We start from the raw sequence: 230,686 nt of genomic DNA, 5'->3' as shown, positions 1-230,686 counted from the left end.
AGCGTTCGGTCCCCGCCGTCATGCGCTGATCCGCTCGATATCGGCTCCGCATTGGCCAAGCTTGCGGTCGAGTTGTTCATAACCGCGGTCGAGGTGGTAGACGCGGTTGATGGTCGTTTCGCCCGACGAGACCAGCCCGGCGAGTACCAGCGAGACGGAGGCGCGCAGATCCGTCGCCATCACCTGCGCCCCCTTCAACGGCGCGCCGCCACGCACCAGTGCGGTGGTTCCCTGGAGCGCGATATTGGCGCCGAGGCGCATCAGTTCCGGCACGTGCATGAAGCGGCTTTCGAAGACGGTTTCGCGGATCAGCGATGCACCTTCGGCACAGGCTGCAAGCGCCATGAACTGCGCCTGAAGATCGGTCGGGAAACCCGGATAGGGCTCGGTGGTGATATCTGTCGCCTTGAGCGGACCTTCGCGCGAAACGACGAGGCCGCGATCGCTCGGCCAGATGCTGACGCCCATCGCTTCCAGCACCTGCACGATCGAGGCCATGTTTTCCAGTCGTGCGTTGGTGAGCTCCAGCATGCCGCCGGTGATAGCGGCTGCCACGGCGTAGGTTCCTGCTTCGATGCGGTCGGGAATGCCGTGATGTTTCGCCGCCTGCCAGGTGGTTGAGCCTTGGACCAGGATGCGGTGGGTGCCGGCGCCTTCGATGCGTGCGCCCATGGCGATCAGGCAGGCGGCGAGATCGGCGACTTCGGGTTCGCGGGCGGCGTTGAGGATCTCGGTTTCGCCCTTGGCGGCGGTGGCGGCCATCATCGCCGTCTCCGTGGCACCGACTGAGGGGGAGGGAAGCACGATGCGGCCGCCCTTCAATCCGCCCGGTGCCGAGGCGACGATCAGGCCGTTCTCGATATCGATGTCCGCCCCCAACGCGGCGAGCGCCTTGATATGCATGTCGACCGGACGCGCACCAATGGCGCAGCCGCCCGGCAGAGATACGCGTGCCTGGCCGAAGCGGGCGAGCAGCGGTGCGAGGACGAGCACGGTGGCGCGCATCTTGCGAACGGTGTCGTAGGAGGTTTCTTTCGAGACGATTGCCTTGGCATCGACGATGGTGGAATGGCCGGTGCGGGTGACGGCGGCGCCATGCAGCTCGACGACCCCCAGCATGTTTTCCACATCGCTGACCTGTGGCAGGTTGGTGAGCTCGACCGGGTAGGGGCTGAGCAACGTCGCCGCGATCTGCGGGAGCGCCGCGTTTTTCGCCCCGGCAATGGTGACGGCTCCCTGGAGCCGATGACCGCCGACGATCCGTAATCTGTCCATGTCGAAACCTGTCGAGGAGGTGCGGTGAATCTCAAATCAATCTGCTCTTCCTCGAAACTAAACCACGGCGCGTCTCTGTCAATCATTCGGAATTTTTTATTCCTTTGTGCGGCATTATCTGCGATAATCCATCCTCGGCTCGGGAATGGAAACGCTGTTGCGGAGGACCGTTGCGGTGATATCCTCCACCCGACCCAAGGCCGTATCGCGGAGCTTCCGAAGGAACGCATGTCAGTCTTAAAGAAGATCAACGCGCAGCTCGAGGATATGGCACCGGCAGACCGGGAGATCGGCCAGTTCATCCTCGACAATCCGGACCAGATGCTGCGGCTTTCCTCGGCAGCGCTTGCGGCCGAGGCGGGGCGCAGCCAGTCGAGCGTCGTAAAATTCAGCCAGAAGCTGGGTTTTGCCGGATACCAGGAGCTGAAACTCGCCGTCAGCGAGGCGAAGGCGCAGGAATGGCATGCGCCGCCGGGGATGATCCACGGCTCGATCGAGGTCGGCGACAGTTACCTGACGATCCTGCAAAAACTGATCGGCAGCAAGATGCTGTCCATGCAGCAGACGCTTGCGGTCAACAACGAGCAGGAGATCGAGCGGGCCCTGACGGCTCTCAACGATGCGCGACGCATCCATATGGCCGGCGTCGGGGCATCGTCGCTGGTCGCCCGCGATTTTTCCTACAAGCTGATGAAGCTCGGGCGCAACGTGCTGCATGACAGCGACAGCCATGTGCAGATGGCGAATGTCTCGACGCTCAACAGCCAGGACGTGCTGCTGGCACTTTCCTATTCCGGCACCAGTTTCGAGACACTGAGGATCGCCGAACTGGCGCGCCAGCGCGGCGCGACGGTGATCGCCATTACCGGTCTCAACGGCAATCCGCTGATGCAGGCGGCGGATATCCGACTTTATACGGTCGCGGACGAGGAGCGGGTGCGCTCGTCCTCCATCACGGCGCGCGATGCGCAGCTGATGCTGACGGACTTGCTGTTCATCCTGCTCGTCCAACGCCAGCCGGACGCCAATGAATACGTCCATAACAGCGAACTAGCGGTCTCGGTCCTGAAGGCCAAGTGACCTTAAGCTCACGCGGCCATGCGATGCTTCAGGCGGATGACCTTGAAGAAACCGTTCGGGAACACGCGACGGATCTCCGCCACTTCGAAATCGCCGCGGCGCTTCGCCCATTCGACAATCCGGGCGATGCGGAAGGACGAGCTCCAGCCAACCCGCTGTACCAGTGGCGCGACGGCTTCCTCGATCGCTCCTTGCAGGCCGCGCCCGTCGCCGAGCTTGCTCGCAACGATGATCTCGCCGCCTGAGCGTAGCACGCGGGCGCACTCGTCAAGGGCACGTTCGGGATCCGGGATCAGCGTGATGACGAAGGGCAGGCAGACTGCGTCGAACGAACGATCGGCAAATTCGAGGTTGTGCGCATCCATGACATGCAGCGACTGAATGTGGGCGAGCCCGGCGCGCGCGACCTTCTCACGCGCCTTGGCGATCATGTGTTCGGAAAGATCGATGCCGATGATGCGGCAGTGTTTCGGATAATAGGGCAATACGAGCCCGGTGCCGACGCCGACCTCGAGAATGTCCCGCCCGGCTTCGGCGGCGAGCCTTGCCACCGTGCGATGTCCGTCGCGCAGCAAGCCTCGATAGACCCGGTCATAGACCGGCGCCCACCGTTCATACACCTTCTGCTGATGTTGGGCGCTGTTGCGGATAACTGCCAAGATCGTCCCCCTCCGGTTTGCCCTGCGTCGGGCTGTAACTCAGGACGAAAACGATAGTTCCGCTTCGCGACGGTTTTGCGACGGGGTTTTAGACGTCAGAGGGCGCGCATCGCGTCCATGAATTCTCTCGCCTTTTGCCCGATGGAGGCGATGTCGGCACCCGGCTTGTAAAGGGAGGAGCCGATGCCGAAACCGGCTGTGCCCGCCTGCGCGTAGACAGCCATGTTCTCGGGCGTGACACCGCCGACGGCGAGTACCGGGATATCCTTCGGCAGTACCGCCTTCCACGCCTTGATGACATAGGGCGGGATCGCTTCCGCCGGAAACGCCTTGATGCCGCTGGCGCCGGCCTCGATCGCCGCGAAGGCTTCCGTCGGGGTTGCGACACCGGGCAGGCTCACCATGCCTGCCGCGCGGCTGGCCTTGATCACTTCGACATTCGCATTCGGCGAGATGATCACCTTGGCGCCTGTCGCGGCGACATCGGCGACCTGGGCCGGGGTCAGTACGGTGCCGGCCCCGATCAATGCCTGGTCTCCGAAACGTTTGACCAGCTTTTCGATGCTCTTCAGCGGGTCGGGGGAGTTCAGCGGGACTTCGATGATCCGCCAGCCGGCCTCGACCAGCACCTCGCCGACGCTTTCAGCCTCCTCCGGCTTGATACCGCGCAGGATGGCGACGAGATTGCATGCCTTGAGCGCCTCTTCGAAGGTCATCTCGAAACTCCTTTATTGCGCGGCTTCGGCCGCGATCAGCATGATGCCGCGTTTCGCGGCGTTTTCCGGAGCGGGTTCGACCGTCAGGCCGAACAGTGGTGCGATCCGGCCGTAGCGGCTGTTGAGCACGTTGTTGCCGACGATACCGATCGTATCGCCGTTCTTGAACCAGCCGGCAGCGCGGGCCTGGCGGAATTCCGAGCCGATGACGAGGCCGGAGACGTAATCGAGGATATCCTCGGGCTTCAATTTGCCGTCGAGAATGCCGGTGCGGGCGCTGAATATCGCCGAGAGAAAGGCGTTGGCGGCGGCCGAATCGCTCGCTGCAAATTCCGTCCCGCGATCGAAGCTCTGCCAGTCCGGCTCGGTGCCCGGCTGCGGCTCGATAGCCTTGGCGATGAACGAATGTTTGGTCAGAAGCGAAAATACCTCGCCGGTCGCATAAGTCTGGAAACCGTCGATGCGGTTGTCCTTGATCCGTGCCCATTTGCTGTGGGTGCCGGGCAGGACCAGGGTGCGGTCACGGTCGAGGCCGTAACCGACGATCTGGGTTTCCTCGCCGCGCATCACATCCGGAAAGGGTTTTGCGGCCGGATCGCGCATGCCGGGCAGGAAGGTAATGACGGCGCCGTTCCGAAGAGCGAGTTTGCGCGTGCCGGCGGCAAGCTCGGCAATCCCGCCGGGCGTATCCACATAGGGTACTTCGACCCAGCCGTTGCGGCTGGTGATCATGCCGCTTGCCAGGACGGGCAGGGGGCCATGTGCCGAAAACCATTCGCCCACCGTTTCCATCAACGCCTGCTCGAAGGCGCCGTTCTTGACGAACTGGATGCCGCCGCTCGACGTATCGCGGGTATCGAGCGTTTCGCCTGTTTCCGAAACCAGCATGGCGCGCAGCGAGCTCGTTCCCCAATCGAGGATGATCGAGGTGGGTTTGGGCATGGTCACATTTCTCCCGAAGCGGCTTTCGCCCCTTCGATAGCCCGTGACGTATCACCCTGTCGAGAGGCGACCCGGCGGAAACCGGCGGCAATGTCGGGCGTGACGAGATTTGCGTCCGCCCCGAAGATTTCGAGCGCCGTCTTGTAACGTTCGGCGAGTGCGGCGTGACCGACGATGTTGATTTTCTTCGGTTTGTCCTGCCCAAGCGCTTCCGAGATTTCCGCGCCGATCATCATGCCGGCGAGGTAGTCGGCGATCTCTTCCGGCGCCAGACGGTCGAACAAGACCAGGCTGCGCGCTGAAAAGACGCGGGCGAGGATGCGGCCGGGCAGGGTTTCTTGTTCAAGCGCTGTCTGGACGCCACGGCGAAAGGCTTCCGGGCGCGTCTCGTAGGTTGCCGGGATGAGGCGCGAGACAAGCGAATCCTTTTTGAGCAGATTGAGGATTTCACCGGACATGTAGGTGGTGATGGCGGTGATACGCCCGCCTTCCATCGTTACCCATTTGGCATGCGGACCGGGGAGCACGAAGATGCCGTCGGTTTCCTTAAGGCCGAAGAGCGCCATTTCCTCGCCGCGCATCACGTCGGGCAAAGGTTTGGTCTGGGCGATACCGGGCAAGAAGATCAGCGGCGGCAGGCCTTCGATCTCATGTGGAACCGCCTGGGCCAATAAATCCGCAGGTCCAGCCGGCACTGGGGCGAAGAGGCTTTCGATCCATCCGTTGCGGCTGGTGACCATGCCGGAGAACAGAATCTTTTCCGCCTTGTCGGTCCACTCGCCGAGTTCCTCCCGGAGCGCGGTTTCGAAACCGCCGGCTGTGACCTTGGTCGTGCCGCGGTCGCTCTTCTTTTCGCCGAGCACCGTTTCGTCGTCGAGAAGCAGTGCACGGAAGCCGGCGGAGGTCCATTCGATTGCAATATACATGAGGGAATAATCCTAATAGGCGGGTTTGACCGGGAACCAGTCCTTGCGCTCGGCATCGAGATAGGCGCCGGCAATGCCGTCCACCCGGTATTTTTCGAGCATTTCGACGTCCACTTCGACGCCGAGGCCAGGCCCTTCCGGCACCTGGAACCGACCGTCCTTCAGGACCGGCGGATTGGGCGAGACATCGCCGCCGAGATAGGCGCGTTCGGTATCGATGGCGATCGACATGTTCGGCAGTGAGGCCGCGAGGTGGATATAGGCGGATTGCGACAGCGCTAGTTCGGCGCCGGAATGCAGCGTTACCGAGATGCCGACCGATTCGCAGATCGCAGCCGCCTTGATCGTCTGCCAGAGGCCGCCGGCCTCGTGCGGATCGAGGAGCACGACATCGGCGGCATTGGCGCGGATGATGTTACCGACGTCGGAGAGGGTATAGGCGCTTTCATCGAGTGCGATCGGCACCGAGGAGTTTGCGACCAGCGCCGCATGGCCGGCGAGGTCGTCGAGTTCCAACGGCTGTTCCACATAGGCGGGATCGAAGGTTTTCAGTTTTTCGAGCTGGCGCTTGGCGGTCGCCGGGTTCCAGGCGCCGTTGACGTCGAGCCGTAGCGGATGGTCGCCGATCACCTTTCTGGATGTTTCGGCGAGCGTGATGTCGCTCCTTTCATCGAAGCCGATCTTCACCTTGAAGGTGGTGTATCCAAGATCGAGGAACCGCTTCAGGCGTTCGGAAAGACCTTTCGGATCGTTGGTGAAGAGATAGGCTGCCGCCTCGACGTCCTTGCGCCAGCGGCCGCCCCACATGGCATGGAGCGGCAGGTTCGCCTGTTTGCCGAGCGCATCCCACATCGCCATTTCCATGGCGCAGATCGCCATCACCGCCGCACGCTTGTGGTGATAGAAGCCGGCGCCGAGCACATGCCGGTGGAACCGCTCGGCATCCGCGACCGGATATCCGATCGCCAGCGGCGCGACGATATCGGCAAACACCGCCGGCACGTTGGCGATCAGCGAGATCGTCTCGCCCCAGCCGATGATCCCCGTGTCCGTTTCGATTCGGCAGATCAGCCGGGTCGTGCCGATTCGCCGCCCCGAACCCCAGAGAATGTCTTCGGTGAACGGCATACGGACCAGCCAGTGGTCCACTTTGGTAATGCGCAAGATATCCTCCATGGACGGCAACTTCCTTGCCGCTTCAGTTTCGCTGTTGACATGGAACTTAGTTCCAAGATAACTCTCTTGGCAAGAGCGAGGCGGCATGCTGTGGGAGCGGCACCAGAAATCGTCGTCCAGGGAGAGGGCATGGCCAAGGTACAATTGGAAGCGATCGAGAAGGATGTCGCCAACGATACGGGCGGCGTGCCGGGCGTCCAGGCGCTGACGCGCGGGATCCAGATCGTCGATGCCGTGGCGGCAGAAGCCCGCGGCCTGCGCTTCACCGAACTGCTCGACCAGACGCAATTGCCGAAGGGCACGCTGCACCGCCTGCTGCAGGCGCTGGTGGATGAGCGGCTCCTACATTTCGATACCCGCGACCAGGTCTACCGCCTTGCGCCGCGGCTGTTTCAATGGGCCCACAAGGTCTGGGACAATTTTGACCTGCGCGGTGCGGCGGAGCCGGAACTGGCGCGCCTTCGCGACTTGACCGGCGAGGCGATACGTCTTGGCGTGCTCGATGGCGACAGCATTCTCTACATAGACCAGCGGGAGGTGCCGCAGCCGCTGCGGCTCAACAACGGCGTCGGTTCGCGTGCCGCGCCGCATGCGAGCGGGCTCGGCAAGGCGATCCTGGCGCATCTGTCGCTCGAAAAGCGCCGCGCGCTGCTCGACGGCATCGAACTGGAACGGCTGACCCCGAACACGATCGTCAACGCCGAAGAGCTCAGCCGCCAGCTCGATCTCACCAAGGCGCGCGGTTATGCCATCTCGGTCGACGAGCAGCATATCGGCATTTCTTCGGTCGCCGCACCGGTTCTCAACCATCGCGGCGAACCGATTGGCGCGATCGGCATCATCGGCCCGTCCTTCCGCCTGCCGGTCGACAGGCTGCACGCCTTTGGCCGCGACGTCATCGAGGCGGCGCGCCGCACATCCGGCAATTTTGGAGAGTTTCCCATGTCGCTTGCGGTCAAGCCGCGTCCTCTCGGCCCCGATCGCGCCGACGTGCGCTGTGTCATTCCGGCAAGCACGTTTCTCGGCGAGGGCCCGCACTGGTCGCCGGAGCACAAGAAGCTCTATTTCGTCGATATCCTGGCGCCTGCCGTGCATACCGGCGATCCGGTGAAGGGCACCTATACGTCCATGCAGGTGCCGGAACTGATCGGTTTTGTCATCCCTCGCTCGCGCGGCGGCTTTGTCGCCGCTATGCATGGCGAGATCCGCGGTATCGATCTTGCAACCGGCGATATCACGACGATCTCGCGGCCTGAATCCGACCGCCCCGGCAATCGCTTCAACGATGGCAAATGCGATCGTCGCGGCAGGCTCTGGGCCGGTACGCTTGCGATCGACACGACGCCGGACCAGGGGCGGCTCTGGAGGATCGACCCGGACGGGCGGTCGCGGGAGATGGATCGCGGTTTCCACGTCTCGAACGGTCTTGGCTGGAGCCCGGATGACCGCACCTTCTACTTTACCGATACAAACCGGCAGACGGTCTATGCCTATGATTTCGATATCGAAAGCGGCGAAGTCGCCAATCGCCGGACCTTTATCACGGTGCCGGAGTCCGAAGGCAAGCCGGACGGTATGACGGTCGATGCGGAAGGTTTCGTCTGGGTCGCCCATTGGGACGGCTGGTGTGTTACCCGCTACGATCCGCAGGGCAAGGTGGAGCGGGTGATCAACCTGCCGATACCGCGCCCGACAAGCTGCGTCTTCGGCGGTCCCGACATGCAGACCCTGTTCGTGACGTCCGCCCGCATCCGGCTGTCGGCAGCGCAGCTTTCCGAAGCGCCGCTCTCCGGCAGCGTGTTTTCCATCGATACCGGCATCAAGGGGCAAGCAGCCCAGATGTTCGCGGGCTGAGATTTTGGAGGAGCTTCCGGGAGGAGCTCTTATGAGGAAGAAATGGCCAAGCTTGAACTTCAAGGCATCCGCAAATCCTTCGGCTCGGCCGAAGTTCTGAAGGGCATCGACCTGACGGTCGAGGACGGCGAATTCGTCGCCTTCGTCGGGCCATCGGGCTGCGGAAAATCGACGCTCCTGCGGCTCATCTGCGGCCTCGACGAGATCACGTCCGGCCAGATGGCGATCGACGGCGAACTGGTGAACGACGTGCCGCCGGCCAAGCGCGGCATTGCCATGGTCTTCCAATCCTATGCGCTCTATCCGCATATGACGGTTGCCGAGAACATGGGTTATGCGCTTCGTCTTGCCGGCACGCCCAAGTCGGAAATCAACAGCCGCGTCACCCAGGCCGCCAAGAAACTCCGCATCGATACCTATCTGGAGCGCAAGCCCCGCCAGCTCTCGGGAGGCCAGCGCCAGCGCGTCGCGATCGGCCGCGCCATCGTGCGCGAACCGCGGATCTTCCTGTTCGACGAGCCGCTTTCCAACCTCGACGCCTCGCTGCGCGTCGAGATGCGCATCGAGATCGCCCGGATGAAGGATACGCTTGGCACGACCATGGTCTACGTCACTCACGACCAGATCGAGGCGATGACGCTGGCCGACAAGATCGTGGTGCTGAATTCCGGTCGGGTGGAGCAGATCGGCTCGCCGCTCGACCTCTACAACAAGCCGGTCAACCGCTTCGTCGCGGGCTTCATCGGGTCGCCGCGCATGAACTTCCTGAAACTCGGCGCGAGGAGAGGCGAAGGCGTCTTTGCCGTTCCGGGCGGAGACGTGCGTCTGCCGCGTGACCTGTCTTCGACCCCTGTCGAAATTGGCATCCGGCCGGAGCATGTGGAGCTGGTGAGCCGTGGCGCCCCGGATTCGCTCGCTGGGACCGTCACCATGACCGAACATCTCGGCAGCGACACCTATGCCTATGTGGCGCTCGAAGGCTCCGAGGAGATGGTCGTCGTGCGGCTTTCCGGCGACCGGGCCGTCAAGCGCGGGGAACCGATCGGCGTTCATGTCGATCCGGCCATGATCCACGTCTTTTCCGCCGATGGCCTGTCATTGGCTTCGGCGCGTCCAGTTGCCCTGGAGGCTGCATGACCATCCATCCGGAACTCACCGCAAAGGTTCAGGTGGAGGCCGCGAAATACCCCAGCCTCAAGGGCAGGGGCGTGCTGATCACCGGCGGCGGTTCGGGTATCGGCGCCTCGCTGGTCGAGCATTTTTGCGCCCAGGGCTGCAAAGTCGGGTTCCTCGACCTTAATGCCGATGTCGCTGACGAGACGGCCGAGGTAGTCGCGCGAAAGACCGGCAACAAGCCGTTCTATGGTACCTCGGACGTGCGCGACATCGACGCCCTGAAGGAAGGAATCGAGGCACTGCGATCCGAGATCGGCCCTATCCGGGTGCTCGTCAACAATGCCGGCAATGACGATCGCATGCCGATCGAGGAGGTGACGCCGGAATACTGGGACGAGCGGTTCCAGACCAATCTGCGCCACCAGTTCTTCGCGGTTCAGGCCGTCATGCCGGAAATGGCGGAATCTGGCGGCGGGTCGGTCATCAACATGGGCTCGATCTCCTGGATGCGCGGTGCTGCGGGCCTGATCTTCTATACGACCGCGAAATCCGCGGTCATGGGCATGACCAAGTCGCTCGCCCGGGAACTCGGGACACGCAATATCCGCGTCAATTCGATCGCGCCCGGCTGGGTGCTGACCGAACGCCAGGTGGAGCGCGCCAAGCGCGTCTACCAGGGCAAGTTTTCCGAATACCTCGAGGTCCAGTGCCTCAAGGAGCATCTGCTGCCGCCCGATATCGCCCGCATGGCGCTGTTTCTGGCGGCGGATGATTCCCGCCTCATCACGTCACAGACATTCATCGTCGATGGAGGCGTCGTCTAAGGGGGACCAGGCGGACACCGGCGCTCGCCGCTTGATCTTTTTCGAGTTGAAACAGAGTTCCATCATCATCGTTTCGGGAGGATCTGATGAATACCTTTACCAGACTGATCGGCACCGCCGCCGTCGCGCTTGCGCTCGGCTCGGGTGCCGCCAAGGCAGCCGATCTCAGCTTCATGAGCTTCACTTACGCGGAGGAGGCCAACAAGGCGATCGTCCAGGGCGTCCTGGATAATTTTCAGAAGGCCGAGAAGCTGACGGTCGAGCCGCTCGGCTTCGCCTGGGGCGACATGCAGAAGAACATCTTTTTGCGCGCCCGGTCGAAGACCCTGCCCGATATCGCCCAGCTTTCCGAACGCTGGCTGCCGACCTTCGCGAGCCTCGATAGTCTCGTCGACCTGAACACGGTCTATGGCAAGGACAAGCTGGAAGCGGCTTTCGCGCCGGATGCGCTCGCCATGGGCAATATCAACGGCAAGCAGCTTGCACTGCCGCTTCTGTCCGGTTCGATCGGCATGGTGGCCAACAAGGAAGTTCTCGCCAAGGCCGGCATCAATGACGCTCCGAAGACCGTCGACGACTTCAAGAAAGCCCTGGTCGCGGTGCGCGACAAGGTACCCAACTCGGTGCCGTACTCCATGGCGACGAAGAACAACGGCTCGATCCTCATCGACTTCATGGTCTGGAACTGGGTGCATGGCGGCCGGATCATCGATGATGCCGGCAAGGTCGTCGTCGACAGTCAGAAGAGCCGCGATGCGCTCACCTTCATGGTCGGCCTGATGAAGGACCGGTTGGCGGCTCCGGAAATCGATCGTCCGGACTCGCGCCGCCTGCTGGCGCAGGGCGCTTCAGCCTTCTATCTCGACGCGCCGCAAACCCGGACCTTCCTGCGTGATTTCTCCGGCAAAGGCCAAGCCTTCGACGCCAACGTGCTGCCGATGCCGACGCCCGTGCTGAAGGCCGGGGACAAGCCTGTTTCCGTCCAGTGGGGGCATCTGCTCGTGCAGTTCGCCGTCGGCGGCAAGGCTAAGGCAGACGATCCGGCCGACAAGTTCCTGACCTACATCATTTCGGACAAGGTGCAGACGGACCTTCCGTTGAAGATGAGCGCGCTGCCGGTCACCAAGTCCGCCCGCGCGGCGGTTGCCGAGGACGCTTACCTCAAGAACTGGTCGGCGGCGACGGGTGACGCCCGCCGCAACGAAGTCGGCATCTGGTCGAATGCTGCCGACCTCACCAACATCATCGGCGAGGAAGTGCAGGGTGCATTGCTCGGCCAGAAGTCTGCCGATGAGGCCATCAAGTCCATGCAGGCCCGGCTGACGACCAGCATGGAGAAGGCCAAGAAATCTGAGTAGTTGGCCCCGACCCTTCTCCCCCCCTTGCGGGGGAGATGTCACCGGAGGTGACAGAGGGGGATGGTGCCGCAAATGCAGCGGGGAGTGTGTTGAGCCACCCCCCTCTGCCCTTACAGGGCATCTCCCCCGCAAGGGGGGAGATCGGAGTATGCCGCACCGGCGCGGCATATGTATCAACGGGAAATGACCTCATGGCCGTGATCGAAAACAATGTCGGAGCCTATCCGGTCTCGCCGCATGCGAACCGGGGCGGCCTGAAAGCCGGGCAGAACCGCATCGGGCTTCTTCTGCTGCTGCCGGCTGCGATCGCCTTTGCCGCGGTCATCCTCTATCCGTTCCTGTCAGCCCTCGGTCTGTCGCTGTTCGAATACACCGTCGAGATGATGGAGCCGCGCTTCATCGGCTTCGAGAATTTTGTGAAGATCGCATCCGATCCGGATGTCTGGGCGGCGTTCTGGACGACCGCCATCTATGTGGCGCTGACGACGACCGGGACGCTGGTCGCCGGTCTCGGCTGGGCGTTGATCATGAACCAGCCGTTTGCTGGCCGCGCTGTGTTGCGCTCGCTGTCGCTGCTGCCCTGGGTGCTGCCGTCGACGGTCAGCGCCTTCATCTGGGGCTGGATCTTCAATTCCCGCTACGGCGTGCTGAACGCCTTCCTGATGGAACTGGGCCTGATCGACTATCCGCAGGCCTGGCTTTCGACGCCTGAAGGCGCCATGCTCGCCGTGGTGCTGACCAAGGTCTGGCTGTCCATCCCGCTTTTCATGTCCTTCTTCCTCGCCGGCCTGCAGAACCTCGACAAGGAGCAGATCGATGCCGCCCGCGTCGACGGCGCCGGCAACTGGGCGGTGCTGCGCGACCATATCCTGCCGCACCTGCGCCCGGTCCTGATGATCGTCGTGGTTCTCGGCGTGATCGGCAATCTGCAGCAGTTCGACACGATCTATGCGCTGACCGGCGGCGGGCCGGTGCGGGCGACGACGGTGCTCTCCGTCGAGGTCTATCGCCGCGCCTTCGAGCAGTGGGATATCGGCTTTGCCTCCGCCGTCGGCGTGCTGTGGGTCGCGGCACTCCTGCCGCCCGCATTCCTCTATCTGCGCATGCTGGTGAAAGGAAACTGACATGTTCGACCTTTCCTCCCGACAGGCCAAGATCGTCTTCTTCGCGGCGCTTGCGGTGATCGGCTTCTTCCTGTTCTTCCCGCTCTACTGGCTGGTGATTTCGTCCTTGAAGGCCAATGCCGAGCTCTACCGGGTCGTGCCGACGCCGTTCCCGACGATGCCGAGCCTCGAACATTTCATCCGGGCGCTGACTGCCGGCAAGCTGCCGATGTACCTGATGAACAGCCTGATCACCTCGACCTGCAGCGCCGCGCTGGTTACGCTGCTGGCGCTCTATGCCGGCTTCAGCTTCGCGAAATACCGCTATTTCGGCCGCCAGCCGGTGATGCTGTTCATGCTGTCGGCGCAGATGTTTCCGTTCGGCCTGCTGCTGATCTCGATCTATCCGCTGATGAGCGAGCTGAACCTGCTCGACACGCGGCTCGGGCTGATCTTGAGCTACATCGTCTTTGCGCTGCCGGTCTCGACCTACATGCTCTACAGCTACTTTACCCAGGTGCCGGACGAGCTGATCGACGCGGCGCGGGCGGATGGGGCAAGCGATCTCAGGATCTTCCACACGATCGTCATCCCGATCTCGATCCCGCCGATCGTCACGGTGTTCCTCTATTCCTTCATGTGGTCCTGGAACGACCTTCTCTATTCGATGACGCTGATTGTCTCCGACGAGAAGCGCACGATCGGGCCGGGCCTGCTTCTCACTTATCTCAACGAGGTCAATTCAGACTGGGGCGGCGCCATGGCGGCATCGCTGATCGCATCCGCACCCATCGTCGTGGCCTTCATGTTCCTCCAACGTTATTTCATTCAGGGCGTCACCGCCGGAGCAGTCAAATGAGCAAGATCCTAGCCGGAGCCTTTCCCGTCCTCCCCACGCCGTTCCGCGATGACGGGTCGATCGACGAGGCGGATTTCCTCTCGATCATCGACTTCGCGCTGGAGAGCCAAGTGGATGGCGTCGTTTATCCGGGCGTCGCAAGCGAGGTGGATACGCTGAGCCTGCAAGAGCGCAAGCGGCAGGTGGAATTGCTGGCCGAACGCATCGGCGGGCGCATCCCGATCATCATCGGTGCCAGCGATCCGGATCCGAAGGCTGCGGCGAAACATGTGGCGCAGGCGGCCGAGATCGGGGCAGGGGCGGCCATGGTGATGGCGCCGCTTTCGCTCGGGAACGACATCGCTGCGCAGACCGCCTATTTCAGGGAGGTGGCGGCCAATGCCGGCGTGCCGATCATGCTGCAGAACCAGCCGAAGCCGATTGGCGCCGGGCTGACGCCGGAGGAGGTCGCGGCTGTCGCCAATGCCGTGCCGGAGATCCGATACGTCAAGGAAGAGACCGCGCCCTGCGGCCAGCACTTGACCCGAATCAAGGCGGCGGCCAACGGTTCGCTGGACGCGATCTTCGGCGGTGCCGGCGGGCGCTACATCACCGACGAACTGGCGCGCGGTGCTGCAGGCACGATGCCGGCCGCCGAGCTTGCCGATATTCATGCGCAGATGATCCATGCCTGGCAGAAGGGCGATGTCGCGACCACGCGAAAACTCTACAACGTTTCGCTGCCGCTCCTGAACTTCCAGGCGATTTTTCGCATGCACATGACCAAGGAAGTGCTGCGCCGCCGCGGCGTCATTAAAAACACCTTCGTGCGCGGCAAGGGACCGAAATTCGACGAGGGCGACCGCAAGGAACTGGCGCTGCTTCTGGCAGAGGCTGATCTGCCTTATACCAACCACAAGCCGAACTGAGCCGAAACCCATGCCGAAAAATGTCGTCGATGCGATCGTCTCGGTCGAGACCTTCATCATCTCCATCCCCCGCGAAGTGCCCTATCTCGGGCCCTTGAAGGAAGGTGAGGCGATCAACGCGCGCGGTTACCTGATCCGCAAGGGCAACCGCACCATCTATCCCTCGACCGACATGACACTGCTGATCAAGGTCACCGGCGAGAGCGGCAAGGTCGGCTGGGGCGAGTGTTATGGGATCGTCGCGCCGGAGGCGACCAAGGCGATCATCGACGACGTGCTCGGCCCGGTCATCATCGGCCGCGATCCGGGCGATGCGGCGGTCATCCACGAGGACCTCTACGACCTGATGCGGGTGCGCGGTTTCTTCGGCGGCTATTATCTCGACGCGCTGGCCGGCGTCGATATCGGGCTTTGGGATTTGACCGGCAAGAACCTCGGGGTGCCGGTCTCGACGCTGCTCGGCGGGCGGCGGCACGATACGATCCGCGCCTATGTCTCCGGCCTGCCGAAAGCGACGCTGAAGGAGCGTTGCGATCTGGCCGTCCATTGGGTCGGCAGGGGTTACAAGGGCATCAAGTTCGCGGCGGTGGTGTCCGAGGAGGATATCGTCAAGGAGATGGCGGCTCTGCGTGAGGCCGTTGGCCCGGATATCGACCTGATGGTCGACCTGCACTGGAAGTTCGAGGCGGGCGAGGCGATCCGCATCATCCGGCGGTTGGAACCCTACAATCTCTATTTTGCCGAGGCGCCGGTGCAGCCGGAAAACCTCGAGGGCCAAGCGCGGGTGGCGGCCGGCATCGGTGTGCCGCTGGCGCTCGGCGAGGAGCTGCGCACCATCTACGAATACCGGCCGCGGTTCGAAAAACGGGCGATGAGCATAGTGCAGCCGGAAATGGGGCATACGGGCATTACGGAATTCATCCGCATCGGTCAGATGGCGCAGGCCTTCCACATGAATATCATGCCGCATGCCTCGATCAGTGTCGGCATTTTCATGGCAGCGAGCCTGCAGGCGTCGTCGGCGCTGCAGAACGTGCCCTATCATGAATACCAGCACTCGATCTTCGACCGGAACCTCACCTATACGAAGGGCGACATGGCTTCGGGCGAGGGCATCTATGTGGTGCCGACCGGTGCCGGTCTCGGCGTCGAGCCGAAGGAAGAAGTGTTCGAGTTCGTCGTCAGACGGTGACATGGTCGAACGCCGTAACCGCTGAAAGGCTTGTCGTCGCATGGAGGGGCGGGCAGTCAGAGATCGTCACCGTGCGGCATCCCGGAACGCTTCGAAGATCACCCGGTGGCCGGCGTCGTTGGGGTGGATGATGTCGGGCGAGGCGAGGAGTCCGTCGCCGTGCTCCATCATCCGTTCGTAGACCGGGGCGTAAAAACCCGAGAATTGCCGGGCAAGCTCGCGGACCGCTTCCACATAACGCTCGAAACCCTGGCGGGTCTGGCCGGTGAACCCCGCGCTTCCGACCGAGAATCCGGCATCCGGAATATAGGGCGGGCTGCCGATCGCGATCCTTTGCCCATGGCCGGCGGCGATCAGCGCCTTCAGGATACGGCTATAATCCCGCACGAAGCCTCCAACGTACATAGTTTCGGGGGCCGCAGTGTAGCGGGCGTCATTGTAGCCATAAAGGATCAGGATCGCGTCCTCGTGCGGCCGATCAAGAAGTGATTCAACAAACCTCCCGACTCCATTGTTCGGTCTCGGCTTTCCCTCCGCGAGCCTTGACCCCTGCAACACCGTTCCCGGGATGGCGTGATTGCGGATCGGAAAGCCGTCGACCGCACCGGCAAACAGAGCCGGCCAAGCAAGTTCGGCCCGGGAGGCGTTGAAGCCGGCGGTGATGCTGTCGCCGAATACGCGGATGCCGGAAATTGAAAGCGATTTCAGATGCTCCGCAAATATCATCAACTTTTCCTTCATTTTCGCGCTTGACAGCAGCCGGTGCGATCTTGTTAATACGTATTAGCTGCTAATACGCATTAGCAGTCAAGAGGAGAGAGGGAGGATGTTGCGTGGCTGCGCCTAAGCGCTTGACCCAGCACGATATTGCGAAATTGGCCGGCGTCAGCCAGGCGACCGTTTCGCTTGTGCTGAACGGCGCGCCGACGGCTCTGGCGCGTATTCCGCAGGAGACCCGCGAGCGCGTCCAGCAGGTCATCCGCACCACCGGTTACGTTGCCGATCCGATCGCGCGCCGGATGGCGAAGGGGCTCAATCGCATTCTCGGCGTGTTCACCTACGAGCCGGCCTTTCCAAGCGCCCAGGCAGACTTCTTTACGCCCTTCCTGCTCGGCATAGAGGAAGAGGCGCAGATTCAGAATTACGACCTTCTGCTTTTGACCGGGGCTGGCGTCGGGCAGGATCGAAAAATCTTTGCCGATGGCAATCGCTTGAGGATCGCCGATGGCTGCCTCGTGCTCGGCCGCGAATTCGACCGTGTGGAGCTGACGCGACTGGTATCCGGCGATTATCCGTTCGTGGCGATCGGCCGACGCGAGGATGCCGGCGGGCCGGTTCCTTATGTCGGCGGAGACTATGCGAACGGCACGCGGGCGCTGGTCGAGAAGGCGAGGGCGCTCGGGCATTCGAAGCTTGCCTATATCGGCCCGCCGGGACCGGCGGAATCAACTGCCGATCGGTGGTCGGGCTTCGACGGTGCTCTCGGTAACGGTCTCGAGCTAGTCCTGCATGTCGAAACGGTGGGATGCGCGGCAGACGAGATACTGGATGCTCTTTTAGGCAGCGGTGCGACTGCCGCCTTCTTCGTCGAACTCGCCGATGCGGTGCGCGTCGAGGCGGCCGCCCGCGCGCACGGCCTGTCCATTCCCGGTGATTTTTCCGCCGTCGTGCTCGGCAGCCATATCCGCGCCGAACGCAGCCACATGCAGTTCACCTCTTTCGACATCCCCCGCGAGGAGATGGGCCGGCAGGCGACTGCCATGCTGGTGCGCCGCATCGAGAGCGGCGATGCCGGCGGCCAAATTCTTCTGACCTGTGAACCGGTCGAGGGGGAAACCCTTGGACCCGCAAAAAGACGGACATGATCAACGTGACAGAGATGCATACGGATATTCTGGTGGTAGGCGGTGGTCTTGGCGGTGTTGCGGCAGCACTCGGCGCATGCCGGGCAGGCCGCAGCGTCATCATGACCGAGGAATTCGACTGGATCGGCGGCCAGCTGACCAGCCAGGCGGTGCCCTCGGACGAACATACCTGGGTCGAGCAGTTCGGAATTACCCGTTCCTACCGGAAGCTGCGCAACGGTATCCGCCAATATTACCGCGATCATTATCCGCTGACCGAGGGCGCGCGTGCCTGGGGCGACCTCAATCCGGGTGCGGGCTGGGTCAGCCGCATCTGCGCCGAACCGCGCGTCAGCCTTGCCGTCATGGAAGCGATGCTGATGCCTTATCGCGGCGCCGGTAAGCTGAAGGTGCTGCAGCCCTATCGTCCCGTGGCAGCCGACGTCGAAGGCGATACGGTCCGCTCCGTGACCGTCCGCCATCGCGATACCGGCCGCGAGATTACCATTTCTGCCGCCTATATCCTTGATGCGACCGAGCTCGGCGATCTGCTGCCGATGACCGGCACCGAATATGTGAAGGGCTTCGAGGCCCAGTCCGACACCGGCGAGCCGAGTGCGCCGTCTGAAGCGCAGCCGGACAATGTCCAGGCCGTGTCGATCTGCTTTGCGATCGATCACGTCGATGGCGACCAGACGATCGACAAGCCGGAGAATTACGACTACTGGCGCAAGTACCAGCCGCATTTCTGGGGCGGCCCGCTGCTCGGCTTCACCGCGCCGCATCCGCGCACGCTGGATTTCACCACCCGCTCGTTCACGCCCAATCCGAATGACGATCCGCTTGCCGTCGATGCCGACCAGCGCAAGGGCGGTGGAGACGAGAACCTGTGGATCTTCCGCCGCATCGCGGCGCGCAACAACTTCGTGCCCGGCGCTTACGCTTCCGACATCTGCCTCGTGAACTGGCCGATGATCGACTACATGGAAGGCACGATCATCGACCTTTCCGAAGAGGACAAGGCGAAACAGCTTAAATCGGCAGCCGACCTCTCTTACTCGCTGTTCTACTGGCTGCAGACGGAGGCGCCGCGCGTCGATGGCGGCCAGGGCTTTCCGGGGCTTCGCCTGCGCGGCGACATTACCGGCACCGAGCATGGGCTCGCCATGGCCCCCTATATCCGCGAGAGCCGTCGCATCAAGCCGGTCACCCGCATCGTCGAGCAGGACCTCTCCTATTCGGTGCGCGGCGAGAAGGGCGCGGTCAACTACCGCGACAGCATCGGCATCGGCATGTACCGGATCGATCTGCATCCCTCGACCGGCGGCGACAACTATATCGACGTGCCGTCCTGCCCGTTCGAGATCCCGCTCGGCGCGCTTCTGCCTGAGCGGGTGAAGAACCTCATTCCGGCCGGCAAGAACATCGGCACGACCCACATCACCAATGGCTGCTATCGGCTCCACCCGGTCGAATGGAACATCGGCGAAGTCGCCGGCATGCTCGCCGCCCATTGCCTCGACAAAAATCTTACGCCGCATCAGGTCCAGGAAAACGACGAGAAGCTCCAGAATTTCCAGAGAGAGCTTGCCCGTGAAGGCATTGAAATGCGCTGGCCGGACGTCGCCGCTTACTAGGACGGCCGGGAGCTGTCTATCAAACCAATCTTTGGAGGAGGAACGGGAATGAACTATCATCGGACTTTGAAATCTGCGGTCGCGGCATTGGCCGTGGCCGTGCCACTCTGCTGGAGCGGCATCGCCAACGCGCAGGACGCGGTCAACCTGCGCATGACCATCTGGAGCGCCAACGAGGCGCATCTGAAGCTGTTCGGCGACATCGCCGCCGGCTTTAAGAAAGACCATCCGAACGTGACGGTGACCTACGAGTCGCTGCCGTTCGATACCTATACGACGGCGCTGACGACCCAGATCGCCGGCGGCAACGCGCCCGACATGGCCTGGATTTTTGAGACCGCCGCCTATGACTTCGTCAATTCCGGCGCGCTTTATCCGCTGACGGATACGCTCAAGGCCACCAAGGGCTATAACGCGGAGGAGCTGAGCGCGACGGCTGCCGAGCGCTGGACCAAGGACGGCAAGCTGTTCGCCTATCCGTTCTCGACCTCGCCGTTTGCGATGTTCGTCAATAACGACCTCATCAAGGCCTCCGGCGCCAAGACGCCGGCGGAAATGATCGCAGCCGGCCAGTGGACCTGGGATAACGCCATCGCCACCGCATCCACCGTCGGCAAGACCGGCAAGGGCGGCCTGATCGTTCGCGACTTCAATTACCAGATCTGGCAGAATCTTGCCTCCGTCTGGAACGGCTGGGGCGCCTCGCCATGGAGCGCCGACGGCAAGACCTGCACGATGACCGAAAAGCCGATGGTCGATGCGCTCACCTTCATTCACGATGCCGTCTTCAAGAACAAGGCGATGCCGGGTCCCGGCGAAAGCGTCGACTTCTTCGCCGGCAATGCGGCGATGACGATCACGCAGATCAGCCGCGCCTCGCTGTTGCCGAAGGACAAGCCTTTCGCCTGGGATCTGGTGCCGCTGCCGAAGGGCCCGGCCGGCAACTATGCGCTGATCGGCCAGGCCGGCGTCGGCGTCATGCAGGCGGGCAGACACGCCAAGACGGCTGCCGAATTCGTCGCCTATATGACGAACCCGGAAAACTCGGCCAAGCTCAGCCAGTTCTTCCCGTCGGCCCGCAAGTCGCTGCTGAACGCCGAAGTCCTGAAGAAGACCAATCCGCTGCTGAGCCAGGAACAGATCGACAAGGTCGTGATCTCCGGCATTGCCACCGGCAAGGTCATTCCGGGCCATACGGGCTTTGCGCAGATCCAGCAGGCGGTTCGTTCCGGCCTCGATGCCGTCTGGCGCCCGGATGCGAATATCCCGACTGCCCTCCAGCAGATCTGCGGCCAGATCGGCCCGCTTCTGAAGCGCTGAGGAAGAACCGATGGCTGTCGCACAGCAAACCGCCCGTCCGGAAGGCCGCTCTTCATCGTCGTTCTGGACGATCGCGCGGCGCGACAGCCTCGCCGGCTTTCTTTTCATCGCCCCGCAACTGATCGGGATCACCCTTTTCGTGCTGATCCCGCTCTGCCTCGTCTTCTGGTATTCGCTGCACGAGTGGAACGTGCTCGCCAATACCTTCACCTATACCGGCCTCACGAACTACCAGATGCTTCTCGAAGACACGAGCTTGCCCTCGGTGCTCGGGGCGACGGCGATCTTTTCTGCCGGGCTGGTGATCTTCAACCTGAGCCTGGCGCTGCTGCTTGCGGTGCTGCTCAACCAGAAGCTCGCCGGCATCACCATCTTCCGCACGCTGTTCTTCTCGCCGGTCGTAGTGTCGCTGGTCGCATGGACGATCGTCTGGGGTTTCCTGCTGCAAAAGAACGGCGGCATCAACGGTGTGCTGCTCGTCTTCGGCATCGAGGGCCCGAACTGGCTGCGCGAACCGGTGACCGCGATGATCTCGGTCATCATTGTGCAGGTCTTCAAGAATGTCGGCCTCAACATGATCCTGTTCCTCGCCGCCCTCCAGGGCGTGCCGAACGAACTCTACGAGGCGGCCCGCATCGACGGTGCGCCGCGCTTCAAGCAGTTCCGCCGCATCACCCTGCCGCTGATCAGCCCGACCATCCTCTTGACCTCGATCATCACCATCGTCGGGTCGCTGCAGGTGTTTGCGCAGATCGCCGTGCTGACCCAGGGCGGGCCGGGTCTCACGACCACGGTGCTGGTCTACTATCTCTACCAGCAGGCCTTCCAGTTCCATTTCTTCGGCTACGGCTCGACGCTGTCGATCATGCTGTTCGTGATCGTTGCGGTGCTGACTTTCGCCCAGTGGCAGATGCGCAAGAGGATCGTCTTTTATGAAAGCTGAGCTCTCCCCGCGCAGACAAGTCTTTCTCTACGGCCTGCTCTGTGTTCTCCTGATCCCCTTCGTCTTTCCGACCTGGTGGATGGTCACGTCGTCGGTCAAGCCGATCAGCGACATCTTCGCTTTTCCGCCGCAGCTCCTTCCGGAAAGCTATGACTGGACGACCTATTCCAAGGTTTTCGAACTGCAGCCCTTCGTGAAGCAGTATTGGAATTCTGCCTATATCGCGGCGCTGGTGACGATCGGCACGATGGTCGTCTCCTCCATGGCCGGATACGCCTTTGCGCGGATCAAATTCCCCTTTGCCAACGCCATTTTCATGGTCGTGCTGCTCGGGCTCTTGATCCCGTCGGAAGTGACTATCGTGCCGCTCTTCCAGATGTTCCTGAAGGCCGGCATGGTCAACACCCATTGGCCACTGATCCTGGTGCCGATCTTCGGCGCCCCGAGCGTGTTCGCGACATTCGTGATGCGGCAGTTCTTTATTGCACTGCCTGTCGAACTCGAAGAGGCGGCGCGTGTCGATGGCCTCGGGCGTTTCAAGATTTTTCGCAAGATCGCCTTGCCGCTTGCAAGGCCGGCGCTCGCGTCGGTCGCGATCTTCACCTTCCTGCATTCCTGGAACCTCTATCTGGAGCCGATCGTGTTCCTGTCGAGTGCGGACAAATTCACGCTGCCGCAGGCGCTGACCCAATATACCGACGCCTATGGCGGGCCGATGTGGAACATCCAGCTCGCCGCCGCGACGCCGACGGCGCTGCCCGTTCTCATCGTCTTCATCATCGCGCAGAAGCAATTCGTCGAAGGGCTCGCGCATACCGGCCTCAAGGGCTGAAGAACCGGAAATCTGATTGATGGCTGAAGTTACCCTTTCCAATGTCCGCAAGAGTTATGGCGCCGTCGATATCATCCACGGCATCGACCTTGGCATCACTGACGGCGAATTCGTTGTGCTGGTCGGCCCGTCCGGCTGCGGCAAGTCCACCCTGCTCAGGATGGTCGCGGGGCTGGAGACGATCACCGGCGGTGACGTGAGAATCGGCGGCCGGGTGGTCAACGACCTTGATCCGAAGGATCGCGACATTGCCATGGTCTTCCAGAATTATGCGCTCTATCCGCATATGACTGTTGCGACCAACATGGGCTTCTCGCTGGAGCATCGCGGCGGCAGCAAGGCGGAGATCGCCGAGCGGGTCAAATGGGCCGCCGACATCCTTGGCCTCGCGCCGCTGCTCGACCGTTATCCGCGCCAATTGTCCGGCGGCCAGCGCCAGCGCGTCGCGATGGGGCGGGCGATCGTGCGCGATCCCAAGGTGTTCCTGTTCGATGAGCCGCTTTCCAATCTTGACGCGAAACTGCGCGTCGTCATGCGCGGCGAGATCAAAAGCCTGCACCAGAGGCTGAAGACCACCACCATTTATGTGACGCATGACCAGGTCGAGGCGATGACGATGGCCGACAAGATCGTCGTGCTGAACGGCGGCCGGGTCGAGCAGATTGGCGCACCGCTCGACCTCTACGACCGGCCGGCCAACCAGTTCGTGGCGGGCTTCATCGGCTCGCCGTCGATGAATTTCCTCACCGGCACGATCACGCCCGAAGGTTTCACAGCGCCCGGAATTCTGCTGCCTCTGCCCGAGGCCGCGCATGGGCACAAGGACCGAAAGGCGGTCTACGGCATTCGGCCGGAGCACTTTGCCCTGGACGAGAGCGGGGTGCCGGCGGAAATCATCCTTGTCGAGCCGATGGGGTCGGAGACGCAGGTGACAATGAAGCTCGGCGAAACGCTTGCCACCGGCGTGTTTCGCGAACGGGTTTCGTTGTCGCCGGGAGCGACCATCCGCGTGCGGCCGGAGCTCGGCAATATCCATCTCTTCGCCGCCGATGGCGGCCAGCGTTTGAACTGAGGCCGGTGATGCCGAATTATCCTGAAACCAAGCTCAGCAAGGCGCTGCGTGGCGGCGAATTCCCGGTCATCGTCTCGCTTGGGCGGCACGACCTCGACCTTGCCAAGGCGGCGATCGGGGCAGGGGCCTTTGCCATCAAGGTGCATCTCAACGCCTATCATCGCGCCACCGGCACCACATTCGGCAGTTTTCCCGAGGAGCGGCCGTTTTTCGAGAAACTGGCGCCGCTCGGGGTGCCGCTGCTGGTGATGGCCGGCCAGGAGACGGTGCCGACGCCGGAGGAACTCGATGCCTTGGCCGAGTTGGGTTTTGAGGGTTTCAACGTTTATGTCGACCATCTTCAGCCGCATCTGCTGCAGTCGAAGCTCCGCCCGATCCCGGCGCTCGGCGAGAAAAGCACGGACGAGGATCTGAAGACCATCGTCGCCATTCCCGGCGCCATGATGGAGGCATCCGTCGCGTCGTTTGCCGATTACGGCAAAGCGCTCAACGAGGCCGACCTTGGCCGCTACAGGGAAATCACCTCGAAGGCCGGTATTCCGGTCATCGCGCCGAGCCAGAAGCGTTTCGTGGCCGACGATATGGCAAGGTTGAAGACAGCCGGCATCGCGGCGCCGCTGCTCGGTGTCATCGTCACCGGCACGACGCCGAAGAGCCTGGAAGAGGCGGTGCGTCCGATCGTCGAGGCAGCAGTCGGCTGAGTGGTGACGATGGATTGAATTTCTTCCGTCGGATCGCCATTTTAGGTGCAAATCCAAAACCGAAGGAGGAAAGCATGACGACGTCTACCGAACGGGCCGTTCTGGCCGGTGGTTGTTTCTGGGGCATGCAGGACCTGATCCGGCGCCTGCCCGGCGTGGTTTCGACCCGCGTCGGCTATAGCGGCGGCGATGTGCCGAACGCGACCTACCGCAATCACGGCACCCATGCCGAAGCGATCGAGATCATCTTCGATCCGGCCAAGACCAGCTATCGCGATATTCTGGAATTCTTCTTCCAGATCCACGATCCGTCGACCAAGAACCGCCAGGGCAACGATATAGGCATGAGCTATCGTTCGGCGATCTATTACGAGAGCGATGAACAGAAGCGCGTCGCCGAAGATACGATCGCCGATGTCAACGCATCGGGGTTATGGTCGGGCAAGGTGGTGACGGAAGTGGAGCCGGTCGGCGATTTCTGGCAGGCCGAACCGGAGCATCAGGATTACCTGGAGCGCTATCCGAATGGCTATACATGCCATTTCCCGCGCCCGAACTGGAAGCTGCCGAAGCGCGCCAGCGTTGCTGCCGCTGAATAAGCCGTCTTAATTCACGAATTGAAGGCGCTGCCATCTCAAAATGGCAGCGCCTTTTTTTGTTAGGCCAGCGTGTAGGCGGTCTTCACCACGGTGAAGAACTCGGCGGCATACTTGCCCTGTTCGCGCGGGCCGAAGGACGAGGCCTTGCGGCCGCCGAACGGCACGTGGAAATCGACGCCGGCGGTCGGCAGGTTGACCATCACCATGCCTGCCTCGGAGTTGCGCTTGAAATGCGTCGCATGCTTGAGGCTGGTGGTGGCGATGCCCGCCGACAGGCCGAAGGGCGTGTCGTTGGCGGTTGCCAGCGCTTCCTCGTAGTTCTTCACCCGGATGACCGATGCGACCGGGCCAAAAATCTCCTCGCGGGAGATGCGCATCTGGTTGGTCGCTTCGGTGAACAGCGTCGGCTGGAGGTAGAAGCCGGGCGTGTCGCGCTTCACGAGTTCGCCGCCGAAGGCGAGCTTGGCGCCTTCGTTTTTGCCGATCTCGATATAGTCGGTGTCCTGCTTCAGCTGCTTGTCGTCGACGACCGGGCCGATATGGCTGCCGGCCTTCATGGCGTTGTCGACGTTGAGCGTCTTCAGCTTCTCGGTGAGTGCTGCGACGAACTTGTCGTGGATGCCTTCGGTCACGATCAGGCGGGACGAAGCGGTGCAACGCTGGCCGGTCGAGAAGAAACCGGAATTGGCAGCGGCTTCGACGGCGACGTTGAGGTCCGCGTCGTCGAGGACGATCATCGGGTTCTTGCCGCCCATTTCCAGCTGGAACTTGCGGTTATGCTCGATCGAGGCGAGCGCGACGCGCTTGCCGGTGCCGGTGGAGCCGGTGAAGGTGATGCCGGCGAGATCCGGGCTGTCGAGCATGGCCTGGCCGACGACCGAGCCGCGGCCCATGACGAGGTTCAGGACGCCCTTGGGCAGGCCGGCGCGGTGGAGGATGTCGACGATCGCCCAGCCACAGCCAGGTACGAGATCGGCAGGCTTGAAGACGACGGTATTGCCGTAGCAGAGCGCCGGCGCGATCTTCCATGCGGGGATGGCGATCGGGAAATTCCACGGTGTGATGATGCCGATGACGCCGAGCGGTTCGCGGGTGATCTCGACGCCGATATTCGGGCGGGCCGACGGCACCAGTTCGCCGGTCAGGCGCAGTGCTTCGCCGGCGAAGAAATCGAAGATCTGGGCGGCGCGGGTGACTTCGCCGATCGCTTCGGGAAGGATCTTGCCTTCCTCGCGGGCGAGAAGTGCGCCGAGTTCTTCCTTGCGGGCGAGAATCTCGTCGGAAGCTTTCCGAAGAATTGCGTGACGCTCCAGGATGCCGGAGCGCGACCAGGCGGGGAAAGCGGCCTTGGCGGCAGCGATTGCCTGTTTGGCGTCGTCGGCGCTGCCCTGGGCATACATGCCCACGACATCGTTGGTATCGGACGGGTTGATGTTCTTGGAAGCTTCCGAGCCGACCCATTCGCCGGCGATCAGGTTCTGGTAGATGGTCATGGACCTCTCCTTTCATGTGAAAGGCCCCGCCATGGGGGCGGGACCGTCAGATAGAGCTTGTTCAGTCGCTTACCTGAAAATGCTTGGCAGCCAGAGCGACAGGGCAGGGATGTAAGTCACGAGCAGCAATACTGCGATGCTGGCTCCGAAGAAAGGCCAGATCGTGCGCATCGCTTCACGTATCGTGATGCCGCCGACCGCGCAACTGACGAAGAGCACGGTTCCGACCGGCGGCGTGTTGAGGCCGATGCCGGCATTGAGGATCATGATGACGCCGAAATGGACCGGATCGATGCCGAAGGCCTTGACGACCGGGAGCAGGATCGGCGTCGAGATGATGACCATCGGCGCCATGTCCATGAACGTGCCGAGCACCAGCAGGATGACGTTGATCATCAGGAGCACGATGATCGGATTGTCCGAAACCGCGCTGATTGCCGCGATGATCAGCGTCTGGACCTGCAGGAATGCCATCAGCCAGCCGAACGCGGCTGCGGTGCCGATGACCAGCAGTACCATCGCGGTGGTGCGCACGGCGCCCATGACGGCCTCGACGAAACCGTCCCAGTTCAGTTCGCGATAAACGAGCATGGCGACAAGGAAGGCATAGATGACGGCAATGCAGGAACTTTCCGTGGCCGTGAACACGCCGGAGCGGACGCCGCCGAAGATGATGGCGATCAGCAGGATGCCCGGCAGCGAGGCCAGAAAGTAATAACCGACGCGGGCAAAGCCCGGGAAGGGGTCGGCCGGGTAACCGCGTTTGACGGCAACCCACCAGGCAGTGACCATCAGCGCCCCGGCCAGCAACAGGCCGGGAACGATGCCGGCGGTGAAGAGGTCGGCGACGGAGACGTTGCCGCCGGCTGCGATCGAATAGAGGATCATGTTGTGCGAGGGTGGGATCATCAGCGCGATGATGGCGGCGTTGGCCGTCACGTTGACTGCATAGTCCCTGTCATAACCGCGCGCAGCCATCTGCGGGATCATCAAGCCGCCAACGGCCGACGCGTCCGCTACGGCCGAACCGGAAATGCCGCCGAACAGCGTCGAGGCGACGACGTTGACCTGGCCGAGACCACCGCGCATGTGGCCGACAAGGCCGGCGGCAAAGCGGATCAGCCTCTGCGCGATGCCGCCGCGCACCATCAGGTCGCCGGCGAAGATGAAGAACGGGATCGCCATCATGGCGAAGACGTTCATGCCGGAGTTCAGCTGCTGGAAGACGACGATCGGCGGCAGGCCCATGTAGAGGACCGTCGCGAAGGATGCTATGCCGAGGCAGAAGGCGATCGGCATGCCGACCAGCATGAGGAAGGTAAAGGAACCGAAAAGAATCGCGTAGGCCATTACGCAGCCTCCTGCACGAGGACGTCGGCAGCAACGTCCTCGCCGATGGCGACGTCGACGAAGCGCTCCAGAGCGAAAAGAGAGATCATCGCGCCGCCGACGATCATCGGGAAGAAGTCGGTGCCGCCCGGCCAGCCGAGAACGGGAATAGTGGCCGACCAGGTACCCATGGCCAGCAGCGTCGAATAATATGCCATGCCGATACCGAAGAGCACGATCAGGCCCAGGCTCAGGAGGTCCATCGCCTTCTGGATTGCCGGTGGCATCACGTAGCGGACGATATCGAGCCCGAGATGCACGCTCTCACGCACGCCGACGGCGGCTCCGAGCATGATGAACCAGGACATCAGATAGAGCGACAGCGGCTCGGACCAGCTCGGCGAGTCGTTGAGGACATAACGGCCGAACACCTGCCAGCCGACGATGAGGGTCATGGCGATCATGCCGATGCCGGAGATATAAAGTGATATGCGGCTAAGCCCGCCCAGATAGGGCTTTATGGCCAGCATGAAGTTTCTCATGATCCTGTCCCCTTCGCAGCAGCAAGGCTGCCGGATATGCAAGAAAAAACCGGCCCTCTTGGCGAGGGCCGGTCTCCGGTAGGCTTACTTGACGGCCTGAATCTGTTCCAGCAGGGCCTTCTGCTTCGGATCTGTGACGAACTTGTCGTAGACCGGCTTCATGACGGCCGAGAACTCGTCCTTGTTGACCTTGATGACGTTGGCGCCACCGGCACGAACCTTGGCTTCAGAGGACTTTTCGCGGGCAGTCCAGAGTTCGCGCATCTTGACGACTGAATCCTTGGCGGCCTGGCGGAAGATCTTCTGGTCTTCAGGGGTCAGCTTGTCCCAGGAGATCTTGGACATGACCAGGATTTCCGGGTTCAGCGAATGTTCGGTCAGCGTATAGTTCTTGGCGATCTCATAGTGGCGTGCCGATTCATAGGAAGGCCAGTTGTTTTCCGCGCCGTCGACCACGCCGGTTTCGAGCGAGGAATAGACTTCGCCCATCGGCATCGGCGTCGGGTTGGCGCCAAAGGCCTGCATCATGGCGATCCAGAGGTCTGACTGCTGGACGCGGATCTTCATGCCCTTCAGGTCGGCAAGCTTGGTGATCGGCTTCTTGGTGGTGTAGAAGGAGCGCGCGCCGGAATCGTAATAGGCAAGGCCGACCAGGCCATGCGGTTCGAAGGCCTTCAGGATTTCGTCGCCGATCGGGCCGTCGACGACCTTGTGCATGTGCTCGGTCGAGCGGAACAGGAAGGGCAGGCCGAGAACGGTGGTCTGCGGCACGAGGTTGTTGAACGGCGCAGCATTGACACGGTTCATATCGATGACGCCGAAACGGGTCTGCTCGATCGTGTCCTTTTCACCGCCCAGTACCGAGTTGTTCATCACCTGGATCTTGATGCGGCCGTTGGTGCGCTGGGAGACCAGTTCGCCCATGTATTTGACGGCATCGACGGTCGGATAACCGTCCGGATGGATGTCGGCGGAACGCAGGGTAACCTGTGCATTGGCGGCCGTCGCGCCGAGCGCGAGGCCGAAGGCAAGGCCGAGCAGTTTCGTGAGTTTCATGTTGTCCTCCTCTGTGTGAGCGCCGGAGCCTCCACGCCCCGGTCGTTGAATTTATCAGTCTTCCTCAGGCCTCCCGTGCCGTTTATCGGGCGGGCAGGCCGTAAAGTTCTTCGGGATTTTTCACGAGTGCGAGCTCGCGTGCCGCATCGTCCGGGAGCCAGCCGAGCACGGTATCTGTCAGCGCCGCGTCATCCGGATAATCGGCCTGTTCGCGGGCGAGGTTATGCGGCCAGTTGGTGCCCCAGATGATGCGTTCCGGTGCGTATCTGGCGATTTCCCGGGCGACCGCGGCGACATCGGCGTAGTCCGGGCCGCCGGCCTTCGAGGATTCGTAGACGCCGGCGAACTTGAACCAGCATTTTCCACCGTCGATGAGGCGCTTGACGGCATCGACCTGAGGGCTATCAGGCGTGACACCGGCGAAAAACTTGCCGTGGTGATCGAAGACCCAGCGGGACTTCAGGTTCTTCAGGCGCTCTTCGTGGTCGAGAATGTTGCTGCCGTCGAACTGGACGGCGACCATCCAGTTGCGGGAGGCCGCCTTGGCGTCGACGGCTTCGAGTTCCGACAGGTTCACCGCGCCGCCCGGCAGGTCCATGATGCGGGCGCCGACATTGCCGGCTGCTACGAGGTTATCCAGTTCGGCTTCCGACGTGGTGCTGTCGATCACGCAGACGCCGCGGGCGATCGAACCGAATTCCGCAAGGCAGGCGTTGAGATTGGAATTGTCGCGCTGCTGGGCATTGCCCTGGGTGACGATCACCCGATCGATGCCGATCCAGCGCATGAACTGGAGATACTGGGCGGGTGTCGGCAAATCTCCAGCCGGCAGCCCGGGACCGCCGGGGAGCGATGGAAAGCCCGGCAGATAAGCATGCATCTGAGTGTCGATCGCGCCCTTGGGCAGTTTGGTCTTGGGCGGCGTGCCGGAAAGGGTGCGGACGAGCATCAGATATCTCCCATGCGGAATTCTTTGAGCGCATCGCGGTTGATCTCGATCCCAAGGCCGGGGCCGTTCGGGATCTGCACCACGCCGCGCTCGTGTTCGATCGGGGTTTTGATCACCGCCTGACGGAACGGATTGTGGGTACGGTCGAATTCGAGGATCGGTTCGATCGGGTTGACCCGAACCGGGCTCGGGATCATCGCCGCCATGAACTGCAGGGCCGCCGCGATATGTACACCGGTGCCCCAGACATGCGGCACGACGCGGATGCCGTGAAGGGCTGCCATGTCGGCAACGCGCTTGGCTTCGGTAAAGCCGCCGACGCCGGCAAGGTCGGGCTGCAGGATATCGACGGCGCGGGTTTCCACCGGCTCGCGCATGCCCCAGCGGCTATGCCAGGTCTCGCCGCCGGCGACCGGGATCGGCTGGCGGGCGCGGACTTCGCGATAGGCGGCGAGCTGTTCCGGCACGACCGGTTCTTCGAACCAGTCGATGTTGAGTTCTGCAGCGGCCTGGCCGAATTTGATTGCCTCTATGGCGTCATAACCATGGTTGGCATCGACCATCAGGCGCATGTCGGAGCCGACGGCATCGCGCACGGCGCGGATGACGCGCAGATCTTCCTCGACACCAAAGCCGATCTTGATCTTGCTGGCGTGAAAACCCTGTTCCCAATAGCGGGCGACATCCGTCGCATTGTCCTCGACGCGGTCGACGCCGTCGCGCTTGAAGCTGCCGGTGGCGTAAGCCTTGACGCTCTCGCGGAACCGACCGCCGAGCAGGATGGAGACCGGCACGCCGAAATGTTTGCCCTTGATATCCCAGAGCGCGATATCGATGCCGGACAGTGCCGTGACGGCGAGGCCGCGCTGGCCCTGGTCGCGCAGGGCGTTATAGAGCCGCGCCCAGATCTTTTCGGTTTCGAGCGGGTTTTCGCCGATCAGCCAGTTCGCATAGGTCGCGACCACGGCGGCATTCGGCCGGGCCGGGCCGAGGCATTCGCCCCAGCCGATCGTGCCGTCATCGCACTCGATCTCGACGAGCACATGGGCGCGGCGATCGAAGCGCATCGAGCCGCTTTCGAAGGCGACGTCGAGCCTGTGTTCGAGGAGATGGGTGCGAACGGAAGCGATCTTCATGAGATCACCGCTTCCAGGGGCCGATGAGCTTCAGGAGCATCTCTTCTTCTTCCGCCGTCAGGTCGTCGAGCGGCGGGCGCACCTTGCCGGCGTCGAAACCCTGCAGGCGCACGCCGGCCTTGATGGCCGAGACGGCATAACCCTTGCGGCGGTTGCGGATCGCCATGAAGGGATAGAAGAAGTCCTTGAGGATCTCCTCGCAGCGGGCACGGTTGCCGGCGCGTAGCGACTTGTAGAAATCGACCGCAAGGCCCGGCACGAAGTTGAAGACCGCCGACGAGTAGGTCGTGAAGCCGGCGCCGAGATAGGCTTCGGCGAAGAGCTCGGCCGTCGGCATCCCGCCGAGATACATCAACCGGTCGCCCATGGTGGCGGTGATCTGCCGGACAAGCCCGATATCGCCGCTGCCATCCTTGAAGCCGATCAGGTTAGGGCACTCGTCGCAGAGGCGCTGCAGAGTATCGACCGACAGGATCGAGTTGTCGCGGTTATAGACCATGACGCCTATTCCAACCGACTGGCAGATGCGCTTCACATGCTGGTAAAGACCTTCCTGCGGCGCATCGATCATGTAATGCGGCAGCAGCAGGATGCCGTCGGCGCCGGCCTTTTCGACCGCGCGGGCCATTTCGACGCCGACATGGGTGCCGAAACCGCAGCCGGAGACGATCGCGGTCTTGCCTGCGGCTTCCTTGGCGGCGGAAACAATGCCGGGAACTTCATTGGGGGACAGCGAGAAGAATTCGCCCGTGCCGCCGGCGGCAAACAGGACCGGTGCATCGAAGCCCGACAGCCATTCCACATGGCGGCGATAGCTTTCCGGCTGGAACTGGCCTTCCTTGTCGAAATGGGTGACGGGAAAGGACAGCAGGCCGGCACCAAGTGCGACCTTGATTTCTTCAGGCGTCATCATGCGGATTTCCTTTGTAAGCGTCTCCTCCAGACAAAAATTGTCGTACAGGTTGCGCTGACTTGTGTCAACAAGTCATCTTACAGATTCACGGAGCTCCCGGAGCAGGGTGCGATAGCGCAACTGCGAACCGCGAAGATGCCGGCGCATGGCATCGCGGGCGCGGTCTTCGTCGCCGTCGGAAATCGCCACGACGATGGCGTTGTGCTCTTCATCGAGCAGCTTGATATAGGTCGCCTGGTCGGCCTCCGAATCGTCCGGGCGCAGGGCTGCGCGCGGGATCAGGCTGCGGCCGATCATGGTCAGGAATTCGCGGAAGCGGGGATTGTTGGTCGCCTCGGCGATAGCCAGATGCAGGGCAAAGTCTGCCTCGCTGGTCGGTTTCGCGGCCTCGAGACAGGCGCGGACAGCATAATGACGATCGAGAATGACCTCTTCCTGTGCGGGGGAGCGGCGAAGGGCGGCGAGCCCCGCAGCCTCGACTTCCACCGCGGTTCGGAGCTCCAGGAGCTCGATCATCGAGGATACGCGGGCGAGATCGATATTCGAGAGGGAGAGCATGACCGGCTGCGCGTTACGCGAAGGCTCCAGCACGAAGACGCCGGCGCCCTGACGCGCTTCCACCAACCGGTCGGCGCGCAGCGATGCGATAGCCTCTCGCACGACAGTGCGGCTGACGCCATGCGCCTCGGTCAGCTGTGCTTCGCTCGGCAGGCGGGAGCCCGGTGGAAACTGGCCTGCCGCAATCGCCTGGCGCAGCGTTTCTCCGAGGCGGGAAACAAGCGTCCTCGATCCCTTGCCGGTATCGAGTCTGGTTTCAACGCTCATTCGTTCCTCCCTGCGCAGCGGCGCATCACAATATCGCGTCAACTAATACGTCTAATACGTCAAGTCGAGCGCCACTCCAAACGGGCTCCAACTTATTGACCAGGTTTCATCAACATGTATGATAAGTATCGACGCTTGTCACGAACAAGTTGGCCGACAGACTGGCCTTCACTGGATTGCCGCGGCCAATGCGCCGCTTTCGGAGGATGATTTCTTGAAAAGACTTTTGATCACCGGTGCCGGCGGCGGCCTCGGACGCGCCATGCGCTCGCGTCTCGCCGGTTTTGCCGAAACGCTTCGCCTCTCCGATATCGTCGATCTCGGCCCCGCCGGCCCCAATGAAGAAATGGTCGTCTGCGACCTCGGCGATGCCGACGCCGTCATGAAGCTGGTCGAAGGCTGCGACGGTATCCTGCATCTCGGCGGGGTTTCGGTCGAGGACAAGTTTTCGAAGATCCTCAACGCCAACCTGCTCGGCCTCTACAATCTCTACGAAGCGGCCCGCGCACATGGCCAGCCGCGCATCCTGTTCGCCAGCTCCAACCATGTCGTCGGTTTCTATCGCCAGGACGAGCATATCGACGTCAAGGCTCCGATGAAGCCGGATGGTCTCTACGGCGTTTCGAAATGCTTCGGCGAGGCTCTGGCGCGGATGTATTTCGAGAAATTCGGCCAGGAGACGGCGCTCGTCAGGATCGGCAGTTGCTTCGAAAAGCCGATCAACCACCGCATGCTGTCCGGCTGGATGTCCTATGACGATTTTGCGTCCCTGATCGACTGCGTCTTCCGCGCGCCCATGCTCGGCTGCCCGATCATCTGGGGCATTTCCGACAATGACAGCAAGTGGTGGGACAATTCCCACGCGTCCTATCTCGGCTGGAAGCCCAAGGACAATGCCGAACGCTTCCGTGCCGAGCTCGATGCCAAGGGGCGTCCGGAACCGACGTCCCCGGCCGCTGTCTACCAGGGCGGCATGTTCACCCAGGACCCGATCTTCTCGGAGGAATGAGCCGGCCATTTGCCGGGTTCTTGTTTCCGCCTTTTAGGCCCACCACATCAGCTCCTTCTACAACCTTCCCCTTTCCAGGAAGGTGTTTTCCGGAGTTCTTGTGATGGGATTTATCGATATCAATCCTCCCGTCCCCGAGGATGGCGCGCTTCTCGACGCCTATTCGGAGACGGTTGCCGGCGCGGTCGACCGCGTCGGTCCTGCCGTCAGCCGCATCGAGCGACTCGGCGGCGTTGCTGGCCAAGGCGGCCACGGGTCGGGCTTTGCGATTTCGCCGGACGGCCTGATCATCACCAACCACCACGTCGTTTCCGACGCCAAAACTGTGCGTATCCGCAGCGCCAACGGGGCGGTCGGGCAGGGCAGCGTGCTCGGCCGCGACGCCGATACCGATATTGCGCTGGTGCGCGCCGACATGGACGTGCAGGCCTGGGCACGGCTCGGCGATTCCCAGAAATTGCGGCGTGGCCATATCGCCATTGCGATCGGCAATCCGCTCGGCTTCGACTGGTCGGTGACATCGGGCGTCGTGTCTGCGCTTGGCCGCTCGATGCGGTCTTCCACCGGCCGGCTGATCGACGACGTCGTGCAGACCGATGCGGCGCTCAATCCGGGCAATTCCGGTGGGCCGCTGGTGTCCGCCTCCGGCGAGGTGGTCGGCGTCAACACCGCAGTCATCCGCGGCGCGCAGGGCATCGCCTTTGCGGTCGCTTCCAACACGGCCAATTTCGTCGTGTCGGAGATCCTACGTTTCGGTCATGTGCGGCGCGCCTTCATTGGCATCGTCGTCGATACGACCGCGCTGCCGCGCCGCGTCGCGGTGAAGGCCGGGATGTCGCAGGAAACGACGGTGCGCATCCGCCGCATCGATGCGGGCAGCCCGGCTGACAGGGCGGGCTTGAAGGAAGGCGATTTCATCCTGGCCATCGACGGCCAGCCCGTCGGTGGCGCGGATGACCTGATCCGTCTGCTGGATGGGACCCGGATCGGCAAGGATACGCCGATCTCCGTGTACGACCTCGATTCTCGGATCGTCGATCGAGTTCTCGTTCCTGCCGCCCGGCCGCATAACGGCGCATGACGGCCCGATGAGGTTGTCGGCCGGGGTGCCTTCCCGTCTTAGGACAGACGGCTTCTCAACCGTGCCATCGCCGGCTCGTCGAGGCCGAGGCGGACGAGGTAGTCCCGCACGCTGCCGTAGTTCTTGCCGATATGGTCGAGCGCCTGGCGCATGCTGCGCGGTTCGGAGGCCAGAACGATATCGACGAGAGCTGCCGGCGTGCCGCGGCCGAGCGCGCGATCCCTGAGCCTCGCGATCAGCGGGCCGGAGATCGTCGCCGTCAGGGCGTAATCCTCGATAATGGTCGTCTCATCGACACCGGCGTTGGCGAGCAGCAGTGCCGAGATCACCCCGGTACGGTCCTTGCCGGCGCTGCAGTGGAAGAGCACGGCGCCTTCAGGCGCGTCGGCGATGGTTTTCAGGACTTCGGCGATGGCCGGCTGGCAGTCGTCGATTGCCTGGCAGTAACGGTCGCCCATGTCGAAGCTCACCGCGGCATTTGCCATCATCTCCACCGGCGCCAGTGCCGAAAACAGCGGCGTGTTGTGGTAGCGCACTTCGGCATGGCCCACGAACGGGTTGGCTTCTGCGGCGATCTCGTGGGCGTTGCGCAGGTCGATGACGGTGGTCAGTCCGTTGTCCAGCAAGGTGTCGATATCGGCCTCGCTCAAGGCGTGCAATGCGTCGCCGCGCAGGATCGAGCGCCAGCGGGTCAAGCCGCCGTTCGCCGTTCTGTAACCGCCGAGATCGCGGACATTATGGGCGCCTTCCAGCGCGATCAGGCGTTCGTAACTCAGCATATCAGCGGATTCCGGATTTCATGAAGGATTCAATGACGTGGCGCTGCAGGACCAGGTAGATGATCAGGATCGGCAGGCTGGCGAGTGCCGAGGCCGCCATCAGCGGCCCCCAGAGATTGCCCTCCTGGGTCATGAACATCTGCAGGCCGATCTGGACGACCGAGTTTTCCGGCTTTCGCGACAGGAGCAGCGGCCAGAAATATTCGTTCCAGGCAGAGATGAAGGCGATGATCGACAGGGAGGCGATCGGCGCGCCCATGTTCGGCACGACGATCTGCCAGAGGATCTTCCAGCTTCTTGCGCCGTCGATGCGCGCCGCTTCGAGGATCTCGGTCGGGAAGGAGCGCATCGCGTTGTAGAGCAGCAGGATCGCAAAGGCATGCGCCGCATTGGGCACGATGAGACCGGTCAGCGTGTCCAGGAGGCCGAGCCGCGAGGCGAGCACGTAGTTAGGGATCATCGTGACCTGGAAGGGCACCAGCCAGGAGAGCGCGATGAGCCCGTGGATGACGCCGGAAAGGCGCATGCGCCAGCGCACCAGCGCATAGGCCGCAAACAGGCCGGTCACGACCTGCAGAAGGGCGGTCGCTGCGGATACGATCGTGGTGTTGATCAGCATTCCGATCATCGGAATGCGGGTCAGCACGAAGACATAGTTTTCGAGCGACGGGTTGGACGGCCAGAGCGAAGTGGAGAAGATTTCGTTCTCCGGCCGGAGCGAGGTGACGATCATCCAGTAGATCGGAAAGATCGACAGGAAGGACAGGACGATCATGACCGCATGCACCGCCAGTCGGCGGACACCGCCGGATTTGGGACCGGCGGAGGCAAGCGAGGCAAGATCAGGGGAAGCGTCAATTGTCATAGACCGCGAACCTTTTCGTGAGCCACATGCAGCCCGCTGCAATCACCGCAAAACCGGCAAAGGCGATCATGCCGGCCGCCGAGCTCCAGCCGGCGGACATGGTCTGGAAACCGTATTCCCAGAGCAGGTAGAAGATGTTGGTGGTCGATTTCAGCGGGCCGCCATTTGTCAGCACGTTGATGTAGGCAAAGCTCCACTGCGCCCCGAACAGGATCGTCATCATCGACAGAAGCAGGATGGTCGGCGACAGCAGCGGCAGTCTTATATCGCGGATGATGCCCCAGCGGCTGGCGCCGTCGATGCGCGCCGCTTCGATATAGGAGGGGTTGATGCCGGCATTGGCGGCGGAAAACAGCAGGGTGGAAAAGCCGATCAGTTTCCAGCCGGTAATCCAGGTCAGCGTCGCAAGCGCGTATTTCGGGTCGGTCAGAAAGCCGATGCGGCCGAGACCGACCGTCTCCAGGCCGAGCGTGATCAGCCCCTGATCCTCGTTGAGCAGCCAGCGCCAGAGAATGGCCGCGACGACGGGCGCAACGATCATCGGCACGAAGATCAGCGCGCGGTAGATCGTGCGGGCTCGGCCTTCGAGGTCCTGGGTCCAGATCGCCACGAAGAGCGGAATGATCACCGACATCGGGAAGAGGCCGAGAATGTAGAAAAGCGTGTTCCAGAGGGCGGCGCGCATCTCGGGCAGTGCGAACAGGCGCTGGTAGTTGGTCAGGCCCACATAGCGCTGCGGCGCGGTCGGCAGCATGTTCCACTGGTAGAAGGAGAGCTGGAAGGCCTCGACCAGCGGCACATAGGTCCACATCATAAGGAGACACAGCGCCGGTGCCAGATAGAGCCAGGGCTGCACGGTGAATGTGCCACGCTGGCGGGCAGCCGCGGGCACCCGGGCAAGGGTGAGTGGTCTTGCGAGATCGGCCTGGATATCGGTCATGAAATTTCCCCGAAAGGACCCCTAAGGGACAATGACGCCGGGCGGGAAAGCGAGACCCGCCCGGCATCCCCTCGTGATGGTTACGGCATCAGGTCCTGGCCCTGGTCCTGGGCGGCTTTCAGCGTCGCGATCGGATCGCCCTTGCCGAAGACGGCTTCACGCACCGAGTCCATCATCATCTTCTCGACCTGGCGATAGTTCGGGCCAGGGAAGGCGACGTTGGCGGTGAGGCGGTTCAGCTGTTCCAGGTTGGCGCGGAACATCGGGTTTTCCTTGACCCAGGGGCCGAGGTAGTTCGGGTCGTCGACGATATCGAGGCGCAGCGGCAGGTAGCCGATCTTGCTGGTGATGACCGTGTAGGCTTCTTTGCTCGTCAGGTACTTGAGGAGCTCGTAGGCCGCGCGCTGCTTGGCCGGATCCTTGCTGAAGACGAACAGGGCGCTGCCGGAATTGGTCGGAGCGGTCGGCTTTTCGCCGAAGGATGGCATTGGGGCGATGCGCAGGTCGAATTTCCCTTGAGCGGCCTTCTTGTAGGAGCCAAGCACCGCGGTCGTATAGACGAACATGCCGAGATTGCCGGCGGCAAAGGTGTCCGAACCGCTGGCCGGGTCGATCTTGGCATGGGCACCGCTGTCGACCATGTCGCGCAGCATCTTGACCGCTTCGGCGGCATTCTTGTCCGCGTAAGTGAGCTTGTTGTCGTCGCGCACCTTGCCGCCGTTCGACATGACGATCGCCTGATAGACGAAAGTGCCGTCGGTCGGGCCGTAGGCGCCTGGGAAGAAGCCGTTCTTGCCGGTCTTTTCCTTGATCGCCTTGCCGGCGATGTTGACGTCGGCCCAGGTCTTGGGCGGGTTGTTCGGGTCGAGGCCGGCCTGCTTGAAAAGGTCGCCGTTGTAGTAAAGGACCGGCGTCGAGAAGGTATAGGCGAGACCGTAGGTCTTGCCCTCGACCTTGCCGAGTTCGAGGCCCTTGGGGATCATGCCGGCGAGATGGTCTTTCAGTTCCGCCGGGCGCACCATGTCCTCGAGCGCATTGCCGCCGAGGTCGGACGCGATGAAGATCAGGTCGCGGAAGGTCAGCTGGGCGACGTCCGGCTGCTTGCCGGCGACGATATCGGCCTGGACGCGGTTGATGATCTCGTTCGAGGGAACGGCGACCGTCTCGACCTTCACGTTCGGGAATTTCTTCTCGAAGCCGGCGATCAACTCTTTCGTGGCGTCGGCGCCAGCGCTCGCGGATGCGAGGTTGTAATTGTAGAAGGTGATCGTCACCGGCTTGTCGATGGTTGCCGGCATTTCGGCAAGCGCGCCGAGCGGCAGGCCAAGGGGCAACATCGAGGCGGCAGTGAGCGTCGCCATCAGCTTGAGCGTGGTTCTGCGCAGCATTTTGCGTGTCTCCGGGTGAGGGTTATTCAGCGGCGACGGGCATTGCCCGAGCCATCAGAAGTTCGAGCGGATAGGTGTTGAGCTCGGCGCGGTCGGACGGCAGCGGCACGAAGGCCATGGTGAGGCCCGACGGGCGGATGGTGCCGATGCCGAAGGAGGCGCCGCGCACCATGCGCAGGATATCGGTGCGCAGGATGTCGGTGGCGGCATGCTGGCCGGTGCCGACCACGACCGGGATGCCGTGCCAGACGGAGACGCGGTCGTGGTGGATATGGCCGCTCAGGATGCCGATGATGTTGCGGCCCTTCAGCAGCTCGCGAAAACGTTCCGACTGCGGAAAATGGATCGTTCGCCAGTGGGTGGCATCGGCTTCCTCGCCGAGTGCCGGCGGGTGGTGGACGACGATCAGCTTCGGCAAGTCGGGATGGCTGTCGAGCGTCGAGGCGAGCCAGTCGAACTGTTCCGGATCGATCGTGCCGCCGATCAGGCCCGGCGTCGTCGAGTCGATGGTGATGATGTGGATGCCGTCGATGATCGTGTCGTGGTCGTAGGGCGCATCCGGATCATGCGCCTCGATGCCCATGCCCTCGTAGAAGCCGGGACGGGTGTCGTGATTGCCGAGCGCGTAGATGACCGGCACGTCGATCCTGGCGTCGATGATCTCCTTCAGCCGGCGAAAACTTTCCGCATCGCCGCGGTTGGTGAGATCGCCGCTGGCGATGACGAATTGCGGCTTCGGCGTCACGGTCGCGACGAGATCGAGCACCTGGTGCAGCGTCTCGGTCGTGTCGCTGTGCAGATGGCTGTCGTCGGCGGTGCCGATGTGCAGGTCGGTCAGATGGATGAATGTGGTCTCGCGTCGCACCGGATGCCTCCATGGATGACGGTTTCGTCAGGAGGACCGTTAGAAGGGGTTTGTTTCGAGGGAGTGACGGATTTCGAATGCCGTTCGAAACCGGCTCAGCGACGGAACATCGGCGCGATCACCTCGACCATGCGGGCGATGACGATTTCCGGATCATCGAGGTCGATGCCGTAATTGGTCAGCACTTCCGTACGTGACCGCGAGCGGGTGACCTGGGAGCGGATGCCGAGCGCACAATTGAGCCGCCAGCCGATATCGACCTCATCGAGCCACGGCGCGATCCGCTTCAGATGCGGGACGAAAGCCCGGTGATGTTCGACGTTATCGATGATGCGGCGGTAATGCGGCGCGCGTTCCCGGTGGGTTTTCGCCATCGACGTGAAGTGCGACAGGACCGGATAACTGGAGGTCGGGTCGAGGCTCCAGCGGATCGACGGGCCGACCAGTGCTGCGATGACTTCCTCGACATCGGGCGGATCCGGCGCCCGGCGGTCTGCAGCTTTGCGCAGCAGGCTCAGCCGCTCGGCATTGAGCCGCCGGTAGACCCGCTCGGCGACGGCTGCCACCAGTTCTTCCTGGGAGCCGAAATGGTAGCTGATGGCGGAGGGTGTCGCATGCGCTTCGATGGCGATCCGCCGAGCGGTCAGATCCTCCAGAGCCTCGGCTTCGCAAAGCAGATGCTCGCAGGCATCCATGAGCCTCATGGCTGTGAGATTGGTTCGGCCGTGCATGAACTCACCCTCGATGAGGGCAGCCTAGACCGCTTCTGTGTAGGGTGGATGACAGTGCGGGAAAACGCCTAGGCCAAATCCGGGCGAGCCGTTTCCGTGTCGAGCGGGCGGGCGAAAGGCGCGGGCCAGGTGTCCCTTTCGTCCTCGCCATCCTGGCCATCGCGAAACTCGTCCATGCGATGCTTGATGGCCAGCGCATAGATCGTATCGAGGATGTTCCGGTCACGCAGGTGGGGATCGGTGAGGCCGAGCAGCGCCGCCCGGACGATCTTCCTGCTCGATGTTTTCGGGCAGCGTTTATTGACGAATTTGAACAAGGCGTCGTCCGTGAGGCCATCCATCGCGCCGTCGACCAGCGCCTCGTAAACCTTTTGCTTTTCTCCCACTACACTCCCCGCACTCAATCAAAATGACTATGTCACATAACTGTCATCATCCATTTTGAAGGAAATATGGCAAGGGGCCTGGAACAAAAGTTGTGAGGGATAGCGTTCACCGGACACGCTTGATGAATTGAAACGGCGCTGCGGCATCTCTAGTTTCGCCGCAGCAACGGGTTTGGGAGGAAAAGAGTGAGGATAGGTGCAGGAATTCTCGGTGCGGCGCTCTGCCTTGGGATGGTGCCGCTGAAGGCGTCGGCGCAGAGCGAGTGGCAGTCGGTCGAGCAGATCCAGACCTATTCTATCACGGGTGATTCCGGCGTCGATCTCTACGCTTCCATCGGCGAGCGTGGCCCGAAGATCGGCAAGGAGGTGCGCGCCATCGCCCATACCAATTTCAAGCTGACCTGGACCCGTGATTACCGGCCGCAGCCGGACGGCGCCTGTACGCTGGTTTCGGCGCGGCCAAAACTGATCATCACCTATACGCTGCCCAAGCCCGCATCGGCGCTTTCCTCCGAGCTCAAGAGGAAATGGGATGTCTTTTTTACCGGCGTCCACAAGCACGAACTGGTCCACGGCGTCATCATCACCGACATGGTGAAGGAGATCGAGCGGGTGAGCGTGGGGCTCAGCGTCGCCGACGATCCGAAATGCGCAAAGATCAGGACCGAACTGACCGCCAAACTCGGCGAGATTTCGAAGGCGCAGCAGAAGCGCAGCAGCGACTACGATCGGATGGAGATGGGCGAAGGCGGCAATGTCCACCAGCTCATCCTGCAATTCGTGAACGGAGCCGGCAGATAACCTCCGCACAGATTGATTCATCAGTTGGCTGGAAGCTATTGCTTTTCCTGATGAACTCTACGGCTGCACTATCTCTTGCGCATCACGTTGACGACGAGCACGCCGACGATCGCCATGACACCGCCGATCGCGCCGATCAGGGTCGGCACTTCGCCGAGCCAGAGAAAGCCGATCAAGGTCGCGGTCGGGGGTACGCCGTAGAGGAAATTGGCGGCCCGCGCTGCCGACAGCCGCTTCAAGGCGATCGCCCAGGTGACGTAGCCGATCGCGGTTGGGAAGAGCACCAGATAGGCGATGCCCCAGTTGACATCCGCCGGAGCGGCGGCAAGCGCCTGGAGGGTGGAGGGAACCGCCGGCAGCAGCGGAATGGAGCCGATCAGCATCAGCCAGGCGGTGACGGCCAAAGCCGGCATGCGGCCGAGGATCGGCTTCTGCAGCACGCTTGCAATCGCCGAGCAGAGGGCGGCGCCGAGAATGAGGATCGCGTTCGGATCGAGATCGAAGCCATCCTCGCCGGAGGCCGCGATCAGCGCCACGCCGGCAAAGGAGATCGCCGTTCCGACCCAGCCCCAGCGGCCGAACCGCTCGCCGAGTGCGAAAATGGCGATGAGCGCGGTGAAGACCGGCATGGTGTTGATGATGAAGCTCGCCGGCCCCGCCGCCACCGTTCGCTCACCCATGTTGAGGAGAACGGCATAGGCGGCGATGAAGAGCACGGCCGCGACGACGAGGCGGAGGATATCGCCCTTGGCCGGAAGGGCTGGCCGGGCAGCGGCAAGATAGAAAACCGCGATCAAGGCGGCCGGAACATAACGTGCCGTGGCGAGCTCGATCGGCGTCAGCGGCCCGAGCGCGATGCGGATCACGGCGAAGGACGAGGCCCAGAAAACGATGGTCACCAGGATCGCCAGGAAGGCGATCACATCAAATCCGTGTCTATCGTCTGTTCCAGAATTCATGGCGACCGTGCTCATCTCTTTCTCCCTCGAAGCGTGGAAGTCAGGATTTAGCGCTTCTTATCCGTGCTTGAAAAGCAACGCAATCGATGATCATATGTGCGTATGGTTCACAGCTCGCAGACTTTGCCACCACTTGATACACTTGAGACCTTTGCCCGCGCCGCGCGTCTCGGATCGTTTTCCGCGGCGGCGGAAGAGGGCGGCGTCACCCATGGCGCGGTCTCCCGGCAGATATCCCGGCTGGAACGCTGGATGGGCGTGCGGCTTTTCTCCCGCGAGGCTCGCGGTGTGACGCTAACTCCGGAAGGTACGCGTTTTTTCGCCCGCGCGGAGGAAGCGTTGGCTCTGCTCGGGGATACGGACGAGCGGTGGCTGCCCCGCCGCAACAAGACGGTCGTCCGGCTTTCGGTGACGCCATCGGTCGCCTCGCTCTGGCTGTTCTCGCGCCTGTCGAAGCTGGAGGCCAGCGATATCCACTTGGAGGTGATCCTGGAACATCGGCTGGCGGACTTCAGCGAGGGCATCGACCTGGCGATCCGTTGCGGCAAGGGGCCATGGGCCGGCGTGCGCAGCCTCCCGCTCTGGCAGGAGAAACTCGTGCCGATCGCCGCTCCGGCGGTTGCCGAACGTCTCAGCGGACGCACCGATGCGAAGTCACTGCTCGAACTGCCGATCCTGCACGATTCCAATATCGAGGCCTGGCGGCGCTGGCTGGCCGTCGAGAGTGTCGACTACGTGCCGCGCGGGCAGGACCGGCGGTTCGAGGATTATAACCTGGTAATCGACGCCTGCGCGCATGGCCTCGGCATTGCGCTCGCCCGGCCGCCGCTTGCGGACGCGGCGCTTGCCTCCGGCCGGGTCGTCGCCGTGTCCGACAGGACCATCGATCATCACGTCGCCTTCCACCTGATCCGCCCGAACGACGCGATGAAAGCTTCTGCCGCCGAGTTTGCCCGGCGCTTCCTGCAGGAGGCCGGGTTCGACGATACGGCGATTGCAGCCTTCATCGCGCCGGGGCGGGGGAAGGGATAAAACTAGGCGCCTACCGCATGCACTGAATACCGCCGATATCGGTAACCAGCGCAGCCTGGGCTGGAGGGCTCACACCCCGCCATTGTCTCTGGCAAATCGGGCAATATCCGCATGGGTGGCGAACCAGACGCCCTCGTGGCCCTGGATGTGCCTGATCAGATCCTCCAGCACGAATATGCGCGAGCGGTAACCGGACACATGCGGGTGCATGGTCAAAAGGAACAGCCCGCCTTCGATATAGGCGCGGTCGAATTCGCGCTTGAAGATATCGAGCACGGAGGTCGGCGGGGTGTAGGGGCGGAGCGCGGTAAACCGGTTCATGTTGAAATAGACCGCGTCGTCGCGGATCCATTCTACCGGCAGTTCGACCATGCCCGTCGGCTCGCCGTCCTCGACCAGTTCATAAGGGTCGTCATCGGCCATCAGCGAGGAATCGTAGATCAGCCCGAGTTCGCGCTCGATCTTCAGCGTCTCGTAGGAAAAGTCCCAGGAGGGCGTGCGCATGCCGACCGGGCGGATGCCGGTGATCTTTTCGAGCGTATCGGCGGCGCGGAAATGCAGTTCGCGCTCCTTGTCGGCCGGAACCTTGGTGTTCACCTCGTGGATCCACCCATGCAGGCCGATCTCGTGGCCTTCGGCGATGACGCGCCGCTGTTCGTCCGGATAAAGGAGGGCTGCGACGGCCGGCACGAAGAAGGTTGCCGGGACATCGGCATTCTTCAGCGTCTCGAGGATGCGCGGCACCCCCATGCGGTTGCCGTATTGCCCCTGGGACATGCGGCCGATCGATTCGCCGCCGTCGCGAAGCTCGTTGGTCTCGTGGTCGCTGTCGAAGGAAAGTGCGACCGCGCAGCGCGCGCCATCTTTCCAGGCCTTCGGCTTCAGCGAGCGGCCGGCTCGCACCTTGTTGACCTTGCCGCGCCAGGTGGCCTCGTCCCATTCCCAGGGTTCCATGTCCCATTCTCCCTTTTGTTATTCTGCCGCCTCAGGCAGGACCGGCACGGCTGCGAGCAGCCGCCTGGTGTAGTCGTGCTGAGGATCGGCGTAGATCGTCGATGCCACGCCTTCCTCGACGATCTTGCCCCGATACATGATCGCGACGCGGTCGCAGAGATGCCGGACCACCGACAGATCGTGGCTGATGAAGATCAGCGACAGGTCAAGTTCGGCGCGCAGGCGGATCAGCAGGTTGATGATCTGCGCCTGGATCGACACGTCGAGCGAGGCGACCGGCTCATCGCAGACAATCACATCCGGCTGCATGGCGAGCGCGCGAGCAATCGCGATACGCTGGCGCTGACCGCCGGAGAATTGATGCGGGAAACGGTTGGCGAAGGTGGGATCAAGCCCGACTGCCGCCAGCCAGTCTTTGACATAGGCGGGGGCTTCGGCGCGGGTCACCAGCTTGTGGGCCAGCGGACCCTCGGCGATGATATCGCCGATCCGCATGCGGCCGTTCAGCGAGGCGAACGGATCCTGGAAGATCGTCTGGATGCGGGTGGTGATTTTTCGCGCATTGCGGCCGTCGCTCATCACCGGCTTGCCGTTGAGGCGGATCGTACCTGCGGTGGGAATCGTGATGCCGGCCGCCATGCGGCCGAGCGTCGATTTTCCGGAGCCGGACTCGCCGACGAGGCCAAGCACTTCGCCGCGTTTCAGCGTGATCGAGACGCCGTCGACTGCCTGCACCACCGGCAGCGGCTGGGAAATGCCGGATTTGATCGCCAGGTTCCTGAACAGGCCCGCCGGTTTTTTGAAGCGTTTCATCGCATTGTCGATGACGAGATAGGGGCTGCCGAGCGGCGGCAGGTTCAATGTCGCCGACTTGCGCGGCGGCGGTGCCGCATCCGCGATGCCGCTGCCGCGCAGCAGCAATTGGCCGGGCTTGGCGCGCGAGGGCAGCGCGTCGAGCAGCGCCTTGGTGTAGTCGTGCTGCGGGCGGGTGAGCACACCGAGCGCCGGGCCGATCTCGACGATATTGCCGGACCTCATCACCGCGACGCGGTCGGCGATCGACGAGACGACGGCAAGGTCGTGGCTGATCCAGATCAGCGCGGTGCCGAGTTCGGCCACCAGCTCCTTCATCTCGGCGAGGATTTCAGCCTGGATCGACACGTCGAGCGCCGTTGTCGGCTCGTCGCAGATGATCAGTTTCGGCCGGTGAAGAAGTGCGATGGCGATCGCCACGCGCTGGCGCATGCCGCCGGAGAACTGATGCGGGAAGAAATCCACCTTGCGTTCCGGCTCGCCGATGCGGACCTGGGCCAGCGCCTTGATCGCTCTTTCGCGGGCATCCGAGGCGCTGATGTTCTCATGCGCTTCGAGGGCCAGCTTGATCTGGGTGCCGATGCTCAGCACCGGGTTCAGCGTCATCATCGGGTCCTGGAAGACCATCGAAATGGTCTTGCCGCGGATGGCGCGCAGTTCATGCGCGGAGAGGCCGATCAGTTCGCGGCCTTCGAGCTTGATCGAACCCTCGACGATGCGGCCGGGCTCGTCGATCAGGCCGATGATCGAGAAGCCGGTGATCGACTTGCCGGAACCGGATTCGCCGACGAGGCCGAGCACTTCTCCTGGCGCCAGCGAAAACGAGACACCGTCGACCGCCTTGATTTCGCCGCGGCCGCTCGGAAACCAGGTCTTGAGGTTGGTGACTTCGAGAAGGGGGCCAGTCATCGGCGGAGCCTCGGATTGAGCTGGTCGCGGATCTGGTCGCCGACGAGATTGAGCGAGACGATGAACAGGATCAGCGCCACGCCGGGATAGATCGAGATCCAGTAGCGGCCGGAAAGCAGATACTGGAAGCCGTTGGCGATCAGCATGCCGAGCGACGGTTCGGTCGGCGGCAGGCCGACGCCCAGGAAGGAGAGGGTGGCTTCCAGCGAAATGGCGCTCGCTACCTGCACCGTCGCAACGACGATCAGCGGCGGCAGGGAGTTGGGCAGGATGTGTTTCAGCACCACGCGCCAGGGCGACAGCGGGATGGAGAGCGCCGCTTCGACATAATCCTTCTGCCGTTCGGCGGATGCCGCGCCATGGGCGGTTCGGGCGAAATAGGCGTATTGGGCGAAGATCAGCGCCATGATCAGCTGGTAGCGGCCCTGCCCGAGAAGGGCAGCGATCACGAAGGCGAGCAGGATCGCGGGGAAGGAAAGCTGCAGGTCGACGATGCGCATGGCGAGGCTTTCGAAACGGCCGCCGATATAGGCCGCCGAGCAGCCGACCACCGCGCCGATGACGAAGGCGATGCCGCCGGCAATCACGCCCATCTGCAGCGAGATGCGCAGGCCATAGATGATCGCCGACAGCAGGTCGCGGCCTTGCGAGTCCGTGCCGAGCCAATGGGTGTAGCCGCCGGTGCCGACATAACCCGGCGCGCGCCGCGCATCGCGCAGCACCAGGCTGGTCAGGTCATAGGGGTCCTGTGGGGTGACCAGCGGCGCGATGATCGCGGTCAGGACGATCAGGAAAACGACGATCGCCGCACCGGTTGCGACCTTGTTGCGGAAGAATTCCTCTAGGAAACGGCCAAGCAGAGTATCGCGCATCAGGCACGTCCCTTTCGCAGGCGCGGATCGAGCAGCGCATAGGTGAGATCGACGATCAGGTTGATGACGATGAACAGGAAGGCGACGAGCATCAGGTAGGCGACCATGACCGGCCGGTCGAGCGAGGTGATGCTGTCGATGATCAGCTTGCCGAGACCGGGCCAAGAAAAGATGGTTTCGGTGACGACCGCAAAGGCGAGCGTCGAGCCCAGTTCCAGGCCGAAGACGGTGACGAGCGGGATGGAGATCAGCCGAAGCACATGCCGGCTCAGCACCGTGAATTCCGACAGGCCGGCGGCGCGGGCGAATTTCACCGTGTCGCTCAGCATCAGTTCGCGGGTGCCGGCGCGGGCGAGCCGGATCATCAGCGAGAACTTGAAGAGTGCGAGGTTCAGCGCCGGCAGCACGAGATGCGCGAACCCGTCGCCGGTGAGGAAGCTGAAATCGACGCCGAACAGGCTGACCGTCTCGCCGCGTCCGCCGGCCGGCATGCAGCCGCATTGCACGGCAAACACCATGATCAGCATCAGGCCGAACCAGAAGGTCGGCACCGAAAACCCGAGGATCGAAATCGCCATGATCGCGCGGGAAATCAGGCTGTGGGGCCGGTAGCCGGCATACATGCCGATCGGGATGCCGACGAGGCTGGCAAATAGAACGGCTGCCAGCGTCAGTTCCAGGGTGGCCGGCAGGCGGGTGAGGATCAGTTCGCTGACCGGGATGCTATAGACGAGGGAGCGGCCGAAATCGCCTTCGACGATCCGGCCGAGGAAGGCGAAATATTGTCGCCAGAGCGGCTGGTCGAGCCCGTACTGGGCAATCACCGCGGCACGGATGTCCTGCGTCGCATCCGGAGAGATCAGCACGTCGATGGGATTGCCGACGGCATAGACGCCGCAGAAGACCAGCGCCGACATCGCCATCACCACGATCGCCGCCTGCCACAGGCGTTGCAAGATGAAACCTAACATATGTTCCCCGTCTTATCCCTAGACCCGTCTTCTGCGGGTTTCGTGGTGCCCAGGTCTCCCGAAGGAAACCGGGCCGTCAGTGCCAGTCGTTTTCGAGAAGGTCGCGGGTTTCCGCGACGGCCACCTCCCAGATCGCCAGCATGTCCTCGTCGGGCCGCTGGTAGAGGCCGTGATAGTTTCCGTCGCCGAGCAGTGCGCGCTTGCGGGCCGCATCGACGCGGGCAAGGCCGGCGAAATCCACCTTCGGCTTGGAAGTCGTCGGCTGGCGCTGGTCTGTAGTGCGAGTCCAGGGGAAATTTTCCATCCAGGAGGCGTGCGAGGCGGCGGGATCGGTGTCCTGCACCTTTGCCCAGGTCTTGGGCGCCCGCCACCAGTCGTGGAATTTCACCGAGGCGTCTGGATGGGCGTTCAGCCATTCGGAAATGACGGCGGTTGCCGGCGTATTGCCGCCATGGCCGTTGACGATCAGGATGCGGCGGAAGCCGGAACGGTGGATGCTGTCCATCAGGTCGCGGATCACGCCGATATAGGTGGAGAGCGTCAGCGTCAGCGTGCCGGGGAAGGTCGCAAACGACGAAGCGAGGCCGTAGGGCACGACAGGGAAAACCGGAATGCCGAGCGGCTCTGCCGCGTCGAGCGAGACCTTCTCGGCAAGGATCATGTCGGTCGCGAGGCTGAGATAGGCGTGCTGTTCGACGCTGCCGATCGGCAGTATGCAGCGGTCATCCTCGGTCGCTCGTTCCGCCACCTGCATCCAGTTCATGTCCGCGATCTTCATAAATTCCCACCTGCATCCGCGCCGCGCAAAAATTGATCAAAATCTCGCATTTGCGCACAAAAAATGTGCCTTGACAGGCGCTGCGCCGATCAAGTGCAAAGTTCCATACGGAACTAAAAAAAAGAGATTGACAGCCAAATAACCTACCGTCAAGTTCCATACGGAACAAAATCCGGCGCGGGATTTCTGCGGGAGCTGACGGCGTTGCAATTGGAAATCTCATCCTTCGATGCGCTTCTCAGGCAGGGCGGCAAGGTGGCGGCCGGCAGTCATGGCGTCGATGATCTGGTGGCCGTGAAGCTGTGGCAGAACCCCTGCTGGCTTTCCTTCCGCATCAACTTCCTGGCGCTGCAATTCAACGAGCCGATCTATCGCTGGATCGAGAAGGAGTACGGGCTCGCCCGGCCGGAATTCGTGGTCCTGTATTCGCTCGGCCTTTCCGACGGGCTGACGGCAAGCACGATCAGCAGCTCTTCGGGCTTTCCGAAGAATACGATGAGCCGGGCGATCCAGAAGCTGATCGACAAGAACATCATCCGCCGCGAGGTCGATGCGGCGGATCTCAGAAGCTTCGTCCTTTACATCACCGACGAAGGAAAACGCATCGTCGACCAAGCCATGCAGCCGATGGTGGAGCGCGAAAAGGTCATGCTGTCGGGGCTGACGCCTGCCGAAAAGCTGATGCTCTCCGAGCTGCTGGCGAAGGTCGTCGTGGACTCACCCAACTGGCCCCCAATGATAAATATAGAGGAGAACGAAGAATGACGATTTTCAAGACATTCCGCACCGCGGCTCTCGCCGTCGTACTGCTCGGCAGCGTTTCGGGTGCTGCACTTGCCGCCGACCTGACCGTCGGCGTGCGCGCCGGCCCGCTGTCGGTCGATCCGCATTTCACCGCGGCCGGCACCCATGCCGAAGCGGTCAAGCATATCTATGACTCGCTCGTGAAATCCGGCAACAATCTCGAGCTCGAGCCAGGTCTTGCGACCAGCTGGACGGCCATCGACAATACGACCTGGGAGTTCAAGCTCCGTCCGGGCGTCAAATTCCATGACGGCTCCGACTTCACGGCCGAGGACGTCAAGTTCTCGATCGAGCGCATCCCGGCGGTCACAGGCCCGAACCCGACTACCATCTATGTCCGCCGCGTGCGCGGCATCGAGATCGTCGATCCCTTGACGATCCGCATCAAAACCGATGGCGCGGCGCCGAACCTGCCGAACGATTTCATCCGTCTGTTCGTCGTGTCGCACACGGCGGCCAAGGACTTTTCCGCCAACGCCGACAAGGCCTCGGAAGGCTTCAATTCCGGCAAGGCGGCGATCGGCACCGGTCCCTACAAGTTCGCCTCCTGGACGCCGAAGGAACAGCTCGTGCTGCAGAAGTTCGACGGTTACTGGGGCGCAAAGGAGCCCTGGGACAAGGTCACCCGCAAGGAAATCCCCAACGATGCGGCCCGCGTCGCACAGCTGAAGGCCGGTCAAGTCGACCTGATCTCGCGCATTCCGGCCTCCGACGTGCCCACGCTCGAGAAGGACTCCAAGCTCACCGTCGTGCGCCAGGACAGCGTCTACCTCTTCAACATCGCCTTCGATTTCCGTGAGAAGCCGCCGCAGGTCAGCGCCAAGGACGGTTCGCCGCTGCCGAAGAACCCCTTCCAGGATCCCAAGGTGCGCGAAGCCTTCGATCTGGCGATCGACCGCGAAACGATCACCGAGATCGCCATGGAGGGCATGGGGGCGGTCCAGTCGCAGCTCGTGACGCCGAACATCTTCGGCTGGAACCCGGCGGTCAAATCCACGAAAGCGGATCCGGCAAAGGCCAAGAAGCTGCTTGCCGAAGCGGGTTATCCGAACGGCTTCAAGGTGACCTTCTCCTTCACCAACGACCGCCTGCCGGGCGACAAGGATGTCGGCACGACGATTGCCCAGATGCTGACCGCGGTCGGTATCCAGGTGGAAGCGAACTCCCAGCCGGGCGCCGTCTTCTTCCCGGCCAACACCCGCGGCGACTACTCGATGACCATGTCGGGCTGGGGCACGCTGACGGGTGAATCGAACTACACGCTGTCGTCGCTCGCCCACAGCAACGACCCGGCGACCAAGCTCGGTGCCTTCAACCTGCGCGGCTATGTCAACAAGACCATGGACAAGCTGATCGAGGACGCCGCGATCGAGATGGACACCAAGAAGCGTGAAAAATTCCTGATGGACGCCAATGCGCTGATTTCGACCGACCGGCCTTATCTGGCGATCGCCTCGACGGTTTCTGCCTGGGGCATGAAGAAGGGCATCACCATCGTTCCCCGTTCCGACGAGGATACTTTGGCGATGAACATCCGTTCGGCGAAATAAGGCCTCCCACCACATGAGCAACCGGCCGGGCATCTTGCCCGGCCTTTTTTCTTAAAAGACTTCAAATTCAGACCGGGAGAACAACCGATGGGAAACATTGCGCTGGCGATCCATGGCGGCTGCGGCGTCATGGCAAAGCTCGACCTGACCGATGAGGAGTGGGCGGCCGCCCGTGTCGATCTCGGCCGGGCGCTGAAGGCCGGCTGGGACGTGCTGACCACAGGCGGAGCGGCGCTCGACGCGGTGCAGGCAGCCGTGGTTGTCATGGAGGACTCGCCGCATTTCAACGCCGGTTACGGCGCGGCGCTCAACACCAACGGCAAGCATGAGCTCGACGCTTCGATCATGGACGGCCGCACGCTCGAAGCCGGCGCAGTGACGCTGGTGCGGCGTATCCGCAATCCGATCAAGGCGGCCCGCAAGATCATGGAAAAGGGTGACGCGATCCTGCTCGGCGGCGATGCGGCCGACGATTTCGCCCGCGAGGCCGGGCTCGATATGGTCGAGCCGGACTATTTTACCACCGAGCGGCGCATCAGGGCGCTGGCGGCGATGAAGGCTCATGCGGCAGCCGGCACGGCGGCGAAAGCCAGCGAATCTGAAAAGCACGGCACGGTCGGTGCCGTGGCGCTTGACAGCGCCGGGCATCTGGCGGCCGCCACCTCGACCGGCGGCTACAACAACAAGCCGGAGGGCCGGATCGGCGACACGCCGATCATCGGCGCGGGCACTTATGCGCGCGATGGCGCCTGCGCCGTTTCCGGCACCGGCAAGGGCGAATATTTCATGCGGTATGCAGTCGGCCATGAAGTGGGCGCGCGTGTCTCCTATCTCGGAGAGAGTCTTGAAAAGGCGGCCTCCAAGGTCATCCAGGAAGACCTGAAGCAGCACAATATCGGGGCCGGCCTCGTGGCGGTCGGCGCCGACGGTTCGATTACCGCGCCTTACAACACGGACGGCATGTTCCGTGGCTGGGTGACACCGGAGGGTGAATTCTACGTCGCCACCCATGGCGAGGTTTTCCCGATCAAGCCCTGAGCCGGCAGAGCTTTCGACATGAAAAACCCGGCGGAACGACCGCCGGGCTTTCTACCCTCTGGAGCTGTTCTTGTTATTCGGCGGCTTGCTGCGGCTTCAACACGCCGCGGCGGATCTGGTCTTCCTCGATGGATTCGAAGAGTGCGCGGAAATTGCCCTCGCCAAATCCTTCGTCGCCCTTGCGCTGGATGAACTCGAAGAAGATCGGGCCGATCACCGTCTTCGAGAAGATCTGCAGCAGGATCTTGGTCATGCCGCCATCGATCACGCCTTCGCCGTCGATCAGGATGCCGTGCTTCTTCATCCGATCGATCGGCTCGTCGTGGCCGTGCACGCGGGTACCGGACATTTCGTAATAGGTATCCGGCGGGCCGGGCATGAATTTCAGCCCGTTGTCGGCAAGCTTGTCGGTCGCTTCGTAAATGCCGTCGGTGCCGACCGCGATATGCTGGATGCCTTCGCCCTTGTACTTCTTCAGGAATTCCTCGATCTGGCTGGTCTCGTCCTTGGACTCGTTCAGCGGGATGCGGATCTTGCCGCAGGGGGAGGTGATCGCCCGGCTCGTCAGGCCGGTGATGCGGCCGTCGATGTTGAAGAAGTGGATCTGCTTGAAATTGAAGAGTTCGCGGTAGAAGTCCCACCACTTGTCCATGTTGCCGCGATAGACGTTGTGGGTCAGGTGGTCGAGATAATAGAAACCAACACCTTCTGGCTTCGGGTTCTTTTCGCCGAGCCATTCGAATTCGGTCTCGTAGGCAGAGCCTTTTGCACCATAGGTCTCGATGAAATAGAGAAGCGAACCGCCGATGCCGAGGATGGCCGGCACGTCGAGTGTCTTGTCCTTGCCTTCATAGGGCGTTGCACCCTTGGCGACCGCGTGGTCGAAGGCATGTTTGGCGTCGACGACGCGCCAGGCCATGGCCGGCGCGCAGGGGCCGTGCTCGTCGACGAAGCCCATCGCATGGCTGCCCGGCTCGGCATTGATAATGTAGTTGATGTCGCCCTGGCGCCAGACGGTGATGTTCTTCGTCCTGTGCTTCGCCACCGGCTTGTAGCCCATGCGGGTGAACAGCTCTTCCAGCTTCTGCGGTTCCGGATGGGCGAATTCGACGAATTCGAAACCGTCGGTGCCGGCCGGATTGTCGGCGGTGATCTGCGAAACCGGTGCGTCGTGCGGGAAAGGACCCATGGAAAATTCCTCCTGATAGTCACCTGACATGATGGTGCAGGAGAGGTGCATTGTGCTTGCAATCTTTGCCAGGTTCTGCTGGATTTATGCATGAACTGTGCGGGATTTAAGAATTGGATGCATGATGGACGCGCTGGACGGATATGACCTGAAGATCCTGAGCCATCTGCAGATCGACGGCCGGCTGACCAATAACGAATTATCGGAACTCATCGCTCTTTCGCCGTCGCAATGTTCGCGCCGGCGAGCGCGGCTCGAAGGCGAGGGGTTCATCCAGACCTACCGGGCCCATCTCAACCGCCAGAAACTCGGCCTCGACCTGCTGGTCGTGATCGCCGTGACGCTCGCCACCCATAACCGGGACAACGCCAAGCGCTTCGCGCGCCTCGTCGAGGACCTGCCGGAAGTGCTGGAGTGTTTCTCGCTGACCGGCGAGATGGACTATCACCTGAAGGTGGTGACGCGCGATCTCGCGGGGCTGTCGCATTTCGTCAATGACATACTGCTGCCGCACGAGAGCGTGCAACATGTCAAAACATCGATCGTTCTCAGCGTGTTGAAGGATTTTGGTGGGATTCCGATTCAAAAGCCCGCCAAGGCTTAAAGGTCGTCCGGCTCCGGCAGTGTTCCCTTGCCCGAGCGGCGGACGACCGGCTCGATTGCCGCAAGGCCCGTGGATAAAGCCTCGATGCCGCTCTCGCCGATTTCCGCCTCCAGTTCGGCCTGATAGCGGCGGGCGAGCTCGATCAGTTCCCGGTAGGCCAGCTGCCCGGCGGCGGTCAGTTCCAGATGCTCGACCCGGCGGTCCGCTTCGTCCTGGCTGCGCTTCAGCCAGCGGCGCTGTTCGAGCGCGAAGACGGCGCGGCTGACCTTGGTCTTGTGCATGGAGGAATGCGCGCCGACCGCTTTCGAGGTCATGCGGCCCGAACTGCCAAGCGCCGCAAGCGTTCGCCATTCCGGCCGGGTCAGGCCGTATCTCGCCTTGTAATGGGCGGAAAAACGCAGGCCGACGAATTCGGCGGCGCGGTTGAGCCTGTAGGGGAGAAACTGTTCGAGTTCGAAACTATCGGTCGTCATGACGTTGATCGGGCGTTGATGGTTACAAAAATAATGGTTACGTTTACAACCATATCGTCATCATGGGAGGAAACAAGCCATGCTGGACAAGATCGATCCGAACGCCGCGTTTACCGGGGCGAATGCCGAGACGCTCGCCTATATGCCGGGCTTCGGCAATGATTTCGAAACCGAGAGCCTGCCCGGCGCCCTGCCGCAGGCGCAGAACAGCCCGCAGAAATGCAATTACGGGCTTTATGCGGAACAGCTCTCCGGCTCGCCGTTCACCGCGCCGCGCGGCACCAACGAGCGTTCATGGCTCTATCGTATCCGCCCGAGCGTGCGCCACACCGGCCGGTTCAGGAAGATCGACTATCCGCTGTGGAAGACGGCACCTCACATCGCCGAACATTCGCTGGCGCTCGGTCAGCTTCGCTGGAGCCCGGTGCCGGCGCCGACGGAAACGCTGAACTTTCTCGAAGGCATCCGCACGATGACGACGGCGGGCGATGCGCTCTCCCAATCGGGCATGGCGGCGCATGTCTATGTCTTCAACACCGACATGGTGGACGACTATTTCTTCAATGCCGACGGCGAGATGATGATCGTGCCGGAGACGGGGGCGATCCGCGTTTTCACCGAACTCGGCAAGATGGACCTCGAACCTTCGGAGATCTGCATCATCCCGCGTGGCACGATGTTCAAGGTGACCCGGCTCGGCGAGGAAAAGGTCTGGCGCGGGTATATCTGCGAAAATTACGGCGCCAAGTTCACGCTGCCGGATCGCGGCCCGATCGGCGCCAACTGCCTTGCCAATCCGCGCGATTTCAAGACGCCGGTGGCGGCCTATGAGGACAAGGAGACGCCCTGCCGCGTGCAGGTGAAATGGTGCGGTTCCTTCCATCTGACCGAGATCGGCCATTCGCCGCTCGACGTGGTCGCCTGGCACGGCAATTACGCACCGTACAAATACGACCTGCGCACCTTCTCGCCGGTCGGTGCCATCCTCTTCGACCATCCGGATCCGTCGATCTTCACGGTTCTCACCGCGCCCTCCGGAGAAGAGGGTACAGCGAATGTGGATTTCGTGATTTTCCCGCCGCGCTGGCTGGTGGCGGAGCACACGTTCCGGCCGCCCTGGTACCATCGCAACATCATGAGCGAGTTCATGGGCCTGATCGAAGGCCGCTACGACGCCAAGGAGGAGGGTTTCGTGCCGGGCGGCATGAGCCTGCACAACATGATGCTGCCGCACGGGCCTGACTTCACGGGCTTCGAAAAGGCCTCAAACGGTGAGCTCAAGCCCGTCAAGCTCGACAACACCATGGCCTTCATGTTCGAGACCCGTTTCCCGCAGCAGCTCACCAAATTCGCGGCCGATCTGGAAACGCTGCAGGACGATTACGTGGATTGCTGGTCAGGTCTCGAGCGAAAGTTCGACGGTACGCCCGGGATCAAGTGAGGCGGCGCTACATTACGGTTGCCTTCTGGCGCGATCTCCTCACATTCTGAGGGTAATACCAACGATAAAACGGGAAACACTCATTCATGAAGCTCGCGACACTGAAGGACTCCACCCGCGACGGCCGCCTGGTCGTCGTCTCGAAAGACCTCACCCAGTGCTCGGAGGTCGGTCATATCGCCCGGACCCTCCAGGCGGCGCTCGACGACTGGGCGTATGTCGGTCCGCGGCTCGAACGGGTGGCGGACGGTATCGAGACCGGTGCGCAGCCGACCATCCGTTTCCATGAACATGATGCGGCATCGCCGCTGCCGCGTGCTTACCAGTGGGCGGACGGGTCGGCTTACGTCAATCACGTCGAGCTGGTGCGCCGGGCGCGCAATGCCGATATGCCGGAAAGCTTCTGGACCGATCCGCTGATCTATCAGGGCGGCTCCGACAGTTTTCTCGGACCGCGCGATCCGATCCCGCTCGGCGACGAAGCGTGGGGCGCCGATATGGAAGGCGAGATCGCAGTCATCCTCGGCGATGTGCCGATGGGGGCTTCGGTGGATGAGGCGCGCGACGCGATCCGTCTCGTGCTTCTCGTCAACGACGTGTCCTTGCGCGGGCTGATCCCATCCGAACTCGCCAAGGGTTTCGGCTTCTTCCAGTCGAAACCGTCCTCCGCTTTTTCTCCGGTCGCGGTCACGCCCGATGAGCTGGGTTCGGCCTGGGACGGAGGCAAGCTTTCCCTGCCGCTCAAGGTCGATCTGAACGGCAAGCCTTTCGGCCGTGCCAATGCCGGCGTCGACATGACCTTCGATTTCCCGCAACTGATCGCCCATGCGGCGAAGACGCGGTCGCTGATCGCCGGCACGATCATCGGTTCGGGCACAGTCTCCAACAAGCTCGACGGCGGACCCGGCAAGCCGGTTGCCGATGGCGGGGCCGGCTATTCCTGCATTGCCGAAATCCGCACCATCGAGACGATCAATCTCGGCGTGCCGAAAACGCCATTCCTGCACTTCGGAGATACGGTGCGGATAGAAATGAAGGACGACAAGGGTCATTCGATCTTCGGCGCGATCGAGCAGACCGTGACGAAATACGAGAAGGCTTGATGAGCGATACGGTGCTCTACGATTATTGGCGGTCCTCGGCGAGCTACCGGTTGAGGATCGCCCTCAACATGGTTGCGGAGACGTTCCGGTCGGTGCCGGTCGATCTGCTCGCCAAGGCGCACAAGTCGCCGGAGCATCTTCAGCGCAATCCTCAGGGGCTTGTGCCGGTGCTGGAAATCGACGGGCACAGCTTCACCCAGTCGCTCGCCGTGATCGAATATCTCGACGAGACGCGCGGCGGGGCTTTTCTGCCGGGAGATTCCGTCGGTCGTCAGCGGGTGAGGGCGCTCTCTTATGTCATCGCCATGGAAATCCACCCGGTCTGCAATCTCAACGTCACGGGTCACGTTATGTCACTGACCGGTGGCGGCGACGAAACCCGGGTGGCCTGGATGCGGAAGTTTATCGGCGAGGGGCTGGCCGCCTTCGAGGTATTGCTCGATTCCCCTTCGACCGGAACATTCTGTCACGGCGACCGGCCGGGGATGGCGGATATCTGTCTCGTGCCGCAGGTCTACAACGCGCGGCGATGGAGCGTCGATCTCTCTGCCTGCCCGAAACTTGTCGAGATCGCCGACCGCTGCGCCGAACTGAAACCGTTCGCCAACGCCCATCCCGACAATGCCCATTCAGACAAGGCGGCTCGCTAGGTCTTCAGGTAGCTGATCACCGCGTCGGCGATCATGCCCTTGTGGCGCTCCATGGTCGCCGGTTCCGAAAGGTCGCGGCGGAAGATCGTGCCGAACGTATAACGGTTGGAGACGCGGAAGAAGCAGAAGGCACTGATCAGCATGTGAATGTCGATCGGGTCAGCTTTCCGGGCAAATACACCGGCCGCGACGCCGCGATCAAGGATCGCCGCAATGGTCTCGATGACCGAGACGTTCAGGTCGCGGATCGCCTCGGATCGCAGCATATGTGCGGCGTGGTGGATGTTCTCGATGCTGACCAGCCGGACGAATTCCGGATTGGCCTCGTCATGTTCGAAGGTTGTCGAGATCAGCACCCGCAACGCTTGTTCCGGGGGCAGGTTGGAAAGCTGCAGGTCTTCTTCCAGCGTGCGGATCTTGCGGTAGGCTCGCTCGAGAACGGCGAGGTAGAGCCCCTCTTTGCTGCCGAAGTAATAATAGATCATCCGTTTCGAGGTGCGGGTTTTTTCCGCGATCGCGTCGACACGGCCGCCGGCGAGGCCATGGGTCGTGAACTCCTCCGTCGCCACATCCAGGATGTCTTCCTGGGTGCGTTGCGGATCGTTTTTCCTGCCGTTTTCGCGTTTCGCCGCCATCCCCGAATCCGCCTTCACCGTTTCGTCCGCCATGCTCACAGAAACAGGCCTTGTGGACAACCGATTGTCCATATCGAATTTTCGTATTTGTTCCAAAGTCATAATGGGCCTGTGTGAGGCTTTCAATAGATGGTGCTTGACATACGCACTAGTTCGTACATTTTATCCGAATTGCCGGTCGATCCCTGAGGAGGCGGTCCCGGCGGAGGTTATCTTGTCAAAGGACCGATTGGCCAGCCGTATCAGCGGAGGCCACTATCGATATCCGGTGACGGAAGCCTTGGGAGGACCGGAAGTGACACGAGTAATCGATTTCTATTTCTTCGCGCTGAAGGTCGTCATCGCCCTGCTTCTGGCAGGCATGGTGGTGCTTGTCTTCGGCAATGTCGTGCTGCGTTATGCCTTCAATCAGGGGATCACCGCTTCAGAAGAGCTGTCGCGCGTCTTCTTCATCTGGCTGACCTTTCTCGGTGGCGTCGTTGCGATGCGTGAACACGGCCACCTCGGTGTCGATTCGCTTCTGAAGCGGCTGCCGCCGACAAGTGCCAGGATCGCAGTGCTGATGGGGCAGGGGCTCATGCTCCTCGCCACCTGGCTGTTGATCAGCGGAAGCTGGACGCAGACGCTGATCAACCTGCCCGCCACCATGCCCGCAACCGGCATTTCGATGGGCTGGTTCTACGGCGCCGGCCTCGCCTTCGGGGTTCCGACCTTCCTCATCATCCTCTGGGACGCCTTCCAGGTGGCCACCGGCCGCATCGATATCGCGACTGCCCAACTGGTGCGCGACAGCGAGGAGGAGGTGGCCCTCGACAACCATCCGGAAGCCGCGGTCGCTGCCGGCGTCACCAAGGCCTGAGGAGAGACCGATGACGCTCACTATTTTCCTCGGCGCCCTTCTCGGTCCCATGGCGCTCGGCGTGCCGATCGCGTTTGCGCTGATCCTCAGCGGCGTGGCGCTGATGATGTACATGGACATCTTCGACGCCCAGATTGTCGCGCAGAACGTGCTGAACGGCGCCGACAGCTTTCCGCTGATGGCCGTTCCCTTCTTCCTGCTTGCCGGCGAGGTGATGAATACCGGCGGCCTTTCGAAGCGTATCGTCAATCTCGCCATGGCCCTGGTCGGCCACGTGCGCGGCGGTCTCGGTTTCGTGGCGATCTTCGCCGCCTGCGTGTTGTCGAGCCTTTCGGGTTCGGCGGTGGCGGATGCCGCCGCGCTCGGCGCGCTTCTTTACCCGATGATGATCAAGTCGGGCCATGATCCAGCGCGGACCGGCGGACTGCTGGCATCGGCTTCGGTCATCGGGCCGATCATCCCGCCTTCGATCGGCTTCATCCTCTATGGCGTCATCGGCGGCGTCTCGATTACCAAGCTCTTCCTCGCCGGCATCGTTCCCGGCCTGCTGATCGCACTGGCGCTCTGCATCACCTGGCTGATCGTCGCCCGCAAGGAGCAGTTCGAACTGCCTCCGAGACAGAGCCGCGAGGTGCGCATCAAGGCGCTCGTCGACAGCATCTGGGCGCTGATGCTGCCGGTGATCATCATCGTCGGACTGAAGTTCGGCGTGTTCACGCCGACCGAAGCCGGCGTCGTCGCCGCCGTCTATTCGCTGTTCGTCTCGATGGTCGTTTATCGCGAGCTTGCGCCGTCCGAACTCTTCAACGTCTTCGTGGCAGCAGCAAAGATCACCGCGGTCGTGATGTTCCTGGTCGCCTGTGCTGCCGTATCCGCCTGGCTGATCACGGTTGCCGACGTACCCGGCGATCTCGTCGCGCTGCTCGAGCCGCTGATGGACAACCAGACGCTGCTGCTGCTCGCGATCATGGCGCTGATCGTCCTGGTCGGTACCGCGATGGACATGACGCCGACCATTCTGGTGATGACGCCGGTGCTGATGCCGATCATCAAGCAGGCGGGCATCGATCCGGTCTATTTCGGCGTGCTTTTCATCATCAACAACTCGATCGGCCTGATCACGCCGCCGGTGGGTACCGTACTTAACGTCATCTGCGGCGTCTCCAAGCTTTCGATGGAAGACCTGATGAAGGGCGTGATGCCCTTCCTGATCGCCGAACTGATCGTTCTCTTCCTTCTCGTCCTCTTCCCGCAACTGGTGACCGTGCCGGTCGCCTGGTTCGGGCGGTGAGGCCGGGAAGCTTCTGCAACCTAGTGCATATCAACCGGCCGTGGGGGACCCCGGCCATCAGTGGGAGGAAAACATGTTCAACACGATGATGAAACTGGCGCTCGGGATCGCCTTGCCGGTGATGCTGTTTGCCGGCACGGCATCCGCCGAAGTCCGCGCGCATACGCTGAAGTTCGCGGCCGCCAACAACAAAGGCCATCCGCAGGTCACCGGCATGGAAAAATTCGCCGAGATCGTCAAGGCGAAGAGCGGCGGCAAGATCGACGTCAAGCTGTTTCCGGGCGGCGTGCTCGGCGGCGACGTGCAGACCGTTTCCGCTCTTCAGGGCGGCGTGGTCGAGATGCTGGTGCTGAATGCCGGCATCCTCTCGAGCAACGTCAAGGCGTTCGGCGCCGTCGACCTGCCGTTCCTGTTCAACAGCGGGGAAGAAGCCGACAAGGTGATGGACGGCGCCTTCGGCAAGAGCCTTTCCGAGAAGCTGCCGGCGACCGGCCTCGTCGGCCTCGCCTATTGGGAACTCGGCTTCCGCAACCTCACCAACAACCGCCGCGCTGTGACCAAGCTCGAAGATATCAAGGGCCTGAAGATCCGCACGCTGCAGTCGCCGATCCCGATCGAGCTGTTCAACAGCCTCGGCGCCAACGCGGTGCCGCTGCCCTACACGGAACTCTACACCGCGCTCGAAACCGGAACGGTCGACGGCCAGGAAAACCCGTTCGCGAACATCCTCAATGCCAAGTTCTACGAAGTTCAGAAGTACCTGACGGTCACCCGTCACCAATACAATCCGCAGATCGTGCTGGTCAGCAAGAAGTTCTGGGACGGCCTGAACGACGAGGAGAAGGGCATTCTGCAGTCGGCAGCGACCGAAGCCCGCGACTTCCAGCGCAAGGTTTCCCGCGAAGCGGATGCCAAGGCGCTCGACGAGATCAAGAAGACCGGCATGCAGGTCACCGAACTCAACCCTGCTGAAACCCAGAAGATCCGCGATGCCGTGAAGCCGCTGATCGACAAGTTCAGCGCTGATGTGGGTGCCGATACCGTTTCGCTGCTCTTCAAGGAACTGGACGCCGTCCGCAAGAAGTAACATCCGCGCCGGCCCGTCTTCCCGGCGGGCCGGCCCTTCCACCGAAACGAGGCGCGACACCCATGGCCGAGACATTGCTGAAACCCTTGAAGGCCGGGCTGATCGGCGCCGGCATCCAGGCCTCGCTGACGCCGGCCATGCATATGAAGGAAGGCGCAGCTCAGGGCTTTCGATACGAATATGAGCTGATCGATCTCAATCTGCTCGGCCTGACGCCCAGCAGCCTGCCTGAACTCCTGGACGATGCGCAAGCACGCGGGCTGATTGGCCTCAACATCACACATCCCTGCAAGCAACTGGTCATTCCCTATCTCGACGAACTCTCCGACGAGGCGAGGGCCCTTGGCGCCGTCAACACCGTGGTGCTGAAGGACGGAAAGCGTTTTGGCCACAATACCGACTGGTGGGGTTTCGCCGAAAGTTTCCGGCGCGGTCTGCCGGGCGCCGATCTGGGCGCAGCAGTTCAGATCGGCGCCGGCGGCGCGGGCGTTGCGACGGCCTACGCGATCCTGTCCCTCGGTCTCAAGGCACTGACGGTGTTCGATCGCGAGCCTGACCGGGCCGAGCAGCTTGCGAAAACGATGTCGGCAATCTTTCCGGATGCGTCGATACGAGCCTCCTCCGATATCGTTTCGGCGATGCAGGATGTCTCGGGCATCATCCACGCTACGCCGACCGGGATGGCGAAATATCCGGGCCTGCCGCTGCCGCCGGAACTTCTCCGGCCGCATCACTGGGTAGCGGAGATCGTCTATTTTCCCCTCGAAACCGAGCTGCTGAGCGTTGCCAGGCAGCGCGGTTGCCAGGTGCTGAACGGCGGCGGCATGGCCGTCTTCCAGGCAGTCGGTGCCTTTCAGCTGTTCACCGGCCGGGAGCCGGATGCGGCCCGCATGCTCCAGCATTTCGAGGCACTGACAGTCTGACTGAAAATCGTCCGGCCCTGCTCGTGTCACGAAGCCGCGCACGGCAGCGCCGTTCTCGCCCAGGCGCGCGATCGAGGTGCCAATCTGGGGTGCTGCGATTTTTGCCGTTCATCTCGGCGGTGGGTCTGGCGATCCTGGCCTGGCCGACTATAGTGGCCGGGCCGCACTTCTGCGGCATCATCCCCGCCGAAGAACGCCCAAGGTTATTGCCATGACGCTTGCCATTTCCGCCAAAGACATCGACGACAAGGCTCTTATCGACGAGTTGAAGCAGTGGGTCGAGATCGAGACGCCGACGCCTGATGCCGCGGCTGTCAATCTACTGGCGGATCGGGTCGAGGCGATCGGCAAGGCGGCCGGGCTGGAGACGGAGCGGGTACCGGGCACGCTCGGTTTCGGCGATATCCTGGCAATCCGCTCGCCGCGCCCGGAGGGCAGCAACGAAAAGACCGTTCTGATACTGGCGCATCTCGATACCGTGCATGCGGTCGGCGTAATCGACAACCAGCTGCCGCTGCGTCAGGAGGGGGACAAGCTCTATGGCCCCGGCATATACGACATGAAGTCCGGCGCGCTGATGGCGCTCGAGGCGATGAAGCTCGCAGTCAGGCACGGCAGCAGGATGCCGATCGACCTGATTTTCGTGCCCGACGAAGAGATGGGAAGCCTGTCGTCTCGCGCCTTCATGGAGGAGGCGGCGAAGAATGCAGGTTATGCGCTGGTAGTGGAGCCCGCGCGCGATGGCGGCAAAGTCGTCGTCGCCCGCAAAGGGGTCGCCATGTACGATGTCGCCGTGCGGGGACATGCCTCGCATGCCGGTACAAGGCCGCAGGATGGCCGCAGTGCCATTCGCGCAGCCGCCCGGCTGGTTCTGGAGCTTGAGGCGCTCAACGACACCGAACGCGGCGTTACGGTCACGGTCGGGACGATCCAGGGTGGAACGGGCCGCAACACCGTGCCGGCGGAATGCCGTCTGCAGGTTGACGTTCGTGTTCCCGACGATGTGATCGCCAGCGAGATCACCGGCAAGATCGAGGCGATGAAGCCCGTCGATCCGGATATCACCTTTGCAATCGACGGCCAGATCAACCGTCCGCCGTTCGCGCAGACCGAAGAGGGCAGGCGTCTTTTCGATGTTGCCGCAGAGATCGCCGGCGGTCTCGGCATCGTGCTGGAAGGAATGACGACGGGTGGGGGCTCGGACGGCAATTTCACGGCAGCGCTTGGCGTGCCGACGCTCGACGGGCTGGGTGCAGACGGTGCCGGCGCGCATACGTTCAGCGAGCATATCTTCGTCAGCAGCGTTGCGCCGCGCACCGCCCTGCTCGCCAATCTGATGATCTCGCTCGACGCGAGATAACCCGTCTCAGGCCGGCAAGGTCACTTCGAACGAGTTGGCAATGCGGATCTTGCCGACCTCGATGACATGCCGCATGGCGGAGATCGCCCTGTCAGGATCACGCGAGGCGACGGCATGGGCGATTCTCAGGTGGTTGGTGGCGACCTCGTCGATCTTTTCCGGCGAGGCAGCCGGCGAGGAGAGCTGGAAGGAAATGGCAAGCGCCGCCTCGATCAGCGCGCTCGCCGAGCGCATGAACGGATTGCCCGACATGCGGGCGATGGCGAGGTGGAATTCGAGGTCCACCTTGGCGATGGTTTCCGGCGTATGGGAGAGATCATCGAATTTCGCGGCGATCGCGTAGAGCGCGACGATGTCGTCGCTGGATGCGCGTAACGCAGCTGCGGCTGCTGCTGCCGGTTCCAAGGCCATGCGCATTTCCGCCAGATGCTCGATGAATTCGAAATCCAGCCCGGATTCGAAGCGCCAGCCGAGCACGTCCGAGTCGAAGAAGTTCCAGCTGGCCTTGTCGAGCACACGGGTGCCGACCTTGGCCTTGGCTTCGACCAGCCGTTTGGCGGCGAGCGTCTTCATGGATTCGCGCAACACCGTGCGGGACACGCCGAAACGGGCGGAAAGCTCGGTGTCGCCGGGCAGCAGGGAGCCTTCCGGGATCTTGCCGGAAACGATCCCCCGGCCGAGCTCCGCCACCACATGCGCGTGGTTGCTGCGGCGCTTTCGCCCACTGATCGTCGTTTCCAGAAGTCCCACTCAGATCTCCTTCAGCCGTCCCTCGGCCAGTCGTCGGTTTGAATACCAGATGATTCCGCGCTGCAATACAATGAAGACGAAGAGCAGGATGCCGATGACGATTTTCGTCCACCAGGACGACAGCGTGCCGTCGAAGACAATGTAGGTCTGGATCAGACCCTGGATCAAAATACCGATGAACGTTCCCGCGACCAGGCCGACGCCGCCGGTCAGAAGCGTGCCGCCGATCACGACCGCCGCGATCGCGTCGAGTTCGACGCCGACCGTCGCCAGCGAATAGCCCGACGAGGTGTAGAGCGTGTAGGCAATGCCGGCGAGGCCGGAAAGGAAGCCGGACAGCGCGTAGATGCCGACCGTCGTGGAGCCGACCGGGACCCCCATCAGCTCGGCCGATTGCTGACTGCCGCCGATTGCATAGACATTGGCGCCGAAGCGGGTGCGGCCGGCGATGAAGGCTCCGACGATGAACACCAGCAGCATCAGAATGGCAAGCGCGGTCAGCCTGCCGCCGCCCGGGAAGCGGAAGTAGAAGCCCTGGATCGTGTCGATCATCTCATGTGAGATCGGCACGGATTCCGTCGAGATCAGGTAGGCAGCCCCTCGGGCCAAAAACATGCCAGCGAGCGTCACCACGAAGGGCGGTATGCCGAGATAGCGGATCATCGCTCCCATCAGGCTGCCGAACAAGGTCGAGACGACCAGCACGGCGGCGAAGGCGACGAGCGGGTGGACGCCGAGGGAGCCAACCAGGACGGCGACGAAAACGCTGGTGAAGGCGATCACCGAGCCGATCGACAGATCGATGCCGCCCGACAGGATGACGAAGGTCATGCCAACCGCGGCGATGCCGAGAAAGGCGTTGTCGGTCAGAAGGTTGCCGATGACGCGCATCGACAGCATGTTCGGGAACTGCAGAACGCAGAGGGCATAGGCGATGACGAAGATGCCGAGCGTAGTGACGAAGGGCAGGTTGCGGGTATGGATCATCGAACCGTTCCTTCCGCCTTATGGGGTGTCTCGCGGGATACCGTCTCGCCCTTGCGCCGCGAAGCCTTGAGGAAGCCGAACAGCGTCATGATCGCCGGCGACTGCAGGGTGAGGACGACGATGATGATCCCGGCCTTGATGATCAGGTTGAATTCCGGCGGGAAACCCGAGACGAGGATGCCCGTGTTGATCGACTGGATGATCAGCGCGCCGATCAGCGATGCGGTGATGGAAAAACGCCCGCCGTTCAGTGAGGTGCCGCCGATGACGACGGCGAGGATGGCGTCGAGCTCCAGCCACAGGCCGGCGTTGTTGGCGTCAGCCCCGCGGATATCGGCGGTGACGATCAGCCCGGCGATGGCGGCGCAGAGGCCGGAGATCGCATAGACGAAGAACAGCAGGAAACGGGCGCGTACGCCGGCGAGCGTCGCGGCGCGGCGGTTGATGCCGGTCGCCTCGATCAGGAACCCGAGCGCCGAGCGGCGCACCAGCAGGCCGATGATCAGGGCGGCGCAGATCCAGATGAGGATCGGGATCGGGATGCCTGCGAGGGACCCGGAACCAAGCGCCGCGAAGCTGTCGTTGTTGAAGGTGAGGATGACGCCCTCGGTGATGAGCTGGGCGATGCCGCGGCCGGCCACCATCAGGATCAAGGTGGCGATGATCGGCTGGATGTCGAGGAGGGCGACCAGCACGCCGTTCCAGAGGCCGCAGAGGAGGCCGACGCCGAGCGAGATCAGGATCACGACCGGCAGCGGATAATCGTGTGCGATCAGCGTCGCGGCAACCGCCCCGCAGATGGCGATCACCGCGCCGATCGAGAGATCGATGCCGCGGGTGGCGATGACCAGCGTCATGCCGATCGTCAGCAGCGCGACCGGCGCGGCGCGCACCAGGATATCGATCAAACTGCCGTAGAGCCGGCCGTTCTGGAACGAGACGTTGAGGAAGCCGGGCGCGACCGCCGTGATGAGGGCGAGGATGACGGTGAGCGCGATGATCTGGGGCGCCAGGCGTTTCAGCCGGCGGGTGAGGCGGTTCGTCATGCGGCCTCCGTGCGGGCCGGTGCTGCGATCGCCTGCATGATGTTGTCGGCGGTCACCTGATCGCCCTTGAGTTCGGCGATATGCTTGCGGTCGGAAAGCACGATGACACGGTGGGCGATGGCGGTCAGTTCCTCCAGTTCCGAGGAGATCACCACCAGCGACATGCCGTCGGCGCAGAGTTTTTCGATCATTTTCAGGATTTCCGCATGCGCGCCGATATCGATGCCGCGCGTCGGTTCGTCCAATATCAGCAGACGGGGTTCGGTCGCCAGCCAGCGGGCGAGGATCGCCTTCTGCTGATTGCCGCCGGAGAGGAATTTCATCTGTCTGTTGGGATCGGGCGGCCGGATATCCAGCGACTTGATGAACCCCTCGGCGAGTGCGGCCTTTTCGCGCGAGGAAAGCGGCTTTGCCCAGCCCTGGCGGGCCTGGACTGCGAGCGCGATATTATCGGCGACGGAAAAATCGCCGATGATGCCGTCCGTCTTGCGTTCCTCCGGGCAGAAGCCGAAGCCGCTGGCAATCGCCGCTTCCGGGGATGAGAGGGCGACCTGCTGGTTGTCGATGGTCGCCGTGCCGCTGTCGGCGCGGTCGATGCCGAAGAGCAGGAAGGCGGTCTCGGTGCGGCCGGAGCCGAGCAGGCCCGCGACGCCGACCACTTCGCCGGGGCGGATGTCCAGATCGAAAGGCGCGACGCTGCCGCGCTTGCCGTAGCTCGAGAAGCGGATCGGCGCTTCGGCGGTCGAGGCGATGGTTTCTTCCTGCGCCTGATGTTCGCGGGTGATGTGCTGCAGCTCGCGGCCGAGCATCATCGAGATCAGCTCCAGCCGCGGCAATTCGGCGAGCTTGCGGGTGCCGACAAGCCGGCCGTTGCGCAAGACCGTGACACGGTCGGCGACCGCATAAACCTGGTTCAAAAAATGGGTGATGATGATGATGCCGAGACCTTCCTCGCGCAGCCGGCGCAGCACCGTAAACAGCATCTCCACCTCGTGAGCGTCCAGGCTGGCGGTCGGCTCGTCGAGCACAAGAACCTTGCCGGACAGATCGACGGCGCGGGCGATGGCGACAAGCTGGCGGACGGCAACGGAATAGGACGAGAGCAGGGCGTCGACATCGATGTCGAGGCCGTAGCGTTCGAGAAGCGCCTTCGAGCGGCGGCGCATTTCGCGGCGGTCGATCAGGCCGAAACGGCGCGGCTGGCGGCCGAGGAAGAGGTTTTCAGCGACCGTCAGGTTTTCGAGGAGATTGACCTCCTGGTAGACTGTGCCGATGCCGAGGCCTTGCGCCTCCGCGACGCTGGCCGGCGTCACTTCCGCGCCGTCGAGGCGCATGGTGCCGTGATCGCGGCTGTAGACCCCGGTCAGGATCTTGATCAACGTCGATTTGCCGGCGCCGTTTTCGCCGAGAAGAGCATGGATCTCGCCGCGCTCCAGCGTGAAATCGACGGCGTCGAGCGCCGTGATGCCGAGGAAGGCCTTGCCGATGCCCCGGGCTTCCAGAAGTGAATTCGTATCCGACATGCCTAAAGTCCCGCGTCTATCGAAGAACCGGAGCGGCGAGGGTGCACCGCTCCGGTTGCTGGAGTCGCCCGGCTCTAGGGGTAAGAGGTGGAGCCGGGCGGCGGGAGGTCAGTAACCGAGGCCCTTCTTGGCTTCGTAGACCTTCATCGGGTCATCCTTGGCGGTATAGAGCTTCGATTCCGTCTGGATCCACTTCGGCGGAGCCTTCTTGTCCTTCAGATAGGCGTTGAGGGCATCGAAGGCGGGGCCGGCCATATTCGGCGTCAGCTCGACCGTCGCATTGGCTTCCCCCTTGGCCATCGCCTGGAAGATATCCGGCACGGCGTCGATCGAAACGACCTTGATGTCGGTACCGGGCTTCAAGCCGGCTTCCTTGATCGCCTGGATGGCGCCGACGGCCATGTCGTCGTTATGGGCATAGACCGCGCAGATGTCCTTGCCGCCGCCTTCGGCCTTGATGAAGCTTTCCATGACTTCCTTGCCCTTGGTACGGGTGAAGTCGCCGGTCTGCGAGCGGGCGATCTTGATGTTGGCATGCCCGGTGATCGCCTGTTCAAAGCCCTTCTTGCGGTTGATGGCCGGCGAAGAGCCGGTCGTGCCCTGAAGTTCCACGACCTTGCAGTTCTTGGAGCCGATTTCCTTGACCAGCCAGTCGCCGGCGACCTTGCCTTCGAACACCTGGTCGGAGGTGACGGCCGTCAGGTAGAGGTCCTTCGGTGCGTCGATGTCGCGGTCGAGCAGGATGACCGGGATTTTCTCTTCCTTGGCTTCCTTGAGAACCGCATCCCAGCCGGTGGCGACCACCGGTGCGATGAAGATCGCGTCGACCTTTTGGGCGATGAAGCCGCGGATCGCCTTGATCTGGTTTTCCTGCTTCTGCTGCGCATCGGCAAACTTCAGGGTAACGCCGCGTTTTTCGGCCTCCTGCTTGGTGACCGTGGTTTCGGCGGCACGCCAGCCGGATTCGGATCCGATCTGCGAGAAACCGACTGTCAGGGACGCGGCGGAAACGCCGGATGCCAACGATAGGGTAAGAGCGGCTACAGCTGCCGCGAGAGCTCTTTTCATCTTAAATCCTCCCAGAGATGATAAAGCGAACTGACGGCTCAAGGATTGGCATATAATATTACTTTTTCAAGCGCTATTTTTGAACAAATTGCGAGAAAGGCAGTATCCCACCGCTTTTGGTGGCAACAATCGATTGAATCCTTGGGATAAATAGCATTCTTAAAAAGATCGGGATTGCCGGAAGCGGTTTTTCTCCTCCTTGACAAGCCCGATGCCAATCCAATAGTCGTATTAATGACTACATCGGGCCGGATGGTTCTGATGGGAGGAGTGGCATGGCGGCAGGAGACGTCATGTTGGTATTGGAAGCATTTGGGTGATGAAATCGATGTTGCGGGTTCTTCAGGTCGTGAATGGCGCTGGTGCGTCTATTGTTGTCGCGTGGGATGGCGAAGGTGCTGCCCGTGCGGTGAACGGCGTTTCGTCCACCTATGATCTCGCCTGCCAAGCGATTGCCGCCGGCCAGACATTGGCTCAACGGATCGACGCCGCCGGTCTCGGCGATGCCGTCGATCTTGAAAAGGCCGCGGGCGAAGGGCGCCTTGGCCTGCCGATCACCCATCCGGACCCGGCGCATTTCATCGTCGCCGGCACCGGTCTGACGCATCTCGGCTCGGCCGATGGTCGCGACAAGATGCACAAGGCGGCGCAGGCGACGGAAAAGCCGACCGATTCGATGCGCATGTTCCTGATGGGCGTCGAAGGCGGCAAGCCGAAACCCGGTGAGGCCGGCGTGCAGCCGGAATGGTTCTACAAGGGCAACGGCTCGCAGCTTCGCGCCACCGGGAGCGATCTGGTATCTCCGGCCTTCGCGCTCGATGGCGGCGAGGAGCCGGAACTGGCGGGCATCTATCTGATCGGCCCGGACGGCACGCCCTTCCGGCTGGGCTTCTGTCTCGCCAACGAATTTTCCGACCATGTGACCGAGAAGGGCAACTATCTCTGGCTCGCCCATTCCAAGCTGCGCCAGGCGGCCCTCGGCGCGGAACTTCTGGTCGGCGACCTGCCGGACCACGTGGAAGGCACATCACGCGTGCGGCGCGGTGACGAGGTGATCTTCGAAAAGCCGTTTCTCTCGGGCGAGGCGAACATGTCGCACACGATCGCCAACCTCGAACATCATAATTTCAAATACGATATCTTCCGCCAGCCGGGCGATCTGCATGTACATTTCTTCGGAACTGCGACGCTGTCGTTCTCCGAGGGGATCAAGACGGAGCCGGGCGACGTTTTCGAGATTTCCGCGGCCCCCTTCAAGCTGCCGCTCGTCAACCGGCTGACTGTCGCGGCGGATGCGCCCGTGACGATCAAGAAGCTCTGAGGCGGCCATGGCTCTCATTCGCGTCGCCATCGTCGGGCTTGGAAAGATCGCAAGGGATCAGCATCTCGGCGCGATCGAAGCAACCGACGGCATCGAACTCGTGGCCGTCGCCAGCCGCCACGCCAAGCTCGACGACATCGCCTGTTTCCATGAGATCGGCGATCTGCTCGCCTCGGACGTCGAGTTCGATGCGGTCTCTCTCTGTACGCCGCCCGTGGGGCGCTTCGAGCAGGCAAAGGCCGCGCTCGATGCCGGCAAGCATGTGATGCTCGAAAAACCGCCGGGCGCGACGCTTTCTGAGGTCTATGCGCTGGAAAAGCTCGCCAAGGCGAAGGGCGTTTCGCTGTTCTCGACCTGGCATTCGCGGGCTGCCGCTGCCGTCGAGCCGGCGCGGGCGCTGCTCGCAAAGCGGAACATCCGCAGCGTAACGGTCGAGTGGAAGGAAGATGTCCGCCACTGGCATCCCGGTCAGGCCTGGATCTGGGAGCCGGGTGGCCTCGGCGTCTTCGACCCCGGCATCAACGCGCTGTCGATCGTCACGCGCATCCTGCCGGAAAGCTTTCACCTTACCCGTTCCGAACTGACCTTCCCGGCCAACCGGGCGGCGCCGATTGCGGCAAACCTCTCTTTCGAGACCGACAGCGGCGTTCCAGTCCTGGCCGAGTTCGACTGGCGTCAGACCGGGCCGCAGACCTGGGATATCCGAGTCGAGACCGACGAGGGTCCGATCGTTCTGACCCAGGGCGGCAGCCGCCTTTTCGTCGATGGCAAAAGCGCGATCGTCGAGGAAGACAGGGAATACCGCAATCTCTATCGTGATTTCGTGGCGCTGGTGGCAGAAAGCCGCAGCGATACCGATTTCTCGCCGCTGGTGCATGTCGCCGATGCCTTTATGCTGGGCCGGCGCATTCAAACAGACGTATTTGAGGACTGATGATGACCAATTCGGAAAACGTAACTTCGAACGAGATCGCCGAAACCGACCAGCGCCGACAGGAGGTCCGCAAGCTCCGCTCTCGCGCGTGGTTCGACAACCCGTCGAATGTCGATATGACGGCGCTCTATCTCGAGCGCTACATGAATTTCGGTCTCAGCCAGGCGGAACTGCAGTCCGACCGGCCGATCATCGGCATCGCCCAGACGGGTTCCGATCTTTCGCCGTGCAATCGGCATCATCTGGAACTGGCGCATCGTCTGCGCGAGGGTATCCGCGAGGCAGGCGGCATCGCCATCGAATTCCCGGTCCACCCCATCCAGGAAACGGGCAAGCGTCCAACCGCCGGCCTTGACCGCAACCTTGCCTATCTGGGCCTCGTGGAAGTGCTCTACGGCTATCCGCTCGATGGCGTCGTGCTGACGATCGGCTGTGACAAGACCACGCCGGCCTGTCTGATGGCCGCGGCCACCGTCAACATTCCGGCGATCGCGCTGTCGGTCGGTCCGATGCTGAACGGCTGGTTCCGCGGCGAGCGCACCGGCTCGGGCACCATCGTCTGGAAGGCCCGCGAGCTGCTGGCCAAGGGCGAGATCGACTATGCGGGCTTCGTCAAGCTCGTTGCCTCCTCGGCACCGTCCACCGGCTATTGCAACACGATGGGCACGGCGACGACGATGAATTCGCTTGCCGAAGCGCTCGGCATGCAGCTTCCGGGTTCGGCGGCGATCCCGGCGCCCTATCGCGACCGGCAGGAGGTTTCCTATCTGACCGGCCTTCGCATCGTCGAGATGGTCAAGGAAGACCTGAAGCCTTCCGAGATCCTGACCAAGGAAGCCTTCATCAACGCCATCCGCGTCAATTCGGCGATCGGCGGCTCGACAAATGCGCCGATCCATCTGAACGCGCTTGCCCGTCATATCGGCGTCGAACTCACGGTCGACGACTGGCAGACCTATGGCGAGGAAGTGCCGCTGCTCGTCAACCTGCAGCCGGCCGGCGAATATCTCGGCGAGGACTATTATCATGCAGGCGGTGTTCCTGCCGTCGTCAACCAGCTGATGACTCAGGGCCTCATCCATGAGGACGCCATGACGGTCAACGGCAAGACGATCGGCGAGAACTGCCGTGGCGCCATCATCGAGGACGAGAAGGTCATCCGCCGCTACGACGAGCCTTTGAAGGCCCATGCGGGCTTCCGGGTGCTGCGCGGCAACCTGTTCTCTTCGGCGATCATGAAGACCAGCGTCATCTCGCCGGAATTCCGTCAGCGTTATCTCTCCAACCCGAACGATCCGGAAGCCTTCGAAGGCAGGGCGGTCGTGTTCGACGGGCCGGAAGACTATCATCACCGGATCGACGACCCGTCGCTCGAAATCGACGCGCATACGGTCCTGTTCATGCGCGGCGCCGGCCCGATCGGGTATCCGGGCGCTGCCGAAGTCGTCAACATGCGGGCGCCGGATTATCTCCTGAAACAGGGCATCTCGTCGCTCGCCTGCATCGGCGACGGTCGCCAGTCGGGAACCTCGGGCAGCCCCTCGATCCTCAATGCCTCGCCGGAAGCAGCCGCTGGCGGCGGTCTCGCCATCCTGCGGACCGGCGACCGCGTGCGCATCGATGTCGGCCGCGGCACAGCGGACATCCTGATCTCCGACGAGGAGATGGCGGAGCGTCGCAAGGCACTCGAAGCGGCGGGGGGCTACCAGTACCCGAAGCATCAGACGCCCTGGCAGGAAATCCAGCGCAACTATGTCGGCCAGCTCGAAACCGGCGCAGTGCTGGAGCCGGCCGTCAAATACCAGCGGATTGCCCAGACCAACGGCATTCCGCGCGACAATCACTGACCATTTCGGTTCCCAGGGTGGCGGAGGCCGCCCTTAGACAAGATTGGCGGCTCGAAGGGAGCCGCTCCAAAGGAGGAGTAATCCATGCGAATGTTCAAATATCTCGCGACCGCGGCCATGTTGGCCGGTCTGGTCGTTGCGGCTCCGGTCAGCGCACAGGAAAAGGGCCTCGTCGGCGTCGCCATGCCGACCAAGTCTTCCGCCCGCTGGATCGCGGACGGCGACAACATGGTCAAGGTTCTGAAAGAGCGCGGTTACAAGACCGACCTTCAGTACGCTGAAGACGATATCCCGAACCAGCTCGCGCAGATCGAAAACATGATCACCAAGGGCGCCAAGGTTCTCGTCATCGCCTCGATCGACGGCACGACGCTTTCCGACGTGCTGCAGCAGGCCGCCGACCAGAAGATCAAGGTCATCGCCTATGACCGTCTGATCCGCGATACCCCGAACGTCAGCTACTACGCCACCTTCGACAATTTCCAGGTCGGCGTTCAGCAGGCCACTTCGCTGGTGAAGGGCCTCAAGGCCGACACCGAAAAGGGTCCGTTCAACATCGAACTCTTCGGCGGCTCGCCGGACGACAACAACGCCTTCTTCTTCTACAACGGCGCGATGAGCGTGCTTCAGCCGTTGATCGACAAGGGCGTGCTGAAGGTTGGCAGCGGCCAGGTCGGCATGGACAAGGTCGCGACGCTGCGCTGGGACCCGGCAACCGCCCAGTCCCGCATGGACGCAATCCTCTCGTCGACCTATTCCGGCAAGAAGCTGGACGGCGTTCTGTCTCCCTATGACGGCATCTCGATCGGTATTCTGTCGTCGCTGAAGGGCGTCGGTTACGGTTCGGGCGGTCAGGCGATGCCGGTCGTTACCGGCCAGGATGCTGAAGTTCCGTCCGTCAAGTCGATCATTGCCGGCGAGCAGTATTCGACGATCTTCAAGGACACGCGCGATCTTGCCAAGGTCACCGTCGACATGGTCGATGCTGCGATGAGCGGTAAGGAGCCGACCGTCACCGACACCAAGACCTATGACAACGGCAAGAAGGTCGTTCCGTCATACCTCCTGAAGCCGGTCGTGGTTGACAAGACCAACTGGAAGCAGGTTCTGGTGGATGGCGGTTACTACAAAGAATCGCAGCTTAAGTAAGCCTTTTAATCCGCGCGGTGGTATTCTGCCGCGCGGACCCTTTTTTCGGAGTGATCATGCTCGATCCCGTTCCGCTTGCCGAAAAGCCACCCATCCTCGAGATGCGGGCGATTTCGAAAAGCTTTGGCGCCGTAAAGGCGCTTTCCGATGTCAGCTTCGCCGTTCAGGAGGGGGAGATTCATGCCCTCGTCGGCGAAAACGGCGCTGGCAAATCGACCCTCATGAAAGTGCTTTCCGGCGTTTATCCGCACGGTTCCTACGAGGGCTCCATCTTTTTCGGGGGTGAGGAGCGGCATTTCCGCGACATCAACGATTCCGAAAAGCTCGGCATCATCATCATCCACCAGGAACTGGCACTCATTCCGTTGATGTCGATCGCGGAAAACATCTTCCTGACCAATCCCCCGGCGAGCCGCGGGGTGATCGACCGAAGCGAACGGCACAAGCGCACCCAGGCATTGCTTGCAAAGGTGGGGCTTACAGAACAGCCGGACACGCTGATCACCAATATCGGCGTCGGCAAGCAGCAGCTGGTCGAAATCGCCAAAGCGCTGTCCAAGGACGTGCGGTTGCTGATCCTCGACGAGCCGACCGCGTCGCTCAACGAGACTGACAGTGCTGCGCTTTTGGAACTGCTCAAGGAATTCCGCCGCAACGGCATTACCTCGATCATGATCTCGCACAAGCTCAACGAGATTTCCGAGGTCGCCGACCGCATCACGGTGCTGCGCGACGGCCGCACCGTCGGCACGCTGGACTGCCATGCCGGTCCCGTCGACGAAGACGAGATCGTACGACGCATGGTCGACCGTGACCTGGAGAGCCGCTATCCGAAGCGTGATCCAAAGATCGGCGACGTCGTCTTCGAAGTCGAGAACTGGTCCGCATATCATCCGATGCACTCGGACCGGCAGGTGGTGAAGAACGTCTCGCTGAAGGTGCGGGCCGGCGAGGTCGTGGGCATTTCCGGCCTGATGGGTGCCGGGCGCACCGAATTCGCCATGAGCCTGTTCGGCCGGTCCTGGGGGCGCCACGTCACCGGCACCGCCAAGCTGCATGGCAAGGAACTCGACCTTTCCGACGTCCACAAGGCGATCAAGGCCGGCCTTGCCTATGTGACGGAAGACCGCAAGCAGCTCGGCCTCATCCTGCAGGAAGACATCCGCAAGAACGTCTCGCTCGCCCATCTCGGCGGCGTTTCCTCGCGCGGCGTGATCGACGACATCGCCGAGATGAAGATCGCGCAGGAATTTCGCGGACGCATGCGCATCCGCAGCCACAACGTCTATCAGGAAACCGGCAAGCTGTCCGGCGGCAACCAGCAGAAAGTGGTATTGTCGAAATGGCTGTTCACCGATCCTGACGTGCTCATTCTCGATGAGCCGACGCGCGGCATCGATGTCGGTGCAAAATATGAAATCTATACGATCATCAACGAACTCGCCGATGCGGGTAAGGCGGTGATCGTCATCTCGTCGGAAATGCCCGAGCTGATCGGCATTTGCGACCGTATCGTGGTGATGCACGAAGGTGCGTTTGTCGGCGAAGTGGCCGGCGAGGAAGCCACGCAGGAAAATATCATGCGCGCCATCATGCGGCGCAAAGGGAGAGAATAATGAGTACTCCGCAGGAAACGATATCGGCGCCTCAGAGCGTGGGCGGTTTTCTGAAGGACAATCTGCGCGATTTCGGCATGCTGATTTCGCTGGTCGTGATCGTCATCTTCTTCCAGATCGCCACCGACGGCGTGCTCCTGAAGCCGCTCAACGTCACCAACATCGTGTTGCAGAACTCCTATATCGTCATCATGGCGCTCGGCATGCTGATGGTGATCGTCACCGGTCATATCGACCTGTCGGTCGGTTCGGTCGCGGGCTTCATCGGCGGTTTTGCCGGGTTGCTGATGGTTCAGTGGGGTATCAATTTCGCCGTCGTCATCGTCATCAGCCTTGCTGTCGGCGGCTTGATCGGGGCGATCCAGGGCTATTTCGTCGCCTATTTCAAGATACCGTCCTTCATCGTGACGCTGGCGGGCATGCTGGTCTTCCGCGGACTGATGATCGCCATCCTCGGCAGCCAGGCGATAGGGCCTTTCCCGCCGATTTTCCAGAAGCTCTCGTCCGGTTATGTCGTCGAGCTGATCTCGTCGACCGGCGGCCTCTACATCACCTCGTTCCTGCTCGGGCTGGTGCTTGCGGTGATCCTCATCGTGCAGAATTTCTCAAGCCGCAAGCGGCGCGTCTCGCATGGCGTCGAGACGGAGCCGTTCGGCTTCTTTGTGGCCAAGAACCTGCTGATCCTCGCCGGCGTCGGTTACATCGCCTTCCTGATCTCGTCGCATCGCGGCATGCCGAACGTGCTGATCATCATGGCGGTGCTGATCGCCGCCTATAGCTTCCTCACCACCCGCACGGTGATCGGCAGGCAGATCTATGCGGTCGGCGGCAACGCCCGCGCAGCCGAGCTTTCCGGCATCAAGACGACGCGGCTGGTGTTCCTCACCTTCGTGAACATGGGCGTGCTTGCGGCTCTCGGCGGGCTCGTCGTCGCCGCACGGCTGAACAGCGCTACGCCGAAGGCCGGTACCGGCTTCGAACTGGACGTCATTGCGGCCTGCTTCATCGGCGGCGCATCCGCTTATGGCGGCGTCGGCAAGGTGACGGGCGCGGTCATCGGCGCCTTCCTGATGGGCGTGATGAACAACGGCATGTCGATCCTCGGTATCGGCATCGACTACCAGCAGGTGATCAAGGGCCTGGTTCTGCTCGGCGCCGTCTGCGTCGACGTCTACAACCAGCGCCGCTGAGGCCCGCGCCTCCTTCAAGGTTGCCAGATGAAACTCGAAAGCCCGGATGCGTCAGACGCCTCCGGGCTTTTTTGCGTTGGCCCTGTAAACCGCGACGACTCCGGGGGGATGGGTGGAGCGGTCCAGACCGGCTTCAGGTCGCCTGCTCGGTCACGGCCTCTTCGATGACATCCTCAGGGATATCGTCGAAGGACGAGTAGTTGAGATTGTAGAGCTTCGAATAAAGCTTCTTGTTCTTCATCAGCTCGCGGTGGTTACCGCTCTCGATCAGCTCGCCGTTCTGCAGCACGATGATGCGGTCGGCTTCGCGGATGGTAGCAAGGCGATGGGCGATGACGAGCCCCGTGCGGCCTTCGAGCAGCTTCACCAGCGCCTTCTGGATCAGCATTTCCGTATAGCTGTCGATATTGGCGGTCGCTTCGTCGAGAACCAGGATTTTCGCGTCCGCCACCAGGGCACGGGCAAAGCTCAGGAGCTGGCGCTGGCCGAGCGAGAGATTGCCGCCGCGCTGGCCAAGGATGCTTTCGTAACCATCCGGCATGCGCATGATGAAGTCGTGGGCGCCGACCGCCTTGGCCGCCTCGATCACCTGTTCCCGGGTCGCATCCGTCTTGTGGTATCGGATGTTCTCGAACACCGTTCCGGTGAACAGGAACGGCTCCTGCAGCACCATGGCGATCTGCCGGCCGAGCGATTCCTGCGTCAGGTCCCGCACGTCGTGACCGCCGACCAGAACCTGGCCCTGCTGCACGTCGTAGAAACGGTGGATCAGCGACATGCAGCTCGACTTGCCCGAGCCCGTGGGGCCGACCAGCGCGACCGTTTCGCCCGGGTTCACCTTGAAGCTCACATGTTTCAGGACAGGGTGCTTGGGATTGTAGCCGAAGACCACGTCCTTGAACTCGACCGAGCCGTCCATGTCCGATGTCAGGACCTTGGCGTTCGGCGCATCCTTGATGTCCACCGGCACGTCCAGCACTTCGGTCAGGCGCTGGCCGGACGCCATGGCGCGTTGCATGACCGAATATTGCAGCGTCAACGACCGGATCGGGTCGAAGAAGCGCTGGATGTAGAACAGGAAGGCGACCATGACGCCGACGTCGAGCGCCTGGTTGAGCACGCGGGCGCCGCCGACCACGACGACCAGCGCCATCGCCAGGCCGGTCAGCGAATCGACGATCGGCACCATCACCTGGGCGTATTTGGCCGCGTTCAGATGGGTGTTGAGGTTGGCGCGCGCCTTGTCGTCATAGAGCATGAAGTTGACGCTCTGGCGGTCCATGCTCTGGACGGCGCGCACACCGTGGATGGCTTCGGCAAGCGCACCATTGGCGATCGAGTTGGTTTCATGCGCGGCCATGAAGGATTTTCGCGCCCGTGGCAGCCAGAAGAGGCGCACGACGAAGAGGACAGGAAGCGCGCAGAGGGTCAGGAGGCCGAGCTTGAAATCGAGCGTCAGCATGACGAAAACGATGCCGAACAGCAGCGTGATGTCGCCGACCGAAAGGACGGAGGTTTCGAGGAATTCCTGCATGGAATTGACGTCGCCCTGCAGGCGCGACATCAGGCGGCCGACTTCCGTCTTGTCCATCCAGGACAGCGAGACGCGCTGCAGGTGGCTGAACATCGCCTTGCGGATATCGAAGAGCACGTCTTCGGCAACACCGCCGACCAGCGTCTCCTGCGCATAACTGGCACCGAAATTGATGATGATCGCCACGAGGAAGGCGACCATTGACCAGATCAGCACCGACTGGCTGTCGCTGCCCGCCTGCATGCCGTGATCGATCGCGTAACGGATGATCAGCGGGATGAGGAGCTGCATCGCGGTGAAACAGAGTACCGCAAGCACGGCCCAATAGATCTTGGTGCGGTAGGGCCGCACGAAACTCCAGATGCGCCTGACGATATCGCCGTCGAAGACCTTGCCGAAGATTTCCTCTTCGATGCGGTGAGAGCCGACCACCGCGCGGGGCGGGCGCCTTCCGTCGTCACGAACGTCGGAGCGTTCGGTTTCCAGTTCCTCGGCCATAAATCCTCCCTCAGGCGCTGAGCGCGTCGTCGCCCGGACGTACCTGCAGATCGTAAAGCGCCTTGTAGCGGCCGCCGAGCGCAAGCAGCTCGTCATGCGTGCCACTTTCGACGATGCGGCCTTCTTCCATGAACAGGATGCGGTCGGCATGCATCAGCGAGCTCAGGCGATGGGCGACGATGATCGTCACCCGATCGGCCGCGTATCTACGCATGGCGCTACGAATGCGCTGTTCGGTGCCGGCATCGATCGCGGCGGTCGAGTCGTCGAACACCATCACCGCCGGGCGCAGCATCAGCGCGCGGGCGATCGACAGGCGCTGCCGCTGGCCGCCGGAGAGCGATACGCCGCGTTCGCCGACGACCGTGCCGTAACCGGTCGGCAAGCCGAGCACGTAATTGTGGAGCTGGGCGCTTTCGCTGGCGCGCTCGATGCGGCCTTCCTTCGCCCACGGATCGCCATAGGCGATGTTGTTTTCGATCGTCGTCGTGAACAGGAAACTGTCCTGCTGAACCACGGCCACCGACCGGCGCAGCGATTGCAGCGTGGCGCAGCGGATGTCCTGGCCGTCGATGGTGATCCGGCCACCCGTCGCATCGTAGAAACGCGGGATCAGGTGAGCCATGGTGGATTTGCCGCTGCCGGGCGGCCCGACGATGCCGATCGTCTCGCCGCGCTTCGCCTCGAAGGACACGCCGGTCAGGACCTGGTGTTTCTCGGCGCCCGGATAGGCGAAATCGACATTCTCGAACCGCAGCGTGCCGTCGGTGACTTTCAGCGCCCTGGCGTCCTTGTCGTCCTTGATGGCGATATCGAGGTCGAGCAGTTCGAACAGGCGCGCACCGCAGGTGGAGGCGCGGGCAAAGGCGTTGACCATCAGGCCGAGCTGCCGCACCGGCATCTGCAGGATGGTCATGAAGGTGAGGAAGGAGGTGAGCGTGCCGACAGTCATCTGACCGGCCATCACCTTGGTGCCGCCGACCCAGAGAACCAGACCCATGGCGGCGAAGAAGGACAGCGTCATGGCGCTGGTATTGGCGACCCGGATGCCGACGCGCTGATGGGCGAGCGACAGCGCGCTCTTCGATGCGGTCTCGAACTTGTCGAGTTCGTGATCCTGGGCGGCGAAGGCGCGCACGACGCGGATGCCGCCGAGATTTTCTTCCATCACACGGGTCAGCACCGAGAGCCGTTCCTGCAGGTCGAGCCAGGTGGCGCGCAGCCGCAGCTGCGTCACCGACGACCGCCAGCCGACGAAGGGCACGAAGCTCAAGGCCAGCAGTCCGAGCACCACGTCGGTCGACAGCAGAAGATAGGCTCCGATACCGATCAGCACGGTCAAAAGAACCATGCGTACCAGCGCGGTGGAGAAATACATGCGCACGCCTTCGAGATCGAGAAGCCCGACGGTGATCAGGTCGCCCGAATGCATGCTGTCATGGAAGCTGAAGGAGAGCCGCTGGATCTTTTCGTAGCAGGCAAGCCTGAGGCGGTAGCCCATATGATGGCCGACCGCCTCGCTGAAGTAGTTCTGGAACAGGGTGAAGATACCGCGCAGCACGCTGGCGCCGAGCAGGAGCAGTGCTGTCGTCAACAGCGCATCCTGGGCCGCCTGGCCGGCATCGCCGCCGGTCAGCGCCACCTGCGTGTGGTCCACCGCCTGGCCAAGCAGCCGCGGGATCATCAGCTGGAAGGCTGAGGCGATCAGGGTTGCGCCGATCGCGAAGCTCGATTGCCACGGATGACGGAAGGCCATGACGGTAATGCGGGTCAATATGGAGAAGCCTTTGCCCCAACCTGCCGCATTTACCAGCGCCAACGAAGCCGACGGCTTCGCGACGCGAACTGTTGCATCGCTGCTCACGGGTTTATTCCAAAATGAATTACAGAGCCGGAAAAATATCCGGAAAGACGGCCATTATGAGATGAAGATTCGGGACCTCGATCTAGCCTGCATAATGGTGCTGAATCAGTCAACCGATTTGGACCAAAAACCGAGCCCCATGTGGTGATTTTTTGACCTGTGTGGCGCCTGAATTTTCAGCAGCGAGCCTGTCGGTATTCCAATGCCTGAGCACCCGGATGAGGGAGGGAAAACGCCGATCAGGATGTTGACCGCGGTTTCTTTTGTCTCCGTGCATATCGCAACGTCGGTTCCAGCCTGATATCGTCGCGTCATAACTCACATGAAAGAGGTTCGGCTTTCGCATGACCAGCGGCCTGCATCACATCACCGCCATCACCCGCAAGATCCAGGCGAATGTCGATTTCTACACGGGCTTTCTCGGCCTGCGGCTCGTCAAGAGGACGGCGGGCTTCGAGGACGCCCGCCAGCTTCACCTGTTTTACGGAGACGGTGCGGCGACGCCCGGTTCGCTGGTGACCTTCCTTGCCTGGGAGGATGGCTCGTTTGGGCGCGTCGGACATGGGGCGCCGAGCGAGATCAGTTTTGCGATTGCGCCTGAGGCAATCGGTTTCTGGCTGACGCGGGCGCTGCAGTTCAACGTCAAGTTTTCCGGCCCGGCCCAGGAGTTCGGCGAACCGGTGCTGCGGCTGACCGACCCCGACGGCATCATCGTCAAGCTCGTCGGCGTCGAGGACACGACGCCTTGGGTCTGGTGGAGCGGCGGCGGTATAACCGAAGCGGATGCGATCCGAAAACTCTACGGCGCGACGATCCTTGCCGAGAAGCCGGAGCAGACGGCGGCGTTTCTGACGCGGCATATGGGCCTCGGGCTCGGGCCGAAAGAGGGCAATATCCAGCGGCTGGTGTCGGATGCGCGAGATATCGTCGATGTCCGCGATGCGGGCGGTTTCTGGACTGCCGCTCCCGGCGCCGGCACGATCGACCATATCGCTTTCCGCGCCGTCGATCGGCCCGAGGTCGAGGCGGTGCATGCGAAATTGCTGGCGGAGGATGCCGGCGAGATGAACATGCATGACCGGCATTATTTCCACTCGCTTTATGTCCGGGAGCCGTCCGGTACGCTGATCGAACTAGCGACGGACGGGCCGGGCTTCACGGACGACGAGCCGGTTGAAACGCTCGGGTCCGAGCTGTTTATCCCGGCGCATTTCAAGGAAGACCACGACGTCCTGCGGGTCATGCTGCCGCAGTTCGGCCTGCCCGGCGAGGAGCGCATCATCTATCGCGACCTGCCTTTCGTGCACCGCATCCATATGCCGGAGAGCTGGGACGGTTCGACGCTGCTGTTGTTGCATGGCAGCGGCGGCAATGAAACGACCATGCTGCCCTTCGGCCGCAAGGCGGCTCCGAACGCCATGCTGATCGGGGTGCGCGGGCGGTCCACGGACGAGGGACATCCGCGATATTTCCGTCGTTTCACGGAGACGACGTTCGATCAGAAGGAGATTGTCTCGGAAGCGGAGGCCTTCGTCGCCTTCGTGGAGGAACTCGGTCCAGCCTATGGCGTCGATCCGGCGCGGACGGCCTTTGCCGGCTGGTCCAACGGCGGCAACATGATCGGCGCGGTGATGCAGCTTCATCCGGACCTGATCCGCAAAGCGGTGCTGCTGCGGTCGATGAACTGCCTGGAGGATCGACCGGCCATCGATCTTTCCGGCACCCAGGTCCTGTCGCTCAGCGCGACCGACGATTTTTACGGTTCGCTGGCCCAGGAGATCGAAGACCGGCTTTGCGTTGCGGGAGCGCAACTCACTGCCATAAAGCTCGAAGCCAATCATGGCATCGGAAGCGAAGACGAGATGATCGCCCGCGACTGGCTGATCGAAAAAGGCTTCTGATCAATCGCCGTAATGCAGCGCGATGGCATCGACGGCGGCGGATATGTCTGCCTTGAACCCCCGCCGCCGAAGCGCCATCCCATAGGCCGTCAGGTTGCCGAGGACGATATCGAAGCGGGCACGCTGGCCGGTATGGTTCAGCCGGATCAGCCGCTCCGCGCCGGGGCCGACACCGACGGAAAGCTCGATGCCGTGCGGGGCGACGGAAAGCAGGGCGGCCGGATCGGCGCCGGCCGGAAGCCTGGCTGTCGTCACCAGGTTCGAGCCGTGCAGGGCGTCGATCCAGAGTTCGCCACCCATGGCGGCCAGAGCCGCGCGGGTCGCGCGGGCGGCGCGGACATGCCGGGCGACGATCGCATCGATGCCCTCCGCCTCGACGCGATCGAGGGCAGCTTCGAGCGCGAAAAATTCCAGCGGTGCGGTGGTGCCGGATAGCGCGCCGCGGCCGGTTTCGAGCCAGGCTTTCTGGTCGATAAGCGAGAGAATGGAATCCCTTGGCGCCCCTTGTTCAGAAATCAGTTTCCAGGCGGCCGGGCTGACGGAGAGCGCCGAAACCCCGGCTGGTCCCGCCAGCGCCTTCTGCGGGCCGATCACGGCAATGTCGATGCCGAGTTCGTCGATATTAAGCGCATGGCCGCCGATCGAGGCGACCGCGTCCACCACCGTGACGATGCCGCGGGAGCGGGCGAGCGCGACGATCTCTTCCAAGGGGTTGCGGATGCCGCTTGCCGATTCCGCATGGACGAGGGCCAGGACCTTGATGTCCGGATGCGCATTCAGCGTCGCCTCGACCGCTTCCAGCCCGATCGGACGGGCGGGCTCTGCGGCGAGATCGACGACCTCCGCGCCGCCACGCCGGAGCCAGGTGCCGAACCATCCGCCATACATGCTGGTGACGATATTGATCGCCTTCAGGCCGGGGCGTGCGAGGCTGAGGGCGGCCGCTTCCAGCGCGACGACCGCCTCCGCCTGGATCAGCAGCACATCGTTGCGGGTCTTCAGGATCTTGCCGATCCGGTCGGCGATCACGGCGTAACGCGCGGCGGGGAAGGACGGAGCGTCGTTCAGCGGATTCCAGCGGTCAAACGTCATGGGAGGGTCCTTCCGTTGGTTCTGTCACAAGGCGCGGTACGGCACTGACCAGGGCCCTGGCCGCAGGCGATTGCGGGTTTTCGATCACCTGCTGCATCGGCCCGGTCTCGACCAGCCGCCCGGCATCCATGACGGCGATCCGGTGTGAGACGGCGCGCAGGACGGCGAGATCATGCGAGACGAAAAGATAGCTGATGCCGCGCTCCTCCTGCAACTCGACCAGCAGTTCGAGAATCTTGCCGCGGATCGAGACGTCCAGCGCCGACACCGCCTCGTCGAGCACGATCAGCGACGGTTTCGTGGCGATGGCGCGGGCAATGGCGATACGCTGCCGCTGGCCGCCGGAAATGTCGCGGATAGAGCGCTCGGCATAGTTCGCGGGCAGGCCGACGCGATCGAGAAGCGCTGCGATCTCCCTCGCTCGCTCGGCTTTCGGCACGATGTTGTGGATACGCAATGGATCATCCAGGACCGAGGCAACGGTGGCGCGCGGGTTGAAGGCGCCCAGCACGTCCTGAAACACCATCTGCATCCTGGCGCGGCGATGGCGGAGATTGGCGCCGGACAGCGAGAGCCAGTCGTCGCCCTCGAACCGGATAGAGCCGGAATCGGCCGGCAGCAGCCGCATCAAAATTCGGGCGAGGGTGGATTTTCCGCTGCCCGAGGCGCCGACGAGGCCGAGCGTCTCGCCGAGGCCAAGCGTCAGTGAAACATCGCTGACCGCGGCAACCTCACGGCCGCCGGACGAAAAACGCTTCAAGAGATTTTCTATCGCGAGCAGCGTCACGGCGCGGCCTCCCGGATGAGCGGAGGCGTCGTGAGATCGCGGTGGCTGGCGATCAGGGTTTTCGTGTAGGCCTCTCTGGGGGACGAGAGGACCTTCCCGGTAGGCCCGGCTTCAACGAGCCTGCCCTCCGTGAAGATTGCCACCCGGTTCGCAAACCCAGAAGCCAATGCGATATCGTGGGTGATGAAGATCAGCGTCATGCCGGCCTCGCGAACCAGTTCGTCGAGGAGCGAGACGATCTCGGCCTGCACGACCATGTCGAGCGCACTGGTCGCCTCGTCGGCGATCAGGATGCCGGGCCTCGCGGAAAGAGCGGCGGCAATCGCCACGCGCTGCCGCTGGCCGCCGGAAAGCTGGTGCGGAAAGGCTTTCATCGCCTTGTCCGGCTCCGGAATGCGGACGCGCTCCAGCATTTTTAGCGCATGGGCATAGGCCTCTCTCCAGGGTAAGCGGAGATGCCGACGGGCACCTTCGGCCACCTGTTCGCCGACGCTGAGCACCGGGTTCAGGCTGGAGGACGGGTCCTGAAAAACGAAGCCGAGATCGCGGCCGGGCAAAGGTGGCAGGCCGGAGGACCAGCGCATCTCGCCTGCCAGCCGGGCACCCGACGGCAATAGGCCGGCCATCGCGCGCGCCAGCGTGCTTTTCCCGGATCCGCTTTCGCCGATGATCGCCAGCCGCTCCCCAGCGACGATGTCGAGGTCGATATGGTTCAGCGCCGGCAGCGTCTGGCCGCGATAGGTGACCGAGAGGTTTCTGATCTCGCAAAGCGTGCTCATGGCTCCAGCCTCCGGCCGCCAAGCGCCCTGGTGAGGCCTTCGCTGAAGAGGTAGACGCCGACCACCGTGACCACCAGCGCGATGCCCGGAAAGATCGACAGCGACGGCGAGGAGCGCAGGATGTTGCGGCCCTCGGCGATCATCGAACCCCAGGTGACGACGTTCGGATCTCCGAGACCGAGGAAGGAAAGGGCGGCTTCGGTGAGGATCGCGGCGGCGACGATGATCGCTGACAGCGCCAGCACCGGTGGCAGGGCGTTGGGCAGGATTTCCCGGAGGGCGATTTCTGCCGGATGCATGCCGATCACCCGGGCGGAGGCGACATAATCCCGCTCGCGGATCGAAAGCACCTGCGCCCGCGTCAGCCGTGCCGGATCGGCCCAGGCGCCGAGCGCAATCGCCAGCACCACGACCGGCACCGAGGCGCCGATGACGCTGACGAAGGCGAGCGCCAGCAGGAAGCTCGGGACGATCTGGAAGGCATCGACGACGCGCATCAGCCCCTCGTCCACCAGCCCTCCGGCAAAACCGGCCGTCAGGCCGACGCAGAGACCAATGGCAATCGCCGCCAGGGCCGCGGCAAGGCCAACCGCCAATGAAGTTCGGGTGCCGTGGAGGATGCCGGCCAGCACGTCGCGGCCAAGCCGGTCTGTGCCGAGCGGAAAGGCGGGATCGGTAAACGGCGGCAGCAGCGCCCAGCCGGCGATGCGCAGCGGATCGCCGGCGGACAGCATCGGCGCGAACAATGCCACGAGTACCAGAGCCGCCAGGATGCCGAACCCGATCGCACCTTCCGGCGTCCGGACGAGATCGCGTAGGAGCCTCATGCACGCCCTCTCATGAATTGGGCTCCGAGGCACCGACGCGGGGGTCGAGTGCTGCATAGACGAGATCGACGAGAAGATTGACGCAGATGACCAGCACGGCGCTGACGACGATGATGCCCATCAGCAGCGGCGCATCGCGGCCGCTGACAGCCTCCTGCGCCAACCGGCCGAAACCGGGAATGGCAAAAATGCTCTCGATGACGACGCTTCCGCCGAGCATGGCCGCCGACTGCAGGCCGAGCATGGTGACGAGCGGCAGGAGCGCATTGCGCGCCACATGTCGCAGCACGATGCGGGTGCGGGAAAGCCCCTTGGAGCGGGCGAAAAGCACGAAATCCAATGTCCAGGCCTCGGCCATGCCGGCACGCATCACCCGCAGGAACAGCGCCATGTAGATCAGCGCCAGCGCGCCGACCGGCAGGATGAGGTGCCGGGCGATATCCATGGCGCGGGCAAGGCCCGCCTTGCCGGAGGCGATCGTCTCGATGCCCGAGGTCGGCAGCCAGCGGAGCTGCACCGCAAAGACGATGCTGAATACCAGGCCGAGCCAGAAGCTCGGGATCGCGTAAAGAATGAGGGAGCCTGTCGAAAGCATTCTGTCCATTATGCTTTCTGGTTTTGCACCGGCGACGATCCCGAGTGCGGAGCCCAACCCGAAGGAGAGCGCGGTGGCGCTGCCCATCAGCAGTAGGGTGTTCGGAAGGCGTTCAAAAATGAGGTCGAGGACCGGCCTGCCGAAGGCGACCGACCAGCCGAGATCGAACGTCGCCAGCGATGAGAAATAGAGCCAGAGCCGGGCGAGCATCGACTGATCCAGCCCGTAAGCTTGCCGCAGCGACTGGGCGATGGTCGCGTCGCCGCCGCCGATCGACAGGAGATAGGCATCCACCGCATCGCCGGAGGCGGATTCGAGCAGGAGGAAGGTGAGGACAACGACGATCAGCAGCACCGGAATACTGCTGATCGCGCGACGTCGGATCAATCGAATGGCTCGGTTCACGCCAAAAAGCGCCTCTGAATCGGATAGTGCGCGGAGCCTATCACGATTTCAGCGCTGTATCCGACCAGTTCGAGACTGCCCAGCGCGGATTGTTGGAGACGTTCTGCACCGTATCGCGCGCCACCGTGATGAAGCCCCATTCGGCGACGTTGATCAGCGGCAGGTCGGTGGCGACGATCTTCTGGAACTGCTTGTAGAGCTCCGTGCGGGCCGCGGTATCGACCGTTTCCGCAGCCTTGGCGATGATGCCGTCGAGCTCCTTGTTCTCGTAGCCGCCCTGGTTGGAGAAGGGCACACCGGCCGGGATGCCGGACCGGACGAGTATGGTCGTCGAGATCGCCGGGTCGCCGCGGAAGACCGGCGGCCCGATGGCGAGATCGAAATCGTGATCCGTGTAGACCGCCTTCTGGTGGGCCGCCGAATCCGCGTTGATCAGTTGCGCGTCGATGCCGACTGCCGCAAGAGCCTGGCGCAGGTAATCGCCGAACTGCTTGGTCTCGTTGAAATAGGGCGCCGGGCGCAGTTTCAGCGAGAAGCGGGTGCCGCCCGCGCCCTTCTTGTAGCCTGCCTCGTCGAGCAGGGCGTTCGCCTTGGCCGTGTCGAAAGCGTAGGTGGGCACGCTGGCATCGTAGAATTCCGGCGCGTTCTTCGGCACGGGACCGGTCGAGGCAGCGGCGTAACCCAAGAAGATCGTGTCGACGACGAACTTCTTGTCGATCGCGTGGGCGATTGCCTGTCGGACCTTGACGTCGGCGAGCTCCTTGCGGCGGTGGTTGATCTCGACCACGAGCTGGTAGGTCAGCGCCTCGTAGCCCTTGGAGATGACCTTGATGCCCGGCACCTTGGAGATGCGCGCGAGATCGGTAAGCGGCACGGCGGAGAAGGCCGCGAGCTGGATCTCTTCCGCTTCCAGTGCCGCGCCGGCGCCGGCGCGGTCCGGCAGGACGCGGAAGATGATCTCGTCGAGCTTCGGTTCGCCCTTGCCCCAGTAATCGGCGTTCTTGGTCAGGCGGTAATATTCGCCCGGCTTGTATTCTGTGAGCTTGAACGGGCCGGTGCCGACCAGTTTCACATTGGCCGGATTGGTGGCGATGTCCGTGCCTTCATAAAGATGTTTCGGCACGACGCTGCTGACGACCGGCAGGGCGTTGCGGATCAGCTGCAAGGGCGTCGGCTTGGAGAACCTGAAGACGGCGGTCGTTGCGTCCGGCGTGTCGACGGCTTCGAGGTTTGCGAAGACCAGGCGGCCGAGGTTCTGCAGCGGCTTCCAGATGTTGAGTGCCGAATAGGCGACGTCGGCCGAGGTGAACGGCTTGCCGTCATGCCATTTCACGCCCTCGCGCAGCTTGAAGGTGACCGACTTGCCGTCGGTAGAACCTTCCCAGGAGGTGGCGAGGCGCGGCGCCAGGCCGTCCTTTCCGTCGAAGGAGGCTTCGGCGAGCGGTTCGACCACCTTGCTCGCGATGAAGAACACGCCGTTGGAGGCGACGATCGCAGGGTTGAGGTTTTTGGGCTCGGAGTCCGCCGCGACGATAAGCCGCCCGCCGGCGGGCGCGCCTTGGGCAAGGGCGAAGGTCGGAAGCGCGGTCGAGGCCAGCAGTGCGCCGCCTGCCTGCAAAAGTGTCCGTCGGGATAGGGTGGCGATCGTCATTGCTCTCTCCTGCAGCCAGCCATTTTCTGCATATTGCCAGCGAAATTGCCGGCCGCACAGGCAGGAAATTTTGTCACGAGGCATTCGGGAACAAATTCTGAGGCGCAACCGGCCGATGGGTGCATTTCCTTTGCGCCATAAAGGGTTAGTGGCGGGTCTCCAGCTTGTCGCGAAGGGTGGCGAGGATCTCCTCCGCGAGCGGCGTATCGCCGGCCGCGCGGGCGAGCGTCATTCCTCCGACCATCTGGGACAGGATGACGATCGACTTGCGGCGCCGATCCTCATCGCCATCGTCATCGACGACCTCCTGCAGCAGCTGGAGGTGGTTTTCGATGCCTTCGGCGAACACGGATTGCACCCCTTCGCCCTGCCGGGAGGCGTCGGCGCAAAGAGAGGCGAGAGTGCAGCCCTTGGCCCTGACGAGCAGATTCGGCCGGGAAAGATACATGCCTGTGATCGCCTTGAAGGCCTTGTCACGGGTGCGGTTGATCGTCTCCCGCCACAGGGCGATGTTGAGCGTCAGCGCCTGGCGCGACGCCTCGGCCGCCAGATCCACCTTGGATTTGAACTGACCGTAAAATCCGCCATGCGTCAGGCCTGCGGCCTTCATCAGGTCGGCAATGCCGATGCCGTCAAAGCCATATTCGCGGAACAGTTCGCCGGCCTTCAACACAACGCGGGCGCGGTTCTCCTCGGCCTCCTGGCGGCTCACCTTCATCGTCTTCTCCTTCGAACACCTTGACTCTTATATTTCGATTGTCATTTAAAGGAGATAAATGATGATCAAAATTTAAATCGAGGTGAAACATGCCGGCAAGACCGAGCGACAGAATAGTGATCACCGGCATGGGCATGGTATCGCCGCTTGCCAGCGGCGTGGAAGCCACCTGGAAACGCCTGATCGAGGGCCGTTCCGGCCTGCGCCGGCTGCCCGAGGAAATGGTGCCGGATATCGACGCCAAGGTGGGCGGCGTCGTGCCCGGCATCGACGAGGACGAGTTCGGCTTCGATATCGACCTTGCGGTGCCGCACAAGGAGCGCAAGAAGATGGACCGTTTCATCACATTTGCGCTCGAAGCCTCGCGGCAGGCGCTGGAGCAGTCCGGCTGGGTCGCCGATACCGACGACAAGCAGGACCGCACCGCGACGATCATCGCCTCCGGAATCGGCGGGTTCCATTCGATCGCCGAGGCGGTGCGCACGGTGGACGCGCGCGGCGCCGGCCGGCTGTCGCCCTTCACGGTGCCGTCCTTCCTCGTCAATCTGGCCGCCGGCCATGTCTCCATCCGCTACGGTTTCAAAGGCCCGATCGGTGCGCCGGTGACAGCTTGCGCGGCAAGCGTCCAGGCGATCGGCGACGGCATGCGGATGATCAGGAGCGGCGAAGTCGATGTCGCGCTCTGCGGCGGCACCGAGGCCTGCATCAACCGCGTGGCGCTTGGCGGGTTTGCTGCGGCGCGCGGCCTTTCCACCGCCTTCAACGATACGCCTGAGAAGGCGTCGCGGCCTTTCGATGCGGCGCGTGACGGTTTCGTCATGGGCGAGGGCGCCGGCATCGTCGTCATCGAAACGCTCGAACATGCGCTGGCCCGCGGCGCGACGCCGCTCGTCGAGGTGGTCGGTTACGGCACCAGCGCCGATGCCTATCATCTGACCGCCGGTCCGGCCGATGGTTCCGGGGCAAAAAGGGCGGTCCAGCGGGCGCTGCAGATGGCAGGCCTTCAACCTGAAGCGATCGGTTATCTCAACGCGCATGCCACATCGACCCCGGTGGGTGACGCGGGCGAGCTCGCGGCAATCAAATCGGTTTTCGGCACCAATAACGGCCCGGCGATCTCCTCGACCAAGTCGGCGACCGGCCATCTGCTTGGTGCCGCCGGCGGGCTCGAAGCCATCATCACCGCGCTCGCATTGCGCGACGGCATATTGCCGCCGACCCTCAATCTCGAAGATCCCGATCCGCTCGCCGAAGGACTCGACCTCATCGGCCCGCAGGCGCGTCACGCAGAGGTCGAATACGCGCTGTCCAACGGCTTCGGTTTCGGCGGCGTCAATGCCAGCGTCATCCTGCGCCGCTTCGATGAAAACGCAAACTAGGGAGAATTCCATGTCCGAAGTCGTCATCGTCCAGCCGGTCCGCACCGCGATCGGTAAATATAACGGCTCGCTTGCCGGCATTCCGGCGGTCGATCTCGGTGCTGCGGTGATCCGCGAGACGATCGCGCGCTCCGGCCTTGCCGCTTCCGAGGTGGCCTCGGTCACCATGGGCAATGTCGTCCAGGCCGGCAACAGGATGAACCCGGCGCGGCAGGCGGCGATCCATGGCGGCCTGCCGGTCTCGGTGCCGGCCGTCACGGTCAACCGCGTCTGCGGTTCGGGCGCCGAAGCGATCGCCAGTGCGGCCAAGGATATCTGGCTCGGCCATGCCCGGGCAGCCGTAGCCGGTGGCATGGAGAACATGGAAGGGCCTGGCGCCAATGGCGCGGCTGGTATCCTATGGCTTCGCCGCGGTCGAACCCGGCATGTTCGCGCTCGGACCGATCCCGGCCGTCAACCAGGCGCTGGAGCGCGCCGGCTGGACGATCGGCGATATCGAGCGGATCGAGATCAACGAGGCCTATGCGGCGGTGCCGCTCGCGGTCCTTAAAGGACTCGGTCTGCCGGAGGATATCGCCAATGTCGAAGGCGGGGCGGTGGCGCACGGCCATCCGATCGGCGCAACGGGCGCGATCCTGACCACGCGGCTTCTTTATTCGATGCAGCGCGACGGGTTAAAGCGCGGTGTGGTGACGCTCTGCATCGGCGGTGGCCAGGGCATCGCGCTGGCGCTGGAGATGCTCTGATGGGAGCAGAAACGGCCCGGTGGGATCATCCGCCGGGCTGGGACGGCTGACGCTGCCTCGCGCTGTAGGTCGTCATCCTCGGGCTTGACCCGAGGATCCAGCATCCGCACCGCCAGCATCATGGATCCTCGGGTCAAGCCCGAGGATGACGGCGTGTTGGGGGAAAGGCCGGCAGGAGCAAGGCTAGCAGTAGGCGACGTTTGTCTGAGGATGGCGATGCACCGGGCCTTGTCCAGAATCGGCGAACCTCGAAGACGGCCTCAGATCTCGACGACGACATAGTCCTCATCGATGGAGACCGGAAAGGTTTCGGCCTGGTAAGGGCCTTCCGCAAGCGCTCCACCGCTGGCAACGGAAACGTCGAAGCTTTTGACGCGGGTTCGCGCCGGGTCGCACCAGGATTTGCCGGTGCGGATGTCGAACTCCCAGCCGTGCCAGGGGCAGCGGATCAGTTCCCCGTGCCGGGTCATGCGGACCTTGCCGGGCTCGTCGGCTTCGGCAAGCCCGACCACCTGGCCGCGGCAGAGATCGGCACCTTCATGCGGGCAGCGGTTGGCGATGGCGAAGAACTCGCCCTTGACGTTGAAGAGGGCAATGTCGCGGCCTGCGACCTTCACCAGCTTGGATTTGCCGATATCGACTTCCTCGACCTTGGCGATGACATGACGGGCCATTCTTTATTCAATCCATGGATGTTGACTGCATTTGCGGAAGATCTGCTGCTTTGCCTTCCATGTTCAGGGCAGGCGGTAGACGCGCTTTGCGTTATCGCGAAAAATCTGCGCGCGCTCCGTCGGCGACAGCGGCACCTTGAAGGCGAAGCGTGGGTCGTCGAAATCCCAGTGCGGGTAGTCGGTCGAAAACATCAGCCGGTCGGTGCCGACCCAGCGCAGCGTATCGAGCAGGTGGCGGTTGTTTTCCGGCTCCTCGATCGGCTGGGTGGTGAACCAGACGTTTTCGCGGATATAGTCCGACGGCGGCCGCTTCACATGCGGCACCTCCGAGCGCATCCGTTCCCACTGCTTGTCGAGCCGCCACATCAGAGGTGCCGCCCAGGCGAAGCCGCCCTCGACGACGACCAGTTTCAGCTTCGGGAAGCGTTCGAAGACGCCCTCGAAGACCATGCTGGTGACGACGCTCTGAAGGCTGTGCGAGAAGGCATAGTGTTCCTCGATGTAGAAGTTCAGCCAGCCGGCGCCGCTATTGGCGTGCTGGCCGTAGGCGGCGGAATGCATGCCGATCGGCATGTCGTAATGTTCGGCAGCCTCGTAGATCGGCCAGTAGCGCCGGCGGCCGGCCGGCTCGATGGTGCGCGGCGGAATGGCGATCTGGGCGAAACTCCTGTCGCCGATGCGCGCCTCGATTTCGGCAAGAGCCGCCGGCACGTCTTCCTGGGTGACGGAGATGGAGGCTTTCAGGCGCGGGTCTGGGCCTGTCCATTTGTCGAGCTGCCAGTCGTTGACGGCGGCGCACATGGCGGCGCCGAGTTCCTGGTTCAATGTCGACGAACCGGCCGCCAGCGGCTGCAGGATGCCGTATTCGATGCCGAGCGGGTCGAGCAGCTGTTCCTGCAGAAAGGCAAGGTCGGAGGCCGGCGGTCCGCCGTTCGGCGGCCAGGCGTCGCGGCGCATGCCGTTGCCGGGGGTCATGCGCGGATAGGGCAGGGTTCCGACGACCGGGTTGGCGCTGCGCTGGCCGTAATCGGCCAGATGGTCGCGCCAGCGAACGGGCAGGAATTTCGCAAGTTCGGCCGGCGAACCGAAGGCCGGATGGATATCGCAATCGACGATCCCGAGCTTGGCGTCTGCTTTGGTGTCCTTGTCCAGAACGGCATGGTTCATGGCTTAGTCCTCCAGTCGAGGATAGGTGGCGAGTGCATTGTCCCGAACCAGCCGGTCGATCAGGCGTTCCGGGAAACCGGCGGGGATCGCCGCATCGCCTTCGAATTGCGCATGCGGATAGTCGGTCGAGAAGAGCAGCATGTCGTCGCAATCGAGATGCTCGATGATGCGTTCCAGTTCGGCCGGATCGCGCGGCGCGTCGAAAGGCTGCGTCGTCATGCGGATCTGGCGGCGGACGAGGGCCGACGGCGGCTCCTTGACCCAGGGGATCTCGATGCGGGCGCCGCGCCAGTCCTTGCTCATCCGCCACATCTGGCCGGGCAGCCAGGAGACGCCGGATTCGATCAGCACGATCTTCATGTCCGGGAATTTGCCGAGCACGCCTTCGGCGACGAAACTGCCGACCTGGGCCGCAAAACCCTGGACCTGGTGGGCGTAGTCCTCGGCGAGATAGGAGAGGAAACCGCTCTGGCTCGGCGCGTGGCGGTAGGCGCTGCCGGCATGCACGCCGAGCGCGAAGCCATGCCGCTGTGCGGCTTCGTAGACCGGCCAGTAGATGCGGCGGCCGAGCGGCATCTCGCCCATGCAGAGCGTCAGCACCTGCACGAAACGCTTGTCATCGGCAAAGCGCTCGATCTCCTCGATGGCGGCTTCCGGGTTCTGCATCGGCAGCACGAGAGAAGCGCGCAGGCGCGGGTCGCGGTCGAGCCATTCCGCCTTCAGCCAGTCGTTGGTGGCGCGGCAGACGGCGGTCGCGAGATAGGGATCGTAGATCGCGTGCACGGCGGTGACGCAGTTCAGGATTGCGTATTTGAGGCCGTAGGGATCAAGCAGGTTCTTGCGGAGCTTTTCGACGCCCTTGCCTTCCGTCGCCTTCCAGTCTTCCCGGAAGAAGGGCTTGGTGCGTGTCGGGAAATTGGTGAGTTCCAGACGGTCGACATCGCGCGTCGTGACGATCTCGCGCCAGTATTCGTCGAAATAGGGTAGAAGATCCTCGCGCAGCGGCGCGTCCGGATGAACGTCACAATCGATCGCGCCCAATTGCGAAAGCACAGGGCGCTGCTGGGTCACAGCAGTATCCACCGCTTAAAACCTCCCTTGTCTGTCAGTCCGGCCGCTCGTTTCGCGGCGGACCTGAACCTCACTCCCGGGGGCTACGTCGCAAGACGCCGACCGCCCTCGCATCAGCGATGCGTTTCCTCGATTTGGGAGGGTAAGCGGCACGGGGGGCCAAGAGAATATGCTTTTTCATCGTAGCGGCTTTCTCGATTCGAGAAAGCCAAACGGCTTTCAGCTTTTCTCCTCGGGCAAAGGCGCGGCGCTCACGCTGCTCGATCACCCGGAACGAGAGCCGCGTGCATATGGATGCGCAGCCATTCCATCAGCGCCCGCACGGTCGGTTTGCGTGCCTGGGTCTGGGGGATGAGCGCCTTCAGCCAGAGTTCCGCCACGGGATAGTCCGGCAGCAGCTCGATCAGCTTGCCCGTCCGGATGGATTCTTCCGCCACGTAATTCGCCACCATGGCGACACCACGGCCCCGCAGCGCCAGGTCGTGCAGGATCTGGGTATCATTGGCGCTGAAGGCGGAGCGTACCTCGACATCGATCGGCCCGCCGGGGCTACGAAACGACCAGGTTGAACCCGTCGCGTGAAACGTCAGGCAGATGTGATTGACCAGATCGCGCGGATGTTTCGGCAGTCCACGGTTTTCGAGATAGTCAGGAGCGGCGCAGAGTTTTCGCGGATAAGGGCAGAGCGGTTCGTCGACGACGTTGGAATAGGAGGCGGGCAGGGCGCCGAGCGCGATGTCATATCCCTCTTCCGCCGGATTGACGGAACGATCGACCAGGGCAAGGTCCATGGTGACGTTCGGGTTCTCCTGCTGGAAGTCGCTGAGGATGCGGGCAAGGAAGGCGATCGTCACCGTCGTCGGCGCCTTGATCCTCAAGTGTCCTTCGATTCGCTGGGCGACGGCGGCCGCTCCGCTGATGGCATCGTCGATCTCCTTGACCAGCGATTGGTAGCGGGGCAGGTAGCGCTCGCCGACCTCCGTCAGGATGATCTGACGGGTGGAGCGGATGAAGAGTTTCACCCGCATCTGGTCCTCCAACCGGCTGATGCGTTTCGTCACGACCGAGGGTGCGACGCCGAGGTGACGACCTGCCGCCGAAAAGCTGCCGGACCGGGCAACCGCCAGAAACGTGCGGATATTGATAAGCGTATCCAATGTCTTAGGTCTCCCATGCCGCCCTGTCGAGCGGCCCTCCGCGTAAACGGTAGCACAATTCATCTTTCTATTTTCGAGAAAAGTGAATGTAAAAAAATGGTGCTTTTCCCCTGCACGGGAAAAGGTCAATCTAACAGAAGAGGGAGTTCCGGTGCCGGGTGGCATCGCCGCGACTGGCAGGGAGAGCCGGCGCAGATCGGAATTCAAAAAGGGAGTTTGCAGTTGGCCAAGGCCAATCCCGTCCGAACCGAAGGCCCAAATGTTCCGCATCATGCGGTGCTTATCAGGGACCTTGTCAATTGCAGGGTGCGCGCCAGATCGTTTCGGAGCGATCGGTGAGCCGTCGAGATTGAGTAGCTGTTCGGGAAAGCGGCACCGCTTGCGGTGAAAAGGGAGATCGCGGCCGGTGGCCGCAGAAATTTTGAGTGTCGAGTGCCGGGATCGGGTCCCGGGCGCGACGCTCGATCGTCGGTTCCAGGGAGGAGAGACACGTGACGACAAACACATCCATGACTTCGTTCATTCAGAAGACTTCGGCCATTCAAAAATGGTCGCGCCGGTTCTTCATGGCGGCTGCGGGCAGCCTTGCCATTTCGGCTGCGGCCGGCATGCCTGCCTTCGCGCAGGACGCCGAGTGGCAGAAGGTGATCGAGGCAGGCAAGAAAGAGGGGACGCTGGTCCTCTATACCGCGCTCGTCGGCCAGCCGAGCACCAAGCAGATCGCCGAGGCCTTCACCAAGCAATACGGAATTTCCGTCGAAGTGCTTGAAGCGCGCGCCAGCGAAATCCGCGAACGCGTCCGCGTCGAACAGGCCGCCGGTCGGTTCGCCGCCGACGTGATGTTCACCAGCGAAGGGCAGACCATGCTCTACGACAAGGAGGACAAGTCCGTCGATCCGCTGCCGGTGACCCCGAATTCGCAAAAGATCAGCGACAAGTTCAAGCTCAAGGTGCCGATGGCCTCGGTCATGACCATTCCCTACGGGATCATGATCAATACCGGCCTCGTGAAGCCTGCGGACGAGCCGAAGAGCTGGAAGGACATTGCCGACCCCAAGTGGCAGGGCAAGATCCTCTCCGACGATCCGCGCGCAATCGGCGCCGGTTACCTCTGGTTCTTCTCGACCTATGACAAGATCGGCGAAGACTATGTGAAAAAGGTTGCAAGCCAGAAGCTCGTCTTCACTCGCGACCAGCGCGAATCGCAGCGCCGTACGGCCCGTGGCGAATATTCGATATACATGCCGGTGATCATGACCGATTTCTCGGATCTGAAGGGGCTGCCGGTCAAGTTCATCATTCCCGAGGAGGGCGTTCCTTACGTTCTCTACGGCAACGTCATGCTCAAGAAGGCTCCGCACCCGAACGCCGCCAAGCTCTATCTCGATTTCATGCAGAGCCCGGTCGTGCAGAAAATCTACGCGGGTCTCGGCTACGGTCCTGTCCTTAGCGGTATGACCGAAGGCCTGCCGGCAGACGTCAAGGCGATTTCCGAAGCCAAGCTCTACGGCACGACGGACACGACCCGCCAGAACGAGATGCTGGCCAAGTCGAAGGACATCTTCAAGTAATGCTGCCAGCGCCGCCACGGGCAACCCTCGTGACGGCGCTGCTTTTTCCATGAAATGGAGCCGCGAGGAATCCATGACGATTATCCACAATCGCCCCCTAGACGATATCGCCGAAACTGCGCCGACGCTGGGCGGCAATGCCTTGACGCGCGCCTTTTCCGGCGGTTCGCTGTGGCGTCTGATCGGCATGCTGGTGCTGATCCTGATCCTCGGCTTCCTGACGATCTATCCGCTCGCCATGCTGCTCTACGGCAGCCTGCATTCGACGCCGCCCGGCATGGCCGGGGAGTTCAATCTGAACGGCTATCGGTCGATCATGACCACCCAGAACCTCATCGTTCTGGCCAACACGATCGGCATTTCGCTTGCCAAGACCATACCGTCGCTGACGATCGCGGTGTTTCTCGCCTGGATCGTCGCGCGCACCGACACGCCGTTCCGCGGCACGCTGGAAGTGCTGATCACGCTGCCCTTCTTCATTCCGCCGATCCTGACGGCCATGGCCTGGGGCATGCTTGCCAACCCGCAGGTGGGCGTCATCAACATGGTCTGGCGCTGGGCAACCGGCGCGACAGATCCGCTCGTCAACATCTATTCCTATGGTGGGGTCATCTGGCACATGTGCCAGTATTCGATCCCGTTCCTGTTCCTGTTCATGGTCGACGCGTTCCGGGCGATGGACCCGTCGCTCGAGGAATCGAGCCGCATGTGCGGCGCCTCGCGCTGGACGACTTTTCGCAAGATCACGCTGCTCCTGATGCTGCCGGTGCTGACCAGCTCGTTCATGCTGAGCTTCATCAAGGGCATCGAGACTTTCGAGTCGGCGCTGTTCTTCGGCCTGCCCGCAGGCATCAAGGTGATCACCACCGACATCTACGAGTCGATCAACCACCGCGCGACGCCCGACTACCAGTACGCGACGTCGCTTTCCTTCGCGATCATGGGGCTGATGTTCCTGCTCGTCATCTGGCAGTGGTGGATGCTGCGCGGCAAAAGTTTCCAGACCGTCACGGGCAAGGGTTTTCGCCCGAGCGTCATGGAGCTCGGCCCCTGGCGCTGGGTCACCTTCGCCTTCTGTGTGCTGTTCTTCTTCATCACGGTGGTGCTGCCGATCGGGCAGCTGATGCTCGGCTCGTTCTTCCGCTTCTTCGGCTTCTACACCTACGACATGCTGACGCTGGAGCATTACAGGGCCGTCTTCGCCAACAGCGAATTCTGGCGGGCGGTCCGCAACACGATGGTGCTCGGCCTGCTCGGCGCCACCGCGACCATGGCGCTCGGCGCGATCGTCGCCTACATCTCGGTGCGCACCCGCTGGCGCGGCCGCAACCTGATCGACAGCATGGCCTGGCTTCCGTGGATGATGCCGGGCATGGTGCTCGGCGTCGGGTTCCTCTGGGCGTTTGCGATGCTGCCGGGACCGATCCCGATCTACGGCACCATCTGGGCGCTGCTGCTTGCCTATATCGCGCTCGGCACTCCGGTCTCGGTGCGGGTGATGACCGGTGCCTATCACCAGCTTTCCTATGATCTGGAAGAATGTTCGCGCGTCCACGGCGCAACCTGGGCCCAGACCATGTGGCGGATCATGGTGGCGCTCGCCTGGCCGGCCTTTGCCGTCGGCTGGGTGCTGACCTTCTTCGGCATCATGCGCGAGCTGTCGGCGTCGATCCTTCTCTATTCGGTCGGTTCGGAAACGCTCGCCGTCGTGCTGATGAAGCTCTGGGCCAACGGCAATGCCGAACAGGTGAGCGTCATCGGCCTGATGATGATGCTCCTGGTCATCGTGTTCCGCTGGGTGCAGCTCGGCTTCATCAAATCACGCATCAGCAAGCTCTGAGCCTGCACGGCGGCTTGCCGCCGCCGGCATATCGTCAAGTTTTCAATAAGCGGATTCCTGCAATCCGTGTTCGACAAGGAAGAGAAATATGGCTTCGGTGACGCTCGAAAACGTGAGCCGCATGTATGGTGCGGTGACCGCCGTGGACAACGTGAACCTGAAGATCAAGAGCGGCGAATTCGTCACGCTGCTCGGGCCGTCGGGCTGCGGCAAGACGACGACGCTGCGCATGGTGGCGGGGCTTGAGAAGAATACCGGCGGCCGCATCTCGATCGGCGACAATGTCGTCTCGGATTCGGAGAAGGGCTATTTCGTGCCGTCCGAACGCCGCCGCCTCGGCATGGTCTTCCAGTCCTACGCGATCTGGCCGCATATGACGGTGTTCGACAATGTCGCCTACCCCTTGCGCATCCGCCGCCGTCCCGACACGGAAGTCCGGGATCGCGTCATGAACGCGCTGCGTCTCGTCGAGATGGAGCAATATGCCGAACGTCCGTCGCCGGCACTGTCCGGTGGCCAGCAGCAGCGCGTCGCGATCGCCCGTGCGCTGGTGTTCGAGCCGGAAGTGTTGCTGCTCGACGAACCGCTTTCCAACCTCGATGCGCGCCTGCGCACCCAGATGGGCGACGATTTTCGCGCGCTGCAGCAGCGGCTGAAGATTACCGCGCTCTACGTCACCCACGACCAGGCGGAAGCCATGGCGCTGTCCGACCGGGTGGTCGTCATGCATGGCGGCAAGATCCTGCAGGTCGGCGCGCCGGAAGAGATCTACCGCCGGCCGGAAAACCGGCAGGTCGCCGCCTTCTTCGGAACGCCCAACCTTTTGAACGCCACGGTCAAGGACTGCCGTCCGAATGGCGGGCAATATTTCAAGCTCTCGGTCGAAGGCCAGGGCTGGTCCGGCGACTGTCATGCGGCGACGGAAATGCCGAAGGGAGCGGATGTCACCGTCATGGTTCGCCCCGAGAACCTGCATGTCCGCGATGCGGGCCAGGTGAACGGCGATCTCTCCTGGTCGGGCGAGGTTTCGCAGGCGATCTTCCGCGGCTCGCACCGCTCGATCATGGTCAAGACCCCGGCGCAGACCCTGCATGTCGAGGCCTCGTCGCTTTCGAACGTCGATATCGGCCGTCCGGTCACGGTTGCCGCACCCGTGGAGGCTGCCTGGGCCGTGCGGAACTGATCGTTTCGGCTGGCCACAGATATGGAAAACTTGCGTTTTGTCGCAGATATTCAATATTGAAGTGGTGTTCCCGTCGGGCGTTTCTCGTTCGCCGCGATCTGCATTTCGATATGGCGCAGGTGAGGCCCAAGCATGACCACAGGTACCCGAACTCAGAATCCTCCCGGGCCTGAGAAGCAGGAGACCCGCCAGCAGCACGTGATCGACAAGCTGAGGACCTGGGCGAGCGACGGCACGATCGACCCGCGCAAGAAACTGTCCGAATCCGGGCTTGCCGAGGCGCTCGGCGTGTCGCGCACGCCGATCCGGCATGCGCTGGCGGTACTCGTCGAAGAGGGCGTCCTGCAGCGGGTTGGTGCCCGTGGTTACCGTGTCCGGGCCTACAAGGTGGCCGACGTGATCGAGGCGATCGAACTGCGCTCGATGATCGAGGGTTATGCGGCCAAGAAGATCGCCAGCGAAGGCCCGTCGCCGACGCTGGTGGCGGAGCTCAAGGATTGCCTGCGGGAAGGTGACGACATCTTCGAGAACGGCGGCATCGACGACCCCGTCAACGAGGAGCGTTATGCGGTGATGAACCTGCGTTTCCACACGCTGATCATCGAGGCTGCCGGCGGAAACCTGCTGCATCAGCTCACCAGCCTGTTCGACCGCGTGCCGTTCGGCGCGCCGGATTCGATCCGCTTCGACAACATCACGCGCAAGGAGCGGGCGCAGCATCTGCATTACGCGCACTGGCAGCACCATCACATGGTCTCGGCGCTGATCGCCCGCGACGGTGCCCGTGCCGAAAGCCTTTTTCGCGAGCATGGGGAAGGCGTGAAGATCAGCCTCGGCATCAGCAAGGGGCTTTTCGCGATCGACGGCTCGCGCATCCTGCCGATCTTCGACCTCGACAGTCCGGCGGGCCATATCAACGGCATGATGCAGGATGAAAACGAAGACTAGGACCTACGTCCCGGCGGTAGGGAATTCCAATTTGGGATCCCAAATTGCCAAATCCCCCGTTGAAGGGCGATAATCCGGATCTCGTTGGTTTTTCCGCACTGCATCAATTATCACCAATATATTATAGAAACAGCGCAATTCTAATGGGCTGTTGCGGTGCTTTTCGTCGATCGACCCAATATGGGTATTGTATCCCAAAATCGATTGCTCTATGAATTACTTCGTCCCGGGAGGAGGCCTCGATTTCCGCAAAGCCGTTGAGGCGAGGTTCGAGAACCGGGTTGTTAAGAGGAGATGGCGGGAGGAGACCGCTGGCCCTCATTTGCATGAGAATCTTGAGACGATGCATATCGTATCCCGAACCGGTTTCCGGGGGGCGACTTGCAGGAGAGAGCAACCGAGGGAAGGTAGGCAAATGGCTAAGAATCTCACCCAGATCCTGAAAGAGAAGGGCAATACTGTCGAGATGCTGCGCAATTCGCGCATCGGCATGTATATCTATCCGGTCGTCGCGCCGGAGTTTTCGAACTGGCGCACCGAGCAGATGGCATGGCGCCATTCGGCCGTGCTGTTCGATCAGTCGCACCACATGGACGAGCTGATCGTCGAAGGTCCGGATGCGGCCAAGTTCCTGGAAAGCTTGGCGATCAACAGCTTTGCCAATTTCGGCGTCGATCGCGCCAAGCATTACGTTCCGGTGACGCCTGCCGGACACGTCATCGGCGATATGATCATCTTCCGCGAGCGTGATGACAAATTCGTGCTCGTCGGCCGTGCGCCGACCGCCAACTGGCTGCGCTACAACGCTTCGCTCGGCAAGCATGACGTCAAGCTCACCCACGACCCGCGTTCGCCTTCGCGCCCGGACGGCAAGCAAGTCGATCGCGTTCACTACCGCTTCCAGATCCAGGGGCCGGATGCTCCGAAGATCTTTGAGAAGATGAATGGCGGCCCGATCCCCGACATCAAGTTCTTCCATGTCGACTGGATCAATATCGGCTCCAAGAAGGTCCAGGCCCTGCGCCACGGCATGGCCGGCGCTCCGGGTCTCGAAGTCTGGGGACCTTATGCCGAGAAGGACGAAGTCCGCGAGATCATCGTCAAGGCCGCCAAGGACGCCGGCGTCGACCTCTATCTCGTCGGTGCGCGCGCCTATTCCACCAACACGCTGGAATCGGGCTGGATTCCGTCGCCGCTGCCGGGCATCTACACCGCCGCCGAACTGCAAGGTTATCGCGACTGGCTGACGGAAGACAGCTATGAGGCGACGGGCTCGATCGGCGGCAGCCTCGTCTCCGACAATATCGAAGACTACTACGTCAACCCGTACGAGCTCGGTTACGGCATCTACATCAAGTTCGACCACGATTTCGTCGGCCGCGAGGCGCTGGAAAAGATGAAGTCGCAGCCGCAGCGCAAGAAGGTCACCTTCGAGTGGAACGCGGAAGACGTGATGAAGGTCATCGCCTCGAACTTCGTGCCGGGCGGCGAAGCCTACAAGTGGATCGACCTGCCGCAGCCGAACTATGCGTCTTCGAGCGCCGACAAGATCATGCATGGCGACAAGGTGGTCGGCATGTCGATGTTCAACGGCTACAGCTACAACGAACGCTGCATGCTGTCGCTCGGCATCGTCGATGCCGACGTCCAGGAAGGCGACGTTCTGACGCTGATCTGGGGCGAACCGAACGGCGGCACCGGCAAGACGTCGATCGAAAAGGGCCACAAACAGGCCGAGATCCGCGTCCGCGTCTCGCCCACCCCCTATGCGGCCGAAGCCCGCGAAAATTATGCCGAAAGCTGGCGCACCAAGAAGGTCTGATATCCTCCCAGGATATGACATGAGAACGGCGCCTTCGGGCGCCGTTTTTGGTTGGTGGAGGTGGCGGTTGATGCTGGGGCGTGGTGCCTGACGTGCTGCGGTCATTAGATGGTGGCATCTGTTGACGACGGCGGTTTGATCCTCATGGCCGACTAGCGATGATACGCCGTCTGCGTGACGGTTCCCCGCGAGTCGAGAAAGTGCCTACAAGAGCTTCGGTCATTGCCGGTCTCCACTTTCGACCACGCAACCGCGATCATGTGCGCCTTGCCTATGAATTGGACCGGTTTCACATAGCAGCGTCCGTTCGTGATGATGACATAGCCGTTGCTAACGACCTTTTCTTCCAAGACCTCGCTCGTTTCGGGATCAGAACGCGAGGCGGCAAAGCCCCAGCGGAATCTGTGAGGGGGCACGCCTTGCCAATAGCTGTCAACGATAGCCTCCGTCACCTTGCTCAAAAGTCGGCTGTTTGCTAACGCTTTTGCCAGATGTGGTTGGAAGAAACGGCGACGATGCAGAGCCTTAGCGGACGGCGCGTACTGGTGGTTCTGTTGCTTGTGGCGGTTGCTTTCGGGGTGTGGGGTTGGCAATTGAATGACCGCGTCAGCCGTTGCTTCGATGATTATGATCCCGCCTACATCGCCAACGAAACTGCTCGCAATGCCGCTTGCGGAAATTGAACCAATCTGGATCGGCGGCATCTTCAACGCGAAGCCCCACATGAGTTTTGGGGTACGGGGGATGTCCCCCCGTTAGTTTATCGGCCCGTTGCTAGGCCCAGGGCGTTCGACGCTCAGAATGCTCCACTGGAGCGTTCTGCCGGCCGGCCGTCGCGCCTCAGCCAGCGTCACCCATCTTGCCCGGGTTCATGATCCCCAGCGGATCGAGCGCGGCCTTGATCTTCTTCATCACATCCACCGCCTTGCCGTGTTCCTTGCGCATGAACTTGAGCTTGGCGATGCCGATGCCGTGTTCGCCGCTCGCCGTGCCGCCGACGGCGAGTGCGCGTTCGACGACCCGGTCGGCCATCTCGTCGGCTTGCCTCAGGTGGTCCGGATTGTTCGGGTCGATCAGGTAGGCGGTGTGGAAATTGCCGTCGCCGACATGGCCGATGATCTGGCCTGTCAGCGACGAGGCATCGATATCGGCGCGCGCCGCGACGATGCTTTCGGCAAGCCGCGAGATCGGCACGCAGATATCGCCGGTATAGAGCTCAAAGCCGGGAATAATCGCCTTGGTCGCCCAGTAGAGATCGTGGCGGGCCTGCCAGAGTTTGGCGCGCTCGTCCGCATCCGCGGTCCAGCGGAAGGAGATCGCGTCATGGCCCTTGGTGATCTCCTCGACAAGCCGCGCCTGTTCCTTCACCCAGGCCTCGGTGCCGTGGAACTCGAAGAACAGGGTGGGGGCGACCGGCAGGCCGAGCTTCGAATAATTGTTGGTCGAGGCGATCGCCACCTCGTCCAGGAATTCGACGCGGGCGACCGGGATGCCGTATTGCACCGCCTCGATCACCGCTTCGACGGCATTGGCGACCGTCGGGAAGGAGCAGATGGCGGATGAAACGGCCTCCGGGATCGGATGCAGGCGGACGGTCAATTCGGTGATGACGCCGAGCGTGCCTTCGGAGCCGACGAAGAGATGCGTCAGGTCGTAGCCGGACGAGGATTTTCTGGCCCGCGATCCAGTCTGGATGGCCTCGCCGTCGGGTGTCACCACCCGGAGAGCCAGCACGTTTTCTCGCATCGTGCCGTAGCGCACCGAAGTGGTGCCGCTGCCGCGGGTCGAGGCCATGCCGCCGATCGAGGCATCGGCGCCGGGGTCCACCGAGAACATCAGGCCGGTTTCGCGCAACTCCACATTGAGCTGCTTGCGGGTGACGCCGGGCTGGACGACGGCCAGCAGGTCCTCGGGCCGGATCTCGAGTATCCTGTTCATCTCGCGGGTATCGAGCGAGATGCCGCCGCGGATCGGGATCGTATGGCCTTCCATCGAGGACCCCGCACCAAACGGCACGACCGGTACGCCATGCGCAGCACAGGCAGAAACGATCGCCTGGACCTCTTCTTCGATGCGCGGAAAGGCGACGGCATCGGGCAGGTGAGGGGTGAGCCGCGACGTATCGTGGCTGTGATGCTCTCGAACGGAAGCCGAGGTCACCAGCCTGTCGCCGAGAATGCCTTTGAGTTTCGCAATCGCCTGACCGACCGGCGTGACGAGATCTTCCATTTTTTCCTCCCTGATGCCGCAATGATGACTTGAAATAATCGTGCCCAGGGCTCGATCCGGCTTGCGGATCCAAAGCAACCAGGGCCGGAAATCTTGGCGCGTCCCGGCGTTTCCGCGAACGGTTTTGGACGCCGCTACCGTATCCCAACCGATCGGCCGGCAGTTTCTCCCGGCCGAACATTCCCTCCTTAAGATCAGCGTCTCCCAGCCCCGCCTTGTTGCCGCATTCATCCTGCCGTGTATGCATGAAGTGCTGCCGCGACATTCTAGACGGTTTGAACCGCGGTTGAAGTGCCTATCGGAAAAATCTCAGGAGCCCTGACTTTTTGTATCCCAAAACGAAATGGAAGCTTGTCGTTTCAGCCTGGATGTGTTGAAATTCGAATGTTCGGTTAGGCGATGTCGGGAGGACGGCGTCACCTCGGGAGACCGGGCATGGGAGGAAATCAATGTATACACAACTGGCCGGGACAGTTGCATCTGCCACAGACATGGCGGGTTCGGTTCCGGCTGCGGAGATGATGTCCGGCCGCGTCGCCGCCGACCTTTCGGCGCATCTTTCGCCGGCCGTTTTTATGGGCGCCGCAATTGCGTCTCTCCACGGAATTTCCAACGACTTCGGCGATCTGCCCGGGACTTGAACTCTCCTGGTGGGTTGACCGCGATATTCGCCGGCCGGAGCGGGGAGGGAGCCCCGCCGGCCTCTGATCTCAAAGGGAGGAGAAACACATGAAACTGAAGGCATTGCTCGCTTCGGCCTGCCTCGCGGCGCTGACTGCACCCGCCCACGCCGCCGACGTGGAACTGACATTGTCGCACTGGGTCCCCGCCACTCATGCGCTGCAGCCGGGCGGGATGGAGCCTTGGGCGAAATCGATCAAAGAAGCGTCCGGCGGGCGCATCAACATCACCATATACCCCGCCTCTCAGCTCGGCGCCGCACCCGATCATTACGACATGGCGCGCGACGGCATCGTCGATATCGGCTTCATCAATCCGGGCTATCAGCCGGGGCGCTTCCCGATCATCGCGGCGGGCGAAATTCCCTTCCTGATCGCCAATGCCAAGGGCGGGTCGCGGGCGATCGACGAATGGTACGGGCAGTACGCCCAGAAGGAAATGAAGGACGTCTACGTCTGCATGGTGCATCTGCATGACCCGGGAACGCTGCACGGCGTCAAGGGACCGATCCAGGTTCCTGCCGACCTGAAGGGCAAGAACATCCGCCCGGCGCACGCGACCATGGCCCGCATGGTGAGTTCGCTCGGCGCCGCATCGGTGCAGGTGCCGGCGGGCGAAATGCGCGAACTGATCTCCAAGGGAGGTGCCGACATGACTGCCTCGCCCTGGAACTCGATCTATACGTTCGGTCTGCAGGACGTGACCAAGCATCATCTCGACCTGCCGTTCTACGCGACGACCTTTGCCTTCGTGATGAACAAGGCCAAGATCGACGGGCTTTCCGCCGCCGACCGCAAGGTGATCGACGATCACTGCACGCCCGAATGGGCCGAGAAGATGGCCAGCAAATGGGCCGATGCGGAAGCGGCCGGGCGCAAGAAGATGATCGATGCGGGCGGCCACACCCTCTACAAGCCGACCCCGGATGAAGTAGGCCTCTGGAAAAAGGCGACAGGTTCGCTGCAGGGCGAATGGGAGACTGCAGCCACCAAGGCCGGCATAGACGCGAAGGCGGCCTGGGCGAGCCTGCAAGAGACACTCAAGAAATACGGCGCCGACGTGAAATAGCGCGTGCGGGACCATTCGCAGGCGGGTGCTGTCGCGGCGCCCGCCCTTTTCCATCTGTTCATCGAGTGCTGTCCATGAACCGCTATCTGGAACGCTTCAGCGACGTGGTCGATCTTGTGGCAGGCATCCTGCTGGGGCTGTGTACCATCCTGATCGTCGCTTCCACCGTTGGCCGCTATGTCCTGGCGTGGCCGATCCCAGACTCCTTCGATATTTCGCGCTATCTGATCGGCGCCTGCATCATGTGGGGTCTCGCGTCGCTCGGTTATCGCGGCGGGCATATCGCGGTCGACCTGCTCTACGAGCCGATGGGGCCGCGGGGGCGCCGCGTCCTCAATTTCATCGCCTGGGCGCTGCTCCTCGCCTTCACGGCCATGCTTGCCTACATGATGTTCTTCCGCCTCGCCAGCGCCTATCGGAGCAATGAAGCGACGTTCGATCTGCGCATCCCCGTCTGGCCATTGATCGGACTGATCTGGCTCGGCTGCGCATCGGCCGTCGTCACCACCGCGATCTCGCCTTTCGTTCGGCGCGAACCTGAAGATATCGATCCGCTTGAGGGCCATGGCGTATGAATACTGCTGATCTCGTCGCTATCGGCGGCTTTGTCGCCATGTTCGTGCTCATGGGCCTGCGCGTTCCGCTTGGCGTTTCGATGGGGCTGGTCGGCATATTCGGCTTTGCCGCCATGCGCGGCATGTCGCCGGCGCTCAACCTGCTGACGACATCGCCGATCCGCGTGATTACCGACTTCAACCTGACGCTCGTGCCGTTCTTCATCCTGATGGGGGCCTTTGCCACCAATTCCGGCATGTCGCGGGAACTGTTCAGGACGGGGAATGCCTGGCTCGGACAGTTCCGGGGAGGGCTCGCGCTCTCCACGATCGGCGCCTGTGCCGGATTTGCGGCGATCTGCGGCAGTTCGATTGCGACCGCCGCGACAATGACCCGCATCGCGCTGCCCGAGATGCGCAAGGCGAAATACGCCGATGCCACCTCGACCGGCGTTATCGCCGCAGGCGGCACACTCGGTATTCTGATCCCGCCTTCGGTGATCATGGTCGTCTACGCCTTTCTGACGGAGACGGATGTCGCGCAGCTGCTGATGGCCGGCATCATCCCCGGCATCATGGCGACCTTCATGTACATGGCGACCGTGCTGATCGCCCACGGCAAGCGGTTGCCGCCCGGAAAGCCGTTCGAGCTGAGGGAGGCTCTCGCATCGCTTCGGGACGTCTGGGCCGTCATGCTTCTTTTCATTTCCGTCATCGGGGTAATCTATCTCGGTATCGCCACCGCGACGGAAGCGGCGGCGGTCGGGGCCTTGATGACCATGGTCATCGGCCTGCTGCGCGGCCGGCTGAACTATCGGTCCATCATGGCGAGCCTCGTGGAGTCGCTCCGGACGTCGGTTTCGCTGTTCAGCGTGCTGATCGGCGCCATCCTGTTCGGCTATTTCCTGGCGATCACCCAGTCGCCGCAGAAGCTGACGGCAATGCTGGTCGGAATGGATCTCGGACCATACGGAACATTGACGCTGATCCTGGTCATTTTCCTGATCGCGGGGGCTTTGATGGACGAGATGGCGATGATCATCCTGCTCGTGCCGATCGTGTTCCCGGTCATCAGCCATCTTGGCTTCGACCCGGTCTGGTTCGGCATCATCATCGTCGTCGCCTGCCAGCTCGGCATGATCATGCCGCCCGTCGGCATCAATGTCTTCGTCATCAATTCGATTGCGAAGGACGTGAAGATCACCACGATCTACGGCGGCGTCATGCCTTTCATTCTCAACGATATCATCCGGCTTTTCCTGCTGGTGGCGTTCCCGGTGATCTCGCTCTGGCTGCCGCAAACGATGAGATAACGCACATGATCGCACCGAGCCTCAGGCAGCTTTGCGAAATCCGCGCCGAACTCGGCGCGCCGATCGAGAAGGGAGGCGGCCCGGGCGGCCGCTGGCGGATCATCCCGATCATCGGCGGCGTGGTGGAAGGGGAACGCCTTTCGGGGCGCGTCCTCAATCTCGGCGCGGACTGGCAGAGCGTCTATGATGCCGGTACGCGGAACTCGATACGCGCTACGTGATCGAAACCCATGACGGGGCGATGATCGACATCCGCAATTTCGGTTTCCGTCACGGGCCGGCAGACGTGCTGGCGCGGCTGGCGGCCGGCGAGACGGTCGATCCGGCGCTCTATTACATGCGCACCACGCCGCGTCTGCAGACCGGCGATCCGCGCTATGCCTGGCTGAACCATACGATTTTCATCGGCAGCGGGGAGCGCTTGGCAAGCGCCGTGCGTATCAGCGTTTTCGAAGTGCTCTGATCCACCAGTCCACCGAGAAATGGAAAGGCCGCCGGATTGATGATCCGGCGGCCTTTTTGTCGCTTATGAAGCCGGCTGGCCTTCAGGCCATGTGAATCGTCTTGACCTCGAAATAGTTTTCGAGACCTTCGGGACCGCCCTCGCGGCCGATGCCGGACTGCTTGAAGCCGCCGAACGGATGGTGGATGTCGACGATCATGCCGTTGACGGTGACGCTGCCGGTGCGCATGCGGCGGGCAAAGGCATAACCACGCTCCGGATCGGAGGTGAACACCGCGCCGGACAGGCCGTAGGTGCTGTCGTTGGCGATCTTCGCCGCTTCGTCATCGTCCTTGTAGCTGATGATCGACACGACCGGTCCGAAGATTTCCTCCTGGGCGATCTTCATGTCCATCGTCACGTCGGTGAAGACGGTCGGCTCGATGAAGTAGCCACGGTCGAGGCCCTTCGGGCGCCCGCCGCCGCAGGCAACCGTCGCACCGCCTGCGCGGCCGGCGGCGATGTAACCTTCGACGCGGGCAAGCTGGCGGGCCATGGTGAGCGGGCCCATCTGGGTGGTTGGATCAGCCGGATCGCCGACCTTGATGTTCTTCACCGCGCCCACATAGAGGTCGATGAATTCTTGGCTGCGGGACTCCGGTACCAGGATGCGGGTCAGCGAGAAGCAGACCTGCCCGGTGATCGGCATGGAATAGACCATCAGGGCGGGCAGCGCCTTGGTGAAGTCGGCGTCATCGAGAAGCACGGCTGCGGACTTGCCGCCGAGTTCCAGGCTGACGCGGGCGAGCCGATCGGCGCAGGCTGCGGCGATCACCTTGCCGGCGATGGTCGAGCCGGTGAAGGAGACCTTGTCGATGCCCGTGTGGCGCACGAGATAATCGCCGCCTTCGCGGCCGGCCGGAACGAGGTTGAAGACGCCCTTGGGGATACCAGCCTGCTCGATGCATTCGGCGAGCAGATAGGCGTCCAGCGGGGTTTCCGGCGAGGGCTTGGCGACAATCGTGCAGCCGGCGGCAAGCGCTGCCGAGACCTTGTAGTTCAGGAGCACCATCGGCGCGTTCCACGGGGTGATCGCGGCGCAGACGCCGACCGGCTCGCGCACGACGCGGACTTCGCCGCCATCGGCACGCTTGCGCTGATCGACGAACTCGTCGTTCTCGATCAGGCCGGCATAGTAGTTGTAGAGGCCGGGGTTCTGGCCGACCAGCTTCTTGGTCAGGAAGATCGGCGCGCCGACCTGGGTCGTCCAGGCATTGGCGATCTCGTCGAGGCGGGCGGTCAGCAGGTCGGCGATCTTGCGCAGATAGCCGGCGCGCTCCTTGAAGGTCATGCGCGGCCAGGGGCCGTTGTCGAAGGCGTCGCGGGCGGCGGCAACGGCCTTGTCGATATCGGCGTTGCTGGCTTCCGGATAGCTCATCAGCACTTCTTCGGTCACCGGCGAGATGACGTCGAGCTTGTTGGTGCCGAGCGGGGCGACCCATTCACCGCCGATGAAGAATTTTTCGGGGGTTTTCAGGATCTGTTCGTTTCTGACCGCGACATTCATTTCAGTCTCCTCCTCGGATAGTATGATTTCCAAAAGCCGCGGCCCCTTCATTTTCAGAAGGTCCCGCAGGCATGACGACAGTTCATCGCCCTTTTCGCAGCGAACGGCCTTGCAGCCCTGCGCCTCGGCGATTTTCACGAAATCCATGTGGCCGATATCGACGCCGTCGATACGGCCGGAGCCGCTCCGCTCGGCAATCGCCTTCAGCACCTTGTAGCCGCCGTTGTTGAGGATGACGATCATGAGATCGGCATCGTATTCGACGGCAGACCAGATCGACTGGATGGAATAGAGGCTCGATCCGTCGCCGATGACGGCGATGACCGGCTGTTCCGGCCTGGTCAGGGCGGCGCCCACCGAGCCGGGCAGGGCATAGCCGAGCCCGCCGCTGGCGGTGGCGAAAAAGCCGCCAGGCCGTTCGATCGGGAAGAAGTCGTGCAGCGCGTCACGGCCGCTTGGGGCTTCCTCGAAGACGATGCTGTCCGGCGAGCGGACGTCGGCCAGCGTCTGGTAGAAGAATTCCTGGGTGATGCCCTTCGGCTGCTTCAGGCGCGGAATGGTGCGGGCCGGGCCGCCGGTGCGCTGCGGGCGGCAGCGCAGGCGGTAGACGAGGCTTTCGGTGGCGGCGCGCAGGTTCGAGACCATGGCGTTGCCGACGATGGCGCTTGCCGCCTGGGCCGGGTCGTCGGTGATCAGCCACAGTTCCGCACCTGCCGGGATATCCGGGCCGGAGCCGGCGAAATGATAGGTGAAGGCCGGCGCGCCGAGCACCAGAACGAGATCGGCGCCATGCAGGCAGTTCGCGAGCTTCGGCTGGAAGGCCGGCAGGAAACCGGCAAAAAGCGGATGGCGTTCCGGAAAACTGCAGCGCGACGAAAGCGGGCTTACCCACACCTTCGCCTGCAGGATTTCCGCCAGCCGCACCGTCGCATCCCAGGCATTGTCGATATCGACGCCCGGTCCGACGACCAGCACCGGCTCGCGGGCATCGTTCAGCCGGCGGGCAAGATCGTCGATCGCCGAGGCCGGCGCACTGATCACCGTTTCCACGTCGCGGATGGCGATCGGGGCTGCCTGTGCCTGCCAGTCGCTCAAGGGGACCGAGACCATGACCGGGCCGCGGGGCGCCTGCATCGCCATATAGTAGGCGCGGGCAATCGCTGCCGGCACGTCTTCGGCGCGGGCCGGTTCGCAGGCCCATTTCACATAGGGCTTCGGAAATTCCGTCGGGCTTTCGGCAAACAGGAACGGATCGTGGGGCAGCAGCTCGCGGCTCTGCTGTCCCGTGGTGATGATCAGCGGCGCGCGGTTGCGATAGGCCGTGTAGATATTGCCGAGCGCATGGCCGAGGCCGGCGGCCGAATGCAGGTTGACGAAGGCCGGCTTGCGGGTCGTCTGCGCATAGGCGTCTGCCATGGCGACGACGATCGATTCCTGCAGGCCGAGCACATAGGAAAAGTCTTCCGGCACATTGACGAACATCGGCAGTTCGGTCGAGCCCGGATTGCCGAAAATGCGGTCGATGCCCTTCTGCCTCAGAAAGTCGAAAACGGCCTCGCTTACCGTCTGTCCACGCAGCTTCGTGCTGCCGGACAGGAAATCCAGCGACATCTTGTTCATAGCTTCGAGGCCTCCTCCCGGCCTTCAGGGTTCCCACCCTGAGCGCGTATCTTTTCGTGGGAAGTGTCGCAGATAGCGCCCTCTCTTGGAATTGAAGAATTTCCAATAATCCATTACATCAAGGCATGACTTTGGATGTGCGATCGGCTCAAATCGTTCTCGAATGCGCGCGGCGCGGCAGCCTCGGCGCGGCAGCGACCGCGTTGAACATGACCCAGCCGGCGATCACACGCATGCTGAAGCGGCTGGAGGACAGCTACGGCGTTCCTCTCTTCGAGCGCACGACGCGCGGGGTGGTGCCGACCGTGTTCGGAGATGCCCTGCTTCCCTATGCCAAACTGGTCGTTTCCGAGATCGGCAATGCGACCGACGTGATCCAGCAGATGCGCGGTGCCAGCCGCGGCGTGGTGCGGATCGGCGGGGTCGCGAGCGTCGTCGGCGGCTTCATCATCGCCGTGATCGGCGAGATGCGCAAACAGCATCCGGAAGTGCAGTACCAGGTCATCGAGGATCTTGAGGACCGGGTGCTGGAAGGGCTGAAGGGCGGAACGATCGATATCGCGATTTCACCGGAGCCTTATCTCGACGACGACATCATCATGGCGACGCCTGATATCATGCACGACACCGTGTCGGTCTTTGCGAGGGCCGATCATCCGATCATCAGGCGAGAGCATGTAGCGCTTGCCGAGGCGGCGGGCTTCGACTGGGCCATGCCTCCACCGGGCACACCGACCGTCAGGGAGTGGCAGCGGCGGTTCCACGACAATGCGCTGGAGCCGAACGCGCCGTCGATCGTCTCCCGCTCGGTGCCGGTTCTGAAAGCCGCGGTTCTCTCGGAAGCGATGTTCTGCTGGATGCCGCTGCCCCTGGTGCGCGAGGAGGTGGAACGGGGCGACATGGCACGCGTCAACGTGCCCGAACTCGACTGGCAGCGGACGTTCCGCGTCTACCGCCGCAAGAAGGGCCTGATGACGCCGACGACGGTCAATCTGCTGCAATGCATCCGCCGCATCAGCGAGACCTGGTCGATGTAAAGAGCAGGGCGATTTACACCCTACCTCTGCTTGGCGCCCGCGCTCTTGCCGTCCGAACTCTTCGACCTTTCTTCGAAACGGTCGGCGCCCTTGGCGAGGTCCGATCCTTTTTGAGCTTCGACCTTCTTCTCTTCCTTGCGGGTGCTCTGCTTCAGACCGCGCGCGGATTCCTTGCCCTTTTCGGTCGGTGCCTGTTCGATACCCATGATTTCTCCTCCAGCGCCTGACTGGCGCTTCATTCGAACGGGCGGCGTGGGAAGGCGTTCCCGCACATGCGCATCTTTTCCGGATTTTCGTGCCCGCGTGGGCAGGGCGCAGTAGATCAGCCGACGTTGCCGACCCGCGGCAGCGATGCATACTCCCTGAGATAGGCCCGCCAGCCGCCATAGGCGGTGATGTCGAGCGCGCCCTGAAGCGCGAAGGGTTCGGCGAGGAACCCCTTGGCCGAGGTGCCGTCCGACAGGGTAACGGTGCCGATGCCGAGCGGCGGCGGGATAGCCGCGACGAACAGACCGAAGGCCGCCGGCGTCAGCTTCCAGACCTCCACCTCGATCTCGCCGCCTTCGCCTTCGGCGACGCGGACCATGCCGGGTTTCGGCGGCACGGTGCCGGCAAGCGCGTAAAGCTTGTAGGCGGCGGAGGTTTTCGCGACGCGGGAGAAAGTGCCGTCGAGATCGGTAAGCTGATGGTTGAGCGGCATGCCGGAAAGGTGGGCGCCGACCACGACGATGTCGATCAGGGCATCGCCGGCAATGGCCGCAGGCGGTTCCGATGGGGCCGGGAGCGGCCAGCTGGTGGCGCCGAGGGTGAGGCCGCTTGCCTGGTGAAGGTCACGGGCCAGTGACGCGGTGAGGCCGTCGTGGCCGAAGGGGGCGAGCAGCGTGACGCTGGCCGGCAGGCCGTCTGCGCGAGTACCGGTCGGCACGGCGATGCCGCACATGTCAGCCAAGTTGACGAAATTCGTGTAGGTGCCGAGTCGCGAGTTTTCCCGGATCGGCTCCGCATCCAGATCGGCGCGCGTATAGTGGGTCGGGGCGGTCGGCACGCAGAAGAGATCGACGGAGGCGATCAGCGGCGCCAGCACCTTCTTCAGCGCCTGCAGCGCATAGAGGCCCTTGAAGGCGTCGGCTGCGGAGAGCGATTTGGCGCCGCCATAGATTTTTCGCGTTACCGGGTGGAAGCTTTCCTCCCTGGTGTCGAAGAATGGCTTTACCGCCGCATAACGCTCGGCCACCCAGGCGCCTTCGTAGAGAAGGTTGGCAACCTTGTAGAACGCGCCAAAGGGCACTTCGACGATGCGATGTCCGAGCCTTGCAAGCATCGATACGGCATCGCCATAGGCTGCCTCCATGACAGTATCGCCGAAGAATTGCAGGTCCGCCTTGGCGGGCACGCCGATCGTCAGCACCGGCCGCGCCGAGCCGAAGCCGGTGGCCGGCACGACCTTCGAATAGGCGTCCGTCTCGTCGTATTTCGCGGCGACGGAGAAGACCTTCCACGCGTCGTCCGTGGTCAGCGCGAAGATCGAGACGCAGTCGAGCGTGCGGCAGGCGGGGACCACGCCGCTGGTCGACAACGCGCCGACGCTCGGCTTCAGTCCGACGATATTGTTGAGGCCGGCCGGGATGCGGCCGGAGCCGGCGGTATCGGTGCCAAGCGCGAAGCTGACGATGCCTTGCGCGGTCGCGACCGCCGAGCCGGACGAGGAGCCGCCGGGCACGAGTTTCGGATCGATGGCATTTCTTGGGATCGGATAGGGCGAGCGCACCCCGACAAGGCCGGTCGCGAACTGGTCGAGATTGGTCTTGCCGATGACAAAGGCGCCGGCTGCCTTGAGCAGGCCGACCACGGTCGCATCCTTCTCGGGCAGATAGGCATAGTCCGGGCAGGCGGCGGTGGTCGGCATGCCGGCGACGTCGATATTGTCCTTCACGGCAAAGGGTATGCCGAACAGCGGTTTTTCGGGATCGAAGGCGCCGAGTTTGGCGGCTTCTGCCAGTACGGCCTGCCTGTCGGCCAGATGGATGAAGATGCCGGGATCGCCGATCTCGGCGATGCGCGTGAAAACCGCTTCGACGATCTGCGCGACACCGCCGCCACCCCGGTAGAACGCGTGAAGCGAGGCGATATCGAAGGCTGGTGTCGCAATCATGCCATTTCCTCTTCCAGTATTGTCACCGGCCGGTCCCACTGGATCAGTACGACGCAGCCGGTATCGCTCCAGACGGAGTGTTCGGTGCCGGGCGCATTGACGATATAGCTGCCGCGGCCGTAGTCGCCGGCCTCGTCGGATTGCACGCCTTCGAGCACAAGGATGGTTTCGAGGCCCTCATGGCGATGGCGGGGAACGCCGGCGCCGGCCTCGTATTTCAAGAGCGCGACGCCCGGCTGGTCGCCCTCGAAGGGGCGGATCCAGTGGATCGTGACCTCGTCGCGGAAAGGCTCGAATTTCAAATCTTTCCAGCCGCCTAGCGTCAGAAGTTCGCGGGTTGATTCAGGCATTGGTCATCCCCTTTGGCGCGATCCCTTCCAGAATGTCGTCCACATGGGCGGTCCAGCCGACGATCGCGCCCTGGGCGCGGATCATGGCGACGGCGGCCGCCTTGAACTCGGGAAAATAGCTCTCGGTCGCCTCTTCGGCGAGCAGGCATTCGTAACCGCGATCGTTCGCCTCGCGCATCGTCGTCTGGACGCAGACTTCCGTCGTGACGCCGGCAAAGACGAGCTGGCTGATGCCTTTCGCCTTCAGCACCTCACCGAGTTCGGTGGCATAAAAGGCGCCTTTGCCGGGCTTTTCGATCACCACCTCGCCGTCGATCGGCGCAAGTTCGGAAATGATCGCCGTGCCGGGTTCGCCGGATATCAACACCCGACCCATGGGGCCGAGATCGCCAATCCTCAAGGACGGGTTGCCGCGGTTGCGCTTGGCGGGCGGCAGGTCGGAGAGATCGGGCTTATGGCATTCCATCGTGTGGATGACCGGCAGGCCGGCATCGCGAAAACCCTGGATGAGACGTTTGACGTCCGGCACGATTTTGGTGATGCGCCCAACATCGTTGCCGAGGCTTGCGCCAAAACCGCCGGGCTCAGCGAAATCGCGCTGCATGTCGATGACAATAAGCGCAAGCGCCGCGGGTTTGGCCGGAAAGGCGAAAGGTTCTGCCTTGATCTGACCCATCAGTGATGTCCCGCCATATGGGCGCCGATCACGCCGATATCGGCGGCGCGGATCGGAGTTTCGTAGACCAGCTTGCCCTCCGAGATCACCATGATGCGGTCCGACATTTCCAGAAGCTCGTCGAGGTCTTCGGAGAGCAGCAGCACGGCGGTGCCTGAATTGCGGGCCCTCATGATGCGGGCGCGGATTTCCGCGACGGCAGAAAAATCGAGGCCGAAACAGGGGTTGGAGACGATCAGCAGGTCCACGTCGCCGGTCAGTTCTCGGGCGAGCACCGCGCGCTGCACGTTGCCGCCTGATAGAGCGGCGATCGGTGAGGAGGACGAGGCGGTCTTCACCTTGAAGTCCGAGATCAGCGATGAAGCGCGTTTCTTCATCTCGCCCTTGTTCAGCCAGATCGCATCCTTGCCGTCACCCTTCAGGTCGAAGGTGCGGAAGGCGAGGTTTTCGCTGACCGTCATTTTTGGCGCACAGGCGTTTTGCAGCGGTTCTTCGGGGATGAAACGGACATTGTTCTTGCGGGTCTCGGGCCGGGTCGCGCCATAGGCCTCGCCGTTGACGGTCACGGTGCCCCTGTCAGTCGGGCGCTGGCCAGCGAGGATTTCGGTGAGCTCCTTCTGGCCGTTGCCGGAAATGCCGGCAATGCCGACGATCTCGCCGGAACGGACCGTCAGGTTGTCGATCTCGATCGTCTTCAGGCCGGAGCGGTCCGGCGCCTTGACCTGCTCGACCTTCAGCACCGATTTCGCCGCCTCCGGCACGGGCAGGCGGCTGTCCAGTTCGGCGAGCTTGACGTCGCCGATCATCATCCCCGCCATGTCGGCGGTGGAAAGCTCGTCCACCTTGCCGGTGCCGACCAGCTTGCCGCGCCGCAGGATCGAGACGGCATCGGCAAACTTCGTCACCTCGTGGAACTTGTGGCTGATCATCAGCACGGTCAGTTCGCCGCGTTCGGTCATGCCGCGCACGATACCGAGCATTTCGTCGGCCTCGGCCGGCGTCAGCACCGAGGTCGGTTCGTCGAGCACGAGGAAGGAGCGGCCGAGATAAAGCTGCTTGACGATTTCCAGCTTCTGCTTCTCGCCGGCCGCCAGTTCGCTGACCGGCCGTTCGAGCGGGATCTGGAAGGGCATGCGCTCCATGAAGGCGGCAAGATCCTTGCGCTCCTTCGCCCAGTTGATCACCGAGGGCACGGAGGTGCGGCTGATCACCAGGTTTTCGGCCCCGGTCAGCGAGGGGACGAGCGTGAAATGCTGGTAGACCATGCCGAGCCCATAGGTGGCTGCATCCTTGGGCGAGGCGACCGAGACTTCGCGGCCGTCGACCGAGAGCGAGCCGGATGTGGCGTGGTAGAAACCCATGATGCATTTCACGAGCGTCGACTTGCCGGCGCCGTTTTCGCCGAGCAGCGCGTGGAACGAGCCGGCGGGCACGCTGATCGAGACATTGTCGAGCGCGGTGAAGGAGCCGAAGCGCATGGTCATGCCGAGCGTTTCGATGCCGACCGCCTTGCCGGCCTTGGGGAGCGGAGTATCGCGGACGACGTTGTTCATGGCAGCTGGCTCACGAGGTTCAAGGAATTGGAGACGGAGCCGAAGACGCCGCCCTGCATCTTGACCATCTTGATGGCGGCGAGGTGGTTGCCGTAGTCGGTGGCGCCGCAGCAGTCTTCCAGCATCAGGCATTCGAAGCCGCGGTCGTTCGCCTCGCGCATCGTCGTCGAGACGCAGACATCGGTGGTGATGCCGGTGAGGATGAGGTTCTCGATGCGCTTCTGGTTGAGGATGAGTTCGAGATCGGTGGCGCAGAACGAGCCCTTGCCCGGCTTGTCGATGATCACTTCGCCTTCAATCGGGTAGAGTTCCGGGATGATGTCCCAGCCGGGCTCGCCCCTCGTCAGGATGCGGCCGCAGGGGCCGGGATCGCCGATGCCGGCGCCGATGCGCTGCGAGCGCCAGCGCTTGTTGGCGGGCAGGTCGGCGAGGTCCGGGCGGTGGCCTTCGCGGGTGTGGATGATGTGGTAGCCTTTTGCGCGCATGGCGGCGAGCACTGTCTTGATCGGCTCGATCGGCGCCTGCACCAGCGACAGGTCGTAACCCATGTGGTCGACATACCCGCCCTTGCCGCAGAAATCGGTCTGCATGTCGATGATGATGAGGGCGGTGTTTTCGGGTCTCAAATCGCCGTTATAGGGCCAGGCATAGGGATCGGCGTCGATATAATGCCCTTTGGTTTCAACCATCGCGTCCATCATTGTCTCTCCTATTCGCCAGCCAGCTTGAAAGTCTCGCCATAGAGCCGCACGGGTTTGTCGAAGCCGCAGGAGGTGCCGTCGGTGACCTTCACCGCGTCCTCCCAGGGCAGCTTGTATTTCCCGGCAATCAGGTCGTGCATGTAGGTGTAGGGCGCATCGCCGGCGCCGCCGGATACCGCGACGTAACCGCGATGGCCGAACTGGTAGATGTTGTTCTCGACGCCCCAGCCGACCCGCGCCTCGCGCACGAGGTCGGGTCGCACTTCGGCGGTGATGATCTCGTTGACGCGGCCGGACGTGCCATGGGCGATGATCGTGCCGTCGAAATTGCAGACCATGCCTTCTCCCATCGAATCGAACGTGCCGTCCGAGCCGCACATGCAGACGCTCGCCGTCACCATCAGGTTGCAGAAGGCGTTCGACTGGTTGGTGAATTTCCAGCTTTCGCGGATCGGCGCGGTGTAACCCGCCGTGCGGATCATGATCTCGGCGCCCTTGTAGGCGCATTCGCGGGCCATTTCAGGAAACATGCCGTCATGGCAGATGATCAGGGCGAGCTTGGCGCCTTTCGGTCCGTCGATCACCGGAATGCCGAAATCGCCCGGCTCCCAGGGTTCCACGGGCACCCAGGGGTGCATCTTGCGGTAATAGAGCTTCAGGTCGCCGGCATCGTCGATGACGATGCCGGAATTGTAGGGCATGGCGCCCGGGTTCAGCTCCATGATCGAGAAGCAACCCCAGATCGCGTTGTCCCTGCAGGCGCGTCTGAAGGCCGCGACTTCCGGGCCGTCGAGCGTGCACATGATCTCCGGATTGATGTCCATCGAAAGCCCGTGCAGCGCATATTCGGGGAAGACCACGAGATCCATGCCCGGCTGGTTGCGCCGGGCCTTGGCGACGAGATCGACGATCACCTGCGTCTGCCGGGCGAGATCCGCCCTTGTGACCGTCACCGGAAGCTGGAGCTGGACGAGGCCGATACCGACGCCGTGCTCCGATTTGTTGAGGCCGCCCAATCCGTTCATGACCGATCTCCCTTATTTCGTCAGCGACAACGCGCCTGGCGCACCGGCAAGCGAGCGGGTGGGCGACGAGGTCGCGATCAGGATGATGAGGGTGAGCACGTAGGGTGCCGCGTAGAACAGGTAATAACCCTGCGTGACGCCGACCGATTGCAGGGCAGGGCCGAGTGCGCCGGCACCGCCGAAGAGCAGGGCGGCCAGGAAACAGCCGATCGGGTTCCAGCGGGCGAAGATGACCAGCGCTACGGCCATCAGGCCTTGGCCGGAGGAAATGCCTTCGTTCCAGGAGCCCGGATAAAAGAGCGACAGATAGGCACCGCCGATCGCGGCCAGCGAGCCGCCGGCGGCCGTCGCCAGAAGCCGGACGCGGTCCGGGCTGATGCCCATGGCGCGGGCGGCATCGGTGCTGTCGCCAACGACACGCAGGATGAGGCCGATGCGGGTGTTCTTGAACGCCCACCAGAGGAAGAGGGCGAGGGCCGCGCCGATGAAGAACAGCACGTTGATATTGAGCGCCGCCTGAACCTGCGGCACCGCCGACCAGCCGCCGAGCGGGATGGAGGGCAGTTTCGGCGCCACCGGCTGGATGAAGGATTTGCCGAGGAAGAAGGCCAAGCCCAGGCCGAACTGCATCATGGCGATGCCGATGGCGATATCGTTGACCTTGGGCCATTTGCATATCCAGCCGTGGATCGTGCCGAACATGGCGCCGGTCGCCATCGCCGCCAGCACGCCCAATGTCGGCGAACCGGTCATCACCGCCACCGCGTAAGCCGTCATGGCGCCGAACACGAGCGTGCCTTCGAGCCCGAGATTGATGCGGCCGGAGCGTTCTGTGATCGTCTCGCCGAGCGAGACGAAGATGAAGGGGGTGGAGACGCGGATGGCGCCTGCGAAGATCGCCAGCGGCACGCCCCAGAGGCCGATACCTGTGTCTTCCATCAGTGGCTCCTTTTCCAGAGGTCGGGATTGAAGATCTTGAAGCGGCCGTAAAAGGTCTCGCAGAACAGGATGACGATGAAGAGCGTGCCCTGCAGCACCAGGACGGTCGCATCCGGCAAGCCCATGCGCCGCTGGATCAGGCCGCCCGAAGCGGAGATGCCGCCGAGCAGGATGGCGACCGGAATGATCGCCAGCGGATTGTGCCGCGCCAGGAAGGCGACGAGGATGCCGGTGTAACCGTAACCGGCGGCGAGCGAGGCGTTGGCGCTGCCTTGGACCGCCGCGACCTCGATCATGCCCGCGAGACCGGCAAAGCCGCCGGCAATCGCGGTGAAGCCGACGATCAGCTTGCCGACTGGCAGGCCCTGGATCTGTGCGGCGCGGACATTGCCGCCGGCGATGCGGGCGGCAAAACCGAAGCTGGTGATCTCGATCAGCACCCAGGAGAGGATGCAGGCGACGACGCCGATGACCAGGCCCCAGTGGACGTCCATGCCGGGGATCTGGCCGAGCATGTATTCCTTCGGCAGGGGTTTGGTGGAGGGCTTGTTCAGACTGGCCGGGTCACGCAGCAGCCCTTCGACGAACTGGTTCATCAGGGCGATGGCGATATAGGCCAGAAGCAGCGAGGAGATCGTTTCGTTGACGCCGCGATAGTGGCGCAGGAAACCGGCAAAGCCGATCCAGATGCCGCCGACGACCATGGCGGCGAAACCCATGAAGATGAACAGCACGATCGGCGGCACGATGCCGACGAAGGGCATGGCGCTGGCCGCCGCCGCGACGCCGCCGAGCACGACCGCGCCCTCCGCACCGATGATGACGAGACCGAGCCGGGCCGGCAGCGCGACGCAGAGTGCGGTCAGTAACAGGGGGGCGGCGCGGGAAAGGCTGTTCTGGATCGAAAACCAGCTTCCGAACCCGCCCGTGTACATGAGCTGGAAGAGGGTGACCGGTGACTTGCCGATCGCCAGGATGAAGAGGGAGAAAAGCGCCAGGCCGATCAGGATCGCCACGAGCCCGATCGCCACGGGTTCCGCCCGCCGCGCCAGCCATTCGAGGAGGGGGCGGAAGGACGCATTGCCCCCCGCCGCGATGGATAGTCTCGGGTCGTTCGCTTCGGCCGTCATGGCGCTTCTCCCCCTTGACGTGAGGTTAGGGACGTAAGGTCAGGACATCAGGTCAGGACGTCGACCCGACGACGCCCTCGACCAGGTAACCCATGCTTTCGAGTTCGATCGCATCCTCGGCAAACGACTTGCCGGCGGTGACGACGACATTGCCCTTGTTGTCCTTGATCGGCCCCTTGAAGACCGAGAACTTGCCGGACATGATCTCGGCGAGCGTCGCCTCGAACTTCTTGCGCCCCTCGGCGGACACGGCGGGTCCGAGCGGGCTCATCTTGACGAAGCCGTCCTTCAGGCCGCCGCGGACAAAATTGCCGAGCTTGCCGCCGTTCTGGGCCGCCTTGATGAAGTTCGTATAGACATTGCCCCATGCCCATTCGGCGCCGGTCAGGTACTTGTCCTTGGCGAGCGCGCTCTGGTTGGCGTGGTAACCGCAGACGAAGGCGCCGCGGCGGGCGGCTGTCTCGACGACCACCTTCGGGCTGTCCACATGGCAGGTGATGACGTCGGCGCCCTGGTCGACCAGCGCGTTGGTGGCTTCGGCTTCCTTGACGGCGAGCGACCATTCCCCGGTGAAGATCACCTGGCAGGTGATGGTCGGATCGACCGAGCGGGCGCCGAGCAGGAAGGAATTGATGTTCTGGACGACCTGCGGGATGGGCTTGGCGGCGACGAAGCCGATCTTCTTGCTCTTCGACGCATAACCGGCGGCAATGCCGTTCAGATACTGGCCCTGACCGATATAGCCGAAATAGGAGCCGGTATTCATCGGGTTCTTGCCCTCGGTCCACAGGCCGCCGCAATGGCGGAACTGCACTTTCGGATATTTCGCGGCCATGGCCAGCATATGGGGGTCGAAGTAACCGAAGGAGGTCGGGAAGAGCAGGGTGGCGCCGTCGAGGTTGATCATCGATTCCATGGTCTTCTGGACGTCGACGGTTTCCGGAACGTTTTCCTCTTCGACGAGCGTGATGCCCGGCATCTTCTTGATGACGGCCGCACCCTCGGCATGCGCCTGGTTGTAACCGTAGTCGTCCTTGGGGCCGACATAGATGAAGCCGACGGTGAGCGCGGTCTGCGCCATGGCCGGCGAGCCGATCAGGCCGGGAGCGGCCCCGGCCGCCAGGCCGGCAACGGAAGCCTGGAGAAAATTGCGGCGGTTCATGGGAAGGAGTTTGGTCATCGGAATGCTCCTTGCGGCGCTGGGCCGGTTTCGAACGGGTACATGAAAGTGCATGCAATGTGCGTGCCAGACTTCAAGCCATTGTTATTGCGTTAAAACTTTACAGGCCAAAAAAATGCGAAATGAAAAGTGCATACAGATTCATCGCCTTTTCGCTTAAGAAATAATCAAGAGATATTATTTGTTCAGCAATCCGGCAGGCAGAGCAATACGGCAATTGCCGGTGCCGATTTTCAGCGTCCGAAAGCCGAAAATTACCAATGTCTTGCCGGTGTCATTTGACTTATCGAGTCCGGAACGGCATCTGTATGCAGGTTGTAAGCATGAGTAGAATCGTCCCGTGAAGCAGGTCAGGCGCAGAGAAGTCATCCGTACCGGAACCACCGTCGAGCAGATGGTGCGGGCGATTGCCGACATGATCGTCACGGGCGCCATCCTGCCGGGCGAGAAGCTCGACGAGATCACGCTCGCTTCGCGCTTCGAAGTGTCCCGCACGCCGGTGCGCGAGGCTCTGCGCGAACTTGGGGCCATGGGCCTAGTCGGGCGCGAGCCGAACCGCAGCGCCGTCGTCACCAACGTGACCGGGACCTATCTGCACTCGATGTTCGAGGCGATGGCCGAGCTCGAAGGTATTTGCGCCCGGTTATCGGCCGAGCGGATGACGGTCGACGAGCGGCGGGCGCTGGAGCTCGAACATCGCGGTTCGATGCGGCTGGTGCATGCCGGTGCCGAAGAAGACTATGCTGCGCACAATACCGAATTCCACACAAGGCTTTATCGCGGCGCCCATAACGACCACGTCTTCGAGATGGTGACGCAGACGCGGGCGCGGCTCGCCCCTTTCCGCCGCGCACAGTTCCGCCTGCCGGGGCGCCTTGCGAAATCCTATGAGGAACACGACCAGATCGTCACCGCCATCATCCGCGCCGATGCGGCGGCTGCGGGGCAGGCGGCCTATTCGCATGTGGCGATCGTCAGCGACGCCAGTGCGGTGTTTGCGACTGCCGGGGAATAATTGTCGGCCGGCCTTCTCGATCCTGTTTTCCAAACAGCACTTTTGGCCGCGCGGATGAAAAATCCGGCGGTTCCGTTTTGCGGGAATAGGGCAGGCGGGGTATTTTTGGGTGGTGGGTATTCAGGCTTTCCGCCTGCCCCGGCCGTTTTTGCGTTTCCGGGGATTGTCAGGCCCCTTAGACCGCTTCCTCGACCGTCACCGGAAACCGGACCTTGCGAGCCGGATGATGCGGCCGGTTCGCGAACCCGGTTTCCCATCCGATGACGGGGAGATTATGCGGCGTCGTCTGGAGACGGGGACAAGCGGGGAAGCGAAAGCGGGTAAGTGTTTGAAAGCTCGACCGCTAAATTTTCCGATAGGCCAAAAATGTCCCCGCTTAGGCGTCGTTCCTTTCGGAAGTCACCGACCCGCGGACCGCGCCGAGACAAATACCTGCGGCTCATAGCTAAAACCCTTGTCGAAGGGATAGGTCGGCTTCAGCTTACGGTGGCGCTCCAGGCGTTCGACGAACTGGTCGACGACGCCCGGCGACAGGGCCATCAGGTTCGGGTTGGCGATCGGCGCCAGTTCCGGGGACAGATAGCCCGATTTCACGACGATGATCTTTGCGCCATTCGGGTCGAGGCCCAACCGGGTGAAGTCGGCGATGTAGTGATAGGGGCGGCGCTTGGCCGAGAGGACCAGTTCCATGCCGCCGATGGCAACGACCGCCTGCCGGTCGGCAAGGTCTGCGGTCTCGTGGAGGAACTGCACCTTCACTTTTGCCTGGACCGGCTTGCTGCCCATCATATCGAGCGAGGCTCCGATCGTGAGGTCGAGCTCGGCGCCGACGCCGGCGGCATAACACGCTTCCGCCGCCGCCTTGTCGGCGATGCCGGCGAAGACGACGCCGGTGGCGCCTTTGGCGATCAGGTCGGCCAGCACCTCGGCGCGGTCGCCGACGCCGCCGCCGGTCGGGTTGTCGCCGGATTCGGCGAGCACGACCGGAGCGGTCTTGGTGGCGATCGCCTTGTCGACGCATTCCTGGATCGAGCCGGTTTCGCAGCCGAACACGAATTTTTCTCGGGCATCCCAATAGGCTTTGGCGACGCGCTTGGCTTCGCGCTCAAGGACGGCGCGGTCGGTGCCGGTCATGATCGCGGCGGCGGTGCCGCGCGGTTCGTCGGCCCAGACGTAGCCGACCATCAGCGAGGCATCCCAGACGCCGTCCATCGCGTCGATTTCCGGCATCATCTCGTAGAGGCTTTTTGCGGGCTCATCGACCGTCGAGGTGCGCTCGCCGGGCAGCACGACCGGGATCGGCGCCCAGAGCAGGACGGGCTTGACGCCGGTCTTCAGGCTTTCGACCAACATTTTCACCGAGCGGCGCATGGTCTCCTCGACATCGATATGCGGCGCGGTGCGGTAGGTGGAATACATGTCGAGCGCATCGATGATCCGCTGGCTGACATTGCCATGCAGGTCGTAGCTGGCCGAGACCGTGCAGTCCGGGCCGACCAGATCGCGGGCGGCGGTGATCCAGTCGCCCTCGGCATCTTCCATGCCCTGCACATACATGGCGCCGTGCATGGCGAGATAGAGACCGTCGAGCGGCAACAACGGCTTCAGGCGATCGAGGAATTCGGCCTTGAAGCGCTCATAGGTGGAGCGGGAGACCGGGCCGCCGGCAATGGCGCGGCAGTGGATGGTCGGCAGAAATTCGGCGTCGTAATCCTTGAGGAAGGCGAAATAGGGGGCCGCGGTCAGCTCCTCGCCGCGCACGACGCGAAAATCCTTCTCCTCGTTGAGGACCGGATTGTAGGTGCTGCATTCGATATGGATGCCGCCGACAGCGATACGCATGGAGAAACCTCAGTTGGAGTTGGGGCCGATCAGGAAATTATGGGCTGCGATGCTCGCCGCACCCCGCGCCCAGACATCGCCATCGACGCGCTTGATGCGGATCGGCGTCTGGCCGGCGTAACGCGGCAGCACGTTGGTTTCGATTGCCTGGTTGACCACCGTACCGAACAGGCCGTCGAACGAGCCTTCGACATGGGTGATCAGGATCAGGCCGGGGTCGTTGATCTGGATGAGGTTGGCGATCGCCAGTCCCAGCCCCGAGCCGGCGCGGTGCAGGATGCGGATCGCGGCGGCATTGCCGGTCGAGGCCTCGTTCTCGATGTCGGAAAGCGAGACGCATTCGAGCCCTTCGGCGCGCGACATTTCCTTGATCGCCTTCATCGAGGAGACCGTGTCGAGGCAGCCGCGCTTGCCGCAGCGGCAGGGGGAGCCGCCGGGCTCGATGGTGCAATGGGCAATTTCCCCGGCGCCGCCGTGATTGCCGCGATAGAGCTTGCCGTCGATGAAATGGGCGCAGCCGATTCCGTCGCCCAAAGAGACGACGCTGAAACTCTGGATCTCGCGGGCGCTGCCGAACAGTTTTTCGCTGACGGCGACCGCCTTCGCGTCGTTCTCGATGAAGGTCTCGACGCCGGAGCGTTCGCGGATGATTTTTGCCAGCGGCACGTCCTGCCAGTTGAGCAGCGTCGACTGGACGCAGTTCGACTGGGTCTCATCGACGAACCCGGAGAGTGCCACGCCGATGCCGGACAGTTTTTCCATCGCCTCCGGATGGGCTTTGAGCAGGCTCGGCAGGCCCTCGGTGATCGCCTCGGCGATGACCTGCGGATCGCGCGACAGCGGCATCGACTGGCGGGCGATGATCTTGCCGTTGAGGTCGCAGAGGATCATCGGCGCCGGATCTTCGAGCAGCGAGATGCCGACGAAGAAGGCGCATTCGGGGTGCAGGTCGAGCCGCACCGACGGGCGACCCTGGCCATAGACCGTCTCGGTTTCGTGCAGCACGCCGAGGTCGATCAGGTCGCGGGCAATGCCGCTCATCGCCGCCTTGCTCAGGCCCAGCAGGTTCGCCATCTCGGTCCGGCTGAGCGGACCGGACTCGCTGATGACGCGCACGAGCTGGCGCTGGGAGGAGGTGAGAAGAGCGTTCAAGGCGGCTGTTTTCTGCTGGTGAATGTGGCTTGACACTAAGTTTAGAAAATGAACAAATCAACGCCAATAAATTATAAAAATGATCTAAGGCGGCAACGTCCGCCCTCATGTCAACAAAACCAAGGGTGAACAACCATGACCATGTTCCTGAAAAGCCGTCATTTTGCGCTTGCCTGCGCGGTTGCCGGCAGCCTCGTGTTTCCAGTCGCGGCCAGTGCCGCGACGCTCAACGTGATGCAGACCGAAGCCCCGCGCTCCATGGATCCGGGCGACCAGACCGCGACCTATACGGCAGCCCTGCTCGATCCGATGTATGAAGGCCTCGTCAAGCGCGATCCCGATCTGTCGCTGAAGCCGGCGCTCGCCACCGAATGGTCGGCAGATGCTTCCGGCCTCGTCTGGACCTTCAAGCTGCGTCCGGGCGTCAAGTTCCACGACGGCACCGCCTTCGATGCCGATGCCGTGGTCAAGAATTTCGCCCGTCATCTCGATACCAAGCGCGGCCTTGCCGCCAGCGGCCGGTTGCGCACCTTCCTCGAAGGCGTCACCGCCGTCGACCCGACGACCGTGCAGTTCAAGCTGAAGACCCAGTACCCGGCCTTCCTCGCGCTTCTGACGACCGGCCCCTGCCTGATGGTCAGCCCGACCGCGGATGCCGCCGGCACGGTCGGTTCGAAGGCGGTCGGTACCGGCCCCTACAAGCTGCAGGAATACAAGTCCGGCGAATACGTAATCCAGGCCAAGAACACCGACTGGTGGGGCGGCGCGCCGAAGGGCGAAGACCTGATCAAGTGGACCTGGACAGCCGAGCCTTCGGTCATGAACATGGCGCTGCAGACGGGCGATGCCGACGTCATCAACCCGTTCCCGGCCGCGTTTGCCGCACAGGTCAAGGCAAACCCGGAGATGAAGCTTTCGACGACCGACGGTTCGGCCGTGTTCTGGGTGTCGCTCAACACCAAGCTGAAGCCGCTTGACGACGTGCGCGTCCGCCAGGCGCTGAACTATGCGACCGACCGCGACGGCATCGTCAAGGCGTTCATGAACGGCTATGCGACGCCGGCGAATTCGCCGCTCGCACCGGTCACGCCCGGCTACGACAAGACGCTCAATCCCTATCCGTACAATGTCGAGAAGGCCAAGCAGCTCCTGAAGGAAGCCGGTTATCCGGACGGGTTCGCGATGTCGACCATCGTGCAGGAGCAGGAGTCGCGGATCGGGGAACTGCTGCAGGCGATGTGGGCCAAGGCCGGCGTGAAGCTGGACGTGCGCAAGATGGAAGGTGGCGTCTGGTCGAAGGCGGCCTTCCAGGATCCGGCCGGCAAGGAGAAGGACAATATCGGTTCGTCGATCGCCTCCTGGTCGTCGGGCGTAAACGGCGCCGACCTGCAGTTCCGCCCGCTCTACTACACGAAGAGCGCGTCGCCCGCCGGTGCGAACCTCGGTTTCTTCTCAGATGCCAAGCTTGACGAGTTGATCGACAAGGCCGCCTCGACGCTCGACGAAAAGGCGCGCAACGCGATCTATGTCGATGCCCAGAGACAAGTGAACGAGCAGGCGCCGCATGTTCTGCTCTATACCAAGCAGGACCTGTTTGCGACGCGCGCCAGCGTCAAGGGTGCGTGGGTCATTCCGGGTGGCCTGATCGTCGTCAAGGACGCCAAGAAGTAATATCAACAGTGCGGCGGATGGGGAAAACCGTCCGCCGTTTCCTTTTATGAAACATGGGGCCGGGAACCGGGCTCCAGGACAGGCGCATGAAAGCCTATATCCTCAAGAAATTGCTGGCTCTGCCGCTGATCCTCATCGGCGTGTCGCTGCTGGTCTTCGTGGCGATCCGTGCGCTGCCGGGTGATCCGGCGCGGCTGATGGCCGGACCCGAGGCGACGCAGGAGGCGGTCGACAACATGACCGTTCGGCTCGGCCTCGACCGCAGCCTGCCGGCGCAATATGCCTCGTTTGCCTATGGGGCGGTGAGGGGCGATCTCGGCACCTCGATTAAGTCGAAGCTGCCGGTCGTCGACGAGATCGCCGAGCGCCTGCCGTTCACGATCGGGCTCGCGATTACCGCCTATCTGATCGCCATCGGCATCGGTGTACCGGCCGGGATGATCGCGGCGATCTACCGGCATGGCTGGCCGGACCAAATCGTGATGATTCTTGCGATTGCCGGGGCCTCGATCGCCAATTTCTGGCTGGCGCTGATGGCGATGAATACGTTTTCCGTGCAGCTCGGCTGGCTGCCGCTGCTCGGCGCCGCGTCCTGGAAGAGCTTCATCCTGCCGTCGATCACGCTGGCGGTGCTGCCGACCGCGGTCATCGCCCGCATGACCCGTTCCAGCATGATCGAGGTGATGAGCCAGGACTATATCCGCACGGCTTACGCCAAGGGCGTCCTGCCGAGGAACATCTACTGGAGCCATGCGCTGCGCAATGCGCTGCTGCCGATCATCACCATCGTCGGCTTGAATTTCGGCAGCCTGATGGGTGGCGCGGTCGTGACCGAATCCGTCTTCAACTGGCCGGGCATCGGACGTTTCCTTGTCGATGCGGTGCGTTACCGCGACTATCCGGTCATCCAGGGCGTGACGCTCGTCGCCGTCACCGGCGTGGTCATCATCAATTTTCTGGCGGAAATGCTGATCGCCTTCCTCAACCCGAAGATAAGGTTCGACTGATGGCATCTGTTGACACCGATATCGCGTCGCGCCGGCCTGCGGTCTACCGGGGACTGCGCTGGATGGCGACCCATCGCAGCATCACCATCGGCGGCTTCCTGATCGGCATTATCCTGGCTGCCGCGATCTTCGCACCGCTGATCGCGCCGGCCGACCCTTACGTGCAGGACCTTTTGGCGACCATGGAGCCGCCGTCGCTCGCGCATCCGTTCGGCACCGACGACAACGGCCGCGATATTTTTGCCCGCGTCATTTTCGGAGCCCGCATTTCCTTGGCTGAAGTGGTCCTGGCCGTCGGGCTGGCGGTGCTGGTCGGCGTGCCGCTCGGCATCCTGTCGGGCATGAGCGGCCGCTACGTCGATCAGGCGATCATGTGGACGATGGACATCCTGTTTGCCTTTCCCGGCATCGTGCTCGCCATCCTGATCGTCAGCGTGCTCGGCTCCAGCCTGATCAACCTCCTGATCGCCATTGCCATTTTCTCGGTGCCGGTCTACGCCCGCCTAAGCCGCAACCTGACCCTCGGCCTGAAGGGCATGGACTATGTCGAAGCTGCCGTCTCGCTCGGCATTTCGCGCCGCCGCATCATGAGCCACTATATCCTGCGCAACGCGATCGGGCCGATCATCGTGCAGTCGACGCTGACCGCCGGCACCGTCATCCTGTCGGCCGCGAGCCTGTCGTTCCTCGGCCTCGGCGCCCAGCCGCCGCTGCCCGAATGGGGCGCGATGATGAGCGACGGCCGCAACTATCTCGGCCTCAACATCTGGATGTCGCTGTTTCCGGGCCTGGCGATCATGATCACCGTGCTCGGCTTCAACATCCTCGGCGACGGCCTTCGCGATCTTCTGGATCCGCGCAAATGAGCATCGCCGCCACACCCCGCACGACGGGCCAGCCAGCACCTGGCAGCGTGGGACCGGCAAAGCCGGTCTTCTGCGTCGATATCGGTGGGTCGTTCATGAAATTCGCGGTCTCGCCGGCACCCGGCGCGCTGGTGCCGCTCGAAAAGGTAGCGACGCCGGCCGCGGACTGGCACGAGCTTGGCGCGTCGCTTTCAGCGCTGATCCAGCGCAATGCGCATGCGGGGGATCCGGCTTCGCCGTTGGCGCTGTCGATCGCCGGCCTCATCGATCCCAGAAACGGCATCGCCACCTCGGCCAATATTCCCTGCATCACCGGACGGCGGATTGGCGACGAGCTTTCGGCGATCCTGGGGCGGCCGGTACTGGCTGCCAATGACGCGGACTGCCTGACGCTTGCCGAAGCCAACGAGGGCGTCGGGCGCGGTCATTCGGTGGTCTTCTGCGCCATCATGGGCACCGGCATAGGCGGGGGCCTCGCAATCGATGGCCGGCTGGTGCGCGGGGCAGGCGGCGTCACCGGCGAGTGGGGCCACGGACCGATCCTCAACACCAGTGTCGAGCTCGATGGCGAGACGCTCCATATCCCGCGTTTTTCCTGTGGCTGCGGCCAGTCGGGCTGTGTCGATACAATCGGCGGAGCGCGCGGCATCGAACGGCTGCATCATTTCCTGCATGGCTGCGAAGAGACAAGCTATCGGATACTCGAGGATTGGCAGGTCGACGAGGCGAGGGCTGCAAGGACCGTCGCCGTCTATCTCGAACTGATCGCCGATCCGCTGGCCCTGTCGGTCAATGTCACCGGCGCCTCGATCGTGCCGGTCGGCGGCGGGCTCGCCTCGGTCACGCCGCTCATCGATGCGCTGGACCGGGCGGTACGCAAGCGCATCCTCAACCGCTTCGATCACCCGCTGGTGACACCGGCGCTGCGGCAGGAGGATGGCGGGCTGGTCGGTGCCGCCGTGCTCGGCCATCAAAGCGCCGTCCACGGTCGCGAAAGTGCCGTTCAAGATCATTAAAGTGCCTTTCAGGGGCGCCCGCTATTACAAGAGTGCCGGTCATCAAGGAGACTGATCCTGTCCATCCTGCTCGAAGTCTGCGTCGATAGTCCCGAAGGTTTGGCGGCCGCCATCGCCGGTGGCGCAAACCGCATCGAACTCTGCGCGGCACTCGATGTCGGCGGGCTGACGCCGCCGCCGGGCATGATCGCGCTTGCCGCCAAGGCCCCGATCCCGGTCTATGCGATCATCCGGCCCCGCGCCGGCAGCTTCGTCTACGCCGCCGACAACGAGGCGGCGATGATGGCCGATATCGATGCGGTGCGGGCGGCGGGCCTCGCAGGCGTGGTGATCGGCGCGAGCCGACCGAACATGACGCTCGACATGGGCTTGCTCAAGCGGCTGATGGCGCATTCACAAGGCCTCGGGGTGACGCTTCACCGCGCCTTCGATCTTGTGCCTGATCCGTTTGAAGCCCTGGAACAGGCGGTCTCGCTCGGCGTCGAACGCATCCTGAGCTCCGGCCTCAAGGTCAGTGGGCCGGAGGGGACCGAGATGTTGAAGATGCTGGTGGAGCGGGCGGGGGACAGAGTGTCGATCATGCCCGGCGGTGGCATCAACCTCGTGACCGTCGAACGGGTGGTGCGCGAAACCGGGGTGCACGAGGTCCACAGCTCCTGCCGCCGGCCCGTCGAAGGCAAGGATGAGCGCGCCATTGCCTTCGGTTTCCAGGCGCCTGTTTCCCACGAGACGAGCAGCGAGATCGTCCGGCAGATGCGCGGTTTGCTCGATGAACTGGAAGTGGCGCGGGACTGATGCTCAGGTGTCTGCCGGTCGGCAGGCACGACTTTGCGACAGGCCGCCGGGGGACGACGACCTGCCGCTCGGCAGTTAGGGAGGATGTTACGAATAGAGGAGATAGGCACTTCCATGGTCAGCGGACGACCGCCATCGTCCGCTCATGCACTGCTATGCACTGTCATTCACTGTCATGCGCAGAGGCTGCGGAGTGCTTCGTGCTTCTTGATCTCGATGCAACGAATGCTCCGCAGTGTGATAAGGCCGGCCGCACGGAGTTTTGCGAAAACGCGCGACACCGTTTCGATCGTCAGGCCTAAATAGTCGGCTATATCAAGCCGGGTCATGGGTATGTCGAAATATTCGAGCCCGCCCTGGCGTTCCGCCATGTCGACGAGGAAGCCGGCGATACGTTCCACCGCCGTCTGGCGGCCGATCATCATGATATGTTCCTGGGCGCGCAGCATGCCGCGCAGCGCCAGAGAAAGCAGTTCCGGCAAGGCCTGGTCGTTGGCGGCGCGGCTGATGGCGCGCAGCCCGGTCGGAGCGATGGCTTCGGCGAAGAAGCTGTGGGTCCGGTCAGCCTCGAACCCGAAAGTTTCTCCGGCCAGATGGAAGGCGATGACCTGCCTCCTTCCGTCCGACAACAGGCGGTGAATCCGCACGGCACCGAATTCGACGTGATAGAATGTACCTGCCTTGTCGCCGGGGGCGTAGATTTCGGCGCCGGCATTGAAGGTCGTCACAGAATTGGCCCGGAAGAGACCCGCCGTCTGGGGTGCGATCACGATCTGGCTCTTGGTGAGCTGCAACTTCGTGGCATGAGCGGCTGCGGTGTGCATCTTCAGGTCTCCCCTTGCTGTAGTGTCAAGATGACAGAAGACGTGCAGGGGAAAAATTGGGTTGTATCACTAGGGGGATATACGTAGGGGCGGGAGGGAGGACAGCTTCGAGCCGGCTCAGGCCGTGAGCGCAAGGTTCTTGACGAGACCCAGGAGATCGGCGCCGTTGAACGGCTTGGCAAGGCTCAGGATCCGGCCGAGTTCGCCTTCGATGGGTGGAGACATACCGTCGGTGAGCAGGATCACTGCCTGACCCGACTGGAGCAGGCGCTGCAGGATATCGCTCGAAGAGCGCAATACCTGGTCGTCGATGATCATGCACAGCGTCGGACCCAGTATGACGGTGCTCTTGCGCCAGGATTCATGCGCCTCGACCCGGTAGCCCTCTACCTCGAGTGCGAATGTCAGCGACTGCCTGAGACCGAGATCGGGCGCGATGACGACTATGCTTCTCGCTTGTGATAACACCAAACTTCCCGCGCGGGTGGGGGCAGCCGGAGAGCCGCTCAAATCAGATATCTAGGGCCTGCGTGGGGAGTAGCGCTTTGCGATAGATCAAGAAATTCCAATATTTTTCCGCCGTTCAATGGGGGCCGAAACCGGCGGCGATCGCCATGCGAACGAGTTGCGGCAGGCTTTTCGCCTTCATCTTGGCCATGACGTTGGCGCGATGCACCTCGACGGTGCGGGGGCTGATGTCTAGATCGTAGGCGATCGACTTGTTCGGCAGACCCGCAACCACGGCCGCCAGCACCTGCCTCTCCCGGTCGCTCAGGCTTTCAAGCCGCGTTTGAACCTCGGCAAGGTCGTCCGTATCGAGCATTTTATCCGACAGCAGCTCGGCGGCCCGCTGGATCGCTTCGATGATGACCGTGTCGCCGAACGGTTTTTCGATGAAGTCGACAGCGCCTGCCTTCATCGCCTCCACCGCCATCGGCACGTCGCCATGGCCGGTGATGACGATCGAAGGAATGCCGGTCCGGCTGGTTGTCAGCTTGCGGATCAGTTCGACGCCGGTCATGTCCGGCATCCTGAGGTCGGTGACCAAAACGCCGTTTCGCACGCTCGGCGCGAACTGCAGGAAGGACGAGGCGGTTTCATGCATGCGCACGGCGAAGCCGTTCATGGTCAGCATGAAGGCAAGGGACTTTCTGACCGGCTCCTCGTCGTCGACGATATGGATCGTGTAGTCACCCGTCTGCATTCTCGCGTTCCTCCTTGTCGATCGGGAGTGTGAAACGGAACGTCGCTCCTCCGGCCGCATTGCGTGTCACCGTCATCTCGCCGCCATGCGCTTCGACGATGCGCTTGGAGATCGAAAGCCCTATTCCCATGCCGCCGGCCTTGGTGGTGACGAAGGGTTTGAAAAGCTGATCGGCGATCTCTTCGGGAATGCCGGGGCCGGTATCCTGGACGATCACCTGGATCATGTCTTCGTCCTCCTGGAGGGTGCGGATGACCAGTTCCCGCCGCTGGCTGTCGCGCATCGCCTCGATGGCGTTGCGCATCAGGTTGGTGAGCACCTGCTGGACCTGAATGCGGTCGACGGTGACCATTTCCGGTCCTTGCGCGAACTCGAAAATCGCCCGGACACCTTTTTCGCGCGAGCCGACCAGCGCCAGGGCGCCGGCTTCCTCCACCAGGCGCCGGATGTTCTCCGGCGCCTTTTCAGTCTCGCCCTTGGTCACGAATTCCCGGAGGTGCTTGATGATCTGGCCTGCCCTCAGTGACTGATGCGCCGTTTCTTCCAGCGCTTCGCGCATGCGCACCGCGACGGCTTCGTCCATGTCGCGCAGAAGGCGTGCGCAACCATGCACATAGTTGGCGATCGCCGAGAGGGGCTGGTTCAGTTCGTGGGCGAGGGTGGATGCCATTTCACCCATTTCGTTGAGGCGGGCGAGCCGTGCGAGCTCTCCCTGGATCTCCTGCAGGCGTGCGGCCGATTCCTCGCGTTCGGTCAGGTCGCGCACGAAGCCGGTGAAGAATGTTTCCCCGCCGGTATGGGTCTCGCCGACAGCAAGCTTCATCGGGAAGGTCGAACCGTCCTTGCGCCGCCCGACGACCACGCGGTCCATGCCGATGATCCGCTTCTCGCCGGTCCTCAGATACCTTTCCATATAACCGTCGTGTTCGCGGTGGTAGGGTTCCGGCATCAGCATGCGCAGGTTCTGGCCGACAACCTCTTCTTCGCTGTAGCCGAACTGGCGGATTGCGGCGGCGTTGAAGGAGACGATCGTCCCGTCCCTTGTGCTGACGATGCTGGCATCGAGAACGGTGTCGAGGACGGAGCGAAGATGGGCTTCGCGGGAATCGGCCCTCGCCTGGGCTTTTCCGATCGCCTTGCGGGCGGAGTGAAGGATTTCGCCGAGCAGCGCGATCACCACGCCAATGAAGCTGAGCATGGCCATTTCCGAAAAAACGGCTCCCCGCGGCGTCAACTCCTTGATGATGTAGCCTGCCAGAACGGAAAGGGCCACCGCGAAAAGCGAGGCCCGCAGGCCACCGATAAGGGCGGCGACCAGGATCGGCGGAATGAAGAACGTGAAAGGTGCCCTTTCGTCGAGGACGCCATGCAGCGAAATGCGCAGCCCGAACGCGATCAGCACGCCGACGGTCGCAATGACATAAACCTCGGCGGGGGAAAACCGACGGCTCAAGAAAGACTGAATATAGTCATCCTTCTTTTCGGCGATCGTCTTGGAAGCCATGATGCCTAACCGAATCCGATCGTCTGGAGGAGGAACGCCATTCCTTTGTGCATTTGAAACCTGACAGCCTATCCCTGAAACCGTTCTAGCATGCGCGCCGATGCGGCGTCCAACGGCGGAAGCGGTTGTAGCTTAAAAAGCATATACTTTTGCGCGTTTATTTATGCCGACGTGCGGGCGGCTTCGAACGCTGGCCGATCACACCTCCCCGATGCGACCTGATACAACATTGTATAATTATATTTGATTTAATCAACTGTTCTGGCTAAAAACTGTCCTACGCAGAACGCGTTTTCGGGAGAGGAAGAATGACCGCCAATACGACAACCCAATCCGCCGCCGCGCTTGATCTCGACCGTTTCCGGTTGAAGAATTTCGTCGAGAGCCTGAGCGCCGACGAGCTCGAGATTCGCGAGGAGAAGGTCGATCTGGCCGATGTCGCGGCGATCCTGCAGAACAACCCAAAGGCCGTCTGGTTCAAAAATGCAGGTCCGGAAGGCCAGCAGCTGATCGGCAACGTGGTCGGCAGCCGTTCGCGTCTCGCAAAGGCTTTCGGCGTGCCCGCCGGCGACGTGGCGCTGGAAATGCGCCGCCGCCTGTCGCTGAAGCCGGAACTGGTGAAGCTTTCCGGTGACGAAGCGCCCGTGCAGCAGGTCGTGCTCTCCGGCACTGACGCCGACCTCCTCAAGCTGCCGGTCCACGTGCAGCACGCGCTCGATGGCGCGCCCTACATTTCCGCTACGATCGACTATACGATCGACCCGAAGGACGGCCGCTACAATTGCGGCATGCGCCGGCTGATGCTGCGCGGCCCAAAGGAAGCGGGCGTCGACCTGATTGCGCCGAGCGACCTGCGCGTCATGTACATGGCCGCTTCCGAGCGGGGCGAGCGGCTGAACGTTGCCTATGTGGTCGGCTGCCATCCGATCGACATGGTGTCGGCCACCATGAAGGAGCCGGTCGACGAACTGGAGCTGATCTCCTCCCTGCGCGGGGCGCCGCTGCCGGTCGTCAAATGCGTCACCAACGACATCATGGTTCCGGCCGACGCGGAAATGGTCATCGAAGGCTATTTCGACGAGCGCGGTTACGTGGAGAAGGAAGGGCCCTACGGCGAATATCTCGGCTATTACGGCGTCGTGAAGACCAATCCGGTCTTCCATGTCACGGCCATCACTCACCGCAGGGATGCGCTGTTCCAGACCGCGACCATCAGCGGCAATCGCATGGACTTCACCGATACCTCCAACCTCGAAGCGCTGCGCATGGAGATGAACGTCTGGAAGACGCTCCGCGATGTGGTGCGCCAGCCGGTCGCCGTCTACGCGCCGGTCGCCGCCGGCGGCTCGATGAGCATGCGCTTCTCCATCCGCCAGACCTATCCGGGCGAGGCCCGTTCGGCACTCTATGCGGTTCTCGGCGCCGTCGGCGTCAAGAACGTCTTCGTCGTCGATCCGGATATCGACATCTTCGACGACAGCCAGATGGAATGGGCGTTCGGTACTCGCTTCCAGGCCGACCGGGATCTGGTGATCGCGACCGGCGTTCGGCTGTCGCCGCTCGATCCGTCGCTTCATGGTTCCCGCTCCGGCGCCAAGGCTGGCTACGACCTGACCTGGCCGATGCAGCATGCCCAGAGCTGGGAGCTCGTCACGCCGCAGGCTCCATCCTATCCCGGCAAGCGTTTTCCCTCGCTCGAAGCGGCTTTGAAGGATGGCGCCAAACATTTCGAGGAGTTGATGGCCGCCGTCGGCAGCCGCGATGGCCGCGAGGTTGTCCGCGAACTCGACACCTTCCGCTGCAAGGGGCTGGAGCGCGACGAGCGCGGCCGTTACTATCTTCCCCGATAGGATGATCCATTTCGGGACATTGTGCCTTACCGAAGCAGCCTTCCGGGTCTAAATCCGGGAGGTTTTTCATTTTAAGTCGAGAAAGCTCTCTTCCATCCCGCTAAACGGGTGAGCCCCCTCCCAAACACCATTCATTTCTTGGGGGCGCCCCGTTATGCTTTCTCTAATGGATGGATTTCTATGGTAGTGCTACTACCGCCCTCCTCTGGAGCAGAGATGTCTTACGCCGACAGCATCGATATTGCAGAGCGCAGACGGCTCGACGCTCTGGCGAACTACCGAATCGCGGGCTCGGGGCCTGAAAACCGTTTCGACCGAATCTGCCGTTTTGCCTCCGAGCTTTTTTCCACGCGTATGGCTTTCGTGACGCTGATCGAAGAAGATCGGCAGTGGTTCAAGGCCTGTTCGGGTCTCGATATCGAGGAGACCCACCGATCCGAAACCTTTTGTGATCACACGATCCGCACGGACGATGTCCTTGTCGTCTCCGATGCGCGACTGGATGCGCGGTTCTCCGGCCTGCCAATCGTCTCCGGCGAACCATTCATCCGGTTTTATGCCGGCGCGCCGCTGATCTCGCCGGACGGTTTCCGGCTCGGAGCGCTGTGCATCGCCGATACGCATGTGCGAGAAAGTTTCTCCGAGCGGGAAAGGCGAACGCTCGCCGGCCTTGCCGCCATGGTCATGGAGCACATGGAATTGCGTCGCGAGGGCATACCGCAGGCGACGGCTGCCAACTTTGCGGATGCCACCGATCTCTCGCTGATCACCGTCGATCCCACCGGCCGGGTCGAGTTCGTCAACCAGGCGGCGCTCGATATGTTCGGCTTCAGCCGGGAGGAGATGGTCGGCGGCTCGCTCGACCTGATCGTGCCCGAACGTTTCCGCGCCGCTCACAACGCCGGTCTCGCGCGCGTGGCCGCGGGCGGCAGTTCCATGCTCAAGGGCAAGACCGTCGAGATTTCGGCATGCCGCAAGGATGGCTCGGAGTTTCCGGTCGAGATGGCGCTTTCGATCTGGCACGATCAGCGCGGCGTCGGCGTGGGCGCCATCATCAAGGACATATCCGAACGCCGCGACCGCGACGTCCGGCTCCTGAGGCTGGCAAGCCAGGATACGCTCACCGGCTTGTGCAATCGACACCGTTTCGAGGACCTTCTGCGCGAGGAACTGGCGCGCAAGCGGCCGCTTGCCGTGCTGCTCTTCGATCTCGACGGGTTCAAGGACGTCAACGATCGCCTGGGGCACGGCATCGGCGATTCCCTGCTGCAGGCGATCGGTGTCAGATTGCCGGCCGTCCTCGACCGCAACGTCACGGTCTCCCGGTTCGGCGGCGACGAGTTTGCTATTCTCATTCCCGGAACCGGGGACCCTCTCGTCGCTCAGAAAACTGCAAATGCGGTCATCGAGGCTTTCAAGATACCGTTCGAGGTTGCCGGGCATACGTTCCGCATCGGGGCGAGCGTCGGCTTTTCGCTTGCGCCCAACCATGGTTCCGATTCCGAGGAGCTCATCGCCAGTGCCGACTTCGCGCTCTACCGGGCCAAGCAGGCCGGCGGCCGGGTCGTGCGCATGTTCGAACAGTCGATGCGCAACGAGACCCTGGCAAAGCGAATGCTGCGGGACGAATTGCTGCGGGCGCTGGACAAGAACGAGCTGGTGCTGCACTACCAGCCGCAGGTGACGCTCGATACCGGCGAGGTATTCGGCGTCGAGGCGCTCATCCGCTGGCAGCATCCGGAGCGCGGGCTCCTGTCGCCGGCCGCCTTTCTCCCGGCTCTGGAGCAGAGTTCGATCGCGCTCGACGTGGGCTTCTGGGTGCTCGACCAGGCGGGCCGCCAGATGGCCGCCTGGGATGCGGCCGGGTATCCGCCGATCAAGATGGGCATCAACCTGTTTCCGGCGCAGGTCCGGGCCGGTGATCTGGCGCGCAGCGTCGTCGACCTGATCGCACGCTACGCGCTCGATCCGCATTTCCTGGAGATCGAGATCACCGAAACGGTCACGCTCAACGACGACGACCAGTCGCTCGAATCGATCCAGGCGCTGCGCGAACTCGGCGTCGGCATCGCCTTCGACGATTTCGGCACGGGCTACGCTTCGCTCGGTTCGCTGCAGCGCTATCCGCTGACGACGCTCAAGATCGACATGGGGTTCGTGCGCGATCTCCTGACCAAGCCGCGCGATGCCGCCATTACCCGCGCGCTGATCGCGCTCAGCAGGGAACTGGGGTTGAAGACGATTGCCGAAGGCATCGAGACCGAGGAGCAGGAGGCGGCGCTTCGCCTGATGGGCTGCGAGGCCGGGCAGGGCTATCGTTACGGCAAGGCGATGCCGGCCGACGAGGTTGCCCAGCTTTTCGTCCAACCGGTGGAAAAGCAGCGGATCCGGATCAAGTAATCCGGCCTGATCCCGCACAGGTCGGTACCGGAACCGGGAGCAAAATCGGGGCGTTAGATGTCTTTTAGCGTATCGCGATAATCCCGTGGGAGATTTCCCGAGCCCTCCTGATTTCAATTGTCAATAATGGCGGAAACCCTATAACCTGTGATGCATTGGCATCAGGGACGGCGCATGTTCAGACTGACGGAGCTTTCCGCAATCGATCTGAATCAGTTGTTCAATCTCTCACCCAATCCCTATGTCATACTCGACCGGGAATTGCGGCTTGTCGGAATGAACGACGCTTATCTGACGGTGACGGGGCGCAGCCGTGAAGAGCTTGTCGGCCGCACCATGTTCGACGCGTTTCCAAGCGAACCGGATTCTGTCCCGGGCCGGCTGTTGCGCCAGTCCTTCGCCAGGGTCCTTTCCACCGCTGAGGTGGATCATCTGCCGCTCATCCCCTATCCGATCCCAGGTCCCGATGGAGAGCTCGAGGATCGTTACTGGAGCGCAACCCATACGCCGATCAAGGACGAGGCGGGACGGCTGATCTTCATCCTGCAGCATACGGTGGACGTGACCGAGCTTCACCTGCTGCGCAGCCGGTCCGCGGGCGACGGCGCCCTCAGGGTGCATACGGATCTGATGCGCCGGGCCGATGCGGTCCAGGGGCAGAATGCCGCTCTCGGCGAGGAGCGGGAATATCTGCGCATGCTGTTCGAGCAGGCGCCCGGCTTCATGGCCGTGCTGCGCGGCCCGGAGCATGTTTTTTCGATCGTCAACAGGTCGTACCGGACGATCGTCGGCCGCGAGGACCTGATCGGCAAGACGGTACGCGAGGCTCTGCCGGATGTCGCCAGCCAGGGTGTCTACGAACTGCTTGACGAGGTCTACCGGACCGGCACGCCCTATAGCGCTTATGGCGCGCGGGTCGTTTTCCAGTCCCCCGAAAGCGCTGAGCCGGAAGAACGCTTTCTCGATTTCGTCTATCAGCCGATCCGCGATCACGACGGGATGGTCAGCGGCATTTTCGTGCAGGGCCAGGACGTTACGGAGCTTCGCCGTGCACAGGAGGCGGCCCGCGAAAACGAGGACCGTTTCAGGACGCTTGCCCAGTCCTTGCCGACACATGTGTGGACGGCGACGCCGGAGGGCCGGATGCAATGGTGCAACGACCAGATCTTCACCTATAGCGGCCTTGAGTCATTCTATTTCGACAGGGAGCGGCGCTCCGAGATGCTCCATCCGGATGATTCGCCCCGGATTGCCGCCGCCTGGGACGAGGCCTTGCGCACCGGAAGCCGGCTGGAGACGGAAATCCGCCTTCGGCGCCACGACGGCGTCTATCGCTGGTTCATCAGCCGTGCGGTGCCGATCAAGAATGCCGAGGGCGAGATCACCCTCTGGGTTGCCACCAATACCGATATCGACGAGCAGAAGAAGACAGAATCGGAGCTTTCAAGCCTCGCGGAAACCCTCGGCCACCGCGTCGAGGAAAGAACGATCGAGCTCGAGCGGACGCAGGAAGTGCTTCGCCAGAGCCAGAAGATGGAGGCGATCGGCAATCTCGCCGGCGGCATCGCCCATGATTTCAACAATCTCCTGCAGGTGATCACCGGCAATCTTCAGCTTCTCGGCCGGGAATTCGCGGGCAACGAAGTTGCCGAAAGGCGGTTGAACAGCGCGCTTGCAGGGGCTTCGCGCGGCGCTCGGCTTGCCTCGCAGCTTCTCGCCTTCGGCCGCCGCCAGCCGCTTTCGCCGAAGGTGATCAATCTGAGCCGCCTGATCCGCGAGATGGATCATCTCCTGAGGCGCAGCCTGGGAGAGGCGATCGAGATCGACACGATCGTCGGCGGCGGGCTGTGGAACACGCTGGTCGATCCGAGCAATGTCGAGAATGCGCTCCTCAACCTCGCGATCAACGCACGCGATGCGATGAACGGGCAGGGCAAGCTGACGATCGAACTCGGCAATGCCTATCTCGACGACGAATATGCGAGCCACACGTTCGACATCGAGGCCGGCCAATACGTTATGCTCGCGGTCACCGATACCGGTACGGGCATGACGGCCGACATTCTCGGCAAGGTCTTCGACCCCTTCTTCACCACCAAGCCGGAAGGCAAGGGGACAGGGCTCGGCCTGTCGATGGTCTACGGTTTCGTCAAACAGTCCGGCGGCCATATCCGAATCTACAGCGAGCCGGAAAACGGCACCACCGTGCGGATCTATCTTCCGCGATCGATGGAGGACGAGGATGTGGTCGCCGAAAATGCCGGTGGGGCTGCCCTCGGCGGAAACGAGACGATCCTGGTCGTCGAGGACGACGAAGCGGTGCGGGAAATCACGGTCAGCCTGCTTGCCGAACTGGGATACCGGGTCCTGCGAGCCAAGGATGCGGACAGCGGGCTTGCGATCATCGAAAGCGGCGTGCCGATCGACTGCCTGTTCACGGACGTGGTGATGCCCGGTCGGCTGAAGAGCCGCGATCTCGCCAAGAGGGCCAAGGAGCGACTGCCGCATCTCGGCGTGCTGTTCACCTCGGGCTACACCGAGAATTCGATCGTCCATGGCGGGCGGCTCGACCCGGGCGTCAATCTCTTGAGCAAGCCCTATACACGGGAGACGCTCGCCCGAAAAATCCGCCAGGTGATCGATCAGAATCGGCAGGCTCCACAGCCTCGCTTGCCGGAAAGCCCTTCAGAGGCGGGTTTGGCTGAGGCAGCTTCGGCCAAACCTGCCGTCGAGCAACCGTCGGCGCCGGATCTGCCGATCTCCGTTCTGCTGGTGGAGGACGAGGCGCTGATCCGCATCTCGACAGCCGATTTTCTGCAGGATGCGGGCATGACCGTGATCGAGGCCGGATCGGCTGCCGAAGCACTTGCCGCGGCCGGCAGCGATCCGATCGACATTCTCGTCACAGACGTCCATCTGCCGGAAATGAGCGGATTGCAGCTCTCCTTGAAATTGCGCGAAACGCTGGCCGATCTGCCGGTGATCTTCGCGACCGGCGACCGCAACGTGCCGGGATCGGAGACGCTCGGCAATACCGCGCTGATTACCAAGCCTTATGACTACGAACTGCTGACGAGCCGTATCCGGGCAATGGTGACGCCGCGGTCGGGCGGCTGATCCGTATTATCTCCGATGCCCTGCCGCTATTCGTCTTTCATGCCCGCCGCCACTTCGGTCTTGCGCAGCAGCCAGAGGATGACGATGCCGGCACCGGTCGCCGTCACGGCAACGATCCACATGCCGAGGCCGACGCAGAGCCCGATCGCGCGGTTTCGCGAAAACTTCAGATACGCCCTTCGGCCTCGACGATGACCTTCGTCAGGCTGCCGTTTGCCGGGAAGAGCGGAATGAGGCAGGCCTGCAGGGCGTGGTAGATATCGCCCTTGCCGGGGAAGAGGGTGTGGGCCGGGACGAGATCCTCGGTCAGTTCCTCGTGCCAGCCGCCGTGTCTGTGGTCTATGAAACGGTTGGCGATCGTACCCCAGATCCGCCGGTAGCTGTCCTCGTAGAAATCGTCGGCCGGCAGGTGCTCGTTGAGGAAGTGGGCGGCACCGGCTGCCTCGCACATCGGCCACCAGAGCTTGTTGGTCTTGGCGGGTTTGTCGCTCCAGTCGAGCGTATAGAAGAAGCCGCCCTTCTCCTTGTCCCAGCCCAGTGACATGGACTGGACGAACAGCGATTTCGCCGCATCCGGCATCCAGCCGTGCTTTTTGCCCCCGAGTGCCCAGAGCTGCAGCAGCAGGCGCGACCATTCCAGCCAGTGGCCGGGCGTGGTGCCGGCCGGGCGGAACATCTCGTCGGGATGGTAATAGTCCTTGTCGATCGTCCATTCGGGATCGAAATGTTCGGCAACGCGGAAACCAACGCTGCCGGCGGAGCGGCGGATAACGAGGTCGGCGATGCTTTCCGCCTTGTCGAGATAGACCTTCTCGCCGGTCGCTTCGAAAGCGGCCATCAGCGCTTCGGTGAGGTGCATGTTGGAGTTCTGGCCGCGATAGCTGCCGCCATCGATCGGCGACCAGTCGCGGTTGAATTCTTCCGCGATCGCACCGTGGTGCGGTTCCCAGAACCTGGTTTCCAGAACCTCGCTTATGTCGGCAAGCATCCGATCGGCGAGAGGGTGGCCGGCGACCTTTGCCGAAGAGGCGGCGAGCAGCACGAAGGCGTGGCCGTAACCCTGCTTGGCGGAATCGGCAGCGCCGTCATCGTTGACCTGCCAGAAATAACCGCCATATTCGCTATCGCGATGGCTCTCCCAGAGCGCGCGCATGCCGTGGTCGATGATATCACCGGCGCCGGGCCGGCCGAGCAGGTAGCCGATCGAGAAACAATGGACCATACGCGCCGAGGCATGGATGCCGCGAGTCGGATTGGCGCCGCCGAGGGCCAAGCCCTGGTCGTCGAGATCGAAGAAACCGCCCTTTGGGTTCATCGCCCGGTACTGGAAAAAATTGAAGAGCTCGTCGGCCTCGTTCAGGAGCCAGCGACGATGATAGGGAAGGCTCGCCCACTTGGCTTCTGTCTGACCGGTGTCGCTCATGAAAACCTCGGAATCGCTATGGCGGGGGCATTGTGATCAGAACGCCTATAACGCCCGGCCGGTTTCATGTCATCGACTATTCTATATCGCACGACACGCCGGTTATATATTGACATAAACATATCTTTATGCGGTTATTGATGTATCCGGAAATGATGAAGGGCAGTGCCATGTTCGACGAACTCTTTGGTCCCGAAGCCGCCGCTCGCGATGGCGCGGAGATTCTCTCGGCACTCAAGGCCGCGGCTCGTGAGCGCATCCTCATCCTCGACGGTGCGATGGGCACCGAAATCCAGGGCCTGGGTTTTGACGAAGGCCATTTCCGCGGCGAGCGATTTGCCGGATGCGCCTGCCATCAGCAGGGCAACAACGACCTCCTGATTCTCTCGCAGCCCCAGGCGGTCGAGGAAATCCATTACCGCTATGCCAAGGCCGGCGCCGACATCATCGAGACGAATACGTTCTCGTCGACCCGCATCGCCCAGGCCGACTATCAGATGGAGAACGCGGTCTACGACCTGAACCGTGACGGCGCGCGGCTGGCACGGCGGGCGGCGCTGAGGGCACAGAAGGAAGACGGCCGCCGCCGGTTCGTCGCCGGCGCCATCGGCCCGACCAACCGCACCGCCTCGATTTCGCCCGACGTCAACAATCCCGGTTACCGGGCGGTGACATTCGACGATCTGCGTTTCGCTTACGGCGAACAGCTCGACGGCCTGATCGACGGCGGCGCCGATATCATCCTGATCGAGACGATCTTCGATACGCTGAACGCCAAGGCGGCGATCTTCGCCTGCGCGGAGCGTTTCGAGGCGAAGGGTATCCGCCTGCCGGTGATGATCTCCGGCACGATCACCGACCTTTCCGGCCGCACGCTGTCCGGCCAGACGCCGTCGGCCTTCTGGTCCTCCATCCGTCATTCGAAGCCTTTCACGGTCGGCCTCAACTGCGCGCTCGGCGCCGATGCGATGCGGCCGCACCTGCAGGAACTCTCGGGCGTCGCCGACACGTTCATCTCCGCCTATCCGAATGCCGGCCTGCCGAATTCGTTCGGCGGTTACGACGAATCGCCGGAAGACATGGCCCGCCAGATCGAAGGGTTTGCGGCGGAAGGCCTCGTCAACGTCGTCGGCGGCTGCTGCGGATCGACGCCGGAGCATATCCGCGCGATTGCCGAAGCGGTCGCGCCGCACAAGCCGCGCGAAGTGCCGGAACATCGGCCGTTCATGTCGCTTGCGGGCCTGGAGCCCTTCGAGTTCACCAAGGACATCCCGTTCGTCAATGTCGGCGAGCGCACCAACGTCACCGGCTCGGCGAAATTCCGCAAGCTGATCACCGCCGGCGATTTTACCGCGGCTCTCGTGGTCGCCCGCGAGCAGGTTGAAAACGGTGCCTCGATCATCGACATCAACATGGACGAGGGCCTGATCGACTCGCAGCGGGCGATGGTCGAATTCGTCAACCTGATCGCCGCCGAGCCGGATATCGCCCGGGTGCCGATCATGCTCGACTCGTCGAAGTTCGAGATCATGGAAGCGGGCCTGAAATGCGTGCAGGGCAAGCCGGTCGTCAACTCGATCTCGATGAAGGAGGGCGAGGAGAAATTCATCGCCCAGGCCAAGCTGCTGCGCAATTATGGCGCCGCCGTCGTGGTCATGGCCTTCGACGAACAGGGGCAGGCCGATACCTATGAGCGCAAGGTGGCGATCTGCGAACGCGCCTACAAGCTCCTGACCGAAGAGGCGGATTTCCCGCCGGAAGACATCATCTTCGACCCGAACATCTTTGCGGTCGCGACGGGTATCGAGGAGCATAACGGCTACGGGCTCGCCTTCATCCAGGCGACGAAGACGATCCGCGAGCGCATGCCGCTGGTGCATGTCTCGGGCGGCGTCTCGAACCTGTCCTTCTCGTTCCGCGGCAACGAGCCGGTGCGTGAGGCGATGCATGCGGTGTTCCTCTACCACGCCATCCAGGCGGGCATGGACATGGGCATCGTCAATGCCGGCCAGCTGGCGATCTACGAGAACATCGATCCGGACCTGCGCGAGGCCTGCGAGGACGTCGTGCTCAACCGCCGCGACGATGCGACGGAACGGATGCTCGACATCGCCGAACGCTATCGCGGGACCGGGGCCAAGGAAGCCAAGGAGAGAGACCTCGCCTGGCGCGAATGGCCGGTGGAGAAGCGCCTTTCGCATGCGCTCGTCAACGGCATCAACGAGTTCATCGAGGGCGATACCGAGGAGGCGCGCCAGAATGCGGAACGGCCTCTGCATGTGATCGAGGGCCCGCTGATGGCCGGCATGAACGTGGTCGGCGACCTGTTCGGTTCGGGAAAAATGTTCCTGCCGCAGGTGGTGAAATCCGCCCGCGTGATGAAGCAGGCCGTCGCCGTGCTTCTGCCCTATATGGAAGAAGAGAAGCGCCTCAACGGCGGCGACCAGAAGAAGTCCGCCGGCAAGGTGCTGATGGCGACCGTCAAGGGCGACGTTCACGACATCGGCAAGAACATCGTCGGCGTCGTGCTTGCCTGCAACAATTACGAGATCATCGATCTCGGCGTGATGGTGCCGGCGACCAAGATCCTGGAGACGGCGATTGCCGAGAAGGTCGACATTATCGGGCTTTCCGGCCTGATCACCCCGTCGCTCGACGAGATGGTGCATGTGGCGTCCGAGATGGAGCGCCAGGGTTTCGACATTCCGCTGCTGATCGGCGGCGCGACGACCAGCCGTGTCCATACGGCGGTGAAGATCCATCCGCGTTATGATCGCGGCCAGGCCATCTACGTGACCGATGCCAGCCGCGCGGTCGGCGTCGTGTCCGCGCTTCTGTCCGAAGACGGAAAGCCGAGCTACATCAGCACGGTGCAGGCGGAATATGCCAAGGTGGCTGCGGCCCATGCCCGCTCGGAAGCGGAAAAGACCCGCCTGCCGATCGCGCGTGCGCGCGCCAATGCCGAGAAGGTCGACTGGTCGTCCTACCAGCCCAAGAAGCCGCAGTTCACCGGCACAAAAGTGTTCGAAACCTATGACCTGGCGGAACTGGCAAAATATATCGACTGGACGCCGTTCTTCCAGACCTGGGAGATGAAGGGGCGGTTCCCGGCGATCCTCCAGGACGAGAAGCAGGGCGAGGCGGCGCGCCAGCTTTACGCCGATGCGCAGGCGATGCTCGACAAGATCATTGCGGAAAAGTGGTTCCGGCCGCGGGCGGTGATCGGCTTCTGGCCGGCCAATGCCGTCGGTGACGATATCCGCGTCTACACGGACGAGAGCCGCAACGAGGAACTGGCGACCTTCTTCACGTTGCGCCAGCAGCTTTCGAAGCGGGATGGCCGCCCGAACGTGGCGCTGTCGGATTTCGTCGCACCGGTCGCGACGGGTCTCGACGACTATCTCGGCGGTTTCGTCGTCACGGCGGGCATCGAGGAAGTGGCGATCGCCGAACGTTTCGAACGGGCGAACGACGATTATTCGTCGATCCTCGTTAAGGCGCTGGCCGACCGCTTTGCCGAAGCCTTTGCCGAATGCATGCACGAGCGGGTCCGCAAGGAATTCTGGGGTTATGCGCCGGATGAGAATTTTTCCACGGAAGAACTGATCACCGAGGGTTACGGCGGTATCCGCCCGGCGCCGGGTTATCCGGCCCAGCCCGACCATACGGAAAAGGCGACGCTGTTCCGGCTGCTCGATGCGGAAGAGGCAACCGGCGTCATCCTGACGGAAAGCTATGCGATGTGGCCCGGCTCGTCGGTCTCAGGCCTCTATATCGGCCATCCGGCCTCGTACTATTTCGGGGTTGCGAAGGTCGAGCGCGATCAGGTCGAAGACTATGCCAAGCGCAAGGGCATGTCGATCGAGGAGATCGAGCGCTGGCTTGGCCCGGTCCTCAACTACGTGCCGGCGTCCGACCGGGATGCGGTAGACGACGCGGCCTGAGGAAGGACCGCCTGAGATTGCTCAAATGCAAAACGGCATCCGCGAGGATGCCGTTTTCCGTTTGCGATCAGTCGCGAATGATCAGGAAGTCGTGGGCGTTGAAGCGCAGCGTCAGGGTTTCGCCCGACTGCGGCAGGACCGCATCCGGGGAATTGAACATGTCGAAGGAAATCTGGTTTCCTCCGACATCGAGCTTGGTGCGGATGACTGACCCCAGAAAATGCGAGGAGAGGACCTGGCCGGTCAGCGCCGTATCGCCCTTGGCATTTTCCAGGAGCGAACCGGCTTCCGGGCGCAGCGCGATCGAGAGCTTGTCGCCGCCCTTCAGCGCGCCGATCGATTCCCTCAGCCTGATGGTGTTTTCGCCGACCTTGACGGTGTTGGCCGCCGGATCGACGACGGTCGCCTCGATGATGTTGAGCGTGCCGACGAAGGAGGCGACGAAACGGGTGGTCGGACGATTGTAGATTTCCGACGGCGTGCCGATCTGGTCGGCGCGGCCGGCATTCATGACCACGACGCGGTCGGAGATCGACAGGGCCTCTTCCTGGTCGTGCGTCACGAAGACGGTGGTGATGCCGAGCCGGCGCTGGATTTCACGGATCTCTTCGCGCAATGACACGCGGATCTTTGCATCGAGCGCCGACAGCGGCTCGTCGAGCAGCAGGACCTGCGGCTTTGGCGCAAGCGCACGGGCGAGCGCCACGCGCTGCTGCTGGCCGCCGGACATCTGGTAGGGGTAGCGGTCGGCCAGATGGTCGAGGCTGATCAGATTTAGCATTTCCTTGACGCGCGTTTCGATCTCCGTCTTGGACTTGCCCGCCACCTTCAAGCCGAAGGCGACGTTGTCGAAGACGTTCATGTTCGGAAACAGCGCATAGGCCTGGAAGACCATGCCGATATTGCGCTGGTTGGTCTTCAGCGCGTTCTGGTTCCGGCCGTTTATCGAGATCGCGCCGTCGCTTGGGGCTTCGAACCCGGCGATCATGCGCAGCACGGTCGTCTTGCCGCAGCCCGACGGCCCGAGAAAGGAGACGAACTCGCCCTTCTCGATGGACATGTTGAAGTCCTTGACGACCTGCGTCTGGCCGAAACTCTTCTTGATACTTTCGAGAACGAGGAACGACATCAAAATTCCTTAAGGCCTGGACGGCGACAATTTGCCGAAGCGGGAAACGAGCTGGATCAGACCCATCGAGAGCCAGGTGATCGCAAATGCGATGACGGCGAGCGCCGAAGGTTCGTAAGCCTTGTTGGCGCCGACGAGCTGGAGATAGGGGCCGAAGGCCGGACGGTTGAGAAGGGCCGCCATGGTGAATTCGCCCATGACGATCGCAAACGTGATGAAGGCGCCCGAGAGCACGCCCGACATGACGTTCGGGAAAATGCAGCGGAACATGATCGTCGGCCACTTGGCGCCGAGAATTTCGGCAGCCTCCGTCAGCGTCCGCACATCGATGGTCCGCATCGCCGTATCGACCGAGCGGTACATGTAGGGAAGCGCCAGGGTCACGTAGGAAAAGGTCAGCAGGATGTTCGTGCCCTGCGTCGAGCCGGTGAACGGGATCCAGGACGAGGAATTGTAGAGGCGCAGGTAACCGAACACGATGACGATTGCCGGAATGACGAGCGGCAGGAGCGTGATGAATTCGATGACCGGCCGCATCTGCGGCAGGCGCAGCCGGACCCAATAGGCGGTCGGCACGATGAGCAGCATGCCGACGACGATCGTCACCAGCGCCATCAGCATCGAGAAGCCGAAGGTGGCGCGGAACTGAGCGTCCGTAAACACCGACTGGTAGGCATCGAAGGAATAGACGCCGCGCCGCATGCGCAGCGAGAACTCGAACGTGCCGATCAGCGGCACGAAGAAATAGATGGCGCCGATGGCGATCGCGATCCAGGCGAAGATCTTGTGAGCCTTCATTTCTGCCACCGTTCGGCGCGGCTGCGCAGCCAGATGTAGAGGATGTTGGAAATGCCGGTGATGACGATCATGCCGAGGGCCAGGGCATAGCCGAGATTCGGGTTATGCAGCACGTCGCCGCGGATCTGGGCGTAGAGCAGGATCGGCACGATGTTGAGCGAGGCACCGGTCAGCGCAAAGGCGGTCGCAATCGCGCCGAAGGCGTTGGCGAAAAGGAGGAGCGTGGCGCCCATCAGGCTCGGCCAGAGGATAGGCAGCACGACCATGCGCCAGTATTGCCACGTGGATGCGCCAAGGATTTCGGATGCCTCGCGCCACTCCTTCTTCAACCCGTCCAGCGCCGGTGTCAGGATCAGCACCATCAGCGGGATCTGGAAGAACATGTAGGTGATCGTCAGGCCGAAGAAGGAGAGAAGGTTGAAGCCGGTCGAATAGAGATTGAAGCCGAACCAGTCCCGCATGAAGATCGTGACCAACCCGGTCCGGCCAAGTGTCGCCAGGAAGGCGAAGGCGAGCGGCACGCCGGCGAAGTTCGAGGCAACGCCCGAAAAGGTCAGCAGGCTGGAGCGGATCCAGGACGGCACGCCGCCGAGCACGACCGCCCAGGCGAGGAAAAAGCCGATCAATGCGCCACCCAGCGCCGAGGCGACGGAGACCCGGATACTGATCCAATAGGCGCTCAGGATGGAAGGCGAAAAGAGATCGACAATATTCTGAAACGTGAATTCGCCGGCCGGATTGAAGAAGGCGCCGACGATCAGATAGAGCGTCGGAACAATCAGGAAGGCGAGCGCGAATACCATGAACGGCACGATGCCGAGCCAGTCCATGACTGTCCGGCGATCGATGAATGACGTGGAAGCGGTGGTCATGAATGCTGGCCATCCAGGGGAAACGGGAAAGCTCGCGCGCCGGGGGCGCGGGAGCTCAGTCTTGTTCCGATTACTTTGCGACGTTGGCGCCGACGACGCTATCCCATTTCTTGGTAATGGTTTCCTTGGCGGCGGCCTGCTGGGCGAGCGTCGGGAATACGGCCTTCTCATAGGCCGCTGCCGGAGGCAGGGCGTCGAGTAGGTTCTTCGGGATCTTGTTGTTCTTGGCAAGATCGTTGAAGCGGATCGGGTGGCAATATCCCTTCAGCCAACCGAGCTGACCTTCGTCGGAATAGAGGTATTCCATCCACAGCTTCGCAGCGTTCGGATGCGGAGCGAAGGCGGAGATCGCCTGGACATAGACACCTGCGACAACGCCGCTTGCCGGAACCACGACCTCGAAGGGAGGGTTGCCCTTCAGGCTTTGGCCCCAGGACAGGGCATTATAGTCCCAGGCGATGATGATCGGCGTGGTGCCCTGCGCGAACGGCGCGGCCTTGCCGGTCACCGGAACGAAGTTGCCCTTCTTGTTGAGGTCCGCGAAGAACTTCAGGCCTTCGTCGCCGGCCTTGGCAGAGTCTCCCTTGGCGCCGGAGAGGCCGGCAGCGAAGACGCCCTGGACGGCCTGGTTGGCGCTGCGCGGATCGCCGGCAAGCGCGACGGCATTGGCATAGTCGGACTTCAGGAGGTCGGACCAGTCCTTCGGCGACGTCTTGACGAGGTCCTTGTTCACCAGGAAGGCCAGAACGCCGTAATAGTCGCCGTACCAGTAACCGTCTGCATCCTTGGCATCGGCAGGGATCGAATCCCAGGTGGAGACCTTGTAGGGCTGGATCAGGCCGTCGGCCTTGGCGGACGGACCGAACGACAGGCCGACGTCGATGACGTCGGGGGCCTGCGGCCCCTTGTTGCCCTTGTTGGCCTTGATCGCTTCGATTTCGTCGCCCGAACCGGCATCCGGGTTCAGTTCGTTGACCTCGAGGCCGTATTTTGCCTTGAAGCCGGCGATGACGTCGCCGTAACCGCACCAGCTATGGGGCAGGGCGATCGTGGTCAGCGTGCCTTCCTTCTTGGCGGCTGCGATCAGCTCGGCGCTCGGCTCGGCGGCTGCGATGGCGGTGGAGGCGATGACGATGGCGGTCGTCAGGGAAAGAAGACGTTGGGTCTTGTTGAGCAAGGTATCCTCCTAGGGTTCAGATCGTGTGGTCCGGATCGTTTCGGCGCGACTCGTAGAGCCAGTTCATGTATCGTATGTGACAGCCCGGAGGATGAGCATTTGCTCATGAAACTCGCGGATTGCCGGCATATTTCTTGGCCCCGACAATCAGTCGGGACGGCTCTGGCGGCCCGGCCGGCGGAACAGCATCGTCCGCTCGAACAGGCCTTCCAGAGAGTTCATGCGTTCGCGGGTCTCCTCCCATGTCGCGCTCTGGACCGCTTCGATCAGCGCCTCGACGACGAAGAGAGTAATGACGGAGCTGTCCCAGGCCGACGGTGCCTCGATCCGCACCTTGAACGTATGCTGCGCATGTTTGGCAACAGGCGAGGCCCAGACGTCGGTCAACAAGATGATGACGACGCCGTTGGCCCTTGCGGCCTCTGCCAGCGTCGCCATCTCCTGCTCGTAGCGGCGGATATCGAAGATCACCAGGACGTCGCCGGCGCTCATGTTGAGAACATGCTGCGGCCAGGAACTGGAATTGGTGGAGATCAGGGTCGTCTTCGGTCGGATGACCTGCATGTGGGTGAAGAAATACTCGGCCAGCGCCCCGGTGATGCGGCCGCCGACGAAGTAGATGCCCCGGTTGCGATCACGCAGAAGTGCGGCGGCCCCTTCAAAGGTCGGAGTGTCGAGAGCTGAAAGCGTATCGCGCAGATTGGCGGTGATCGCGTCGGCGAAACGGTTGAGGATATGTGTGCCCGGCGCATTGGACGCCCAGCGGTCGTGCTTGGCGATCGGGTTGGAGAGCGTTGCCTCGAGTTCCTGGTGGAGATGCGACTGGAATTCCGGGTAGCCCTTGTAGCCGAGCTTCTGCACCATGCGCGCGACCGTCGGCGTCGAAACGCCCGCGTTCTCCGCGATCACAGTGATGCTGCCGAGCCCTGACACCGGATAGTTCTCCAATAGGCTGTCCGCCAACTGTTTTTCCGCGCGCGTCAGGCTGTCGTAACGAACACGAATGACATCCGATACGGTGCGTGCAGTTGGTGGCACTAAAGCTGTTCCCTCCGGTCTTCGCCGGTTGTCGAAGGATTAACAATCGTTTCTGCAGAGAAGTCAACGGTGCCTTTGAAGAGAAATTTTCAGAATCACGTTGACGGCAGCCGGAAAGTGAAGAATTCTCTTCTTAATCCAATTTAAACGATTTTTCCCGGAACGCGTTCATGCTGGTCCAGTCGGAATTCTTCTCGGAGGCGGATGGCGGGCCCGTTGCCGTGGACAATGCCGGCGGCCGGGGAGAGGTGCTTCTCGTCTGCGAGCATGCCTCGCGGCGCCTGCCGGAACGCTATGGCGATCTCGGGCTTTCCGCGGATGCGCTCGCCTCGCATATCGCCTGGGATCCGGGAGCGCTTGCCGTTTCCCGGCTGATGTCGAAGAGCCTCGACGCGACGCTGATCCACCAGCGGTTTTCGCGGCTCATCTACGACTGCAACCGGCCGCCGGATTCGCCCGCCGCCATCCGCGACGTGTCCGAGATCTTCCGGATTCCCGGCAACGAAAACCTGTCCGAGGCAGAGAAATCGCGTCGGACCACGGCACTCTACCTGCCGTTCCACGGCCGCATCCGCGAGGAGATCGCGGCGCGGCGGGCACGGGGACTTCAGACGGTGCTCGTCACCATTCACAGCTTTACGCCGGTCTATTTCGGCAAGCAACGCCCGGTCGAGATCGGCGTGCTTCACGATACCGACAGCCGGCTTGCCGATCGGATGCTGCAGGCCGCATCCGACACGCATCTCTACCGCGTCGAGCGCAACGAGCCTTACGGGCCGGCGGACGGCGTGACACATACACTGGAAGTCCACGCCCTGCCGGCGGGGCTTCTCAATGTCATGATCGAAATCAGGAACGATCTCATAACAGACGAAACCGGCCAGGGGGTCGTGGCCGATTTCTTGACAGGATTGCTGCGGGAAAGCCTCGCAGACATCCAAGGATAAGACCCGGGGAGCAGCAGCTCGCATGCCTGCGGTCGATCGCCGCGGGAAGGACAAACCGGATGGCCGCGATGGCGCGGTCTTTCTGCCAACAGGGGGAAGTCATGTCCGAATATACCGAAGGCGACAAAAAGCAGGATACCCATATCCTGCATTCCATGGGCTATGCGCAGGAACTCGAGCGCCGCATGAGCTCGTTTTCAAACTTTGCTATTTCCTTTTCCATCATTTGCATTCTCTCCGGCGGCATCAACTCGCTGGGCCAGGCGACTGCCGGCGCCGGCGGCGCGGCGATCGGCATCGGCTGGCCGCTCGGCTGCCTGATTTCCGGCATCTTCGCGCTCGGGCTGGCGCAGATCGGCTCGGCCTATCCGACGGCGGGCGGCCTCTATCACTGGGGATCGATCCTCGGCAACCGCTTTACCGGCTGGCTTTCCGCCTGGCTTAACCTGCTCGGCCTCGTCACCGTTCTCGGCGCCATCAATGTCGGGACGTTCTATTTCTTCTTCGGCGCCTTCGGCCCGACTTTCGGCATCGAGGATACGCTGACACACCGCGTGGTTTTCGTTGCCATCATCACCGGGCTGCAGGCCGGCATCAATCATTTCGGCATAGGTCTGACCGCGAAACTCACCGACTTTTCCGGCTATCTGATCTTCGCGACCGCGATCCTCCTGACGATCGCATGCCTTATCGCAGCCCCCGGCTTCGATTTCGCGCGGCTCTTCACCTTCGCCAACTATACCGGCACGGAGGGGGCGGCGCTCGTCTGGCCGAATAGCGTTTCCGGCGTGATGGCATTCCTTCTCGGCCTGCTCCTGCCGATCTACACGATCACCGGTTATGACGCCTCGGCCCATACATCCGAGGAAACCGTCAAGGCGGCGGAATCCGTGCCGCGCGGCATGGTCTCGGCCGTCGTATGGTCCGCTGTGTTCGGCTACATCATGCTGTGCTCCTTCGTACTGATGATACCCAACATGGACGATGCGGCCAAGCAGGGCTGGAACGTGTTCTTCTGGGCGATGGACGCGCAGATGAACCCGACCGTGAAGAGCATCCTGTATTTCCTGATCTTCATCTCGCAGCTGCTTTGCGGACTGGCTACCGTCACCTCGCTATCGCGGATGATCTTCGCCTTCTCGCGCGACAAGGGCCTGCCTGCGTCGTCGGTGCTCGCCAAGGTCAGCCCGAAATACCGTTCGCCCGTCGCGGCGATCTGGACCGGCTCCATCCTCGCCGTCCTGTTCGTCTGGTTTACCTCGGCGATCACCATTGCCGGCACGCCGGCCTATTCGATCGTCGTGTCCTGCACTGTCATCTTCCTGTTCCTGTCCTTCGCCCTGCCGATCGCGCTCGGGCTGTTCACGATCGGCACGGCGAAATGGCCGAACATGGGACCCTGGAACATGGGTATTCCGGCCTACAGGCTGATCGCCGTCCTGGCGATCATCTCGATGATCGTCATCTTCTTCATCGGCATCCAGCCGCCGAACGACTGGGCGCTCGAAATTACCGTCGGCTTCCTGGTGCTGACCGGGATCGTCTGGTTCGCCTTCGAGAACCGGCGCTTCATGGGACCGCCGATCGGCGAGGCCATCGCCAAGCGGCAGGCCGAGATCGCTGCTGCGGAAGCGGCTGTCGGAGAAAAGTAAGCGCGACCGGGCTTAACGCCCCTATGATCCCGCCGCCACGACACTCGAGAGGTTGTGGCGGTTCACCCTTTTGAAACGGATGTGAGGCATGACCCCGATTTACTCCTTCGACGATCTGAAACGCGATGTTGCCGACGGCCGCATCGATACGATCATCGCCGCCCAGGTGGACATGCAGGGCCGTCTGATGGGCAAGCGGTTCCAGGCGGAATATTTCGTCGAGAGCGCCTATCAGGAAACGCATAGCTGCAACTACCTGCTTGCGACCGATATCGAGATGGAGACCATCTCAGGCTACAAGGCGACCAGCTGGGAACAGGGCTACGGCGACTATACGATGAAGCCGGACCTTGCGACGCTGCGCAAACTCCCTTGGCTCGAAGGCACGGCGCTGGTCCTCTGCGACGTGCTCGACCATCACACCCATGCCGAAGTGCCGCATTCGCCGCGCGCCATCCTGAAGGCCCAGGTGAAGCGGTTGGAAGCGATGGGCATGTCCGCCTTCATGGCGACAGAACTCGAATTTTTCCTGTTCGACCAGACCTACGATCAGGCCCGCGAAAGCGGCTACCGCAACCTCAAGCTGGCGAGCGGCTATAACGAGGATTACCACATCTTCCAGACCACCAAGGAAGAGGAGGTGATGCGGGCGATCCGCACCGGGCTGCAGGGGGCCGGCATTCCGGTCGAGAACTCCAAGGGCGAGGCCTCGGCCGGCCAGGAGGAAATCAACGTTCGTTACGCCGATGCGCTGACCATGGCCGACCGGCACGTGATCATCAAGAATGCGGCCAAGGAGATCGCCTGGGGCAAGGGCAAGGCGATCACCTTCCTCGCCAAGTGGAACTATTCGGCCGCCGGCAGCTCGTCGCACATCCACCAGTCCCTGTGGAGCGCCGACGGCAAGACGCCGCTGTTCTTCGACAAGGACGGCGAGCACGGCATGTCGGAACTGATGAAACATTATATCGCCGGGCTGCTTAGCCATGCCGGCGAGATCACCTATTTCCTGGCGCCCTACATCAATTCCTACAAGCGTTTCATGGCCGGTACGTTCGCGCCGACCAAGGCCGTCTGGTCGAAGGACAACCGCACCGCCGGCTACCGTCTCTGCGGCGAGGCGACCAAGGGGATCCGTATCGAATGCCGTGTCGGCGGTTCCGATCTCAACCCCTATCTCGCCATGGCGGCGCTGATCGCTGCCGGAATCGACGGCATCGAGAAGAAGATGGCGCTGGAGCCGGCCTTCGTCGGCGATGCCTATGGCGGCAATGGCATTCGCGAAATCCCGAAAACGTTGCGCGATGCGATCGATCTGATGAACGGATCGGAACTGCTGCGCTCGGCCTTCGGCAACGACGTCATCGACCACTATGTCCGCGCCGGCCAATGGGAGCAGGAGGAATACGATCGCCGTGTGACGGACTGGGAAGTGGCACGTGGCTTCGAGAGGGCTTGAGATAATCGCAACAACCATATTGCGATTTTTGTCTTTATCGCATCATGCTATGGTTGCGATGACGGCAATCCGGAGACGGTCATGGGAACGATCGACAGCGCCTGGTTTTATGAAAAGCTGGCTGAGAAAGGCAGTTCGTTGCGGGATATGGCGCGCTTCATGGAGCTCGATCCCAGCGCGGTCTCGCGCATGCTGAACGGCGAGCGGAAGATGAGCGCGGAAGAGCAGGACCGGATTTCGGCCTTTCTCGGGCTGGATCTCAATGAGGTTGCAGCTCATCGACGTGGCGACATGGGAGGCTTGTCGGAGCGTAAACAGGCGGCCTATGAGCTCCGGCTGCCGCCGCCCGAACGTCCCGTGAAGATGTTTACGGAAGCCGACATCATCTACAAGGATGGCAAGCGCTGGATGGAAAAGGATGACGGCACCCTGATAGAATTGCATCCCGCCTACGGTTGCATGAAGGGTACGATGACGATCCCTCCGGATCTTGACCTTACAGCGCCTGTCGATCCCGATTGGGGTAAAGTCTACGAGGATGACTGATCGATATCTATTGGACACCTGCGCCGTCATTTGGCTTGCGAACGGTGCTCCGCTCGGTCGGGACGCCAATACGGTTCTCAGCGAGAATCGCGCACGGAGTGGAGCTTTGGTTATTTCGTCGATGTCGGCATGGGAGATCGGGATGTTGGTCAGCAAAGGTCGATTGCCGACAGCTAAAAATGCAGCGGCCTGGTTTAACGACGCGCGCGGGATGATTGGCGCTGATATTATGGATATATCCCAATCGGCTTTAGTGGAGGCTTCCTTCCTCCCGCAACCCATCCATAACGACCCCACGGACCGCATTCTGATCGCTACCGCCCGCGAAAACGACCTGACAATCATCACGCGCGATCGCGCAATCCTTGCCTATGGCGATGCCGGCCATGTTCGCACCCTTGCCTGTTAAGCCTTCGGGCCTGTTGAATTTCTGGAGTATGTATCAATGACAATGATCCAATGTATCTCGCCGGTGGACGGCTCGGTCTATGCCGAACGTCCTGCCCTGTCGCCGGAGGCCGCTGCGGAAGCCGTCGGCCGCGCTCGGCATGCGCAGAAATCCTGGGCGAAACGGCCGCTCGAGGAGCGTGTCCAGCTCGTGCTCAAGGGCGTCGCGCGTCTCAACGAGATGGTCGAGGAAGTGGTGCCCGAGCTTGCGTGGATGATGGGCCGGCCGGTGCGCTACGGCGGCGAGTTCAAGGGGTTCAACGAGCGCTCCAATTACGTCGCGTCGATCGCTGCCGATGCGCTCGCTCCGCTGCGCGTCGAGGACAGCGCCACGTTCGAACGTCGCATCGAACGGGAGCCGCATGGGGTCGTGTTCGTCATCGCGCCGTGGAACTACCCCTATATGACGGCCATCAACACGGTCGCGCCGGCGCTGATGGCCGGCAATGCGGTCGTCATCAAGCACGCGTCCCAGACGCTGCTGGTCGGCGAGCGGATGGTGCGCGCCTTCGTCGAGGCCGGCGTTCCGGAAGACGCCTTCCAGAATGTCTTCCTCGACCACGCGACGTCAGCCAAGCTGATTTCCGAAGGGCTGTTCAACTTCATCAATTTCACGGGCTCTGTCGAAGGCGGACGTTCGATCGAACGCGCCGCCGCGGGCACCTTCACCGGCATCGGCCTCGAACTCGGCGGCAAGGACCCCGGCTACGTGATGGAGGACGCCGATCTTGAGGCCGCCGTCGATACGCTGATGGACGGCGCGACCTACAATTCCGGCCAGTGCTGCTGCGGCATCGAGCGCATCTACGTGCACGAATCGCTCTACGACGCCTTCGTCGAGAAGTCGGTCGCCTGGGTGTCGAATTACAAGCTCGGCAATCCGCTCGACAAGGAAACGACGCTCGGGCCGATGGCCAACAAGCGTTTCGCCAGGGTGGTGCGCCAGCAGATCGCCGACGCGGTCGCAAGCGGTGCCAAGGCGCTGGTCGATCCGAAGCTCTTTCCGGCCGATGACGGCGGCGCTTATCTTGCGCCGCAGGTATTGGTTGACGTCGATCATTCCATGGAGATCATGCGTGAGGAGACTTTTGGCCCGGCCGTCGGTATCATGAAGGTGAAGACCGACGACGAGGCGATCGGCTACATGAACGACAGCCGCTACGGGCTGACGGCGTCGCTGTGGACGCCGGATGTCGATCGCGCCAACCGGATCGGCAGCCAGCTCGAAACCGGCACGGTGTTCATGAACCGCGCCGACTATCTCGATCCGGCGCTCGTCTGGACCGGCGTCAAGGAAACCGGGCGAGGCGGTTCGCTCTCCGTCCTCGGTTTCCACAACCTGACCCGCCCGAAATCCTACCATCTCAAGAAGGTCACGAAATGAATATCGTCGCGAACTGGAGCTATCCGACCGCCGTCAAGCTGGGCCGCGGACGCATCAAGGAACTGGCGGACGCCTGCAAGACGCTCGGCCTCAGCAAGCCGCTTCTGGTCACCGACCGGGGACTTGCCTCGATGGCGATCACCGGCCACGCGCTCGACGTGCTCGAAGAAGCGGGCCTCGGCCGTGCGATCTTTGCCGACGTCGATCCGAACCCGAACGAGAACAACCTCGAAGCCGGCATCAAGGCCTACAATGACGGTGGCCATGATGGCGTCGTCGCCTTCGGCGGCGGTTCGGGCCTCGATCTCGGCAAGCTGATTGCCTTCATGGCTGGCCAGACGCGGCCGGTCTGGGATTTCGAGGATATCGGCGACTGGTGGACCCGCGCCGATGCTTCGAAGATCGCGCCGATCGTCGCCGTGCCGACCACGGCCGGCACCGGTTCGGAAGTCGGCCGGGCAGGGGTGCTCACCAATTCCGTCACCCATGTGAAGAAGATCATCTTCCATCCGAAACTGCTGCCGGGCGTCGTCATCTGCGATCCGGAACTGACGATGGGCATGCCGAAGGTGATCACCGTCGGCACCGGTATGGACGCGTTTGCCCATTGCCTGGAAGCCTATTCGTCGCCCTTCTACCATCCGATGTCCGGCGGGATCGCGCTCGAAGGCATGCGGCTGGTCAAGGAATTCCTGCCGCGCGCCTACAAGGACGGCGCGGATCTCGAAGCGCGCACCAACATGATGTCGGCCGCGGCCATGGGGGCGGTCGCCTTCCAGAAGGGGCTCGGCGCCATCCATTCGCTGTCGCATCCGATCGGGGCGGTCTACAACACCCATCACGGCATGACCAACGCGGTCGTCATGCCGCCGGTGCTGCGCTTCAACCGTCCGGCGATCGAGGAGAAGATCGCCCGCGCCGCGGCCTATCTCGGCATCGCCGGAGGGTTCGACGGGTTCTACGGTTATGTCCTGTCGTTGCGTTCGGAACTCGGCGTACCCGAAAATCTCACGGCGATGGGAATCAAGCCCGACCGAATCGATGAGCTGACGGCCATGGCGATGGAGGACCCGAGTTGCGGCGGCAACCCCGTCACCATGACGATGGAGAATACCAAGGCGCTTTTCCTCGCCTGCTTTTAAGACTTCCAGACCCCGGAGCATCGGCGTCAATCAAGCCCGGAGGCCCAAACCTCCGGGCTTTTCGGCGTTTTAGAGCCAAAAGCTAAATCTCCTGAGTGATATTAATGGTGGTTAAATTTGCAATTCGTTAACCATGTTTGGAAAGGATGTGCCCATGACACCATGCTTCCCGGTGTCCTCGTGAGCGATGTGGCTCAAGACTTGTTCGAGGACCGAAAATGCCAGTAATTTCCTTTGCCAATGCCAAGGGTGGAGCCGGAAAAACGACCGCTGCGCTCCTGCTCGCCACCGAACTTGCCCATCAGGGTTTTCGCGTCACCGTCATCGATGCCGATCCGCAGCGCTGGATCAGCCAATGGTTCGAGACCTCCGGCGCGGTGCGCAACATCGACGTGGTATCGGAAGTCACACTCGCATCGCTGCAATGTCATCTCCGGGAAATGGCATCGCGCACCGACTATTTCATTATTGACCTCGCCGGCGCCCGTGATGCGCTGGTCACCACGGCGATCGGCCTTTCCGATCACGTGATGATCCCCGTCCAGGGTTCGGCCATGGACGCGAAGGGGGCGGCGCAGATCCTCGACCTGCTGTCCTACATGAAGGAGAAGGCCGGTCTGGTGATCCCGCATTCGGTGGTGCTGACGCGGGTGACGTCCATGGTTACCACGAAGGCGCTGCTGACCATCAAAGGGCTTCTGGCAGCCCGCGGCGTGCATGTCCTCGATACGCCGATCGGCGAACGAATCGCCTTCAAGGAGCTCTTCGAGACCGGCGGCACGCTCCACACGCTCGATCAGGCCAAGGTCAGCAATCTCGACAAGGCGAAGGAAAACGCCCGGTCCTACGCACAGGAAGTCATGCGTCTCATGCCCGTCAAGATCACCCGGTCGGTGGCGTCGCGCCTCTTCGGATTGGGCCGCTACGCCGCCTGATACGGCCCGAGTTCTATTGATCCCAGGATTTTGCTAGGAGGCGGTCGGTTCGAAAGAGCCGACCGCCTTTGCATATGCACCGGCCGCCTGGGTGGCTGCGGCTGCAATCGCGATGAGGTCGGGCTCTTCCTGATTGGCCGGGACATTGCGCGCGGCGACGAAACGGTCGCGCATCTGACGCCAGTTCTGCTGGGCGAGGCTGCTGATTTCATTCGGCGGCATTCCGGATGTCGTCAGGATCTCGATCGTCAGCAGGTCGAACCGATCCTCTGAGTGCATATAGCTCCAGCCGATCAGTCTGCATTGGGGAAGCGACGCGACGAGGGCGTGCAGCATTTGCCCGAGCGCGATACGTTCGGGAGCGCCCAGCAGGACTTCGTCATGGGCGAGCGGTATTGCGATCGACTTCTCATGATCTTTTTCGGCATGGCGACGGAAACCGGGCGGGCCGGAATTTTCAAGCATGACCTGGTTGCAGACGAATATGCAACGATTGCAGATCGCCGTGGCCGCCGGACCCGCAATGATCATCTCGACAGTGCGGCGGTTCTCACCGCAAAAGGAGCAGACAGCGCCGTCGTCTCCGCGTCCGAAGAGGAGAGACAGCGCGCCCTTCAGTCTCGTTGGGAAGTCCATTCCATCCACCGCCGATGCACATGTCTTTCGGAAAAAACCAGGACCTCTTTTGCCCGAAGCCAGATTGTCAGGCAAACAAAAAGCCGTCGGCAGCGGGTGCCGACGGCTGATGTGTTGTTCCGGGATCTTACTCGGTGAACTCGACCGTCGTGCCGGGCTTGACCATCTTGGCGAGTTCTCTTGCATCCCAGTTGGTCAGGCGGACGCAGCCGTGGCTGTTGGTCTTGCCGATCTTGGAGGGTTCCGGCGTGCCGTGGATGCCGTAGGTGGGCTTCGAGAGCGCAATCCAGACCGTACCGACCGGGCCGTTCGGACCCGGCGGGATCTGCAGGATCTGGTCGTTATTGCCCTGCTTGAAATTGATTTTCGGATTGTAGGTGTAACCGGGATCGAGCGCTATGCGTTCGACCGTATGGGTTCCGGTCGGTGAAGGCGTATCGGTCGAGCCGATGGTGGCCGGATAGGCGGCGATCAGGCGCCCGTCCGCGCCGTAAGCGAAGACTTGTTTCCTGGCTTTGTCGGCGAGAATGCGGGTGACCTGACCGGCCTTCGGCTGGCCGGGATTGATGACCTTGATGGTCGAGCCGGGGATGGTGAAATCGACACCGGGATTGAGCGCCTTGAGATAACCTTCGTCCATGTGGAACTGCTCGGCGAGCTTTTCGGTCACGGACATATAGGACATCGCCGGAAGCTGCGATTTATGCGCGTAGTCTTCCGGGATCGACGCGACATAGGGACCGGCGGCATCGGCCGGCGTGATCGTATAATCGATGATGGGCAGGCCGCCCGAATAGGTCAGCCGCTGCAGGATGTCCTCGGAATTGTTCGGATCGAGCGTCTCGCCGGTCATTTCCTGCCAGGCGGCGATCGCCTTGTTGACGTTGTCGCCGAGATGGCCGTCGATGACGCCGGGCGAGATGCCTTCACGGTCCAGGAAAACCTGAAGTGCCGCGATCTGGGCCTGCGGTTTCTTGGTGACGGTGATGATCGGTTTCTGCGGCAGAAGCGTTTCCGCCGGCCGCTGGTCCGGTTCGATCGAGGCTTCCTGCGGATAGCCGGTGTCGGCGCCGGGAAGGGCCTGATCATCCAGCGGCATGCGGCTGACCGAGCCTTGCCCCGGGATCCCGCCGGTAACGGCCCCGGGTTCGCCCGGCCGGTATTCGCGGTAATCGCGATAACCGCCCGCACCCTGCTGATAGCCGCCCGAATCGCGCAGAGACCGGTAACCGCCCGGCACGGGCGGATATTCCTGCGTCCGGTTGGGGCGATAAGTTTCCTGGCGGACCTCGGTTGCGACGACATTGCCGAAATGGTCGATGAGGACGCGGCGCCCCATGCCGTCACGGCTGATGATGACGTCGCCGCGGTCGGGCACGTAGTCCAGGATCGAGCCGTCAGGAGCGACGAGCATTGTTTCCGAGGGATAGCGGCCGTAGCGGTTCTGCGCCTCGGCGGAGGGAATTCCCTGTGCCGCGGTCAAGATCACCAGACTTGCGCATGCAAAAAATAGCCGCTTCACGATGTCACCGACTTCCTTGTTTCCTACTTAAACGTAATCGGGAAATCGGACATTGGTTCCCGCCCGTTCGCCTGTCGCCACAGACAAGTTAAATTTGACCGTAGTGTGGAAAAAGTGAATTCGTCATGAACACACCGTTAAATTCACGTCACGATCGGTTAGAAGTTTTGACGAAACCGTGAAGGGAATGATTATGAAGGCTTTTTCCGCCGCTAACGGACCGAGGATTTTCCTCGACGAGAGCTCCGTTCTCGATATCGGAGGCTGTTTCATCGGCGATGTGGACCTTGCTCCGGGCCGTGCCATTCCGGACGACGGAGATCCGCGAATCGATCACTCGCTCGAAGGCTTTCTCTTCACCTGCGGGCCGGATCATATCCGTCATCCGGAGGCGATCGAAGGCGCCTCCGACGGCCGGAAATATCCGCTGCACGGATCCTTCTCTTCCCACCCCGCCGAAATCCTGTTCTGGGATGCGCAAGGGCCGGATGCGGAGTGCCGTGCCCGCGTGCCGCTGACCCTTGCGACCGGTGAGACGGCCTTCCTCGAACGCCACTGGCGGATCGACGGGGCGACGGGCGAGGTGAGCCTGTCGGACAAGGTCACCAATACCGGCTCGAAGCCGTTCGCGCGGGTGCATATGTACCACATGAATATCGGCGCCTGGCTGTTCGACGACCGGGTCCGGCTGAGTGGCGCGATGCTCGACAACGGTGGCTTCCCCTGGACCTTTGGAGGCGAGACCGGCGGCATATTCTGCGTCCCGGCGGCGCCCGAGGGCGAGCAGTGGGCCGAGATTGCGCTCGGTCCGATCGCAGCGATCGGCGGACTGACGCTGAAGGTGAAGTTCAGGACCGATACGCTTGCGCATCTGCAGGTCTGGCGGAACCAGAAGGCGCCGGCGCATGTGCTTGGGATAGAGCCGGTTTCACATCGCCTGGCAAGCCGCCAGGAACTGGCGGCAAACGGAGAACTCGGCTTCGTCAAACCCGGCGAAAGCGTCGAATACGGCCTGCGCTTCTGTTTCGTCTGAGACCTGCCGTCCGGCGACCGTCGCCCGATTGACGCCCGGGCGGCACCGTCGTAATGCTGGCGCCTCAATCGGAACGGAGGGCTCAAGCCATGGATATCCGCCAGATCAACGACGAGTATTCCGTCACCGGCCAGATCACCGTCGAGGATCTCGACCAGGTCAAGGCCATGGGGTTCAAGTCGGTCGTCTGCCATCGTCCGGACGACGAAGAGCCGGGCCAGCCGCACTTTGCCGAGATCGAGGCCCGCGCTCAGGAACTCGGCCTCGACATCCGCCACATCCCGGTCGGACGCATGGGCGTCGACGAACAGGGCATCAACGCGATGGTCGATGCGCTGGACGAATTCCCGCGCCCGATGCTCGGCTTCTGCCGGTCCGGCGCCCGTTCGACGGCGATCTACGAAAAGAGCCAGCATCTGCGCGGCTGAAGATTTTCCGCGGCCTCGTGTTTTTTCGCGCGGGGTCTTTTCCCGAAGCTCAATTTTTTTGAGGAGAATTCCATGAGCATCCAGCGTATCGAGCCGGCCGCCCGCATGAGCGGCGCCGTCGTCCACGGCAACACCGTCTATCTGGCCGGCCAGGTCGGCGAAGGTGAGAGTGTCACCGACCAGTGCAAGGACGCGCTCGCCGAAGTCGACCGCCTGCTGGCAGCCGTCGGTTCCGACAAGTCGAAGATCCTGCAGACGATCATCTACCTCTCGGACATCGCCTATTTCGGCGAAATGAATGCCGTCTGGGAAGGCTGGATCGACCCGGCCAACCCGCCGGCCCGCGCCACCAGCGAAGCCAAGCTCGCTGCGCCGAAATACAAGGTCGAGTTCATCGTCACGGCTGCGATCTGATCGCTGCCGATCCGAATCAAAAAGCCGGCCTATCGCTCTGATAGGCCGGCTTTTTCTGTTTCATGCCTTTTCGCGGATCTGGGTCAGTGTCCGCGTCGGCGTGATCGCTTCCGGGTCGAGCCGGACCTCGATGATCGAAGGCTTGCCGCTTGCTCGCGCCCGCTCATAGGCCGGACCGAACTCCTCCGTCTTCTCGACCAGTTCGCCGTGCCCGCCAAAAGCCTTGGCATAGGCGACGAAATCCGGGTTGACGAGGTCGGTGGCGCTGACGCGGCCCGGATATTCCCGCTCCTGGTGCATGCGGATCGTGCCGTAGATGCCGTTGTTGACGAGCACGGTGATGATCGGCAGTCCATAGCGGACGGCGGTGATGAACTCCTGACCGTGCATCATGAAGCAGCCGTCGCCGGCAAAGCAGACGACTTCGCGCTCCGGAAACAGCTGTTTTGCAGCAACCGCGGCCGGCAGGCCGTAGCCCATCGAACCGGAGGTCGGGGCGGACTGGGTGTTGTATTTCCGGAAGCGGTGGAAGCGATGCAGCCAGGTGGCGTAATTGCCGGCGCCATTGGTGAAGATCGCGGTATCGGGCGTGTTTTCCTCGATCCATTGCATGATCGGACCCATATGCACGGCGCCGGGGCCGGTTTCGGGCGGTGTCGACCATTTCAGATAGGCGTCGTGCAGCGCCGATTTCCGTTCGGCCCAGATCGGGGCGGCCGGCGGTTCGAGATCCTTCAGCGCGGCGACGAATTCCGCCGGAGCGGCGCAGATCGCCAGATCCGGCCGGTACATGCGGCCGAGTTCCTCCGGATCGGGGAAGACATGGACGAGCTTCTGCTTCGGATAGGGGATATCGATCAGCGTGTAGCTGGAGGAGGGCATTTCCGACATGCGGCTGCCGAGCAGGACCAGCAGATCCGCCTCTTTCACCGCCTTGGCGAGCACCGGGTTGATGCCGATGCCGACATCGCCGGCATAGGAGGGATGCAGGTGATCGAACAGCATCTGGCGGCGGAAGGAGCAGCCTACGGGCACCTTGAAGCGGCTGGCGAAATCCGCGAAGTCCGCAACCGCCTGCTCGCTCCAGCGGGTGCCGCCGAGGATGAACATCGGACGCTCGGCGTTCCTGAGCATGGTTTCGAATGCGGCGATCTGGCTTTTGCCGGGATGGCTTTCGACCGGCATGTAGGCGCGCGCGTCGACTGCCTCGACCTCTTCGACCAGCATGTCTTCCGGCAGCGTCAGCACGACCGGACCGGGGCGGCCCGAGGTGGCGACCGCAAAGGCGCGGGTGACGAATTCGGGAATGCGGCGGGCATCGTCGATCTCGCCGACCCATTTGGCGAATTCGGTGAAGGCGCGACGGTATTCGACTTCCTGGAAGGCTTCGCGCTCCTTCATCTCGCGGGCGATCTGGCCGACGAAGAGGATCATCGGGATCGAATCCTGTTTGGCGATATGCAGGCCGGCGGAGGCATTGGTGGCGCCGGGACCGCGGGTCACCATGCAGATGCCCGGTTCGCCGGTCAAACGACCCCAGCTGTCGGCCATCATCGCGGCACCGCCTTCCTGGCGGCAGACGAGCACCTCGATGCCGCTTTCATACAGCGCGTCGAGCACGGCGAGATAGCTCTCGCCCGGAACGCAGGAGATGCGCTTGACGCCGTTCGCCTTCAGCGCCTCGACGATGAGCTGCCCTCCGGTCTTCATGACGGTGTTCATTTTTTTTCTCTCCCCTCTTTTTCGATTTGATCGAGTTGCGCCAGCACGTCTGCGGTATGTTCGCCAAGCGCCGGGCTCGGCCGGTGATAGACAAGCGGCGTTTCCGACAGCACGATCGGGCTGCGCACGCCCGGAATGACCGTGCCGTCGGCCGCTTCGAGGTCGATTCGGAGCCCGCGCTCCTTGACCTGCGGGTCGTCGAACATTTCGGCGATCGAATTGATCGGCCCTGCCGGCACGGCATTGTCGCCGCAAGCGGCGAGCAGCTCGGCCTTCTTCCATTTCGATGTCTGCGCCAGGATCAGCCGGCGCACTTCGACGCGGTTGGCGACGCGCGCCTTGTTGGTGGCGAAACGCTCGTCGTCGGCCATCCCGTCGATGCCGAGGATGCGGCACAACCGGCGGAACTGGCCGTCATTGCCGACCGCGAGGATCAGGTGACCGTCTTCGGTCGGCACGACCTCATAGGGGCTGATGTTCGGATGGGCATTGCCGAGCCGCACCGGCGCCTCGCCGGAAACCAGGTAATTCATGTTCTGGTTGGCGAGGATGCCGGCCTGAACGTCGAGCAGTGCCATGTCGACATGCTGGCCTTCGCCGGTCTTCATCGCATGGATCAGCGCGCCCTGGATGGCGGTCACCGCGTAGATGCCGGTGAAGATGTCGGCGATCGCGACGCCCGCCTTCATCGGCTGGGCGTCGGGCTCGCCGGTGATCGACATGAAGCCCGACATGCCCTGGACGATATAGTCGTAGCCGGCGAGATTGGCGTAGGGGCCGTTCTGGCCGAAACCGGTGATCGAGCAATAGATCAGCTTGGGATTGATCTTTTTCAGGCTCTCGTAGTCGAGGCCGTATTTGACGAGGCCGCCGAGCTTGAAGTTCTCGATCAGCACGTCGGCGGTCGCTGCCAGCCGGCGGACGATGTCCTGGCCTTCCTCGGTCTTCAGGTCGACGGCGATCGAGCGCTTGCCGCGATTGGTGGCGTGGTAATAGGCGGCGGACAGGTTCTCGCCGTCCTTGCCCTCGACGAAGGGCGGCCCCCAGGCGCGGGTGTCGTCGCCGCCGTCGGGGTTTTCCACCTTGATGACGTCGGCGCCCATGTCGGCCAGCATCTGGCCTGCCCAGGGACCGGCAAGCACGCGGGCGAGCTCGATGACGCGGATGCCGGTAAGCGGCGGTTTTTTGGGTGTCTGGGTCATGTCACGGGGTCACGGTTGACTTGGCGGTGCTGGTTACCGGCTTCATGGAGGCTACGCGGCGTTCGCGCCAGATGATGTAGAGGCCGGAGCCGATGATGATCGAAATGCCGAGCCATTTGACCGGATCGGGGAAGTCCCCGAAAACCAGCCAGCCGAACAGCGTCGCCGAGACGATCTCGAAATATTGCAGCGGTGCAATCACGGATGCCGGCGCGGCCCGATAGGCATAGACGGCAAGGATGCCCGACAGCGCTGCGAAAGCGCCGACGCCCGCGAGCCACAGCAGTGTCGTCCAGTCCGGTATGGAGGGTGCCAGGAAGGCGATACCGGTCCTATCGCCGACAAAGAGCAGAATGGCGGAGATCGGAATTCCCCAGAGCGCCATCTGGAACTGCATCGACCACGGGTCTTCGCGATGCGCCAGCGCCCGCGTCAGGATCGCGAAGATCGCCACGCAGAAGGCGGTGACGATCGGCAGCAGCGCCACGAAGCCGATCTCCTGGAAGCTCGGGCGGATGACGATCATGGCGCCCACGAAGCCGGCCGCGCAGGCGGTATAACGCCGCCAGCCGATGATCTCCTTGAGGAAGATGCTGGAAAGCACGGTGAGGATGATCGGTTCGACGAAGAAGATGGCGATTGCATCGGCCACTTCCATGACCGCCAGGGTCGCCACGAAGCAGACCATCGAGACCGTGATGAGGGTCGCGCGGATCGCATGGAAGACGCTGAGCCGCCAGGAAAATGCCCGCCAGTAACCGTTCCACAGCACGATCGGCAGCATGCAGAGCGCCTGGAAGACGAAGCGGGCGGCGGTGATGAAGGTGGGCGACGCGGTATCGGTCGCAAGCTTGGAAAAGATGTCGATAAAAGGGGCGATCAGCATGGCGATCAGCATCAGACCCATACCGTTGACGATCCGGTTCGGGGCTGATGCGGCAAGGCTTGCGGGCGACGAATTCATGAATTTCCTATAGCCGGGACCGGCCCCGGAAGCACTTGATTAAATGTCATGAACTCATTCCGTTTGATATGCAGGGCCGTTTGATATGAAGGGCCGTTTGATAGTGACTGCCGATTCAGATCGCCGGCGCCGGGACGGGCAGGGCGGCTCTGGCCCAGGCGGCGAACTCGGCGGTGGCGCGTGCCCGCACCGTATCGTTCAGCGTTTCGTGGCGCGTGCCGGGCCAGATCTTGGTTGTGACATTCGAAAAGCCGCTGCGCTTGAAATGCTCCGAGAGCCACAGGATTTCGCGGCCGCCATTGGTTGCCGGGTCTTCCGCACCGCCGATCAGGTGGATCGGCAGGGTTTTCGCCAGCCGATCGGTCATCTTCGGAGCACGGAAGGTGAGTTCGAAGAGGTCGAGCCACAGCGAGACGCTGGCGTCGAAGCCGCAGAGCGGATCGGCGATATAGGCGTCGACGATTTCCGGGTCGTGGCTCAGCCAATCGAATTCCGTGCGGTGACCGGCAATCGATTTCCCCCAGGCGCCAAACGTGAGTTTCGGCAGAAGCCCGCTCGGCACGTCGGAGCCTTTCAAGGCTTTTTCGATGCGCAGGATCACCTGGGCGGCGCGGCCCGCGAGGCCGGGATGGAAGTTGGAATTCCAGACCGCAACCGCATCGAAGCTTTCGGGATGATCGACGGAGGCGTTGAGCGCGATCAGGCCGCCCATGGAATGGCCGAAGAGCAGCACCGGCAGGCCGGGATGGGCACTAGTTGCCATGTCACGCATGGCCTTGACGTCCTCCAGCACCAGATCGACGCCGTCGTACCTGGCAAAACGGCCGATCGGCGCGTCCGGCGCCGTCGTCTCGCCGTGGCCGCGATGGTCGAAGGCGTAGACATGGAAGCCGTGCCCGGCCATCGTCTCGGCAAAAGCCTTATAACGCCTGGAATGCTCGGCAAGCCCGTGTGAGATCAGCAGGATGGCGTTGGCCGGCTCAGTCGCCGGTTGGTAATGATAGGCAAGGTTCGCGCCCGTCGGGCTCGAGAACCGCCTCGTTTCGTCGAACATCCTCGCTCCCTCGACCGTTCGCGCATTGCTCCCGGCTCCCAATTCGCCTACATAGCGGCAAACCGAAATCCCCCCGGAGCACTTTTATCCATGGCACGTCAGTTCATCTATCACATGTCGGGACTCAACAAGTCCTACGGCGCCAAGAAAATCCTTGAGAACGTCAATCTGTCTTTCTACCCCGATGCCAAGATCGGTATCCTCGGCCCGAACGGCGCCGGTAAGTCGACCGTGCTGCGCATCATCGCCGGGCAGGACAAGGAATATACCGGCGAAGCCTGGCTCGCAGAAGGCGCGACCGTCGGTTACCTGGAGCAGGAGCCGCATCTCGATGCGTCCAAGACCGTTTTCGAGAACGTCATGGAAGGCGTCGCCAAGAAGACGGCCGTCCTCGACCGGTACAACGAACTGATGATGAACTATTCCGACGAGACAGCGGACGAGGGCGCCAAGCTTCAGGACGTCATCGACAGCCAGAACCTCTGGGATCTGGAAAGCCAGGTCGAGATGGCCATGGAGGCGCTGCGCTGCCCGCCGCGCGATTCGGAAGTCACCAGCCTGTCGGGCGGTGAGCGCCGCCGCGTCGCTCTCTGCCGTCTCCTGCTGTCGCAGCCAGACCTGCTGCTGCTCGACGAACCGACCAACCACCTGGACGCCGAGACCATCGCCTGGCTCGAAAAGCATCTGCGCGATTATCCGGGCGCCGTGATGATGATCACCCACGATCGCTACTTCCTGGACAACGTCACCGGCTGGATCCTCGAACTCGACCGCGGCCGCGGCATTCCTTACGAAGGCAATTACTCGGCCTACCTGCTTGCCAAGGCCAAGCGCATGCAGCAGGAAAACCGGGAAGAGGCAGGCCGCCAGAAGGCGATCAGCCGCGAACAGGAATGGATCGCTTCCAGCCCGAAGGCGCGTCAGGCAAAATCCAAGGCCCGCATCAAGTCCTACGAACAGCTGGTGGAGGCCGCCGACAAGCAGCGTCCCGGCGACGCGCAGATCATCATCCCGGTCAGCGAGCGTCTCGGCCAGGTGGTCATCGAGATGGAAGGCATCACCAAGGGCTTCGAGGGCCGCACGCTGATCAACGACCTGTCGATCAAGCTGCCGCCGGGCGGCATCGTCGGCATCATCGGCCCGAACGGCGCCGGCAAGACCACGTTGTTCCGGATGATCACCGGCCAGGAAACGCCGGATGCCGGCACGGTCCGTATCGGTGAGACGGTCCATCTCGGTTATGTCGATCAGAGCCGCGATGCGCTTGCTGCCGACAAGACCGTCTGGGAGGAAATCTCTGGCGGCGCCGAAATCATCAAGCTCGGCAAGTTCGACATGAACTCCCGCGCCTATTGCGGTGCGTTCAACTTCAAGGGCGGCGACCAGCAGCAGAAGGTCGGCAATCTCTCGGGCGGCCAGCGCAACCGCGTTCACCTTGCCAAGATGCTGAAGGCCGGCGGCAACGTTCTGCTCCTCGACGAACCGACCAACGACCTCGATACGGAAACGCTGGGTGCGCTCGAAAGCGCGCTGGAAAACTTTGCCGGCTGCGCGATCATCATCAGCCATGATCGCATGTTCCTCGACCGCCTGGCGACGCATATTCTCGCCTTCGAAGGCGACGGCCATGTGGAGTGGTTCGAAGGCAATTTCGAGGACTATGAACAGGACAAGGTCCGCCGCCTCGGCCCCGACGCCCTCAACCCGGGCAGCCAGGCCCACAAGCGCCTGACTCGTTAATATCTTTTAGCTTTGTCTAAGTTAGAACCCCGGCTTTGCCGGGGTTTTGCATTCTGGGCAGGTTAATAAATGCTAAATCTCGCACCCCCAAATTTAGGGGGATTTCTTGTGTGAGCTAATCAAGACAATTGCAAAGATTGCGGCGCAATTTCGCCCTCGGGGAAGGTCCATGATTTGCGGGCCTTATACGCTGTCATGACGACGGGGCCATTTCGAGGGTTTATTTATGCTGCGTCTCATCGAGCGCTTGCCTTTCCGTATGTCTTTGACGCTTCTCGCGTCCATTCCGCTTCTGGCTGTCATTACGCTGGGTGCGCTTTCGAGCCTGGATGCCTATGCCCAGTACCGCGAATTGAATCGTGCGGTCGTGCTTGAAAGGCTCGCGCTGGCCGCGGGCGATCTCATGAATGCCATTCCGCTGGAAAGCTCAGTGGCGCCGGCGCAACGCCCCGACGCGCGGAGCAAGCTGGACGCCGCGCAGAGGAAGGTCGTCGAACTCCACAAGCAGATCGACGCGAATGGCTATAGCGAGCCGGGCCTGCGTGACCTCGCCAGGTCGCTGGAGGAACGTTATGCGCGCATGGGTGAATATCGCGCCAAGATCGATGGCGGCGACACCAATCAGCTTCTCTCGGCGCAATATGTAAGCCCGGTCTCCGAGCGGGGCCTGGACATTATCGGCCGCGTTGCGAGCCTCACGGAAGACCGCGAACTGGCGCGTTATCTCGACGGTTATCAGTCGCTGGTTCAGGTGAACAACGGCTACGCGATCATCAACCGCATGGGTCAGCAGTATAGCAAGAACGGCACGCTCGCCCCCGAAGAAGTCGCGCGCTACATGCAGGGCCGTCAGCAGACCCGCATCTTCGAAAAGCCGTTTCGCAATCTTTCGTCTCCGGACGTCGTCGCGAAGTTCGACGCCTATTGGCAGACCGCCGACGGCGTGCTGATTGCGAACACGCTGAAGGGTATCGAAACGTACAAGGGCTATACGCCGGCTCCTGGCGATTTCGACACCTGGACCAATGCGATGAACAAGCGTCGCGAATACACCGGCGCCTTGATCGATCAGGCGGCCGCCGACATCAAGAACCTTGGTGATGATAAATCGTCCTCGGCCGCATCCAGCCTGCAAGTGATGTTCGCATCGCTCGGGTTCTTCATTGTCGCGGTCATCGCGCTCAGCGTTCTCATCGCCCGTAGCCTGTCGGGCTCGATCCGCAAGATCGGCGATCGCATGGCAAGCCTCGCTTCGGGCAATACGGATGACGCGATCCCTTACGCGGACCGCAAGGACGGCATCGGCGAGATGGCGCGCTCGGTCGAGATTTTTCGCCAGGCCGCCATTCGCAACCGCCAGCTCGAATCCGAGGCCGAAAGCACGCGCCGCCGCTCGGAGGCCGAGCGTCTCGAACTGCAGCAGCAGACGGAGGCGGAAGCGGAAGCACGCCTCTCCCAGGCGACAGGCGCCCTTGCCGCAAACCTGCGGCGGCTTGCCGCCGGCGACATGCTTTGCGAAGTCAATGAAGCGCTTGCGCCGCAGTTCGAAGGACTGCGCCACGACTTCAATACCTCGGTCCGCCAGCTGCGCGACGCGCTGCTCAGCGTCGGCAATTCGGTTTCCACCGTCACCAGCGGCTCGAAGGAAATCTCCGACGCCTCCGACAACCTGTCGAAGCGCACCGAGCAGCAGGCTGCTTCGCTGGAAGAAACAGCAGCAGCACTCGAGGAGATCACCGCCAACGTCGTTTCGACCTCGAAGCGCACCGGCGAGGCTCGCGACGTCGTCCGCGACGCACGGACCCGCGCGGACCATTCGGGCCAGGTCGTCCGCAACGCGGTTTCTGCCATGGAACGGATCGAGAAGTCGTCGCAGCAGATCGGCCAGATCATCGGCGTGATCGACGAGATCGCCTTCCAGACCAACCTGCTGGCGCTGAACGCCGGCGTGGAAGCGGCGCGTGCCGGCGAAGCCGGCAAGGGTTTTGCGGTCGTCGCACAGGAGGTCCGCGAACTCGCCCAGCGCTCGGCAAACGCCGCCAAGGAAATCAAGTCGCTGATCTCCAACTCGGCGGTTGCGGTCAGCGAAGGCGTCAAGCTCGTCAGCGAGACCGGCGAGGGGCTCAGCGTCATCGAGCAACTGGTTCAGACCGTCAATGGTCACATGGATGCGATCGCAATCGCGGCACAGGAACAGTCGGTCGGCCTTGCGCAGGTCAACACCGCCGTCAACCACATGGACCAGTCGACCCAGCAGAATGCCGCCATGGTCGAAGAGATGAACGCCGCAGGCGCCGGCCTTGCCCAGGAGAGCGGCAAGCTCAGCGATCTCCTCTCGCACTTCCAGCTCGGTGGCAGCGCCTCGGGCCAGCTTCGCGAGACGGCAAGCCGCATGCGCGCGCCGGCAGCTCCGGCATCGCGCCCGGTCGCTGCTGCACCAAGCCGTCCGGCGCCGGCGCGCGCTCCGGTTTCCCGTGGAAATACGGCCCTCGCGCAATCCGCCGACGAGTGGGAAGAATTCTGATCTTCCTGGCACCAACAAAACTTAAAGAGGGCGGCTTCGGCCGCCTTCTGCGTTTCAGGCGACCTCGTCGGATTCATCAGTTGCCGCTTGCATAGAATGGCAAAACCATATAAACATATCTTTATATCTTGATTGCGTAAGGATGCGGCTGAATGGGATTGGCGCTCGACACCCTGGTAGACGTACTGAAAACAGCCGGCGAGCCGACCCGCTTCCGCCTGCTTGCGCTTCTCGCTGCCGGGGATCTCACCGTCACCGATCTTACCGAAATCCTGGGCCAGTCGCAGCCGCGCATTTCTCGGCATTTGAAGCTGCTTGCCGAAGAGGCGCTGATCGATCGCTATCAGGAAGGCGCCTGGGCCTATTTCCGGCTGAGGCAGGAAGGCAAGGCGGCAACGCTGATCAGGACGCTGCTTGCCGCTGCTTCCGAGGAAGACCCGGTGCTGCTTCGCGACAGCGAGCGGCTGACGATGGTCAAGCGCCAGCATGCCGAACGCGCCCAGGCGTATTTCAGCCGCAACGCTTCCGAATGGGACGAGCTTCGCCGCCTGCATATCAGCGACGCGGCCGTCGAATCGGCGCTGCTCAAACTGATCGGCCCGGCGCCCGTCGATGCGCTCCTCGATCTCGGCACCGGCACCGGCTGGATTCTGCAGCTTCTGTCCAACATCTACCGTCGCGCCGTCGGCATCGACGCGAGCCGCGACATGCTTTCGGTCGCCCGCTCCAACCTCGACAAGGCCGGCATCGTGAAGGCGTCGGTCCGCCATGGCGACATTCTCAACCTGCCGCTCGAAGGCCAGGATTTCGACCTGATCACCGTCCACCAGGTGCTGCACTTCCTCGACCAGCCTGAACTGGCGATCGCCGAGGCAGCCCGCGTGCTGCGTCCGGGCGGCCGCCTGCTGATCGTCGATCTCGCACCCCATACGCTCGAATACCTGCGCAACGAGCATGCCCATGTGCGTCTCGGCTTCTCCCATCAGGTGATGGCGGAATGGCTCGAGAAGGTGGGCCTCGAAGTCGAGCAGGCGATCGATCTTGGTTCCGGCAAGGAAGGCGGCCTGACGGCCACCGTCTGGCTTGCCCGTGATCGCCGCCTGCTGATCGCCGCCCATCATGCATCTGCCCAATCGCAAACCGTCCTTTAAGGGAGCTGAACCAATGACCGCCGATAGCGAAACTTTCAGCGTTTCCTTCGAATTCTTCCCGCCGAAGTCGGAGGAGATGGAGGGCCAGCTCTGGGATACGGTCGATGAACTGGCGCTCTGGGATCCGAGGTTCGTCTCGGTCACCTATGGTGCGGGCGGTTCGACCAAGGCGCCGACGATCAACACGGTGCGCCGCCTGGTCGGCGAGACCTCGCTTGCGACCGCCGCACACCTGACCTGCGTCGATGCCACGCGCGAAGAGACCCATTCGGTCGTTGCCGATTACCGCGCCGCCGGCATCCGCCATATCGTCGCCCTGCGCGGTGATCCGGCGAGCGGTATCGGCACCGAGTATCGTCCGCATCCGCAGGGTTATGCCAACGCGGCAGATCTGGTGCGCGGCCTGACCGAACTCGGCGGTTTCGACATTTCCGTCTCCGCCTATCCCGAAAAGCATCCGGAAAGTGCGGATCTCGCCGCAGACATCGAGATGCTGAAGCGCAAGGTGGATGCAGGTGCTGCCCGGGCGCTCACCCAGTTCTTCTTCGACAACGACATCTTTGAACGTTACCTCGAAAAGGTCCGGGCCGCCGGCATCGCCATCCCGATCGTGCCGGGCATCATGCCGATCCAGAACCTGACCCAGCTCAAGCGTTTCGCCGGCCGCTGCGGTTCCTCGGTTCCGTCTTTCCTGGATGCCCGTTTCGAAGGATTGGACGACAAGCCCGAGGATCGCGCCAGCGTGGCTGCCGACATTGCCGCCGAACAGATCGAGGATCTGATCCGCCGCGGCCTTGGCGACTTCCACATCTACACGATGAACCGTGCGCCGCTCGTATCCGCTGTCCTGCAGCGGCTTGGCCGTCGGCAGATCCGCACCCCGCGTACTGCCGCCGCCTGAGCGCGTTGAAAAAAACGCATGCTCCTACGAAAGGAGCATGCGTTTTCACCGGAAGTGCTGATTATCAAACGGTCGTGGATGCGATATCTTGAACTGGTAGTGGAACTGGTGGCGCTCAAATGAAGAGCATGGATGCCACAAACACAAACGCTGCACCGACTACCAAGACATTGAGAGAGTATGTACGTCCCATGTCTGCCTCCTTGCGTTGACGGGCAGACTTTATGTCGGTTTTGTGCCGGTTGGGAAGCGTGTTTCTGTGCTGCAGTGCCGCAGATTTGTCCGGTTCGCCTCGGCGGTAATCGCGTAAGCTATTGATTACTCGGTGTAAATCATCCGTTAATCTTAATTTCCGTAGAGTTAAAAAGCCGTGTACGGCTGTTAACTTCTGACATATTCCGTGATGGTTTCGACCCGTTACGACGCGCTGGACGGCGAATTGCTGCGCCTGCGAAGGAGCCTTCCGTCGAGCAGGACCAGGCCGAAACCGATCAGCAGCATGCCGACGAGGTCGGTTGCCTCCAATCTTTCGCCCAGAAAAAGCGCGCCGAGAAGGATCGCGCTCGGGGGGACGACGAGCGTCACCAGAGAGGCATTCGTTGCGCCGGCCATCCCAAGGATCCGAAAATAGAGGAGATAGGCGAAGGCGGTCGACAGGAGCGCCAGGGCGAGGATTGCAAGGACGGCGTGCGTCGACGGGGCGGGCAGCGCCCAGGGCTGGTCGGCGAGCAGCGATACGGGCAGCATCATCAGGCTGGAGGCCGTGAGTTGTCCGGTGGCACTGACCGGCGCGGGCAGCCCGCGGAAACGTTTGCCGTAGGTGCCGGCCACTCCGTAGGAGATTGCCGCAAGGATCGGCAGGATCAGCGCCCAGAGCGGCGCGGCCGCCGTGACGCCCGGACCGATCAGCACGGCCGTCCCGGCAAGACCCGCAAGGCAGCCCGCGATTTTTGCGGGTGTCAGTTTTTCGTCGGCCGTCCAGCGATTGGCGATCAGCACCGTCCAGATCGGCGTGGTCGCGTTGAGGATCGAGGCGAGACCGGCGCCGATCTCGGTCTGGCCGAAGAAGATCAGCGTATGGGGAAGGGCGTTGTTGATGAAGCCCATGACGAGGAAGGACCGCCAGTGGGTTCTAAGCGTCGCGTAGAGCCCGAACCTGCCGCGCAGATAGATGTGCAGCGCCGCTGCTGCCAGGAACAGGCGCAGGAAGACGAGGGTGAAGGGCGGCACTTCCACGACTGCGACGCGCGCAAAGAAGAAGGATCCGCCCCAGATCAGCCCGAGCAGCAGGATCAGGGCCCAGGCGGTGGCGCTGGGCTTCGGAATGGCGGCGGTTGTCATGCAAAATCCCCCTCGCGGTCAAGGTCAGGGGAATAATCCTATGATCCGCGAGTCGCCACCCGATTTCGGTCGGGCGGCGACATGTATTTCAGAGCGCGGAGAGCAGGGTCAGGGTCGGCCAGCCGTCGGCCGGCTGGCCAAGGCGGGCCTGTTCCTTCTGGACGGCCTGGCGCGTGCCCGACCCCAGGATGCCATCGACCTTGCCGATATTGTGGCCGAGCGCTTCCAGCTTGGTCTGCAGCGCCTTCATGCCGGTGTCGTCCAGGCCCTGGTCCGGCGTGCCCTTCAGATAGGTCGGAGCACCCGAAAGCCGGGTTGCGAAATAGGCGGCCGAGGTCGTGTAGATGAACGACTGGTTCCATTCCAGATAGATGTTGAAGTTCGGATAGGTCAGGAAGGCCGGCCCCTTGCGACCCTGCGGAAGGATGAGGGCCGCGGGCAGGTTGCCGAAGTTGGTCACGCCGTCGCGCGGGGTGACACCCAGCTTGAACCATTCGCTGGCCGGGATCTCGTTGCCGAGGCCGGACCTGTCCCAGGGGAGGTTCTCCGGCAGCGTCACTTCCTGGATCCACGGCTGGCCAGGCTTGAAGCCCATGCTCTGGATGAATTTTGCGGCCGTGAGGATAGCGTCGGGGGAACTGGTCTTGACGTTGATATGGCCATCGCCGTCACCATCGACGCCGTGCGCGATAATATCCTCGGGGAGCATCTGCACCTGACCGATCTCGCCGGCCCATGCGCCCGTGTTGGTGGAAGGATTGAGGTCGCCGTGCTGGACCATCTCGATCAGGGCGATCAGCTGCGGGCGGAAAAGCTGCGGGCGGCGGCAGTCGTGCGAGAGTGTCACCAGTGCATTACGGGTGTTGAAATCGCCCTGCACGGCGCCGAAATCGGTCTCCATCCCCCAGAAGGCGGTGATGACGCCGGGCGCCACGCCAAATTCCTTTTCCGCGCGGGCGAAGACCTCCGCATACTGCTTGATTTTCTGGCGGCCGATGTCGAGGCGCGCCTGGCTGACGGTGCGCTGCGAAAATTCGAGGAAGGTCTGGCGGAAGACGCCCTGAGCCCGGTCGCGGGACAGAACTTTCTGATCGATCTGGGCGCCGGCGAGCGCTTCATCCGCCGCACCTGCCGCCGCGCCCTTGGAAATGGCTTCCGCCTTGACGCCGTCGAGGAAGGCGCCGAGATCGCCGCCGCAGGCGGGAGCCGAGGCCTGGGCGAGGGCGGTGGAGGCAAGGCAACTGGTGATGACGGAGGCAAGGGCGAGGCGGCGGGCAAAGCGAGCGGACATTCGGCGTTCCTAGAATCTGAGTAAGCGCCGTCCGATCTCGGAAAATTTTGTGACCGAAACGTGGACGGCAGCCGTGTTGGCGCAGTTTTTATCGCAACCGCTCACACATTGCCAGATACCTATTTGCCAGGTGGGTGGGGTTTACTTTGAGACTGCCGCAACCCAGTTGTGCCAGTTCTTGGAGGTGCCCGCAAAGACGTTGATATCCATCTCGCCCTTGATGCCCGGCACGACGCCCGTCGAGGTATACTGCCAGAAAGCCCAGCGGCGATCCGGGTAGATCTTGGTCGGATGCTGCGCGACGGCGCGGAGCCAGAAGTGGTAGTTGCTGAAGGCGCCGACCAGATTGTCCCGGTGGAAATCCACCGACGTATAGATGATCGGCCGCTTGCCGTAATAGGCCTCGACGCGGTCCATGAAGCGCTGCATGGATGCGCGCACGGTCTCTGGATCGGGGCGGGTCTTGCAGGTCGGCGAGGAGTGGTTCCATTCCATGTCGAGCACCGGCGGCAGCTTCACCGCGTCCTTGGGCACGTTGTTGATGAACCAATCGGCCTGTTCGTCGGCCGTCGAGCAGAAATAATAGAAATGATAGGGCGCATAAGGAATGCCGGCCGATGCAGCGCCTCGCCAGTTCAGCTCGAAGGTCGAATCGATGCGATCCTTGCCTTCCGTCGCCTTGATGAAGACGAAGGCGATGCCGGATTTTTTCACGGCGGGCCAGTCGATATCGGTGCCGTTCCACTTGGAGACGTCAATGCCGTGGACCTCGTGGAGCCCAGGGTGAGTTTTACCGAAATCCTGCGGGTCACTGTCCTTGAACCGCATCTTCTTGACCGATGACGTTTCCATCAGGTCATAGCTTGAGGATGTGCATCCCGTGGCAAGGAGCGCGGTGGCAAGGAGGGCCAGAAGGAGCCGAGGCATGAACATCCCGTGTAGTGTCGACGTGGAAGCCTCTTGCCCCGTTCGACGCAACACAGGGAGGCATGAACTCCATATTCACCATAACGTCGTAAAAAATCGGTTAGGGCAAGAGGATTTCACGCCGGAGATGCCGGAGCCCAACGCTTCAGCCGCGGCGACGGATGACAGCATGCCAGGCGTAACCCCGGCCGATTTCCTCGAAGATCATGTCGGCATTGGCGGCGGCAAGCTTGCTTTCCAGCACTTCGTGCAGGTCTGGCCGCGGCGTGACGTGGAAACGCATGAGCCAGGCCTTCAGGAACCGTCCGAACCAGCCCGGCAGCCGTTCCTGCTGGCCGAAATCGACGATATGGAGGGAGCCCTGCGGCGCCAAAGCCGCAAGCGCGGCATCGATCGCCTTTTCCCAGTCGGGAATCATCGACAGGGCGTAGGAAATCAGAATGCGATCGAAGCCGGTCGCACCGAACTCTTCCGCTTTGAAATTGGTGGCATCGGCGACGCGAAATTCCGGGATGATCGGCTTGCCGCGAAAATTGGCCCGGGCGCTTTCCAGCATCTCGGCGGAGATATCGAGGCCGTAGAGCCTGGCCGCCGGATATTGCCGGTGGGCAAGCGCGAGGTTGCGGCCCGTGCCGCAGCCGACTTCGAGCAGCGAGGCATTCGGCGGGAGATTCAATCCCGCAATCGCCCGGTCGCGGCCGAACAGGTAATATTTGCGGGTGATGTCGTAGATATGGCGCTGATACCGGTACATCCGGTCCATGCGCTCGGCGTGGCCATTCGACAGGGGGCTGCTCGCCATATCCGTCGTCATCAGGCTTTTTTCACATAGATGTGGAAACCGCCGTAGATCGCCGAGCGATCCTCGAGGTTGAGCTCGTTGGAGCGCTCTTCCAGATAGGACCACTGATCGAGCAGGGCCGGCGAGAGGCGACCGTCGAGCACGCTCTTTTCGGCGGCGGTGCGGAAGATCACGCGGGCGCCGGGGGCGGCCGTGCGGGTGATTTCCGACCAGACGTCGTTGAGCTGCTCGTCGTTCATCCAATCCTGCGCATCGAGCAGGACGTAACGATCGACCGAACCGGCTGCCTTCTGGGCCAGAAGCTCGGTGAAGCTGGCATGATGGACCGTGACGCTCTCGGCACTGTCGCGGATGGCGCGGTAGTTTTCGGCCTTGAGGTAGGTCGGTAGCGTGCCTTCCTCCGGCTTCGGATAACGGCGCACGAAGGCCTGCCAGGCGAAATAGTTGTCGCGCAGCGGGAAGTGGCAGGCGAGCTTTTCAAGGCGCTGGCGCAGGACCGGGGCGATCGAGCCGTCGGAAGCGAGGCTTGCCAGCTCGTCATATTGCTGCGGCGGGATGCCGAGGCCGAACAGCGAGCTCTTGCGGCTGGTGATCCAGCGGATCAGCGGCTTGTCGAACAGCGGAGCAATGCTGCCGTCGAAGAACTGGCGCTGTTCGCGCAGCGACTTGGCATTGGCCATTTCGGTCAGATTGATGCCGTGCAGGCGGGCGATCAGGTGGCCGGCGCCGATGAAGCGGCCGAGCAGGCCGGTCTTGTAGATATTGCGGTCGAACACTTCGATCCGGCGGCGGCCAGCGAGCGAGCGCTTGTCCCAGTAGGCGCGGGTCGCTGTATCGAGGTTCGGGGCGATGAAGGCGTCGTAGCTCTTGCTGTTGGTGCGGATGCCGTCCATGCCGAAATGGCGCACGACATCGCCGTGGCCCGGCAGATGGCGGAAGGCGGCGAGCTTCAGGCGGTTCAGCGCGACGTGATGCGGGTTCAAGTCGACCACATCGATCTTCTTCGGCGAACGGGACAAGTAGGCCAGCATGTTGCAGCCGCCGGAGCCGATGGTGACGATCGAATGCTCGCCGGAAAGCTCCATGGCGGTCATGTCGACTTCCGGGTCTTCCCAGATCTGCGGATAGACGAGACCGGAGAACAGCAGGCCGAAAAGCCTTTCTGAAAAACCCTGCCGAGACAGTGCTTTATGCTGCAGAAGCGCGTCCTTGAGCTTCTGGTTTTTCCGAAAACCGGCTTCCTGTGCAATATCCGCCATGGTCGAGTCCCGCCTTGTCCAGAGTTTCAGCGCGTGTAAACCCGTCATGCTACAGATTGATGACGAGGCCTGTGTCTAGTCTTGCAATAGGCCCCAGGCGGCCGAACGCCCCTTCCTTGGCGTCGAGAATCCTGATTGCATGCGGCCGTGAAATGGAGGCAGGCATGCGGTTGTTGGTGCGGTTCGTAAAAATCCTCTGCGGCGTCATCGTCGTCGGCCTGATCGGGCTCGGGATCTGGCTCTATACCTCCCCGCCGGAACTGCTGAGGGTCGGCAGCGGCTATTCGGCCAAGATGGTCTGCTCGAACGTCTTCCTTGCCGGCCGCGACAGCAGCGAGGTCCTCGCCGTCGATGTGCAGGCTCCGGGTCATCCACTTCTGAGATTGATGCGGGTCTCCGTCGATCGAACGGAAAAGCGTGTTCATGCAGCGCTGCTCGGCATTTTTGCCGGCAACGACGCGGTCTATCGCGAAGGGCTCGGCTGCGCCGTCGTCCCCGATGGCACGCCGGCCGCTGTTGTCGGCGTTCCGGTGCCTGCCGTTACGTCACTCGATCCGTCCGTGCTTTGGCCGGAAGGCGGAAAAGTCGAATCCGATCCGTCGGTTGTGCGGCTTCTTTCAGATGCCGGTCTTGCCGGTCCGGGCCTTCGGGCGGTGGTCGTGGTCAAGCGGGGACGGATTGTCGGCGAGACCTATTCGACCGGTTTTTCCAAGGATATGCCGCTGCTCGGCTGGTCGATGACCAAGACCGTGAACGTCGCGATCCTCGGGACGCTCATTCGAGACGGAAAGCTCTCGCTGGACGACAGAGGCCTGTTCCCGCAATGGCAGGGCAACCAGCGCGGCGATATCCGGATTGCCGACCTCGCCGCCATGGAAAGCGGACTTGCCTTCAACGAGAATTACGGCACGGTCGCCGATGTCACCCGCATGCTCTATCTCGAACCGGACATGGCGAATTTCGCGGCCGATCAGCCGCTGGAGGCCGACCCCGGCACGCGGTTCGGCTATTCTTCCGGCACGGCCGTGATGCTCTCGAAGATCTGGATGGACCGGATCGGCGACAGAGCCGCGGCGCTGTCCTATCCCCGCAACGCGTTGTTCGGCCCGCTCGGCATGGAAAGCGCCGTCATGGAGGCCGATGCGGCCGGCACGTTCGTCGGCAGCTCGTATATGTATGCGACCGCGCGGGACTGGGCCCGGATGGGGCTCCTGCTTGCCCGTGACGGCGTCTGGAGCGGCAACCGGATCCTTCCGGAAGGTTTCGTCGCCCTGATGCACCAGGCCAACGCAACGTCGGGCGGGCGTTATTCGAAGATGCAGACCTGGCTGCCGGGCAAGGACGATCCGGGCATGCCGGCGGATACGTTTTTCCTGCAGGGGCATGACGGGCAGACCATCACGGTCATCCCGTCCCTCGATCTCGTGGTGGTGAGACTCGGACTGACGCCGAGCTGGAACCGCTACGATCCGAAGCGGCTGGTCGCCGAGGTCGTGAAAGCAACAACGGCGCCCTGAGGCGCCGCTGAACTTTTTCAGTCAAGGCATTTCGGCCCGGCTATTTCTCCAGGACGTCCAGCATGTTCTTGCGTTTGGCGTCGTAATAATAGCCGCGCGCATAGAGCTTGATGGCATTGTCGTTTCTGTTGTCGGCGACGAGCCAGGCGCCGCGCAGATATTTGATCGCGTATTTGAGGTTCGTCTCGGCGTCGAGCAGGCCGGCCGGCGGGCCTTCGTAGCCCATGGACTTGGCGGTCGAATACTTGATCTGCATGAGGCCCCAATAGCCGTTCTTGTGATAGGCCTTGGGATCGTACTTGCTTTCCCGATGCACGACGCGGTGCACCAGCGATTCCGGCACGCCGTACATGCCGGCATAACGCTTGATGAGCTTGCTCAATTCGGGCGGCGCACCGGTGGCCGTGGACGGCATCGGTTCGCCGGGAGCCGGCGGGAATTCCACGGCGGACAAGGCGGCAACGGCTCTCGGCTGCGCCGCATAGGCGAGCGTCGCAGTGTCCGGGCGCGGGGTCGGCACGACGGTCTGCAGCGCGACCATGTCCGGTGTCAGTTCCCGTTCGTCCAGCGCGATCGCCGAAGCTGCCGCCGGCTGGATCTTGCCTTCGCTGACCGCTGGTGCGATCGGAGGCGACACGAGGCGTCCGCCCTTCGGCGTGGCAAGGCTCGCCGGCTGGGCCGAAGCGAGAATTGTCGAGGTGGTCGGAGCAACGGGCGGCGACATCATCGCCGGGCCGGGCGCGAAAGCGACGAGCGGCGCCATGGTGGGCGATGCCATTGCGGCGGACTGAACGGACATCGCATCGGCGTAGACCGGCACCGGAACGGGAAGTCTTGCGGTCTTGGCGAGCGCCACGGTCGGCTGCGTGCCCACCGTCTGGGCGACCGAGGCGACCTGAACTCCCGGAGGTGTCATCTGGCCTGCGGTCTGGGCCTGCCCGTTTACGGGGAGATCGGATTTGTACTGGATGGTCGTCTGGCCATCCGCGGAGGCCGTCTGGACGGGTCCGGTTGCCTGGCCGCTGGTCGGGACAACCGTCTGTGTCGCTGCAAGCTTCTGCTCGCGTTCGACGCTCGAACATCCGGCGAGAACCGAAGAAACGGCGCAAGCCACAGCCGTCCCGCGGCCGAGGAATCGGATTATCGCCATTGGGTCGCTTTCATGAAAAAATGGTTACCCCAGTCCGCCCAAACGCCACCAAAAGAGTGTTTTCATTAACCTATGGGGCGGCGTCCGGCAAGACGGAGAACGTCAGGCGGCGATCCGGCGATAGCCGGCTGTGACCGCGCGCCGCGAAATGAAGCGGGTCTGGGGCTTGCGTGAGGCGGAGTTGAGGTTGGCGGGCCGCCGCCGGCGGTGGGAGCACGCGGCGCGGGAAAAGCACGTGAATTCCGGCTCCAAACGCGGCGCAGACAAGGAAGGTCGCCTGCATTTCGAGAAGCTGGGGCAGGAGGGAGCGGTCGGGATCGACGAACTGGGCGAGCACGGCTGCAAGGACGACGGCATAACGCGCCCGGAAGGCGGATTTGCCGAACAGGCATCCGAAGATTCGCGCTGCCCGACATTCGGGAAGATTGTCGTTGTCGGCCATCGGGCCGGAGATTCGCGGGTCCTGATATGACCAGATCACATAGAGCATCAGATAACCGAGCCCTGCCCAGGAGATCACGTCGATGAACTTGGGAAGATAGACGGCGATCAGGGCCATGGGGATCATCGCCACGATCAGGGCCGCCGACATTCCGACGGCAAGCCCCGGAACCGTGGCGATCGCCGTGCGGCGACCGCGCTGGAGCGAGAAGCTGGCGGTGAGGCAAGCAAGGGGGCTTGGAAGGAGGGCGAGAAATATCGCGGTCGCAGCAAAAGCGAACCAGATGTCAGCCGTCATTCCATTTCCTCCCGGACGCCCATGAACGGCGCCCGCTAATTTCCTGTCTCAAGCCGCTTCGAAGGGCTGGCCGATATGATCCATCACTTCGCCGAACCATTTTGCCGTCAGATCGAAATGTTTTCCACCCTTGATTCTGGGAAATTCGATCGTGCGCAGTTTTCCGTTCTGTTCCTCGTCGTGGCCGGTGACGCCCGAAACCTTGTTCAGCGCGCTTTCGACGGCGAGATCCACCATGCCCTGGATGAGGCGCAGGTCGTCGCCGTTTGCCGGCGCCGAACGGGCGAAATAGCCGGATTTCTGCACCATCGAGCGATCCGCGCCGATCAGCGCCGCGAACTGCTTCTGGAACCAGCCGCCGACATTGATCGTGTCGATCTTAACATGGCCGAACGCGTCGCGCTTGATCGATTCGCCTGCGGCTTCCCGCTCGGCGACGATCGTATCGAGGCCGGCACCTTCCGAGACGAACAAGGTCACGAAGCCGCGCTTGTCCATGACGTCCCTGAGGCGTGCGGCCTCCTTGTCGAGGTCGAAGGCCATCTCGGGCAGGTAGACGCCGTCGATGTTCTTCATCGCGCTGTTCATCATGAAGCCCTCGACATATTCATTGCCCTTGGTCTTCTGAATATAGGCCCGTGCGGTCGCGGCGGTAAGCCAGCCGCAGTGACGTCCCATCACTTCGTGAATCACAAATGTGCGAGGAGCGGCACTCTGCTCGTTGGAAACGTTGTCGAAGAAAGTGGCCCCGACTTCGGCAGCCGTCCAGGCGCCGAGCGACTGGCGGATCGGCACGATGTCGTTGTCGACAGTCTTCGGCAGGCCGACGACGGTGAGATCGTAGCCGTTGGCGCCGAGATAGGCGGCTAGGTCGGCCGCTGTCGTGTTGGTGTCGTCGCCGCCGATCGTGTGGAGGATGGTGATCCCATCGGCCGCCAACCGGTCGGCTGCAACGCGAAGCGGGTTCTCACCTTCCTTGACGAGGCCGCGCTTGACGCAGTCTGCGGCATTGGTGAGCTTGACGCGGCTGTTACCGATCGGCGAGCCGCCGTAGCGGTGCAGCAGATGGGCCTTTTCGCGCATGTCCTCGGTGATTTCGATGCGGTCGCCGAGGAGAACGCCCTGATAACCGGAGCGGTAGGCGACCAGTTCGATGTCGGGCGCGACGTCGTTGTAGCGCTCGATCAGGCCGCCGACGGCGGAAGACAGGCAAGGCGCGAGGCCTCCTGCGGTCAGCATTGCTACTTTCTGTTTGGCCATCGATCCTCCTTGACGCGCTGCTCGCGTACAGTTCAAAACCGCTGGAATGGATGCGACAGAGACAAGCCCCTGTAAAGTGAATTTCTCAAGAAAAACCGCAGCTTCGACTTCTCGGCGCAGGAGAGCCTAATATAATCGGTTCAACTGCCGCGGCCCCTCGGTCCCGCCTGTGGAAAAGGAGTTTCGGGGGGGCGCAATTGTCCCGAAGTGCAAGGTCACCTGTCTGTGAGCGCCGGTGATTGTTCGGAAAACATGAACATAGTTTAATCTAAGACGGACCGTAGGTCGCCTTGCAATCCCAATTATAATCTGGTCCACTGCGCTCATGATCTGGGATTTTGCCTGCCTTCACTTTTCCTCCCTTTGGGAACGGCTTCTCGGCGCCATGGGCGACGCGGCCGGGAACGCGCTCGGCCGTGTCATCGAGGCGATCCGCACGACCTTCGAGGGTGATCCGGAAACACGCCGGCAGGTGTCTTTCTCGGTTGCCATCATCGCGCTGTCGGCCAAGATGGCGAAGGCCGACGGTATCGTCAGCGAGGCCGAGGTCAAGGCCTTTCAGCAGATATTCGATTTTCCCGACGAGGAAGCCCGCAACGTCGCGCGCCTCTATAACCTCGCGCGCCTGGATGTCGCGGGCTACGAAGCCTATGCGACGAAGCTCGCCGGCTTGTGCAGCCCCGGTGCGGGCAAGGCTGAAAACTGCCCGATGCTGGAAAACGTCGTCGACGGCCTGTTCCATATCGCCAAGGCGGACGGCCTTGTGCATGAGGCGGAGCTGGCGTTCCTGTCGCGCATCGCCGAGATATTCCGCATCGACGAGGGGCATTTCCGCCGCATCATGGCGCGGCACGTGCATCTCGACGGCCGGGATCCCTATCTGGTGCTCGGCGTTTCGCCGGAAGACGATTTCGCCAAGATCCGCAAGCAGTACCGCTCGCTGGTTTCCGAGCATCATCCGGACCGGTTGATCGCCCGCGGCGTTCCGGCTTCGCTGCATGCCGCCGCCAATGAACGCATGGCCGCGCTCAACGCCGCATATTCGGCGATCGAGAAAGAGCGCCGCGCTGCATGACGCCGTTCAACGCCGATTATGCCGGCGCGACGGTAAGGCCTTCTCCCAACCATGGTGAACGTGTCGGCGGGCGCAGGCCCGACATGATCATCCTGCACTATACGGGCATGCCGAGCGGCGCTCAGGCGCTCTCCTGGCTTTGCAACGAGGAGAGCCAGGTCTCCAGCCATTATTTCGTCCATGAAGACGGGAGCGTGGTGCAGCTCGTGCCGGAAGAACGCCGTGCCTGGCATGCCGGCAAAAGCTCCTGGGCCGGCGAGACCGACATCAATTCCTGTTCGATCGGCATCGAGATCGCCAATCCGGGCCATCCCGGGGGCCTGCCCGAATACCCTGCGGTACAGATCGCAGCGGTCGTCGAACTGTGTCGCAATTGTGGCGAAAGGTGGCAAGTCGGACCGGAAAGGGTGCTCGGGCACTCGGATGTCGCCCCGATCCGCAAGGTCGATCCGGGGGAAAATTTCCCCTGGGAGAAATTGCACCTTGGCGGAGTCGGTCATTGGATCGATCCAGCGCAAATCAGCGGTGGGCGTTTTTTCCAGTTCGGGGAGAGCGGCCAGCCCATCGAGGCATTGCAGTCGATGCTGTCGCTCTATGGCTACGGAATTGAAATCACGGGGAATTTCTGCGAACGCACGAAGGGCGTGGTCGAAGCCTTCCAGCGCCATTTCCGGCCGCAGCTCGTCGATGGGATTGCCGATTTCTCGACGATCGACACGCTTCATCGGCTGCTCAAATCCTTGCCGAAATTCAATTAGTGCTTGCATCGCGCCGGGCCGTTTGGGCCTGAGCAAACCCCAAAAATCCGCCGTGCCACATCATCTCCTTATTAGCCCGGTCTAAAGGACCCGCTAACGGCAGCCGCCATGTGGACGGGGGTTGCAAAGATAAACGACCAGGATTCGTGAAACATCGCGCCGTCAATCCGGCGCCGCGATGAGTGGGTATTTGCGTAACAACGCCCGCGGTTCCTGTTGGTCCGGAGACACTTCACCTACATGAATACAATGATTGTTGCTGCCGCGGCGGGCCTTGCCATGCTGGTCGCGGGAACCGAACTCGTGCGCGCTGAAGATAGCAGCGTCAATGTCTATACCAAGCCGCTCATCATTCCATGGGAAACGCGCGAAACCGGTTTTGCCGCGCCCACCGACGAAGCCAGGCGTCTGGTTCGGCAGCTTCACTATACCCAGCTGATCGCGAAATATGCGGACGAATACGACGTTCCGGAAGAGCTTGCGCTGGCGGTGGTGCGGATCGAGAGCAATTTCCGCCCGACCGTCAAGGGCAGTGCCGGCGAGATCGGGCTGATGCAGATCAAGCCGGCGACGGCAAGGCTGATGGGTTACCGCGGGCCGGACTACGGCCTCTACGATCCGGAGACGAACATCCGCTACGGTATGAAATACCTGGCCGGCGCGCATGAACTCGGCGGCGGCAAGATCTGCGGCACCATCCTCAAATACAATGCCGGCCACGGCGCCAAGCGCATGAACCCGGTTTCCAAGCGCTATTGCACCCGGGTGCAGGCTGTGATCGAGACCGCCGAGCAGACGGCCGAACAGACTGCGTCGCTTTCGCCTGTGGCATTTTGATTCCGAAAACGGCTAGAAGTGCTTCTGACAGAAGACATTTCGGCCGGTGGAATCGAAAGGCGAGGGCATGACGGAACGGTTCAGATTTATCGTGATCGGGAGGGGCATGATGGGCGCTGCGGCGGCTCGCTACCTCTCGAAATGGACCGACGGTATTGCGTTGGTCGGTCCCGGTGAGCCGGCGGACTATGGGCGCCATGACGGCGTCTTTGCCAGTCACTACGACGAGGCGCGCATCACCCGGACGATCGATCCCGATCCCGTGTGGGCGCGCCTCGCCAACCGTTCGATCGAGCGCTACGGCGAGATCGCTCGCGAAAGCGGCGTGGATTTCTATACCGAATCGGGCTGCCTGCTGGTCGGGCCGAAGCGGGGCGAGGGACCTTCCTATGTCGCAAACGTCCTCGACGCGGCAGACAGGCTCGGCGTTTCGACCGAGACGCTGTCGGATCTCGATCTTGCCGACCGGTTCGGTTTATTCTCGTTCCCGCATGAGAGCGAGGGTGTCTGGGAGCCCAGGAACGCCGGGCACATCAATCCGCGCCGGCTGGTGAAGGCCCAGGCTCTCATCGCCGAACGCCAGGGCACGGCAATCATTCCGGAAACGGTTTCCTCGGTGCGCCAGGACGGCGATCAGGTCACCGTCACGACCAGCGAGGGCAACAGCTATCTTGCCGAAAAAGTGCTGGTCGCAGCCGGAGGTTTCTCGATCAACGAACGGCTGCTCGGCGCGCGCCTCGACCTGAGCGTCTATGCCCGCACCGTCGCCTTCTTCGAGGTCGACGAAGCCGCCATGGACATCTGGGGCAGGGTGCCTTCGCTGATCTGGAAATGGCGCGAGGGCGAGGACGGCATCTATCTCCTGCCGCCGGTGCGGTATCCCGATGGCAGGATCTATCTGAAGATCGGCGGCGATCCGGACGATCTGCGGCTCCCCACCGAGCCGGACATTCGCGCCTGGTTCCGCTCGGGCGGGCGGGAAAGCACCAGGGCGCGGCTTGCCGAGATCATGACGCGGCTAGTGCCGGAGCTCGATCTTTCCCGGTCGTCGATGGCGGCCTGCGTCACCTCGTTCACGCCGACCGGATATCCGGCGATTGCCATGACCGATGCCGACCGAATCGGTATCCTCAGCGGCGGTTGCGGGGCGGCGGCCAAAAGTTCCGACGAGATCGGCCGGCTCGGCGCCGAACTGATCTTCCATGGGAAAATCCGGGACGAAGCCTATTCGACCGATTTCCGGGCGGATTATCTCTAAGCCGATTATCTCCGGCCTGATTACTTCTCGCCTATGGCTTTCGCTCGGCATCTCGTTTATGGACCGCCTGCCAGTTGGCCGGGCAGCCGCGCTTTACCAATGCCGAAAGGCGGTAAGGTGAGGAAAGTCCGGGCTCCACGGAAACACGGTGCCGGATAACGTCCGGCGGGGGTGACCCTAGGGAAAGTGCCACAGAAAGGAAACCGCCCCGCTTGCTGTACCGCTTTCGACAAAGCGGCAGAGCTGGCGGGGTAAGGGTGAAAGGGTGGGGTAAGAGCCCACCGCGCTTCTGGTAACAGCGGCGGCAAGGTAAACCCCACCGGGAGCAAGACCGAATAGGGATGACGCGGGCCGCGTGAAAGCGTGGCTACAGCCTGTTTCCGGGCCAGTCATCCGGGTGGGTTGCGTGAGGCGATATGCAAATATCGTCCCAGATGAATGGCTGCCGCGTTCCGGTGCTTGCACCGGGGCCTTACAGAACCCGGCTTACAGGCCAACTGGCGTTTATCTTCCCTTCCTCGCGATTCTGTGTACGCCTGCCAGATACGAGGCAGGCGTCGCAGGAGGCTCGTTTCAGGCCTTGTCTTTTATATGAGTAATTGTGAAAGCTTTTTTATTTTCCGAAGCTTACTGGGTGTCCCAAATCGACTTGCCGGACACTGCCAAGGCGGTTTCTTCGCTTCCTCTAATAACGCTTTGTTAAACTTAACAGCTTATAAATAAATCCTGCTTGGGAGTGGCTAGCGGGGCTTCTCCCATTGACGCCCATATGGTCCCATGGTATCCCAAAATCGCACTTCACAAGGGCGAATGAGCGCCCGTCAATCCCAGAATTTCGGTCGTCCTGCGGCCGGGCGGATATCCGCCCATCCGGACGGCGAAGCTGTGTTTGGTGTGGTGCTTATCGGTGGACGGGCTTCCGTCTGGAACCATAACGGGGCGGATGTTTGGCGTGATGAGCCGCTTCCTGTCGAATGCGACGAACAGGATCGATGCGAAGGGGCGGGTCTCCGTTCCGGCGAGTTTTCGTTCGGTCCTTTCGGAGCGCGGGATCCAGGAGCTTTATTGCCTCCAGGATTTCACCTATCCGGCGATCAGCGTCGGCGGGCCGGATCTGCTCGATCGTTACGAGCGGCAGATCTCCTCCGTCGATCCGTTTTCGCCGGAAGCGAACCGGATGTCGCTGCTTGTTCACGGTGGCGGCGTCTTCATGAGGCTCGATGCGGAGGGCCGGCTGATGGTCACGGATTTCATCCGCGACTTCACGGGAATCAGCTCGGACGTCACCTTCGTTGGGCGCTCGGATCATTTTCAACTTTGGCAGCCGCAGGCGTTTCACGAGGCGCAGGCGGCGGCGAGAGAGGGGCGCTTCGGTTCGCGTCCCGCGTAAGACAGGGGAACGGAATGGCGGCGAATCCAGGCGACGGAACAACCGAGCCCGAAGGCGGACCGGTTCGTCACATTCCGGTTCTTCTGAAGGAAGTCCTCGAGGCGCTCGATCCCCGGGCCGGCAAGGTCATTCTCGACGGTACGTTCGGGGCGGGCGGTTATACAGCCGCGATCCTTGCGGCGGATGCCGAAGTGATTGCGCTCGATCGCGACCCGAATGCGATTGCCGCCGGCAAGGCGATGGTCGATGCCCATAAAGGCCGTCTCCACCTCATTCAGTCACAGTTCTCCGAACTTGCCGATCACGCGCCGGAAGGCGGGCTTGATGGCGTCGTGCTCGATATCGGCGTCTCCTCCATGCAGATCGACGAGGCCGACCGCGGCTTCTCATTCCAGCGCAACGGTCCGCTCGACATGCGCATGTCTTCGAGCGGCGTGTCGGCGGCCGATGTCGTCAATCGCGCCAAGGTCGGCGATCTCACCCGCATCTTCGGTTTCCTCGGCGAGGAAAAGCAGTCGGGCCGCATCGCCCGCGCCATCGAGAAGCGGCGCCTCACCGAGCCATTCACCACCACGCGCGAACTCGCAAACCTCATCGAGACGGTCAATCCGCGCAAGGCCAAGGACAAGATCCATCCCGCGACCCGCGTCTTCCAGGCGCTCAGGGTCTTCGTCAATGACGAGCTTGGCGAACTAGCCCAGGCGCTGTTTGCCGCCGAGCGGGCCTTGAAGCCGGGCGGGCGGCTGGTCGTCGTCACCTTCCATTCGCTCGAAGACCGGATCGTCAAGCAGTTCTTCGCCGATCGTTCCGGCAAGGCTTCCGGCTCGCGCCACCTGCCGATGGTCGTGGCCAAGCCCGCGATCTTCGAACCGCTCGGCAAAACGATGATCTCGGCGAGCGACGAGGAGGCGGAACTCAATCCGCGCGCCCGTTCCGCCAAGCTTCGCGCCGGAGTGCGGACGGAAGCCCCGCCGAGGTCGGCCGACATGTCGATTTTCGATCTGCCCGATCTCGCCAGCCTCGCAAAGATGGGAGCCTGATACATGCTGCGTAGCTTCGATCTTGTTTTGATCGGCGTGATGACGGCAGCGGCCGTCGTCACCTATTCGATCAAGCACCGCGCCGATGAAAAACTCAGCGAAGTTCACCGGCTGGAGTCGGAAATCAAGCTGGAGAAGGACACGATCGATCTCCTGAAGGCGGACTGGGCTCTGCTGACCCAGCCGAACCGTCTGCACCGGTTGATCAACGTCTACAGTTCCGAGTTGGCACTGGCTCCCACGGAGACGACGCAGCTTGCGATGCCGAAGGAACTGCCGATGCCCAAGGCCCGGCTTCCGCAGCCGGAGACCACCATCGAGGACATCATCGCCGGCAAGAACAGCGAGGTTGCCGCCGCGCTGAAGGGGGTTGCGGCCGCCAAGGCCAAGCCCGCCGCCAAAATTCCCGTGCCACAGCGGCGCGGTCCCATCGAAGTCATTTCCACAGGATCGGTGAAACGCTGATGTCTTTCCTGTCCCGCATCATGATCGTCAAAAGCCGCGCGCATTTTTCGTCCGACAGCCGTGGTCGCGGCTCCGAGAAGGCCTCCTTCGAGGGGACCCGCAAGCGCAAGTCCGCCCAGGCGAAAAACCGCGTCGGCCTGCTGATCGCCGGTTTCACGGTCTTCTACTGCGTCGTCGGCGGCCGGCTGATGCAATATGGCGTCGCGCAGCCGCTGACGACGTCGAGCATCCTGCCGGCGGACCGCCTTCTGGCGTCGCGCCCCGACCTCGTCGACCGCAACGGGGCGGTTCTGGCGACCGACATCCGCACCGTTTCGCTGTTTGCCGAGCCCAACAAGATCATCGACGCCGACGAGGTGATCGAGAAGCTTTCGACGGTTCTGAACGACCTCGACATCAAGGGCACCTATTCGAAGCTGACCTCGAACTCGCGTTTCCAGTGGCTGCGCCGCCAGTTGACGCCAAAGCAGCAGAGCCAGATCCTGGCGCTCGGCATTCCGGGCATCGGTTTCCGGCCCGAGAAGCGCCGTTTCTATCCGGGCGGCCCGACCGCCGCGCATGTCGTCGGCTACGTCAATATCGACAACCGTGGCGTCGCCGGCATGGAACGTTACGTCGACAACCAGGGCCTTGCCGATCTCGCGGCCGTCGGCATGACTTCCAGCCAGCCGCTGGAGCCGGTCAAGCTGTCCATCGACCTGCGGGTCCAGTCGATCGTCCGCGACGTCGTGTCCGAGGCGATCACGAAGTACCGCTCGATCGGCGCCGGAGCGGTCGTTCTCGACGTCCATACCGGCGAGATCGTCGCCATGGCGTCCGCGCCCGATTTCGATCCCAACAATCCGGCCGAAGGCGGCGAGGAGGGATGGTTCAACCGCATGTCGAACGGTACGTTCGAAATGGGCTCGACCTTCAAGTCCTTCACCATTGCCATGGGTCTCGATTCCGGCAAGGTGAGCCTTCAGAGCATGTTCGACGCGCGTTTCCCGATCCGCATCGGCGGCTTCACCATCAAGGACTTCCACGGCAAGGGGCGCATGTTGAGCGTTCCGGAAATCTTTCAGTATTCGTCCAACATAGGCACCGCCAAGATCGCCGATACGGTCGGCATCGAAGGCCACAAGGATTTCCTGACCAAGCTCGGCCTGCTGACGAAAATGCGTACGGAGCTTCCTGAAGTCGCCTCTCCGAGCCAGCCGCGCGAATGGAAGAAGATCAATTCGGTCACCATTTCCTTCGGCCACGGTGTCTCGACGACGCCGTTGCAGACGGCGGTTGCCGGTGCGGCGCTCGTCAACGGCGGAAAATACATCCCGCCGACCTTCCTGCCGCGCAACCGGGCAGAAGCCGACAAGGTCGCTACCCAGGTGCTCAAGCCCTCGACCAGCAAGGACATGCGCTTCCTGTTCGAATGGAACGGCGCCAACGGATCCGGCAGGAATGCGCGCGTCGCGGGCTTCAACGTCGGCGGCAAGACGGGGACGGCGGACAAGGTCGTCAACGGGCGCTACGCCCATGACAAGAACTTCAACGCCTTCCTCGCGGCCTTCCCGATGGACAATCCGCAATATGTCGTGCTGACGTTCTGCGACGAGCCCAAGACCGACAAGGGCAACGGCGCAGCGCTTGCCGCAACTTCTGCCGCGCCGATGGTCAAGGAGATCATCACCCGCGCCGCGCCCATTCTCGGTGTAAAGCCGAAATTCGGCAATGACGGTTCTGCCCTGCTTGTGTCTTATTGAGCGATAACAACTTGAGCGCACGATTCGAGGGGACGACGCTCAGAATGGAACATCAGCCAATGAAATTGCGAGAACTCGCCGGACGGGATTTCCCCGAAATAGCCGACCTGATGGCCGGGCCGGCCGGCGATCTCGAGGTGACCGGTCTTACCTCCGACAGCCGCAAGGTAAAACCCGGCATGCTGTTTGCGGCGCTCGCAGGCACCAAGGCGGACGGTTCGGGCTATCTCGGCGATGCGGCCGCCCGCGGCGCGATCGCGGCGATTGCGGGCCACACGGCTGATACAGGCATTCCAGTTCTTTCCGTTTCCAACCCGCGCCGGCTGCTGGCGCTTGCCGCCGCCCGTTTCTACGGCGCGCAGCCGGAAACCATGGTTGCCGTCACGGGCACCGCCGGCAAGACCTCCGTCGCCTCGTTCACCCGCCAGATCTGGGCGCATGCCGGCCATGCCGCGGCGCAGATCGGCACGACCGGCGTCGTCTCCCCGACCCGCAACGACTACGGAACGCTGACCACGCCGGATCCGGTCGAACTGCAGCAGCTGCTGGCGGAACTGGCTGCCGAAGGCGTCACCCATGCCGCCATGGAAGCTTCCAGCCACGGCCTCGACCAGAGCCGGCTCGACGGCGTGCGTCTTGTGGCTGCCGGCTTCACCAATCTCGGCCGCGACCACATGGACTATCATCCGACGATCGAGAACTACATGGCCGCCAAGATGCGGCTTTTCGATACGCTGATGCCGAAAGGCGCACCGGCCATCATCTTCGCCGACGACGCCTGGTCGGAAGAGGCGATGCGGGTGGCGACGGTTGCCGACCTTGATGTCCGCACGGTCGGCCGAAGGGGCGATTATCTGTGCCTCAAGCGCGTCGAGCACTTCCGTCATAAGCAGATGGCCGAGATCCATATCGGCGACCAGATTTTCGAAGTCGATATTCCGCTTGCCGGCGATTTCCAGGTGTCGAACGCGCTGGTCGCGGCGGGGCTTGCCATGTCGACCGGGGTTCCGGCCGCCGTGGCCATGGCCGCGCTCGAAAAGCTGGTCGGCGCCTCGGGTCGTCTCGAACTGGTCGGCCAGTCAAAAGACGGGGCGCTCGCCTATGTGGATTACGCCCACAAGCCGGACGCGCTGGAGAACGTGCTGACCTCCGTGCGCCCGTTCACGACCGGCCGCGTCATCGTGGTGTTCGGCTGCGGTGGCGACCGCGACAAGGGCAAGCGGCCGATCATGGGCGATGTGGCGACAAGGCTTGCCGATATCGTCATCGTCACCGACGATAATCCGCGTTCCGAGGTTCCCGAGGTGATCCGTTCCGAGATCATGGCGGCGGCTCCGGGTGCAATCGAGATCGGCGATCGGGCCAATGCGATCCGCGAGGCAGTCAACATGCTGCGGGCAGGTGATACGTTGATCGTCGCGGGCAAGGGCCACGAGGAAGGCCAGACGATCGGCACGACGGTCCTGCCGTTTTCCGATCACGTCGAAGTCCGCAAGGCGCTGGAGGAGCTGAAATCGTGAACTGGCTATGGACCTCCGAGGATCTGACGTCTGCCATGGGCGGCCGGCCGATCGGTGCGCTTCCGGCGGGTATCACCGGAATCTCGATCGACAGCCGCTCCATCGGCCAGGACGAGGCTTTCTTCGCCATCAGGGGCGACCGCGTCGACGGTCATGACTATGCGAGCCTCGCTGTCGCCAACGGGGCGACGCTGATCGTCGTCAACGAATCGAAATTGCCGGCGCTCGGCAAGTTGAGCGTGCCGATGATCGTTGTCGAAGACGTGCTTGCGGCGCTCGGAAAGCTGGCGCTTGCGGCGCGGGCGCGCAGCCGGGCGCGGATCGTCGCCATCACCGGTTCGGTCGGCAAGACGACCACCAAGGAGATGCTGCGCCATGCGCTGGCGCCCTCCGGCAAGGTGCATGCCGCCGTCGCCTCCTTCAACAATCACTGGGGCGTGCCGCTGACGCTTGCCCGCATGCCGGCGGATTCGGATTTCGGCGTCTTCGAGATCGGCATGAACCATCCCGACGAGATCCGCCCGCTGGTGAAGATGGTGCGTCCGCATGTGGCGATGATCACCACGATCGCCGCCGCGCATCTTGGCCATTTCAAGAACCTCGAGGAGATTGCCGCCGCCAAGGCCGAGATCTTCGAAGGTCTGGAGCCCGGCGGTTCGGCGATCCTCAATCGCGACATCAAGCAGTTCGGTTTTCTGCAGAAAAAGGCGCAGGAGGCGGGTGTCTCGCACATCCACACCTTCGGCCAGCATGCCAAGGCGGATTTCCGGCTGGCGGATTTCGAGGGCAACGGGGAAAACTCGGTCGTCTGGGCCGTGCTGAACGGCGAGACGTCGGAAGTCCATATCGGTGCGCCGGGCCGGCACATTGCCGAAAACGCCATGGCGGTTCTCGGTGCCTGCCTGCTGGTCGGCGCGGACATGGCCGGCGCCATGGAAGCGCTCGCGGCGCTGAAGCCGGTCAAGGGCAGGGGCGAACGCCACCGCCTCGGCATCGGCGAAGGCCATCTGACGCTGATCGACGAGAGCTACAACGCCAACCCGGCCTCGATGCGGGCGGCGATCGCGCTTCTGGCATCCTCGGTACCTGAACTGACGGGCCGGCGCATTGCCGTTCTCGGCGACATGCTGGAAATGGGCGAATTCTCCGCCAAGGTGCATGAGGAACTGGCGGGTCCGCTGCTTGCCGCCGGCATCGAACATGTCTGGCTGGCGGGTGCGGAAATGACGGCTTTGCGCGACGCGCTGCCCGACAGCGTCGACGTGCAATATTACGAAAAGACTGCGGATCTCGCCGATTTCGTCGTGCGCTCGGTGATGCCGGGCGACGTGGTGATGGTGAAATCTTCGCTCGGCCTCGGTTTCGGCAAGATCGTGGCCGCGCTTATTGACAACTACCCGGCATTCTCCGACACGGAACGCCACTAATTAAGACGCGGCTTCTAGAAAGGGCGCTGAATGCTGATCTGGCTTGTGGAACTGGCGGATAAAGTCCAATTTTTCAACCTGTTCCGGTACATCACCTTCAGGACGGGCGCTGCGCTCTTTACGTCTGCGCTGATCGTCTTCCTGTTCGGGCCGATGATCATCGCGTCGCTCCGCCTGCGCCAGGGCAAGGGACAGCCGATCCGCGCCGACGGGCCGCAGACCCATTTCAAGAAGGCGGGTACGCCGACCATGGGCGGTCTGATGATTCTTGCCGGCATCGTCGGCGGGTCGCTGCTCTGGGCCGACCTTTCGAACGTCTACGTCGTCGCGACCCTGCTCGTCACGCTCGGTTTCGGCGCGATCGGTTTCTATGACGACTATCTGAAAGTCACCAAACAGACCGACAAGGGATTTTCCGGCAAGGCGCGTCTCGGCATCGAGTTCGTGATCGCGGGCATTGCGGTCTTCTTCATGATGCGGGTGGCGCTCGCGACCGGCCAGTCGAGCAATCCGACGCTCGGCACCTCGGTCGCCTTCCCGTTCTTCAAGGACCTGTTCATCAATCTCGGCATCTTCTTCGTCCTGTTCGGCGGTTTCGTCATCGTGGCGGCCGGCAATGCCGTGAACCTGACGGACGGCCTAGACGGGCTGGCGATCGTACCGGTCATGATCGCCGCAGCCTCTTTCGGCGTCATCGCCTATCTCGCCGGCAACGCGGTATTTGCGGGATACCTGCAGATCAATTTCGTCCCCGGCACCGGCGAGCTTGCCGTCATTCTCGGAGCGGTGATCGGCGCCGGCCTCGGCTTCCTCTGGTTCAACGCGCCGCCTGCCGCCATCTTCATGGGCGATACGGGATCGCTGGCGCTCGGCGGCCTGATCGGCTCGGTCGCCGTCGCCACCAAGCACGAGATCGTCATGGCGATCGTCGGCGGCCTGTTCGTGATGGAGACGCTGTCGGTGATCATCCAGGTCGGATTCTTCAAGATGACCGGCCGGCGCGTCTTCCTGATGGCGCCGATCCACCACCATTTCGAAAAACTCGGCTGGACGGAAAGCCAGGTGGTGATCCGCTTCTGGATCATCGCCGTCGGCCTTGCCATGCTCGGCCTTTCGACGCTCAAGCTGCGGTGACACGGCGATGATCGCGGTCACCACATTCAAGGACAAGCCGGTCACGCTGTTCGGCCTCGGCGGCTCGGGGCTGGCGACGGCCAAGGCCTTGGTTGCCGGCGGCGCGAAGGTGGTCGCCTGGGACGACAATCCCGACAGCGTCGCCAAGGCTACGGCCGAGGGCATCGCGACCGCCGACCTGCGCGCTATCGACTGGTCGGCACAGGCCGCCTTCGTGCTGTCGCCGGGCGTGCCGCTCACCCATCCGAAGCCGCATTGGAGCGTCGATCTCGCCCGGTCTGCCGGCGTCGAGATCATCGGCGACGTCGAGCTTTTCGTGCGCGAGCGCCGGGCGCATGCGCCGGATTGCCCGTTCATCGCGATTACCGGCACCAACGGCAAATCGACGACCACGGCGCTGATCGCCCATATCCTGAAGTCGAGCGGCCGCGACACCCAGCTCGGCGGCAATATCGGCACCGCGATCCTGACGCTCGATCCGCCGAAGGCCGAGCGCTATTTCGTCGTCGAATGCTCGTCCTACCAGATCGATCTGGCGCCGACGCTCAATCCGACCGCCGGCATCCTGCTCAACCTGACGCCCGACCATCTCGACCGGCACGGCACCATGCAGCACTACGCCGACGTCAAGGAACGCCTCGTTGCCGGCAGCCGGACGGCCGTGATCGGCGTCGACGATTCGTTCTGCGCCCTCATCGCCGACCGCGTCGAACGGGCCGGCGTCGCGGTCAAGCGGATTTCCAAGCGGGTCGTGGTTGCCGACGGTCTTTATGCCGAAGGCAGCCGGATCATCGAGGCGCATGGCGGCGCGACGTCGCTGCTCGTCGATCTCGACGGTATTGAGACCCTCAAGGGCAGCCACAACGCCCAGAACGCTGCGGCGGCAATCGCCGCCTGCCTTGCGGTCGGCGTGTCGAAGGACGAGATCCGTGCGGGACTGAGATCCTTCCCTGGCCTGAAGCATCGGATGCAGCCGGTCGGCCGCCGGGGCCAGGTGGTGTTTGTCAACGATTCGAAGGCGACCAATGCGGATGCGGCAGCGCCGGCGCTCTCCAGCTACGAGCGGATCTACTGGATTGCCGGCGGCCTGCCGAAGGAGGGCGGCATAGTCAGCCTCGCTCCACTCTTCCCGCGTATCGTCAAGGCCTATCTGATCGGAGAAGCCGCACCGGCATTCGCGGCGACGCTTGGCGAGGCGGTGCCCTACGAGATTTCGGGCACGCTCGAAAAGGCGGTCGCGCACGCCGCGGCGGATGCGAGCGCCGATACGACACCGTCCGCGGTGATGTTGTCGCCGGCCTGCGCCAGCTTCGATCAGTTCAAGAATTTCGAGGTTCGCGGCGATGCCTTTGTCGGCCATGTCGCGGGCCTCGACGGCGTCACGATGTTGATCAACCTGGGTTGACCGAGACGGAAAAGGGGAACGACAGATGGTAAGCCGCGCAGACCGTGGGCCGCTCGCAGACTGGTTCTGGACGATCGACCGTTTCTTCCTCGTTGCCTTCGTGCTGCTGATGGGTGTCGGCTTCATGCTCTCCTTCGCGGCGTCGCCGGCGGTCGCCGAACGTATCGGCCTCAACAGTTTCCACTTCGTCGAGCGTCACGCGCTGTTCCTGCTGCCGTCGCTGGTGGTGATGATCGGCCTGTCCTTCCTGACGCCGCGGCAGGTGCGGCGGACCGCGATCGTCCTTTTGATCATCTCGCTGGCGCTGATGGTGCTGGCGCTGTTCTTCGGCGTCGAGGTCAAGGGATCGCGGCGCTGGATCGGCGTCGGCATGTTTTCGATCCAGCCGTCGGAATTCATGAAGCCGGCCTTCGTCGTCGTCTGCGCCTGGCTGTTTGCCGAGCACGCGCGGCAGCCGGAAATCCCCGGCAATCTCTTCGCCATCATCCTGTTCGGCATCGTCGCGGCACTGCTCGTCGCACAGCCCGACCTTGGCCAGACCATTTTGACCAGCGTCGTCTGGGGCGGGATGTTCTTCATGGCCGGCATGCCCTGGCTGTGGATCGTGCTGCTCGGCGGCGTTGGCGCCGGCGGCATCGTCACCGCCTATTACATGCTGCCGCACGTCACCGCCCGCTTCGACAAGTTCCTGACCGGCGAGGGCGACCGCTTCCAGATCGAGACCGCGCACGAAGCGATCCTGCAGGGCGGCTGGTTCGGGCAGGGGCCAGGCGAGGGAATCGTCAAGCGCATTCTGCCGGACAGCCACACGGACTTCGTGTTCTCTGTTGCAGCCGAAGAATTCGGCATTATCTTTTGTATGGCACTGGTGGCGATCTTCGCCTTCATCGTGCTGCGCGGCCTGAACCACGCCTTCAAGGAGCGCAACGACTTCAACCGGTTTGCGGTCGCAGGCCTCGTCCTGCAGATCGGCATGCAGTCGCTCATCAATATCGGCGTCAATCTCGAACTCATGCCGGCCAAGGGCATGACGCTCCCCTTGATCTCCTATGGCGGCTCCTCGATGATCGCGATCGGCATCACTGCCGGCTTCATCCTGGCGCTCACCCGCCATCGTCCGGAGAAGCGAGCGCAAGAGCGGAGCCTGTTCCGGGTCGCCCAGGGCGTACCCGCGGAGTAAAAGTCCAATGACCAAGGGCATCATATTGCTAGCCGCCGGGGGAACCGGCGGTCATGTGTTTCCGGCGGAAGCGCTGGGACACGAACTGAGGGAGCGCGGTTATTCCGTGCATCTCGTCACCGACAGCCGGGCCGAGCGTTATGCCGGCACGTTTCCGGCCGACGAAATCCATGTCGTTCCATCTGCCACGTTCGGATCGAAGAACCCGATCGCGCTCGCCCGCACCGGCTGGAAGCTGTGGACGGGCCTGCGGGCCGCCCGCCGACTGATCAGCCGGCTGAAGCCGCTCGCCGTTGTCGGCTTCGGCGGTTACCCGACCGTGCCGCCGCTGATGGCCTCGACGGCCATGGGCGTGCCGACGATGATCCATGAACAGAACGCCGTGATGGGCCGCGCCAACAAAGCGCTGGCCGCCAAGGTCCAGGCGATCGCCGGCGGTTTCCTGCCGGAGGGCAGCGGTCCCTATGCGGACAAGACCGTCACGACCGGCAATCCGGTGCGTCCGGCCGTGCTTGCGGCCTCCAATATTCCCTATGTCGCCTCTCGCGGCGACGATCCGTTCCGGCTGGTCGTGTTCGGCGGCAGCCAGGGCGCGCAGTTCTTCTCCTCGGCCGTGCCGACGGCGCTCAGCCTGCTCGACCAGGCCGAGCGTGATCGCGTCGTCGTTACCCAGCAGGCGCGTCCGGAAGACAAGGATCGCGTCAGCTCCTGCTTTGCAAAGCTCAAGGCACCCGCCGATATTTCGTCGTTCTTCTCGGACATGGCCGAGCGGCTTGCCTCCGCGCATCTGGTCATCTGCCGCTCCGGCGCCTCGACGGTGTCGGAAATTGCGGTGATTGGCCGGCCGGCCATTCTCGTGCCTTACCCGCATGCTCTGGATCACGACCAGGCCGCCAATGCCGAGGCGCTGGTGGCGACCGGTGGCGCCAAGGTCGTGCAGCAATCGGAGCTTTCGCCGGATAAGCTTGCCTCGATCATTTCGGGCGCGATGAAGGATCCGGACAAGCTTGAAAGAATGGCGGCTGCGGCCAAGTCCGCCGGACGGCCGAATGCGACCGGCCTGCTTGCGGACCTGGTCGTGGCGATCGCGGAGCGGAAATCGATTTCGGAATTTAAGGGAGTGCGTGCATGAAGATGCCGAAGGCCATAGGGCTCGTCCATTTCATCGGCATCGGCGGTATCGGCATGAGCGGTATCGCCGAGGTCTTGCATAATCTCGGTCACAAGGTCCAGGGATCCGACCAGGCCGACGGCGCCAATGTCCAGCGCCTGCGCGACAAGGGCATCCCGGTCTTCGTCGGGCATCAGGCCGAAAACATCGGTGATGCCGAGGTGGTTGTCGTCTCGACGGCTATCAAGAAGAACAATCCGGAGCTGATGGCGGCGCGTGAAAAATCGCTGCCGATCGTGCGCCGGGCCGAAATGCTCGCCGAGCTGATGCGCTTCCGCAATGCGATCGCCATCGGCGGCACGCATGGCAAGACCACCACGACTTCCATGGTCGCGACGCTTCTGGAGGCCGGCAATCTTGATCCGACCGTCATCAACGGCGGCATCATCAATGCCTACGGCACCAATGCGCGGATGGGCGAGGGCGAGTGGATGGTGGTCGAGGCCGACGAATCGGATGGCACCTTCCTGAAGCTGCCTGCCGACGTTGCCGTGGTCACCAATATCGACCCCGAACATCTCGACCATTACGGCAATTTCGACGCGGTGCGCGCCGCCTTCCGGCAGTTCGTCGAGAACGTGCCGTTCTATGGGTTCGGCGTGCTCTGCCTCGATCATCCGGAAGTGCAGGCTTTGGTTAGTCGCATCGAGGATCGCAAGATCGTCACCTATGGCGAGAACCCGCAGGCGGATGCGCGTTTCTCGAATGTCCGCATGGAAGGCACCAAGTCGATCTTCGACGTGGAAATCCGCCGTCGCCGCACCGGCCGGGTGTTCCAGTTCAAGGACCTGGCGCTGCCGATGCCCGGTCGCCACAACATTTCCAACGCCACTGCAGCGATCGCGGTCGCCAACCGGCTCGGCATTTCGGAAGAGGATATCCGCAAGGGGCTCGCCAACTTCAGCGGCGTCAAGCGACGCTTCACTTTGACCGGCACCTGGAACGGCGTTTCGATCTTCGACGACTACGGCCACCATCCGGTGGAGATCAAGGCCGTGCTGCGGGCAGCGCGCGAATCGTGCCAGGGCCGCATCATCGCCGTCCACCAGCCGCATCGCTATACGCGCCTGTCGAGCCTGTTCGAGGATTTCGCCAACTGCTTCAACGATGCCGACAGTATCCTCCTGGCGCCGGTCTATGCCGCGGGCGAAGAACCGATCGAAGGCGCCAATTCGGAAGCGCTGGTTTCCCGCATCCGGTCGGGCGGCCATCGCGACGCACGATACATGGCATCGCCGACGGAACTCGCTTCGATTGTATCGGGCATTGCGAAACCGGGTGATTTCGTGGTTCTTCTGGGGGCAGGCAATATCACACAGTGGGCAGCGGCATTGCCGAAGGAACTGGAAAGCGTATCGGGACGATAGGAAATGAAACAGGTGAATGGGGAAAAGCTTCTGGCGTCGTTGGGGGATGACGTCAACAAACTGCGCGGCAGGCTGACGCCGGACGCGCCGATGGATCGCGTCACCTGGTTCCAGGCCGGCGGACTCGCCGAACTGATGTTCCAGCCCCATGACGTCGACGACCTCGTGGCCTTCCTGCAGATCCTGCCGGAAGAGGTGCCGCTGACGGTGGTGGGAGTCGGTTCGAACCTGCTGGTCCGTGACGGAGGCATTCCCGGCGTCGTTCTGCGTCTCTCGGCCAAAGGTTTCGGCGGCGTCGATCTCGTCGGCGACAACCGTATCAAGGCCGGCGCGATCTGCCCCGACAAGCACATTGCCGCAATGGCGATGGACAACGGCATCGGCGGTTTCGCCTTCTATTACGGCATTCCGGGCTCGATCGGCGGAGCTCTGCGCATGAATGCTGGCGCCAATGGCGGCGAGACGTCCGGGCGCGTCGTCGAAGTGCATGCCGTCGACCGCAAGGGCGGCACGCATGTCTTTTCGGCTGCCGAGATGGGCTACAGCTATCGCCATTCCTCGGTTCCGGCCGAGATGATCTTTACCCACGCGGTCTTCGAAGGATATCCCGAGGAGCGGGCAAAGATTCGCGCCGAGATGGATGCGGTGCGCCAGCATCGCGAGACGGTGCAGCCGATCAAGGAAAAGACCGGCGGTTCGACCTTCAAGAACCCGGAAGGCCATTCCGCGTGGAAGCTGATCGACGAGGCAGGCTGCCGCGGGCTGGTCAGCGGCGGAGCACAGATGTCGTCGCTCCATTGCAACTTCATGATCAATATCGGCCATGCCAGCGGCTACGACCTCGAATATCTCGGCGAGACCATTCGCCAGCGGGTCTTCGAACATTCCGGCATCAAGCTCGAATGGGAAATCAAGCGCCTCGGCATCTTCATGCCCGGCCGCGAGGTGAGACCCTTCCAGGGCATGACGAGCGAATGACGGGAGACCGGCCGATAGGCTGAGGCGTGAGCGTCCTTTGACGCGTGATCTCGATTGCCTTGCAGAAAATTTCTGCAAAACAGGAGTTTACGGCGGTTTGCTCACGTCTTGGTTTCATAAGCCGGGGCGGGGCCGCTGCCTTAGTGTGAACGTGTTCTTCAGAACGTGCTTATTCATTGAGCATTCATGAGCGTGTATTGCATAATGACGCGGTCTTGAATGAGATTCGTGCCAAGAACCGGCAGGGTGCCGGGGGCACGAGCAGGGGGATATCCAATGTTCAAAAAATTAGCGGCCGAGTTTTTCGGCACTTTCTGGCTTGTCTTCGGTGGATGCGGCAGCGCGGTTCTGGCTGCTGCATTTCCGGATCTCGGTATCGGCTTCGTCGGCGTTGCGCTCGCGTTCGGTCTGACGGTGCTCACCATGGCTTATGCGGTCGGCGGTATTTCCGGCGGGCATTTCAATCCGGCGGTCTCGGTGGGACTGACGGTGGCGGGCAGGTTCCCGGCATCAAGCCTGCTGCCTTATGTCATCGCTCAGGTGGTAGGAGCGGTGGTTGCGGCCCTGGTTCTCTATCTCATCGCCTCCGGCAAGGCTGGTTTCCAGCTCGGCGGCTTTGCGTCCAACGGCTACGGCGAGCATTCGCCCGGCGGTTATTCGTTGACCTCTGCGCTTTTGATAGAACTGGTTCTCACCGGTTTCTTCATCTTCATCATTCTCGGCGCGACCGGGCCGAAGGCGCCGGCCGGGTTTGCTCCGATTGCAATCGGCCTTGCGCTGACGCTGATCCATCTGATCTCGATCCCGGTCACCAACACATCCGTCAACCCGGCACGTTCGACCGGCGTCGCGCTGATCGTCGGGGACTGGGCTCTCGCACAGCTTTGGCTTTTCTGGGCGGCACCGATCGTAGGCGCCATCCTCGGCGCGCTGGCCTGGAAGCTGGTGGACGATTCGGAAGAGCGGGCCGCGGCCTGATTTTCAGAAGAACGGCGCGTTCCGCCGAGGTAAAAGAGCCCGCGAAGCCGCACGCTTCGCGGGCTTTTCTGTGTCTCGGACTTTCAGGAATCGCCGTCCGATTCGAGAGGCCCGACCGTCCTTTTGTGGCTGTTCCGAATGTTGCCGCAAACTGGGCGTTAACTTCCAGCGATTCGATTTTTCCTTTGTTTTCATGCTTTTGGCTACCCGGGTTAATCAAGGTAAACGGTTTGTTAACTATATTCGGGCACTAATGCAGGCATGCCTAACGTCCGGCGAGAATCGTCAGGGAACAGGTTGGCGCAAGCGCCGTACTAGAGAGTGTAGTCCTTTTTGGCGGGAGTGATTGATGAGCGACAAGCACGTGGCTGTTTTGATGGGAGGATTTTCCTCCGAGCGGCCTGTCAGCCTGTCCTCGGGCGCTGCCTGCGCGGATGCTCTGGAAGGTGAAGGCTATCGCGTCACCCGCGTCGATGTCGGCCGGGATGTTGCGGCCGTTCTCTCGGAGCTTCAGCCGGACGTTGCCTTCAATGCATTGCACGGACCTTTCGGTGAGGACGGAACGATCCAGGGCATCCTCGAATACCTCGAGATTCCCTATACCCATTCCGGCGTGCTTGCCTCGGCGCTCGCCATGGATAAACATCAGGCCAAGCACGTCGCCAAGGCATCCGGCATCCCCGTCGCCGAAGCCAAGGTCATGAGTCGCTTCGATATCGGTAACGCCCATCCGATAAAGCTGCCCTATGTGGTGAAGCCGGTACGCGAAGGCTCGTCCTTCGGCGTCGTGATCGTCCAGGAAAATCAGTCGCATCCGCCGCAGATCATTGGATCGTCCGAGTGGCGTTACGGCGATCGTGTTCTGGTCGAACGCTATATCTATGGCCGCGAACTCACCTGCGGCGTCATGGGCGACGTGGCGCTTGGCGTCACCGAAGTGGTGCCTCTCAGTCACGCCTTTTACGATTACGATGCGAAATACGCGGATGGTGGTTCGAAACACGTCATCCCGGCACAAATTTCACCGAATATTTACCAAAAGATTCAAACACTAGCGCTCAAGGCGCATCAGGCGATGGGCTGCCGTGGCGTCAGTCGCTCCGACTTTCGCTACGACGACCGCTTCTCCGAGAACGGCGAGGTTATCTGGCTGGAAATCAACACGCAGCCGGGCATGACCCCGACATCGCTGGTGCCCGAAATGGCCGGCCATGCCGGTCACTCATTTGGTGAACTCGTCCGTTGGATGGTGGAGGACGCTACGTGTTTGCGTTGATCGGCAGAAAAGCGGGTGGACCGCGAGGCCGTTCTCAGGCTCATTATCTCGGTGCCGAAGAGCGCCGGGTTCTTCCGCGCCCGCTTCGCCGGGTGTTCCGTTTCTGCGCCAGCCTCGCCACCGGCCGCATCCATATCCCGCCCCATACCGGAACGCTTTCCGCTCTCGGCTTTTTTGCCGCAGTCGGTCTTTACGGCATGTCGCTCGGCGGTCATGGTCAGGCGGTCGCGCAGGCGACTACGGCGGCTGTCGGCTTTGCGATCGAGGATGTGCGCGTCTCGGGCAATGACCAGACTTCCGAAATCGACATCCTGCAGCTTCTCGGCCTCGACGGCACGACCTCGCTCGTCGCTCTCGACATCGATTCCGCCCGCCGCAAGCTCTCGGCGCTTCCCTGGGTCCAGTATGCGGAAGTCCGCAAGATCTATCCGAAGACGATCGAGGTGATGCTGAAGGAACGTCAGGCCTTCGGCATCTGGCAGCACGGCGCCGAGCTGTCGCTGATCGAAAAGAACGGCAGCGTGATCGCGCCGCTGCGTGACAACAAGTTCGCCTCGCTGCCGCTGTTTGTCGGCCGCGATGCCGAGACGGCCGCCGCCTCCTTCGAAGACGCCATGGCCGGCTGGCCGGAGCTGAAAAATCGTGTGAAGGCCTATGTTCGCATTGCCGGTCGCCGCTGGGATCTGCATCTCGACAACGGCGTCGTGCTGAAGCTGCCGGAAGCCAACGTCGCCAAGGCGCTCCGCGTGCTCGCACGGCTCGAAAAGGAGCAGGGTTTGCTGGAGCGCGATGTCGCCGCCGTCGATCTGAGGCTTGAGGATCGCACCACCATCCAGCTTACTCCCGGTGCCTTGGATCGCCGCAGAGAGGCGCTGGATGCGCGGACGAAGGCCCTGAAGAAACTGGGAGAGCAGTCTTGAGCGTATTCGGTTCCTCCCATTTCGGTCTGCCGCGCATGAAGCCGCTGTCTTCCAAGCGTAGTCACGTCGTTTCGGTCCTCGATATCGGCTCTACCAAGGTGGTCTGCATGATCGCCCGGCTGACGCCGCGGCAGGAAAGCCAGGTTCTGCCTGGCCGCACCCACAATATCGAAATCATCGGCATCGGCCACCAGCGCTCGCGCGGTGTGAAGTCCGGCGTGATCGGCGATCTCGATGCCGCAGAAAGCGTCGTCCGTCTCGCGGTCGATGCCGCCGAGCGTATGGCGGGGCTTACCGTCGACAGCCTGATCGTCAATGTCTCCGCCGGCCGCATCACCAGCGACGTCTATACCGCGACGATCGATCTCGGCGGCCAGGAAGTGGAAGAGGCTGATCTCAAGAAGGTTCTGATCGCGGCAAGCCAGCAGTCGTTGCGCCAGGATCGTGCCATCCTGCACTCACTTCCGACCGGCTTCTCGCTCGACGGCGAACGCGGCATCCGCGATCCGCTGGCGATGTTCGGCGATACGCTCGGCGTCGACATGCACGTCGTGGCCGCCGAGCGCGCCACGCTGAAGAACCTCGAACTCTGCGTCAACCGTGCCCATCTGTCGGTCGAAGGCATGGTCGCGACGCCCTATGCGAGCGGCCTTGCTGCCCTCGTCGACGACGAAGTCGAGCTCGGCTGCGCCGCGATCGACATGGGCGGCGGCACGACGACGATCTCGGTCTTTGCCGAGGGCAAGCTGGTCCATACGGATGCCATCAGCCTTGGCGGTCATCACGTGACGACCGACCTTGCTCGCGGGCTTTCGACCCGCATCGAGGATGCCGAGCGCATGAAGGTCGTGCACGGTTCGGCGCTCGCCAACGGTGGCGACGAGCGAGATGTGATCTCCGTTCCGCCGATCGGCGAGGACGATCGCGATCAGCCGACCCAGGTGCCGCGCTCGCTGGTCACCCGCATCGTGCAGGCGCGCATCGAAGAGACGCTCGAACTCATCCGCGACCGCATCCAGAAGTCGGGTTTCAGCCCGATCGTCGGCAAGCGCGTCGTGCTGACGGGTGGTGCCAGCCAGCTTACCGGCCTTTCGGAAACGGCGCGCCGCATCCTGGCGCGCAATGTCCGCATCGGCCGCCCGATGGGCGTCTCCGGCCTGCCGACGGCAGCCAAGGGACCGGCCTTTTCGACGGCAGTCGGACTGATGATCTATCCGCAGGTCGCGGATCTCGAAACACACGCTTCGCAGAGCGGCCTGATGGCCACGCTGGGAAGCGGCAATGGCAGGCTGGCCCGCGTGGGCCAGTGGTTGAAGGAAAGTTTTTGATGCGAGGGGCTTCGGCCCGCGCATCGGAGAAGAGTTGCAATGAATTGGCCGGCGGCGATGCGGCCAGCAAAAGAAGGAACTGGTGCAATGACCATCAAGCTGCAAAAGCCTGATATCACCGAATTGAAGCCGCGGATTACCGTGTTCGGCGTCGGCGGCGGCGGCGGTAACGCCGTCAACAACATGATCACTGCCGGCCTCGAGGGCGTCGACTTCGTCGTTGCCAATACCGATGCCCAGGCGCTGACCATGACCAAGGCCGAGCGGATCATCCAGATGGGTGCCCGGGTCACCGAAGGCCTCGGCGCCGGTTCGCAGCCGGAAGTCGGCCGCGCCGCCGCGGAAGAATGCCTCGACGAGATCGTCGATCACCTGCACGGCACGCACATGTGCTTCGTCACCGCCGGCATGGGCGGCGGCACCGGCACGGGTGCCGCGCCGGTCGTCGCGCAGGCTGCCCGCTCCAAGGGCATCCTGACAGTCGGCGTCGTCACCAAGCCGTTTCACTTCGAAGGCCAGCGCCGCATGCGCCTTGCCGAATCCGGCATCCAGGAACTGCAGAAGTCGGTCGACACGCTGATCGTCATCCCGAACCAGAACCTCTTCCGCATCGCCAACGACAAGACGACCTTTGCCGACGCGTTTGCGATGGCCGACCAGGTTCTCTATTCGGGCGTCGCCTGCATTACCGACCTGATGGTCAAGGAAGGCCTGATCAACCTCGACTTCGCCGACGTCCGCTCGGTGATGCGCGAGATGGGCCGCGCGATGATGGGTACCGGCGAAGCATCCGGCCCCGGCCGCGCCATGCAGGCCGCAGAAGCCGCCATCGCCAACCCGCTGCTCGACGAGACCTCGATGAAGGGCGCTCAAGGCCTCCTGATCTCGATCACCGGCGGCCGCGACCTGACGCTGTTCGAAGTCGATGAAGCCGCGACCCGTATCCGCGAGGAAGTCGATCCGGATGCGAACATCATCCTCGGCGCCACCTTCGACGAAGCGCTCGAAGGCCTGATCCGCGTATCGGTCGTGGCGACCGGCATCGATCGTGCCGCCGGCGCCGTCGACATCCGTGCCGCCGAAATCCGCGCCGCTTCAAAGCCGATCATCCGCCCGTCGGCAGCGATTGCTCCGGCGCCGGTTGCCGCTCAGCCGGCTCCGGTCATGCAGGCAGCCCCGGCTCCGAAGCCGTTCGTCGACCCGATCGCCGAGACGATCCGCATGGCGGAAGCCGAAATGGAACGCGAACTCGCGATCGCTGAACCGCAGCACCAGCATGCGGCCCCGGCACCACAGCCGGTCGCTCCGCAGCCGGTCATGCATCAGCAGGAAGAGTTCCGTCCGCAGAGCCGCATCTTCGGTGCTGCTCCGGTCGAAGCTCAAGCCCCGGTCATGAGCCGTCCGGCGCCCGCGCCGCAGCCGGCCCCGGTTCAGCATCACGTGCAGCCGCAGCCCGCTCCGGTGATGAGCCAGCCGGCTCCGCGTGCGGCACAGCCGGTCTATCGCGAGCCGATGTCGCAGGTGGTTGAACCGGTTCGCATGCCGAAGGTCGAGGATTTCCCGCCGGTCGTGAAGGCCGAGATGGATCGCCGCGCCCAGCCGGTACAGCATGTACAGGAAGAGCGCGGTCCGATGGGTCTCCTGAAGCGGATCACCAATTCGCTCGGCCGCCGCGAAGAGGAAGAGCCTGCTCACATCGAGCCGGCAGCACCGGCTCCGGCCCCGCAGCAACGTCGTCCGCTGTCGGCCGAAGCCAGCCTCTATGCGCCGCGCCGCGGCAATCTCGACGATCATGGACGTGCGGTTCCGCAGGCCCATCACGAGGAAGACCAGCTCGAAATTCCGGCCTTCCTGCGCCGTCAATCGAACTGATTTCTACTTGAGTTAAAGACGGTCACGAAACGTGAAGAAGGCCCGGATCACGCGTCCGGGCCTTCGCTCGTTTTGTCAATCAAGACGCAGAGTTAACAACGTAACAATCCGAAATGAACAGTGATTTGGATTGTGCCAAACGGCTGCGTATGAAGGATGCTAAGGGACGCCAAAAGGGATCGACCGATTCAGGTGATCGGTCCGGTGGCGCTCAAGAATTTCGGATCCATTTTCTTTACGGATCCGGCGAAAAGAAGGCAGCAGGAATGACTATCGGACTGTTCGGTTTCCAGACCACCATCGCCTCCCCGGTAACCCTGAAGGGCATTGGCGTTCATTCCGGAGCTCCCGTCAGCCTCACTTTTCAGCCTGCCGAAGCCGGCACCGGCGTAATCTTCACGCGTCTTCTGGACGACGGCAGCTCGGTCGAATATCGGGCCGTTTCCTCCCAGGTCGGCAATACCGATCTCTGCACCGTTCTCGGCACGTCGCTTTCCCGTTCCGTCGCGACGATCGAACATGTGATGGCCGCGATTTACGCGCTCGGCGTCGACAACCTCATGGTCGAAGTCGACAGCGGCGAGATGCCGATCATGGACGGCAGCTCCCTTCCTTTCATCGAAGCGATCGAGCAGGCCGGTATCGTCAATCTCGGCATCAAGCGCCGCTATATCCGCGTCCTGAAGCCGGTCCGCATCGACGCCGGTGCGTCCTGGTCGGAATTCCGGCCCTATGACGGCACGCGCTTCGAGGTGGAAATCGACTTCTCTTCGCCGCTGATCGGCCGCCAGAGCTGGAAGGGCGACCTGACCGCTGCGACCTTCAAGCAGGAACTCTCCCGCGCCCGCACATTCGGCTTCATGCGCGACGTGGAGCGTCTCTGGGCTGCCGGCTACGCGCTCGGTTCCTCTCTCGAAAATTCGGTGGTCATCTCCGACGACGACACGATCGTCAATGTCGAGGGCCTTCGTTACAAGGATGAATTCGTCCGCCACAAGACGCTCGATGCCGTCGGCGACCTGGCGCTTGCCGGCGCCCAGTTCATCGGCTGCTACCGCTCCTATCGCGGCGGCCACAAGATGAATGCCAATGCGCTGAAGGCGCTGATGAGCGACCCGACGGCTTATGAGGTTGTCGAGGCTCCGTCGTCGCGCGCGGCCCGCGTGCGGGCAGGGGAGTTCGTACCGGTCAACGTGCCGGAACTCGCGTCCTGGTTTGCCTGATAAAGTTGACCCAGTCGACTCGGCCGCTTCTCCGGAAGCGGCCTTTTTCTTTTTGGGAGACAGGTTCCGATTTAACCTTGAAATGCCGTATATTGCGGCGACGTGCCACAAAAATGCATTAATGCCACAGCATTGCGTTGCTCTCCCTTTGCTTTTATGGCTAGAACGGCCTGCTTGGGCAGCGGGCTTTTCAGGCGCGGGACGATCAGGAATTCTCGAATGAACCATGTAAGGTCTGTTGGAATGCGTAAGACGGCAAGAGTAGCGCTTATGTCGCTGGTGCTGGCCGGCGCCGGCTTTGGCATGACCGCCTGCCAGTCGGATCCCGATATCGACATCACCAAGCTCGGTCTCGAAACGGATGCGCCGGAGACGCTCTACAACCAGGGTCTCGCCAACATGAAGGCCGGCAACCTTGCCGAAGCGGGCCGCAAGTTCGATTCGATCGACCGCCAGAATCCGTTCACCGAATGGGGCCGCAAGGCGCTCGTCATGAGCACATTCACCAAGTACCGGCTCGGCCGCAACGACGAGGCGGTGGCCACCGGCAACCGCTACATGAGCCAGTATCCGCAATCGCAGGATTCGGCCTATGTCCAGTATCTCGTCGGCCTCGCTTACTCCAAGCAGATCGCCGACGTGACCCAGGACCAGCGCGCTGCGGTGCGCACCATCGATGCGATGAACAAGGTCGTAACCAATTATCCGACCTCGGAATATGTCGAGGATGCCCAGGCGAAGATCCGCTTTGCGCGCGACCAGCTCGCCGGCAAGGAAATGCAGATCGGCCGGTACTATCTGGAGCGCAAGGAATATCTTGCCGCGATCCGGCGCTTCCGCAACGTGGTCGAACAGTATCCGAACACCAATCAGGTGGAAGAGGCGCTGGCGCGTCTGACCGAAGCCTATTATGCGATGGGCATCACGGAGGAGGCGCAGACCGCTGCCGCTGTCCTCGGGCGCAATTATCCCGACAGCCAGTGGTATGCCGATTCCTTCAAGCTGCTGAAGGGCAACGGCGTCGAGCCCCGCGAAAATCGCGGCTCGTGGATTTCCCGCGCCGGGGCCAAGCTGATCGGCGCATAAGGTCTGAGACATGCTGATCCAGTTGTCGATCCGCGATATCGTTCTGATCGAGCGGCTGGACCTTGCCTTCGAGACCGGCCTTTCGGTGTTGACCGGCGAAACCGGCGCCGGCAAATCGATCCTGCTCGACAGTCTTTCGCTGGCGCTCGGCGGCCGCGGCGACGGCGACCTGGTGCGCCATGGGGAAGACAAGGGCCAGGTGACGGCCGTCTTCGATGTGTCCGGCAGCCACGGCGCCCGAAAACTCCTGCGCGATAACGGCATCGACGACGACGGCGACCTGATCTTCCGCCGCATCCAGTCGGCCGACGGGCGCACCCGCGCATCCATCAACGACCAGCCGGTCAGCGTGCAGCTGATGCGCCAGGCGGGCCAGCTTCTGGTCGAAATCCACGGACAGCACGACGACCGGGCGCTGATCGATACCAACGCCCACCGCACGCTGCTCGACGCCTTCACGGGCTTGGGCGACGAGGTGCTGCAGCTTTCCGGCCTTTATCGCTCCTGGAGGGACGCGGAACGGGCCTTCAAAACCCATCGCGCCAAGGTGGAGGCCGCGGCGCGCGAAGCCGATTATATCCGTGCCTCGGTGGAAGAGCTCGAAGCGCTCTCACCGCGCGACGGCGAGGAGGACGAGCTCGCCGAGCAGCGCTCGCGGATGCAGAAATCCGAGCGCATCGCCGGCGACATTTCCGAGGCTTCCGAATTCCTCAATGGCAACTCGTCGCCCGTGCCGCTGATCGCCTCGCTGGTGCGGCGCCTCGAGCGCAAGAGCCACGAGGCGCCCGGCCTGCTCGAAGAGACCGTCGAGCTTCTCGACCAGGCGCTCAACTATCTCTCCAATGCCCAGATGGAAGTCGAGGCGGCGCTGCGGCGGACCGAATTCGACCCGCGCGAACTGGAGCGGGTCGAGGAGCGGCTGTTTGCCCTGCGCGCCGCCGGTCGTAAATATTCGATCCCGGTCGCCGACCTGCCGGCGCTTGCCGAAAAGATGATATCGGACCTTGCCGACCTCGATGCCGGCGAGGAAAAGCTCGGCGAGCTGGAAAAGCTGACGGCCGCCGCCAAGGTCGCCTACGATCAGGCAGCCGGCATCCTGTCCGAAAAACGCCGGCATGGCGCCGAATCGCTGGCCGCGGCTGTCATGGCCGAGCTCCCGGCGCTGAAGCTCGAGCGCGCCCGTTTCATGGTCGATGTGGCGAGCGATCCAGAAGCGGCAAGTGCCGAAGGCATCGATACCGTGGAGTTCCACGTCCAGACCAATCCCGGCACGCGTCCCGGCCCGATCATGAAGGTCGCTTCGGGCGGCGAGCTGTCGCGTTTCCTCTTGGCGCTCAAGGTGGCGCTCGCCGACCGCGGCTCGGCTCCGACGCTGGTCTTCGACGAAATCGACACCGGCGTCGGCGGTGCGGTCGCCGATGCGATCGGCCAGCGGTTGAAACGTCTGTCCGACAAGGTGCAGGTGCTTTCCGTCACCCACGCGCCGCAGGTGGCCGCCCGGGCCGCCACCCATCTGCTGATCTCCAAGGGGCCGGCCGGCGAGGGCACCGACAAGATCGCCACCCGCGTCGCCACCATGGAGCCGGAACACCGCACCGAAGAGATCGCCCGCATGCTCGCCGGCGCATCGGTAACCGACGAGGCGAGGGCGGCTGCGAAAAGGTTGCTGGCTGGGAACGGTTAGCAGTTACGCTGGGCAACCTCTCCCGCCTATCCCATCCGTATCACTCGTCCTCCACCCTTCCCATCGCTAAAATTTGCTCTACAAAACGACTCCTCGCTATCCGAGGAGTAGACCCGCATGCCCGCCGAACAGACGCCCGTCGAAAACCTGACCGAAGAACAGGCCGCAGCCGAACTGGCCTATCTGGCGGCGGAGATTGCCCGCAACGACGAGCTTTATCACGGCCACGACGCGCCGCAGATTTCGGATGCGGATTACGACGCGCTGAAACGGCGCAACGATGCGATCGAGAAGCGGTTCTCGCAGCTGATCCGTGCCGACAGCCCGTCCATCCGCGTCGGCGCCGCGCCGCTCCCGACATTCGCCTCGATCACCCATTCGCGACCGATGCTGTCGCTCGACAACACGTTCTCGGACGATGACGTGCGGGACTTCGTGTCCTCCGTCTACCGCTTCCTCGGCCAGCTTCCGGACGGTTCGATCGCGTTTACCGCCGAGCCGAAGATCGACGGGCTTTCCATGTCGATCCGCTACGAGAACGGCCGGCTGGTGAATGCCGCGACCCGCGGCGACGGCACGACCGGCGAGAACGTCACCGAGAACATCAAGACCATCAAGGAAATCCCCAATCGCCTGCCGGCCGGCGTGCCTGACGTCGTCGAGGTGCGCGGCGAGGTTTATATGCGCAAGAGCGATTTCCTGGCGCTCAACGAGCAGATGGCGGCCGAGGGCAAACAGACCTATGTCAACCCGCGCAACACGGCGGCCGGCTCGCTGCGCCAGCTCGACGCCAAGGTGACCGCCAGCCGCAACCTGAAATTCTTCGCCTATGCCTGGGGCGAAATGTCGGAAATGCCGGCCGACACCCAGATGGGCATGGTCGAGAAGTTCAGAGAATGGGGTTTTCCGGTCAATCCGCTGATGAAGCGCCTGCACGCCGTCGAGGACATCATCGCGCATTACCAGGATATCGGCCTCAAGCGCCCGGATCTCGACTACGAGATCGACGGCGTCGTCTACAAGGTGGACAGGCTCGACCTGCAGGCCAGGCTCGGTTTCCGTTCCCGTTCGCCGCGCTGGGCGACGGCCCATAAATTCCCGGCGGAGCAGGCTTTCACCCATGTGGAGAGGATCGACATCCAGGTTGGCCGCACCGGCGCGCTGACGCCGGTTGCGCGGCTGACGCCGGTCACCGTCGGTGGCGTAGTGGTTACCAATGCGACGCTGCATAACGAGGATTACATCAAGGGCTTGGGCAATTCCGGCGAGCCGATCCGCGAGCCGGATCACGATATCCGGGTCGGCGATACCGTCATCGTGCAGCGGGCGGGGGATGTCATCCCGCAGGTGCTCGACGTGGTGATGGAGAAACGGCCTTCGGAAGCCGTGCCTTACGAATTCCCGAAGAAATGCCCGGTCTGCGGCAGTCATGCGGTGCGGGAGCGCAACGAAAAGACCCGCAAGCTCGATTCGGTCACTCGCTGCACCGGCGGTTTCGTCTGCCGGGCGCAGGCGACCGAGCACCTGAAACATTTTGTCTCCCGCAATGCCTTCGATATCGAAGGCCTCGGCTCGAAACAGATCGACTTCTTCTTCGAGGCGGAAGACGACGCGCTGAAGATCCGCACCGCGCCGGATATCTTTACGCTGAAGCGGCGGCAGGAGGCCTCGACGCTTACCAAGCTCGAAAATATCGAGGGCTTCGGCAAGGTCAGCGTCAAGAAACTGTTCGACGCGATCGACGAGCGGCGCGAGATCGCACTCCACCGTTTCATCTACGCGCTCGGCATCCGCCATGTGGGTGAGACCACCGCCAAGCTGCTCGCCCGCGCCTACGGGACCTATGAGGCCTTTGCGAAGGCCATGGATGACGCAGCCGAACTTTCCGGCGACGCCTGGGACGACTTGAACAATATCGAGGGCATCGGCGAGGTGATGGCGCGCGCCATCGTCGAGTTCTTCAAGGAGCCGCGCAATGTCGAGGTCATTACACGGCTTCGCGAAGAGGTGACGCCGCAGGAGGCCGAACAGCCGGTCGCCTCGAACAGCCCGATCGCCGGCAAGACGGTCGTCTTCACCGGCTCGCTCGAAAAATTTACCCGCGACGAGGCCAAGGCGAGGGCGGAGAGCCTTGGCGCCAAGGTGGCCGGGTCGGTCTCCAAGAAGACCGACTATGTGGTCGCCGGCCCGGGCGCCGGCTCCAAGCTCGACAAGGCGAGGGAACTCGGCGTCCAGGTGATGGACGAGGACGAATGGCTTGCTTTTATCGCGTGAGGGCCTTCATCGGGTGATGAAGGTCACGCCCTGAGCCGCGCCATCGAATAGGCATCGACATATTCGCCGTTGCGGAAGGCGAATTGTTTGAGATGGCCTTCCACCTCGAAGCCGAATTTCCGGTAGAGCGCCAGCGCCGCCTCATTGTCGGTATAGACCGTCAGTTCGACGCGCTTCAGGTCCAGCCATCGGTCGGCGATGGCGAGGATTTCGCCGATCAGGGCGCGGCCGATCCCGCGGCCAATATAGGCGTCGTGGACGCCCATGCCGATACTTCCGGCATGTGCCCGGCGATTTGCATAGCGGGTCATACCCACATCGCCGACGATCCTGTCCTTTAGGACCGCGACCAGCGAGATGAAATTGGCGGACTGGTTCTCGATGCCCTTGCGGATTTCCTCCGGGCTGTGGTGCGGCGTTCTGAGGGTGCCCCGGCGGTAGCCGGGCATATTGTGCAAGGCGGTGATATCAGGCGCGTCCGCCGGCGTGCGTGCGCGGATCGACAGGCCTTCGGGCCATCGCGCATCGGGGTCCAGCGGTGGTGGGATATCGAACTCTGTCATGCTTGCTCTCCTTGGTCTTCGCCGAGGCAGAGCGGAAACACCGAACCCTGCCATATTTCGGCAGGGTTGGTGGACGGATGACCGGCTAACGCGCCAAGACCGCCACGCACCCTGCGGGATGAATGGTCACGGTAAGATGCATGTGGGCGGCGAAACGGGTCATGGCGGCCAAGCTCTCAGACAAGCGCCGATGCGTCAAGAGGGGTAAAAGCGCTGGCCGTCTTTGCCGAATCGAATTCCCGCCTGTAGAAGTTCTCCGACCTTCATCCGGAACTCGCCCTTGAAAACCATCGCCATCGATTTCGAAACCGCCAACGAACAGCGCGGCAGTGCCTGTTCGGTCGGGCTTGCCTGGCTGGAGGGCGACGAGGTGGTGCGGGTGGAGGAACGGATGATCCGCCCAAAGGACATGCGGTTTTCCTCCTTCAACGTGGCGATCCACGGCATCCGGCCGGAACATGTCGAGGATGCCGGCGAGTTTCCGGAAGTGATGGAAGAGTTCGCCGACGATTTTCGCGGCGCCACGATGATCGCCCACAATGCCGCCTTCGATTTCAGCGTCTGGCGGGCCTGTCTCGATGCCTATCGGCAGAGCTATCCGGAGCTCTCCTATCTCTGCAGCGTAAAGATGTCGCAGAAGGTCTGGCCGCATCTCGGCTCGCACAAGCTCAACGTCCTTGCCCAGCATCTCGGCCTTCGCTTCGCGCATCACAATGCGGCGGAAGACGCGGCCGTCTGCGCGCGGGCGACGATCGCGATCGCCAAGTCTCTGGAAGTGCCGCATGTCCGCGACATTCCGGCGATGATCGGCATGAAGGTCGGGCGATTGTTTTCCGGCGGTTACGCGCCCTGCACCTGCCGGCTCAAATAAGAGTTCCGAAGCATCCGCTTGTTTCCGCCCCGGCAATCCTTATCTCAGATCACGGATCGTTTACCGGAGCTGAAGTCCCCATGACGCAACCAATGAGCCGCCTTGCCTGCCTTGCATCTGCCGCAGCCTTTTCGCTCGGAATGCTCTCCGCGCCCGCTTCTGCCGAAGTGGTCGGCGAAGTCGGCGTCGACTGGATCGGCAACGACATCATCGTCGAGGCGGTCGCCGATCCGCAGGTGAAGGGCGTCACCTGCCACGTCACCTATTTCGAGCGCGGCATCATCGACCGGTTGAAGAACGGCAACTGGTTCGAGGATCCGTCCAACAATTCGATCGCCTGCCGCCAGACCGGCCCGATCGAGGTCGGCAATATCAATCTCTCCAAGGATGGCGACGAGGTGTTTCGCGAGGGCATGTCGCTGATCTGGAAGTCGCTGGTCGTCAACCGCATCTACGACAAGGCCAACGATACGCTGATCTATCTCGTCCACACCCGCGAACTCACCGACGGTTCGGCAAAAATGGCGATCTCGACCATCCCGCTCTATAACCAGAACGTCACCTGGAAGAACGGCAAGCCCAAGCCGTAATCGGGCTCAGCCGAGGGCGGCCGCCGCCGCCCGGCCGGCATTGCGGCCGGAAAACAGGCAGCCGCCGAGAAAGGTGCCTTCGAGTGCCCGATAGCCGTGCATGCCGCCACCGCCGAAACCGGCGGCCTCCCCTGCGGCATAGAGCCCTGGGATCGCTTCTCCGTTCTCGCCCAGCACGCGGGCCGAGAGGTCCGTTTCGATCCCTCCCAGTGTCTTGCGTGTCAGGATATTCAGCCTCACCGCGATCAGCGGCCCGTGCGCCGGATCGAGAATGCGGTGCGGTTTTGCGGTCCGCACCAGCTTTTCGCCAAGCGAGCGGCGGGCATTGTGGATGCCCATGATCTGCGCGTCCTTGGCAAAGGGATTGGCCACCTGTCCGTCGCGGGCGACAATTTCGCGCTCGATATCGGCGAGGTCCAGGAGATTGCTGCCGACAAGTCGGTTCATGCCGGCCACCAGCTCGCCAAGGCTCTCGGCGACCACAAAATCCTCGCCATGTTCCTTGAAGGCCTCCACCGGCCCCGTCGCCTTTTTGCCGATCGCCCGTTTCGCCGTCAGCTTCCAGTCGCGGCCGGTGAGGTCCGGGTTCTGTTCCGAGCCGGAGAGCGCGAATTCCTTGCGGATGATGCTCTGGTTCAGCACGAACCAGCTGTAGTCATGACCGGTCGCCATGATGTGCTGCAGGGTGCCGAGCGTATCGTAGCCGGGATAGAAGGGGGCGGGCAGGCGCTTGCCCGTCGCGTCGAACCAGAGCGAGGAGGGGCCGGGCAGGATCCGGATGCCATGGTTCTCCCAGATCGGGTTCCAGTTCCGCAGGCCCTCGGTATAGTGCCACATGCGGTCGCGGTTGATCACCTGTCCGCCGGCAGCGCGCGTGATGCCGATCATCCGTCCGTCCACGTGTTTTGGCACGCCCGACACCATGAAGCCCGGCGGTCGCCCGAGCCGTTCCGGCCACATCTGCCGCACGAGGTCCGGATTGCCGCCGATGCCGCCCGAGGCGACGATGACAATCGGCGCGTTGAGCTCGAAGTCACCGGCCGGTGTCCTCGATGTATCTTCGCCACGTTCAGCCGTGCTCGCCTTGAGGATTGTGCCTGCAACGCCAGTCACGGCCTTTCCGGTCTTCACCAGATTGTCGACGCGGCGCCGCCAGAGGAAGCGGATTTTTCCGCTCTTCTCCGCCTCTCGCGCCCGCCGCTCGAAGGGCTCGACGACGCCGGGGCCGGTGCCCCAGGTGGTGTGGAACCGCGGCACGGAATTGCCGTGCGAGGTCGCCGAGCCGCCGCCGCGTTCCGCCCAGCCGACGATGGGGAAGATGCGGTGACCCATTTGCCGCAGCCAGGAGCGTTTCTCGCCGGCGGCGAAGGCCACATAAGCTTGCGCCCACAGGCGCGGCCAGTGGTCTTCCTCGCGGTCGAAACCGGCGGTGCCCAGCCAGTCCTGCCAGGCGAGATCGAGGCAATCGCGGATGCCCATCCGGCGCTGTTCGGGAGAATCGACGAGGAACAGCCCGCCGAGCGACCAGAAGGCCTGGCCGCCGAGGTTCTGTTCCGGTTCCTGGTCGAGGATGATGACGGAGCGGCCGGCATCGGCAAGTTCCGTCGCGGCCACGAGGCCTGCCAGGCCTGCGCCCACCACAATGGCGTCAACGCTGTCGCTCAATCGTGCTCCTCCCAAAGCGTGAAGGACACAAGCTGTGCTGCATCCTTCCGACGAATACAGTCATGCGGTGTGGCTGAGGTCAACAGGATCGCCGGCAAAACGACAAAACCGGGCTCGGCAAGCGAACCCGGTTTTGAAATCCGTCGGTAATGGCGGGGCGAATCAGCGGACGTAGACGATCCGGCTGCCGTCGGCGGCGGTGTCGATCGCCACGACGTTGTTGAGTTCGACGTTCTGGCTCAGAAGATCGGCCCGCAACGCGCGATCGGCCTTCACCTCGGCCTGTGCCTTCTGCACCATTGCCTGGCTTGGATGAATGATGCTGTCCGGCACGTCGAGCCGTTTGGCGCTGTTGTCGATTTCGGGATCGGTATAGACGATGGCGACGTCGCCGGCGGGCTTGGCCGTCATGCCCATATCGCGGGCATAGGCGGCGGTTCCCATCGTGGCGGCGGACATCAGGACTGCGAGAGCAAAAGCCTTGTTCATGGTCATTCTCCTATCTTGGGTAAACCAGCCGAGGCGTTCAGGAAGCGGTTCGGTTGGCGTTTGCGACGGAAGAACTGCGGAGCCCGACTATCGGTTCCGCCCAAAATTGTTACAAATAAGCAATAATTACAATGCGTTAATCTTCCGTCACATTTGCGTGTGACGGAAGATCAGGTCATATTTTCGGACTTTTTTGCGCTGCGAAATTTACGCGGCTTCGCGTGCGAGTTCGTCGGCGATGACGGTGTCGAGGTTGAGGAAGCAGACCATGGTCTTTTCCAGCGCCACGATGCCACGGCAGAAGGCGCGCTGCGCTTCCGGGATGATTTCCGGTGCCGGCTGCAGGTCTTCGCCACGGATGGTCATCATGTCGGATACCTGTTCGACCAGCAGGCCGACCAGCTTGCCGGCGATGTCGGTGACGATGATCGCGGAGCGTTCCGACGGTTCGGTCATCTTCATACCGAGGCGGCAGGCCATGTCGATGACCGGGATCACCGCGCCGCGCAGGTTGATGAGGCCGAGCACGTAAGGCGGCGTGTGCGGCATCGGGGTCACCGGCGCCCAGCCGCGGATTTCGCGGATCGCCATGATGTCGATGCAGAATTCCTGGTCGCCGAGATGGAAGGAGACGATTTCGAGGTAGGCGCCGGACTGCTTGATGGCATTGCTCATGTCAGAACTCTTCCCATTTGTCTGAGGATCCCACGGCCTTCGGCTTGGCGGAGGCGGGACTGTTGCTGAAGGCTCCCGCGAGCTTGTTCATCAAGTTCAGGGCGGGGGAGGGTTTGGCTGGTGTGGAAGCGCTCGCGACCTCGACGGCGCGCGGGCCATTGCCTCCACGGATCTGGAACTGGCTGATCAGCTGGTTGAGGTTTTCGGCGTCGCTGGCCAGCGAATGGCTGGCAGCAGTGCTCTGCTCCACCATCGCGGCATTCTGTTGCGTTGCTTGGTCCATCTGGCCGATCGAGGTATTGATTTCGTTTAGTCCGGTTGATTGTTCGCGCGCAGAAGTGAAGATCGCGTGAACGTGGTCGTTGATTTTCAGCACGTCGTCGCCGATCCGGGTCAGGGCGTCGCCCGTCGCCTTCACCAGGTCTACGCCGGTCTTGACCTCGTGGTTCGAACGGGTGACCAGTGCCTTGATGTCCTTGGCCGCACCAGCGGCGCGCCCGGCGAGCTCGCGTACTTCCTGGGCGACGACGGCAAAACCCTTGCCGGCCTCGCCGGCGCGGGCCGCCTCGACCCCGGCGTTGAGTGCCAGCAAGTTGGTCTGGAAGGCGATTTCGTCGATGACGTTGATGATCTTGCCGATTTCGGCGGTCGCGTCCTCGATCCGCCCCATGGCCGCTGTGGCATCGCGAACCACGCCGGAGGACTTTTCGGTATAGTCCTTGGCGTCGCTTACCATCTGCGTCGCCTCTTCGGCGCGGCTGGTGGCGTTGCGCACGGTCGCCGTGATTTCTTCGAGCGCTGCCGATGTTTCCTCGAGCGAGGCCGCCTGCTTCTCGGTCCTTTTCGCCAGGTCGTTGGCAGCGGAGCGCATCTGGTTGGCGTTGGCGCCGATGGAGCTGGAGCTGTTGGCGACCTCGGTCATGATGTGGCGCAGACGTTCGACAACCCGGTTGAAATCGGTGCGCAGGCGCTCGAGATCTGCCCGGAAGGGACGATCGAGGGCGGCTGCGAGGTCGCCCTCGGAGAGACGGTTGAGCGCGCTCGCAAGCGAATCGACGGCGAAGTGGAGCGCCTGGGCTTCAGCCTTCTGTTCCGATTCGCTCGCCTGCCGTTGGGTCTCGTTCCGGCGGCGTTCGTCGTTCAGGCTGATCTCCAGGGTCTGGCGCTCGACGGCCGCAAGCCGGAAGATATCGGTGGCGCGCGCCATCTCGCCGATCTCGTCGCCGCGGTCGATGCCGGGCACGGCGGTCTTGTAGTCGCCACCGATGATCCGCTGCATGCTGGCGCGGACCCCGTCGATGCCGCGCCGGATGGCGCCGCCATGAACGCTCTGCAGGATTGCCATGACGACCAGTGCGATCAGGCCGCAGCCAAGCTGCACATAAAGCGCGTTCGAGGAAAGCGTGTTCGCTTCCCCGACGCCGCTTCTGACAATCTTTTCGCCTGCGACGGCTGCGGCCTCAAGCGTTGTGCCAAGCCGTTCGCCAGCGCCGTCGATGACGTCGTCGATCTTGTCATAGGCGTCGTCGGGCGCGCCGGTTTCGACCATTTTTCTGAGATCGGTCTGGATCGCTGTCGAAACAGCCGAGAGATCCGTTTCAAAACCTGCCACGAGGCCCGGATTGCCGATGTCGGCCGCGAGTTTCTTCAGGTCGCCCGAGGAGCTTTTCAACTTGTCGATGGAGTCCGCCATCGCCTTCAGCCGGGCGGGATCGACGCGTTTGTCGTCGCGGTCGACGATCGTGTCCATCGCTGCCAGGACGAGTTCCAGGTTGGCGATGCGCATGCCGTTGACGGTATCCACATGCTCCCGAATCTCGGTGGCGCGCTGCAGCGCTTCGTTGACCTGGCGGCCCTCGTACCAGCCGACAAGCAGCATGGCGCCGATACCGGCAAAGGCGGATCCTGCCAGCGTCCATAGCCGGTGATTGACCGATAGCGTCTTGCGAATGGGTTTTGCCGTCATGCTGTTGAAATTCTCCCGGCGCCGGACAGGTCCGGCAGGCCTTCGGATAGAGATGGAAACAGGGAGCGAGCCGATATCGGCGACGTCATGTCTTTGGGGTCCTCACGATATCGCGGCCCTCAGTGCGATGCGTGTCGCATCTCACTTCCATTTGCCGCAACGATTCGTGAACCACCTTCGCCTTCATAAGATCTCAGACAGGTATTAATCTTACGCTAAGCTTGTTTGGAGGTTGTGCCGCCTTCCAAGAAGCCGGAAAAGGTTGTAGATTGAACATCATGGATAGCACCCTCGACGGTTACCGCCTGCCGCTGATCACCGCTGTAAGCCTGCTCTTGCTCGGGCTCGGCGGCATCGCCTTTTACGGCTGGCTCCGGTTCGGCTCTTCCATCCTGCTGACGCTCGATGAAACCGGTCTTTCGTGGTGTTTCTGACCGCTGCCTTGTCGTTGAGACAAATCAGCGCGATGTCTTTCGAAAACGACTTCTTGAATTGCGCCCCCGCCGGCTCGGGTCTATCGCTCCGTCAACTGGGCCTGAGCTGAAGAGATACTGATGAAGAGCTTCCGAATTGTTCTGTGGATCGCCGTCGTTGCGTTGGCGGGCGTGCTGGTGGCGCTGACGCTGACATTGACGCGTTCGAAACAGCAGCTTGCCGAGGGGCCGTTCGGGGTACCGTTCCAGCTCGTCGCCCAGAACGGCCAACCGATCACCGAAAAGGCCTTCCAGGACAAGCCGACGGCGCTGTTTTTCGGCTTCACCCATTGCCCGGAAGTCTGCCCCACGACGCTTTTCGAGCTCAACGGTTGGCTGCACAAGGTCGATCCGGACGGCACCAAACTCAACGGCTATTTCGTCAGCATCGATCCGGAGCGCGACAGTCCCGAACTGCTCGGCCAGTACGTCTCCAATGTCACCGACCGGGTGAAGGGCATTTCCGGTCCGCCGGCCAAGGTCCAGGAGATGGCCAAGGGTTTCAAGGTCTATTTCAAGAAAGTGCCGGTCGACGAGAAGGATCCGAACGGCGACTACACCATGGATCACACGGCCTCGGTGTTCCTGCTCGACGATGGCGGACGCTTCGCCGGCACCATTGCGTACGGCGAAAACCCCGACGTCGCGGTCAAGAAGCTCGAAAATCTGATCAAGGGCTGATACGTTTGACGTTGAAGCCGACAGGGCTTCTGTGGCAATCCTCTCCGCCACCGATCAATAGCTGAGAGACTGTTTCCTTGAGCGAAATCCGCCTTTACGTCACGTCCACCGAAAAAGGTGCGGCCGAGATCCTCGATATCCTGTCGGAGGTTTTCGGCGAAGAGGACTTTGCCATCGCCACCACCGAGGTGGACGAGAAAAAGGACATCTGGGAAGCCTCCGTCTACATGATGGCGGATGACGAGGAGATCGTGCGCCAGCGCATCGCCGAAGGTCTCGCCAAAGCCTTTCCCGCTCTGGAAATTCAAAGGGAAATCATTCCGGATATCGACTGGATCGCGAAGTCGCTGGAGGGGCTGAAGCCGGTGAGGGCCGGGCGGTTCATCGTCCACGGCTCGCATGACCGCGACAAGGTGAAGGTCAACGACATCGCCATCGAGATCGATGCGGGCCAGGCCTTCGGCACCGGCCACCACGGCACTACCGCCGGATGCCTCGAGGTGATCGAGGACGTGATGCGCGCAAGAACCGTCCGCAACGCGCTCGATCTCGGAACCGGAAGCGGCGTGCTGGCGATCGCCGTGCGCAAGCTGCGCAATATTCCGGTGCTCGCGACCGACATCGACCCGGTCGCCGTGCGCGTGGCGCGGGAGAATGTCCGTCGCAACGGCATCGCCACCGGCATCCGCCTGGAGACGGCGCCGGGATTTCATTCGCCCGCGTTCGATCGGGAGGGGCCGTTCGACCTGATCATCGCCAACATTCTCGCGCGGCCGCTGATGAAGATGGCGCCGCAGCTGACAGCACATCTGGCGCCTGGCGGTTCGGTGATCCTGTCGGGTATCCTGGCCGGACAGCGCTGGAAGGTGCTGGCCGCCTATAGCGGCGTCCATCTCGCCCATGTCCGCACCATATGGCGCAATGGCTGGGTGACGATCCATCTGCGCCATCGGTGATCTGTTTTGCAACGCAGCATTGAGCTCTTTGCATGGCTTTTGGTGCAGACAGCAAAAAGGCGACACCAGTGGTGCCGCCTTGCGATCAGTTCTGAGACTGACCTACCCGCGAGCGTGAGGGAGGATCTGCTCGAGCGGGCCTCGTATCCTGAAAGCCGGGGCGGGTGAGGGAGGAGAGCCCGCGCCGGCCGTATGATCAGGAATACGTAGCTTAGAATACGTAGCTTTGGGCGCCCTTGCGGCGCAGTTCTTCGCGGCTGGTGCCGAGGCCCTTCAGCGTTTCGTCGTCGAGGCTCAGCAAGGCGCCGTTGACGTAACGGGCAACCTGACGCTCGCGAGCTTCGACCACGCGGTTGAAGGCATTGCGGAAGAAAGAGTTGGCCATGGAAGCGATCCTTTTGATACGGGCCTTGTTCGGCGCCCGTTCGATGATGTGAATATAGCGATTGCTGCACTGCACAGTGAGAGGGCTTCTCTCATTGGTGGTATGCGTTTTCTGCATAGGATGATCAGATCCGCGCCAGACCTGTTGAGCAGATGCACAATCGCCGGTCATCCGGCCCGTCTGGCAATGTCTGTCGAAGATCGGCTAACATAGTCCGACCTCTCGGAATCAGGCAGCCCGGAAAAACAACCTCATGTTCCAGTCCTTCGAAGTGAAGTCCGCCCCGCAGTTCGGCCGCGATCGCGTCAGCGCGCTCAGGGCGAAATTCGCCGATCTCGGCATTGACGGTTTTCTCGTGCCCCGTGCCGACGAGTACCAGGGCGAATACGTGCCCGCCTCGGCCGAACGCCTGTCCTGGCTCACCGGCTTCACCGGATCGGCCGGCATGGCGCTCGTCACGCAACGTGAGGCTATCGTTTTCGTCGATGGACGTTACGTCACCCAGCTTGCCGAACAGGTGGATGGCTCGGTCTTCACCGCCGGCGATCTCGTCAACGAGCCGCCGCATGTCTGGCTGCCGCGCCACGGCGCAAAAGGTTTCCGGCTCGGCATCGATCCGTGGCTGCATGCGGGGGCGGAAGTACGCCGGCTCGAAAAGGCACTTGCCGAGGTCGGCGGTTCGCTGGTGCTGCTCGACGCCAATCCGCTCGACGCGATCTGGGCCGATCGACCCGCCGAGCCGCTCGGCGCCGTCTCGATTCAGAAACAGGAGCATGCCGGCACCCTGGCGAGCGAAAAGATTGCGGCGATTGCGAGCCAAGTGAAGGAGAAGGGCGCTGCCGCAGTGGTCATCGCCGACCCGACATCGGTCGCCTGGATCTTCAACATCCGCGGCGATGACGTGCCGCATACGCCCTATCCGTTGTCGCGCGCCATCATCCCGGCCGAGGGCAAGGCCGAGATTTTTCTCGACCAGATGAAGACCGGCATCGAACAGGCCGCCTATCTCGCCCAGATCGCCGTCCAGCGCCCGCCTTCGGAATTCCTCGCGCGGCTTGCGGCCGTCTCGGCGGAC

At 62.6% G+C, this 230,686-nt stretch carries 203 protein-coding genes, 1 other RNA gene and 2 pseudogenes (2 of these 206 only partly in view); 111 read left to right on the top strand and 95 right to left on the bottom strand.

Annotated features, from left to right (window positions below; genetic code table 11):
- A protein-coding gene (locus LZK81_RS13415; RefSeq protein WP_046625677.1) for an N-acetylglucosamine kinase crosses the window boundary here: on the bottom strand, positions 1–22 show its start. The gene continues 863 nt to the left of window position 1, outside the view; only the first 22 of its 885 coding nucleotides appear in the window; its start codon is at positions 20–22; the stop codon falls past the left edge of the window.
- Positions 19–1,275 (bottom strand): UDP-N-acetylglucosamine 1-carboxyvinyltransferase, encoded by a 1,257-nt coding sequence (murA, locus tag LZK81_RS13410; RefSeq protein WP_233953603.1) that lies wholly within the window; start codon positions 1,273–1,275, stop codon positions 19–21. The genes LZK81_RS13415 and murA overlap by 4 nt, the downstream gene beginning before the upstream one ends.
- 228 nt (positions 1,276–1,503) lie before the next feature.
- Here murA and LZK81_RS13405 point away from each other — a divergent pair, with 228 nt between their 5' ends.
- A complete protein-coding gene (locus tag LZK81_RS13405) occupies positions 1,504–2,355 on the top strand; it encodes a MurR/RpiR family transcriptional regulator (protein ID WP_233953602.1) in 852 nt (283 codons plus the stop codon).
- A gap of 8 nt (positions 2,356–2,363) precedes the next feature.
- Here the strand turns inward: LZK81_RS13405 and LZK81_RS13400 are convergent, their stop codons facing one another.
- The 5 genes from LZK81_RS13400 to LZK81_RS13380 all read right to left on the bottom strand — a co-directional run bounded on the left by LZK81_RS13400 (position 2,364) and on the right by LZK81_RS13380 (position 6,762).
- Complete coding sequence (locus tag LZK81_RS13400; protein WP_233953601.1) at positions 2,364–3,014, bottom strand: class I SAM-dependent methyltransferase; 651 nt, start codon at positions 3,012–3,014, stop codon at positions 2,364–2,366.
- A gap of 95 nt (positions 3,015–3,109) precedes the next feature.
- Positions 3,110–3,730, bottom strand: coding sequence for a 2-dehydro-3-deoxy-6-phosphogalactonate aldolase (locus LZK81_RS13395; protein ID WP_046668610.1), 621 nt, complete (start codon positions 3,728–3,730; stop codon positions 3,110–3,112).
- Between the two features lie 12 nt (positions 3,731–3,742).
- Positions 3,743–4,672 (bottom strand): 2-dehydro-3-deoxygalactonokinase, encoded by a 930-nt coding sequence (locus LZK81_RS13390; protein ID WP_233953600.1) that lies wholly within the window; start codon positions 4,670–4,672, stop codon positions 3,743–3,745.
- A gap of 2 nt (positions 4,673–4,674) precedes the next feature.
- The gene (locus LZK81_RS13385) at positions 4,675–5,598 is read right to left on the bottom strand and encodes a 2-dehydro-3-deoxygalactonokinase (RefSeq protein ID WP_233953599.1); all 924 of its coding nucleotides are present in this window, start codon (positions 5,596–5,598) and stop codon (positions 4,675–4,677) included.
- A gap of 12 nt (positions 5,599–5,610) precedes the next feature.
- Complete coding sequence (locus tag LZK81_RS13380) at positions 5,611–6,762, bottom strand: mandelate racemase/muconate lactonizing enzyme family protein (protein WP_233953598.1); 1,152 nt, start codon at positions 6,760–6,762, stop codon at positions 5,611–5,613.
- A gap of 141 nt (positions 6,763–6,903) precedes the next feature.
- Between LZK81_RS13380 and LZK81_RS13375 the strand changes: the two genes are divergently transcribed.
- From LZK81_RS13375 to LZK81_RS13340, 8 genes are all read left to right on the top strand, one after another.
- Entirely contained in the window at positions 6,904–8,628 is a 1,725-nt protein-coding gene (locus LZK81_RS13375) for an SMP-30/gluconolactonase/LRE family protein (protein WP_233953597.1), read from the top strand.
- Between the two features lie 42 nt (positions 8,629–8,670).
- The gene (locus tag LZK81_RS13370; RefSeq protein WP_233953596.1) at positions 8,671–9,765 is read left to right on the top strand and encodes an ABC transporter ATP-binding protein; all 1,095 of its coding nucleotides are present in this window, start codon (positions 8,671–8,673) and stop codon (positions 9,763–9,765) included.
- The gene (locus tag LZK81_RS13365; protein ID WP_326491488.1) at positions 9,762–10,568 is read left to right on the top strand and encodes an SDR family oxidoreductase; all 807 of its coding nucleotides are present in this window, start codon (positions 9,762–9,764) and stop codon (positions 10,566–10,568) included. Before LZK81_RS13370 ends, LZK81_RS13365 begins: the two co-directional genes overlap by 4 nt.
- Positions 10,569–10,654: 86 nt before the next feature.
- Positions 10,655–11,926, top strand: a complete 1,272-nt coding sequence (locus tag LZK81_RS13360; protein WP_233953595.1) for an ABC transporter substrate-binding protein — start codon at positions 10,655–10,657, stop codon at positions 11,924–11,926.
- A 191-nt stretch (positions 11,927–12,117) separates the two neighbouring features.
- Complete coding sequence (locus tag LZK81_RS13355; RefSeq protein ID WP_233953594.1) at positions 12,118–13,050, top strand: carbohydrate ABC transporter permease; 933 nt, start codon at positions 12,118–12,120, stop codon at positions 13,048–13,050.
- Position 13,051: 1 nt separating this feature from the next.
- Positions 13,052–13,888, top strand: coding sequence for a carbohydrate ABC transporter permease (locus tag LZK81_RS13350; RefSeq protein ID WP_233953593.1), 837 nt, complete (start codon positions 13,052–13,054; stop codon positions 13,886–13,888).
- Complete coding sequence (locus LZK81_RS13345) at positions 13,885–14,796, top strand: dihydrodipicolinate synthase family protein (RefSeq protein WP_233953592.1); 912 nt, start codon at positions 13,885–13,887, stop codon at positions 14,794–14,796. Before LZK81_RS13350 ends, LZK81_RS13345 begins: the two co-directional genes overlap by 4 nt.
- A gap of 10 nt (positions 14,797–14,806) precedes the next feature.
- Positions 14,807–15,988: a mandelate racemase/muconate lactonizing enzyme family protein gene (locus tag LZK81_RS13340; RefSeq protein WP_233953591.1), complete on the top strand. Its 1,182-nt coding sequence runs from the start codon at positions 14,807–14,809 to the stop codon at positions 15,986–15,988.
- 66 nt (positions 15,989–16,054) lie between these two features.
- Here LZK81_RS13340 and LZK81_RS13335 read toward each other — a convergent pair whose 3' ends face one another.
- Positions 16,055–16,714 (bottom strand): SGNH/GDSL hydrolase family protein, encoded by a 660-nt coding sequence (locus LZK81_RS13335; RefSeq protein ID WP_233953590.1) that lies wholly within the window; start codon positions 16,712–16,714, stop codon positions 16,055–16,057.
- A gap of 107 nt (positions 16,715–16,821) precedes the next feature.
- On the opposite strand from LZK81_RS13335, the gene LZK81_RS13330 reads away from it, so the two are divergent.
- From LZK81_RS13330 to msrA, 8 genes are all read left to right on the top strand, one after another.
- Entirely contained in the window at positions 16,822–17,853 is a 1,032-nt protein-coding gene (locus LZK81_RS13330) for a LacI family DNA-binding transcriptional regulator (RefSeq protein ID WP_046604011.1), read from the top strand.
- A gap of 14 nt (positions 17,854–17,867) precedes the next feature.
- Entirely contained in the window at positions 17,868–19,469 is a 1,602-nt protein-coding gene (locus tag LZK81_RS13325; RefSeq protein ID WP_233956551.1) for an FAD-dependent oxidoreductase, read from the top strand.
- Positions 19,470–19,517: 48 nt separating this feature from the next.
- Positions 19,518–20,789, top strand: coding sequence for an ABC transporter substrate-binding protein (locus LZK81_RS13320; protein ID WP_233953589.1), 1,272 nt, complete (start codon positions 19,518–19,520; stop codon positions 20,787–20,789).
- A 10-nt stretch (positions 20,790–20,799) separates the two neighbouring features.
- Entirely contained in the window at positions 20,800–21,732 is a 933-nt protein-coding gene (locus tag LZK81_RS13315) for a carbohydrate ABC transporter permease (protein ID WP_046608601.1), read from the top strand.
- Positions 21,722–22,564, top strand: a complete 843-nt coding sequence (locus LZK81_RS13310; protein ID WP_233953588.1) for a carbohydrate ABC transporter permease — start codon at positions 21,722–21,724, stop codon at positions 22,562–22,564. The genes LZK81_RS13315 and LZK81_RS13310 overlap by 11 nt, the downstream gene beginning before the upstream one ends.
- A 19-nt stretch (positions 22,565–22,583) precedes the next feature.
- Positions 22,584–23,636 carry an ABC transporter ATP-binding protein gene (locus LZK81_RS13305; RefSeq protein ID WP_233953587.1) on the top strand — a complete coding sequence of 351 codons (1,053 nt, stop codon included), beginning with the start codon at positions 22,584–22,586 and terminating at the stop codon, positions 23,634–23,636.
- 8 nt (positions 23,637–23,644) lie between these two features.
- Positions 23,645–24,337, top strand: coding sequence for a hypothetical protein (locus LZK81_RS13300; RefSeq protein WP_233953586.1), 693 nt, complete (start codon positions 23,645–23,647; stop codon positions 24,335–24,337).
- Between the two features lie 74 nt (positions 24,338–24,411).
- The gene (msrA, locus tag LZK81_RS13295) at positions 24,412–24,936 is read left to right on the top strand and encodes a peptide-methionine (S)-S-oxide reductase MsrA (protein ID WP_233953585.1); all 525 of its coding nucleotides are present in this window, start codon (positions 24,412–24,414) and stop codon (positions 24,934–24,936) included.
- A 59-nt stretch (positions 24,937–24,995) separates the two neighbouring features.
- On the opposite strand, the gene LZK81_RS13290 is transcribed toward msrA, so the two are convergent.
- The 8 genes from LZK81_RS13290 to LZK81_RS13255 all read right to left on the bottom strand — a co-directional run bounded on the left by LZK81_RS13290 (position 24,996) and on the right by LZK81_RS13255 (position 33,179).
- A complete protein-coding gene (locus tag LZK81_RS13290) occupies positions 24,996–26,429 on the bottom strand; it encodes an aldehyde dehydrogenase family protein (protein WP_046608605.1) in 1,434 nt (477 codons plus the stop codon).
- Between the two features lie 69 nt (positions 26,430–26,498).
- Positions 26,499–27,779, bottom strand: a complete 1,281-nt coding sequence (locus LZK81_RS13285; RefSeq protein ID WP_233953584.1) for a TRAP transporter large permease — start codon at positions 27,777–27,779, stop codon at positions 26,499–26,501.
- Entirely contained in the window at positions 27,779–28,300 is a 522-nt protein-coding gene (locus tag LZK81_RS13280) for a TRAP transporter small permease (RefSeq protein ID WP_046604020.1), read from the bottom strand. Before LZK81_RS13280 ends, LZK81_RS13285 begins: the two co-directional genes overlap by 1 nt.
- Positions 28,301–28,384: 84 nt before the next feature.
- Positions 28,385–29,356 carry a TRAP transporter substrate-binding protein gene (locus LZK81_RS13275; RefSeq protein ID WP_046668627.1) on the bottom strand — a complete coding sequence of 324 codons (972 nt, stop codon included), beginning with the start codon at positions 29,354–29,356 and terminating at the stop codon, positions 28,385–28,387.
- A gap of 82 nt (positions 29,357–29,438) precedes the next feature.
- Positions 29,439–30,305, bottom strand: a complete 867-nt coding sequence (locus LZK81_RS13270) for an amidohydrolase family protein (RefSeq protein ID WP_233953583.1) — start codon at positions 30,303–30,305, stop codon at positions 29,439–29,441.
- On the bottom strand, positions 30,305–31,441 hold the full coding sequence (locus LZK81_RS13265) for a mandelate racemase/muconate lactonizing enzyme family protein (RefSeq protein ID WP_233953582.1): 1,137 nt from the start codon (positions 31,439–31,441) through the stop codon (positions 30,305–30,307). The genes LZK81_RS13270 and LZK81_RS13265 overlap by 1 nt, the downstream gene beginning before the upstream one ends.
- 4 nt (positions 31,442–31,445) lie before the next feature.
- Positions 31,446–32,351 (bottom strand): 5-dehydro-4-deoxyglucarate dehydratase, encoded by a 906-nt coding sequence (gene kdgD, locus LZK81_RS13260; protein ID WP_046608796.1) that lies wholly within the window; start codon positions 32,349–32,351, stop codon positions 31,446–31,448.
- Between the two features lie 75 nt (positions 32,352–32,426).
- On the bottom strand, positions 32,427–33,179 hold the full coding sequence (locus LZK81_RS13255; RefSeq protein ID WP_046604024.1) for a FadR/GntR family transcriptional regulator: 753 nt from the start codon (positions 33,177–33,179) through the stop codon (positions 32,427–32,429).
- Between the two features lie 214 nt (positions 33,180–33,393).
- On the opposite strand from LZK81_RS13255, the gene LZK81_RS13250 reads away from it, so the two are divergent.
- Positions 33,394–34,188: an NAD-dependent epimerase/dehydratase family protein gene (locus tag LZK81_RS13250; RefSeq protein WP_046625878.1), complete on the top strand. Its 795-nt coding sequence runs from the start codon at positions 33,394–33,396 to the stop codon at positions 34,186–34,188.
- A 103-nt stretch (positions 34,189–34,291) separates the two neighbouring features.
- Positions 34,292–35,269, top strand: coding sequence for a S1C family serine protease (locus LZK81_RS13245; protein WP_233953581.1), 978 nt, complete (start codon positions 34,292–34,294; stop codon positions 35,267–35,269).
- Between the two features lie 38 nt (positions 35,270–35,307).
- Here LZK81_RS13245 and LZK81_RS13240 read toward each other — a convergent pair whose 3' ends face one another.
- The 7 genes from LZK81_RS13240 to LZK81_RS13210 all read right to left on the bottom strand — a co-directional run bounded on the left by LZK81_RS13240 (position 35,308) and on the right by LZK81_RS13210 (position 41,223).
- On the bottom strand, positions 35,308–36,048 hold the full coding sequence (locus LZK81_RS13240) for a tyrosine-protein phosphatase (RefSeq protein ID WP_233953580.1): 741 nt from the start codon (positions 36,046–36,048) through the stop codon (positions 35,308–35,310).
- A 1-nt stretch (position 36,049) separates the two neighbouring features.
- Positions 36,050–36,913 (bottom strand): carbohydrate ABC transporter permease, encoded by an 864-nt coding sequence (locus LZK81_RS13235; RefSeq protein ID WP_233953579.1) that lies wholly within the window; start codon positions 36,911–36,913, stop codon positions 36,050–36,052.
- Positions 36,903–37,853 carry a carbohydrate ABC transporter permease gene (locus LZK81_RS13230; protein WP_052756729.1) on the bottom strand — a complete coding sequence of 317 codons (951 nt, stop codon included), beginning with the start codon at positions 37,851–37,853 and terminating at the stop codon, positions 36,903–36,905. The genes LZK81_RS13235 and LZK81_RS13230 overlap by 11 nt, the downstream gene beginning before the upstream one ends.
- Positions 37,854–37,933: 80 nt before the next feature.
- The gene (locus LZK81_RS13225) at positions 37,934–39,241 is read right to left on the bottom strand and encodes an ABC transporter substrate-binding protein (protein WP_233953578.1); all 1,308 of its coding nucleotides are present in this window, start codon (positions 39,239–39,241) and stop codon (positions 37,934–37,936) included.
- 22 nt (positions 39,242–39,263) lie between these two features.
- Positions 39,264–40,106 (bottom strand): metallophosphoesterase family protein, encoded by an 843-nt coding sequence (locus LZK81_RS13220; protein WP_233953577.1) that lies wholly within the window; start codon positions 40,104–40,106, stop codon positions 39,264–39,266.
- A gap of 95 nt (positions 40,107–40,201) precedes the next feature.
- Positions 40,202–40,837 carry a TetR family transcriptional regulator gene (locus tag LZK81_RS13215; RefSeq protein WP_233953576.1) on the bottom strand — a complete coding sequence of 212 codons (636 nt, stop codon included), beginning with the start codon at positions 40,835–40,837 and terminating at the stop codon, positions 40,202–40,204.
- Between the two features lie 68 nt (positions 40,838–40,905).
- Positions 40,906–41,223: a hypothetical protein gene (locus tag LZK81_RS13210; RefSeq protein WP_233953575.1), complete on the bottom strand. Its 318-nt coding sequence runs from the start codon at positions 41,221–41,223 to the stop codon at positions 40,906–40,908.
- 186 nt (positions 41,224–41,409) lie between these two features.
- Between LZK81_RS13210 and LZK81_RS13205 the strand changes: the two genes are divergently transcribed.
- The gene (locus LZK81_RS13205; protein ID WP_418936439.1) at positions 41,410–42,024 is read left to right on the top strand and encodes a DUF922 domain-containing Zn-dependent protease; all 615 of its coding nucleotides are present in this window, start codon (positions 41,410–41,412) and stop codon (positions 42,022–42,024) included.
- Positions 42,025–42,092: 68 nt separating this feature from the next.
- On the opposite strand, the gene LZK81_RS13200 is transcribed toward LZK81_RS13205, so the two are convergent.
- Positions 42,093–42,998, bottom strand: a complete 906-nt coding sequence (locus LZK81_RS13200) for a DMT family transporter (RefSeq protein WP_233953574.1) — start codon at positions 42,996–42,998, stop codon at positions 42,093–42,095.
- Between the two features lie 87 nt (positions 42,999–43,085).
- Between LZK81_RS13200 and LZK81_RS13195 the strand changes: the two genes are divergently transcribed.
- Positions 43,086–44,015: a LysR family transcriptional regulator gene (locus LZK81_RS13195; protein ID WP_233956548.1), complete on the top strand. Its 930-nt coding sequence runs from the start codon at positions 43,086–43,088 to the stop codon at positions 44,013–44,015.
- Positions 44,016–44,084: 69 nt separating this feature from the next.
- Here LZK81_RS13195 and LZK81_RS13190 read toward each other — a convergent pair whose 3' ends face one another.
- From LZK81_RS13190 to LZK81_RS13170, 5 genes are all read right to left on the bottom strand, one after another.
- On the bottom strand, positions 44,085–44,969 hold the full coding sequence (locus LZK81_RS13190; RefSeq protein ID WP_233953573.1) for a polysaccharide deacetylase family protein: 885 nt from the start codon (positions 44,967–44,969) through the stop codon (positions 44,085–44,087).
- Between the two features lie 18 nt (positions 44,970–44,987).
- The gene (locus LZK81_RS13185; protein WP_233953572.1) at positions 44,988–46,691 is read right to left on the bottom strand and encodes a dipeptide ABC transporter ATP-binding protein; all 1,704 of its coding nucleotides are present in this window, start codon (positions 46,689–46,691) and stop codon (positions 44,988–44,990) included.
- Complete coding sequence (locus LZK81_RS13180; RefSeq protein ID WP_037083410.1) at positions 46,688–47,563, bottom strand: ABC transporter permease; 876 nt, start codon at positions 47,561–47,563, stop codon at positions 46,688–46,690. The genes LZK81_RS13185 and LZK81_RS13180 overlap by 4 nt, the downstream gene beginning before the upstream one ends.
- The gene (locus tag LZK81_RS13175) at positions 47,563–48,534 is read right to left on the bottom strand and encodes an ABC transporter permease (protein ID WP_233953571.1); all 972 of its coding nucleotides are present in this window, start codon (positions 48,532–48,534) and stop codon (positions 47,563–47,565) included. Before LZK81_RS13175 ends, LZK81_RS13180 begins: the two co-directional genes overlap by 1 nt.
- Positions 48,535–48,610: 76 nt before the next feature.
- Positions 48,611–49,312 (bottom strand): creatininase family protein, encoded by a 702-nt coding sequence (locus LZK81_RS13170; protein WP_233953570.1) that lies wholly within the window; start codon positions 49,310–49,312, stop codon positions 48,611–48,613.
- A gap of 204 nt (positions 49,313–49,516) precedes the next feature.
- On the opposite strand from LZK81_RS13170, the gene LZK81_RS13165 reads away from it, so the two are divergent.
- From LZK81_RS13165 to LZK81_RS13155, 3 genes are all read left to right on the top strand, one after another.
- On the top strand, positions 49,517–50,077 hold the full coding sequence (locus LZK81_RS13165; RefSeq protein WP_046608801.1) for a MarR family winged helix-turn-helix transcriptional regulator: 561 nt from the start codon (positions 49,517–49,519) through the stop codon (positions 50,075–50,077).
- Positions 50,074–51,666 (top strand): ABC transporter substrate-binding protein, encoded by a 1,593-nt coding sequence (locus tag LZK81_RS13160; RefSeq protein ID WP_233953569.1) that lies wholly within the window; start codon positions 50,074–50,076, stop codon positions 51,664–51,666. The genes LZK81_RS13165 and LZK81_RS13160 overlap by 4 nt, the downstream gene beginning before the upstream one ends.
- An 87-nt stretch (positions 51,667–51,753) precedes the next feature.
- Entirely contained in the window at positions 51,754–52,704 is a 951-nt protein-coding gene (locus LZK81_RS13155; RefSeq protein ID WP_233953568.1) for an isoaspartyl peptidase/L-asparaginase family protein, read from the top strand.
- 73 nt (positions 52,705–52,777) lie between these two features.
- Here LZK81_RS13155 and hppD read toward each other — a convergent pair whose 3' ends face one another.
- On the bottom strand, positions 52,778–53,893 hold the full coding sequence (gene hppD / locus LZK81_RS13150; RefSeq protein ID WP_233953567.1) for a 4-hydroxyphenylpyruvate dioxygenase: 1,116 nt from the start codon (positions 53,891–53,893) through the stop codon (positions 52,778–52,780).
- Positions 53,894–54,017: 124 nt separating this feature from the next.
- On the opposite strand from hppD, the gene LZK81_RS13145 reads away from it, so the two are divergent.
- Complete coding sequence (locus LZK81_RS13145; RefSeq protein WP_046625897.1) at positions 54,018–54,497, top strand: Lrp/AsnC family transcriptional regulator; 480 nt, start codon at positions 54,018–54,020, stop codon at positions 54,495–54,497.
- Here LZK81_RS13145 and LZK81_RS13140 read toward each other — a convergent pair.
- Positions 54,494–54,970, bottom strand: a complete 477-nt coding sequence (locus LZK81_RS13140; protein WP_233953566.1) for a MarR family winged helix-turn-helix transcriptional regulator — start codon at positions 54,968–54,970, stop codon at positions 54,494–54,496. The two genes, LZK81_RS13145 and LZK81_RS13140, sit on opposite strands and share 4 nt — an antisense overlap.
- A gap of 79 nt (positions 54,971–55,049) precedes the next feature.
- Between LZK81_RS13140 and hmgA the strand changes: the two genes are divergently transcribed.
- The 3 genes from hmgA to maiA all read left to right on the top strand — a co-directional run bounded on the left by hmgA (position 55,050) and on the right by maiA (position 58,164).
- Positions 55,050–56,411, top strand: a complete 1,362-nt coding sequence (gene hmgA / locus LZK81_RS13135) for a homogentisate 1,2-dioxygenase (RefSeq protein WP_233953565.1) — start codon at positions 55,050–55,052, stop codon at positions 56,409–56,411.
- A gap of 86 nt (positions 56,412–56,497) precedes the next feature.
- Positions 56,498–57,514: a fumarylacetoacetate hydrolase family protein gene (locus tag LZK81_RS13130; RefSeq protein WP_046604043.1), complete on the top strand. Its 1,017-nt coding sequence runs from the start codon at positions 56,498–56,500 to the stop codon at positions 57,512–57,514.
- Positions 57,514–58,164, top strand: a complete 651-nt coding sequence (gene maiA, locus LZK81_RS13125; RefSeq protein ID WP_046608628.1) for a maleylacetoacetate isomerase — start codon at positions 57,514–57,516, stop codon at positions 58,162–58,164. The genes LZK81_RS13130 and maiA overlap by 1 nt, the downstream gene beginning before the upstream one ends.
- On the opposite strand, the gene LZK81_RS13120 is transcribed toward maiA, so the two are convergent.
- Positions 58,161–58,799, bottom strand: coding sequence for a TetR family transcriptional regulator (locus LZK81_RS13120; RefSeq protein ID WP_046608629.1), 639 nt, complete (start codon positions 58,797–58,799; stop codon positions 58,161–58,163). The two genes, maiA and LZK81_RS13120, sit on opposite strands and share 4 nt — an antisense overlap.
- Before the next feature lie 295 nt (positions 58,800–59,094).
- Here LZK81_RS13120 and LZK81_RS13115 point away from each other — a divergent pair, with 295 nt between their 5' ends.
- The 5 genes from LZK81_RS13115 to LZK81_RS13095 all read left to right on the top strand — a co-directional run bounded on the left by LZK81_RS13115 (position 59,095) and on the right by LZK81_RS13095 (position 64,319).
- Entirely contained in the window at positions 59,095–59,658 is a 564-nt protein-coding gene (locus LZK81_RS13115) for a TRAP transporter small permease (RefSeq protein WP_233953564.1), read from the top strand.
- A 10-nt stretch (positions 59,659–59,668) separates the two neighbouring features.
- On the top strand, positions 59,669–60,949 hold the full coding sequence (locus LZK81_RS13110; protein ID WP_046608631.1) for a TRAP transporter large permease: 1,281 nt from the start codon (positions 59,669–59,671) through the stop codon (positions 60,947–60,949).
- Positions 60,950–61,022: 73 nt separating this feature from the next.
- Positions 61,023–62,036 carry a TRAP transporter substrate-binding protein gene (locus LZK81_RS13105; RefSeq protein WP_046625782.1) on the top strand — a complete coding sequence of 338 codons (1,014 nt, stop codon included), beginning with the start codon at positions 61,023–61,025 and terminating at the stop codon, positions 62,034–62,036.
- 62 nt (positions 62,037–62,098) lie between these two features.
- Positions 62,099–62,959: a shikimate dehydrogenase gene (locus LZK81_RS13100; RefSeq protein WP_233953563.1), complete on the top strand. Its 861-nt coding sequence runs from the start codon at positions 62,099–62,101 to the stop codon at positions 62,957–62,959.
- A gap of 211 nt (positions 62,960–63,170) precedes the next feature.
- Positions 63,171–64,319 (top strand): M20 family metallopeptidase, encoded by a 1,149-nt coding sequence (locus LZK81_RS13095; protein ID WP_233953562.1) that lies wholly within the window; start codon positions 63,171–63,173, stop codon positions 64,317–64,319.
- A gap of 6 nt (positions 64,320–64,325) precedes the next feature.
- Here LZK81_RS13095 and LZK81_RS13090 read toward each other — a convergent pair whose 3' ends face one another.
- From LZK81_RS13090 to ytfQ, 5 genes are all read right to left on the bottom strand, one after another.
- Complete coding sequence (locus tag LZK81_RS13090; protein ID WP_037083382.1) at positions 64,326–65,069, bottom strand: FadR/GntR family transcriptional regulator; 744 nt, start codon at positions 65,067–65,069, stop codon at positions 64,326–64,328.
- The gene (yjfF, locus tag LZK81_RS13085; protein WP_080952441.1) at positions 65,070–66,056 is read right to left on the bottom strand and encodes a galactofuranose ABC transporter, permease protein YjfF; all 987 of its coding nucleotides are present in this window, start codon (positions 66,054–66,056) and stop codon (positions 65,070–65,072) included. It lies immediately after the preceding gene.
- Entirely contained in the window at positions 66,053–67,102 is a 1,050-nt protein-coding gene (locus LZK81_RS13080; protein WP_046604048.1) for an ABC transporter permease, read from the bottom strand. Before LZK81_RS13080 ends, yjfF begins: the two co-directional genes overlap by 4 nt.
- On the bottom strand, positions 67,099–68,625 hold the full coding sequence (locus tag LZK81_RS13075) for a sugar ABC transporter ATP-binding protein (RefSeq protein WP_233953561.1): 1,527 nt from the start codon (positions 68,623–68,625) through the stop codon (positions 67,099–67,101). Before LZK81_RS13075 ends, LZK81_RS13080 begins: the two co-directional genes overlap by 4 nt.
- Positions 68,626–68,733: 108 nt before the next feature.
- Positions 68,734–69,693, bottom strand: coding sequence for a galactofuranose ABC transporter, galactofuranose-binding protein YtfQ (gene ytfQ / locus LZK81_RS13070; protein WP_046604050.1), 960 nt, complete (start codon positions 69,691–69,693; stop codon positions 68,734–68,736).
- A gap of 328 nt (positions 69,694–70,021) precedes the next feature.
- Here ytfQ and araD1 point away from each other — a divergent pair, with 328 nt between their 5' ends.
- The 6 genes from araD1 (at position 70,022) to mmsB (ending at position 77,750) form a co-directional block, all read left to right on the top strand.
- Positions 70,022–71,014: an AraD1 family protein gene (gene araD1, locus LZK81_RS13065; RefSeq protein ID WP_046608804.1), complete on the top strand. Its 993-nt coding sequence runs from the start codon at positions 70,022–70,024 to the stop codon at positions 71,012–71,014.
- 7 nt (positions 71,015–71,021) lie between these two features.
- A complete protein-coding gene (locus LZK81_RS13060) occupies positions 71,022–71,948 on the top strand; it encodes a Gfo/Idh/MocA family protein (RefSeq protein WP_233953560.1) in 927 nt (308 codons plus the stop codon).
- A gap of 2 nt (positions 71,949–71,950) precedes the next feature.
- A complete protein-coding gene (locus tag LZK81_RS13055) occupies positions 71,951–73,795 on the top strand; it encodes an IlvD/Edd family dehydratase (RefSeq protein ID WP_105430154.1) in 1,845 nt (614 codons plus the stop codon).
- 117 nt (positions 73,796–73,912) lie between these two features.
- Entirely contained in the window at positions 73,913–74,944 is a 1,032-nt protein-coding gene (gene chvE, locus LZK81_RS13050; protein WP_233956546.1) for a multiple monosaccharide ABC transporter substrate-binding protein, read from the top strand.
- Positions 74,945–75,000: 56 nt separating this feature from the next.
- Entirely contained in the window at positions 75,001–76,560 is a 1,560-nt protein-coding gene (mmsA, locus tag LZK81_RS13045; protein WP_046608639.1) for a multiple monosaccharide ABC transporter ATP-binding protein, read from the top strand.
- Positions 76,560–77,750, top strand: a complete 1,191-nt coding sequence (mmsB, locus tag LZK81_RS13040; RefSeq protein WP_233953559.1) for a multiple monosaccharide ABC transporter permease — start codon at positions 76,560–76,562, stop codon at positions 77,748–77,750. Before mmsA ends, mmsB begins: the two co-directional genes overlap by 1 nt.
- A gap of 133 nt (positions 77,751–77,883) precedes the next feature.
- On the opposite strand, the gene LZK81_RS13035 is transcribed toward mmsB, so the two are convergent.
- Together LZK81_RS13035 and LZK81_RS13030 are read right to left on the bottom strand one after the other, a co-directional pair.
- Entirely contained in the window at positions 77,884–79,782 is a 1,899-nt protein-coding gene (locus tag LZK81_RS13035) for an ABC transporter ATP-binding protein (protein WP_233953558.1), read from the bottom strand.
- 10 nt (positions 79,783–79,792) lie between these two features.
- A complete protein-coding gene (locus LZK81_RS13030) occupies positions 79,793–81,646 on the bottom strand; it encodes an ABC transporter ATP-binding protein (RefSeq protein WP_233953557.1) in 1,854 nt (617 codons plus the stop codon).
- 344 nt (positions 81,647–81,990) lie between these two features.
- Here LZK81_RS13030 and LZK81_RS13025 point away from each other — a divergent pair, with 344 nt between their 5' ends.
- The gene (locus LZK81_RS13025; RefSeq protein WP_233953556.1) at positions 81,991–83,547 is read left to right on the top strand and encodes a VOC family protein; all 1,557 of its coding nucleotides are present in this window, start codon (positions 81,991–81,993) and stop codon (positions 83,545–83,547) included.
- On the opposite strand, the gene LZK81_RS13020 is transcribed toward LZK81_RS13025, so the two are convergent.
- From LZK81_RS13020 to LZK81_RS12990, 7 genes are all read right to left on the bottom strand, one after another.
- The gene (locus LZK81_RS13020) at positions 83,548–84,639 is read right to left on the bottom strand and encodes a pyridoxal-phosphate-dependent aminotransferase family protein (RefSeq protein ID WP_233953555.1); all 1,092 of its coding nucleotides are present in this window, start codon (positions 84,637–84,639) and stop codon (positions 83,548–83,550) included.
- Positions 84,629–85,426 (bottom strand): ABC transporter ATP-binding protein, encoded by a 798-nt coding sequence (locus LZK81_RS13015; RefSeq protein WP_233953554.1) that lies wholly within the window; start codon positions 85,424–85,426, stop codon positions 84,629–84,631. The genes LZK81_RS13020 and LZK81_RS13015 overlap by 11 nt, the downstream gene beginning before the upstream one ends.
- A complete protein-coding gene (locus LZK81_RS13010) occupies positions 85,423–86,205 on the bottom strand; it encodes an ABC transporter ATP-binding protein (RefSeq protein WP_233953553.1) in 783 nt (260 codons plus the stop codon). The genes LZK81_RS13015 and LZK81_RS13010 overlap by 4 nt, the downstream gene beginning before the upstream one ends.
- Complete coding sequence (locus LZK81_RS13005; RefSeq protein ID WP_233953552.1) at positions 86,202–87,032, bottom strand: ABC transporter permease; 831 nt, start codon at positions 87,030–87,032, stop codon at positions 86,202–86,204. Before LZK81_RS13005 ends, LZK81_RS13010 begins: the two co-directional genes overlap by 4 nt.
- Before the next feature lie 10 nt (positions 87,033–87,042).
- Positions 87,043–88,032 carry an ABC transporter permease gene (locus LZK81_RS13000; protein WP_233953551.1) on the bottom strand — a complete coding sequence of 330 codons (990 nt, stop codon included), beginning with the start codon at positions 88,030–88,032 and terminating at the stop codon, positions 87,043–87,045.
- Positions 88,033–88,072: 40 nt separating this feature from the next.
- On the bottom strand, positions 88,073–89,683 hold the full coding sequence (locus tag LZK81_RS12995) for an ABC transporter substrate-binding protein (RefSeq protein ID WP_233953550.1): 1,611 nt from the start codon (positions 89,681–89,683) through the stop codon (positions 88,073–88,075).
- A 145-nt stretch (positions 89,684–89,828) separates the two neighbouring features.
- Positions 89,829–90,401 (bottom strand): TetR/AcrR family transcriptional regulator, encoded by a 573-nt coding sequence (locus LZK81_RS12990; RefSeq protein ID WP_046604063.1) that lies wholly within the window; start codon positions 90,399–90,401, stop codon positions 89,829–89,831.
- A gap of 89 nt (positions 90,402–90,490) precedes the next feature.
- Here LZK81_RS12990 and fabF point away from each other — a divergent pair, with 89 nt between their 5' ends.
- Positions 90,491–91,780, top strand: coding sequence for a beta-ketoacyl-ACP synthase II (fabF, locus tag LZK81_RS12985; RefSeq protein WP_233953549.1), 1,290 nt, complete (start codon positions 90,491–90,493; stop codon positions 91,778–91,780).
- A 10-nt stretch (positions 91,781–91,790) separates the two neighbouring features.
- Positions 91,791–92,526, top strand: a pseudogene (locus tag LZK81_RS12980) (thiolase family protein).
- A 260-nt stretch (positions 92,527–92,786) separates the two neighbouring features.
- Here the strand turns inward: LZK81_RS12980 and LZK81_RS12975 are convergent.
- The 4 genes from LZK81_RS12975 to LZK81_RS12960 form a co-directional block, all read right to left on the bottom strand.
- Complete coding sequence (locus tag LZK81_RS12975; RefSeq protein WP_233953548.1) at positions 92,787–93,200, bottom strand: Rieske (2Fe-2S) protein; 414 nt, start codon at positions 93,198–93,200, stop codon at positions 92,787–92,789.
- A gap of 63 nt (positions 93,201–93,263) precedes the next feature.
- Positions 93,264–94,367, bottom strand: a complete 1,104-nt coding sequence (locus LZK81_RS12970; RefSeq protein ID WP_233953547.1) for an amidohydrolase family protein — start codon at positions 94,365–94,367, stop codon at positions 93,264–93,266.
- A 3-nt stretch (positions 94,368–94,370) separates the two neighbouring features.
- A complete protein-coding gene (locus tag LZK81_RS12965; protein ID WP_233953546.1) occupies positions 94,371–95,450 on the bottom strand; it encodes an amidohydrolase family protein in 1,080 nt (359 codons plus the stop codon).
- A gap of 239 nt (positions 95,451–95,689) precedes the next feature.
- Positions 95,690–96,595, bottom strand: a complete 906-nt coding sequence (locus LZK81_RS12960; RefSeq protein ID WP_046604069.1) for a LysR family transcriptional regulator — start codon at positions 96,593–96,595, stop codon at positions 95,690–95,692.
- A gap of 491 nt (positions 96,596–97,086) precedes the next feature.
- Here LZK81_RS12960 and LZK81_RS12955 point away from each other — a divergent pair, with 491 nt between their 5' ends.
- From LZK81_RS12955 to ligM, 5 genes are all read left to right on the top strand, one after another.
- Complete coding sequence (locus LZK81_RS12955; protein ID WP_233953545.1) at positions 97,087–98,166, top strand: ABC transporter substrate-binding protein; 1,080 nt, start codon at positions 97,087–97,089, stop codon at positions 98,164–98,166.
- Positions 98,167–98,239: 73 nt separating this feature from the next.
- On the top strand, positions 98,240–100,006 hold the full coding sequence (locus LZK81_RS12950; protein WP_233953544.1) for an ABC transporter permease: 1,767 nt from the start codon (positions 98,240–98,242) through the stop codon (positions 100,004–100,006).
- An 88-nt stretch (positions 100,007–100,094) separates the two neighbouring features.
- Positions 100,095–101,189: an ABC transporter ATP-binding protein gene (locus LZK81_RS12945; RefSeq protein WP_046604071.1), complete on the top strand. Its 1,095-nt coding sequence runs from the start codon at positions 100,095–100,097 to the stop codon at positions 101,187–101,189.
- A gap of 132 nt (positions 101,190–101,321) precedes the next feature.
- Positions 101,322–102,137, top strand: a complete 816-nt coding sequence (locus LZK81_RS12940) for a GntR family transcriptional regulator (RefSeq protein ID WP_233953543.1) — start codon at positions 101,322–101,324, stop codon at positions 102,135–102,137.
- Positions 102,138–102,552: 415 nt separating this feature from the next.
- Complete coding sequence (gene ligM / locus LZK81_RS12935; RefSeq protein ID WP_233953542.1) at positions 102,553–103,959, top strand: vanillate/3-O-methylgallate O-demethylase; 1,407 nt, start codon at positions 102,553–102,555, stop codon at positions 103,957–103,959.
- 152 nt (positions 103,960–104,111) lie between these two features.
- On the opposite strand, the gene LZK81_RS12930 is transcribed toward ligM, so the two are convergent.
- Both LZK81_RS12930 and LZK81_RS12925 read right to left on the bottom strand, forming a co-directional pair.
- A complete protein-coding gene (locus LZK81_RS12930) occupies positions 104,112–104,669 on the bottom strand; it encodes a hypothetical protein (protein WP_233953541.1) in 558 nt (185 codons plus the stop codon).
- Positions 104,670–104,799: 130 nt separating this feature from the next.
- The gene (locus LZK81_RS12925) at positions 104,800–106,188 is read right to left on the bottom strand and encodes an FAD-binding oxidoreductase (RefSeq protein WP_233953540.1); all 1,389 of its coding nucleotides are present in this window, start codon (positions 106,186–106,188) and stop codon (positions 104,800–104,802) included.
- A gap of 449 nt (positions 106,189–106,637) precedes the next feature.
- On the opposite strand from LZK81_RS12925, the gene LZK81_RS12920 reads away from it, so the two are divergent.
- The 5 genes and pseudogenes from LZK81_RS12920 to LZK81_RS29330 all read left to right on the top strand — a co-directional run bounded on the left by LZK81_RS12920 (position 106,638) and on the right by LZK81_RS29330 (position 110,267).
- Positions 106,638–106,829, top strand: a complete 192-nt coding sequence (locus LZK81_RS12920) for a hypothetical protein (RefSeq protein WP_233953539.1) — start codon at positions 106,638–106,640, stop codon at positions 106,827–106,829.
- 88 nt (positions 106,830–106,917) lie between these two features.
- Positions 106,918–107,937, top strand: coding sequence for a TRAP transporter substrate-binding protein (locus LZK81_RS12915; RefSeq protein ID WP_046608660.1), 1,020 nt, complete (start codon positions 106,918–106,920; stop codon positions 107,935–107,937).
- 74 nt (positions 107,938–108,011) lie between these two features.
- On the top strand, positions 108,012–108,512 hold the full coding sequence (locus LZK81_RS12910; RefSeq protein WP_233953538.1) for a TRAP transporter small permease: 501 nt from the start codon (positions 108,012–108,014) through the stop codon (positions 108,510–108,512).
- Complete coding sequence (locus tag LZK81_RS12905; RefSeq protein WP_233953537.1) at positions 108,509–109,804, top strand: TRAP transporter large permease; 1,296 nt, start codon at positions 108,509–108,511, stop codon at positions 109,802–109,804. Before LZK81_RS12910 ends, LZK81_RS12905 begins: the two co-directional genes overlap by 4 nt.
- Positions 109,805–109,809: 5 nt before the next feature.
- Positions 109,810–110,267: pseudogene (locus LZK81_RS29330) on the top strand (DUF3237 domain-containing protein).
- Positions 110,268–110,349: 82 nt separating this feature from the next.
- Here the strand turns inward: LZK81_RS29330 and mdlC are convergent.
- The gene (mdlC, locus tag LZK81_RS29325) at positions 110,350–113,433 is read right to left on the bottom strand and encodes a benzoylformate decarboxylase (RefSeq protein WP_326491487.1); all 3,084 of its coding nucleotides are present in this window, start codon (positions 113,431–113,433) and stop codon (positions 110,350–110,352) included.
- Between the two features lie 137 nt (positions 113,434–113,570).
- Between mdlC and LZK81_RS12880 the strand changes: the two genes are divergently transcribed.
- On the top strand, positions 113,571–114,470 hold the full coding sequence (locus LZK81_RS12880) for a LysR family transcriptional regulator (protein ID WP_233953534.1): 900 nt from the start codon (positions 113,571–113,573) through the stop codon (positions 114,468–114,470).
- A 20-nt stretch (positions 114,471–114,490) separates the two neighbouring features.
- On the opposite strand, the gene LZK81_RS12875 is transcribed toward LZK81_RS12880, so the two are convergent.
- The 10 genes from LZK81_RS12875 to LZK81_RS12830 all read right to left on the bottom strand — a co-directional run bounded on the left by LZK81_RS12875 (position 114,491) and on the right by LZK81_RS12830 (position 124,176).
- Positions 114,491–114,676 (bottom strand): hypothetical protein, encoded by a 186-nt coding sequence (locus tag LZK81_RS12875; RefSeq protein ID WP_046607413.1) that lies wholly within the window; start codon positions 114,674–114,676, stop codon positions 114,491–114,493.
- A gap of 116 nt (positions 114,677–114,792) precedes the next feature.
- A complete protein-coding gene (gene atzF, locus LZK81_RS12870; protein WP_233953533.1) occupies positions 114,793–116,622 on the bottom strand; it encodes an allophanate hydrolase in 1,830 nt (609 codons plus the stop codon).
- Positions 116,619–116,972, bottom strand: a complete 354-nt coding sequence (locus tag LZK81_RS12865) for a cupin domain-containing protein (protein WP_046607415.1) — start codon at positions 116,970–116,972, stop codon at positions 116,619–116,621. The genes atzF and LZK81_RS12865 overlap by 4 nt, the downstream gene beginning before the upstream one ends.
- Positions 116,965–117,648 carry a cysteine hydrolase family protein gene (locus LZK81_RS12860; RefSeq protein ID WP_233953532.1) on the bottom strand — a complete coding sequence of 228 codons (684 nt, stop codon included), beginning with the start codon at positions 117,646–117,648 and terminating at the stop codon, positions 116,965–116,967. Before LZK81_RS12860 ends, LZK81_RS12865 begins: the two co-directional genes overlap by 8 nt.
- A complete protein-coding gene (locus tag LZK81_RS12855; RefSeq protein WP_233953531.1) occupies positions 117,648–119,201 on the bottom strand; it encodes an ABC transporter ATP-binding protein in 1,554 nt (517 codons plus the stop codon). Before LZK81_RS12855 ends, LZK81_RS12860 begins: the two co-directional genes overlap by 1 nt.
- Positions 119,198–119,899, bottom strand: a complete 702-nt coding sequence (locus tag LZK81_RS12850; protein ID WP_233953530.1) for a cysteine hydrolase family protein — start codon at positions 119,897–119,899, stop codon at positions 119,198–119,200. The genes LZK81_RS12855 and LZK81_RS12850 overlap by 4 nt, the downstream gene beginning before the upstream one ends.
- 11 nt (positions 119,900–119,910) lie before the next feature.
- Entirely contained in the window at positions 119,911–120,927 is a 1,017-nt protein-coding gene (locus tag LZK81_RS12845) for a formamidase (protein WP_233953529.1), read from the bottom strand.
- A 12-nt stretch (positions 120,928–120,939) separates the two neighbouring features.
- Entirely contained in the window at positions 120,940–121,866 is a 927-nt protein-coding gene (locus LZK81_RS12840; protein WP_046599741.1) for an ABC transporter permease, read from the bottom strand.
- Complete coding sequence (locus LZK81_RS12835; protein WP_233953528.1) at positions 121,866–122,996, bottom strand: ABC transporter permease; 1,131 nt, start codon at positions 122,994–122,996, stop codon at positions 121,866–121,868. Before LZK81_RS12835 ends, LZK81_RS12840 begins: the two co-directional genes overlap by 1 nt.
- 52 nt (positions 122,997–123,048) lie before the next feature.
- A complete protein-coding gene (locus LZK81_RS12830; protein WP_233953527.1) occupies positions 123,049–124,176 on the bottom strand; it encodes a BMP family ABC transporter substrate-binding protein in 1,128 nt (375 codons plus the stop codon).
- 340 nt (positions 124,177–124,516) lie between these two features.
- Between LZK81_RS12830 and LZK81_RS12825 the strand changes: the two genes are divergently transcribed.
- Complete coding sequence (locus LZK81_RS12825; RefSeq protein WP_046599744.1) at positions 124,517–125,191, top strand: GntR family transcriptional regulator; 675 nt, start codon at positions 124,517–124,519, stop codon at positions 125,189–125,191.
- Between the two features lie 399 nt (positions 125,192–125,590).
- Here LZK81_RS12825 and LZK81_RS12820 read toward each other — a convergent pair whose 3' ends face one another.
- Together LZK81_RS12820 and LZK81_RS12815 are read right to left on the bottom strand one after the other, a co-directional pair.
- Positions 125,591–127,033, bottom strand: coding sequence for a M81 family metallopeptidase (locus tag LZK81_RS12820; protein ID WP_233953526.1), 1,443 nt, complete (start codon positions 127,031–127,033; stop codon positions 125,591–125,593).
- A gap of 9 nt (positions 127,034–127,042) precedes the next feature.
- Complete coding sequence (locus tag LZK81_RS12815) at positions 127,043–128,185, bottom strand: ROK family transcriptional regulator (RefSeq protein WP_233953525.1); 1,143 nt, start codon at positions 128,183–128,185, stop codon at positions 127,043–127,045.
- 135 nt (positions 128,186–128,320) lie between these two features.
- On the opposite strand from LZK81_RS12815, the gene LZK81_RS12810 reads away from it, so the two are divergent.
- The 5 genes from LZK81_RS12810 to LZK81_RS12790 all read left to right on the top strand — a co-directional run bounded on the left by LZK81_RS12810 (position 128,321) and on the right by LZK81_RS12790 (position 133,540).
- Positions 128,321–129,856 carry an ABC transporter substrate-binding protein gene (locus LZK81_RS12810; RefSeq protein WP_233953524.1) on the top strand — a complete coding sequence of 512 codons (1,536 nt, stop codon included), beginning with the start codon at positions 128,321–128,323 and terminating at the stop codon, positions 129,854–129,856.
- Between the two features lie 86 nt (positions 129,857–129,942).
- Entirely contained in the window at positions 129,943–130,863 is a 921-nt protein-coding gene (locus tag LZK81_RS12805; RefSeq protein ID WP_233953523.1) for an ABC transporter permease, read from the top strand.
- Complete coding sequence (locus LZK81_RS12800) at positions 130,863–131,729, top strand: ABC transporter permease (protein ID WP_046607426.1); 867 nt, start codon at positions 130,863–130,865, stop codon at positions 131,727–131,729. The genes LZK81_RS12805 and LZK81_RS12800 overlap by 1 nt, the downstream gene beginning before the upstream one ends.
- On the top strand, positions 131,726–132,745 hold the full coding sequence (locus LZK81_RS12795) for an ROK family protein (RefSeq protein ID WP_233953522.1): 1,020 nt from the start codon (positions 131,726–131,728) through the stop codon (positions 132,743–132,745). The genes LZK81_RS12800 and LZK81_RS12795 overlap by 4 nt, the downstream gene beginning before the upstream one ends.
- Before the next feature lie 57 nt (positions 132,746–132,802).
- Complete coding sequence (locus tag LZK81_RS12790) at positions 132,803–133,540, top strand: copper homeostasis protein CutC (protein ID WP_233956543.1); 738 nt, start codon at positions 132,803–132,805, stop codon at positions 133,538–133,540.
- 173 nt (positions 133,541–133,713) lie between these two features.
- Here the strand turns inward: LZK81_RS12790 and LZK81_RS12785 are convergent, their stop codons facing one another.
- The 4 genes from LZK81_RS12785 to LZK81_RS12770 all read right to left on the bottom strand — a co-directional run bounded on the left by LZK81_RS12785 (position 133,714) and on the right by LZK81_RS12770 (position 137,072).
- Positions 133,714–134,364, bottom strand: a complete 651-nt coding sequence (locus LZK81_RS12785) for a helix-turn-helix domain-containing protein (protein ID WP_052753671.1) — start codon at positions 134,362–134,364, stop codon at positions 133,714–133,716.
- Positions 134,365–134,481: 117 nt separating this feature from the next.
- A complete protein-coding gene (locus LZK81_RS12780; protein ID WP_052756735.1) occupies positions 134,482–134,832 on the bottom strand; it encodes a hypothetical protein in 351 nt (116 codons plus the stop codon).
- Between the two features lie 115 nt (positions 134,833–134,947).
- Positions 134,948–135,568, bottom strand: coding sequence for a response regulator FixJ (gene fixJ / locus LZK81_RS12775; RefSeq protein ID WP_046607428.1), 621 nt, complete (start codon positions 135,566–135,568; stop codon positions 134,948–134,950).
- Positions 135,555–137,072: a PAS domain S-box protein gene (locus tag LZK81_RS12770; RefSeq protein WP_418936438.1), complete on the bottom strand. Its 1,518-nt coding sequence runs from the start codon at positions 137,070–137,072 to the stop codon at positions 135,555–135,557. Before LZK81_RS12770 ends, fixJ begins: the two co-directional genes overlap by 14 nt.
- 308 nt (positions 137,073–137,380) lie before the next feature.
- Here LZK81_RS12770 and LZK81_RS12765 point away from each other — a divergent pair, with 308 nt between their 5' ends.
- The 3 genes from LZK81_RS12765 to LZK81_RS12755 all read left to right on the top strand — a co-directional run bounded on the left by LZK81_RS12765 (position 137,381) and on the right by LZK81_RS12755 (position 144,439).
- Positions 137,381–138,922 carry a UbiD family decarboxylase gene (locus LZK81_RS12765; protein WP_233953521.1) on the top strand — a complete coding sequence of 514 codons (1,542 nt, stop codon included), beginning with the start codon at positions 137,381–137,383 and terminating at the stop codon, positions 138,920–138,922.
- Between the two features lie 216 nt (positions 138,923–139,138).
- A complete protein-coding gene (locus LZK81_RS12760; protein ID WP_233953520.1) occupies positions 139,139–141,322 on the top strand; it encodes a putative bifunctional diguanylate cyclase/phosphodiesterase in 2,184 nt (727 codons plus the stop codon).
- Positions 141,323–141,496: 174 nt separating this feature from the next.
- On the top strand, positions 141,497–144,439 hold the full coding sequence (locus LZK81_RS12755; protein WP_233953519.1) for a PAS domain-containing protein: 2,943 nt from the start codon (positions 141,497–141,499) through the stop codon (positions 144,437–144,439).
- A gap of 166 nt (positions 144,440–144,605) precedes the next feature.
- On the opposite strand, the gene LZK81_RS12750 is transcribed toward LZK81_RS12755, so the two are convergent.
- Positions 144,606–145,862 (bottom strand): AGE family epimerase/isomerase, encoded by a 1,257-nt coding sequence (locus LZK81_RS12750; RefSeq protein ID WP_233953518.1) that lies wholly within the window; start codon positions 145,860–145,862, stop codon positions 144,606–144,608.
- 170 nt (positions 145,863–146,032) lie between these two features.
- Between LZK81_RS12750 and metH the strand changes: the two genes are divergently transcribed.
- A complete protein-coding gene (gene metH / locus LZK81_RS12745; protein ID WP_233953517.1) occupies positions 146,033–149,806 on the top strand; it encodes a methionine synthase in 3,774 nt (1,257 codons plus the stop codon).
- 67 nt (positions 149,807–149,873) lie between these two features.
- Here the strand turns inward: metH and LZK81_RS12740 are convergent, their stop codons facing one another.
- From LZK81_RS12740 to LZK81_RS12720, 5 genes are all read right to left on the bottom strand, one after another.
- Positions 149,874–150,935: an ABC transporter ATP-binding protein gene (locus LZK81_RS12740; protein WP_233953516.1), complete on the bottom strand. Its 1,062-nt coding sequence runs from the start codon at positions 150,933–150,935 to the stop codon at positions 149,874–149,876.
- A 9-nt stretch (positions 150,936–150,944) separates the two neighbouring features.
- Positions 150,945–151,733: an ABC transporter permease gene (locus LZK81_RS12735; protein ID WP_046625979.1), complete on the bottom strand. Its 789-nt coding sequence runs from the start codon at positions 151,731–151,733 to the stop codon at positions 150,945–150,947.
- Positions 151,730–152,605 (bottom strand): ABC transporter permease, encoded by an 876-nt coding sequence (locus LZK81_RS12730; protein ID WP_046607436.1) that lies wholly within the window; start codon positions 152,603–152,605, stop codon positions 151,730–151,732. The genes LZK81_RS12735 and LZK81_RS12730 overlap by 4 nt, the downstream gene beginning before the upstream one ends.
- A 70-nt stretch (positions 152,606–152,675) precedes the next feature.
- A complete protein-coding gene (locus LZK81_RS12725) occupies positions 152,676–153,782 on the bottom strand; it encodes an ABC transporter substrate-binding protein (protein WP_046607437.1) in 1,107 nt (368 codons plus the stop codon).
- Between the two features lie 147 nt (positions 153,783–153,929).
- Positions 153,930–154,820 carry a MurR/RpiR family transcriptional regulator gene (locus tag LZK81_RS12720; RefSeq protein ID WP_046607438.1) on the bottom strand — a complete coding sequence of 297 codons (891 nt, stop codon included), beginning with the start codon at positions 154,818–154,820 and terminating at the stop codon, positions 153,930–153,932.
- Between the two features lie 170 nt (positions 154,821–154,990).
- On the opposite strand from LZK81_RS12720, the gene LZK81_RS12715 reads away from it, so the two are divergent.
- The 8 genes from LZK81_RS12715 (at position 154,991) to LZK81_RS12680 (ending at position 163,332) form a co-directional block, all read left to right on the top strand.
- Positions 154,991–155,767, top strand: a complete 777-nt coding sequence (locus LZK81_RS12715; RefSeq protein ID WP_046608688.1) for an N-formylglutamate amidohydrolase — start codon at positions 154,991–154,993, stop codon at positions 155,765–155,767.
- Between the two features lie 101 nt (positions 155,768–155,868).
- A complete protein-coding gene (locus LZK81_RS12710) occupies positions 155,869–157,419 on the top strand; it encodes an amino acid permease (protein ID WP_046607513.1) in 1,551 nt (516 codons plus the stop codon).
- A gap of 88 nt (positions 157,420–157,507) precedes the next feature.
- Positions 157,508–158,878 (top strand): glutamine synthetase family protein, encoded by a 1,371-nt coding sequence (locus LZK81_RS12705; RefSeq protein WP_046625984.1) that lies wholly within the window; start codon positions 157,508–157,510, stop codon positions 158,876–158,878.
- Between the two features lie 81 nt (positions 158,879–158,959).
- On the top strand, positions 158,960–159,424 hold the full coding sequence (locus tag LZK81_RS12700) for a helix-turn-helix domain-containing protein (protein WP_233953515.1): 465 nt from the start codon (positions 158,960–158,962) through the stop codon (positions 159,422–159,424).
- Entirely contained in the window at positions 159,417–159,833 is a 417-nt protein-coding gene (locus LZK81_RS12695) for a type II toxin-antitoxin system VapC family toxin (RefSeq protein ID WP_046625985.1), read from the top strand. The genes LZK81_RS12700 and LZK81_RS12695 overlap by 8 nt, the downstream gene beginning before the upstream one ends.
- A 36-nt stretch (positions 159,834–159,869) precedes the next feature.
- Positions 159,870–161,255 carry an aldehyde dehydrogenase family protein gene (locus tag LZK81_RS12690; protein ID WP_233953514.1) on the top strand — a complete coding sequence of 462 codons (1,386 nt, stop codon included), beginning with the start codon at positions 159,870–159,872 and terminating at the stop codon, positions 161,253–161,255.
- On the top strand, positions 161,252–162,397 hold the full coding sequence (locus LZK81_RS12685; protein ID WP_233953513.1) for an iron-containing alcohol dehydrogenase: 1,146 nt from the start codon (positions 161,252–161,254) through the stop codon (positions 162,395–162,397). Before LZK81_RS12690 ends, LZK81_RS12685 begins: the two co-directional genes overlap by 4 nt.
- A 218-nt stretch (positions 162,398–162,615) precedes the next feature.
- Positions 162,616–163,332, top strand: a complete 717-nt coding sequence (locus LZK81_RS12680; RefSeq protein WP_046625989.1) for a ParA family protein — start codon at positions 162,616–162,618, stop codon at positions 163,330–163,332.
- Positions 163,333–163,365: 33 nt separating this feature from the next.
- Here LZK81_RS12680 and LZK81_RS12675 read toward each other — a convergent pair whose 3' ends face one another.
- On the bottom strand, positions 163,366–163,968 hold the full coding sequence (locus tag LZK81_RS12675) for a ClpX C4-type zinc finger protein (RefSeq protein ID WP_046607446.1): 603 nt from the start codon (positions 163,966–163,968) through the stop codon (positions 163,366–163,368).
- Between the two features lie 127 nt (positions 163,969–164,095).
- Positions 164,096–165,490, bottom strand: a complete 1,395-nt coding sequence (locus LZK81_RS12670; protein ID WP_370649337.1) for a L,D-transpeptidase — start codon at positions 165,488–165,490, stop codon at positions 164,096–164,098.
- Positions 165,491–165,683: 193 nt separating this feature from the next.
- Here LZK81_RS12670 and LZK81_RS12665 point away from each other — a divergent pair, with 193 nt between their 5' ends.
- The 3 genes from LZK81_RS12665 to LZK81_RS12655 all read left to right on the top strand — a co-directional run bounded on the left by LZK81_RS12665 (position 165,684) and on the right by LZK81_RS12655 (position 167,365).
- Entirely contained in the window at positions 165,684–166,523 is an 840-nt protein-coding gene (locus LZK81_RS12665; RefSeq protein ID WP_233953512.1) for a DUF4432 family protein, read from the top strand.
- Between the two features lie 89 nt (positions 166,524–166,612).
- On the top strand, positions 166,613–166,951 hold the full coding sequence (locus LZK81_RS12660; protein ID WP_233953511.1) for a TIGR01244 family sulfur transferase: 339 nt from the start codon (positions 166,613–166,615) through the stop codon (positions 166,949–166,951).
- Positions 166,952–167,023: 72 nt separating this feature from the next.
- Entirely contained in the window at positions 167,024–167,365 is a 342-nt protein-coding gene (locus LZK81_RS12655; RefSeq protein ID WP_233953510.1) for a RidA family protein, read from the top strand.
- Between the two features lie 60 nt (positions 167,366–167,425).
- Here the strand turns inward: LZK81_RS12655 and LZK81_RS12650 are convergent, their stop codons facing one another.
- From LZK81_RS12650 to LZK81_RS12635, 4 genes are all read right to left on the bottom strand, one after another.
- A complete protein-coding gene (locus tag LZK81_RS12650) occupies positions 167,426–169,087 on the bottom strand; it encodes a thiamine pyrophosphate-binding protein (RefSeq protein ID WP_233953509.1) in 1,662 nt (553 codons plus the stop codon).
- A complete protein-coding gene (locus LZK81_RS12645; RefSeq protein ID WP_233953508.1) occupies positions 169,084–170,289 on the bottom strand; it encodes a CaiB/BaiF CoA transferase family protein in 1,206 nt (401 codons plus the stop codon). Before LZK81_RS12645 ends, LZK81_RS12650 begins: the two co-directional genes overlap by 4 nt.
- Before the next feature lies 1 nt (position 170,290).
- Positions 170,291–171,253 carry a DMT family transporter gene (locus LZK81_RS12640; RefSeq protein WP_233953507.1) on the bottom strand — a complete coding sequence of 321 codons (963 nt, stop codon included), beginning with the start codon at positions 171,251–171,253 and terminating at the stop codon, positions 170,291–170,293.
- Between the two features lie 115 nt (positions 171,254–171,368).
- On the bottom strand, positions 171,369–172,307 hold the full coding sequence (locus LZK81_RS12635; protein ID WP_233953506.1) for an alpha/beta hydrolase: 939 nt from the start codon (positions 172,305–172,307) through the stop codon (positions 171,369–171,371).
- Between the two features lie 90 nt (positions 172,308–172,397).
- Between LZK81_RS12635 and ettA the strand changes: the two genes are divergently transcribed.
- The 4 genes from ettA (at position 172,398) to metF (ending at position 178,623) form a co-directional block, all read left to right on the top strand.
- Positions 172,398–174,047, top strand: a complete 1,650-nt coding sequence (gene ettA, locus LZK81_RS12630; protein ID WP_038587644.1) for an energy-dependent translational throttle protein EttA — start codon at positions 172,398–172,400, stop codon at positions 174,045–174,047.
- A 226-nt stretch (positions 174,048–174,273) separates the two neighbouring features.
- Positions 174,274–176,571 (top strand): methyl-accepting chemotaxis protein, encoded by a 2,298-nt coding sequence (locus tag LZK81_RS12625; protein WP_233953505.1) that lies wholly within the window; start codon positions 174,274–174,276, stop codon positions 176,569–176,571.
- A 152-nt stretch (positions 176,572–176,723) separates the two neighbouring features.
- A complete protein-coding gene (locus LZK81_RS12620) occupies positions 176,724–177,722 on the top strand; it encodes an ArsR/SmtB family transcription factor (protein ID WP_233953504.1) in 999 nt (332 codons plus the stop codon).
- A gap of 13 nt (positions 177,723–177,735) precedes the next feature.
- Positions 177,736–178,623 carry a methylenetetrahydrofolate reductase [NAD(P)H] gene (metF, locus tag LZK81_RS12615; RefSeq protein ID WP_233953503.1) on the top strand — a complete coding sequence of 296 codons (888 nt, stop codon included), beginning with the start codon at positions 177,736–177,738 and terminating at the stop codon, positions 178,621–178,623.
- Positions 178,624–179,040: 417 nt separating this feature from the next.
- On the opposite strand, the gene LZK81_RS12610 is transcribed toward metF, so the two are convergent.
- From LZK81_RS12610 to LZK81_RS12590, 5 genes are all read right to left on the bottom strand, one after another.
- Positions 179,041–179,964 carry a DMT family transporter gene (locus LZK81_RS12610; protein ID WP_233953502.1) on the bottom strand — a complete coding sequence of 308 codons (924 nt, stop codon included), beginning with the start codon at positions 179,962–179,964 and terminating at the stop codon, positions 179,041–179,043.
- An 88-nt stretch (positions 179,965–180,052) separates the two neighbouring features.
- Positions 180,053–181,255: a lytic murein transglycosylase gene (locus LZK81_RS12605; RefSeq protein WP_233953501.1), complete on the bottom strand. Its 1,203-nt coding sequence runs from the start codon at positions 181,253–181,255 to the stop codon at positions 180,053–180,055.
- A 141-nt stretch (positions 181,256–181,396) separates the two neighbouring features.
- Positions 181,397–182,182 carry a glycoside hydrolase family 25 protein gene (locus LZK81_RS12600; RefSeq protein WP_233953500.1) on the bottom strand — a complete coding sequence of 262 codons (786 nt, stop codon included), beginning with the start codon at positions 182,180–182,182 and terminating at the stop codon, positions 181,397–181,399.
- Between the two features lie 145 nt (positions 182,183–182,327).
- Positions 182,328–182,996, bottom strand: coding sequence for a class I SAM-dependent methyltransferase (locus LZK81_RS12595; protein WP_233953499.1), 669 nt, complete (start codon positions 182,994–182,996; stop codon positions 182,328–182,330).
- On the bottom strand, positions 182,996–184,243 hold the full coding sequence (locus LZK81_RS12590; protein WP_233953498.1) for a DUF3419 family protein: 1,248 nt from the start codon (positions 184,241–184,243) through the stop codon (positions 182,996–182,998). The genes LZK81_RS12595 and LZK81_RS12590 overlap by 1 nt, the downstream gene beginning before the upstream one ends.
- A 164-nt stretch (positions 184,244–184,407) precedes the next feature.
- Between LZK81_RS12590 and LZK81_RS12585 the strand changes: the two genes are divergently transcribed.
- The gene (locus LZK81_RS12585; RefSeq protein ID WP_233953497.1) at positions 184,408–185,760 is read left to right on the top strand and encodes a serine hydrolase domain-containing protein; all 1,353 of its coding nucleotides are present in this window, start codon (positions 184,408–184,410) and stop codon (positions 185,758–185,760) included.
- A 40-nt stretch (positions 185,761–185,800) separates the two neighbouring features.
- Here the strand turns inward: LZK81_RS12585 and LZK81_RS12580 are convergent, their stop codons facing one another.
- The 3 genes from LZK81_RS12580 to LZK81_RS12570 form a co-directional block, all read right to left on the bottom strand.
- On the bottom strand, positions 185,801–186,910 hold the full coding sequence (locus LZK81_RS12580; RefSeq protein ID WP_233953496.1) for a transglycosylase SLT domain-containing protein: 1,110 nt from the start codon (positions 186,908–186,910) through the stop codon (positions 185,801–185,803).
- A gap of 70 nt (positions 186,911–186,980) precedes the next feature.
- Entirely contained in the window at positions 186,981–187,649 is a 669-nt protein-coding gene (locus LZK81_RS12575; RefSeq protein WP_233953495.1) for a LysE family translocator, read from the bottom strand.
- Positions 187,650–187,697: 48 nt separating this feature from the next.
- A complete protein-coding gene (locus LZK81_RS12570; protein WP_233953494.1) occupies positions 187,698–188,909 on the bottom strand; it encodes a pyrophosphate--fructose-6-phosphate 1-phosphotransferase in 1,212 nt (403 codons plus the stop codon).
- Positions 188,910–189,234: 325 nt separating this feature from the next.
- On the opposite strand from LZK81_RS12570, the gene LZK81_RS12565 reads away from it, so the two are divergent.
- The 26 genes from LZK81_RS12565 (at position 189,235) to ligA (ending at position 220,297) form a co-directional block, all read left to right on the top strand.
- On the top strand, positions 189,235–189,984 hold the full coding sequence (locus LZK81_RS12565) for a J domain-containing protein (protein ID WP_046607464.1): 750 nt from the start codon (positions 189,235–189,237) through the stop codon (positions 189,982–189,984).
- Positions 189,981–190,742, top strand: a complete 762-nt coding sequence (locus LZK81_RS12560) for an N-acetylmuramoyl-L-alanine amidase (protein ID WP_233953493.1) — start codon at positions 189,981–189,983, stop codon at positions 190,740–190,742. Before LZK81_RS12565 ends, LZK81_RS12560 begins: the two co-directional genes overlap by 4 nt.
- Positions 190,743–190,982: 240 nt before the next feature.
- Positions 190,983–191,579: a lytic transglycosylase domain-containing protein gene (locus tag LZK81_RS12555; protein ID WP_046607466.1), complete on the top strand. Its 597-nt coding sequence runs from the start codon at positions 190,983–190,985 to the stop codon at positions 191,577–191,579.
- Between the two features lie 67 nt (positions 191,580–191,646).
- Entirely contained in the window at positions 191,647–192,837 is a 1,191-nt protein-coding gene (locus tag LZK81_RS12550; RefSeq protein WP_233953492.1) for an NAD(P)/FAD-dependent oxidoreductase, read from the top strand.
- A 70-nt stretch (positions 192,838–192,907) separates the two neighbouring features.
- An RNA gene (gene rnpB, locus LZK81_RS12545) (RNase P RNA component class A) lies at positions 192,908–193,342 on the top strand.
- 450 nt (positions 193,343–193,792) lie between these two features.
- A complete protein-coding gene (gene mraZ / locus LZK81_RS12540; protein ID WP_046608712.1) occupies positions 193,793–194,227 on the top strand; it encodes a division/cell wall cluster transcriptional repressor MraZ in 435 nt (144 codons plus the stop codon).
- Positions 194,228–194,241: 14 nt separating this feature from the next.
- On the top strand, positions 194,242–195,267 hold the full coding sequence (gene rsmH / locus LZK81_RS12535) for a 16S rRNA (cytosine(1402)-N(4))-methyltransferase RsmH (protein ID WP_046626023.1): 1,026 nt from the start codon (positions 194,242–194,244) through the stop codon (positions 195,265–195,267).
- A 3-nt stretch (positions 195,268–195,270) separates the two neighbouring features.
- The gene (gene ftsL / locus LZK81_RS12530; RefSeq protein WP_046607469.1) at positions 195,271–195,732 is read left to right on the top strand and encodes a cell division protein FtsL; all 462 of its coding nucleotides are present in this window, start codon (positions 195,271–195,273) and stop codon (positions 195,730–195,732) included.
- Positions 195,732–197,474 (top strand): peptidoglycan D,D-transpeptidase FtsI family protein, encoded by a 1,743-nt coding sequence (locus LZK81_RS12525; protein ID WP_233953491.1) that lies wholly within the window; start codon positions 195,732–195,734, stop codon positions 197,472–197,474. Before ftsL ends, LZK81_RS12525 begins: the two co-directional genes overlap by 1 nt.
- Positions 197,475–197,533: 59 nt before the next feature.
- Positions 197,534–198,994, top strand: coding sequence for a UDP-N-acetylmuramoyl-L-alanyl-D-glutamate--2,6-diaminopimelate ligase (locus tag LZK81_RS12520; protein ID WP_233953490.1), 1,461 nt, complete (start codon positions 197,534–197,536; stop codon positions 198,992–198,994).
- The gene (locus LZK81_RS12515; protein WP_233953489.1) at positions 198,991–200,421 is read left to right on the top strand and encodes a UDP-N-acetylmuramoylalanyl-D-glutamyl-2,6-diaminopimelate--D-alanyl-D-alanine ligase; all 1,431 of its coding nucleotides are present in this window, start codon (positions 198,991–198,993) and stop codon (positions 200,419–200,421) included. Before LZK81_RS12520 ends, LZK81_RS12515 begins: the two co-directional genes overlap by 4 nt.
- A gap of 30 nt (positions 200,422–200,451) precedes the next feature.
- Positions 200,452–201,555 (top strand): phospho-N-acetylmuramoyl-pentapeptide-transferase, encoded by a 1,104-nt coding sequence (mraY, locus tag LZK81_RS12510; protein ID WP_046607473.1) that lies wholly within the window; start codon positions 200,452–200,454, stop codon positions 201,553–201,555.
- A 7-nt stretch (positions 201,556–201,562) separates the two neighbouring features.
- Positions 201,563–202,960, top strand: coding sequence for a UDP-N-acetylmuramoyl-L-alanine--D-glutamate ligase (murD, locus tag LZK81_RS12505; RefSeq protein WP_233953488.1), 1,398 nt, complete (start codon positions 201,563–201,565; stop codon positions 202,958–202,960).
- Positions 202,961–202,985: 25 nt separating this feature from the next.
- On the top strand, positions 202,986–204,140 hold the full coding sequence (gene ftsW, locus LZK81_RS12500) for a putative lipid II flippase FtsW (RefSeq protein WP_046607475.1): 1,155 nt from the start codon (positions 202,986–202,988) through the stop codon (positions 204,138–204,140).
- A gap of 7 nt (positions 204,141–204,147) precedes the next feature.
- A complete protein-coding gene (murG, locus tag LZK81_RS12495; protein WP_046607476.1) occupies positions 204,148–205,272 on the top strand; it encodes an undecaprenyldiphospho-muramoylpentapeptide beta-N-acetylglucosaminyltransferase in 1,125 nt (374 codons plus the stop codon).
- Complete coding sequence (gene murC, locus LZK81_RS12490) at positions 205,269–206,678, top strand: UDP-N-acetylmuramate--L-alanine ligase (RefSeq protein ID WP_046607477.1); 1,410 nt, start codon at positions 205,269–205,271, stop codon at positions 206,676–206,678. Before murG ends, murC begins: the two co-directional genes overlap by 4 nt.
- Positions 206,679–206,681: 3 nt before the next feature.
- A complete protein-coding gene (gene murB, locus LZK81_RS12485; protein ID WP_046607478.1) occupies positions 206,682–207,656 on the top strand; it encodes a UDP-N-acetylmuramate dehydrogenase in 975 nt (324 codons plus the stop codon).
- A gap of 276 nt (positions 207,657–207,932) precedes the next feature.
- Positions 207,933–208,634, top strand: a complete 702-nt coding sequence (gene aqpZ, locus LZK81_RS12480) for an aquaporin Z (protein WP_046607479.1) — start codon at positions 207,933–207,935, stop codon at positions 208,632–208,634.
- 349 nt (positions 208,635–208,983) lie between these two features.
- Positions 208,984–209,910, top strand: a complete 927-nt coding sequence (locus LZK81_RS12475; RefSeq protein WP_233953487.1) for a D-alanine--D-alanine ligase — start codon at positions 208,984–208,986, stop codon at positions 209,908–209,910.
- The gene (locus LZK81_RS12470; protein ID WP_326491486.1) at positions 209,898–210,830 is read left to right on the top strand and encodes a cell division protein FtsQ/DivIB; all 933 of its coding nucleotides are present in this window, start codon (positions 209,898–209,900) and stop codon (positions 210,828–210,830) included. The genes LZK81_RS12475 and LZK81_RS12470 overlap by 13 nt, the downstream gene beginning before the upstream one ends.
- The gene (ftsA, locus tag LZK81_RS12465) at positions 210,827–212,158 is read left to right on the top strand and encodes a cell division protein FtsA (protein ID WP_037087410.1); all 1,332 of its coding nucleotides are present in this window, start codon (positions 210,827–210,829) and stop codon (positions 212,156–212,158) included. Before LZK81_RS12470 ends, ftsA begins: the two co-directional genes overlap by 4 nt.
- Before the next feature lie 87 nt (positions 212,159–212,245).
- Positions 212,246–214,030: a cell division protein FtsZ gene (ftsZ, locus tag LZK81_RS12460; protein ID WP_233953486.1), complete on the top strand. Its 1,785-nt coding sequence runs from the start codon at positions 212,246–212,248 to the stop codon at positions 214,028–214,030.
- A gap of 266 nt (positions 214,031–214,296) precedes the next feature.
- The gene (gene lpxC, locus LZK81_RS12455; RefSeq protein ID WP_046607482.1) at positions 214,297–215,253 is read left to right on the top strand and encodes a UDP-3-O-acyl-N-acetylglucosamine deacetylase; all 957 of its coding nucleotides are present in this window, start codon (positions 214,297–214,299) and stop codon (positions 215,251–215,253) included.
- Positions 215,254–215,472: 219 nt separating this feature from the next.
- Entirely contained in the window at positions 215,473–216,339 is an 867-nt protein-coding gene (locus LZK81_RS12450) for an outer membrane protein assembly factor BamD (RefSeq protein WP_046607483.1), read from the top strand.
- A 10-nt stretch (positions 216,340–216,349) separates the two neighbouring features.
- Positions 216,350–218,023 carry a DNA repair protein RecN gene (gene recN / locus LZK81_RS12445; RefSeq protein WP_233953485.1) on the top strand — a complete coding sequence of 558 codons (1,674 nt, stop codon included), beginning with the start codon at positions 216,350–216,352 and terminating at the stop codon, positions 218,021–218,023.
- 117 nt (positions 218,024–218,140) lie between these two features.
- Positions 218,141–220,297 (top strand): NAD-dependent DNA ligase LigA, encoded by a 2,157-nt coding sequence (ligA, locus tag LZK81_RS12440; RefSeq protein WP_233953484.1) that lies wholly within the window; start codon positions 218,141–218,143, stop codon positions 220,295–220,297.
- Positions 220,298–220,320: 23 nt separating this feature from the next.
- Here the strand turns inward: ligA and LZK81_RS12435 are convergent, their stop codons facing one another.
- Positions 220,321–220,860 carry a GNAT family N-acetyltransferase gene (locus tag LZK81_RS12435; RefSeq protein ID WP_233953483.1) on the bottom strand — a complete coding sequence of 180 codons (540 nt, stop codon included), beginning with the start codon at positions 220,858–220,860 and terminating at the stop codon, positions 220,321–220,323.
- A 280-nt stretch (positions 220,861–221,140) separates the two neighbouring features.
- On the opposite strand from LZK81_RS12435, the gene LZK81_RS12430 reads away from it, so the two are divergent.
- Positions 221,141–221,731 (top strand): 3'-5' exonuclease, encoded by a 591-nt coding sequence (locus LZK81_RS12430; RefSeq protein WP_046626037.1) that lies wholly within the window; start codon positions 221,141–221,143, stop codon positions 221,729–221,731.
- Between the two features lie 92 nt (positions 221,732–221,823).
- Complete coding sequence (locus LZK81_RS12425; RefSeq protein WP_233956536.1) at positions 221,824–222,321, top strand: CreA family protein; 498 nt, start codon at positions 221,824–221,826, stop codon at positions 222,319–222,321.
- 6 nt (positions 222,322–222,327) lie between these two features.
- Here the strand turns inward: LZK81_RS12425 and LZK81_RS12420 are convergent, their stop codons facing one another.
- From LZK81_RS12420 to LZK81_RS12405, 4 genes are all read right to left on the bottom strand, one after another.
- Positions 222,328–223,986, bottom strand: coding sequence for an FAD-binding dehydrogenase (locus LZK81_RS12420; RefSeq protein WP_267967536.1), 1,659 nt, complete (start codon positions 223,984–223,986; stop codon positions 222,328–222,330).
- A 162-nt stretch (positions 223,987–224,148) separates the two neighbouring features.
- Positions 224,149–224,475: a hypothetical protein gene (locus LZK81_RS12415; protein ID WP_046608730.1), complete on the bottom strand. Its 327-nt coding sequence runs from the start codon at positions 224,473–224,475 to the stop codon at positions 224,149–224,151.
- 207 nt (positions 224,476–224,682) lie between these two features.
- Entirely contained in the window at positions 224,683–225,150 is a 468-nt protein-coding gene (locus LZK81_RS12410; protein WP_046607492.1) for a chemotaxis protein CheW, read from the bottom strand.
- 1 nt (position 225,151) lies between these two features.
- A complete protein-coding gene (locus tag LZK81_RS12405) occupies positions 225,152–227,116 on the bottom strand; it encodes a methyl-accepting chemotaxis protein (RefSeq protein WP_046626052.1) in 1,965 nt (654 codons plus the stop codon).
- A 278-nt stretch (positions 227,117–227,394) separates the two neighbouring features.
- Between LZK81_RS12405 and LZK81_RS12400 the strand changes: the two genes are divergently transcribed.
- The 3 genes from LZK81_RS12400 (at position 227,395) to LZK81_RS12390 (ending at position 229,226) form a co-directional block, all read left to right on the top strand.
- The gene (locus LZK81_RS12400; protein ID WP_233953481.1) at positions 227,395–227,550 is read left to right on the top strand and encodes a hypothetical protein; all 156 of its coding nucleotides are present in this window, start codon (positions 227,395–227,397) and stop codon (positions 227,548–227,550) included.
- A gap of 120 nt (positions 227,551–227,670) precedes the next feature.
- Positions 227,671–228,270 carry an SCO family protein gene (locus LZK81_RS12395; protein WP_046608732.1) on the top strand — a complete coding sequence of 200 codons (600 nt, stop codon included), beginning with the start codon at positions 227,671–227,673 and terminating at the stop codon, positions 228,268–228,270.
- Positions 228,271–228,347: 77 nt separating this feature from the next.
- On the top strand, positions 228,348–229,226 hold the full coding sequence (locus tag LZK81_RS12390; RefSeq protein WP_233953480.1) for a 50S ribosomal protein L11 methyltransferase: 879 nt from the start codon (positions 228,348–228,350) through the stop codon (positions 229,224–229,226).
- Positions 229,227–229,437: 211 nt separating this feature from the next.
- Here LZK81_RS12390 and LZK81_RS12385 read toward each other — a convergent pair whose 3' ends face one another.
- On the bottom strand, positions 229,438–229,611 hold the full coding sequence (locus LZK81_RS12385) for a hypothetical protein (protein ID WP_046607519.1): 174 nt from the start codon (positions 229,609–229,611) through the stop codon (positions 229,438–229,440).
- A gap of 253 nt (positions 229,612–229,864) precedes the next feature.
- On the opposite strand from LZK81_RS12385, the gene LZK81_RS12380 reads away from it, so the two are divergent.
- Positions 229,865–230,686, top strand: the 5' end (the start) of a protein-coding gene (locus tag LZK81_RS12380) for an aminopeptidase P family protein (RefSeq protein WP_233953479.1). Its footprint extends 1,011 nt past the window's final position; 822 of the gene's 1,833 nt are visible here — the first part of the coding sequence; it begins with the start codon at positions 229,865–229,867; its stop codon lies off the right edge, out of view.

Origin of the sequence: Neorhizobium galegae, from assembly GCF_021391675.1 — a bacterium.
Taxonomy (GTDB): domain Bacteria; phylum Pseudomonadota; class Alphaproteobacteria; order Rhizobiales; family Rhizobiaceae; genus Neorhizobium; species Neorhizobium galegae_B.
Note: the sequence above shows the minus strand (reverse complement) of the source record. Positions and strands in the feature narration are given on the sequence as shown.

What these genes read in the sequence shown, in the direction of transcription:
- murA (WP_233953603.1), bottom strand. Translation starts at nt 1,275, where the DNA reads ATGGACAGATTACGGATCGTCGGCGGTCATCGGCTCCAGGGAGCCGTC.
- LZK81_RS13405 (WP_233953602.1), top strand. Translation starts at nt 1,504, where the DNA reads ATGTCAGTCTTAAAGAAGATCAACGCGCAGCTCGAGGATATGGCACCG.
- LZK81_RS13395 (WP_046668610.1), bottom strand. Translation starts at nt 3,730, where the DNA reads ATGACCTTCGAAGAGGCGCTCAAGGCATGCAATCTCGTCGCCATCCTG.
- LZK81_RS13390 (WP_233953600.1), bottom strand. Translation starts at nt 4,672, where the DNA reads ATGCCCAAACCCACCTCGATCATCCTCGATTGGGGAACGAGCTCGCTG.
- LZK81_RS13385 (WP_233953599.1), bottom strand. Translation starts at nt 5,598, where the DNA reads ATGTATATTGCAATCGAATGGACCTCCGCCGGCTTCCGTGCACTGCTT.
- LZK81_RS13375 (WP_233953597.1), top strand. Translation starts at nt 6,904, where the DNA reads ATGGCCAAGGTACAATTGGAAGCGATCGAGAAGGATGTCGCCAACGAT.
- LZK81_RS13370 (WP_233953596.1), top strand. Translation starts at nt 8,671, where the DNA reads ATGGCCAAGCTTGAACTTCAAGGCATCCGCAAATCCTTCGGCTCGGCC.
- LZK81_RS13365 (WP_326491488.1), top strand. Translation starts at nt 9,762, where the DNA reads ATGACCATCCATCCGGAACTCACCGCAAAGGTTCAGGTGGAGGCCGCG.
- LZK81_RS13360 (WP_233953595.1), top strand. Translation starts at nt 10,655, where the DNA reads ATGAATACCTTTACCAGACTGATCGGCACCGCCGCCGTCGCGCTTGCG.
- LZK81_RS13355 (WP_233953594.1), top strand. Translation starts at nt 12,118, where the DNA reads ATGGCCGTGATCGAAAACAATGTCGGAGCCTATCCGGTCTCGCCGCAT.
- LZK81_RS13350 (WP_233953593.1), top strand. Translation starts at nt 13,052, where the DNA reads ATGTTCGACCTTTCCTCCCGACAGGCCAAGATCGTCTTCTTCGCGGCG.
- LZK81_RS13345 (WP_233953592.1), top strand. Translation starts at nt 13,885, where the DNA reads ATGAGCAAGATCCTAGCCGGAGCCTTTCCCGTCCTCCCCACGCCGTTC.
- LZK81_RS13340 (WP_233953591.1), top strand. Translation starts at nt 14,807, where the DNA reads ATGCCGAAAAATGTCGTCGATGCGATCGTCTCGGTCGAGACCTTCATC.
- LZK81_RS13335 (WP_233953590.1), bottom strand. Translation starts at nt 16,714, where the DNA reads ATGATATTTGCGGAGCATCTGAAATCGCTTTCAATTTCCGGCATCCGC.
- LZK81_RS13325 (WP_233956551.1), top strand. Translation starts at nt 17,868, where the DNA reads ATGCATACGGATATTCTGGTGGTAGGCGGTGGTCTTGGCGGTGTTGCG.
- LZK81_RS13320 (WP_233953589.1), top strand. Translation starts at nt 19,518, where the DNA reads ATGAACTATCATCGGACTTTGAAATCTGCGGTCGCGGCATTGGCCGTG.
- LZK81_RS13315 (WP_046608601.1), top strand. Translation starts at nt 20,800, where the DNA reads ATGGCTGTCGCACAGCAAACCGCCCGTCCGGAAGGCCGCTCTTCATCG.
- LZK81_RS13310 (WP_233953588.1), top strand. Translation starts at nt 21,722, where the DNA reads ATGAAAGCTGAGCTCTCCCCGCGCAGACAAGTCTTTCTCTACGGCCTG.
- LZK81_RS13305 (WP_233953587.1), top strand. Translation starts at nt 22,584, where the DNA reads ATGGCTGAAGTTACCCTTTCCAATGTCCGCAAGAGTTATGGCGCCGTC.
- LZK81_RS13300 (WP_233953586.1), top strand. Translation starts at nt 23,645, where the DNA reads ATGCCGAATTATCCTGAAACCAAGCTCAGCAAGGCGCTGCGTGGCGGC.
- msrA (WP_233953585.1), top strand. Translation starts at nt 24,412, where the DNA reads ATGACGACGTCTACCGAACGGGCCGTTCTGGCCGGTGGTTGTTTCTGG.
- LZK81_RS13290 (WP_046608605.1), bottom strand. Translation starts at nt 26,429, where the DNA reads ATGACCATCTACCAGAACCTGATCGCCGGCGAATGGGTCGGCTCGGAA.
- LZK81_RS13285 (WP_233953584.1), bottom strand. Translation starts at nt 27,779, where the DNA reads ATGGCCTACGCGATTCTTTTCGGTTCCTTTACCTTCCTCATGCTGGTC.
- LZK81_RS13280 (WP_046604020.1), bottom strand. Translation starts at nt 28,300, where the DNA reads ATGAGAAACTTCATGCTGGCCATAAAGCCCTATCTGGGCGGGCTTAGC.
- LZK81_RS13275 (WP_046668627.1), bottom strand. Translation starts at nt 29,356, where the DNA reads ATGAAACTCACGAAACTGCTCGGCCTTGCCTTCGGCCTCGCGCTCGGC.
- LZK81_RS13270 (WP_233953583.1), bottom strand. Translation starts at nt 30,305, where the DNA reads ATGCTCGTCCGCACCCTTTCCGGCACGCCGCCCAAGACCAAACTGCCC.
- LZK81_RS13265 (WP_233953582.1), bottom strand. Translation starts at nt 31,441, where the DNA reads ATGAAGATCGCTTCCGTTCGCACCCATCTCCTCGAACACAGGCTCGAC.
- kdgD (WP_046608796.1), bottom strand. Translation starts at nt 32,351, where the DNA reads ATGACGCCTGAAGAAATCAAGGTCGCACTTGGTGCCGGCCTGCTGTCC.
- LZK81_RS13255 (WP_046604024.1), bottom strand. Translation starts at nt 33,179, where the DNA reads ATGAGCGTTGAAACCAGACTCGATACCGGCAAGGGATCGAGGACGCTT.
- LZK81_RS13245 (WP_233953581.1), top strand. Translation starts at nt 34,292, where the DNA reads ATGGGATTTATCGATATCAATCCTCCCGTCCCCGAGGATGGCGCGCTT.
- LZK81_RS13240 (WP_233953580.1), bottom strand. Translation starts at nt 36,048, where the DNA reads ATGCTGAGTTACGAACGCCTGATCGCGCTGGAAGGCGCCCATAATGTC.
- LZK81_RS13235 (WP_233953579.1), bottom strand. Translation starts at nt 36,913, where the DNA reads ATGACAATTGACGCTTCCCCTGATCTTGCCTCGCTTGCCTCCGCCGGT.
- LZK81_RS13230 (WP_052756729.1), bottom strand. Translation starts at nt 37,853, where the DNA reads ATGACCGATATCCAGGCCGATCTCGCAAGACCACTCACCCTTGCCCGG.
- LZK81_RS13225 (WP_233953578.1), bottom strand. Translation starts at nt 39,241, where the DNA reads ATGCTGCGCAGAACCACGCTCAAGCTGATGGCGACGCTCACTGCCGCC.
- LZK81_RS13215 (WP_233953576.1), bottom strand. Translation starts at nt 40,837, where the DNA reads ATGCACGGCCGAACCAATCTCACAGCCATGAGGCTCATGGATGCCTGC.
- LZK81_RS13200 (WP_233953574.1), bottom strand. Translation starts at nt 42,998, where the DNA reads ATGAGCACGGTCGCCATGAATTCTGGAACAGACGATAGACACGGATTT.
- LZK81_RS13195 (WP_233956548.1), top strand. Translation starts at nt 43,086, where the DNA reads ATGGTTCACAGCTCGCAGACTTTGCCACCACTTGATACACTTGAGACC.
- LZK81_RS13190 (WP_233953573.1), bottom strand. Translation starts at nt 44,969, where the DNA reads ATGGAACCCTGGGAATGGGACGAGGCCACCTGGCGCGGCAAGGTCAAC.
- LZK81_RS13185 (WP_233953572.1), bottom strand. Translation starts at nt 46,691, where the DNA reads ATGACTGGCCCCCTTCTCGAAGTCACCAACCTCAAGACCTGGTTTCCG.
- LZK81_RS13180 (WP_037083410.1), bottom strand. Translation starts at nt 47,563, where the DNA reads ATGCGCGATACTCTGCTTGGCCGTTTCCTAGAGGAATTCTTCCGCAAC.
- LZK81_RS13175 (WP_233953571.1), bottom strand. Translation starts at nt 48,534, where the DNA reads ATGTTAGGTTTCATCTTGCAACGCCTGTGGCAGGCGGCGATCGTGGTG.
- LZK81_RS13170 (WP_233953570.1), bottom strand. Translation starts at nt 49,312, where the DNA reads ATGAAGATCGCGGACATGAACTGGATGCAGGTGGCGGAACGAGCGACC.
- LZK81_RS13160 (WP_233953569.1), top strand. Translation starts at nt 50,074, where the DNA reads ATGACGATTTTCAAGACATTCCGCACCGCGGCTCTCGCCGTCGTACTG.
- LZK81_RS13155 (WP_233953568.1), top strand. Translation starts at nt 51,754, where the DNA reads ATGGGAAACATTGCGCTGGCGATCCATGGCGGCTGCGGCGTCATGGCA.
- hppD (WP_233953567.1), bottom strand. Translation starts at nt 53,893, where the DNA reads ATGGGTCCTTTCCCGCACGACGCACCGGTTTCGCAGATCACCGCCGAC.
- LZK81_RS13145 (WP_046625897.1), top strand. Translation starts at nt 54,018, where the DNA reads ATGGACGCGCTGGACGGATATGACCTGAAGATCCTGAGCCATCTGCAG.
- LZK81_RS13140 (WP_233953566.1), bottom strand. Translation starts at nt 54,970, where the DNA reads ATGACGACCGATAGTTTCGAACTCGAACAGTTTCTCCCCTACAGGCTC.
- hmgA (WP_233953565.1), top strand. Translation starts at nt 55,050, where the DNA reads ATGCTGGACAAGATCGATCCGAACGCCGCGTTTACCGGGGCGAATGCC.
- LZK81_RS13130 (WP_046604043.1), top strand. Translation starts at nt 56,498, where the DNA reads ATGAAGCTCGCGACACTGAAGGACTCCACCCGCGACGGCCGCCTGGTC.
- maiA (WP_046608628.1), top strand. Translation starts at nt 57,514, where the DNA reads ATGAGCGATACGGTGCTCTACGATTATTGGCGGTCCTCGGCGAGCTAC.
- LZK81_RS13120 (WP_046608629.1), bottom strand. Translation starts at nt 58,799, where the DNA reads ATGGCGGCGAAACGCGAAAACGGCAGGAAAAACGATCCGCAACGCACC.
- LZK81_RS13110 (WP_046608631.1), top strand. Translation starts at nt 59,669, where the DNA reads ATGACGCTCACTATTTTCCTCGGCGCCCTTCTCGGTCCCATGGCGCTC.
- LZK81_RS13105 (WP_046625782.1), top strand. Translation starts at nt 61,023, where the DNA reads ATGTTCAACACGATGATGAAACTGGCGCTCGGGATCGCCTTGCCGGTG.
- LZK81_RS13100 (WP_233953563.1), top strand. Translation starts at nt 62,099, where the DNA reads ATGGCCGAGACATTGCTGAAACCCTTGAAGGCCGGGCTGATCGGCGCC.
- LZK81_RS13095 (WP_233953562.1), top strand. Translation starts at nt 63,171, where the DNA reads ATGACGCTTGCCATTTCCGCCAAAGACATCGACGACAAGGCTCTTATC.
- yjfF (WP_080952441.1), bottom strand. Translation starts at nt 66,056, where the DNA reads ATGATCCATACCCGCAACCTGCCCTTCGTCACTACGCTCGGCATCTTC.
- LZK81_RS13080 (WP_046604048.1), bottom strand. Translation starts at nt 67,102, where the DNA reads ATGACGAACCGCCTCACCCGCCGGCTGAAACGCCTGGCGCCCCAGATC.
- LZK81_RS13075 (WP_233953561.1), bottom strand. Translation starts at nt 68,625, where the DNA reads ATGTCGGATACGAATTCACTTCTGGAAGCCCGGGGCATCGGCAAGGCC.
- ytfQ (WP_046604050.1), bottom strand. Translation starts at nt 69,693, where the DNA reads ATGAAAAGAGCTCTCGCGGCAGCTGTAGCCGCTCTTACCCTATCGTTG.
- araD1 (WP_046608804.1), top strand. Translation starts at nt 70,022, where the DNA reads ATGTTGCGGGTTCTTCAGGTCGTGAATGGCGCTGGTGCGTCTATTGTT.
- LZK81_RS13060 (WP_233953560.1), top strand. Translation starts at nt 71,022, where the DNA reads ATGGCTCTCATTCGCGTCGCCATCGTCGGGCTTGGAAAGATCGCAAGG.
- LZK81_RS13055 (WP_105430154.1), top strand. Translation starts at nt 71,951, where the DNA reads ATGACCAATTCGGAAAACGTAACTTCGAACGAGATCGCCGAAACCGAC.
- chvE (WP_233956546.1), top strand. Translation starts at nt 73,913, where the DNA reads ATGTTGGCCGGTCTGGTCGTTGCGGCTCCGGTCAGCGCACAGGAAAAG.
- mmsA (WP_046608639.1), top strand. Translation starts at nt 75,001, where the DNA reads ATGCTCGATCCCGTTCCGCTTGCCGAAAAGCCACCCATCCTCGAGATG.
- mmsB (WP_233953559.1), top strand. Translation starts at nt 76,560, where the DNA reads ATGAGTACTCCGCAGGAAACGATATCGGCGCCTCAGAGCGTGGGCGGT.
- LZK81_RS13035 (WP_233953558.1), bottom strand. Translation starts at nt 79,782, where the DNA reads ATGGCCGAGGAACTGGAAACCGAACGCTCCGACGTTCGTGACGACGGA.
- LZK81_RS13025 (WP_233953556.1), top strand. Translation starts at nt 81,991, where the DNA reads ATGACCAGCGGCCTGCATCACATCACCGCCATCACCCGCAAGATCCAG.
- LZK81_RS13020 (WP_233953555.1), bottom strand. Translation starts at nt 84,639, where the DNA reads ATGACGTTTGACCGCTGGAATCCGCTGAACGACGCTCCGTCCTTCCCC.
- LZK81_RS13010 (WP_233953553.1), bottom strand. Translation starts at nt 86,205, where the DNA reads ATGAGCACGCTTTGCGAGATCAGAAACCTCTCGGTCACCTATCGCGGC.
- LZK81_RS13005 (WP_233953552.1), bottom strand. Translation starts at nt 87,032, where the DNA reads ATGAGGCTCCTACGCGATCTCGTCCGGACGCCGGAAGGTGCGATCGGG.
- LZK81_RS12995 (WP_233953550.1), bottom strand. Translation starts at nt 89,683, where the DNA reads ATGACGATCGCCACCCTATCCCGACGGACACTTTTGCAGGCAGGCGGC.
- LZK81_RS12990 (WP_046604063.1), bottom strand. Translation starts at nt 90,401, where the DNA reads ATGAAGGTGAGCCGCCAGGAGGCCGAGGAGAACCGCGCCCGCGTTGTG.
- fabF (WP_233953549.1), top strand. Translation starts at nt 90,491, where the DNA reads ATGCCGGCAAGACCGAGCGACAGAATAGTGATCACCGGCATGGGCATG.
- LZK81_RS12975 (WP_233953548.1), bottom strand. Translation starts at nt 93,200, where the DNA reads ATGGCCCGTCATGTCATCGCCAAGGTCGAGGAAGTCGATATCGGCAAA.
- LZK81_RS12970 (WP_233953547.1), bottom strand. Translation starts at nt 94,367, where the DNA reads ATGAACCATGCCGTTCTGGACAAGGACACCAAAGCAGACGCCAAGCTC.
- LZK81_RS12950 (WP_233953544.1), top strand. Translation starts at nt 98,240, where the DNA reads ATGACGATTATCCACAATCGCCCCCTAGACGATATCGCCGAAACTGCG.
- LZK81_RS12945 (WP_046604071.1), top strand. Translation starts at nt 100,095, where the DNA reads ATGGCTTCGGTGACGCTCGAAAACGTGAGCCGCATGTATGGTGCGGTG.
- LZK81_RS12940 (WP_233953543.1), top strand. Translation starts at nt 101,322, where the DNA reads ATGACCACAGGTACCCGAACTCAGAATCCTCCCGGGCCTGAGAAGCAG.
- ligM (WP_233953542.1), top strand. Translation starts at nt 102,553, where the DNA reads ATGGCTAAGAATCTCACCCAGATCCTGAAAGAGAAGGGCAATACTGTC.
- LZK81_RS12925 (WP_233953540.1), bottom strand. Translation starts at nt 106,188, where the DNA reads ATGGAAGATCTCGTCACGCCGGTCGGTCAGGCGATTGCGAAACTCAAA.
- LZK81_RS12920 (WP_233953539.1), top strand. Translation starts at nt 106,638, where the DNA reads ATGTATACACAACTGGCCGGGACAGTTGCATCTGCCACAGACATGGCG.
- LZK81_RS12915 (WP_046608660.1), top strand. Translation starts at nt 106,918, where the DNA reads ATGAAACTGAAGGCATTGCTCGCTTCGGCCTGCCTCGCGGCGCTGACT.
- LZK81_RS12910 (WP_233953538.1), top strand. Translation starts at nt 108,012, where the DNA reads ATGAACCGCTATCTGGAACGCTTCAGCGACGTGGTCGATCTTGTGGCA.
- LZK81_RS12905 (WP_233953537.1), top strand. Translation starts at nt 108,509, where the DNA reads ATGAATACTGCTGATCTCGTCGCTATCGGCGGCTTTGTCGCCATGTTC.
- mdlC (WP_326491487.1), bottom strand. Translation starts at nt 113,433, where the DNA reads ATGAACAAGATGTCGCTGGATTTCCTGTCCGGCAGCACGAAGCTGCGT.
- LZK81_RS12875 (WP_046607413.1), bottom strand. Translation starts at nt 114,676, where the DNA reads ATGGGTATCGAACAGGCACCGACCGAAAAGGGCAAGGAATCCGCGCGC.
- atzF (WP_233953533.1), bottom strand. Translation starts at nt 116,622, where the DNA reads ATGATTGCGACACCAGCCTTCGATATCGCCTCGCTTCACGCGTTCTAC.
- LZK81_RS12865 (WP_046607415.1), bottom strand. Translation starts at nt 116,972, where the DNA reads ATGCCTGAATCAACCCGCGAACTTCTGACGCTAGGCGGCTGGAAAGAT.
- LZK81_RS12860 (WP_233953532.1), bottom strand. Translation starts at nt 117,648, where the DNA reads ATGGGTCAGATCAAGGCAGAACCTTTCGCCTTTCCGGCCAAACCCGCG.
- LZK81_RS12855 (WP_233953531.1), bottom strand. Translation starts at nt 119,201, where the DNA reads ATGAACAACGTCGTCCGCGATACTCCGCTCCCCAAGGCCGGCAAGGCG.
- LZK81_RS12850 (WP_233953530.1), bottom strand. Translation starts at nt 119,899, where the DNA reads ATGGACGCGATGGTTGAAACCAAAGGGCATTATATCGACGCCGATCCC.
- LZK81_RS12845 (WP_233953529.1), bottom strand. Translation starts at nt 120,927, where the DNA reads ATGAACGGATTGGGCGGCCTCAACAAATCGGAGCACGGCGTCGGTATC.
- LZK81_RS12840 (WP_046599741.1), bottom strand. Translation starts at nt 121,866, where the DNA reads ATGGAAGACACAGGTATCGGCCTCTGGGGCGTGCCGCTGGCGATCTTC.
- LZK81_RS12835 (WP_233953528.1), bottom strand. Translation starts at nt 122,996, where the DNA reads ATGACGGCCGAAGCGAACGACCCGAGACTATCCATCGCGGCGGGGGGC.
- LZK81_RS12830 (WP_233953527.1), bottom strand. Translation starts at nt 124,176, where the DNA reads ATGACCAAACTCCTTCCCATGAACCGCCGCAATTTTCTCCAGGCTTCC.
- LZK81_RS12820 (WP_233953526.1), bottom strand. Translation starts at nt 127,033, where the DNA reads ATGCGTATCGCTGTCGGCGGCATCCATATCGAATGCAGCACCTACAAT.
- LZK81_RS12810 (WP_233953524.1), top strand. Translation starts at nt 128,321, where the DNA reads ATGACCATGTTCCTGAAAAGCCGTCATTTTGCGCTTGCCTGCGCGGTT.
- LZK81_RS12805 (WP_233953523.1), top strand. Translation starts at nt 129,943, where the DNA reads ATGAAAGCCTATATCCTCAAGAAATTGCTGGCTCTGCCGCTGATCCTC.
- LZK81_RS12800 (WP_046607426.1), top strand. Translation starts at nt 130,863, where the DNA reads ATGGCATCTGTTGACACCGATATCGCGTCGCGCCGGCCTGCGGTCTAC.
- LZK81_RS12795 (WP_233953522.1), top strand. Translation starts at nt 131,726, where the DNA reads ATGAGCATCGCCGCCACACCCCGCACGACGGGCCAGCCAGCACCTGGC.
- LZK81_RS12785 (WP_052753671.1), bottom strand. Translation starts at nt 134,364, where the DNA reads ATGCACACCGCAGCCGCTCATGCCACGAAGTTGCAGCTCACCAAGAGC.
- fixJ (WP_046607428.1), bottom strand. Translation starts at nt 135,568, where the DNA reads ATGCAGACGGGTGACTACACGATCCATATCGTCGACGACGAGGAGCCG.
- LZK81_RS12770 (WP_418936438.1), bottom strand. Translation starts at nt 137,072, where the DNA reads ATGGCTTCCAAGACGATCGCCGAAAAGAAGGATGACTATATTCAGTCT.
- LZK81_RS12765 (WP_233953521.1), top strand. Translation starts at nt 137,381, where the DNA reads ATGACCGCCAATACGACAACCCAATCCGCCGCCGCGCTTGATCTCGAC.
- LZK81_RS12760 (WP_233953520.1), top strand. Translation starts at nt 139,139, where the DNA reads ATGTCTTACGCCGACAGCATCGATATTGCAGAGCGCAGACGGCTCGAC.
- LZK81_RS12755 (WP_233953519.1), top strand. Translation starts at nt 141,497, where the DNA reads ATGTTCAGACTGACGGAGCTTTCCGCAATCGATCTGAATCAGTTGTTC.
- LZK81_RS12750 (WP_233953518.1), bottom strand. Translation starts at nt 145,862, where the DNA reads ATGAGCGACACCGGTCAGACAGAAGCCAAGTGGGCGAGCCTTCCCTAT.
- metH (WP_233953517.1), top strand. Translation starts at nt 146,033, where the DNA reads ATGTTCGACGAACTCTTTGGTCCCGAAGCCGCCGCTCGCGATGGCGCG.
- LZK81_RS12740 (WP_233953516.1), bottom strand. Translation starts at nt 150,935, where the DNA reads ATGTCGTTCCTCGTTCTCGAAAGTATCAAGAAGAGTTTCGGCCAGACG.
- LZK81_RS12735 (WP_046625979.1), bottom strand. Translation starts at nt 151,733, where the DNA reads ATGAAGGCTCACAAGATCTTCGCCTGGATCGCGATCGCCATCGGCGCC.
- LZK81_RS12730 (WP_046607436.1), bottom strand. Translation starts at nt 152,605, where the DNA reads ATGACCACCGCTTCCACGTCATTCATCGATCGCCGGACAGTCATGGAC.
- LZK81_RS12715 (WP_046608688.1), top strand. Translation starts at nt 154,991, where the DNA reads ATGCTGGTCCAGTCGGAATTCTTCTCGGAGGCGGATGGCGGGCCCGTT.
- LZK81_RS12710 (WP_046607513.1), top strand. Translation starts at nt 155,869, where the DNA reads ATGTCCGAATATACCGAAGGCGACAAAAAGCAGGATACCCATATCCTG.
- LZK81_RS12705 (WP_046625984.1), top strand. Translation starts at nt 157,508, where the DNA reads ATGACCCCGATTTACTCCTTCGACGATCTGAAACGCGATGTTGCCGAC.
- LZK81_RS12700 (WP_233953515.1), top strand. Translation starts at nt 158,960, where the DNA reads ATGGGAACGATCGACAGCGCCTGGTTTTATGAAAAGCTGGCTGAGAAA.
- LZK81_RS12695 (WP_046625985.1), top strand. Translation starts at nt 159,417, where the DNA reads ATGACTGATCGATATCTATTGGACACCTGCGCCGTCATTTGGCTTGCG.
- LZK81_RS12690 (WP_233953514.1), top strand. Translation starts at nt 159,870, where the DNA reads ATGACAATGATCCAATGTATCTCGCCGGTGGACGGCTCGGTCTATGCC.
- LZK81_RS12685 (WP_233953513.1), top strand. Translation starts at nt 161,252, where the DNA reads ATGAATATCGTCGCGAACTGGAGCTATCCGACCGCCGTCAAGCTGGGC.
- LZK81_RS12680 (WP_046625989.1), top strand. Translation starts at nt 162,616, where the DNA reads ATGCCAGTAATTTCCTTTGCCAATGCCAAGGGTGGAGCCGGAAAAACG.
- LZK81_RS12675 (WP_046607446.1), bottom strand. Translation starts at nt 163,968, where the DNA reads ATGGACTTCCCAACGAGACTGAAGGGCGCGCTGTCTCTCCTCTTCGGA.
- LZK81_RS12665 (WP_233953512.1), top strand. Translation starts at nt 165,684, where the DNA reads ATGAAGGCTTTTTCCGCCGCTAACGGACCGAGGATTTTCCTCGACGAG.
- LZK81_RS12660 (WP_233953511.1), top strand. Translation starts at nt 166,613, where the DNA reads ATGGATATCCGCCAGATCAACGACGAGTATTCCGTCACCGGCCAGATC.
- LZK81_RS12655 (WP_233953510.1), top strand. Translation starts at nt 167,024, where the DNA reads ATGAGCATCCAGCGTATCGAGCCGGCCGCCCGCATGAGCGGCGCCGTC.
- LZK81_RS12650 (WP_233953509.1), bottom strand. Translation starts at nt 169,087, where the DNA reads ATGAACACCGTCATGAAGACCGGAGGGCAGCTCATCGTCGAGGCGCTG.
- LZK81_RS12645 (WP_233953508.1), bottom strand. Translation starts at nt 170,289, where the DNA reads ATGACCCAGACACCCAAAAAACCGCCGCTTACCGGCATCCGCGTCATC.
- LZK81_RS12640 (WP_233953507.1), bottom strand. Translation starts at nt 171,253, where the DNA reads ATGAATTCGTCGCCCGCAAGCCTTGCCGCATCAGCCCCGAACCGGATC.
- LZK81_RS12635 (WP_233953506.1), bottom strand. Translation starts at nt 172,307, where the DNA reads ATGTTCGACGAAACGAGGCGGTTCTCGAGCCCGACGGGCGCGAACCTT.
- ettA (WP_038587644.1), top strand. Translation starts at nt 172,398, where the DNA reads ATGGCACGTCAGTTCATCTATCACATGTCGGGACTCAACAAGTCCTAC.
- LZK81_RS12625 (WP_233953505.1), top strand. Translation starts at nt 174,274, where the DNA reads ATGCTGCGTCTCATCGAGCGCTTGCCTTTCCGTATGTCTTTGACGCTT.
- LZK81_RS12620 (WP_233953504.1), top strand. Translation starts at nt 176,724, where the DNA reads ATGGGATTGGCGCTCGACACCCTGGTAGACGTACTGAAAACAGCCGGC.
- metF (WP_233953503.1), top strand. Translation starts at nt 177,736, where the DNA reads ATGACCGCCGATAGCGAAACTTTCAGCGTTTCCTTCGAATTCTTCCCG.
- LZK81_RS12610 (WP_233953502.1), bottom strand. Translation starts at nt 179,964, where the DNA reads ATGACAACCGCCGCCATTCCGAAGCCCAGCGCCACCGCCTGGGCCCTG.
- LZK81_RS12605 (WP_233953501.1), bottom strand. Translation starts at nt 181,255, where the DNA reads ATGTCCGCTCGCTTTGCCCGCCGCCTCGCCCTTGCCTCCGTCATCACC.
- LZK81_RS12600 (WP_233953500.1), bottom strand. Translation starts at nt 182,182, where the DNA reads ATGCCTCGGCTCCTTCTGGCCCTCCTTGCCACCGCGCTCCTTGCCACG.
- LZK81_RS12595 (WP_233953499.1), bottom strand. Translation starts at nt 182,996, where the DNA reads ATGACGACGGATATGGCGAGCAGCCCCCTGTCGAATGGCCACGCCGAG.
- LZK81_RS12590 (WP_233953498.1), bottom strand. Translation starts at nt 184,243, where the DNA reads ATGGCGGATATTGCACAGGAAGCCGGTTTTCGGAAAAACCAGAAGCTC.
- LZK81_RS12585 (WP_233953497.1), top strand. Translation starts at nt 184,408, where the DNA reads ATGCGGTTGTTGGTGCGGTTCGTAAAAATCCTCTGCGGCGTCATCGTC.
- LZK81_RS12580 (WP_233953496.1), bottom strand. Translation starts at nt 186,910, where the DNA reads ATGGCGATAATCCGATTCCTCGGCCGCGGGACGGCTGTGGCTTGCGCC.
- LZK81_RS12575 (WP_233953495.1), bottom strand. Translation starts at nt 187,649, where the DNA reads ATGACGGCTGACATCTGGTTCGCTTTTGCTGCGACCGCGATATTTCTC.
- LZK81_RS12570 (WP_233953494.1), bottom strand. Translation starts at nt 188,909, where the DNA reads ATGGCCAAACAGAAAGTAGCAATGCTGACCGCAGGAGGCCTCGCGCCT.
- LZK81_RS12565 (WP_046607464.1), top strand. Translation starts at nt 189,235, where the DNA reads ATGATCTGGGATTTTGCCTGCCTTCACTTTTCCTCCCTTTGGGAACGG.
- LZK81_RS12560 (WP_233953493.1), top strand. Translation starts at nt 189,981, where the DNA reads ATGACGCCGTTCAACGCCGATTATGCCGGCGCGACGGTAAGGCCTTCT.
- LZK81_RS12555 (WP_046607466.1), top strand. Translation starts at nt 190,983, where the DNA reads ATGAATACAATGATTGTTGCTGCCGCGGCGGGCCTTGCCATGCTGGTC.
- LZK81_RS12550 (WP_233953492.1), top strand. Translation starts at nt 191,647, where the DNA reads ATGACGGAACGGTTCAGATTTATCGTGATCGGGAGGGGCATGATGGGC.
- mraZ (WP_046608712.1), top strand. Translation starts at nt 193,793, where the DNA reads ATGAGCCGCTTCCTGTCGAATGCGACGAACAGGATCGATGCGAAGGGG.
- rsmH (WP_046626023.1), top strand. Translation starts at nt 194,242, where the DNA reads ATGGCGGCGAATCCAGGCGACGGAACAACCGAGCCCGAAGGCGGACCG.
- ftsL (WP_046607469.1), top strand. Translation starts at nt 195,271, where the DNA reads ATGCTGCGTAGCTTCGATCTTGTTTTGATCGGCGTGATGACGGCAGCG.
- LZK81_RS12525 (WP_233953491.1), top strand. Translation starts at nt 195,732, where the DNA reads ATGTCTTTCCTGTCCCGCATCATGATCGTCAAAAGCCGCGCGCATTTT.
- LZK81_RS12520 (WP_233953490.1), top strand. Translation starts at nt 197,534, where the DNA reads ATGAAATTGCGAGAACTCGCCGGACGGGATTTCCCCGAAATAGCCGAC.
- mraY (WP_046607473.1), top strand. Translation starts at nt 200,452, where the DNA reads ATGCTGATCTGGCTTGTGGAACTGGCGGATAAAGTCCAATTTTTCAAC.
- murD (WP_233953488.1), top strand. Translation starts at nt 201,563, where the DNA reads ATGATCGCGGTCACCACATTCAAGGACAAGCCGGTCACGCTGTTCGGC.
- ftsW (WP_046607475.1), top strand. Translation starts at nt 202,986, where the DNA reads ATGGTAAGCCGCGCAGACCGTGGGCCGCTCGCAGACTGGTTCTGGACG.
- murG (WP_046607476.1), top strand. Translation starts at nt 204,148, where the DNA reads ATGACCAAGGGCATCATATTGCTAGCCGCCGGGGGAACCGGCGGTCAT.
- murC (WP_046607477.1), top strand. Translation starts at nt 205,269, where the DNA reads ATGAAGATGCCGAAGGCCATAGGGCTCGTCCATTTCATCGGCATCGGC.
- murB (WP_046607478.1), top strand. Translation starts at nt 206,682, where the DNA reads ATGAAACAGGTGAATGGGGAAAAGCTTCTGGCGTCGTTGGGGGATGAC.
- aqpZ (WP_046607479.1), top strand. Translation starts at nt 207,933, where the DNA reads ATGTTCAAAAAATTAGCGGCCGAGTTTTTCGGCACTTTCTGGCTTGTC.
- LZK81_RS12475 (WP_233953487.1), top strand. Translation starts at nt 208,984, where the DNA reads ATGAGCGACAAGCACGTGGCTGTTTTGATGGGAGGATTTTCCTCCGAG.
- ftsZ (WP_233953486.1), top strand. Translation starts at nt 212,246, where the DNA reads ATGACCATCAAGCTGCAAAAGCCTGATATCACCGAATTGAAGCCGCGG.
- lpxC (WP_046607482.1), top strand. Translation starts at nt 214,297, where the DNA reads ATGACTATCGGACTGTTCGGTTTCCAGACCACCATCGCCTCCCCGGTA.
- LZK81_RS12450 (WP_046607483.1), top strand. Translation starts at nt 215,473, where the DNA reads ATGAACCATGTAAGGTCTGTTGGAATGCGTAAGACGGCAAGAGTAGCG.
- recN (WP_233953485.1), top strand. Translation starts at nt 216,350, where the DNA reads ATGCTGATCCAGTTGTCGATCCGCGATATCGTTCTGATCGAGCGGCTG.
- ligA (WP_233953484.1), top strand. Translation starts at nt 218,141, where the DNA reads ATGCCCGCCGAACAGACGCCCGTCGAAAACCTGACCGAAGAACAGGCC.
- LZK81_RS12435 (WP_233953483.1), bottom strand. Translation starts at nt 220,860, where the DNA reads ATGACAGAGTTCGATATCCCACCACCGCTGGACCCCGATGCGCGATGG.
- LZK81_RS12425 (WP_233956536.1), top strand. Translation starts at nt 221,824, where the DNA reads ATGAGCCGCCTTGCCTGCCTTGCATCTGCCGCAGCCTTTTCGCTCGGA.
- LZK81_RS12415 (WP_046608730.1), bottom strand. Translation starts at nt 224,475, where the DNA reads ATGAACAAGGCTTTTGCTCTCGCAGTCCTGATGTCCGCCGCCACGATG.
- LZK81_RS12410 (WP_046607492.1), bottom strand. Translation starts at nt 225,150, where the DNA reads ATGAGCAATGCCATCAAGCAGTCCGGCGCCTACCTCGAAATCGTCTCC.
- LZK81_RS12405 (WP_046626052.1), bottom strand. Translation starts at nt 227,116, where the DNA reads ATGACGGCAAAACCCATTCGCAAGACGCTATCGGTCAATCACCGGCTA.
- LZK81_RS12400 (WP_233953481.1), top strand. Translation starts at nt 227,395, where the DNA reads ATGGATAGCACCCTCGACGGTTACCGCCTGCCGCTGATCACCGCTGTA.
- LZK81_RS12395 (WP_046608732.1), top strand. Translation starts at nt 227,671, where the DNA reads ATGAAGAGCTTCCGAATTGTTCTGTGGATCGCCGTCGTTGCGTTGGCG.
- LZK81_RS12385 (WP_046607519.1), bottom strand. Translation starts at nt 229,611, where the DNA reads ATGGCCAACTCTTTCTTCCGCAATGCCTTCAACCGCGTGGTCGAAGCT.